The 230,686-nt window shown below is 45.4% G+C and carries 195 protein-coding genes, 1 tRNA gene and 1 pseudogene (2 of these 197 running past the window's edge); 104 read left to right on the top strand and 93 right to left on the bottom strand.

The features are described 5' to 3' along the window. Both DTQ70_RS16765 and DTQ70_RS16770 read right to left on the bottom strand, forming a co-directional pair. Nucleotides 1-310 carry the 5' end (the start) of an AraC family transcriptional regulator gene (locus DTQ70_RS16765; RefSeq protein ID WP_122931876.1) on the bottom strand. The gene continues 812 nt to the left of window position 1, outside the view, so 310 of the gene's 1,122 nt are visible here — the first part of the coding sequence; its start codon is at nucleotides 308-310; the stop codon falls past the left edge of the window. Between the two features lie 11 nt (nucleotides 311-321). Further along, nucleotides 322-1,356, bottom strand: a complete 1,035-nt coding sequence (locus DTQ70_RS16770) for a serine hydrolase (RefSeq protein WP_122931877.1) — start codon at nucleotides 1,354-1,356, stop codon at nucleotides 322-324. Between the two features lie 157 nt (nucleotides 1,357-1,513). Between DTQ70_RS16770 and DTQ70_RS30740 the strand changes: the two genes are divergently transcribed. Next, nucleotides 1,514-2,068: a hypothetical protein gene (locus tag DTQ70_RS30740; RefSeq protein ID WP_164489881.1), complete on the top strand. Its 555-nt coding sequence runs from the start codon at nucleotides 1,514-1,516 to the stop codon at nucleotides 2,066-2,068. Next, a complete protein-coding gene (locus DTQ70_RS16775; RefSeq protein WP_122929371.1) occupies nucleotides 1,998-2,726 on the top strand; it encodes a hypothetical protein in 729 nt (242 codons plus the stop codon). The genes DTQ70_RS30740 and DTQ70_RS16775 overlap by 71 nt, the downstream gene beginning before the upstream one ends. A gap of 43 nt (nucleotides 2,727-2,769) precedes the next feature. On the opposite strand, the gene DTQ70_RS16780 is transcribed toward DTQ70_RS16775, so the two are convergent. From DTQ70_RS16780 to DTQ70_RS16790, 3 genes are all read right to left on the bottom strand, one after another. Next, nucleotides 2,770-3,447 carry a GIN domain-containing protein gene (locus DTQ70_RS16780; RefSeq protein WP_122931878.1) on the bottom strand — a complete coding sequence of 226 codons (678 nt, stop codon included), beginning with the start codon at nucleotides 3,445-3,447 and terminating at the stop codon, nucleotides 2,770-2,772. A gap of 35 nt (nucleotides 3,448-3,482) precedes the next feature. Next, a complete protein-coding gene (locus DTQ70_RS16785) occupies nucleotides 3,483-3,929 on the bottom strand; it encodes a DoxX family protein (RefSeq protein WP_122934446.1) in 447 nt (148 codons plus the stop codon). A gap of 90 nt (nucleotides 3,930-4,019) precedes the next feature. Next, a complete protein-coding gene (locus DTQ70_RS16790; RefSeq protein ID WP_122931879.1) occupies nucleotides 4,020-4,373 on the bottom strand; it encodes a hypothetical protein in 354 nt (117 codons plus the stop codon). Between the two features lie 175 nt (nucleotides 4,374-4,548). Between DTQ70_RS16790 and DTQ70_RS16795 the strand changes: the two genes are divergently transcribed. Further along, nucleotides 4,549-4,881 carry a translation initiation factor gene (locus DTQ70_RS16795; RefSeq protein ID WP_122931880.1) on the top strand — a complete coding sequence of 111 codons (333 nt, stop codon included), beginning with the start codon at nucleotides 4,549-4,551 and terminating at the stop codon, nucleotides 4,879-4,881. Between the two features lie 20 nt (nucleotides 4,882-4,901). Here DTQ70_RS16795 and DTQ70_RS16800 read toward each other — a convergent pair whose 3' ends face one another. Both DTQ70_RS16800 and DTQ70_RS16805 read right to left on the bottom strand, forming a co-directional pair. Next, nucleotides 4,902-6,098: an ATP-binding protein gene (locus DTQ70_RS16800; RefSeq protein ID WP_122931881.1), complete on the bottom strand. Its 1,197-nt coding sequence runs from the start codon at nucleotides 6,096-6,098 to the stop codon at nucleotides 4,902-4,904. Nucleotides 6,099-6,212: 114 nt separating this feature from the next. Then, the gene (locus tag DTQ70_RS16805; RefSeq protein WP_122931882.1) at nucleotides 6,213-7,637 is read right to left on the bottom strand and encodes a DUF5723 family protein; all 1,425 of its coding nucleotides are present in this window, start codon (nucleotides 7,635-7,637) and stop codon (nucleotides 6,213-6,215) included. A 137-nt stretch (nucleotides 7,638-7,774) separates the two neighbouring features. Between DTQ70_RS16805 and DTQ70_RS16810 the strand changes: the two genes are divergently transcribed. The 13 genes from DTQ70_RS16810 (at nucleotide 7,775) to DTQ70_RS16875 (ending at nucleotide 26,435) form a co-directional block, all read left to right on the top strand. Then, nucleotides 7,775-8,356 (top strand): Crp/Fnr family transcriptional regulator, encoded by a 582-nt coding sequence (locus DTQ70_RS16810; RefSeq protein ID WP_122931883.1) that lies wholly within the window; start codon nucleotides 7,775-7,777, stop codon nucleotides 8,354-8,356. Beyond that, entirely contained in the window at nucleotides 8,353-9,051 is a 699-nt protein-coding gene (locus DTQ70_RS16815; RefSeq protein ID WP_122931884.1) for a hypothetical protein, read from the top strand. The genes DTQ70_RS16810 and DTQ70_RS16815 overlap by 4 nt, the downstream gene beginning before the upstream one ends. Before the next feature lie 92 nt (nucleotides 9,052-9,143). Continuing rightward, nucleotides 9,144-9,680, top strand: coding sequence for an SRPBCC family protein (locus tag DTQ70_RS16820; protein ID WP_206019532.1), 537 nt, complete (start codon nucleotides 9,144-9,146; stop codon nucleotides 9,678-9,680). 94 nt (nucleotides 9,681-9,774) lie between these two features. After that, nucleotides 9,775-10,740, top strand: a complete 966-nt coding sequence (locus DTQ70_RS16825) for a GSCFA domain-containing protein (protein ID WP_122931885.1) — start codon at nucleotides 9,775-9,777, stop codon at nucleotides 10,738-10,740. 97 nt (nucleotides 10,741-10,837) lie between these two features. Beyond that, nucleotides 10,838-11,245, top strand: a complete 408-nt coding sequence (locus DTQ70_RS16830; RefSeq protein WP_164490080.1) for a hypothetical protein — start codon at nucleotides 10,838-10,840, stop codon at nucleotides 11,243-11,245. 107 nt (nucleotides 11,246-11,352) lie between these two features. Further along, complete coding sequence (locus DTQ70_RS16835; RefSeq protein ID WP_122931887.1) at nucleotides 11,353-12,474, top strand: efflux RND transporter periplasmic adaptor subunit; 1,122 nt, start codon at nucleotides 11,353-11,355, stop codon at nucleotides 12,472-12,474. Between the two features lie 43 nt (nucleotides 12,475-12,517). Next, a complete protein-coding gene (locus DTQ70_RS16840; protein WP_122931888.1) occupies nucleotides 12,518-15,670 on the top strand; it encodes an efflux RND transporter permease subunit in 3,153 nt (1,050 codons plus the stop codon). Further along, entirely contained in the window at nucleotides 15,663-17,108 is a 1,446-nt protein-coding gene (locus tag DTQ70_RS16845; protein WP_122931889.1) for a TolC family protein, read from the top strand. The genes DTQ70_RS16840 and DTQ70_RS16845 overlap by 8 nt, the downstream gene beginning before the upstream one ends. 140 nt (nucleotides 17,109-17,248) lie before the next feature. Further along, nucleotides 17,249-18,718 (top strand): peptide MFS transporter, encoded by a 1,470-nt coding sequence (locus DTQ70_RS16850; RefSeq protein ID WP_122931890.1) that lies wholly within the window; start codon nucleotides 17,249-17,251, stop codon nucleotides 18,716-18,718. A 6-nt stretch (nucleotides 18,719-18,724) separates the two neighbouring features. Next, nucleotides 18,725-19,336, top strand: a complete 612-nt coding sequence (locus DTQ70_RS16855) for a 5-formyltetrahydrofolate cyclo-ligase (protein WP_122931891.1) — start codon at nucleotides 18,725-18,727, stop codon at nucleotides 19,334-19,336. 83 nt (nucleotides 19,337-19,419) lie between these two features. Next, entirely contained in the window at nucleotides 19,420-22,329 is a 2,910-nt protein-coding gene (locus DTQ70_RS16860) for a carboxypeptidase-like regulatory domain-containing protein (RefSeq protein ID WP_164490081.1), read from the top strand. A gap of 289 nt (nucleotides 22,330-22,618) precedes the next feature. Next, nucleotides 22,619-23,611 carry an aspartate-semialdehyde dehydrogenase gene (locus tag DTQ70_RS16870; protein ID WP_122931894.1) on the top strand — a complete coding sequence of 331 codons (993 nt, stop codon included), beginning with the start codon at nucleotides 22,619-22,621 and terminating at the stop codon, nucleotides 23,609-23,611. A 271-nt stretch (nucleotides 23,612-23,882) separates the two neighbouring features. Next, complete coding sequence (locus DTQ70_RS16875; protein ID WP_122931895.1) at nucleotides 23,883-26,435, top strand: M1 family metallopeptidase; 2,553 nt, start codon at nucleotides 23,883-23,885, stop codon at nucleotides 26,433-26,435. A gap of 71 nt (nucleotides 26,436-26,506) precedes the next feature. Here DTQ70_RS16875 and DTQ70_RS16880 read toward each other — a convergent pair whose 3' ends face one another. Further along, nucleotides 26,507-27,508: an OmpA family protein gene (locus DTQ70_RS16880; RefSeq protein ID WP_122931896.1), complete on the bottom strand. Its 1,002-nt coding sequence runs from the start codon at nucleotides 27,506-27,508 to the stop codon at nucleotides 26,507-26,509. A gap of 633 nt (nucleotides 27,509-28,141) precedes the next feature. Next, nucleotides 28,142-29,113 (bottom strand): glycosyltransferase family 2 protein, encoded by a 972-nt coding sequence (locus DTQ70_RS16885; RefSeq protein WP_122934448.1) that lies wholly within the window; start codon nucleotides 29,111-29,113, stop codon nucleotides 28,142-28,144. 222 nt (nucleotides 29,114-29,335) lie between these two features. Here DTQ70_RS16885 and DTQ70_RS16890 point away from each other — a divergent pair, with 222 nt between their 5' ends. The 4 genes from DTQ70_RS16890 to DTQ70_RS16905 all read left to right on the top strand — a co-directional run bounded on the left by DTQ70_RS16890 (nucleotide 29,336) and on the right by DTQ70_RS16905 (nucleotide 33,302). Continuing rightward, on the top strand, nucleotides 29,336-30,148 hold the full coding sequence (locus DTQ70_RS16890; protein WP_122931897.1) for an HpcH/HpaI aldolase/citrate lyase family protein: 813 nt from the start codon (nucleotides 29,336-29,338) through the stop codon (nucleotides 30,146-30,148). A 50-nt stretch (nucleotides 30,149-30,198) separates the two neighbouring features. Continuing rightward, a complete protein-coding gene (locus tag DTQ70_RS16895) occupies nucleotides 30,199-31,179 on the top strand; it encodes a Gfo/Idh/MocA family protein (RefSeq protein WP_122931898.1) in 981 nt (326 codons plus the stop codon). A 15-nt stretch (nucleotides 31,180-31,194) separates the two neighbouring features. Next, entirely contained in the window at nucleotides 31,195-32,592 is a 1,398-nt protein-coding gene (locus tag DTQ70_RS16900; RefSeq protein ID WP_122931899.1) for a metallophosphoesterase family protein, read from the top strand. A 263-nt stretch (nucleotides 32,593-32,855) separates the two neighbouring features. Beyond that, nucleotides 32,856-33,302 carry a cold-shock protein gene (locus tag DTQ70_RS16905; protein WP_028525423.1) on the top strand — a complete coding sequence of 149 codons (447 nt, stop codon included), beginning with the start codon at nucleotides 32,856-32,858 and terminating at the stop codon, nucleotides 33,300-33,302. Nucleotides 33,303-33,356: 54 nt separating this feature from the next. Here the strand turns inward: DTQ70_RS16905 and DTQ70_RS16910 are convergent, their stop codons facing one another. From DTQ70_RS16910 to DTQ70_RS16920, 3 genes are all read right to left on the bottom strand, one after another. Next, nucleotides 33,357-35,771 carry a hypothetical protein gene (locus tag DTQ70_RS16910; protein WP_122931900.1) on the bottom strand — a complete coding sequence of 805 codons (2,415 nt, stop codon included), beginning with the start codon at nucleotides 35,769-35,771 and terminating at the stop codon, nucleotides 33,357-33,359. A gap of 19 nt (nucleotides 35,772-35,790) precedes the next feature. Further along, complete coding sequence (locus tag DTQ70_RS16915) at nucleotides 35,791-36,723, bottom strand: metallophosphoesterase (protein WP_122931901.1); 933 nt, start codon at nucleotides 36,721-36,723, stop codon at nucleotides 35,791-35,793. A 264-nt stretch (nucleotides 36,724-36,987) separates the two neighbouring features. Beyond that, entirely contained in the window at nucleotides 36,988-38,079 is a 1,092-nt protein-coding gene (locus tag DTQ70_RS16920; RefSeq protein WP_122931902.1) for an acyltransferase family protein, read from the bottom strand. Between the two features lie 102 nt (nucleotides 38,080-38,181). On the opposite strand from DTQ70_RS16920, the gene DTQ70_RS16925 reads away from it, so the two are divergent. The 6 genes from DTQ70_RS16925 to DTQ70_RS30745 all read left to right on the top strand — a co-directional run bounded on the left by DTQ70_RS16925 (nucleotide 38,182) and on the right by DTQ70_RS30745 (nucleotide 46,771). Continuing rightward, entirely contained in the window at nucleotides 38,182-40,761 is a 2,580-nt protein-coding gene (locus DTQ70_RS16925; protein ID WP_122931903.1) for a family 20 glycosylhydrolase, read from the top strand. A 93-nt stretch (nucleotides 40,762-40,854) separates the two neighbouring features. After that, the gene (locus DTQ70_RS16930; RefSeq protein ID WP_122931904.1) at nucleotides 40,855-41,715 is read left to right on the top strand and encodes an ROK family protein; all 861 of its coding nucleotides are present in this window, start codon (nucleotides 40,855-40,857) and stop codon (nucleotides 41,713-41,715) included. Between the two features lie 68 nt (nucleotides 41,716-41,783). Beyond that, nucleotides 41,784-43,037, top strand: a complete 1,254-nt coding sequence (locus tag DTQ70_RS16935) for a sugar MFS transporter (protein WP_122934449.1) — start codon at nucleotides 41,784-41,786, stop codon at nucleotides 43,035-43,037. Next, nucleotides 43,038-44,201: a DNA-binding transcriptional regulator gene (locus DTQ70_RS16940; protein WP_122931905.1), complete on the top strand. Its 1,164-nt coding sequence runs from the start codon at nucleotides 43,038-43,040 to the stop codon at nucleotides 44,199-44,201. Nucleotides 44,202-44,386: 185 nt separating this feature from the next. After that, nucleotides 44,387-45,232 carry an energy transducer TonB gene (locus DTQ70_RS16945; RefSeq protein WP_122931906.1) on the top strand — a complete coding sequence of 282 codons (846 nt, stop codon included), beginning with the start codon at nucleotides 44,387-44,389 and terminating at the stop codon, nucleotides 45,230-45,232. Between the two features lie 33 nt (nucleotides 45,233-45,265). Beyond that, nucleotides 45,266-46,771, top strand: a complete 1,506-nt coding sequence (locus DTQ70_RS30745) for a family 16 glycoside hydrolase (RefSeq protein WP_164490082.1) — start codon at nucleotides 45,266-45,268, stop codon at nucleotides 46,769-46,771. 216 nt (nucleotides 46,772-46,987) lie between these two features. Here DTQ70_RS30745 and DTQ70_RS16955 read toward each other — a convergent pair whose 3' ends face one another. From DTQ70_RS16955 to DTQ70_RS16980, 6 genes are all read right to left on the bottom strand, one after another. After that, complete coding sequence (locus tag DTQ70_RS16955) at nucleotides 46,988-48,025, bottom strand: DUF418 domain-containing protein (RefSeq protein ID WP_164490083.1); 1,038 nt, start codon at nucleotides 48,023-48,025, stop codon at nucleotides 46,988-46,990. 241 nt (nucleotides 48,026-48,266) lie between these two features. Continuing rightward, the gene (locus DTQ70_RS16960; RefSeq protein WP_164490084.1) at nucleotides 48,267-53,189 is read right to left on the bottom strand and encodes a cellulose binding domain-containing protein; all 4,923 of its coding nucleotides are present in this window, start codon (nucleotides 53,187-53,189) and stop codon (nucleotides 48,267-48,269) included. A gap of 260 nt (nucleotides 53,190-53,449) precedes the next feature. Continuing rightward, complete coding sequence (locus tag DTQ70_RS16965) at nucleotides 53,450-53,896, bottom strand: helix-turn-helix transcriptional regulator (protein ID WP_122931909.1); 447 nt, start codon at nucleotides 53,894-53,896, stop codon at nucleotides 53,450-53,452. Between the two features lie 17 nt (nucleotides 53,897-53,913). Then, on the bottom strand, nucleotides 53,914-57,426 hold the full coding sequence (locus DTQ70_RS16970) for an ATP-binding protein (RefSeq protein WP_122931910.1): 3,513 nt from the start codon (nucleotides 57,424-57,426) through the stop codon (nucleotides 53,914-53,916). Between the two features lie 231 nt (nucleotides 57,427-57,657). Continuing rightward, on the bottom strand, nucleotides 57,658-59,985 hold the full coding sequence (locus DTQ70_RS16975) for a hypothetical protein (RefSeq protein WP_122931911.1): 2,328 nt from the start codon (nucleotides 59,983-59,985) through the stop codon (nucleotides 57,658-57,660). A gap of 25 nt (nucleotides 59,986-60,010) precedes the next feature. Continuing rightward, nucleotides 60,011-61,228: a DegT/DnrJ/EryC1/StrS aminotransferase family protein gene (locus tag DTQ70_RS16980; RefSeq protein ID WP_122931912.1), complete on the bottom strand. Its 1,218-nt coding sequence runs from the start codon at nucleotides 61,226-61,228 to the stop codon at nucleotides 60,011-60,013. Nucleotides 61,229-61,344: 116 nt separating this feature from the next. Between DTQ70_RS16980 and DTQ70_RS16985 the strand changes: the two genes are divergently transcribed. Next, nucleotides 61,345-62,652 (top strand): hypothetical protein, encoded by a 1,308-nt coding sequence (locus DTQ70_RS16985; RefSeq protein ID WP_122931913.1) that lies wholly within the window; start codon nucleotides 61,345-61,347, stop codon nucleotides 62,650-62,652. Between the two features lie 157 nt (nucleotides 62,653-62,809). Here DTQ70_RS16985 and DTQ70_RS16990 read toward each other — a convergent pair whose 3' ends face one another. The 4 genes from DTQ70_RS16990 to DTQ70_RS17005 form a co-directional block, all read right to left on the bottom strand. Next, the gene (locus DTQ70_RS16990) at nucleotides 62,810-63,733 is read right to left on the bottom strand and encodes a hypothetical protein (RefSeq protein WP_122931914.1); all 924 of its coding nucleotides are present in this window, start codon (nucleotides 63,731-63,733) and stop codon (nucleotides 62,810-62,812) included. 185 nt (nucleotides 63,734-63,918) lie between these two features. Continuing rightward, nucleotides 63,919-64,734, bottom strand: coding sequence for a DUF4595 domain-containing protein (locus tag DTQ70_RS16995; RefSeq protein ID WP_122931915.1), 816 nt, complete (start codon nucleotides 64,732-64,734; stop codon nucleotides 63,919-63,921). A 682-nt stretch (nucleotides 64,735-65,416) separates the two neighbouring features. Continuing rightward, nucleotides 65,417-65,929 carry a hypothetical protein gene (locus DTQ70_RS17000; RefSeq protein ID WP_122931916.1) on the bottom strand — a complete coding sequence of 171 codons (513 nt, stop codon included), beginning with the start codon at nucleotides 65,927-65,929 and terminating at the stop codon, nucleotides 65,417-65,419. Then, nucleotides 65,919-66,398, bottom strand: a complete 480-nt coding sequence (locus tag DTQ70_RS17005; protein WP_122931917.1) for an N-acetyltransferase — start codon at nucleotides 66,396-66,398, stop codon at nucleotides 65,919-65,921. Before DTQ70_RS17005 ends, DTQ70_RS17000 begins: the two co-directional genes overlap by 11 nt. Before the next feature lie 144 nt (nucleotides 66,399-66,542). On the opposite strand from DTQ70_RS17005, the gene DTQ70_RS17010 reads away from it, so the two are divergent. The 7 genes from DTQ70_RS17010 to DTQ70_RS17040 all read left to right on the top strand — a co-directional run bounded on the left by DTQ70_RS17010 (nucleotide 66,543) and on the right by DTQ70_RS17040 (nucleotide 72,863). Further along, nucleotides 66,543-67,124, top strand: coding sequence for a YdeI family protein (locus DTQ70_RS17010; protein ID WP_229599957.1), 582 nt, complete (start codon nucleotides 66,543-66,545; stop codon nucleotides 67,122-67,124). 13 nt (nucleotides 67,125-67,137) lie between these two features. Continuing rightward, the gene (locus tag DTQ70_RS17015; RefSeq protein ID WP_122931918.1) at nucleotides 67,138-68,475 is read left to right on the top strand and encodes an amidohydrolase; all 1,338 of its coding nucleotides are present in this window, start codon (nucleotides 67,138-67,140) and stop codon (nucleotides 68,473-68,475) included. A gap of 29 nt (nucleotides 68,476-68,504) precedes the next feature. After that, nucleotides 68,505-69,113, top strand: a complete 609-nt coding sequence (locus DTQ70_RS17020) for a Crp/Fnr family transcriptional regulator (RefSeq protein WP_229599958.1) — start codon at nucleotides 68,505-68,507, stop codon at nucleotides 69,111-69,113. A gap of 71 nt (nucleotides 69,114-69,184) precedes the next feature. Next, nucleotides 69,185-69,511: a multidrug efflux SMR transporter gene (locus DTQ70_RS17025; protein ID WP_122931919.1), complete on the top strand. Its 327-nt coding sequence runs from the start codon at nucleotides 69,185-69,187 to the stop codon at nucleotides 69,509-69,511. 418 nt (nucleotides 69,512-69,929) lie between these two features. Next, nucleotides 69,930-71,090, top strand: coding sequence for a DegT/DnrJ/EryC1/StrS aminotransferase family protein (locus DTQ70_RS17030; RefSeq protein WP_122931920.1), 1,161 nt, complete (start codon nucleotides 69,930-69,932; stop codon nucleotides 71,088-71,090). A gap of 78 nt (nucleotides 71,091-71,168) precedes the next feature. Beyond that, nucleotides 71,169-72,074: a glycosyltransferase family 2 protein gene (locus DTQ70_RS17035; protein WP_122931921.1), complete on the top strand. Its 906-nt coding sequence runs from the start codon at nucleotides 71,169-71,171 to the stop codon at nucleotides 72,072-72,074. A gap of 6 nt (nucleotides 72,075-72,080) precedes the next feature. Beyond that, the gene (locus DTQ70_RS17040) at nucleotides 72,081-72,863 is read left to right on the top strand and encodes a bifunctional 2-polyprenyl-6-hydroxyphenol methylase/3-demethylubiquinol 3-O-methyltransferase UbiG (RefSeq protein ID WP_122931922.1); all 783 of its coding nucleotides are present in this window, start codon (nucleotides 72,081-72,083) and stop codon (nucleotides 72,861-72,863) included. On the opposite strand, the gene ytxJ is transcribed toward DTQ70_RS17040, so the two are convergent. Beyond that, the gene (ytxJ, locus tag DTQ70_RS17045) at nucleotides 72,858-73,199 is read right to left on the bottom strand and encodes a bacillithiol system redox-active protein YtxJ (protein ID WP_122931923.1); all 342 of its coding nucleotides are present in this window, start codon (nucleotides 73,197-73,199) and stop codon (nucleotides 72,858-72,860) included. The genes DTQ70_RS17040 and ytxJ overlap by 6 nt on opposite strands. 63 nt (nucleotides 73,200-73,262) lie before the next feature. On the opposite strand from ytxJ, the gene DTQ70_RS17050 reads away from it, so the two are divergent. Continuing rightward, a complete protein-coding gene (locus tag DTQ70_RS17050; RefSeq protein WP_122931924.1) occupies nucleotides 73,263-74,582 on the top strand; it encodes a 3-deoxy-D-manno-octulosonic acid transferase in 1,320 nt (439 codons plus the stop codon). A 65-nt stretch (nucleotides 74,583-74,647) separates the two neighbouring features. Here the strand turns inward: DTQ70_RS17050 and DTQ70_RS17055 are convergent, their stop codons facing one another. The 3 genes from DTQ70_RS17055 to DTQ70_RS17065 form a co-directional block, all read right to left on the bottom strand. Next, on the bottom strand, nucleotides 74,648-77,287 hold the full coding sequence (locus DTQ70_RS17055; protein ID WP_122931925.1) for a DUF5686 and carboxypeptidase regulatory-like domain-containing protein: 2,640 nt from the start codon (nucleotides 77,285-77,287) through the stop codon (nucleotides 74,648-74,650). Nucleotides 77,288-77,315: 28 nt separating this feature from the next. Further along, on the bottom strand, nucleotides 77,316-79,124 hold the full coding sequence (gene uvrC, locus DTQ70_RS17060) for an excinuclease ABC subunit UvrC (protein WP_122931926.1): 1,809 nt from the start codon (nucleotides 79,122-79,124) through the stop codon (nucleotides 77,316-77,318). Nucleotides 79,125-79,197: 73 nt separating this feature from the next. After that, nucleotides 79,198-84,549: a GEVED domain-containing protein gene (locus tag DTQ70_RS17065; protein ID WP_122931927.1), complete on the bottom strand. Its 5,352-nt coding sequence runs from the start codon at nucleotides 84,547-84,549 to the stop codon at nucleotides 79,198-79,200. A gap of 236 nt (nucleotides 84,550-84,785) precedes the next feature. Here DTQ70_RS17065 and DTQ70_RS17070 point away from each other — a divergent pair, with 236 nt between their 5' ends. Continuing rightward, a complete protein-coding gene (locus DTQ70_RS17070; RefSeq protein ID WP_164490085.1) occupies nucleotides 84,786-85,472 on the top strand; it encodes a hypothetical protein in 687 nt (228 codons plus the stop codon). 189 nt (nucleotides 85,473-85,661) lie between these two features. On the opposite strand, the gene DTQ70_RS17075 is transcribed toward DTQ70_RS17070, so the two are convergent. From DTQ70_RS17075 to DTQ70_RS17090, 4 genes are read right to left on the bottom strand one after another with little or no spacing between them, the layout of a single operon-like run. After that, nucleotides 85,662-86,483 (bottom strand): energy transducer TonB, encoded by an 822-nt coding sequence (locus DTQ70_RS17075; protein WP_122931929.1) that lies wholly within the window; start codon nucleotides 86,481-86,483, stop codon nucleotides 85,662-85,664. An 18-nt stretch (nucleotides 86,484-86,501) separates the two neighbouring features. Beyond that, nucleotides 86,502-86,906 (bottom strand): energy transducer TonB, encoded by a 405-nt coding sequence (locus DTQ70_RS17080; RefSeq protein ID WP_122931930.1) that lies wholly within the window; start codon nucleotides 86,904-86,906, stop codon nucleotides 86,502-86,504. A gap of 40 nt (nucleotides 86,907-86,946) precedes the next feature. After that, nucleotides 86,947-87,471, bottom strand: a complete 525-nt coding sequence (locus tag DTQ70_RS17085) for a hypothetical protein (protein WP_122931931.1) — start codon at nucleotides 87,469-87,471, stop codon at nucleotides 86,947-86,949. A gap of 31 nt (nucleotides 87,472-87,502) precedes the next feature. After that, entirely contained in the window at nucleotides 87,503-87,862 is a 360-nt protein-coding gene (locus tag DTQ70_RS17090; RefSeq protein WP_122931932.1) for a PadR family transcriptional regulator, read from the bottom strand. A 109-nt stretch (nucleotides 87,863-87,971) separates the two neighbouring features. Between DTQ70_RS17090 and DTQ70_RS31325 the strand changes: the two genes are divergently transcribed. Then, on the top strand, nucleotides 87,972-88,238 hold the full coding sequence (locus DTQ70_RS31325) for a cysteine-rich CWC family protein (RefSeq protein WP_122931933.1): 267 nt from the start codon (nucleotides 87,972-87,974) through the stop codon (nucleotides 88,236-88,238). 12 nt (nucleotides 88,239-88,250) lie between these two features. Then, the gene (locus DTQ70_RS17100) at nucleotides 88,251-89,615 is read left to right on the top strand and encodes a hypothetical protein (protein WP_122931934.1); all 1,365 of its coding nucleotides are present in this window, start codon (nucleotides 88,251-88,253) and stop codon (nucleotides 89,613-89,615) included. 3 nt (nucleotides 89,616-89,618) lie between these two features. Here DTQ70_RS17100 and DTQ70_RS17105 read toward each other — a convergent pair whose 3' ends face one another. Genes DTQ70_RS17105 through DTQ70_RS17120 form a run of 4 tightly spaced genes read right to left on the bottom strand, consistent with a single transcriptional unit; the run spans nucleotide 89,619 to nucleotide 92,230 of the window. Continuing rightward, nucleotides 89,619-90,269 (bottom strand): response regulator transcription factor, encoded by a 651-nt coding sequence (locus tag DTQ70_RS17105; RefSeq protein WP_310588000.1) that lies wholly within the window; start codon nucleotides 90,267-90,269, stop codon nucleotides 89,619-89,621. A gap of 4 nt (nucleotides 90,270-90,273) precedes the next feature. Next, entirely contained in the window at nucleotides 90,274-91,083 is an 810-nt protein-coding gene (locus DTQ70_RS17110; RefSeq protein WP_122931936.1) for a sensor histidine kinase, read from the bottom strand. Continuing rightward, entirely contained in the window at nucleotides 91,083-91,706 is a 624-nt protein-coding gene (locus DTQ70_RS17115) for a hypothetical protein (protein WP_122931937.1), read from the bottom strand. The genes DTQ70_RS17110 and DTQ70_RS17115 overlap by 1 nt, the downstream gene beginning before the upstream one ends. An 11-nt stretch (nucleotides 91,707-91,717) precedes the next feature. Beyond that, complete coding sequence (locus DTQ70_RS17120) at nucleotides 91,718-92,230, bottom strand: hypothetical protein (RefSeq protein ID WP_122931938.1); 513 nt, start codon at nucleotides 92,228-92,230, stop codon at nucleotides 91,718-91,720. 262 nt (nucleotides 92,231-92,492) lie between these two features. Here DTQ70_RS17120 and DTQ70_RS17125 point away from each other — a divergent pair, with 262 nt between their 5' ends. The 13 genes from DTQ70_RS17125 (at nucleotide 92,493) to DTQ70_RS17185 (ending at nucleotide 107,640) form a co-directional block, all read left to right on the top strand. Then, entirely contained in the window at nucleotides 92,493-92,882 is a 390-nt protein-coding gene (locus tag DTQ70_RS17125; protein WP_122931939.1) for a hypothetical protein, read from the top strand. A gap of 91 nt (nucleotides 92,883-92,973) precedes the next feature. Continuing rightward, nucleotides 92,974-94,353, top strand: a complete 1,380-nt coding sequence (locus DTQ70_RS17130) for a hypothetical protein (protein ID WP_122931940.1) — start codon at nucleotides 92,974-92,976, stop codon at nucleotides 94,351-94,353. A 2-nt stretch (nucleotides 94,354-94,355) separates the two neighbouring features. Then, on the top strand, nucleotides 94,356-96,749 hold the full coding sequence (locus DTQ70_RS17135) for a hypothetical protein (RefSeq protein WP_122931941.1): 2,394 nt from the start codon (nucleotides 94,356-94,358) through the stop codon (nucleotides 96,747-96,749). A 36-nt stretch (nucleotides 96,750-96,785) separates the two neighbouring features. Beyond that, nucleotides 96,786-97,424, top strand: coding sequence for an N-acetylmuramoyl-L-alanine amidase (locus DTQ70_RS17140; RefSeq protein ID WP_122931942.1), 639 nt, complete (start codon nucleotides 96,786-96,788; stop codon nucleotides 97,422-97,424). Between the two features lie 23 nt (nucleotides 97,425-97,447). Continuing rightward, complete coding sequence (locus DTQ70_RS17145) at nucleotides 97,448-97,885, top strand: D-Ala-D-Ala carboxypeptidase family metallohydrolase (RefSeq protein ID WP_122931943.1); 438 nt, start codon at nucleotides 97,448-97,450, stop codon at nucleotides 97,883-97,885. A gap of 148 nt (nucleotides 97,886-98,033) precedes the next feature. Further along, nucleotides 98,034-99,047, top strand: coding sequence for a hypothetical protein (locus DTQ70_RS17150; RefSeq protein WP_122931944.1), 1,014 nt, complete (start codon nucleotides 98,034-98,036; stop codon nucleotides 99,045-99,047). A 41-nt stretch (nucleotides 99,048-99,088) separates the two neighbouring features. Next, complete coding sequence (locus DTQ70_RS17155; protein WP_122931945.1) at nucleotides 99,089-100,300, top strand: hypothetical protein; 1,212 nt, start codon at nucleotides 99,089-99,091, stop codon at nucleotides 100,298-100,300. Between the two features lie 2 nt (nucleotides 100,301-100,302). Then, on the top strand, nucleotides 100,303-100,818 hold the full coding sequence (locus tag DTQ70_RS17160) for a hypothetical protein (RefSeq protein WP_122931946.1): 516 nt from the start codon (nucleotides 100,303-100,305) through the stop codon (nucleotides 100,816-100,818). After that, nucleotides 100,815-102,455, top strand: a complete 1,641-nt coding sequence (abc-f, locus tag DTQ70_RS17165) for a ribosomal protection-like ABC-F family protein (RefSeq protein WP_122931947.1) — start codon at nucleotides 100,815-100,817, stop codon at nucleotides 102,453-102,455. Before DTQ70_RS17160 ends, abc-f begins: the two co-directional genes overlap by 4 nt. A 400-nt stretch (nucleotides 102,456-102,855) precedes the next feature. Then, nucleotides 102,856-103,881, top strand: a complete 1,026-nt coding sequence (locus DTQ70_RS17170; protein WP_122931948.1) for a glutamine synthetase beta-grasp domain-containing protein — start codon at nucleotides 102,856-102,858, stop codon at nucleotides 103,879-103,881. A gap of 96 nt (nucleotides 103,882-103,977) precedes the next feature. Then, nucleotides 103,978-104,712 carry a bifunctional 2-polyprenyl-6-hydroxyphenol methylase/3-demethylubiquinol 3-O-methyltransferase UbiG gene (locus DTQ70_RS17175; RefSeq protein ID WP_122931949.1) on the top strand — a complete coding sequence of 245 codons (735 nt, stop codon included), beginning with the start codon at nucleotides 103,978-103,980 and terminating at the stop codon, nucleotides 104,710-104,712. 81 nt (nucleotides 104,713-104,793) lie between these two features. Further along, nucleotides 104,794-106,557, top strand: a complete 1,764-nt coding sequence (locus DTQ70_RS17180) for an ABC transporter ATP-binding protein (protein WP_122931950.1) — start codon at nucleotides 104,794-104,796, stop codon at nucleotides 106,555-106,557. Between the two features lie 237 nt (nucleotides 106,558-106,794). After that, a complete protein-coding gene (locus DTQ70_RS17185; RefSeq protein WP_229599959.1) occupies nucleotides 106,795-107,640 on the top strand; it encodes a hypothetical protein in 846 nt (281 codons plus the stop codon). Between the two features lie 81 nt (nucleotides 107,641-107,721). Here DTQ70_RS17185 and DTQ70_RS17190 read toward each other — a convergent pair whose 3' ends face one another. Next, a complete protein-coding gene (locus tag DTQ70_RS17190) occupies nucleotides 107,722-108,933 on the bottom strand; it encodes a saccharopine dehydrogenase family protein (protein WP_122934452.1) in 1,212 nt (403 codons plus the stop codon). Nucleotides 108,934-109,071: 138 nt separating this feature from the next. On the opposite strand from DTQ70_RS17190, the gene DTQ70_RS17195 reads away from it, so the two are divergent. Beyond that, nucleotides 109,072-109,545 carry a DUF456 domain-containing protein gene (locus DTQ70_RS17195; protein WP_122931952.1) on the top strand — a complete coding sequence of 158 codons (474 nt, stop codon included), beginning with the start codon at nucleotides 109,072-109,074 and terminating at the stop codon, nucleotides 109,543-109,545. A gap of 207 nt (nucleotides 109,546-109,752) precedes the next feature. Further along, the gene (locus tag DTQ70_RS17200) at nucleotides 109,753-112,167 is read left to right on the top strand and encodes a TonB-dependent receptor (RefSeq protein WP_122931953.1); all 2,415 of its coding nucleotides are present in this window, start codon (nucleotides 109,753-109,755) and stop codon (nucleotides 112,165-112,167) included. 217 nt (nucleotides 112,168-112,384) lie between these two features. Here DTQ70_RS17200 and hutG read toward each other — a convergent pair whose 3' ends face one another. Further along, the gene (gene hutG, locus DTQ70_RS17205) at nucleotides 112,385-113,335 is read right to left on the bottom strand and encodes a formimidoylglutamase (RefSeq protein WP_122931954.1); all 951 of its coding nucleotides are present in this window, start codon (nucleotides 113,333-113,335) and stop codon (nucleotides 112,385-112,387) included. A gap of 74 nt (nucleotides 113,336-113,409) precedes the next feature. Here hutG and DTQ70_RS17210 point away from each other — a divergent pair, with 74 nt between their 5' ends. Together DTQ70_RS17210 and DTQ70_RS17215 are read left to right on the top strand one after the other, a co-directional pair. Next, the gene (locus tag DTQ70_RS17210; RefSeq protein ID WP_122934453.1) at nucleotides 113,410-113,625 is read left to right on the top strand and encodes a DUF2281 domain-containing protein; all 216 of its coding nucleotides are present in this window, start codon (nucleotides 113,410-113,412) and stop codon (nucleotides 113,623-113,625) included. A gap of 2 nt (nucleotides 113,626-113,627) precedes the next feature. After that, nucleotides 113,628-114,023 carry a type II toxin-antitoxin system VapC family toxin gene (locus DTQ70_RS17215; RefSeq protein WP_122931955.1) on the top strand — a complete coding sequence of 132 codons (396 nt, stop codon included), beginning with the start codon at nucleotides 113,628-113,630 and terminating at the stop codon, nucleotides 114,021-114,023. Here DTQ70_RS17215 and hutI read toward each other — a convergent pair whose 3' ends face one another. The 5 genes from hutI to DTQ70_RS17240 form a co-directional block, all read right to left on the bottom strand. Then, nucleotides 114,024-115,235, bottom strand: a complete 1,212-nt coding sequence (gene hutI / locus DTQ70_RS17220; RefSeq protein WP_122931956.1) for an imidazolonepropionase — start codon at nucleotides 115,233-115,235, stop codon at nucleotides 114,024-114,026. Nucleotides 115,236-115,352: 117 nt separating this feature from the next. Then, on the bottom strand, nucleotides 115,353-117,050 hold the full coding sequence (hutU, locus tag DTQ70_RS17225; protein WP_122934454.1) for a urocanate hydratase: 1,698 nt from the start codon (nucleotides 117,048-117,050) through the stop codon (nucleotides 115,353-115,355). Further along, nucleotides 117,028-118,569 carry a histidine ammonia-lyase gene (hutH, locus tag DTQ70_RS17230; protein WP_122934455.1) on the bottom strand — a complete coding sequence of 514 codons (1,542 nt, stop codon included), beginning with the start codon at nucleotides 118,567-118,569 and terminating at the stop codon, nucleotides 117,028-117,030. The genes hutU and hutH overlap by 23 nt, the downstream gene beginning before the upstream one ends. A gap of 85 nt (nucleotides 118,570-118,654) precedes the next feature. After that, nucleotides 118,655-119,152 (bottom strand): MarR family winged helix-turn-helix transcriptional regulator, encoded by a 498-nt coding sequence (locus tag DTQ70_RS17235; protein ID WP_122931957.1) that lies wholly within the window; start codon nucleotides 119,150-119,152, stop codon nucleotides 118,655-118,657. Nucleotides 119,153-119,440: 288 nt separating this feature from the next. Continuing rightward, complete coding sequence (locus DTQ70_RS17240; RefSeq protein WP_122931958.1) at nucleotides 119,441-120,550, bottom strand: D-TA family PLP-dependent enzyme; 1,110 nt, start codon at nucleotides 120,548-120,550, stop codon at nucleotides 119,441-119,443. A 255-nt stretch (nucleotides 120,551-120,805) separates the two neighbouring features. On the opposite strand from DTQ70_RS17240, the gene DTQ70_RS17245 reads away from it, so the two are divergent. Continuing rightward, a complete protein-coding gene (locus DTQ70_RS17245) occupies nucleotides 120,806-121,804 on the top strand; it encodes a ribonucleoside-diphosphate reductase small subunit (RefSeq protein WP_122931959.1) in 999 nt (332 codons plus the stop codon). A 134-nt stretch (nucleotides 121,805-121,938) separates the two neighbouring features. Here DTQ70_RS17245 and DTQ70_RS17250 read toward each other — a convergent pair whose 3' ends face one another. Beyond that, nucleotides 121,939-122,553, bottom strand: a complete 615-nt coding sequence (locus DTQ70_RS17250) for a deoxynucleoside kinase (protein ID WP_122931960.1) — start codon at nucleotides 122,551-122,553, stop codon at nucleotides 121,939-121,941. A 250-nt stretch (nucleotides 122,554-122,803) separates the two neighbouring features. On the opposite strand from DTQ70_RS17250, the gene DTQ70_RS17255 reads away from it, so the two are divergent. The 12 genes from DTQ70_RS17255 to DTQ70_RS17315 all read left to right on the top strand — a co-directional run bounded on the left by DTQ70_RS17255 (nucleotide 122,804) and on the right by DTQ70_RS17315 (nucleotide 132,488). After that, on the top strand, nucleotides 122,804-123,778 hold the full coding sequence (locus DTQ70_RS17255; protein WP_122931961.1) for a rhodanese-related sulfurtransferase: 975 nt from the start codon (nucleotides 122,804-122,806) through the stop codon (nucleotides 123,776-123,778). A gap of 422 nt (nucleotides 123,779-124,200) precedes the next feature. Then, nucleotides 124,201-124,545: a protein-tyrosine-phosphatase gene (locus DTQ70_RS17265; RefSeq protein WP_122931963.1), complete on the top strand. Its 345-nt coding sequence runs from the start codon at nucleotides 124,201-124,203 to the stop codon at nucleotides 124,543-124,545. Nucleotides 124,546-124,569: 24 nt separating this feature from the next. Continuing rightward, a complete protein-coding gene (locus DTQ70_RS17270; RefSeq protein WP_122931964.1) occupies nucleotides 124,570-125,667 on the top strand; it encodes an AraC family transcriptional regulator in 1,098 nt (365 codons plus the stop codon). A gap of 100 nt (nucleotides 125,668-125,767) precedes the next feature. Next, a complete protein-coding gene (locus DTQ70_RS17275) occupies nucleotides 125,768-126,208 on the top strand; it encodes a hypothetical protein (RefSeq protein ID WP_122931965.1) in 441 nt (146 codons plus the stop codon). An 11-nt stretch (nucleotides 126,209-126,219) separates the two neighbouring features. Next, nucleotides 126,220-126,984, top strand: a complete 765-nt coding sequence (locus tag DTQ70_RS17280) for a helix-turn-helix domain-containing protein (protein WP_122931966.1) — start codon at nucleotides 126,220-126,222, stop codon at nucleotides 126,982-126,984. A gap of 107 nt (nucleotides 126,985-127,091) precedes the next feature. Then, nucleotides 127,092-127,481 carry a DUF1398 domain-containing protein gene (locus DTQ70_RS17285; protein ID WP_122931967.1) on the top strand — a complete coding sequence of 130 codons (390 nt, stop codon included), beginning with the start codon at nucleotides 127,092-127,094 and terminating at the stop codon, nucleotides 127,479-127,481. 69 nt (nucleotides 127,482-127,550) lie between these two features. Then, nucleotides 127,551-129,014 (top strand): capsule assembly Wzi family protein, encoded by a 1,464-nt coding sequence (locus DTQ70_RS17290; RefSeq protein ID WP_122931968.1) that lies wholly within the window; start codon nucleotides 127,551-127,553, stop codon nucleotides 129,012-129,014. Nucleotides 129,015-129,104: 90 nt separating this feature from the next. Beyond that, entirely contained in the window at nucleotides 129,105-129,545 is a 441-nt protein-coding gene (locus DTQ70_RS17295) for a DinB family protein (protein ID WP_122931969.1), read from the top strand. Between the two features lie 13 nt (nucleotides 129,546-129,558). Continuing rightward, nucleotides 129,559-130,497, top strand: coding sequence for a DUF3445 domain-containing protein (locus tag DTQ70_RS17300; protein ID WP_229599960.1), 939 nt, complete (start codon nucleotides 129,559-129,561; stop codon nucleotides 130,495-130,497). 35 nt (nucleotides 130,498-130,532) lie between these two features. Next, nucleotides 130,533-130,970 (top strand): hypothetical protein, encoded by a 438-nt coding sequence (locus DTQ70_RS17305; protein WP_122931970.1) that lies wholly within the window; start codon nucleotides 130,533-130,535, stop codon nucleotides 130,968-130,970. Nucleotides 130,971-131,003: 33 nt separating this feature from the next. Then, entirely contained in the window at nucleotides 131,004-132,101 is a 1,098-nt protein-coding gene (locus DTQ70_RS17310; protein WP_122931971.1) for an agenet domain-containing protein, read from the top strand. A 12-nt stretch (nucleotides 132,102-132,113) separates the two neighbouring features. Then, nucleotides 132,114-132,488: a hypothetical protein gene (locus DTQ70_RS17315; RefSeq protein ID WP_122931972.1), complete on the top strand. Its 375-nt coding sequence runs from the start codon at nucleotides 132,114-132,116 to the stop codon at nucleotides 132,486-132,488. A gap of 8 nt (nucleotides 132,489-132,496) precedes the next feature. Here DTQ70_RS17315 and DTQ70_RS17320 read toward each other — a convergent pair whose 3' ends face one another. Beyond that, entirely contained in the window at nucleotides 132,497-133,867 is a 1,371-nt protein-coding gene (locus DTQ70_RS17320; RefSeq protein WP_122931973.1) for a S41 family peptidase, read from the bottom strand. A gap of 27 nt (nucleotides 133,868-133,894) precedes the next feature. Next, on the bottom strand, nucleotides 133,895-134,488 hold the full coding sequence (locus DTQ70_RS17325) for a tRNA-(ms[2]io[6]A)-hydroxylase (protein ID WP_122931974.1): 594 nt from the start codon (nucleotides 134,486-134,488) through the stop codon (nucleotides 133,895-133,897). Nucleotides 134,489-134,909: 421 nt separating this feature from the next. Here DTQ70_RS17325 and DTQ70_RS17330 point away from each other — a divergent pair, with 421 nt between their 5' ends. Next, nucleotides 134,910-135,551, top strand: coding sequence for a hypothetical protein (locus tag DTQ70_RS17330; RefSeq protein WP_164490086.1), 642 nt, complete (start codon nucleotides 134,910-134,912; stop codon nucleotides 135,549-135,551). A gap of 213 nt (nucleotides 135,552-135,764) precedes the next feature. Next, complete coding sequence (locus DTQ70_RS17335; protein ID WP_122931976.1) at nucleotides 135,765-136,595, top strand: hypothetical protein; 831 nt, start codon at nucleotides 135,765-135,767, stop codon at nucleotides 136,593-136,595. 243 nt (nucleotides 136,596-136,838) lie between these two features. On the opposite strand, the gene DTQ70_RS17340 is transcribed toward DTQ70_RS17335, so the two are convergent. From DTQ70_RS17340 to DTQ70_RS17395, 12 genes are all read right to left on the bottom strand, one after another. Then, on the bottom strand, nucleotides 136,839-136,964 hold the full coding sequence (locus DTQ70_RS17340) for a zinc-binding dehydrogenase (RefSeq protein ID WP_229599961.1): 126 nt from the start codon (nucleotides 136,962-136,964) through the stop codon (nucleotides 136,839-136,841). 235 nt (nucleotides 136,965-137,199) lie between these two features. Continuing rightward, nucleotides 137,200-140,751, bottom strand: coding sequence for a carboxypeptidase-like regulatory domain-containing protein (locus tag DTQ70_RS17345; protein WP_122931977.1), 3,552 nt, complete (start codon nucleotides 140,749-140,751; stop codon nucleotides 137,200-137,202). Between the two features lie 74 nt (nucleotides 140,752-140,825). Next, a complete protein-coding gene (locus tag DTQ70_RS17350) occupies nucleotides 140,826-141,767 on the bottom strand; it encodes a threonine/serine dehydratase (RefSeq protein ID WP_122931978.1) in 942 nt (313 codons plus the stop codon). Between the two features lie 28 nt (nucleotides 141,768-141,795). Then, nucleotides 141,796-143,355 (bottom strand): GH3 auxin-responsive promoter family protein, encoded by a 1,560-nt coding sequence (locus DTQ70_RS17355; protein ID WP_122931979.1) that lies wholly within the window; start codon nucleotides 143,353-143,355, stop codon nucleotides 141,796-141,798. Nucleotides 143,356-143,401: 46 nt separating this feature from the next. Continuing rightward, nucleotides 143,402-144,178 (bottom strand): 5'/3'-nucleotidase SurE, encoded by a 777-nt coding sequence (gene surE, locus DTQ70_RS17360; protein ID WP_122931980.1) that lies wholly within the window; start codon nucleotides 144,176-144,178, stop codon nucleotides 143,402-143,404. 65 nt (nucleotides 144,179-144,243) lie between these two features. Beyond that, entirely contained in the window at nucleotides 144,244-146,532 is a 2,289-nt protein-coding gene (locus DTQ70_RS17365; RefSeq protein WP_206019533.1) for a glycosyl hydrolase family 95 catalytic domain-containing protein, read from the bottom strand. Between the two features lie 274 nt (nucleotides 146,533-146,806). Then, nucleotides 146,807-147,331, bottom strand: a complete 525-nt coding sequence (locus DTQ70_RS17370; protein ID WP_122931981.1) for a hypothetical protein — start codon at nucleotides 147,329-147,331, stop codon at nucleotides 146,807-146,809. A 31-nt stretch (nucleotides 147,332-147,362) separates the two neighbouring features. Continuing rightward, nucleotides 147,363-147,833 carry a hypothetical protein gene (locus DTQ70_RS17375; RefSeq protein WP_122931982.1) on the bottom strand — a complete coding sequence of 157 codons (471 nt, stop codon included), beginning with the start codon at nucleotides 147,831-147,833 and terminating at the stop codon, nucleotides 147,363-147,365. A 16-nt stretch (nucleotides 147,834-147,849) separates the two neighbouring features. Beyond that, nucleotides 147,850-149,001, bottom strand: a complete 1,152-nt coding sequence (locus DTQ70_RS17380) for a hypothetical protein (RefSeq protein ID WP_122931983.1) — start codon at nucleotides 148,999-149,001, stop codon at nucleotides 147,850-147,852. 145 nt (nucleotides 149,002-149,146) lie between these two features. After that, a complete protein-coding gene (locus DTQ70_RS17385; RefSeq protein WP_122934458.1) occupies nucleotides 149,147-149,785 on the bottom strand; it encodes a response regulator transcription factor in 639 nt (212 codons plus the stop codon). Between the two features lie 64 nt (nucleotides 149,786-149,849). Further along, complete coding sequence (locus DTQ70_RS17390; protein ID WP_122931984.1) at nucleotides 149,850-152,054, bottom strand: tetratricopeptide repeat-containing sensor histidine kinase; 2,205 nt, start codon at nucleotides 152,052-152,054, stop codon at nucleotides 149,850-149,852. 139 nt (nucleotides 152,055-152,193) lie between these two features. Then, the gene (locus DTQ70_RS17395) at nucleotides 152,194-153,639 is read right to left on the bottom strand and encodes a sulfatase (RefSeq protein ID WP_122931985.1); all 1,446 of its coding nucleotides are present in this window, start codon (nucleotides 153,637-153,639) and stop codon (nucleotides 152,194-152,196) included. Between the two features lie 275 nt (nucleotides 153,640-153,914). Here DTQ70_RS17395 and DTQ70_RS17400 point away from each other — a divergent pair, with 275 nt between their 5' ends. Further along, a complete protein-coding gene (locus DTQ70_RS17400) occupies nucleotides 153,915-156,032 on the top strand; it encodes an alpha-amylase family protein (RefSeq protein WP_122931986.1) in 2,118 nt (705 codons plus the stop codon). 90 nt (nucleotides 156,033-156,122) lie between these two features. Beyond that, nucleotides 156,123-157,652 (top strand): sulfatase, encoded by a 1,530-nt coding sequence (locus DTQ70_RS17405; RefSeq protein WP_122931987.1) that lies wholly within the window; start codon nucleotides 156,123-156,125, stop codon nucleotides 157,650-157,652. A 132-nt stretch (nucleotides 157,653-157,784) separates the two neighbouring features. Here DTQ70_RS17405 and DTQ70_RS17410 read toward each other — a convergent pair whose 3' ends face one another. From DTQ70_RS17410 to DTQ70_RS17430, 5 genes are all read right to left on the bottom strand, one after another. After that, nucleotides 157,785-159,191, bottom strand: a complete 1,407-nt coding sequence (locus tag DTQ70_RS17410; protein ID WP_122931988.1) for an NAD(P)(+) transhydrogenase (Re/Si-specific) subunit beta — start codon at nucleotides 159,189-159,191, stop codon at nucleotides 157,785-157,787. A gap of 12 nt (nucleotides 159,192-159,203) precedes the next feature. Further along, nucleotides 159,204-159,512 (bottom strand): NAD(P) transhydrogenase subunit alpha, encoded by a 309-nt coding sequence (locus tag DTQ70_RS17415; RefSeq protein WP_122931989.1) that lies wholly within the window; start codon nucleotides 159,510-159,512, stop codon nucleotides 159,204-159,206. 15 nt (nucleotides 159,513-159,527) lie between these two features. Then, a complete protein-coding gene (locus tag DTQ70_RS17420; protein WP_028527090.1) occupies nucleotides 159,528-160,655 on the bottom strand; it encodes a Re/Si-specific NAD(P)(+) transhydrogenase subunit alpha in 1,128 nt (375 codons plus the stop codon). 183 nt (nucleotides 160,656-160,838) lie between these two features. After that, the gene (locus DTQ70_RS17425; protein WP_122931990.1) at nucleotides 160,839-163,271 is read right to left on the bottom strand and encodes an outer membrane beta-barrel family protein; all 2,433 of its coding nucleotides are present in this window, start codon (nucleotides 163,269-163,271) and stop codon (nucleotides 160,839-160,841) included. A 26-nt stretch (nucleotides 163,272-163,297) separates the two neighbouring features. Further along, entirely contained in the window at nucleotides 163,298-164,716 is a 1,419-nt protein-coding gene (locus tag DTQ70_RS17430; protein ID WP_122931991.1) for a S41 family peptidase, read from the bottom strand. 335 nt (nucleotides 164,717-165,051) lie between these two features. Here DTQ70_RS17430 and DTQ70_RS17435 point away from each other — a divergent pair, with 335 nt between their 5' ends. The 3 genes from DTQ70_RS17435 to DTQ70_RS17445 are packed head-to-tail and all read left to right on the top strand — an operon-like array spanning nucleotide 165,052 to nucleotide 167,994. Next, a complete protein-coding gene (locus DTQ70_RS17435) occupies nucleotides 165,052-166,197 on the top strand; it encodes a sensor histidine kinase (protein ID WP_122931992.1) in 1,146 nt (381 codons plus the stop codon). Then, complete coding sequence (locus tag DTQ70_RS17440) at nucleotides 166,169-167,221, top strand: sensor histidine kinase (RefSeq protein ID WP_122931993.1); 1,053 nt, start codon at nucleotides 166,169-166,171, stop codon at nucleotides 167,219-167,221. The genes DTQ70_RS17435 and DTQ70_RS17440 overlap by 29 nt, the downstream gene beginning before the upstream one ends. Continuing rightward, nucleotides 167,218-167,994, top strand: coding sequence for a LytTR family DNA-binding domain-containing protein (locus DTQ70_RS17445; RefSeq protein ID WP_122931994.1), 777 nt, complete (start codon nucleotides 167,218-167,220; stop codon nucleotides 167,992-167,994). The genes DTQ70_RS17440 and DTQ70_RS17445 overlap by 4 nt, the downstream gene beginning before the upstream one ends. A gap of 61 nt (nucleotides 167,995-168,055) precedes the next feature. Here DTQ70_RS17445 and hslU read toward each other — a convergent pair whose 3' ends face one another. Further along, nucleotides 168,056-169,492: an ATP-dependent protease ATPase subunit HslU gene (gene hslU / locus DTQ70_RS17450; protein ID WP_122931995.1), complete on the bottom strand. Its 1,437-nt coding sequence runs from the start codon at nucleotides 169,490-169,492 to the stop codon at nucleotides 168,056-168,058. A gap of 138 nt (nucleotides 169,493-169,630) precedes the next feature. Here hslU and DTQ70_RS17455 point away from each other — a divergent pair, with 138 nt between their 5' ends. From DTQ70_RS17455 to DTQ70_RS17470, 4 genes are all read left to right on the top strand, one after another. Continuing rightward, nucleotides 169,631-169,921, top strand: coding sequence for a hypothetical protein (locus tag DTQ70_RS17455; RefSeq protein WP_122931996.1), 291 nt, complete (start codon nucleotides 169,631-169,633; stop codon nucleotides 169,919-169,921). An 83-nt stretch (nucleotides 169,922-170,004) separates the two neighbouring features. After that, nucleotides 170,005-170,457 carry a hypothetical protein gene (locus DTQ70_RS17460; protein ID WP_122931997.1) on the top strand — a complete coding sequence of 151 codons (453 nt, stop codon included), beginning with the start codon at nucleotides 170,005-170,007 and terminating at the stop codon, nucleotides 170,455-170,457. A gap of 23 nt (nucleotides 170,458-170,480) precedes the next feature. Beyond that, a complete protein-coding gene (locus DTQ70_RS17465) occupies nucleotides 170,481-170,738 on the top strand; it encodes a hypothetical protein (RefSeq protein WP_122931998.1) in 258 nt (85 codons plus the stop codon). 28 nt (nucleotides 170,739-170,766) lie between these two features. After that, entirely contained in the window at nucleotides 170,767-170,952 is a 186-nt protein-coding gene (locus DTQ70_RS17470) for a hypothetical protein (RefSeq protein WP_122931999.1), read from the top strand. A gap of 12 nt (nucleotides 170,953-170,964) precedes the next feature. On the opposite strand, the gene cdaA is transcribed toward DTQ70_RS17470, so the two are convergent. After that, nucleotides 170,965-171,765 carry a diadenylate cyclase CdaA gene (gene cdaA / locus DTQ70_RS17475; RefSeq protein ID WP_028527079.1) on the bottom strand — a complete coding sequence of 267 codons (801 nt, stop codon included), beginning with the start codon at nucleotides 171,763-171,765 and terminating at the stop codon, nucleotides 170,965-170,967. A 31-nt stretch (nucleotides 171,766-171,796) separates the two neighbouring features. Continuing rightward, the gene (locus DTQ70_RS17480; RefSeq protein WP_122932000.1) at nucleotides 171,797-172,432 is read right to left on the bottom strand and encodes a DedA family protein; all 636 of its coding nucleotides are present in this window, start codon (nucleotides 172,430-172,432) and stop codon (nucleotides 171,797-171,799) included. 115 nt (nucleotides 172,433-172,547) lie between these two features. Between DTQ70_RS17480 and DTQ70_RS17485 the strand changes: the two genes are divergently transcribed. After that, nucleotides 172,548-173,777, top strand: a complete 1,230-nt coding sequence (locus DTQ70_RS17485; protein ID WP_122932001.1) for a voltage-gated chloride channel family protein — start codon at nucleotides 172,548-172,550, stop codon at nucleotides 173,775-173,777. A gap of 139 nt (nucleotides 173,778-173,916) precedes the next feature. On the opposite strand, the gene DTQ70_RS17490 is transcribed toward DTQ70_RS17485, so the two are convergent. The 4 genes from DTQ70_RS17490 to DTQ70_RS17505 all read right to left on the bottom strand — a co-directional run bounded on the left by DTQ70_RS17490 (nucleotide 173,917) and on the right by DTQ70_RS17505 (nucleotide 178,977). Further along, entirely contained in the window at nucleotides 173,917-174,798 is an 882-nt protein-coding gene (locus tag DTQ70_RS17490; RefSeq protein WP_164490087.1) for a DUF4249 family protein, read from the bottom strand. 49 nt (nucleotides 174,799-174,847) lie between these two features. Beyond that, complete coding sequence (locus DTQ70_RS17495; protein WP_122932003.1) at nucleotides 174,848-177,598, bottom strand: carboxypeptidase-like regulatory domain-containing protein; 2,751 nt, start codon at nucleotides 177,596-177,598, stop codon at nucleotides 174,848-174,850. Between the two features lie 143 nt (nucleotides 177,599-177,741). After that, nucleotides 177,742-178,233 (bottom strand): hypothetical protein, encoded by a 492-nt coding sequence (locus DTQ70_RS17500; RefSeq protein WP_164490088.1) that lies wholly within the window; start codon nucleotides 178,231-178,233, stop codon nucleotides 177,742-177,744. 93 nt (nucleotides 178,234-178,326) lie between these two features. Further along, nucleotides 178,327-178,977, bottom strand: coding sequence for a PepSY-like domain-containing protein (locus DTQ70_RS17505; RefSeq protein ID WP_122932005.1), 651 nt, complete (start codon nucleotides 178,975-178,977; stop codon nucleotides 178,327-178,329). Between the two features lie 215 nt (nucleotides 178,978-179,192). Between DTQ70_RS17505 and DTQ70_RS17510 the strand changes: the two genes are divergently transcribed. The 3 genes from DTQ70_RS17510 to DTQ70_RS17520 all read left to right on the top strand — a co-directional run bounded on the left by DTQ70_RS17510 (nucleotide 179,193) and on the right by DTQ70_RS17520 (nucleotide 182,433). Next, a complete protein-coding gene (locus tag DTQ70_RS17510; protein WP_122932006.1) occupies nucleotides 179,193-179,789 on the top strand; it encodes an RNA polymerase sigma factor in 597 nt (198 codons plus the stop codon). A gap of 80 nt (nucleotides 179,790-179,869) precedes the next feature. Beyond that, nucleotides 179,870-181,522 carry a hypothetical protein gene (locus DTQ70_RS17515; RefSeq protein ID WP_122932007.1) on the top strand — a complete coding sequence of 551 codons (1,653 nt, stop codon included), beginning with the start codon at nucleotides 179,870-179,872 and terminating at the stop codon, nucleotides 181,520-181,522. 119 nt (nucleotides 181,523-181,641) lie between these two features. Next, entirely contained in the window at nucleotides 181,642-182,433 is a 792-nt protein-coding gene (locus DTQ70_RS17520; RefSeq protein ID WP_122932008.1) for a Rossmann-like and DUF2520 domain-containing protein, read from the top strand. Nucleotides 182,434-182,466: 33 nt separating this feature from the next. Here DTQ70_RS17520 and DTQ70_RS17525 read toward each other — a convergent pair whose 3' ends face one another. Continuing rightward, nucleotides 182,467-182,991 carry a CvpA family protein gene (locus DTQ70_RS17525; protein WP_028527070.1) on the bottom strand — a complete coding sequence of 175 codons (525 nt, stop codon included), beginning with the start codon at nucleotides 182,989-182,991 and terminating at the stop codon, nucleotides 182,467-182,469. Then, nucleotides 182,988-183,440: a GatB/YqeY domain-containing protein gene (locus DTQ70_RS17530; protein ID WP_028527069.1), complete on the bottom strand. Its 453-nt coding sequence runs from the start codon at nucleotides 183,438-183,440 to the stop codon at nucleotides 182,988-182,990. The genes DTQ70_RS17525 and DTQ70_RS17530 overlap by 4 nt, the downstream gene beginning before the upstream one ends. 103 nt (nucleotides 183,441-183,543) lie before the next feature. On the opposite strand from DTQ70_RS17530, the gene DTQ70_RS17535 reads away from it, so the two are divergent. From DTQ70_RS17535 to DTQ70_RS17545, 3 genes are all read left to right on the top strand, one after another. Next, nucleotides 183,544-183,619 (top strand) — tRNA-His (locus DTQ70_RS17535). Nucleotides 183,620-183,710: 91 nt separating this feature from the next. Beyond that, a complete protein-coding gene (locus DTQ70_RS17540; protein WP_122932009.1) occupies nucleotides 183,711-184,382 on the top strand; it encodes a carotenoid biosynthesis protein in 672 nt (223 codons plus the stop codon). A 119-nt stretch (nucleotides 184,383-184,501) separates the two neighbouring features. Continuing rightward, nucleotides 184,502-185,374, top strand: coding sequence for a MerR family transcriptional regulator (locus tag DTQ70_RS17545; RefSeq protein WP_122932010.1), 873 nt, complete (start codon nucleotides 184,502-184,504; stop codon nucleotides 185,372-185,374). 109 nt (nucleotides 185,375-185,483) lie between these two features. Here DTQ70_RS17545 and rfaD read toward each other — a convergent pair whose 3' ends face one another. Beyond that, nucleotides 185,484-186,449, bottom strand: a complete 966-nt coding sequence (gene rfaD, locus DTQ70_RS17550; protein ID WP_122932011.1) for an ADP-glyceromanno-heptose 6-epimerase — start codon at nucleotides 186,447-186,449, stop codon at nucleotides 185,484-185,486. A 293-nt stretch (nucleotides 186,450-186,742) separates the two neighbouring features. On the opposite strand from rfaD, the gene DTQ70_RS17555 reads away from it, so the two are divergent. From DTQ70_RS17555 to lpxB, 3 genes are read left to right on the top strand one after another with little or no spacing between them, the layout of a single operon-like run. Further along, entirely contained in the window at nucleotides 186,743-187,162 is a 420-nt protein-coding gene (locus DTQ70_RS17555; protein ID WP_028527066.1) for a 6-carboxytetrahydropterin synthase, read from the top strand. 44 nt (nucleotides 187,163-187,206) lie between these two features. After that, nucleotides 187,207-188,937 carry a hypothetical protein gene (locus DTQ70_RS17560; protein WP_122932012.1) on the top strand — a complete coding sequence of 577 codons (1,731 nt, stop codon included), beginning with the start codon at nucleotides 187,207-187,209 and terminating at the stop codon, nucleotides 188,935-188,937. A gap of 6 nt (nucleotides 188,938-188,943) precedes the next feature. Further along, on the top strand, nucleotides 188,944-190,056 hold the full coding sequence (gene lpxB, locus DTQ70_RS17565) for a lipid-A-disaccharide synthase (protein WP_122932013.1): 1,113 nt from the start codon (nucleotides 188,944-188,946) through the stop codon (nucleotides 190,054-190,056). A gap of 5 nt (nucleotides 190,057-190,061) precedes the next feature. On the opposite strand, the gene DTQ70_RS17570 is transcribed toward lpxB, so the two are convergent. From DTQ70_RS17570 to DTQ70_RS17580, 3 genes are read right to left on the bottom strand one after another with little or no spacing between them, the layout of a single operon-like run. Further along, nucleotides 190,062-190,604, bottom strand: a complete 543-nt coding sequence (locus DTQ70_RS17570) for a Uma2 family endonuclease (protein WP_122932014.1) — start codon at nucleotides 190,602-190,604, stop codon at nucleotides 190,062-190,064. Nucleotides 190,605-190,655: 51 nt separating this feature from the next. Further along, nucleotides 190,656-191,192, bottom strand: a complete 537-nt coding sequence (locus DTQ70_RS17575; protein ID WP_122932015.1) for a DinB family protein — start codon at nucleotides 191,190-191,192, stop codon at nucleotides 190,656-190,658. A 3-nt stretch (nucleotides 191,193-191,195) separates the two neighbouring features. Further along, nucleotides 191,196-191,741, bottom strand: coding sequence for a hypothetical protein (locus tag DTQ70_RS17580; protein ID WP_122932016.1), 546 nt, complete (start codon nucleotides 191,739-191,741; stop codon nucleotides 191,196-191,198). A gap of 196 nt (nucleotides 191,742-191,937) precedes the next feature. Between DTQ70_RS17580 and DTQ70_RS17585 the strand changes: the two genes are divergently transcribed. Beyond that, entirely contained in the window at nucleotides 191,938-193,284 is a 1,347-nt protein-coding gene (locus DTQ70_RS17585; protein ID WP_122932017.1) for an APC family permease, read from the top strand. A 31-nt stretch (nucleotides 193,285-193,315) separates the two neighbouring features. On the opposite strand, the gene DTQ70_RS17590 is transcribed toward DTQ70_RS17585, so the two are convergent. Together DTQ70_RS17590 and DTQ70_RS17595 are read right to left on the bottom strand one after the other, a co-directional pair. Beyond that, nucleotides 193,316-199,507 carry a T9SS type A sorting domain-containing protein gene (locus DTQ70_RS17590; protein WP_164490089.1) on the bottom strand — a complete coding sequence of 2,064 codons (6,192 nt, stop codon included), beginning with the start codon at nucleotides 199,505-199,507 and terminating at the stop codon, nucleotides 193,316-193,318. 452 nt (nucleotides 199,508-199,959) lie between these two features. Beyond that, complete coding sequence (locus tag DTQ70_RS17595; protein WP_122932019.1) at nucleotides 199,960-202,530, bottom strand: family 20 glycosylhydrolase; 2,571 nt, start codon at nucleotides 202,528-202,530, stop codon at nucleotides 199,960-199,962. Between the two features lie 102 nt (nucleotides 202,531-202,632). Between DTQ70_RS17595 and DTQ70_RS17600 the strand changes: the two genes are divergently transcribed. Then, the gene (locus DTQ70_RS17600; protein WP_229599962.1) at nucleotides 202,633-203,094 is read left to right on the top strand and encodes a GNAT family N-acetyltransferase; all 462 of its coding nucleotides are present in this window, start codon (nucleotides 202,633-202,635) and stop codon (nucleotides 203,092-203,094) included. Nucleotides 203,095-203,193: 99 nt separating this feature from the next. Here DTQ70_RS17600 and DTQ70_RS17605 read toward each other — a convergent pair whose 3' ends face one another. Then, nucleotides 203,194-203,706 carry a DinB family protein gene (locus DTQ70_RS17605; protein WP_122934461.1) on the bottom strand — a complete coding sequence of 171 codons (513 nt, stop codon included), beginning with the start codon at nucleotides 203,704-203,706 and terminating at the stop codon, nucleotides 203,194-203,196. A gap of 160 nt (nucleotides 203,707-203,866) precedes the next feature. On the opposite strand from DTQ70_RS17605, the gene DTQ70_RS31120 reads away from it, so the two are divergent. Both DTQ70_RS31120 and DTQ70_RS17615 read left to right on the top strand, forming a co-directional pair. Beyond that, a complete protein-coding gene (locus DTQ70_RS31120; RefSeq protein WP_122932020.1) occupies nucleotides 203,867-205,042 on the top strand; it encodes an OmpA family protein in 1,176 nt (391 codons plus the stop codon). Further along, nucleotides 205,039-205,947, top strand: coding sequence for a PE-PGRS family protein (locus DTQ70_RS17615; RefSeq protein ID WP_122932021.1), 909 nt, complete (start codon nucleotides 205,039-205,041; stop codon nucleotides 205,945-205,947). Before DTQ70_RS31120 ends, DTQ70_RS17615 begins: the two co-directional genes overlap by 4 nt. Before the next feature lie 69 nt (nucleotides 205,948-206,016). On the opposite strand, the gene DTQ70_RS17620 is transcribed toward DTQ70_RS17615, so the two are convergent. Continuing rightward, nucleotides 206,017-206,457, bottom strand: a complete 441-nt coding sequence (locus DTQ70_RS17620; protein ID WP_122932022.1) for a VOC family protein — start codon at nucleotides 206,455-206,457, stop codon at nucleotides 206,017-206,019. A 163-nt stretch (nucleotides 206,458-206,620) separates the two neighbouring features. Beyond that, nucleotides 206,621-206,908 (bottom strand): hypothetical protein, encoded by a 288-nt coding sequence (locus tag DTQ70_RS17625; RefSeq protein WP_122932023.1) that lies wholly within the window; start codon nucleotides 206,906-206,908, stop codon nucleotides 206,621-206,623. Nucleotides 206,909-207,015: 107 nt separating this feature from the next. Between DTQ70_RS17625 and DTQ70_RS17630 the strand changes: the two genes are divergently transcribed. Further along, entirely contained in the window at nucleotides 207,016-207,768 is a 753-nt protein-coding gene (locus tag DTQ70_RS17630) for an acyl-CoA desaturase (protein ID WP_122932024.1), read from the top strand. A 73-nt stretch (nucleotides 207,769-207,841) separates the two neighbouring features. On the opposite strand, the gene folD is transcribed toward DTQ70_RS17630, so the two are convergent. The 10 genes from folD to DTQ70_RS17675 all read right to left on the bottom strand — a co-directional run bounded on the left by folD (nucleotide 207,842) and on the right by DTQ70_RS17675 (nucleotide 213,922). Continuing rightward, a complete protein-coding gene (gene folD / locus DTQ70_RS17635) occupies nucleotides 207,842-208,723 on the bottom strand; it encodes a bifunctional methylenetetrahydrofolate dehydrogenase/methenyltetrahydrofolate cyclohydrolase FolD (RefSeq protein ID WP_122932025.1) in 882 nt (293 codons plus the stop codon). Between the two features lie 19 nt (nucleotides 208,724-208,742). Next, nucleotides 208,743-209,078, bottom strand: a complete 336-nt coding sequence (locus DTQ70_RS17640) for a DUF86 domain-containing protein (RefSeq protein WP_122932026.1) — start codon at nucleotides 209,076-209,078, stop codon at nucleotides 208,743-208,745. After that, nucleotides 209,068-209,376 (bottom strand): nucleotidyltransferase family protein, encoded by a 309-nt coding sequence (locus tag DTQ70_RS17645; protein ID WP_122932027.1) that lies wholly within the window; start codon nucleotides 209,374-209,376, stop codon nucleotides 209,068-209,070. The genes DTQ70_RS17640 and DTQ70_RS17645 overlap by 11 nt, the downstream gene beginning before the upstream one ends. 6 nt (nucleotides 209,377-209,382) lie before the next feature. Continuing rightward, nucleotides 209,383-210,093, bottom strand: a complete 711-nt coding sequence (locus DTQ70_RS17650) for an NAD-dependent deacylase (RefSeq protein WP_122932028.1) — start codon at nucleotides 210,091-210,093, stop codon at nucleotides 209,383-209,385. Further along, nucleotides 210,023-211,045, bottom strand: a complete 1,023-nt coding sequence (locus tag DTQ70_RS17655) for an alpha/beta fold hydrolase (protein ID WP_122932029.1) — start codon at nucleotides 211,043-211,045, stop codon at nucleotides 210,023-210,025. The genes DTQ70_RS17650 and DTQ70_RS17655 overlap by 71 nt, the downstream gene beginning before the upstream one ends. Before the next feature lie 6 nt (nucleotides 211,046-211,051). After that, nucleotides 211,052-211,267: a hypothetical protein gene (locus DTQ70_RS30755; protein WP_164490090.1), complete on the bottom strand. Its 216-nt coding sequence runs from the start codon at nucleotides 211,265-211,267 to the stop codon at nucleotides 211,052-211,054. 201 nt (nucleotides 211,268-211,468) lie between these two features. Beyond that, nucleotides 211,469-211,678 carry a hypothetical protein gene (locus tag DTQ70_RS17660; protein ID WP_122932030.1) on the bottom strand — a complete coding sequence of 70 codons (210 nt, stop codon included), beginning with the start codon at nucleotides 211,676-211,678 and terminating at the stop codon, nucleotides 211,469-211,471. Then, a complete protein-coding gene (locus DTQ70_RS17665; RefSeq protein WP_122932031.1) occupies nucleotides 211,671-211,889 on the bottom strand; it encodes a DUF2281 domain-containing protein in 219 nt (72 codons plus the stop codon). Before DTQ70_RS17665 ends, DTQ70_RS17660 begins: the two co-directional genes overlap by 8 nt. Nucleotides 211,890-211,901: 12 nt before the next feature. Beyond that, entirely contained in the window at nucleotides 211,902-213,101 is a 1,200-nt protein-coding gene (gene argG, locus DTQ70_RS17670) for an argininosuccinate synthase (RefSeq protein ID WP_122932032.1), read from the bottom strand. Between the two features lie 113 nt (nucleotides 213,102-213,214). Then, the gene (locus tag DTQ70_RS17675) at nucleotides 213,215-213,922 is read right to left on the bottom strand and encodes a GNAT family N-acetyltransferase (RefSeq protein WP_122932033.1); all 708 of its coding nucleotides are present in this window, start codon (nucleotides 213,920-213,922) and stop codon (nucleotides 213,215-213,217) included. A 415-nt stretch (nucleotides 213,923-214,337) separates the two neighbouring features. On the opposite strand from DTQ70_RS17675, the gene DTQ70_RS17685 reads away from it, so the two are divergent. The 4 genes from DTQ70_RS17685 (at nucleotide 214,338) to DTQ70_RS17695 (ending at nucleotide 220,679) form a co-directional block, all read left to right on the top strand. Beyond that, complete coding sequence (locus DTQ70_RS17685; protein WP_122932035.1) at nucleotides 214,338-217,037, top strand: PQQ-dependent sugar dehydrogenase; 2,700 nt, start codon at nucleotides 214,338-214,340, stop codon at nucleotides 217,035-217,037. Between the two features lie 329 nt (nucleotides 217,038-217,366). Then, nucleotides 217,367-219,241: a BspA family leucine-rich repeat surface protein gene (locus DTQ70_RS17690; protein WP_122932036.1), complete on the top strand. Its 1,875-nt coding sequence runs from the start codon at nucleotides 217,367-217,369 to the stop codon at nucleotides 219,239-219,241. Then, nucleotides 219,229-219,375: a 3-coathanger stack domain-containing protein gene (locus DTQ70_RS30760; RefSeq protein ID WP_164490091.1), complete on the top strand. Its 147-nt coding sequence runs from the start codon at nucleotides 219,229-219,231 to the stop codon at nucleotides 219,373-219,375. Before DTQ70_RS17690 ends, DTQ70_RS30760 begins: the two co-directional genes overlap by 13 nt. A 218-nt stretch (nucleotides 219,376-219,593) precedes the next feature. Then, nucleotides 219,594-220,679 carry a BspA family leucine-rich repeat surface protein gene (locus DTQ70_RS17695; protein ID WP_122932037.1) on the top strand — a complete coding sequence of 362 codons (1,086 nt, stop codon included), beginning with the start codon at nucleotides 219,594-219,596 and terminating at the stop codon, nucleotides 220,677-220,679. Here DTQ70_RS17695 and DTQ70_RS17700 read toward each other — a convergent pair. Then, entirely contained in the window at nucleotides 220,633-221,361 is a 729-nt protein-coding gene (locus DTQ70_RS17700) for a hypothetical protein (RefSeq protein ID WP_122929371.1), read from the bottom strand. The genes DTQ70_RS17695 and DTQ70_RS17700 overlap by 47 nt on opposite strands. Then, nucleotides 221,291-221,845 (bottom strand): hypothetical protein, encoded by a 555-nt coding sequence (locus DTQ70_RS30765; RefSeq protein ID WP_164489881.1) that lies wholly within the window; start codon nucleotides 221,843-221,845, stop codon nucleotides 221,291-221,293. Before DTQ70_RS30765 ends, DTQ70_RS17700 begins: the two co-directional genes overlap by 71 nt. Nucleotides 221,846-221,869: 24 nt before the next feature. On the opposite strand from DTQ70_RS30765, the pseudogene DTQ70_RS31330 reads away from it, so the two are divergent. The 3 genes and pseudogenes from DTQ70_RS31330 to DTQ70_RS17710 all read left to right on the top strand — a co-directional run. Then, nucleotides 221,870-221,968 (top strand): annotated as a pseudogene (locus tag DTQ70_RS31330) (hypothetical protein); the annotation flags it as partial. A 21-nt stretch (nucleotides 221,969-221,989) separates the two neighbouring features. After that, the gene (locus DTQ70_RS17705) at nucleotides 221,990-223,084 is read left to right on the top strand and encodes a BspA family leucine-rich repeat surface protein (RefSeq protein ID WP_229600156.1); all 1,095 of its coding nucleotides are present in this window, start codon (nucleotides 221,990-221,992) and stop codon (nucleotides 223,082-223,084) included. Between the two features lie 218 nt (nucleotides 223,085-223,302). Then, entirely contained in the window at nucleotides 223,303-225,750 is a 2,448-nt protein-coding gene (locus DTQ70_RS17710) for a BspA family leucine-rich repeat surface protein (protein ID WP_122932039.1), read from the top strand. A gap of 23 nt (nucleotides 225,751-225,773) precedes the next feature. On the opposite strand, the gene DTQ70_RS17715 is transcribed toward DTQ70_RS17710, so the two are convergent. Together DTQ70_RS17715 and DTQ70_RS17720 are read right to left on the bottom strand one after the other, a co-directional pair. Continuing rightward, entirely contained in the window at nucleotides 225,774-226,094 is a 321-nt protein-coding gene (locus DTQ70_RS17715; RefSeq protein WP_122934462.1) for a 2Fe-2S iron-sulfur cluster-binding protein, read from the bottom strand. A 16-nt stretch (nucleotides 226,095-226,110) separates the two neighbouring features. Further along, nucleotides 226,111-227,115, bottom strand: a complete 1,005-nt coding sequence (locus DTQ70_RS17720) for an NAD(P)/FAD-dependent oxidoreductase (RefSeq protein ID WP_122932040.1) — start codon at nucleotides 227,113-227,115, stop codon at nucleotides 226,111-226,113. Between the two features lie 530 nt (nucleotides 227,116-227,645). Between DTQ70_RS17720 and DTQ70_RS17725 the strand changes: the two genes are divergently transcribed. The 3 genes from DTQ70_RS17725 to DTQ70_RS17735 all read left to right on the top strand — a co-directional run. Then, a complete protein-coding gene (locus tag DTQ70_RS17725) occupies nucleotides 227,646-228,965 on the top strand; it encodes a DUF3472 domain-containing protein (protein WP_122932041.1) in 1,320 nt (439 codons plus the stop codon). 23 nt (nucleotides 228,966-228,988) lie between these two features. After that, nucleotides 228,989-230,344 (top strand): M20/M25/M40 family metallo-hydrolase, encoded by a 1,356-nt coding sequence (locus DTQ70_RS17730; protein WP_122932042.1) that lies wholly within the window; start codon nucleotides 228,989-228,991, stop codon nucleotides 230,342-230,344. Between the two features lie 100 nt (nucleotides 230,345-230,444). After that, a protein-coding gene (locus tag DTQ70_RS17735; RefSeq protein ID WP_122932043.1) for a DUF2911 domain-containing protein crosses the window boundary here: on the top strand, nucleotides 230,445-230,686 show its 5' portion. It continues 307 nt past the right edge of the window; 242 of the gene's 549 nt are visible here — the first part of the coding sequence; the start codon lies at nucleotides 230,445-230,447; its stop codon lies off the right edge, out of view.

Here is a 230,686-nt window from a genome sequence, read left to right on the forward strand (position 1 = left end):
ACAAATAATGCCACAAATGGGCGGCTTTGAAGCGAAAATCACGGTTGATTTGGGATTTTAAGTAAAAGTAAATCGTAGGGGCAAACGCAAGATGAAAATAGCGCGGAAAGCCGTCGTATTTTTCCCAAAAAATATTGATTCCCGAAAATCCAAAGGTGTAATCCTGAATTTCCATGGCCAAAAAAAACATCACTAAGCCCAAAAGTTTATCCGAAAGCCGTTCTTCTTTCCAACCTCGAATGAGTAGCAAAACCGCAAAAAGCAAGGCCAAAAAATAGCCAAATTGGAGGGGTGTTTGATAAATAGACATCGTTCCAACGGTTATTTTGCCAGAGAAGTTTCTACTAGTTCGGCCCTCAGGTCATTGAGTTTGGTAGCATCGGTGTTACTAAAGACAATGAACGTTCGGTTTTCGTTTATGAGGTGCAACCACGACATATTGCTACCCGAAATACTCCCCTGACGGTCGGCACACTGGATTTTTTTGCCCGCAAACGTATTTTCACTTACCCAAAACCCGTACGCTACGTACCACAGTTCGGGGTACGATTTTAGCATCAACTCGACCGTTGGCTTGGTCAAAATTTGGTGTTTGAAAATAGCTTGGTCAAATGTTAGTAAATCTTCCACCGTCGAAAACATCGCTCCCGAGGCGTAGAAGTTTTCAATCCAGTAAGGGTCATCGTTGGCGTATTCGCGGCGTAAAGTGTCGTATAAATAACTGTTGGCCAGTCCTTTCACAATTTTAGCGTTGGACAACAACCCGCTATTTTGTACGCCTATTTTGTCCAAAATTTTCTCTTGCAATACTTGTTCAAAAGGCTTTTTGGTAACAGCCTCAATGATTTTTCCCAACAAAATATAATCCGCATTTTTATAGCTAAACTGCGTGCCAGGTTCGCTGACGAGCTTCCCCGAGCAGTACTTCCGCACAATGCTATCCAACGGGTACTTGAGCGCATACATGGCTTCGTTGTTTTGGTCGAGGTTTTCCATCCCCGAACTATAGGTAAGCAACTGATGAATCGTGACTTTTTCTTTGGCTTCTCCCTGGTAATCAGGCAAAAACTTCGATAGCTTATCGGTAAGTTTCAATTTCCCTTCTTCCATTAATTGCAATACGAGTACAGCCGTGAAAGTCTTGGTAATCGAACAAATCCGAAATTTCGTTTGGGGCGTCATCCGAATGCCTTCTTGTCGATTGGCTAGACCCGCTCCTTTCAAGTACTCTATTTTACCTTGATTGGCGACCAATACTACGCCATTGAACGTATCGTACTTTTTTAGGACTGCATCATAATTTTGCGCAAAGACCGAGAAAGAAAGAAAAAATAGGCTGTTAAGTAGGTATTTCATGAGGGTTAATTCCGTTAAAATGGCTCTATATACGTTTTAACTATTCACCGTCAATTAAGTTTTGAAATGGTGCTGTACGTCTTAAAGTTAAGTATTTATAGCGGCAAGAAGTTAAGTACTTTTGTTTTTTGATATACGCTCATACAAGCAACAACCGATGGGACAAGCGACCAATACAGCGATACGGCAGTCATTACTGGAGTTAAAAGCCTCAGGTAAAACACTAAAATATATTAGTGAACACTTAGGTGTTCCCTATGCTACCCTGCGAAACTTATGGCATAAACACCAAAAAACTCCCCAATCAAATTTACGAACAGCATATGAGAACTGTGGCAAAAAGCCGCCCAGTAGATCCGATGTGATTTATCGAGGAGCTCTTTGGCTAAAACGTTTACATCCAAATTGGGGAAGCCCCTTGATTCATATGCACCTGGTCAATCGCTATGGTTGCTCTCAGGTGGTTCATGTACGCACGATTCAACGTTGGTTTTTGTCAGCTCATATGAGCAAACCACGTTCCCAAAAATTAGAACCCAAAATTGGGCAATCAACACAGGTTCATAACATCTGGCAGGTAGATGCCAAAGAACGATTAAGCTTAGAAAATGGTCAATCAGCTTGTTATTTGACCATTGTGGATGAAAAAAGTGGAGCTTGTCTGGAAGCACCCGTTTTCCCCCTATGCCCGAATCAATCAAGTGCCCATTGACCAAATACGGCAAAAACTTATTGAGGTTTTCAACAAATGGGGAAAAGCAGGTTGTTTTAGAGTAGATAATGGCGAGCCATTCGGAAGTCCTGCTGGGGCACCTACTCCGCCTTTAGCGCTGTGGCTTATCGCTCACGATATTGATTTGACTTGGAATAAACCTTATTGTCCACAGATGAATAATCGCGTTGAGAAAATGCAAGATACCACTCAACGCTGGGCAGAAGTGCAAGCTTGCCGTTGTTTACAAGAATTACAAGCCAAGCTAGATGCCCAAATTCATATTCAACGACAGCTGTATCCAGTAACTCGGCTGGAGGGAAAAACCAGGGCGATGGCTTTCCCTGAGTTAATTACTAAACAACGCGTATTTTCAAGTAAAGACTTTGATTCAAAGAGAGTTCATGAATTTATTGCAAAAAAAATCTACACTCGAAAAGTATCATCAGTAGGACAAATTACGCATTTCGGACAAACGATTAGGGTAGGAAAAGAATTTGCTCACCAATTTGTCCAACTTAAATTCAAGCCAGATACCTTGAAGTGGCAAATCTCGAACTCCACTCAAATTATCAAAAATATTGCCGATAACTGTCTTACTGATGATAGAATCAAAAATATGACCGTATTTTCAAAACAAAAAAACCAATCAAACTAAATGTCTGTTTGAGCGTACCTAACTTTAAAGCGTACAACAATGGCTACATTTTCTTGACTTCGCCGTTGCCCATAATCCCCGACATAGGGTCAATTTTGCCTGGCCCAAACTGCATCACACTGTTGTTGCCCGAACCGTGCGCCGTAAGCGATATTTGGGTATTGACGCGCACATTACCGTTACCATAGCTTTTTACTTTGGCGGTTTTGGCCACGAGTCCTTGGGCTTTTACTTCCCCGTTACCGTTCTTTTTAACGTCGAGTTCATCAATCGTTCCTTGGAGCGTGGCGTTGCCATTGCCGTAATTCTCTATCCTAAAATACCGCCCTACAATGCCCGTAACCTGCAAACTACTGTTGCCACGGTGCTGAATCACCGACGCTTCGGGCATGGTCACCTTCACTTTGATACGGGTATCTTCGATGTACATTTTATTGTTGTAGTTGCCTTTGAGGCCAATGCTTAACACGCCCTCTTGGCTTTCTTTTTTAACCTCTAAAAGTGGCTCCAAATTTTCGTCAATTTCGATTTTTACCGAAAAAGATTTGCCAATTTCAACCTCTATTTTTCCGTCCAAATCATCAAAAGAGAGTTTATCAAAATCGCGAAAATCTAACGTTTTGGTGATGAGTTTTCCCGTGCCGCGTAGTGGCCCGCGTTGGGCTTGGGCATAAAAACAGACCGTCGTCAAAAAGGCAATAATCATTGTTAACTTTTTCATGGCAATTATTGGTTTAAATATTGATAATGAAGATGTTATTTTTTTAATTTTTGAGCAATAAAATGATCCAACCCTATTCTTCCAGAACCCATCACGATGGCGTACAACGAAATCCAAAGAAAACCCATCGCAGGTAACATTCCCCACACTTCGCCACCCCATTTTTGGAAGAAAATAGCCACCAACATCGTACAGGCTACCATAAAACCTGCCAACCGAGTCCCCAAGCCAAGCACCAACAACGCCCCACCAAAGGTTTCTGCCAATACCGCCGCCCACGCAAAAAATGCGGGGAATAATGCAAAAATCCCACCAAATTTGGACACGTCTTCCACAAACCAAGCAGGCGTAGGAAACTTACTGCCGCCAAAATTGACCATTAAAAAATAGCAACCCACAATGCGTGGAATGGCCAATACTAAATCTGAGTACCAAGTAGAGGTATAAACGGGCGTGATGATGTTAACAAATAATGTTTTCATGGCTGTAAATGAGTTTTGAGTAAGCGAATGATTAGAAAAATTGGTTAATGCGATGGTTGACAATTGCTTTTTCATGTGCGTAAGTGGTAATTAGTTTTTATAGCCCATTGATAATCCCGTGTCGCCTTTGACGTGAAGTTCGACGGCTGCTTGTTCGTCATTTGACTTATTTTGGATGCGTAACGCCGTATTTTTATCTACCTTTACTTTCACCGTTTCATTAGGTTTGACAATGACTTGCGAGTGTCTCCCGCCATTAATGGGGGCTTCCCAAACTTCTACATTTGAGGTAGAGGCGTTTTTAAGTTTGACCGAAAACTGTCCGTGTTCGTTATTTCCCAAAATAAAGCTGTCTTGTGCTTTGATGTAGGTCGTTGAACGGAGCGATGTACACGAAGTACCGATAACGGCGAAGATGATAAATGAGGCTAAGACCTTTTTCATGGTTGTAAGAAAGTTTGGACAACCGCTTCGTTGCGATTGATGATGCAAAGGTGCAGTCCAGCAACGTCCCCCACGCCCCAAAACATGATTTGGCACGTCTCAAATGATGATTTGAACCATAATCCTTGAAAAAACGCCCAAAAAGCTGCTATTTCGGGGCAAAAAGAAGAAAATCATGGCAAAAAATAACCGCAGCGGCATTGTCTATTCTACCGACCCCAGCTTTCAATTCGACGATTCGGACGAAGAACAGGAGACTCCCACTCCTCAGCAACAAGACCTGAAGGTATGGCTCGAACGCAAAGGAGGCGGAAAAGTAGTGACGGCCATCAAAGGATGGACGGGTAAAACGGGCGACATGGAAGCCTTGGCCAAACAACTCAAAAACCTCTGCGGCACGGGTGGCACCGCCAAAGACCGTGAAATCTTGATTCAGGGCGATTTTCGCGACAAAATCTTGACGTGGCTGTTGGCCAAAGGTTATAAAGCTAAAAAAGCGGGTGGGTAGAGCGAAAACGTTAAGGTGCTTTAATACAATAACCCAAAAATCCACAGAGGAATTTTATTCCCAAAACCTATTTCAATATCATCGGCGGCTATGTAGGCATCCGCGACGTTGGCGATTTGGCGCTGGGTTTTGTTTGCTCCCCCTACCTCAATGGTATAGCGTCTATCCAACCGAAAATTGCCTTGCTCGGTATATTCAACACGGTGTTTAGGCAGCGTTTGACTCAGTAAAAAACTTTCCCGTAGTGTCCCTTTGTCAGGGCGAGTTTCTGTGAGCGCATATTGTAAATTGGGATGGCTCAAATAGACTTTTTCTGGTTTTTGGAGGCGCGTAATCCCAAAACTATCGCGGTGTAATAAGGACAATATCCCTAACTCCTCCAAATAATGTAGGTAGTCAACGACGGAGCTACGGGTAGCTTGGAGCATATCGCCGAGCTTAGAAATATTGGGTTTGAAAGGAACACTCTCGGCCAATACAACCAACAATTGCTTGAGTTTATCTACGGTAGCATAACTAATGCCGTAAGCCGCAGGGAGGTCAAGCTCAAGACTAAGGCGGATTGTCTCAGAAAGTTTTTGGCTGTATATATCTTCATTTTCAAGGAAATAAGGATAGTACCCGTACTCTAAGTACTTAGACCAATATACAAATGGTTTAAAATTCTCAGTCAATTCTACCGCTATTGTAGTGTGGCTTTTTAGTAAGTCTTCTAAGGATATAGGAGTAAAATTAGCCACTTTTTGGATTTGGAGAAACTCTCGAAAAGATAGTCCATGCAAGGTGTACATTACTGCTCGGCGGCTGAGGTCGCCTCGGCTACGTTCGAGGTGAATGATAGAAGAACCCGTAAAAACAATCCTTAATTCGGCAAAATCGTCGTATAAATTTTTGATTTCCTGCGACCAGTTGGGGTAACGGTGTACTTCATCAAGCATAAGCAATTGCCCACCTTTTCGGACAAAATCAACGCCTAAATCATATAAGCGGTGATTACTGAAATACAAATCATCCAAACTGACGTACAACGACTTAGTTAAGTCGAGTTTCGCTTCCTTGAGGTATTGTAGTAAGAGGGTGGTTTTTCCTACTCCCCTTGCTCCTTTAATCCCAATAAGGCGATTGCGCGCCCAATCAATTTCGTGAATGGCATCTCGTACGAAATCAGTACGAGTACGCTGAAGCTTGGGGAGGTATTTCGCAAATAACTGTTCCATTTTTGTATTTTCTAAAATACAAAAATAGCAAAAAAGTGTATTTTATAAAATACACTTTTGAGGGATACATAGCTGTTGGCCAAAGGTTATAAGGCTAAAAAAGCAGGTGGGTAGTTAGTCTTTCTTGTCATTGAGTCCCCAAAGTTGGATGCCAAAATAAGCCAACGAACCACGGGGCTGTACGGCTTTGCTCGCCAACCCTCCAAAGTTGCTGAATCCGATGTAGGCAGGGCCAAAGCGCACCGAAAAACCAATGGTAGGCTTGTCGTTTCCTTCCCACCAAGTAACAGGGAGCGTAAACTCAACATCCTCCCCTTCAAAACGAGGTGTGAGTGAAAATACCTGCGGCTGGGCTAAATGAGAAGGTAAAGAACCCACGTTGGTTGGTTTTATCCAAGTAGCATTCACAAAAAACGACTTGGCCAATTGCACGTCAGCATCCACGTTGAGCGTACGCGGCAGGGCCGTCGATGAAGAATAATTTTGGGCGTTAGCCGTCCCTAGTATTGTTTCTAATCCCTTTACCGAGTTGTTTCCAATATCAATCAATTGGTTTTGATTAATGGTCAATTTGCTCAGCGTACCACTGTATTGTTTGCCCGTTGAAGGGTACGAAATCTGTCCTGCATCCGTCAATGCCACCCCGATTCTGGCAATGTAGTTGGCTTGATTTTCGGCGTGCTGACGAATCCGACCGATTTCGACCGTTGCTCCAAGGTCAATGGCGGTTCCTGAGCCATAGTCCGACGAAAACAAACTTCCCAAACCAAACGACTGAACGGGTTGGGTATAGCCATATTCATAACTTACATTTCCCAACTCCATCACGTATTCGTCGGCATTGAGGGGTTTAACTTGGTAATTGGCATTTTTGATGGTCAAAAAAACGTTCCGCGCCCCCGACAACCGCTTGATTGTTGCCCCTACTTTCACCCGAATCAGGCCATCCAACCGCAAAGGCATGGCCGCTACTGTCAGACCCGTTTCAAAAAACGAGTGTTGACTCATGGTAAAATTGGTAAAACTCCCCGTCGAAGCCGTGGTAAGGCCGTCGTCGAGACGGTATTTGTAGGCATCAAAAATGGCCGAAGGTACGCCCGAGCCTTGCACAAACCCGCGCAAGCGCGTCTGAAAGCCCACCACAAGCCAGTTGTTTTTCCCCACCCCCACGTAGCCCGATGGCGTCCTCAGTTCGGCCAATACATTTACGTTGTTCCCTTGCGTAAGTGTCCCCGTCAGCTTCGATTTGCCGTACATATCCGATTCCGCGTAGGCATTCCGAAAGGGATGAAACAAGGCGTCGCTCCGAAAATACTTGAAATATCGGTTGTTGACAGTGGTATTGAAGGATAATAAATTGATGTGATAACGGTAGCGCGTTCCCGCAATCGCCGACGGATTGAACGTGGCACGATTGATACCCGCATAATTGCTACTGTGCTGACCTATAAACTCTTGGGCAACTACGGTCGAGAGGGTTCCAATCCAGAGTAAGGCAAATAGATAAACGACCGAAAAAAAAGAGCGGAGTTGTTTCATAAATAAAGATTGCTTTAAAGCCGTATATCGTCAAAACTTCGCCAAAATTCGTCAAAATTCAGTAAATTGCCTTCCTATTTTTACAAGACTTTTCAATGACAAATTGAAACCCTTCCATTTTATAAAAACGATTTCCAATGAGTGAAAAGCACTTTTTAAAAGAAATATTCAAAGAGCAGAATTTCAAAAAAGAAGAGTTAGAAGAAATAATACAGCAATACCAGCGTGTTGAATTTTCAAAAAACGAATACCTCATCACAGAAGGAAGCACGGCTAACTTTTATTACTTTATCGAAAGTGGATATGCAAGATCGTATGTTATTGATTTAGAAGGAAATGACATCAGCACCAACTTTTTCAGCACTACCGATATCGTCATTGATTGGCATTCTTACTTTCTAAAAGCCAAGTGTCGCGAAAACATTCAGGCTGTTTCTGCCTGTGTCGCCTGGAAAATCACGTTTGAGAATTTTATGAAATTATTTCACATAGAAGCCTTCCGCGAAATTGGTCGCACTCGGCTGGTAAACAATTATTTTGAGCTCAAAAGTCATTCTATTTCCATCATTGCTGACCCTGCCAAAGAGCGGTACCTCCACCTTATCAAAACCAAGCCTGGAATTGTTCAAAATATTCCGTTGAAACAAATTGCTACTTATTTGGGGATTACCGATACTTCATTGAGCCGAATCAGAAAAGAAATTGCTGATAACAAATGAACGAACTAACACCGTATTTTGTCCCGCAATGGGTTTCTGTCTTGTTTCTCCTCCTCATTCCAACCCCTTTTGTTCTTATTAGTACTTTTGTTTTCAAAAAATCGGAGAAACGCATCCATTTTTTCATAACCCTCACTTTTTTTGTTTTTTACCTGCTGTACATCTCAATCGCCAGTTACGTTGGGTGGTTCAACGTCGTGTCGTTTCCGCCTCGGGTACTTTTATACACGACGTTTCCGTACGCTTTTTTGCTTTTTGGAGTGATATTAAAAACTCCAGTTTGTCAAAAAATTATCACAGACACCCCCGTTACTGCCTTCATTAAACTTCATATCTTTAGGCTCATTGGCGTGTTCTTCCTCTTATTGGCACATTACGAAGCCCTTCCCACGGCATTTGCCTGGATTGCTGGCGTAGGCGACATTCTGGCTGCTATTGGTAGTATTTTTGTTGTACATGCCTTCAATAGCAAAACAAGTTATTCCAAAAAATTAGCGTACATCTGGAACGTATTTGGTACGATAGATATACTTTTTACGGCAATTGGAGCCAATGTCCTCACCAAAATAGCCATAGAGACAGGCTCGATGGGCGTAGATACCCTAGCTATGTTTCCGTTTTGTATCATTCCTGCCTTTGCTCCCCCCACCATTTTATTTCTTCATTGGGTTATTTTTCTAAAACTCAAAAAATAATCCTCTCTCCTCATTTCTTGTCCTATGGCAAGAATCCCTCGTCGGCGGTGCTCTACCTTTGTTCCATCATTAAAAGTTAAACACTCCTAAAAATGAAAAAGAACATGTTTTTAGCTATCGCCGCCGCTCTAATTGTAGTCATTGGTTTTGGTTTATTTAAAGCTAGCCAACTTACAACTATTCAAATTGTCAAATCCGTAAAAATTAACCGTCCAGAAAAAGAGGTGTTTGACATGGTAAGGTACTTGGGTAATTTCCCAAAATGGTCGCCCTTTGTGGCCCAAGACCCTACCCTAAAATACGAAGTTAAAGGCACGGATGGGACGGTTGGAGCACAGTATCATTGGAATGGGAACAAAGGGAATGATTTGGGTTATCAAGAAATTATGGAGGTTGACACCTTTCGTTTAGTACGCATGAAATGCACTATTCAAAAACCATTTGTAGCCTACCCTACATTTGATTATAAATTCACGAAAACGTCCGAAGGAATCGAAGTAACTCAGGACTTCAAACTTCAATCTAGCTTAGTAGATGCGTTCTTCCTTTGGGTTTTTGGGGCAAAATCAGAAATGGAAAAAACGAATCAGCAGGGCTTAGACTTACTCAAAACAGCAACCGAAAAATAACGATTATTACTTCTTGTGATTCTGTTGGGGACAATCGTCTCCAACAGAATTTTTTACGATTTTTGTAGCTCATATCGTTTTATTATCCCTCTCTATGCACTTCCGAACCGAGCTGATTGTTCCCGAAAGCCCCTATAAAATCACCCTGCAAACCCCCGTACTAACGCTGGGTTCTTGCTTTGCGGAAGTGATTGGTACAAAGCTCGTTGAAAACAAAATCCCAACCCTTTCCAATCCGTTCGGAACGCTGTTCCACCCGTTGTCTATCGTCAAACTCTTGCATCATGCCTTAGAAGGAACTCGACCCGACGAGCGTTTATACGTTGAACACCAAGGCATTTGGTTTCATTACGATTTTCATTCGTCGATGTGGGCGGCTTCACGTGAAGAACTGCGGGAACGGCTTGTAGCAACATTGACCGCCGTTCAGCAATGGCTTTCTCGCACCGAAGTGCTCATTATCACCTTGGGTACAGCCTTTGTGTATCGTCACCTCGAAAGTGGTCAGTGGGTCGCCAATTGCCATAAAACGCCGAATTCGGCCTTTCAACGGGAATTGCTACAAACTGAGCAAATTGTGACCGCTTTTGAAAGGCTTTTTGCCAAACTTCCTGCCTCCCTTAAAGTCATTTTTACGGTCAGCCCTGTACGACATACCCGCGATACGCTGCCACTCAACGCCGTCAGTAAGTCGCTGCTGCGCGTGGCTTGTCACGAGTTATCGGAGCGAGGGTATGCGTACTTTCCTGCCTACGAACTATTGCTCGACGACCTCCGCGATTATCGTTTTTACAAATCAGACCTCATTCACCCCAGCGAACAGGCCGAAGACTACATTTTTGAGCAGTTTTCTAACGCCCATTTTACCAAAGAGTTACAAAAATTTATCCAAGAATGGCAAAAGATTCGACAAGCGATCGGGCATCGTCCGCTATACCCCAATACCGCTAGTCATCGTCAATTTTTAGAAAATTTGCTTCAAAAACTGCAAAAAATCGCTATTTTCGTTGATGTCAATTCCGAAATAGCTACGGTATCCGAACAACTTTCTGTATTTTAAAAAAAGGTATTCTGCTCGACAAATCCACCCCAAACGCCGTTTTTTAACAAACATACTATGGACAAAATGGGTTTTAGTGGTATATTTGCCTTAAAGCATGAAATCAGCAAGTGTTACATACATCCTAAAACAAATCGTTTGTTGGACTTTGCTCCTACAAATGATTCATGTGTGTATTGCCCCTGTGCCACCAATAATTTTAGAAAAAACGGCCACGCTTTACCGCGATAACACCTGCCATCAGCGCCCGAAAAACTTTCTCACCTTGCTTACTTTTTCGCTGGCTAATTCCATTACAAGTAACACAGATGCCCCTGTCAGTGAAAAAGGAAGTGAAAGCTCCTTTCTTGAAGATTTCAGCATTGGCCTTATTTGGCCGCCGTTTAATGTAGAGTTTTTATCCATCCAACTCACGGAAGAGTTGGACGCCAATTTTGACCATTATTTAGGACTTCTTGAAACGCGAGAAATAGAACCCATTTCTCCGCCTCCAAACTTCAGCTAGCTTCTCTTATCAGGGCCTTATGTTAAGTGCTCTGATGACTTGGGTTTCCAGGTTTTTTGCCCTGCGTTTTCCACCTACTGTATAATTCAACACAACCATTATTTCTTATGAGAGTAACCCTAATTTTCACTTCGGTGATTGGGCTGTGCATTTCTAGCTGCTCGACCGCTGATTCTAACCAAACCACTACCCAAGAAAAGTACCCTGTTATTCAACCCATTACGATTGACACCGTCTATCATACGGATTATGTTTCGGACATCAACTCCGTTAAAAACGTTGAAATTCGTGCTCGGGTCAAGGGCTACATTGAAAGCATTCATGTCGATGAAGGAAAGACAGTACGAAAAGGTCAAGTGCTTTTCCGTATCAGTAATCAAGAATATAAAGGCGATTTATTACGCGCTACGGCCGTGCTAAAAAGCGCCATTGCTGAGGCCAAAACTGCTGAACTTGACCTACTAAACGTCAAGAAATTGGTGGATAAGAACGTTGTATCCAAAACTGAATACGACATGGCCAAAGCCAAACTCGATGCCCTCAATGCCCGCATCGAAGAGGCTGAATCGCAAGAGCAAAGCGCCAAACTCAAGCTGTCTTTTTCGGAAATAAAAGCACCTTTCGACGGCATCATCAACCGTATTCCCAACAAAATCGGAAGTTTGATTGACGAAGGAACGCTTCTAACGACCATCTCCGACAACCAAGAAGTATATGCTTATTTTAATGTTTCAGAAAAAGAATACCTCGAATTTGCGGCAAGTAACAAACAACCTGACAACCGTAATCAAGTATCGTTGATTCTGGCCAACAGCGAAGAGCATCCGCACAAAGGCTTCGTCGAAACCATTGAGGGTGAGTTTGATAACGCCACGGGAAGCATTGCGTTTCGGGCGCGTTTTCCTAACCCTGAACGTATTCTCAAACACGGTTCGAGCGGAAAAGTACGCATATTACGCAAAGTCAAAAATGCGCTTGTAGTTCCGCAAAAGTCAACGTTTGAGGTGCAAGATAAAATGTACGTTTATGTAGTGGACAACCAAAACAAAGTCCAGATGCGAAATATCGTGCCTAAACTCCGAATGCCGCACTTGTACGTGCTCGAATCGGGGATTAGTCCCAGCGACAAAGTCATCTACGAAGGGTTGCAAGACATGCGCGTAGGGATGTCGGTACAGCCTGAAATGAAGTCGTTGGCCACCATCCTTCCGCAATTGGCGCAGCAATAGCCGCTGCGATTCAACCCATTGTCCCACACAAACTCGTACCATCATGTTTACTTTGTTTATCAATAGGCCCGTCCTATCGATTGTTATATCGCTTATCATTACCCTGCTGGGGGCGCTTGCCATGACCCAGCTCCCTGTTACGCAGTACCCCGACATTGCCCCGCCTGCTGTAACCGTAACAACCAAATACACAGGGGCTAACGCCGAAGCTTGCTCCAAAGCAGTGGTGACACCCCTCGAACGCGCCATCAACGGTGTACCAGGCATGACTTACATGACCTCCGTGTCGGGCAACGACGGTACCAGTATCATCCAGGTTTACTTTAAAGTAGGCACCGACCCCGATTTGGCTTCCGTAAACGTCCAGACACGGGTAGCCACTGTCCTCGACGAATTACCTGAGGAAGTAATCAAAGCGGGGGTATCGACCGAAAAAGAGGTAAACAGTATGTTGATGTATATCAACCTCTTGAGCGAAGATACGACCGCCAATGAAGAGTTTTTGTACAACTTTGCCGACATCAACGTCGTGGCAGAATTGAAGCGGGTCGATGGCGTTGGTTTTGCCAACATCATGGGGCAACGTGAATATTCGATGCGGGTATGGCTCAAACCCGACCGCATGACGGTTTACAACGTTTCGGCTGACGATGTCATTTCGGCCCTCCGCAACCAAAACGTGGAAGCGGCCCCAGGAAAAATCGGGGAAAGCTCTGGCCGCAAATCGCAGTCGTTGCAGTACGTACTTCGCTACACGGGAAAATTTACCGACCAAGCACAGTACGAAAATATCATCATTAAGGCCAATCCAAGTGGTGACATTTTGCGCCTGAAAGACATTGCCGACATCGAATTTGGTTCGTTGAACTACAACGTTTTATCCAAAGAAAACGGCCGTCCTTCTGCGGCGATTTTGCTCAAGCAACGCCCTGGTTCAAACGCCAGTCAGGTGATTGCCAACGTCAAAGCCAAAATGACGGAGTTACAGAAAGCATTTCCACCAGGCATGAAATACACCATCAGCTACGACGTATCGCGCTTTTTGGATGCCTCCATTCACGAGGTTATCAAGACCTTGATTGAAGCCTTTATTCTGGTAGCGCTGGTAGTGTTTATTTTCTTGCAAGATTTCCGCTCTACGCTCATTCCTGCTTTGGCCGTACCTGTGTCGCTTATTGGTACATTTTTCTTTATGCAAATGTTCGGGTTTTCGATTAACCTGCTCACGTTGTTTGCCTTGGTATTAGCCATCGGAATTGTGGTTGACAACGCCATTGTGGTCGTTGAGGCCGTTCACGCTAAGATGGAAGAAAAAGGGCTAAATGCTAAAGAAGCCACCATCGAGGCCATGGACGAAATCAGCGGCGCCATTGTGGCCATTACGCTCGTAATGACGGCTGTGTTCGTGCCTGTGGCATTTATGGACGGCCCATCGGGGGTATTTTATCGCCAGTTTTCGATTACGATGGCCATTTCAATCGTGATTTCGGGGGTCAACGCACTGACCCTTACACCCGCGCTTTGCGCCATCATGCTCAAAAGTCACCACGGCCAGAAAACTACGTTGTTGACTCGATTCTTTGACGGATTCAACAATTGGTACAACGGCGTATCAGACCGTTACCGTTCACTAATTAATGTCATCGCCAACCGTCGGGTTGTGACCTTTGCCATGTTGGCCTTCTTTATCGCTGCCACCTGGGGAACCAACCTCGTACTTCCATCAGGTTTTATTCCAACGGAAGACCAAGGTACGATTTATGCCAACATCACGACGCCGTCGGGTGCTACCCTCGAACGTACCGAAGCCGTAGTGGATGAAATCGAAAAAGTAAGCCTAAAACTCGATGCCGTAGAGTCGATTTCAACTTTATCGGGCTTTAGTTTGATGACCGACGGTGCGGGGGCTTCGTTTGGGATGGGAATGATGAACCTCAAACCTTGGGAAAGTCGCAAAGAATCGGTCGATGACGTGATTACTTTGTTGTCCGAAAAAACCAAACACATCAAAGACGCCGATATCCAGTTTTTCCCACCGCCTGCCGTGCCTGGTTACGGAAACGCCAGTGGATTTGAGTTCCGTCTTCAAGACCGTACGGGAAGTGGCAACTTGCAAGCCATGGAAAAAGTGACAAAGGCATTTATCGAAGAACTCAACAAGCGCCCCGAGGTAGTCAATGCCTTTACAAGCTACGATGCGAGTTTTCCGCAGTATTTGATTCACGTTGACAACGAAAAAGCGGCCCAAAAGGGCGTTTCGGTTGACAATGCCATGAACAACCTGCAATCACTCATCGGTAGTTTTTATGCCACCAATTTCATTCGTTTTGGACAAATGTACAAAGTGATGGTGCAAGCCTCACCCGAATACCGTACCCAACCCGACGACCTGTTGAAATTGTACGTCAAAAACACTGAAGGCGAAATGGTGCCATACTCAGCCTTTGTGCGGATGGAACGCGTGTATGGTCCCGAGCAACTTACCCGCTACAATATGTTTACGGCCGCGATGATCAACGGCGACGCCGCCCCAGGTTTTAGTAGTGGCGATGCCATTCGGGCGATTCAAGAAGTAGCCGCCCAGAAACTTCCCAAAGGCTACACCTACGAATGGTCGGGCATGACCCGCGACGAAATCTTGTCGGGCGACCAAGCCATTTACATTTTTATCATCTGTCTTATTTTTGTGTATTTGCTGCTTGCGGCGCAGTATGAGAGCTTTTTACTGCCGCTTCCCGTGCTTTTATCGCTACCAACGGGGATTTTTGGCGCGTTTTTCTTTTTGGCCGTATTGGGGTTACAAAACAACATTTACGCCCAAGTAGCACTCGTGATGTTGATTGGTTTGTTGGGTAAAAATGCCATTCTAATTGTCGAGTTTGCCATTCTCAAACGTAGCGAAGGTTATACGCCATTGCAAGCCGCCATCGAAGGGGCAGCTTCTCGCCTTCGCCCCATTTTGATGACTTCGTTTGCGTTCATTGCGGGGTTGATTCCTCTTATGATGGCTTCGGGTGCAGGCGCCATCGGAAACCGCACCATCGGAACAGCCGCTGCGGGCGGAATGCTCTTCGGGACAGTCTTTGGGGTGATTTTGATACCAGGTTTGTACGTGGTATTTGAAACCCTATCCGACCGAATGTCGCGCAAAAAGAAAAAAGAAGTTGCCCACCTAACCCACGAAGTCAATGCGTAAACTCACCCATATCCTCACGTTAGGGCTGTTTGTTGGCGGCCTGTTTTTCTCGGGTTGTAAATCACTCAAAGCCCCCGAACAACTACCTACGTTTACCCCAACGCCCGATTCTTTCAGCGGCACCGCGCACAGCAGCAACGCCGCTGATATTCAGTGGAAAAGCTACTTTTCAGACCCTAATTTGGTATCGCTCATTGATACTGCATTAGCCAATAATTTCGACATTCGCATTGCGCTTCAGCGCATCGAAACCAACAAAGCCCAAGCTGAACGCGCCAAAGGGCTTACGCTGCCCTTTGTGACGGGTGCTGGTAATATTGGACAGCGCCGTTTTGGGAAATATACCATGGATGGCATCGGGAATTACGACACCAATTTCTCTAACAATATCTCTGAAAATCAGCGCATTCCTGAGTATTTACCCGACTTTAACGTTGGACTCCAAAGCTCATGGGAAATCGATATTTGGGGGAAATTGCGGGCCAGAAAAGAAGCGGCTTTGGCTCGGTTTTTGGCCTCGGTCGAAGGCCGTAATTTTGTCATAACTAACCTGATTTCGGACATTGCTTCGTTGTATTATGAGCTGATGGCGCTCGACCGCGAACTTGATTTGTTGAAAGAAACAATTACGTTGCAAGAAAACGAATTGAACATTATCAAGATTCAGAAAGACGCAGGCCGCTCCAACGAACTGGCAGTAAAGCAGTTTGAGGCACAGCTTCTCAGCACCCAAGGCCTGGAGGCAGAGATTTTGCAGCGCGTCCGCGAAGCCGAAAATCGTATCAATTTTCTGTTAGGCAGGTATCCAAGCCCAATCATTCGCTCCCGAAATTTATTTATGACGGGACTTCCGAATCAAATCAAAGCGGGCGTACCTGCGGATTTGCTTAAAAACCGCCCCGACGTAAAACAGGCAGAATTGGAACTGGCTGCGGCCAAAGCCGAGGTGTTTATTTCAAAGGCGGCGTTTTATCCGTCACTCAACATCACAGGCGCACTTGGGCTTCAATCTTTCAATCCACAGTTTTTGATTTCACCCCAATCCATTGCTTACAACATCATTGGTGGACTGGCCGTACCGCTTTTCAACAAAACCGCCCTCAAAGCCGAACTAAAAATGGCAAGAGCGGCGCAGGTGGAGGCCGTTTACAACTATCAGCGTAGCATTCTAAACGGATATTTTGAGGTCTATAACCAGCTTGTGTTAATCAATAACCTCGAAAAAATTTACGATTTCAAACGCGCTGAGGTGGACGTACTCAATACCTCCATCCAAACCGCTTCAGATTTGTTTTCTACGGGTCGCGCTTCGTATTTGGAAGTTATTTTTAACCGTAAAAGTGCCCTACAATCACGCATCGACCTGATTGACGTTCGGAAGCGTCAGTATTTTGCCGTCATTGGTATTTATCGTTCGTTGGGGGGAGGTTGGAAATAACCCATCCAAGTCGGTTTTATTTGTTTACAAGGCTTTTTTTTTACATTTGTGGTAATCGAGTACGCATTTTTATTCGATTACCACTTTTTTAATGCACTTTTTCAGCACTCAAACAAAACCTAACTAAACTGACCTTTTTTATGTCCGAAAAAACGCTATTTGGCCATCCCAAGGGCTTATTTGTACTGTTTTTCACCGAAATGTGGGAGCGTTTTTCCTACTACGGTATGCGCGCCATCCTGTTGTTATTTTTGCTTGATAAAACCTCAGGGGGAATGGGCCTCAACGAAGGTGAAGGGGGTGCTATTTACGGATTATATACCTTCTCTGTTTATCTTTTATCGTTGCCTGGTGGCTGGCTTGCCGATAACGTTTTGGGCCAGCGCAAAGCCATTTGGTACGGCGGTATCGCCATTATGCTGGGCCACATTGTACTTGCGTTTCCCGCATCGCAGGCCGTCTTTTTTACGGGATTAGGACTTGTGGCTATCGGTACTGGACTCCTCAAACCCAACATCAGTTCTATCGTAAGCGAGCTGTACCCCGAAGGCGGTGCCATTCGTGATGCGGCCTTTTCCATTTTTTACATTGGTATCAACACGGGTTCGTTTTTGGGCATTTTGATTGTGGGTTACCTTGGTCAAAAAGTAGGCTGGCACTACGGCTTCGGAGCAGCGGCGGTAGCCATGTTTTTGGGCTTGCTTGTCTATCGTTTTTCTGCTCAAACGTACCTCCAAGACAAAGGCATGTTGCCTAAAGCATTGGCTTCCGAAAAATCGAGTGAAAAAACCAATCCCATTACGTGGGGTTTGCTTGGTGCGTTGGTAGTTTTTATGTTGGTAATGCAGTTCAACGGGATGTTCCAATGGGGCAGCAAGGCAGCCGTAGCTACCTCAATGGGCGTGATTGCGGTAGCCATCGTTATCGTTTATTTCCTCAACCTCATTTTTGCGTCAGGACTTGATACCACCGAAAGAAAGCGGATTGTTATTCTCTTTATTCTCTTCTGGGGGGCGGTATTGTTCTGGGCTGGATTTGAGCAACAAGGTTCGTCGCTGCAAATTTTTGCCGACCGCTATTCGGAGCTTCCTTTTGGAATGCCGTCGAGCTGGTTTCAAAACTTCAATCCTTTCTATATCCTCGTTTTTGCCCCTGTATTGGGTGGTTTGTGGGTATTTTTGGAGAAAAAACAACTCAACCCTCCTTTGTTGGTGAAATTCGCGATTGGTCTGTTTTTACTAGGATTAGGCTATTATATCATGGTTGTAGGTGCGCAAATAGCCCTTACTGGCGTAAAAGCTTCGGCCTTGTTCTTGACCTTTACGTATTTATTCCATACCCTTGGTGAGTTGTGCTTGAGTCCCGTTGGATTAAGTGCTTACACCAAACTTGCACCCAAAAAATACCTGAGCCAATTGATGGGCATTTGGTTTGTAGCTGCGGCTTTGGGTAACCTTTTTGCAGGTCTGTTTGCAGGAGGTTTCGACGAAGAAAACGTTCAGCAAATGCCCCAAATGTTTATGAGCATTGTGTGGTTTTGTGTGGCCGTAGGCGGAATAATCTTCATTCTTCAACGCCCACTAAAAGATTGGATGGGAGGAATTAAGTAATAAATTATGACTAAAAAAGAGCTACGCCATGTGTTTAAACAACAACGTATGGCTTTGTCTCCTACCGAAGCAGCCGCGCAAAGTCAAGCCATTGCGCGGCTGTTTTTTGCTTCTTTTCCTGTGGCTGACTTCCAAGCCATTCACTGCTATTTGCCCATCCGTCGCCAAAACGAGGTAGATACCTTCCCCATCATTGATACCTTTCAGCAACAATTTCCCCGTACCAGCATCGTCGTTCCGCGTAGCCTTCCCGAAACGGGCGAAATGGAGCATTATCGGTGGACACCCGACATCGAACTTCTCTCAAATCAGTGGGGAATTTTAGAGCCAAATCCTTCAACTTCCCTCCATTTTCCAGTGCAAAAGATAGATTTGGTAGTTATTCCGCTTTTAGCCTTTGACCACCAAGGCAATCGGGTTGGGTATGGAAAAGGGTTTTATGACCGTTTTTTGGCACAGTGCCGCTCCAATGTCCTCAAAGTAGGGGTGTCTTTTTTTGAGCCTGTAGAAACGATTACCGACGCCAACGCCTTTGATGTTCGTTTAGATTACTGCATCACTCCTAGCAATGTATGGCGATTTTCATCCACTCCATCGGTTTCAACAGACAGGCTTTGAATCACTTGCAACTCGGTAGTTGTTTGGTTTTGAGAAACCAAGGACGCAATAACTGTTTGGTTTTGAGAAACCAAACACACAATTTGAGAAACCAAGTCCGTTTTGTTTTTTTGGCGTTGGTTTTTCTTTGGCTACCTTTTTCCAATATTGCCCAAACCCTCACGGGAAATATCATTGACGACGCAACCAATCAGCCCCTGCCTTTTGTCAATGTTTTTATCAGCAACACCACCAAGGGTACCCAAACTGATGTAAAAGGAAATTTTACGCTACGGTTACAAACTTCGGGCTACGTCAAAGTGGTGGCGTCGATGGTGGGGTTTAAATCGTTTGAACAAGAAGTTGTTTTACGTCCCGAAGAAACCCGCCGTTTTTCGATTCGGCTCCAGCCCGACACCCGTTTTTTGTCAGAAGTGAAGGTGGCAGGCAAACGCGACAAGCAATGGAAACGACTCTACAAAGATTTCCAGCGTGAGTTTTTGGGACGTACCAAAAACGCCCGAAACTGCGAAATCAAAGATCCTTATTTCATTGACCTGAGTCGAAAAAAACAAGTGCTTCATGCTACTTCATCACGGCCTTTTGAGATACACAACAAATCGCTTGGCTACGATATTGAATACCAATTAGAACAGTTTAACGCTACTACGACTACCTACGAATTTAGCGGCAAGTTGTTGTATAGGGAAATGACGGCTAAAAATGATGCCCAACAAAAAGAGTGGGAGTTGGCCCGAAATGACGCGTATCGAGGCTCTATTTATCATTTTTTAAGGGCAGTAGCGCACAAAAAAAGTCAGTCGGAAGGCTTTCGAGTATATCTGGATACGGACACCACGACGCAGCGAATTTCTCGAAATCGGTATTTTAGAAACAATCGCCTCGTTGAAATTAATCCCGATACGTTGGCTTATACCGATGTGGCTTTGCAACGTGTGATTTTGCCAAACCGTAAGTACGAAATCCATTACCTCCATCGCCGCGACCCACAAAGTTGGTATTTCGACCTCAACCGCGAAGTCACTTGGCTGACCATCAAAGGAGCCGCATTTGCCTTTTCGTACGATGGGATTCTTGAAAATTCGTACCAAATTGAAACGGGCGGTAGCATGAGTAAAAAACGCATCGCGGATTTGCTTCCCAACGACTACCAACCCAACGACAGCCTGTCGTCAACGCTGCTCGAACAAGCTGGGCTGATTCCTTATTTTCAAAAACAAGAGAAGTTTCTTCTGCAACTCTCGCAATCGCACCTTGCACTGGGCGACACCCTTCACTATCAAGTAGAAGTTATTGATGCTACTTCCCACCAATCTGTTCCCCAAACCATTGTGTATCTTGCCATTCGCAACGAAAACAACGTAGTTTGGCAACAACCTTTGTGGATAGAAAACGGACGACTTTCGGGGCATTGGGTGATTCCTGATTCATTGCAGGGAGGTACTTACCAACTGATTGCATACAACAACTGGGCAAGGCATTTTGATGAGCGTTTCTGGGGACGAAAATCTTTTCAGGTCATCGACGCCTCTGCTTTACCTACCAAAAACGATTCGACCAATCTGGCATTTTTTCCCGAAAGTGGGCATTTAATCGCAGAACTACCCAATCGAGTTGGAGTTCGTAGTTTTACCAAATCTGGTGCTCCTGTGGCGGTTGATGGTTGGGTTCTCAACGCCACCAATGATACCCTGATGGCATTTAAAACCAACGGGCAGGGGTACGGCAACTTCTTTATCATGCCTCCCTCTACCCAGCCCCTTCGAGCTAAATTAAGCAATGGAAACGAAGCTAATCTCCCCGCTATTCGGCCCAAAGGCTACGTCATCAACGTTGATGTACTGCGCGATACGGCGACTGTCATCATTAAAATTTATAACAACCTTTCAGCCCAAGAATGGAAACCGATGCGCCTTCTGATTCATTTACGCGGGCAAATTGTCTATGAGGCCATTGCTACACCCAAGGGAAACCTAACCACCGCCCGCATTGCCAAAGAAGATTTGGAAGGAACGGGAGTCATGCAAGTAATCCTGCTCGACGCTCTCAATAATCCGATTGCCAGTCGTGCTTTTTATCATTCACCCGACGACGACGATGTCCCCTATCCTTCACAACTTTTTGAAAGTGAATTAAGCGCGTGTTATTTACTCACACCCACCACCCTTGCCCGAACATTAGACGCCCTCTTACTCACGCACGAAGTTCGCCCCTACAGTTCGTCGGATGCAACGGTGCTTGAATACGAATCTGGACTGACATTGCGGGGAATCATTAAACAGCCCAACGGGCGCGCCTTGGCTAACAGTCCTGTGATTGGCCTTGTACAGTCAGATTCCAGCGCTCTGCATTTTCAAACCACTACCGACCCCGAAGGAAATTTTGCATCGACTCCAATGTTGTTTTTTGGAGAAACTACCATTACCATTCAAACGCAAAATGACAAAATCAAAAACGCATCCATTGCACTTGATACCAGATGGGTGCCAATTGTCCCCCAATGGTTTTGGCATCCCGTCCAGCACCTCAGTTCGTCGAAAAGAGATAGTTTAGCCCAAGTTTCGAAGCAACGCCATGCGGTTTCTACCACAACAGAAGCGCTTAAAGTTTCAAAAGACTTCCGACGCCCCTACCCCAAAGCCGATAATACCTTGGTCATCGACAAATCAGACCATACCTTTCCACTTTTACGCTTATTGGGTGAATTTCACGGCCAAATCAAGCCCAAAACCGACGGGGTCTATTGGATAGAAGAAGGGGAGAAAGTGTCAACCCGAAAAGCTTTTTTGAGCATCGACGGGCTACCTACCTCCTGGGAATCGTTGCAAGCACTTTCTGGACAAGAAATTGAAGCCATCGACATCATTAGGCATTTCCAAGCATCCAACGAGCCCACTACCCAAGGAATGCTAAACGTCATTCTAAAACCTAACAGTCGGTTTTGGACAGAACAAAATTTAAAACGTTTCAAAGTCAATGGATTAATAAAATGACAAAAAAGTTTACCAACTTTTAACTTTTTTACAAAAAATCCATTATTTTCTTGACTTACTTCTGAGAAAGACCTTATTTTGCACCCACATTTTGAATCGTCACTGTGAACACAAAGAAATCTAAATAGACACGCGGAGCCTGATAGGATATTGACCCTATCGTGCCAGCGTGTTTGTCCAGATTCTTAACCTTCACGGTGACGATTTTTTTTTGCCCCCAACCCCCAATGGGGGCTATGTATAACTCTAAAAGCACTCCCCCATTGGGGGTCGGGGGGCTCAAATCATCATGAAAATCGCAGTAGTAGGTGCTACCGGTTTGGTAGGCAGCGAAATCCTCAAAGTACTCGAAGAGCGTAACTTCCCAATCACTGAATTGATTCCAGTAGCATCAGAAAGATCAGTAGGTAAACAGGTCACGTTCAAGGGTAAACAGTACACCATTGTTAGCTTTGAAGATGCAATTGCAGCAAAGCCAGCTATCGCTATTTTTTCGGCGGGTGGTGGAACTTCTTTGTCGCTTGCTCCTAAATTTGCCGAAGCAGGTATCACAGTCGTTGACAACTCATCGGCTTGGCGTATGGATCCAACCAAAAAATTGGTAGTACCCGAAATCAACGCTTTTACGTTGACCAAAGAAGATAAAATCATTGCCAACCCCAACTGTTCAACCATCCAAATGGTGGTCGTTTTGAATCCATTGCACAAGCGCTATGGCATCAAACGCGTGGTGGTTTCGACCTACCAATCAGTGACAGGAACGGGCAAAGCAGCCGTTGACCAACTATTTGCTGAACGCGCTGGAAATCAAGATGCTCCAAAGGTGTATCCTCACCCTATCGACCTTAACGTATTGCCTCACATCGACGTTTTCTTGGATAACGGCTATACCAAAGAGGAAATGAAAATGACCAACGAGACCAAGAAAATCATGATGGATGATAACATCGCCGTTACTGCTACGACGGTGCGCATCCCGACGATTGGTGGTCACTCGGAAGCAGTAAACATCGAGTTTGAAAATGAGTTTGACCTCAAAGATATTTACGAAATCTTGGGCCAAGCCGAAGGCGTGGTAATCCAAGATGACCCGCAAAATAAAGTTTATCCAATGCCATTGACGGCACACGGTAAAGATGAGACGTTTGTAGGACGTATTCGCCGCGACGAATCACAACCTAAGACCCTCAATCTCTGGATTGTAGCTGATAACCTCCGCAAAGGAGCGGCCACAAACGCCGTTCAGATTGCAGAATATTTGACAAAAAACGAATTGGTATAAGTTTGGACAGCGGTCAGACGATAGTCAGACCGCGACACCCCTAGTCTGACTACTGTCTGACCAGCAAAAACCTTGGTCTGACTATCGTCTGACCCAAAAAGCGCCCATCGAGTGACATCGATTGGCGCTTTTTTTGTGAATTGTTGCGTTGTTTCCAATACCTTTCCGAACTTTGCGTTATTATTGAATCTGTGATAACTCACTGCTTTTTTCTCATTTTCACAAATTACCTTTCTGACTTTCAACGTCCTAAAGACAAAGGATTGAACTAATGGTAAAACGAATCGCATTACTTTTATTTAGTTGTTTTATAGCATTTTGCTCATTTTCGAAGACAAGTACCCCTGCTGACACGCTTCGCAAAGCGCCTGCTTGGGTGGCAAAAAAAGGGCCAATTCGCCCAACCCGCACCCTTAAAAATGACATTCTACACACCCAACTCGACCTCCGTTTCGATTGGCTACGGCAGCACGCACTGGGGAGCGCTGTCATTACGTTTAAGCCCTATTTTTACCCCCAAAACACCCTTGAACTAGACGCGAAGGGCTTCGACATCAAAGGCATTTTCCAACTAGATACCCTCAAAAAGTACGATTCCCTTCAAAAAAAATACATCTACGAATACATCAACGACCCGCTCGAATACACCTACGATAAGCGCCTTTTAAACATCAAATTGCGCCGTAAGTACTCGCGTTTTGATACCCTTCACGTACTTATCGACTACGTAGCAAAACCCAACGAACTGCCTGCGGGAATTGTGGGCACAAAGGGCGACAAAGGGCTTTATTTTATTAATGCCGACGGGCTAGATGAAGGAAAACCACAGCAGATTTGGACGCAGGGCGAGACCGAGTATAATTCGTGCTGGATGCCTACGGTCGATAGCCCGAACGAAAAAATGACGCAAGACATTCGTCTGACGGTCGAGAAGCGCTTTAAAACCCTTTCCAACGGAAAACTCGTTGAATCTCGCCTCAACCCCGACAGTACCCGCACCGACCGCTGGGTACAAAAACTACCTCATGCCCCTTACTTGGCGGCTTTTGTAATAGGTGATTTTGCCGTGGCGCGCGATACCATTCGCAATGGCCTTGAGCTAAGTTACTACGTAGAACCCGAATATGCCCCGCACGCTAAAGCCATTTTTGGACGCACGCGCGAAATGATTGATTTCTTTGAAAGTAAGTTTGGGGTAGAATTTCAGTGGGATAAATACGCCCAAATCGCCGTTCGCGACTTTGTAGCGGGTGCCATGGAAAACACGTCTATGACCATTCATGCTGAAAATGTTCAAACTGATAGCCGCGCTTTACTAGATGGCAACTCCGATGATGTCATCGCGCACGAACTCATGCACCACTGGTTTGGAAATTTGGTCACGTGTGAATCGTGGGTGCATTTGCCGCTCAACGAGGCGTTTGCCAATTATTCTGAATACCTCTGGAACGAACATAAACTAGGACCCGAACAAGCTGATTTTTGGGCACAAGGCTCTTTGCAGCAGTATTTGGGCGAATCTGAACAAAAACAAGAACCCCTCATTCGGTACAATTACACCGACATGGAAGACATGTTCGACAACCACTCATACGCCAAAGGAGGGCTAGTCTTGCACATGCTTCGCAAATACATTGGCGACGAAGCTTTTTTTGCTGCCACGCGCAATTACCTCATTCGCTACGGATTCGGAACGGCCGAAGTGAACGATTTACGGGAATCCTTTGAAGAAGTAACGGGCGAAGATTTGAACTGGTTTTTCAATCAGTGGTTCTTATCACCAGGCCATCCTACGTTGAAAGTAGAAAAATCGTACGACGCCGACAAAGTGACGCTCAAAGTTACCCAGTTGCAGGACTCGCTCTATACGCCGATTCACCGTTTACCTCTCAAAGTGGATGTCTGGGTAAATGGGCAAAAAGAAACCCACGACATTGTCGTCAGTAAAGCAAAACAGACGTTTGAAATTCCAGTAAAACAACGCCCTGATTTGGTTGACTTTGACGCCGAGCGGCAACTACTGGGCGAAATTAATTACGAAAAATCAAAACCTGAATTAATCTTTCAATACCAACATTGCGACAAATATCTCGCTCGCTATGAGGCCATTACGGGCTTAGAAAACCAACTTGCCGACTCTACCGTACGCCAACTCATGATGCAAGCCATGAGCGATAAATTTTGGAAAATCAGGCAGTTAGCCGTTTCTAACTTCTCCGAATACGATGGTTTGCAGTTTAATGAAGTCGAGCGACTTGTTCAGAGCAAGGCTCGCGTGGATGCCCATGCGCGGGTGCGAACAGAGGCCATTATTACGTTGGGTTCGTTTGGGGATAACTCCAACGACCCGCTTTTCCGCGAAGCCCTCAACGACAGCTCGTATCAGGTGGTGTCGGCGGCACTCGATGCCTACCTTATCGGAAAGCCCGACGACGCGGTTGACGTAGCCAAACGCTTTGAAAACGCCCCTAATAGTGAAATCGTGACGGCCGTAGCCAATTACTACGCAGGCTTAGCAAAACCCGAACAATACGACTGGTTTATGCTGAAAATGAAGCGTTTGAAGTCGGCAGAAATGTATAATTTTTTGCAAGTGTTTGGCAAATACCTCATCAAATCGGATGGTTCGGTACAACGAAAAGCGTTGCCAATGCTAGAAACCATGGCCCGCAATGACCCTGCTTATTTTGTGCGGTTTGGGGCGTATCAAGTACTGGGTCTTTTGACTGACATTGAAGGCGTAAAAGCCATGCGAAAAGACATCCGCAACACCGAACGTGACCCCAAATTGAAAGATATGTACGGGCAGTTTGGGGAGTTTTAAAGGATTTTAACCGCAGAGACGCAAGGCATAATTGGTTGCGTCTCTGCATCACACCTTTCAATTCAAAACTATCACGGAATTACCTTCAGCTCCACTCGACGATTTTTCACTTTATTGTCTTCCACGTCGTTTGACACCGCAGGCGCAGCCGCTCCCTTCCACTCTACTACCAATTGACTTGCTGAAACGCCCTTTTGTTCCAAATAACTCGCTACCACCTTGGCGCGGTATTCCGACAAAATGAGGTTTTTATCAGACTCTCCCACGTTATCGGTATGCCCTGTGATTTGCAATTTGGTCTGTGGTTGAGCAAGCAAGGCTTTACTGATCGCATCCAAATTCGTTTTCACCTCTTCACTCAACTCATACGTACTCTGTGAAAAGTACAACACTTGGTCAGTTAATGCCACCACGGGCGGTGAAAGTGATTCTTCTGGCTGGGGCGTAACTTCCATAAAGTTATACCCTGCTTTTACCTCAAATTGCTTATAATACAGCTTTTTGCCTTCAGGCGTCGTCGATTTATATTCGTATATACCTTTAGATAACTCGGTGGCATCCCATGTGAAATGTTTGCCTTTATTATATGTTTTACGATAGTCCAAGCTGGTAAAAGCCCTAGAGTTCTTTTTCGCAACTACATGATTGACATCCATTCCATCGGGAAAAAGAAAAGACACATACAATAATTGAGAGGGACTCTCCGAAACTTGGAGCGAGTCTTTTGTTAGCACCATTTCAGGGGCAATTTTAAAAGTCGCTTTGCTCGAAATTTTCCCAATAAACGTGACAGGAACCGTATGGGTACGGTACCCTTCCGAATCAAACGTTAGAAATTGGGTCGAATCGGGCACTACAATTTCATACTCTCCATTGGCATTGGTTTCGTACGTCAGTTGTTTTCCCGACTTGAACACCGCGCGAATCGTGCTTTTTTTGAGAAAATCTTTGGTGGTATTGTCGCGAAAACTGCCGACAATTCGTACTGAGTGATTTTCTACTTGGGCAACTTCCTGAGTAGCTCCGCCACCGTAAAGGCCACAAACTAAACTTAGCAAATAAGAAATCATCATTTTGGGATTTAAGGATTTATTTATATGCAAGAAAACTACATAATTTCAAATTTTAACTACATCGACCGTTTTTATTTTTCATAAAAAAAGCGCAGGACGAAGTTCTGCGCTCTTTAGGTGACGTCAGATTCTCAAATCTGACGCTCAAGGTTTCTCAAAACCTTCTTAAATGCTGTTGGGGGAAACCTCAGGTTGGTTATAAGTAACCAACCACACAACAAGTGACGTCAGATTCTCAAATCTGACGCTCAAGGTTTCTCAAAACCTTCTTAAATGCTGTTGGGGGAAACCTCAGGTTGGTTATAAGTAACCAACCACACAACAAGTGACGTCAGATTCTCAAATCTGACGCTCAAGGTTTCTCAAAACCTTGTTAAATGCTGCTGGGAGAAACCTCAGGTTGGTTATAAGTAACCAACCACACAACAAGTGACGTCAGATTCTCAAATCTGACGCTCAAGGTTTCTCAAAACCTTGGTAAATTTTGCTGGGAGAAACCTCAGGTTGGTTGTAAATAACCAACTTCACGACAAGTGACGTCAGATTCTCAAATCTGACGCTCAAGGTTTCTCAAAACCTTGGTAAATTCGGTTGTGAGAAACCTCAGGTTGGTTGTAAGTAACCAACTTCGCGCTAAACCCCAATCTGTTCCGACACCAGATAATCGGGCTGTTTGACGGTATGTTGCTTCACCATCATTTCGCCTAAAAACCCTGCTAGAAAGAGTTGAAATCCGATGACAATGGCCACCAGCGCCAAGTAAAACAGCGGATTTTCAGTCACATTTCGGTAAGGTTCATGGGTATAAATCAAGTACAGTTTCCTGATAATCAATCCCGTCGTAATCAAAAAACCAATCAAAAACGAGAGCGTTCCCCACAGGCCAAAGAAGTGCATGGGCGCTTTACTAAAGCGGTGGACAAAAGTAATCGAAAGTAAGTCCAAAAAGCCATTGACAAAACGTTCTAAACCAAACTTCGTGCTTCCATATTTACGTGCGCGGTGTTGCACTACTTTTTCCCCGATTTTACGGAAACCATTCCACTTAGCCACCACAGGAATGTAGCGGTGCATTTCGCCATAAAGTGTGATATTTTTTACCACTCGCTGTTTATAGGCTTTCAATCCACAGTTAAAATCGTGAAGATATACCCCTGATATACTGCGCGTTACGGCATTAAACAACTTCGTAGGAAGCGTCTTACTGAGCGGGTCATAACGTTTTTGTTTCCAGCCCGATACCAAGTCGTACCCGTCTTCAGTAATCATTCGGTACAACTCTGGAATTTCGTCGGGGCTATCTTGGAGGTCAGCATCCATCGTAATAACCACTTTACCTTTTACCACCTGGAAACCCGTTTGCAAGGCAGGCGTTTTGCCATAATTGCGGTTGAAACGAATTCCTTTAATATTGGGATTATCAACTGCTAATTTTTGAATGATTGACCAAGAATCGTCGGAGCTTCCGTCGTCGATAAGCAACACTTCGTAGCTAAATTGATGCTCATCCATCACGCGTTTTATCCACGCAGTAAGTTCAGGCAGAGATTCTTCTTCGTTGAAAAGTGGTATAACCACCGATATATCGAGGGCTTCGTCAGGCATACTGTCCAAAATCATTTGTGTATCTTGAAGCAAAGCTACAAATTCTTTCGGTGCTTCCATTGTCTTTTACAGTTATTGATGTTGCTCACCTTCGGTGAATAAATTACCTTTTCCCAATAAACGTGCCAAAATAGATTGTCATATAAATAGCCTCATCCTTTGCTCCAAACGTATTACTTTTACCCTTGAGATAAAAGCATTCTTCCCTTTCAGATTCCAACCATGACCCTTAGCTTACGCCAAAAACTACAAAACGGCCAAAATGTCTATGGCACTTGCTTTACGTCCACCTCACCCATGTGGCCCGCAGCGCTCAAAAAAGTAGGGCTTGATTTTGTATTTATTGATACCGAACACATTCCGCTAGACCGTGGCGAATTGGCAAAAATGTGCCAAATTTTCCGCGCCTTAGACATTACGCCCATCGTTCGTATTCCCAGCCCCGACCCATTTTTGGCTTGTCAAGTGATTGACGGCGGTGCGTTGGGAGTGGTAGCACCTTATTTAGAATCAGTTACCCAAATTCGCGAGCTGGTAGGTGGCGTAAAGTACCGCCCACTGAAAGGCGAAGTACTGCACCAATACCTCCACGAAGGCGCAGAAATGCCTGCCGAACTTGCGCAATATATTTCCAATCACAACGCCGCCAACATTTGCATTGCCAACATCGAAAGTGTACCTGCCCTCGAACGCCTCGACGATTTGCTGTCGGTCAAAGGCTTAGATGCCGTGTTCATTGGCCCGCACGATTTGTCGGTGAGTCTGGGCTTGCCCGAGCAGTATGACCATCCCGTTTTTGAAGAAGCCGTTCGTACCATCATTCATAAAACCCGCGCTCATGGCCTCGCGATTGGCATTCATTTTTCGCTGGAACCCGAGCGCCAAATCAAATGGATCAACGAAGGCGCCAATATTGTGGTGCATAGTTTTGACATTGCCCTCTTTACCCAACGCCTCCGTCATGACCTTTCGGTGATTAAACAAGCCGTTGGAGACGCCGTACAATCCGATGCTTCACCCAATTTAGTCATCTGACGTAGTGAAAACCCAAAATCTCAATATATTCATTGAAAATTTTCGCTTTTATGGAACATATCAACTGGGGAATGATTGGTTGTGGCAACGTAACCGAAAAAAAAAGTGGGCCTGCTTTTAGCAAAGTGCCCCATTCATCGCTCGTCGCTGTCATGGGTCGCGACGCCCAAAAAGCCGCCGATTATGCCCAACGTCACGGTGTACCCAAATGGTACAACGATGTCGATGAACTTATCAACGACCCCGACGTCAATGCCATCTACATTGCTACCCCACCCAACGTTCACCTCGAATATGCCGCTAAGGCCATGAAGGTTGGGAAAGCCGTGTATGTAGAAAAACCGATGGCGCTCAGTGCCGACGAATGCGAACAAATGAACCAAATCAGTCGCGAAACGGGTGTGCCGTTGTTTGTGGCCTACTATCGTCGTCAGTTGCTTTACTTTCTCAAAATCAAAGAATTGGTGGACCAAAAAGCGATTGGCGATATACGTTTGGTAAAAATTCAAATTCATTACAACCCCTACTCCGAGGAAATTGGGGACGGAGCCCAACCGCGTTGGCGCGTTGACCCTGCGATTTCGGGTGGAGGTCATTTCCACGATTTGGCGTCACACCAGTTCGACTTGTTAGAATACATTTTTGGCCCTATTGCATCGGCCAAAGGCATTAGCAGAAACCAAGCTGGCCTGTACCAAGCCGACGACATTGTAGTTGCCTCTTTTGAATTTGAGTCGGGCGTATTGGGAACGGGCAGTTGGTGCTATACCCTCAACCCCGAGCAACGCCTCGACGAATCGGAATTGATTGGTTCAAAAGGGAAGATTACCTTTTCATTTTTTGAGCGCTTCACCATCCGCGTTGAAACCGCCGAAGGTACCGAAACCTTTGAAATACCGTACCCTGAGCACGTTCAGCAACCTCTTATTGAAACGATTGTTCAACAACTCAGGGGTGAAGGCACCTGCCCAAGCACGGGTGAAACTGGCGCTCGCGCCAACCTCCTCATGGATCAAATTGTACAATCATAAGTCAGAGCCTTTACTATGAAAGTTATCCAAAACTCAGGCGTTTTTGGCCTCCTACTGGGCAGTTTTTTAGCCCTAACGAGCGCGGCCCAAACGCACAAACCTTACACGCCAAGCCCCTATCCCGACCGCGTCATTTTGGGATGGCAAGAAAATAACGCCGCCACGTCGCAGTCGGTCAACTGGCGAACAGATTCTACCATTGTTGCGGCGATTGGTGCTATCCACGAAGCCGACGCCTCTCCCGATTTTGTCAAAAAGGCGACCATTGTACCTGCCACCACCGAAACTGTTGTCGTGGACGGCAAGCGGGTGCTTTATCATACGGTTCATTTTACCAACCTCAAACCCAACACCAAATACAGCTACCGTGTGGGCTCGGGCGAATATTGGAGCGAGTGGTTTCATTTCAAAACAGCCAACGACCAAGCTGTGCCTTTTTCGTTTTTGTATTTTGGAGATGCCCAAAACGACATTCGTTCGCTCTGGTCGCGTACCATTCGGGGGGCGTATTCAGCCATGCCTTCTGTAAGCTTAATGATTCACGCGGGCGACCTCATAACAACCTCCAACGCCGATTGGCAATGGGGCGAGTGGTTTGAAGCTGGCGGCTGGATCAACGGCATGGTTCCAACCCTAGCAAGCCCAGGCAATCACGAATATTTCCGCGACCCCGCTGGCAAATCGTCACTATCTATCCACTGGCGGCCGTCGTTTGTTTTACCAGAAAATGGCCCATCAGGACTCAAAGAAACCGCCTACTACTTTGATTATCAAGGCGTACGTTTTGTTTCTTTAAACTCTCAAGCCGCCTTGCTTGATGCGAATGTATTGGAAGAACAAGCCAAATGGTTGGTAAGCGTATTGGAAAAAAAACCCAATCGTTGGACAATTGTGACGCACCACCACCCGATTTATTCGACCGCCAACGGGCGTAACAACGATGAATGGCGTTTAAAAATGGAACCTATTTACAAAAAACACAACGTCGATTTGGTTTTACAAGGCCACGACCATACCTATGGGCGCGGGCTTAACATGCCTTTGGGCCAAAGTCGAAAATACCCTGATGGCCCCATTTATGTGGTGTCGGTCAGCGGGCCCAAAATGTACACGATTGGCTTGCAAGACTGGATGGATAGGGCAGGTTCTAACACGCAATTGTACCAAATCATTTCGGTCGATGGCAACAAGCTTTCGTATAAAGCCTATACGGTGGCGGGAGAGCTTTACGATGTTTTTGACTTAACCAAAAATGCGGGTGGCCGCAATAAATTAATCGACACCGCTCCTAAGTTAGCGCCCGAGCGCCTCGCTTTGCCAGAGACCTACCTCAACCGTTTTACCCCCGAGCAAATCAAGGAGTACGAAAACCGATTTAAGGAATACAAAGCACGTAAAGACAAGAAAAAATAACTCGACTCCCCCTTTTAGAAGGGCCAAACTATTTCTTCCCAAAACTTTTGAAACTTTTGGGAAGAAATAGTGAAATTATAATAGTATGTTTGTTGTTAGAAAGTCTATCAGCATACCAAATTTTCTGTTTTTGTTCGCTTCCCTTTAGTTGTACAATCACACAAGGCAATTAATCTACGCCGTCAAACCGCATTCTTTAATTCTTTGGTATCTCTGCTACACAATTTAATTCAAAGAAATACCATCATTAAACCAAGTACCAAATGAGCGGATCAAAAACAACATTTACCAAGAAAGAGCGCGAACAAAAAAAAATAAAGAAACGTAAAGGAAAAGAAGAACGAAAAGAAGAACGGTTGGCCTCGTCTAGCAAAGGAAAAGGACTAGAAGACATGATGGCCTACGTGGACGAAAATGGCAACTTATCGAGCGTGCCACCTTCACTTGTTAAAAAACAACCTGAAAAGCCCCGCGAGTATTCGCCCGAGATTCAAAATGCCGAGGAAGATGCTTCGGAGCGCATTGGTAGTGTTCATTTTTTCAACGAGCAAAAAGGGTACGGTTTTATTAAAGACGCGAAGACCAACGAAAGTATTTTCGTACATATCAACGAATTGAAAGAGCCTGTTAAAGAGAAAGACAAAGTATCTTTCCAAATAAAAATGCGCCCCAAAGGCCCCGTGGCAGTTGAGGTCAAGAAAATAGGGTAATTTTGTCCTGATTCACCTTCCCGAAAGTTTAAAACTTTCGGGAAGGTCGTAAAATCATTTCTTCATTAGCCAAATTTCGGTCACTTGCGGGCCTTGGCCACCTTCGCCACACGTCCAAATAAACGTTACTTTCCCGTCGGCAGTGGATTTCTGGGGAACATCAAACTCAAAAAGAGGCTCTTCACCCGTTTGAAAAAAATCATGAATCACTGCCCCATCATCCGTCGTTAGTTTCATTCGTGACCGAAAACGCCCCGTGTAAGAAATCCGCATTCGGTAGGTTGCCTTGGGGTCTAGCTCGTTGTAAGCAATCTTTAACGGCTCCTCGTACAAGGTTTTTACCTGCTTCATCCACGCTCTTGGCGTTACTTGTCCTTTAAAACCTGTTGCCCTGATTTCGTCCACCCACTCTTCCCCTACAATTCCAACGCCAAAACTTACCCTCGGCGACTGCAAACTACCTGGATCTTTCTCCCACGAAACGTCCGAAACTACCCGATGCCAGCTTTCAGGCGAGCCAAAGTGGTCGTAAAAACCTCCCGCGCCTGGGTCAGTGCGGTGGAGCAATTGGTAGATTTTCTGTTGACGTTCGGCTTCATTGTTCAGTTTTTCGATATTACCCAACTCGTCCAACAACCAGGGCGAATCGTTGAGGGGTAGGTCGATATTGTCCACAAAATTTCCACGTCCCGACACCGCCCCGTGGCGTTCAACCGTCAGCTGTGCGCCAATACTTTTGAAAAGAGAATCGGCCAAATCAATACATTTTTGACGGTATTCGGGCAAAACTGGGGCTTTCCAAGCACGCTCCAGGGTCGTTTTGGCTTGTTGAATCGCCATCAGAGAATTTCCTTTGACCGCCCCTCGTAGTGCATCTTTTGCTTGTTGTTCCAATTCGTTTTCGTACAACAACCGACGGCGCGTGTAAGCATCATAATACGCCCGAATCAGCCCCATTTGAAAACGAGGATTTTGCAAAACTGCCAACGATGCCTTCTGCTCCATGGCTTGCCATTGCATCAGGGTTCTTTCCACCGACTCGTTGGTCAATAACGGCCCACGAAACGTATTTTCGAGTGAAATAAGCCCCTGTGCTACTGTTTCTTGGTAATCCATTCCGACAAACAAACGCGCATAATCGCGAAGCGTCTCAATGACGGGCGTTTCGGGATTCCAATCTTGGTCGCTCCACACAAATTTATTCACGTCGTCGTTGGTACCTTCTGAGTAGCTGATGCTCCCAACGCCGTATTCGTCCAAGGCATTGTGAATTGTTTTTTCGTCGTGCGGGCGAGGGTTAATACTTTCACGACCAAGGGTTTGCGCAAAAACCAAATCCCAATGAGGAACGGGGTATTGAGAACTGTAATTGTGGGTAATATCGGGGTAATGTCGAATCGGAATCGACGCTTTGGTAATGCGACGAATTTCTTGCACGGGCATTTTTACCCACGGCCCAAACACCACTCCGCCAAACCACGGATACACTCGATTAACCTGAGCAAAAAACGAATCGAACCACTTTTTACTAGGTTTGAATACCTGCGGCGACACCCATATTTTGGCTTTGGGATGGTATTTTTTCAAAACCACCGACATTTTTTGAAGCCACGCAAACATAATATCGGGTTCTAAATCGCCTGGGTCGCCCCCTGGCACAAAGACGTGATCGAGCTTTGGAATGGCCGAAAACACTTTATGACGCTCGTCAAGTTCGCTTTGAATGGAATCGGGATGGGTATAGTTTGACCCCATGTTGGGGTACCACATCCAAACGTCCAGTCCATACTCTTTACAAATCCGCGATTGCTCCCGAATCATATCCATGGCAGGCAGTTTCATGTGCCCACTTTTCACGTCATCATCGGTGCGAGGCGGAACAAGTTCGATGCTATTGGCTCCAAAAAGGGCAAGCTCACGAATGTATTGGTCAAATTGTGCCACCGAAAAGGCGTCATAGGCATTGGTTTTAGGTCGGTAGCCCAGCTGATGTCCCCTCACGGGATAGCGCGGACTCGTGGCTAGTTGTACCTCCTCGTCGATGGTTATTTTTTGGGGGTACATGGCTAATTTTCGGAGCAAACGCCCGACTCCGTACAAAACACCGCGCGCATCTTTACCCACTATCAACACAGCTTGCGATGCGGGAATCACCACCAATTTAAACCCTTCGGCTGAGAGAGTGGGCAGTTTTAGTACCTCCTTTTGCCATGATACTGGCAAGTTTTTTACCTCTTTTTCCAGTGCAATCACCACCAGCGGCGTAGCAGTGGTTGGTAGTTTATCCGTTACTTCCCACGTTACTTGGGTTCGTTTTTGTACCTCTTCTTGAAGTACTTCAACGCTTCGGCGCAGTACTTGTTTGTCCGAAATAGAAGTATAGATGCGCGCATTCGTGAGGTCAATGGGTTTTGCCAAACCCATAAACGCCGTCAAAAAAGCTATCAATAATAGTGTCAATCTTGTCATAAAAAAGAGCTTTTACCCGTCAAAATTTTAACACTTTGGGGCGAATTTCAGGCACATCGTAGTCTTTATTGTCCTGCGGGAATCCTACTTCTTTGGGCGAAGGGCCGACCCACTGCGACTTCTTCCCTGACATAGTAATTTTGCCTTTTTTAGAAATTTCAATCACTGTAAACAGCGGGTCGCGGTAAGGAGCAGTGTATTTTATCCATTTGAAATTTTTATCGACTTCCTCGCTGTAACGAACGCGACCGTACTCTTCCCCAAGCCATTTGTAAGACATAGAGTTGATGCAAACGTACCAGATTCCGTTGATGTTATCGGCGCGGTCGTAGTGAATGTGGCCGTAGAAATTGGCAATCACTTTGTTCTTTTTCGCCTTTGCATTGTGGTTTTCAAGAATTTGTCGAATTTCTTCGGCATTGTCAACCCCGTCTTTTCCCAAACCTTGATGCGAGAAAATCACAATCGGGCCTTTGGCTTTGGCGAGTTCGTCGCGTAGCCACGCTATTTGCGGCGGGTTCAAGTGCTCTTGGTAGCCTTTCACGTCAGGCGATTTTTTGTCGTTGCCGTCTAGGACGATAAAATTGAATCCTTTTTGCTCAAACGAATAATACGACGAAGTCATTTTTCGGTACTCCAACGCCTGTTTCAGCGAAAATCCACCGTCCATTTCGTGGTTACCAATGACGTGGTATTTTGGTCCTGCGAAACTATTCCAAATCTCAAAACCGTAGGCATACTTGGGCGCGGGGGTTCCGAAATCGCCCAAGTCAACGACAAAATCGGGTTTGGCCGTTTTCATACTGTCCACAAAGGCCGTCAAGCGTTCTTTGGCATCGTGCATCGTCGGAACGTGTACGTCCGAAAGCGCACCGAACTTTACTTTTTGCGCCTCTGCTGGGGCTTGGAATCCCCACAATGCAAGGCAGAGACAAATGAGTTGTTTTCGCATATTTTCACAGAGGTCAGAGGGTAGTCAGACCGTTTATGTTTAAAATTTGTTATTTGGGTCTGACTATCGTCTGACCCAAATAGGCTTGATGTTATACGCAGGTCAGACGACAGTCAGACCGTTTGCTAGTTTGCTATCACCTGATTTGGGGTCTGACTATCGTCTGACCCAAATAGGCTTGATGTTATACGCAGGTCAGACGACAGTCAGACCGTTTGCTAGTTTGCTATCAAATGCTTTAGGTCTGACTACCGTCTGACCCTGTTACAATTTGATAAAAATCTTTTTTCGATACAGCCAGTACGCAGGGATGAAGTTGATGGCGACAAAAAACAACGCGTATAGCCAACTAGCAAGGTTCGGGCTCATTCCCATGCCCACCAAGGTATCGACCGCGTGTTCATTCGGCGTTTTTTCACCGAGTTTGGTCCCGTAAAAAAACAAGGCCAAGATGTCACCAAGCACATATACCGAAATGGCATTAGCTCCAAAGATGATTCCCACTTGCGTTCCTTTGGTTTTTCCCAAAAAATCGACCGCGAAATACAACGCTCCCAGCAGCAAACTCGCAAATCCAGAAGTCACCAACACAAACGAGCTGGTCCATAGGTTTTCGTTGACAGGAAATCCCAGTCCCCAAAAATACCCTAGCAACGACGAAATTACTCCCGCCGTCATCAGGTAATTGACCTTCAAATTGGGACTTAAATCAGTGATTAGCAAGCGTCCCGCCAACATCCCCGTGATACCCGAAGCGATTGAAGGCAACGTACTCAAAATGCTTTCAGGGTCCCACGTGCCTTGCCACATTTTTCCTGGCAAAAACTTTGAGTCAAACCATGCCACAATGTTGACGCCCGGTTCGAGCATCACTTTGCCTACACCTGGGGTAGGAATGAGCGTTAAGGCCAACCAATAACCTACCAAAATACTAGCAGTTATCCACGCCTGCTGTCGCCAATTGGTATTTAAAAACAACATGGCACATCCCAAAAACACAAACGCAATGCGGTGAAGGGTTCCCGTCCAACGGGCTTCGGCAAGATTAAAGTCAGGCATCAGGTTCAAAAACATCCCTACTGCGTAGATTTTTAGCGACCGAATCACGATTTTCTTGTACAACTCTTTTTTGTCGCCGTCCTTCTTTTTTGAGTAGGCCAAAACAATCGACACCCCAATGACGTACAGAAAAATAGGCGCTACCAAGTCGGTAAACGAAAGCCCATTCCAAACGGTGTGGCGAAGCGTAAAAAAGACGTGGTCGCTACTACCTGGGAAGTTGACCATAATCATGGCGGCCACCGTAAACCCACGAAGCGCGTCGAGCGAAATAAGACGGGAGCTTGAAAGAGACATCTTAGTTGGTGTCGGTTAAAGAAAGAATTAAAAATACTGTACCCAGAATGGTATTTTTAATACGCATCAGCGTACTATTAGGGCTACTTAACCTCGGTATTTATGCGTACTATTTCGTCTATCACTGTTTTATGTATTTTTATTTGGTGGCTCAGTGGCTGCAAATCTGCGTCAAAAGGAGCGTTCGATCAGGCAAGTAACATTGCTATTTCGTGGGAATTGACCGATAATTTTGCAGGGCCTAACGACGTTTTTGAAGCAAAATTTTACTTCAAAAACAATGGCTCACTTACCCTTGGCGATAGCGCTTGGGCACTGTTTTTGAACATGGCTCCGCGCCCACTCACACCCACGCCTACGCCCCAGCTCGCGACATTGGAGCACATAAACGGCGACTGGTACAAGCTTTCTCCTAACAAAGGATTCCGTCTTGCCCCTGGCGATTCAGTTGCCATTAGCTACCGTGGTACCGAGAGTGTTATCAAAGAAACTGATGCGCCACTAGGGTTATATTTTGTCTTTTATGATGCCAAAGGCGAAGAATCACAAATTGTTCCGATAGAAAAATGTGCGATTGTGCCGTTTACGCGTAAAGAACAACTTTTGCGCGGCCCCAACGACCAAGACCCCATCATTACGGCCAGCTCACGCTACAACGAAAACCTTCAAGTAAGTCCCGTAGCTGCTAACCAATTACAACGCATTATCCCCTCTCCCATCAGTGTGGTGGCGGGGCAAGGTTCTTTTTCATTGACCTCATCCACCCCTATCCACTACGCCGCAGGACTTGAAAACGAAGCCAATTTGTTGGCACAACGCCTCAAAGAACTGACGGGTAGCGAGTTTAAAACCAAAAATGCGTCGCCCGCCCCCAACACCATTTCGTTGACTACCACCGCTTTGACCATCAAAGGAATTAGCAAAGAAGCTTACAAACTAGGTGTAAGTCCGCAAGGGATTTCCATCGTTGGCAGCGACGCAGCGGGCGTGTTTTACGGCACTCAAAGCCTTGTTGCGCTCATTCCAACGTCGGCTTTAGCCCAAAAATCAGGCACCATTTCGTTGGAAGCCCTACAAATCGAAGACGCTCCTCGCTTTTCGTTCCGCAGTATGCACCTTGATGTCGGGCGTAATTTCCAAACCAAAGAAACCATTCTTCGTCAGTTGGATGTGTTAGCGTTTTACAAACTCAATCATTTTTTGTTTTACCTAACAGAAGATGAAGGCTGGCGCGTTGAAATCGACGGCTTGCCTGAACTTACGCAAGTAGGTGGTCAGCGTCAGCACGTTAAGTCGTACAAAGATGCCGCCTTACACCCAGGCTACGGCTCTGGCCCTGAGGCTTATGGCAAAGGAAGACACGGAAGCGGGTTTTATACCAAAGCCGATTTTATTGAAATTTTGAAATACGCCCACGCTCGCCACATCAAAGTTATCCCTGAAGTCAATTTACCTGGCCACGCCCGAGCGGCTATCAAAGCGATGGAGGCGCGTTATCAACGTTTGATGAAAGAAGGCAAAGAGAAAGAAGCCAACGAATACCGCTTGGTGGATCCCAAGGACGAATCTGTTTATTTATCGGCGCAAAGCTACAAAGACAACGTGACGGATGTGACGCAAGAGTCCACCTACCGATTCTACGAAAAAGTGACCGACGAAATCATTAAAATGTACAAAGAAGCGGGGCTTACGTTGGATATTTTCCACATTGGGGGCGACGAAGTAGCAGGAGGTGCGTGGACCAAGTCACCTTGGGCACAAGACCTGCTCAAAAAAGACCCGAGCATCGGCGAGTTCCACAACCTACACGCGTATTTCATTCGCCGCTTGTTGCCTCGTTTACAAAAACGCGGCCTCCAAGTGCACGGTTGGGAAGAAGTAGGATTAACAAAAACCAAAGACGGTGCGCTCAAGGTCAATCCTGAGTTTGCGGGGAAAAACGTGATTCCTTACGTGTGGAATAATCTCTACGACCCCGATTTGGGTTATCGTTTGGCCAATGCAGGCTACCCTGTAGTGTTGTGCAACGTTACCAATTTTTACTTCGATTTGGCCTACAACAATGAGTCGCAAGAACCTGGTCTTTACTGGGCTGGCTTTGTCGATACCCGCGACAACTACACGTTTGCCCCGTACGACATGTTTAAAACTACTTATACCAATAATTTTGGCAAGCCGTTGGTATTCAATAACGTAGAGCGTTTACGACCCGAAGCCCGAAAAAATATCGTTGGCGTAGAATGTCAATTGTGGAGCGAAACCATCAAAGGCCGTGACATGCTCGAATACTATACTTTACCCAAGTTGATGGGTTTTGCCGAAAGTGCGTGGAGCGCCGAGCGCCCTTGGGAAAACATAGCCGACCGCACCGCCCGCGAAAAAGCGATTCAGGCAAGCTGGAATATTTTTGTAAATACCCTCGCCCAAAAAGACCTACCTCGCCTTAGCTACCTCAACGGTGGTTACAACTACCGCATTCCGCTACCAGGGGCGGTAGTAGAAAATGGAACATTGAAGGCCAATATCGCTTATCCTGGGCTTCGGATACGCTACACCACCGACGGCAGCGAGCCCACCGATAAGTCACCCGAATACACCGCCCCTGTCCAAGTAACAGGCTCAATCAAGCTTAAAGCATTTGACGCCGCAGGCAAAGCAAGCCGCACCGTCGAAGTAAAGTAACCCATTCGTAATTCATCATTTGTAATTTATAGTTACCCACCACGCGTCCACTCAGACAAGTACGCAACGTTAACACTTAAAAAAGTAGCACCAATGAAAATAGGAGTAGATTTAGGAGGAACCAAAGTAAAAGCAGGAATCGAGTTTAACGGAGAAATTATCCACCAAAACACGGTTTTCCTCCAAGAGAAGGAGTCCATGTCGGCTACTTTAGAGCAGTTGTTTGACCTGATACGTCCCCTCACCCAACATCCCATTGGAAGCATTGGGATTGGTGTCCCCTCAGTCGTCGATGTCGAAAAAGGCATTGTTTATAACGTAGCCAATATCCCTTCGTGGGAAAAAGTAGCGTTACGTGATATTTTGGAAGAAGAATTTAACATACCCGTCTATGTCAACAACGATGCCAACTGTTTTAGCCTTGGCGAACACCGTTATGGCGTTGCCCAACAATACAATTCTGTGGTTGGAATGACCATCGGAACTGGCTTAGGGTCAGGCATTATCATCGACAATCAGCTATACAACGGCAGCAACTGCGGCGCGGGCGAAATCGGTCTTTTGCCTTACCGCGAGCACAACCTCGAATACTACGCAGGGAGTAACTTCTTTGAAGCCATTCACGGCACTACGGCACTACTCGTGAGCAACGCCGCACTCGATGGCGACAAAAAAGCCCTTCGTTTATGGCAAGAATTTGGTGTACATTTGGGTTTTGCCATCAAAGCTGCCATGTACACCTACGACCCCGAAGCCATTGTATTGGGTGGTTCTATTGCCAAAGCTTACTCGTTTTTTGAAGGAGGAATGCGCAAAGCGCTTGAGGATTTTGCCTATCCCGAAACCCTCAAAAGAATCAAAATCCTCCAATCTCAAAACGACGACATCGCCCTCTTAGGTGCCGCGGCATTGGTATCTCAGGATAGCAAGGTGACAGTGAGTAGTTTAAGGTAAGATTGAGTGACGAATACAATGTGCACAGGGTTACTCACAACCCGACCAAATCCAAAACCCAAAACCACATGAAAAGAAACACCTTTATTGTTATTCTCATTTTCGTTATCTTCTTCGTTATATCATTTTTGAGTAATATTCTTGGGCCTATTATCCCCGACATTGTCGATAGTTTCAACTTGAGTATCGGCTTGGCGGGTTTTTTACCATTTGCCTTTTTTGTAGCCTACGGCGTAGCCTCCATTCCTTCGGGGATATTGGTCGAAAAATATCGCGAGAAAAAGGTGCTTTTCTGGGCTTTTTTGTTGGCATTTGGTGGGGCGTTGTTATTTGCGCTAGTTCCTACGTTTACCGTATCGCTCCTATCACTTTTTATCATCGGCATCGGCATGGCCATGCTTCAAGTGGTAATTAACCCCCTGCTTCGCGTGGCAGGAGGTGAAGCAAATTTTGCCTTCAACTCCGTGATGGCGCAGTTGTTTTTTGGCGGCGCTTCGTTTTTGAGTCCCATGCTTTACAGTTATTTAGTACTGAATGTTCACTCTGGCCAAGAAACAAACGTCCTTATTTCTACGCTCAACAACATAGTCCCCACCGACTTGAAATGGGTTTCGTTGTATTGGGTGTTTGCGGTGGTAGCGCTTTTGATGGTCATCATCGTAAAAATGGTACATTTTCCCGAAGTAGAACTCAAAGAAGACGAAAAGATTGACACCCAAAACGCCTTCAACGACTTACTCAAAAACCGCTACGTTTACCTCTTTTTTCTAGGAATTTTTGCGTACGTCGGTACAGAGCAAGGCATTGCTAACTGGACGTCAAAATTTCTGCAAACCTACCACAACGTTGACCCAGCGACGGAAGGTGCTTCGGTGATTTCGTATTTTTGGGGCTTGCTCACCATTGGCTGTATTTTAGGGCTTGTTTTGTTAAAACTCTTCGATAGCCGTCGAGTACTGCTGCTTTTCACCGTTGGAGCCATTGTTTCGGTGTTGGTGGGCTTATTTGGACCGCTCGAAATGGCTTTGTATGCCTTTCCAATGAGTGGTTTTTTTGCTTCGGTGATGTGGTCGATTATCGTCTCGTTGGCCCTCAATTCCGTTCCTTATCACCACGGAACGTTTTCGGGGATTCTGTGTTCGGGCATTGCGGGCGGTGCGGTGGTACCACTTGTCATTGGGGGTTTGGCCGAATTGGTGGGGCTACGTTTGGCGATGTTGTTTTTGATGATTACTTTGGGATATATTTTGAGCATTGGTTTTTGGGCAAAACCCCTTGTGACCAACGCCACCATTAAAAGTTGGAAAGAACTTTTTTCCTAGATGTACAAAATTATCCTTCTCATCGACTTTGCCGAAGAATACAGCAAAGGCTTACTTCAAGGAATTTCGAAGTACTCGAAAGAGCACGGCCCGTGGATTTTCTGTCGAATGCCGCTGTTTCAGCGCGAAACGATTGGGATTGACGGAATTTTGGAATGGGCGCTCGAATGGGAAGCCGACGGCATCATTGGGCAGTTATACAACGACCCCAAGATTTCTAAAATCGTGGAAGCGGGAATTCCCGTCATTGCCCAAGACTTCAAGGAACGTTTCAAAGAGATTCCCAACATCACGGGCGACCACTACGAAGCGGGACACCTTGGTGCTGAGTATTTTCTCCGAAAAGGTTTTAAACACTTTGCTTTTTACGGTTTCAAAGACATCGTTTGGTCACGCGAGCGGGCCGAAGGCTTTGAAGCACGCGTACGAAAAGCGGGCTACCAGGTGCATTATTTTGAACACGCCATGTCGCGGTCGAGTGAGCTGTGGTATTACAAACCCAGCCCGCTAAGCCAATGGCTCAATTCGCTTCCCAAACCGCTTGCCCTCATGGCTTGCGACGACAACCAAGGACAGCACATCACGGAAGCCTGCCGCTTGGCCAACATCCGTATCCCCGAAGAAGTGGCCGTGTTGGGTGTCGATAACGACGAAATGATTTGTGAATTTTCGGATCCTCCGCTTTCGAGCATTGCCCAAGATACCGAAAAAGGTGGCTACGATGCGGCCAAATTGTTGCACCACATGATTGAGCACGGCACGTCGGATTTTTACGACATTTACGTAAAACCAACGCAAGTCATCACGCGCCAATCCACTGATATTTATGCCACCAACGACAAGTACATCGCTTCATCTTTGAAGTTTATCCACCAAAACATCGACAAAAACCTGCAAGTCGATGATGTGGTAAAACAAGTGCCATTGTCGCGGCGGGCGTTAGAGCAACGTTTTCAAGACATTACGGGATACCCGATTTATAAGTATATTTTCAATTTACGGATTGAAAAATTCACCCAAAAACTGCTTGAAACCGACATGACAGTTTTTGAAATTGCCCTCGATATGGGCCTCACCGACAGTAAAAACATTGCGCGGCAATTTCGACAAATCAAAGGCTGTACCCCCATCGAGTATCGTAACAAATATTTGGCAGGAAAATAGAGCATTTTGCCGCCATTCTTAGTTTTAGAGAATAATAAAATAGTTGAACTTAATTTTAACAAAAAAGCCCTTTTTAGCGCAAAAAAGGTCAAAATTCAAAGAAAAAAGACATAAAGCGACATTAAAAATAGTGAGAGAATTAAGAAATCAAGGTATTTTTGCCCAAAACTATCTAACCCAGAAATATGAGATTTCTTACGCTACTGACCATACTAACATTGTTGATAAGTAACGCATTACATGCGCAATCTACCCCACCCAAAGATAGCACTGGCCATAAGGTTCAAGCCGATAAACTCTTTTTGGCAGGCAAGTACCAACAAGCCAAAGAGCTGTACGAGAAGGCAAAACAAGTACCTGGTAATGAGAATGATGACTACTTAATAATGCAACTCGAAAACTGCGATAAATGCCTCGGCTATTGGCGCTCAATTCAGGAGTTATCCAAGGACGCTGAAGCCACCAAAGTAACCATGGCCGTTTATGAAAAAATATTGGACATCAACCCTAAAGATAGCACCGTGCAAGCTACACTAATGACCAACTATTGGACGCTTGCCAAGCAACGTTATCAGCAGCTTGACTTCCAAAGAGCAGGCGAACTCTTTCGTAAAGTGAGTGGCTATCCCCAATCGCCTTACACTGCCGAAGCGAGGGTATTGGCCGATAGCAGTGACATCTACGCCAAAAGCCTCACTGAAGGGTTTATTGCCCCCGATGTGGAAGTACCTGCTACTTATGCTTCTGGTTTGAAAGGCATTAGCAATGTCATTGCCAACAACATGAAATATCCCGATAAGGCCGCCAAAGAGAAAATCAGCGGAAAGGTATGGCTAGGCTTTATCATCAACGAAAAAGGGAAAGTAATTCCCGAATCGGTACGGGTCATCAAGGGCATTGGAGGGGGTTGCGACGAAGAAGCAATGCGCCTTATCAAACTAATGAACAACTGGACGCCCGCCATTAAATGGGGTAAACCCGTTCGTTTCCAAAATACGTTTGGTATCACATTCTCGCTGGGGAAAGAGTAAAATTTCCCCACTATTCCATTTCTATTTTCCATTATGAAAAAACTCCTTTTCCTAACCCTTTCTTGCTATTGTTTAAATCACTCATTCGCCCAATTCCCCTCCGAAATCGTTGATTTCAAAGCCCATACCCAAAACCCCGTTTTTGAAGGAACAGGCAAAAAAACGTGGGACGAAAAAATCCGCGAACGGGGATACATCCTGCGCGAAGGGAATACCTATCACCTTTGGTACACAGGCTATAAAAACGAGCCTAAGTCCACCAAATACCTTGGCTATGCCTCGTCCTCGGACGGGATTCACTGGAAGCGTCATCCTCAAAATCCTATTTATAGGTTGGATTGGGTCGAAGATATGTCGGTGGTGAAAGTCAATGGCGTTTATTACATGTTTGCCGAAGGCCGCGACGACGTCGCCCATTTGCTTACGTCCACCGACCGTATTCACTGGAAAGAAAAAGGCAATTTGGACATTCGCAAAACCGACGGAACCCCCATCAGCCAAGGGGCTTACGGGACGCCTGCGATTTGGTACGAAAACAAAACGTGGTATCTTTTTTATGAACGCGCCGACTTAGGAATTTGGCTCGCGACCTCCCGCGATTTGAAAATTTGGAAGAACGTTCAAGACGAACCTGTCATTGCTTTAGGCCCTGATGGCTACGACAAATTTGCGGTAGCGATGAACCAAGTCATCAAATACCAAGGGAAATATTACGGTTATTATCACGCATCGGCCTTTAAGGATTGGCGCGAATGGAGCACCAACGTGGCCGTCTCTAACGACCTCATTCACTGGACAAAATACGACCGCAACCCTATTTTCGGAAGTGACAAATCGAGCGGGATGGTGGTAAACGATGGCAAACAATTCCGCCTATATACCATGCACCCATCGGTACAGTTGCACACCCCAAGTCCATGGGAATGGCTGTTTAATGGCACATCAACCCAAAGCTGGACTTCGGCCAAAAGCGACCAGTTTCCCAAAGAAGGCTGGGCCATCGAAAACAACGAATTAGTGGTCAACAAAGGCCGAGGCGAAAGCAAAGCAGTGGTGCGGGGAGGAGATATTATTACGAAGAAAACCTACACTCAGTTTGATTTAGAATTTGAGTTTAAACTCGCCCCTGGCGCCAATACGGGGCTTAAATATTTTGTCAAAAAATACCCCAACGGCTCCCTTCTAGGGCCAGAATATCAGTTGATTGACGATTTGGGTAACAAAGACATTGCCAACGATACCAACGACAAACGACGTACGGCGAGTTTGTATGAATTGATGGAACCCAATTCGCGCCAGCAAAAACCCATCGGGGAATGGAACCGTGGACGGATTCGGGTAGAGGGCAAACGCGTAACGCACTGGCTCAACGGCGTGAAAGTGGTCGAATATACCATTGGAAGTCCTGAGTTTGAGCGGGCGAAGGCAACGAGTAAGTTTAAGGATGTGATGGATTTTGGAATGCCTGGGGGGCATATTCTCCTTCAAGACCACGGCGACGAAGCTGCTTTCCGAAATATTCGGATTCGGGAGTTGTAGTTTTTTTTAGCTAATTTTTGCAACCATATAAGATAGGCTGTACAGAATTTGTATAAAAAATCCCTCACTTTTGTGGCGGCAACCAACAAAACAGTGAGAGATTAATGTCGTTAGACAAATACAAACTCATAGACACTCAGCAAAGTAGTCAGTATTGGAAAGCTAAATATAGCCAAAAGCAGTGTAAGACTTCTTCATTGAAAGAAGCCATGGAGGCTATTGGGAGTCTTTGGTTGGAGTCGCATCTACCAAACTTGGTTTGCCGTAAGTGATGCGGTTGTACAACCATTCAATGGGGCCTTGGCCGTATTTTGCAAGCCAAAGAAAACTTAATAACACCTCCAGTGCGTAAATGACTACCCCTACTCCAAGCAATTCTGGTAGGGTCAGTCGGTCAGTCGGCCCTAATCCATGCCCATAAAAAAAGAGCGTACACAGCAGGGGTTGGAGCAAATAATTACTTAATCCTGCTTGGCCTACTCCGCCAAGTAAACGTGACCATCCTACCGGTTTTAGGTACCCATTCAAGCCTATCTCCAGTAAATAAACCAGTGTGACCAGCAGCGTTCCCAAGAAGCCAGAGAGGATTATCAATGGCCGTCGGTACGGGAGAATATCTATGGGAAGGCTCACTAACTCTAGCTCCAGCAACACCGAAAAGCTTTTGATGATAAAAGCGATGGGAAAGAGCAGTACCATGAGCAGGGAAAATCGAACCTTGATTTGGCTCAATCTGTATGCAATATCTAGTTTACTCGCCATCAAACCCGCTAGCAGCATGATTTCCTTCAGTAAAAAAGCAACCGAATAATGCCCAAGTTCCAGTTGACAATGCAGGCGTATTGCAGTGAATTGAGTTCTCATCAACACCCAGACTGATTTAACAGGCTTTAGATGGAGTATCTCCTGCGGTGCAGTCTTGAGGGGAATCAGCGATAGACCCAGAGGGATGAACAGAGCCAAAAATGTCAGCCCCACAATCCAATTGCGTAAACTTGTGAGGGATTGTTTCTGAAAATAAAGAAGCGTATAACCCAATAATGCATAGGTCAGGAGCTCATTGCCAAACCAGAACAACAGGCTATGTACCAACCCTAAACCCAACAAAAAAGTCAGCCGATGCTTCGCCGACCGATGGGCATTCAGTCCGTTCTCGGTATCGGTTTGCCATTGTAGGTTAAACCACAACCCTGCCACTACCCCTACCATCAGCTCAAACTGGCCCTTGATGAAAAGCGACAGAAAGAAAGCCACGGGTACATAGGAACCGGACTGATCTAGGTTCAGCCAGTGAGAGCTATGCCAGGGGCTCACTAACCCATAAGTCTGTATATTCATCAGCAAGACGCCCAGCAGGGCTATCCCGCCCATCACTTGCAGGTGATGAATAGTGGGGGTAAATCGGTTCATGAAGAATTTCATCAATGGAGAAAAACGCAATCTGACGAATACAAAGCGGTTGATTCCTGCAGTGTATCCGTCAGATCGGATTTGGTTACTGGACTTTCAGCAACTTGACCGTTTTCCATTGACTGGGGGTGCTCACCCGCAGTACAAATGTACCGGTTGATTGACCAGCCAATGACAACTGATACCGTTGACCAAATGGTTGCCCCTGCTCTTGTTTATCCTCCAGCAAATGTCCCTGCAAATCGGTTATCTGTAACCGCACCGGCTGCTCCCCAGCCCCTTCCACCAACACATTCACCATATCTCCCTCAATGGGATTGCCTAGTACGGTGACTTTGAGTTCACTGCTTGGCTCCGCCGATCTTGGCTCTGCAGACGCCACACGACCTTTCGGGGAAGGCGGTGAGTAGGGCGAAGGAGGCGAGTAAGGAGAAGGCGGGTAAATCGGCTCAGACCCATAGATACGAACCCCATCCAGATACACTGTTATTTTGTCATTCTCCTGCATGGTGTTGAAAGCTTTGTAAGAATGATCATCCTCCTGATTGAATAGACTCCCATCCGTTTTGGTCAATCGGTACTGAATATCCCCTGTGTTGCTCAAAGCATCTAACTGACCTAAGCCCGCATCGAAGCTCAACTCCAGGTAGCTGTCGGCTTTCAGGGGTGGAGTAGCTATTCTAACCAGTCGGCTACTGACATTGGCATTGCCCAACCAAGCGTAGTCCAAGGCAAAGTTGAGTGCCGCCGGGCTGTCGGCCGTCAGCCAGTAAACCACTGTCATTTTTTGGAAAGAGATAGGTACGTTGCCCTCGTTAAAGACTTTCACGGAGGTAGCGATGGTATTGGTTGCGGCGGAACTGCGGTTTTGTGAGGTTACTCGCAGTTTTCGCAGGGGACTGGCCGTTTGAGGCTCGGTGCCCCAGATGAGCCTACCGTTCTGATAAAGGGTAATCTTATCGGTTTTGGTATAGTCGGCGGTTTTGGCATACGAATAATCGTCGGCTTCGTTGAGGTAGGTGTTATTCTGCTTGGCAATGCCCGTTTGAATGGCTCCCGAGTTAGCCCCGGCAGCCAGAGCTCCAGCGGCAGCATCAAAGGAGTATTCAATGTAGCCTAGGGCTCCCTGACGGGGAGAAGGCAGGGGCACATACTTCATTTTTACCTTATCCGTACCCAATTGCGCCCCATAGACCGAGAGGTTGGTCACTGGTGCAAAGTCTTCGATGGTCAGCCAATATCGAACGGTGATGTCACGGTAAGCAATGGGTGAGGTGCCTTCGTTGTTGAGTTGGAGGTAGGGTTTGATAAGGTTGTTGGCCGGCTGATTAGCATCGCCATCCAAATGAGATACGCTCATTTTGGCAGGCCCTGGTGTACAGCTGCCCGTGACGGTCACGGAAGCGGTGGCCGTACAACCGCCAGAGGTAGTGACAGTGACCGAATACGTTCCCGCTTGAGTGACGGTTGCGGTATTGCCTCCGTTGATCTGGGTAGCTCCTGCACTGAAGGAGTAGATTGCACCGCTAATGGCGCTGGCCGTCAGGGTTACGGTCTGGTTCTGGCACGAAATCTCCCCACCAGCCGTCAGGTTGACATTTACTTTAGGCGATAAGCTTAATTGGTAAGGCTGTGACGTAATGGTATTACAACTACCTACCACATCAACGGTATATAAGCCCGTATCGGCCAATGTGACATTAGTTAGTAGTAAGCTGGGACTGTTGGTTGAAAGAAGTTGGCCTCCTTTTTTCCACTCGTATCGCACGATATTGCCAGTGGCTTCCACAGAGATGGTTACGGTAGCACCTTCACAAGTAGTCGTCTGATCACTTGGTTGCTTAGTGATTGACACTGGAGTTGAGGGAGTACTCTGATATTCATAAGCGCCCATATCTACGGTTCCATTATGGATACGCGGATTACCCTCCAAATCGGTGGTAATGCCATTCAAACCAGCGACCGAGTTCAAACCAGCATTTAAGGCAGGTGAACAACTGGTTAGTTGAGTGGTAGCCGTACTAAAAAAGGGTGAAGTCGTCGTGGTTAGGTTCCCTAGACCATTGGTATAGCCCGTCATTGATGGGCTAAAGAGGCTGTAATTGACATTGAAACTAACAGTAGGTGAACCGTTTCCGGCTATCTCACCAGTACCGTTGTTGAAGAATACACAGTTAGTGAGCTGCGTATTGCTACTACCCCGTGCATTCGATCGGCTGAAAATAACTCCGCTTAGTGAGGTGTTCCCCTGAAAAGAGCAATTGGTAATTTGTGGGTTACTAATGCCACCCAAAGCGAGATTCATGATCGCCCCACCATTATTACCAGAGGAGTTATTTAGAAAGGAGCAGTTGATTAGCTGAGGATTGGTAGTCCCCGGGGCTTCGCTATCATTGAGCACAGCCCCCCCTCCAATAATACCGGCCGTATTAGACTCAAATAAACAATTGATGATTAGTGGACTACTGTTACCACTACCACTATTGCCCGCGTTCCAGATCGCACCGCCTCCTTGACTAGCCGAATTGTTCAGGAAAACACAGTTATCAATCTGGGGGTTAACGATTCCGCCTTTTCCGTCATTATAGATGGCACCTCCCCTCCGAGAAGCATTTCCCCGAAAATAACAGTTGCGAATAGTCGGATTACAAAACTGGCTATTACTACCCTTATTATACATTCCACCTCCTAAATCCCAATTGCTACTACTGTTTTGTTCGGTAGCATTCCCTCCCGTAATGAAAAAGCCATCCAACACAGCAGAAGGAGTTAACCCCGGTGAGTTGCTGATCACATGGCAGCTGTTATTCGCCAGCGTCCCGTCGTTATCAATATCCCCCGAAAGTATCGTACCAGAGGGAGTCGTTGACCCGATTGTCGGGCGTTGGCTCAAAGCAGTTTCATTTCCTACAAATCCCCCATAGATTGCGATGTTGTTGCGCATAGAAAAGCTCAACATACGATCCCCAGTATTGGTGGGTTTGTAAATTCCACGGGCTACCCAGACTTGAGCACCACAGTTGGTGGCCGTATTGATGGCTATTTGCAGGGCAGTGCCCGCAAAAGCATTGCTCCAGCTGGAGCCGTCCTGTAATCCAGCCCCGTTCTGGGTAACGTATATCACCGCTCCACACGGAATGACTTGGGTAATAACCAGGGTGTACTCGGCACTTACCCCCGAACAACCGACCGCATCGGTGGCCTGAACCGTGATTGTAAACCGACCTACCTGTGTTGGTGTGCCCGACAAAACACCATTGCTCGACAGGGTGAGTCCCGAAGGTAGAATACCGCTGGCTAGACTAAATCGATAAGCACTACTGCTGCCACTTGCGGTGAATGCTTGGCTAAAAACATTACCTGTTGTAGTGGTAGCGGTGAGTGGATTAGTCACATTAATGACAGCGATGCTATTCGTAATGGTAATATTGGCCGAAGATGAACAACCTTTGGGAGCGGTGACTGCTACCGAATACGTTCCTGATTCGGTAATAACTATACTGTCACTGGTGGCACCAGTATTCCATCGGTAGGTAAATCCTTCTTCAGGACTACCTCCGCCAGCAGTAAGTGTAGAAGAAGGCGATAGACAAGTGAGTGTCGTAGTGGTTGCAGTAATCTGAGCTAGGGGTTGTCCACATTCTTCCAGTTTAACGACCCAGTAATCTAACTCAACTTTGTTGGCTTCGGATTTATCCCCTCCAATACCGGAGTTTGAATACCCTCCCAGTATGAAACCGCCCTCCTTAGCCCCAACCAATGAACTTAGTATATCCATGCCCGTTCCACCCAGGGTTCTATCCCATTGTCTATTCCCTGTTGCATCTATTTTGACCACCCAGTAGTCGGGTCCTCCTTTACTGGCTTCGGTTTTATCCCCACTGATGTTACTCGCGGATTCTCCACCCAGCAGAAAGCCCCCATCAGCGGTGGCAATCGCTGAACCTAGGTTATCATATCGGCCTCCTCCACATGTCCTGTCCCATTGTTTTGTGCCAGCGGCATCAATTTTGACCACCCAATAATCATTTACAAATGGACTAATATTGTTTTGCGTTTTATCCCCACTGATAGGTGAATCTGAAGAACCTGCTAGCAGAAAGCCTCCATCGACAGTAGCAACTACAGACCTCAATTCATCCTCTAAATTTCCTCCCAGGGTTTTATCCCATTGTTTAGCGCCGGCGGCATCAATTTTGACCACCCAATAATCAGAACGACCTTGATTAGCTTGCGTTTTATCTCCTCCCTTGTCAGAACCAGAAACACCGCCCAGTAGAAAGCCACCATCGGTGGTGGAAACGACAGATCTAAAATTTTCACTTGAGGTTCCACCGAAGGTTTTATCCCATTGTTTCGTCCCAGCGGCATTGATTTTGACTACCCAGTAATCACTTGCTCCTTTGTTAGCTTGTGTTTTATCACCCCCTATGTCGGAATAAGAAATACCTCCTAGCAGAAACCCCCCATCCGCTGTGGCAATCACGGAACTCAAATTTTCTATGCCTGCTCCGCCGAATGTCTTGTCCCATTGTTTCGTCCCGGTGGCATCTATTTTGACCACCCAGTAATCACCTTGCCCTTTGTAGGCTCCCGTTTTATTCCTATCTGGTTTAGATTCTGAAGAGCCCGCCAACAGAAAGCCGCCATCGGCAGTGGCAACCACCGAGCTCAAAAAGTCATTTGAAGTTCCGCCGAATGTCTTATCCCATTGTTTCGCCCCAGTGGCATTAAGCTTAACCACCCAGTAATCTGCTGCTTTACTGGCTTCGGTTTTATCCCCCCCGATTTCAGAACTGGAATAGCCCGCTATCAAAAAACCGCCATCCGACGTAGCAACCATAGCGGTTAATACGTCATCTGATAGTCCACCCAGCGTCTTATTCCATGCTGTATAGAGCGGCGCCTGAGCTTGACTGCGCGGTAGAAGAAGCAGAATGAGTGCCCCAAAAAGATAACTCCTGCGTAATAGACGACGAATATTCGCCGTTTGTAAAAAAGTTTCCATTATTTGATTTGATAAAAAAAGGTAGTTAATACAAATACGCCAACCAGTCTCACTCGACGTAATATCATCCATGATACTACTGCAACGAAGTGTCTGATTGGAGTGCAAAACTAGCCCATGACCAGCCCCGACAGTTTGCCTGAAACGGCCAACTTACTTGCCTGAATCCGCCAAATTGACCTTTTGGCCACTTCGGGACACGCCAAAATCAACTTATTTATAATAATAAGAATAAAAAATTAAATAAAAAGAAGATTAACTTAAGACTTGTTTTGGGTAGCGCTATACGAAGATGGGGAAACCGCGAACTGCGATTTAAAGGATCGGGAGAAGTGGGGAAGACTTTCAAAGCCAGTTCGCTCGGCGGCTTCGGATACGGAAGCGCCTTGTTGTAATAGATTGGCTGCTTTCTGGAGTCGATAGGAACGGATCAGTTCGGCCGCATTCGTACCCGTTAATGTGCTTAATTTGCGATGAAGCGTGCGCGGACTGACGGCCAGTTCGTCGGCCAGTTGTTCAACGCTGAAGCTGGAGTTGGTCAGTTCGTTGTCCAGTACCCCGTAAAGTTTAATCAGAAAAGGATCGTCGGCAGCGGTCTCGGCGACCGGTACGTTGGACTCAGCCAACTGGCCCATTCGCTGCTGCCAATGTTGACGCAACTGCTGCTGGTGGCGGAGTAAGTTACTGATTCGCAATTGTAGTTCCAACCCGTTAAAAGGCTTTGTCAAGTAATCATTGGCCCAGCTGAGAGTCCCTGAATACGCGCATCGGTCATGGTTTTAGCCGTCAGCAGGATCACGGCAATATGCGCTGTCAGAGGAGTCGTTTTGATGTGTTCCACCAGGGCAAATCCGTCCATCTGCGGCATCATGACGTCCGAGATTACCAACTCAGGCAGTTCAGCCAAACATACCTGCCAACCTTCCAAGCCATTGGAAGCGGTTAACACCCGGTAATGTTGTGCCAATTCACTTGCGATAAATTCGCGTAGCTCGTCATTGTCTTCGACCACGAGGACTACTGGAACATCTTTAGTAACGTTTTTTGGGGCAGGAACTGTCTCTATCTCCATCACCTGATGATGCAGCACGGGGCGTTGCTGGACTATAGGGTCAATGGTCGTACTCATCTCGGATTGGTCTTTCAGAGGCAATCGGACGGTCACGGTAGTACCCTGCCCAAGCTGAGAGTCAACAGTGATCGTACCCCCTAAAAGCCGGGTAAACTCAGCCACTAAAAACAGACCGATTCCTGTTCCGGTACCTGCGCTGTCTTCCGCTTGCCGCCCCTGATAAAACCGGTCAAAAATATGGGGAATTTGCGCTTCAGCCATGCCGATTCCAGAATCACTCACCTGTAGGCAAACCCAAGGCTCCTGACCAGATTGGTCGGCCTGGAGCGTAACTCGAATCTGCCCCCCTTCTGGGGTAAATTTGAGTGCATTGGCCAGCAGGTTGTAGCCGATGGTTTCCAATTTATGGGCATCAAACAACGAATCCACCGGTAATCTGGCGGTTTCATAGGTGAGGGTGACATTTTTTCGTTCAGCACGAAGTCGGAACGAATCTACCAGTTCCCCAATGAATCCAGCCAGATTCCCCCTTGAGTAGGCTTGCCCCAGCTGCCCCGCTTCAAGCTTAGCCATATCCAAGAGTTGATTGATTAAGCGCAACAGACGTTGTGCGTTGCGGTGCATGATGGAAAATTGGTGAATCAGACCTGTGGGTGAAGGCAGCGGTTTCGTCTCCAGAAGTTTCTCCAGAGGATTGATAATGAGCGTAAGGGGCGTTCTGAACTCGTGGGTGATGTTGGTAAAGAAACGTGTCTGCCAGTCCGCATTGTTTTTTGCTAACTCCGCTTCCTGCTCTTTGAGTCGGATCTCCTGTTGAAGTTGAGCCTGATGAAGTCGGTACTGAATGTATGCTCTAATCAGTCCTGCCAGTAGGAAGAGGTAAAGCCCATAAGCCCACCAGGTTCGCCACCAAGGGGGATCAATGATAATGCGAATGGTTTTAATCAATGAGCTCCAGCGACCGCCAGCATCCGCCGTGTTAACCCGAAATTCATAGTCGCCTGGCCCTAATTGGGTATAATTAGCTGCCGTTTGGCTACCCACCTCTACCCAATCCGCATCAACCCCTGTGAGCTGATAGCGGTAGCGCAGGCTGGCAGGCTTATTATATTGGATACCGGCATACTCGATAGTGAAAAAGTTTTGGTTAGGCTTTAGCCGTAATGTATGGGTCGCATTCAGCGGGTAGCTTAGTGGTGAGTCGTCCGCGCCTGGTTCAATAGGCTCGTTGGCAATCCTCAAACCAGTCAACACGCTGGGGATGGATTGAGCCGTTTCACTCATGGCCAATGGGTCAAAGACGGTTATGCCTGTACCACCTCCGAAAGCCATTCGACCATCGGGCAGTTGCAAGGCATGATTGGGACGATACTCAATGTCCAACAGGCCGTCTGCGGTAGAGAAATGGCGCATTTGGCCAGTGCGGGGATCTATCCGGCTGATTCCTTTGCTCGTACTGAACCAAATGTTTCCTTGCCGGTCAGTCAGTAACGTATTGATTGTGCTGCTGGGTAAACCCTGACCCTCCGTCCAGTTTTGCCAGCTCATCGTGCGCGTATCCAGACGGCTGAGCCCTTCCTCCGTTCCTATCCAAAGGACAGTTGGGTTAAAAGGGTCGGCAACTAGGCACTGCACATGGTCTGAGGGTAATGACGGGGCAGAAGATGACTGAGTTCGCAGGTGGTGAACAATTTGACGACGTTGGGTATCATAAACGTATAATCCGGTTACTTCTGAACCGATCCATATCATCCAGCCTATGGGTTGAATCGAGGTAGCCCAGTTGAGAAGATCGGGGACAGGAAAGGTTTCTAGGAGTCGCCCGGTTGAGTCGGCCTTTAGGATGCCCTGATGAGGTTCGAACATCCAAATCGTACCATCCTGTTGACGTCGAAGTGCATTACCCCCATCGATTCCCTTACGAGTAAAGCCTTGCTTGAGCCGAAGTACTGAACGAAACCTTCTGGATTTGGATTCTCCCCGCAGCAGCTCAAACCAACCGTTTAATCCTGCGCTCAAATACGGGGCATTTCCTTCCAGGCGAAGCTGATAAATCTGTTTATCTGTTTTAGCCCATTCAGGTACGGTCAATCCCTGTTCCATCAAAAGTACATCCTGAATAAAATTAGTCCGATAGGGATAAGTCTTAACTGGGAGTGCCTGCAAATCAACCTGTTGGATACCATCCCCATTGGTACCAATCCACAGGACGCCCGAGCGATCGACCAGCAGGGCGTGAAAATAGTTTTGTAAATCAATGCGAGGAGCCGTCCAGATAGGGGTGATTCGGTCAGTATCCGACAACCGGTAAACGGTCATACCGTGGGTGAAATAGACAGATTTATCTGGTGCTTGATAGATTAGCCCCGCTTGCACATGGAGGTTGGAAGAAATCGGAATGGAGCGAAACAGGAGTGTCTTGGGATGAAAGGAAAGCAGTTGATTGACTGCACTAATGAGAATCTCACCGTTCGCCCGTTCAAGCAGCGATGTCCCATAATAAGTTTCCGTTTTGCCCGGAAGACCGACCTGTGGATGTTGCCAAGCTTGGTAGGCTCTCTTTTGGGGATCAAATTGAAGTAAATACCCTGGTACTGGTGCGTACAATTGTTGGTTTTTCGTGAGCAGAAACGAATTGCCAGGATAATGTCCCAAATCTGGTAAGGTCGGAAAGGGGTAAGTGTTGAACTGATCTATCTGTCGATCAAAACGGATAAGCTGAGTTTGGTATCGTCCCCAGAGATTTTTTTTATCTGGGGTAAGTAAGGCGTTCGACAGTATAATATGCTTTTGCCGAAGCTGTTTTTCAGTAAGAAATTCACTAAATTGTTCGGTGATAGGGTTAAAGAGTTGAAGGTGTTTATTCTCCAACTGAATCAGTATCGCAGAATCTGAAACGGACTGAATCGAGAGGATTACGTTTCCAGCCAGTGAAGACGAGCTGTTGGGGCGGTGGCGAAATACCTTAAACTGGCGACCATCATAGCGAGCCAGACCACCTCGGGTCGCCACCCAGAGAAAGCCAGCTTTATCCTGAATAAGCCCTGATACATAATATTCGGGTAACCCTTGCTGGAGGCTCAGATTACGGGCTGTATGGGGCTGGCCCCGCAAATGACCAGTAATCAAAAGTAGCAGAACTGTAAGCCAGAGGGGAATTTTCACGAATAAATCATCTCAGTGGATAGTAGTTTCAAAAGTACGCATCTTGACCGTATCAACCAAATGAATAGTAGAGAGTTTGAGCACTAAATGATTATGACTACGCTCCAACTGAAAAAAACGAGCCACCACGACAGTATTAGAAGTAAGAGTTTTGGAACTTGCTAACTACAAAACTCTTACTTCTTTTTTTACCTAATTTGACCTTTTTTAGCAGCGTAGATTAGGTTGAAACTACTGCTTCAGCAACCAAACATCCGAGATTTTGGATTGCTTTCGCCAGTTTAGGTGTGACTCTTCGGGTTCGTCAAAGGTGATGTGCAATTTCCCATCTTGGGTCAACGTCAAGGGCACAATCCATTCTTTAACGCCATTGGGTTCACGGCTGTACGTAATCGGTTCCAAACGACGCCCATCCACGCGCAACAGTGCTTCTCCTGATCCAACCACCCGAACAATATAACGCGCGTCCATTTGGAGGTTATCGTATTCTAATTCAGGGCATTTCTGGAACAATTGCGCCGATAAACGGGTCCGACTGAAGCCATCTTCCCACCATGCTACGTCGGTAGCATCTTCGGAAATTGTCTTCACACGCGGCCCTTTCGCTACGCTCGAAACGTCGTCGTAAAAACTTCCTGCCCCTGGATTTTCCCACGTGGCAATTTCTTTCAAACGTGCTTTTTTCGCTTCCTCCGAAGGCAAGGCCACTACTTTTTTAAACTCATCGGCCAACCACCAGCGGTTATTGAGCGGATAATCGACAAAATCCAGCACACAGCCTCGTTCGTAGCCCTTGGCATTGTGTTTTTTGACGCTTGTTTGTAGGCCAATCGACGTGAATAAATCGGCACATAATTGCTCTATTTTTTGACGTAACTCAGGCGCACAATTTTGTTGGTCGGCCCGATTAATCAGTGCCAACGCCTCGTTCATGGCCTTTTCAGTGCCTAGCTCTGATGCCTGAGAAAGCACGTGATTTGCCTGTTTTTCAAGCGATTGCTCATACACCAATCGGCGACGGGTGTAAGTGTCGTAGTTGGCGCGTAGCAAAAGTATCTGCCAGCGCCAATTATTTTTTAAGGCAGGGTTGGCCGTTTCTAGCCCTTTCCAAAAAGCAAACGTAGCCTCTACCCCACCGTTTTGAACCAACGAGCCTTTCCAGTTATTTTCGAGGGCGGCAATGCCATCGGCGGCGCTTTCGGTGGCTGTTTTCCCAAAAAAGAAGCGGGTATAATCGGTCAACATCTCACGCACATCCATCGTAGGATTCCATCCTCTCATGCTCCACACTACCTTGTTAATGTCGTCGTGGCAACCGTCCGAATACGACACAAAGCCGTCGGTAAAAGGGGCATACGTTTGGTGGATTTCAGAGAATGCGTAAGGTCGCGGATTGGACGCTTCGCGACCGAGGGTCAGCGCGTAGGCTTGGTCCCAACCGCGTACAGGAAACTCACAGCGAACATTGTGCGTGATGTCGGGGTACTGGCGGTGCTGGTATTTTTTGGGCAAACGAAAACGCGTTTCAGCCATTGGCGGACTTCCTGGCCCCGACACTACGCCTTGCAGCCAATCGGGCTTATTTTCGGCCAAATAGCGGTAAAAATAATCGGTTTGCTCCACGCTAAAACCTTGCAACGAAATCCATATTTTTCCTTTTGGGTGGTATTTAACCAAAAGTTGATGCAATTCTTTCAAAAAAGGCAATACCAACCGTGGATGGTTGTCGCCCGGATCGCCGCCTGGCACAAAAATATGGTCGAGGCGGGGGCATTTTTTGTAAAACTCTTCGTGCAATCGCAACTCCGCCGCACGCTTGTCGGCATCGGTCAACTCAAACGTCACGGGTGTCCACACCCAGTAGTCAAGGTCATATTGTTGACAAAGTTCGCCCATTTTTACCCGCATTTCGGAGGCTGGAATTTTAAAATGGGGATTGGGTTTTTCATCTTCGTGAAACGGAATCCCTTCAACGGCATTGGTGCCAAAAATCGCTAATTCCCTGAAATATTGATCATATTGCTCCACCGACCACGCATCATACGAATTGGCTGTATGTCGGTAGCCCAACTGATGCCCGCGAATCGGATACGCAGGAGATGTTGCTACGTCGATAGTAGGTGCAAGCAGCGCATTGCCCGCCGACATCTCCAAGTGGCGTAGCACCCAGCCCGTTCCAAACAACACCCCACGGGCATCGGCACCAATAATCCAGAGCGTTTGTCCATCGACCACCACTCGAAAACCTTCCGCCCGAGCCTCGGCCGCATCGCCCGCTTTTCGGGCAGGAAGCGCTTTCCCGAACAATTCACGGTCGCTCGACAGCGCCATTGCCACCGTCACTCCCGTTTTGGGCCAAGCCGTGGCGGTTTTGAGCAGCAACTGCGTCCGTTTATTTATTTCTTCAATAAGAACTTTAGGCGCCGTTTCGCGCATAGGCACTGGCACCGACGGCGACACCAAAATGGCGGCATTTTTAAGGGATAACGATTGCGCATAGGTCGTCAGCATACCACCTAGCACCGCTATCAAAAGCAAAAAAGTACGTTGTTTAAACATGAATTGAGAAATGGTTGGTGGATGATTACGCCTCACGTTTGACTTTCAGAATCGCTTCGGCAAACGACTCCATGTCTTCCTTCGTTCCTAACATTCCGTGTTGCAAAATCCACACTCCTTCGTCGCTGCACGCGTGTTCGGCCACGGGGCAATGCACTTGACTGTAATCCACGTAGTCGGGGATGGCATAACACATAAAGTTTTTGTTTTGGAACAACGGTTGCTTGTACAGCGGATGGGGGTATCCTCTAAAACAAGGGACTCCCTCGGCCGCTAAACGCTCCACAAACTCCACTTTCGATAACCCATTAAAATACGTTTTGTCGTACTTGATGATGTACAAATGGTAACAGTGGCGGGTTTCGCCAAATCCCCGTTTCAGAGGAGTGATACCTTCGATATTTTCCAGTAATTGATTCAAATAAAGGCCGTTGGCATCGCGTACGAGGGTTTGTTGTTCCAAACGCTTCAATTGCGCCGACAACAGCACGGCCTGCATTTGGGTGATGCGGTAGTTGCAGCCTGGGTTATAGTGGTCGTACCACTGCCCGCCTTCGATACGCCCCACATTGCGCAAAGAGTGCATCATGGCGTACAGTTCGTCGTCGTCGGTGACAACGATGCCCCCCTCGCCCGCCGTTAGGTTTTTGGAAGACTGAAAACTGAAACTCCCTACGTCCCCAATCGCCCCCAGTTTTTTGCCTTTGTACTCCGCACCGTGGGCGTGCGCGGCGTCTTCGATAACGCGTAGGTTGTGACGTTTCGCAATGTCCATAATCGCGTCCATGTCGCAAGCCTGCCCGCCAAAATGCACAGGAATAATCACTTTGGTACGGGGCGTAATGGCGGCTTCGATGGCCGCGGGGCTGATGTTGTAGGTCTCAGGGTCAATATCGACAAAAACAGGCACACAGTTGGCCTCAATCACCGTTGATGCCGTAGCAATAAACGTATAAGGAGGAACGATAACCTCATCGCCAGGTTTTACGCCACAAGCAATCAGGGCCAATCGTAGCGACACTGAGCCATTGACGCAGCTAATGGCGTACTTACTACCGCAATAAGCGGCAAATTCTTTTTCAAACTCCTCGACCAAATCGCCGCAATCGGGATTGCCCCACTTGCCACTACGGACTACTTCGGCGACGGCTTCTACTTCGGTTTCGTCAAAAATGGGCCACGCAAAACTCTTTTTGACGGTCTTTTCTGTTATTTCCACGGGTGGGAGATTTTTAATGTTCATTGGATAATTACAATACTGACTAGCTAGTTTTTTAGACTACTCAAATAGCCTTTTTCAAGGGCAAAAAGGTATATCTAAAAACGATACTAAACCCTGATAAACACCTTTCTTATCCAATGAAAAACAAACAACTTTACTTCCCCATGCTCCTCGTGGCGATGTCGCTCGGAACCGCTTGGGCCATTCGCGGCCAATTCGGACACGAGTACGGTGCGGCTTGGGCAGGGGCAGTGGGCACCCTCAGTATTTTATTTGTCGCGCGCCGCACCGACTGGTACGCCAAGCTCTTTGCCGCTACCCTCGCGGGAGCCATTGGCTGGGGGTTGGGCGGAATCGCCAGCTACGGAATTTTGGTCGGCTACGGGCGCGGCGATGATTTTATCAACGTCTATTACGGGCTGCTCATGCTCTTTGTGATTGGAGGTTTGTATGGTTACGTGGGAGGTGCATTGTTTGGGTTGGCGCTGACCGACAGTCCCCAAAAACCCGTCAAATGGCACGAAGTGACCGTTGAAATGGTCGTTGGAGCGGCTGTTGCGTATTTTTTCCTCATTGAAGAATTTGAATGGTACATGACTCCTCCCCGCTCCGAAATGTGGGCGGCGGTGTTCGGCGCGGCGGCGGCGCTAACGTGGTACCTCGTCCGCAACAATCACACCTCTGCCCTGCGCGTAGCGGCCTTTTCGGGGCTGGGTGGCGGCTTTGGCTTTGCGTTTGGTAATTTCCTGCAAGTATTGGGCGGACTCACAGGCATCAAGTTCAATTTCTGGAACGTGATGGAATATTCGTTGGGCTTTTTTGGTGGATTGGGCATGGCCTACGGCACGTTTACGTCGGAATGGGAACGCACCGCCAACACCCAACCCAAGTCCAGAACTTGGTTTCCGTTGCTGATGTCCATGCTCTTTATTCCTTACGTGGTGTGGGAACAATCGTTTTCGGTCGAGCGCCTGCAAGGTATCTTTAGTAAACTCGATTTTGCGCCCGAAAGCGACATTTACCGTACGGTGCAGTTGGTGGCGTTGGCTTTTGTTTTGTTGATGGCCGCGCTGTGGTGGGTACGTTACTACCTCACCAAAACCAACCCGCTCTCCTACTCTGCCTCCGAAGTATATGCCTTGTTTTTGGGACATTGGGGGCTGTATGTGGTGTATAGCTTACTGGTAACGGGGGCATTTTTGAGCAGTTACCGCATTGAGCAATACCTCTATATCGTCAATTGGGTGGTGGTAGCGGTCCTTATCCGCAACGCCGAGGTCAGTTTTGCACCTCGTGCCATCGACCTACCGAAATGGGGCAAAAACGTTGTGCTTGTCATCGCAAGCATTGCCCTGTTGACGCTGATTTTGATTAACTCGCACGGCGAACTCAAAAACAGCCATAAGCGTTTTGGCGCTCCCCCGCCCGTGGAAGAGAAGAAATAAAAGCAAAAAAGCGCTGGTTGCCCAGCGCTTTTTTTGTGTAGTTTCCTGGATAGGGCGTGGGTTTCGCAATAGATAGCGCGAGTGTACCGCTCGTGTTTTCTATTAACAGGCTTCTAGCCTAGTTACGAGCAACCAGTTGCCTGCCTTCAAGAATCTTTTATTTTTGTGATGCCCTTAATTTCTGTACAGCTTCGAGGCTTAACCCTGTCAAAGAGGCTATTTTGGCATCATCAAAATCTGTCTCGGCCAGCAAAGCTTGTGCAAATGCAATGCTTTTGGCTTCAATACCTTTTTCAATGCCTTTTTCGATTCCTTTCTTTTCACCGATACGCCGCTCGCGCTCCAAGACAAATTCTTCAATTCCCATCGTTTTCTTTGTTTTATTGGCCAACAGTGCTATTTCTTCCTCAAATTTATGGTTTTTTCCCACCTCTCCAAAACGAACATAGAGTTTTAAAAAGTTCATCAAGGCCCTGATTTTATCTTTGCTGAATTGTCGTTCCAAAAGACTTTTGGCCAAAGCCAATTGATTGCTAAACAACTCGTCTTCGGTTATTTTCCCCTTCTTCAAAGCAACCAATGCCGTCAATACAACCATCGCAAAAGGGTTTTCGCTTTTTAAAAGTAAGTCCTCTCGTTGATGCAATACCTTGTAAACATTAAAATCATAACGCAAACGCGTACCCAAATAGGTTTGTTGAAAATGACTCGGTTTAAAGCCCTTATTGCGGTCGGTCAGAATGGCAAAAGCCGTGACGGGACGCTGGTATTTGTCGTAGATGCGATAGAAATACTGAAACATACGATGCTCGAAAGTAGCATCGCTACTTCCCTGCACTTCGATATGAACCAAAATCCACTGTTCACTCCCTTCCTTGGTAAACACTTTTACAAGTTTGTCCACATATTTAGGCGAGAAATCGTCAGGATTCGTCGGAAAAAGTTGTTCCAGTTCTTTATCCAAAAATTCAAAAGGTCGCTCAAAATCGAAGAGTTCATCAGCATTTTCAAAGAAAAACCTCAAAAAATCGTCAAAAATATCTTCCAAAATGGCTTTCCACAGGCTATCGTCGCGTTTCATACGTCAAACGTAGGACTAAATTTCAAAATTTACAATCCTGATAGCACAAGGGTTTTGCTTGTGTTTGTTAATAACAAGCTTACTACCAAGCCATTCGCAATCAAAGGCTAGAAGCCTGCTAATTTTTGTCACGAGCGGGACGTTCGCGACATCAGAGAACTGAAAAAGCGGATTTTTACAGAGGTCTAATAACGATATTCGTACAAAACATCAATTGATCCACCATTTCGCTTAATCAGCATTCCAGAAACACGACCAGCAGCGTCAAAGGTGTACGAAAAATCCATTGTTGTACTGGCACCGTTTTCTTTCATGATTGCTCTCTTGAGTAAATGACTACTGTATTTCCCTAAAAAGCTCCCTCGGTAAGTGAAATGAGGTGTTTGCCAAGAGGATATTTCCTGATGAATACTGTTAGGATAATCGGTATATTCATAGGAGATCTGAACCCTGACCCGTTGATGATTTACACCATTCCATTCCAATAAATTTCCATCCCCGCTATACTTTAAGGTAGTCAGATAGAAATCATCGGCCATACCTGTCAAATACCCATTTTTGTAAAAATATTGGGTTTTGTTTTTTTTCCCATTACTCGCTAATATACCCTCTGCATTCTCTGCAAGCCCTTCTCGGTTAAGTTGATAAGTCATTTGTTCTGCCCCGAATTTGCTGGTAGCTTTTTGGGAAATAAAATCTGTAGAAACTTCAAAGACAGGACCCGTATCAGTTGATATAGTTTTCAATTGATCCTCTGCGTTATAGTCAAAATTGTAAGTGTAAGTTGTGGTGGGTCCAAGAAATATTATGGCAGATTTAGGAAGTTTAGTGACTATGACAGGGGATTGAATTTCAGGATGGTCATCCGCATATTTTTTTGCTCTTTCGACTAATGTCAACTCAGGGGTCGTGGGAGTTGGCGAATCCTCGGTGGCTATTTGTTCGCAGGCAGAAAGTCCCAATGTTACTGCCAAGACTGTGAATAAAACGGTAGTTTTCATAGAAATGTGAGGTAGTAGTTTTTCAATAAAAATAACGTATTAAATGGTTAAAAATTAAACGAATGAAAGATTGAGGTTAGTATAATTGTTAATAGAAACAATACCCTACTCAACATAAAATTCATTATAAAGCTGCTTTGCCAAACCCCTTTGCGGAATCTGTGCCGATTGAAACTTTGCTTATTTCGATACACCTGCTATCTATCTTTACTTTAGCAAGGCCGCCTGTACGGTAGCTATGCAACCCAATCTTCCAATGAGGATATTAGCTAGATGAGGTGCCCTCGCAATCGCTTGCTTCTTGGTAAGAGATGATGATTAAAAGTCATCCTGGCGAGAGCGCAGAGGTCACAAGGTGACGCTTTATTTTTGTGATGCCCTCAATTTCTGCACAACTTCAAGGCTTACCCCTGCCAGAGAGGCTATTTTGGCATCATCAAAATCTGTCTCGGCCAGCAAAGCTTGTGCAAATGCGAGGCTTTGTTTTGGATGTGATTCATGCTTTCTACAAAGATGTAGCTCCTTTGGAGCAATAAATAGGGGCTCTCAATTTTACTGCTTGCCCCTTGGCTGGCGCTTGTTAGTAGCAAACATATTTCATAATTAAACGCTGTCCCACATCCTACAAAAATGAGACATTGATTTCTGTGAGACGACAAGTTGAGGTCGGTCATGCATCTAATTAAAATTCTAATGCCAAATGGCCTTTAACATGCTTCTTCTCTTTGTTTCTTAGCGAAGAATTCGTCATGATAGAATATTCCTGTTGTTTCATTGAAAGCCGAAACCAGTTACGAGCAGAAATAAACTGATTAGAATGAAACTCTAATCGAATAAAAATATCTTCAGAAGGTGCTCTACGACCAGAAAGTAATTGACTGAGCTTCGTTTTATGAATATCAAGCTCAGAAGCTACCTCAATCTTCTTTTTATTTTGAAGCTCGATATATAATTGTAAGAAATAGGCAAAGCCTTTTTTGGGATCAAACGTATCCTGCTTGATATAATCCTCAATATGAATTTTCAATTGAAGCAATTGACCATATAACTTTTCCTGTTCAGATTGCTCAACTAATCTCTTTTGACGGATAACGGCTAATTGCTGGTCGGCTTGGCGTTTCTGCTCAAGAGTCATTTTAGCTGGTAACATAAAGCCATCTACTATTTCTTCGGGAGCTATTGCGTCAAGGTTCATGGTCGATGTAGGTTTGAATGAGAGTATAAAGTGGTCTTCCTTCTAAATACAGTTGCTGGCCACCATCCAGCATACCATACTTACTTTGATAATGTTTTACCAATCGGGTTTTTGGTTTAAGCGATACACAGGCTAGATAGCCGTATTCTTTTACCGCTAGCCGACATGCCCATCCAATTAAACAACCAGCAATTCGGTCATACTGCTTACCAGGTCCAAAATTATCACTTCGGCTAGCAATCAGGTTAATTTCTATGCGATACTCAAGTGGGTAGTATATTAGTGACATTGCCCCTAACATATCTTTACTGTCTGCTATCCGTAATTTCCACAGTTCAGTTTCCGTAAAGTCTTTCCAAGTAAAATGGAAGTCCTTTCTGGTCAATTTCTTCAAATCGCTAACTGTTACAGGCTCAATAATGGCCTCAACAGGCGTAGGTGGATTAGCACCCCTATTGAGCAAGTACATCCGTATTTTATTTGAGTATAAATTTACAAAAAATGTAAACTATTTAAAAATTTGTAAATAAATCTCTTCTAAAATAGAGCATTTTAAGCGATGTGTGGAGGATATTAGCTAGGTGAGGTGCTTTGGTTAAAAATGACGGGCGAGATGCCCCTGCCACTAGCTATGACTATCGACGTGTTTTATCCCAAAAATAGTGCGGAATGGCGCGCTTGGTTGGAACAAAATCACCAATCTCAACAGGCCGTTTGGGTTGTTTTTTATAAAAAATCGTCGGCCATGCCGTCTATTACTTGGAGCGAGGCCGTGGACGTCGCGCTGTGCTTTGGCTGGATAGACAGCAAAAAAGTAGCCGTCGATTCCGAAAAATCGCACCAGTTTTTTTGTCCTCGCAAGGCAAAAAGTACGTGGTCAAAAATAAATAAAGTAAAGGTTGACCAGCTTATTGAGGCGGGACTGATGACGGAAGCGGGTTTTGCAAGTATCGAAGTGGCAAAGCGCAATGGCTCTTGGACTATGCTCGACGATGTGGAAGCCTTAGTCATTCCTCCCGATTTGGAACAAGCACTTGCGGGGCAAGAGGGATTGATGGCTCAGTTTTTAGGACTGAGTAAGTCGGCTAAAAAAGAACTATTGGCTCGATTGCTCTTTGCCAAACGCCCCGAAACCCGCCAAAAACGAATTGATGAAATGATGGTGTTACTCACTCAAAAATCTACCAAAGGATAAAACAACTTACCACATGAACCAATCCACCCTTTCCCGCAAAGCTTTTCTTCAACACTCCGTCGTAGGTTTGTCTGGGTTTTCATTGGCACCTAGTACTTCGCTGCTCTCTCCCGACAAAGAAATTGCGTGGGGGACTTCCACGGGCAATGCCAACAAATATACCCTAAAAAACGTACGGCTTGAGACGGGGTTTGACTACGAAGGCGAGGAGGTAATTGGCACAAAGACGGGCTTGTTTTCGGTAGAAATTACGAATGGAAAAATCACTACCATTAGCTCCCAAAAACCACCCGCTGACGCCATCGATGCGAAGGGTCTTTTGATGCTGCCTTCCTTTAAAGATATGCACATCCATTTGGACAAAACGTTCTACAGCGATAAGTGGCAAGCTACCAAAAGACGAACCAACGGCGTGAAAGGCATGATTGCGCTTGAGCAACAGATTTTGCCCGAAATGCTCAAAAATTCAACCCAAAAAGCCGAAAAACTCATCGAATTGCTGCAATCGCGCGGAACGGGGTTTGCCCGTAGCCACGTCAACATCGAGCCTACTTCTAAGCTCCAATCGCTGAAAAACCTGCAAACAGCCCTGCGTAACAAAAAAGACGTTTTTGGCGCTGAATTGGTGGCATTTCCTCAGCATGGCGTGTTTTATACCGACTCAGCCCCATACATGAAAGAAGCCGCTCAAACGGACATTGATTTCATCGGGGGCGTTGACCCGTTTACCCTAGACGGCGCCATCGAAAAAACCATGGATTTTACCATCCAATTGGCCTTAGACCACCACAAAGGCATAGACATTCACTTGCACGAATCAGGAGAATCTGGGCTCAAAACCATCGAGTATCTGATGGCAAAGGTCAACGAAAACCCTGTATTAAAAGGCAAAACCTTTGTAAGCCACGCTTTTGCTTTGGCCAAACTCGACAAAGGAAAACAAGAAGAAATGGCCGAAAAACTTGCGGCCGCCCGCATCGGAATTTTATCCACCATTCCGTTTGGCACCACCATCATGCCCATTCCTACGTTGCTGAAGTACGGGGTCAACGTCATGACGGGCAACGACAGCATTGTAGATCATTGGAATACGTTCGGAACAGGAAGCGTGTTACAAAAAGCCAACCTCGCCGCTCAGCTTTACGGGTATGCTACGGAATTTGGGTTATCGAGAATCTTGAAATTGGCCACCGCAGGGCCTTTGCCGCTTACCGACAAAGGCGAACAGCAGTGGCCCAAGGCAGGCGACGACGCCAATGTGGTATTGGTAGATGCGAGCTGTTCGGCCGAAGCAGTTTCCCGCATCTCTCCCATTAAGTCGTTGATATACCAAGGGAAGGTTGTTTACTAAGCAATGGAATGTACTGACCATTAATGACGATGAACATACAAGGCAAAATGGACGACACATCGGCAAGTCAGCCTGATTTACTAGACCCACTACTTGATAAAATATACTTGCTTCCAGCGCCGTCGAGACTTTCGCTCAAAAAGTATATTCGCGAAGTAAGTTATCCCAAAGGGCACATTTTGTTGCGAGCCGACAAAGTCGAAACTGATATTTATTTTATCAAAAAGGGAATTGTCCGCGCTTATGCACAGACCCCCGATAACGAAATTACGTTTTGGTTTGGACAAGAGGGCGACACGATTATTTCAATGAAAAGCTACGTCGAAAACCAGAAAGGTTATGAAGACGTCGAGTTGTTGGATAATTGTGACCTATATCAACTCAAAATACACGACCTTCAACAACTTTTCGGCCAAGACATTCACCTTGCCAATTGGGGTAGGAAATTTGCCGAACAAGAGCTTATCAAAACAGAAGAACGGCTCATTTCTCGACAGTTCCGAACAGCAAGCCAACGCTACAACGAGCTTTTGCAAACAAACCCCGCCCTCCTTCAGCGCGTTCAGTTAGGACATATCGCTTCTTATTTAGGTATAACTCAAGTGAGCCTGAGTAGAATCAGAGCCACCATCAAATAAGCCTCATTTTTTATCATTTGTAAAATTTTGTCTTAGCCTAATTTCAGACCTTTGCTCAAAATAAAAAAGGGATGAATTGGATTATTTTGACCATCGCAGGCTTGTTTGAAGTAGTATTTGCGTTCTGTTTGGGGAAAGCAAAAATAAGCACAGGAAACGAAATGTATCTGTGGTACGCTGGCTTTTTGGTCGCCCTTTGTACCAGTATGGGGCTTCTACTGAAAGCAACTCAAACACTACCTCTCGGGACTGCTTATGCCGTCTGGACGGGCATTGGTGCAGTCGGGACTGTTTTGATTGGTATTATTGTGTTTAAAGAACCCATCACTTTTTGGCGACTCTTATTTCTCATTACTTTAATTGGTTCTATCATCGGACTAAAAGCGGTATCACATTAAGTTTTTGAAGAAAAAGGGCTTTTATCTCCTACTTTAAAATTAAAAAGTCGCTATAAAGTGGTTAAAAAGTACTTAAAATAGCCCAAAACTCATTAAAAATCACCATTTTTCCAGCGTAAAACTGCGCACTGCCGTTCAATAACTCACTGTAAATCAATTCACTGCGATAGTCATCAAAAATAATTTTGATTTCTCTTGTTTTCTTCTATATTGTATATTGCGCTATCGCTATTTATTGTATATTTGTCTCGACAATACGGTTTTATATCTAAACAAATAAGGCTTTCGGATATTCAGGAATCTTTATTGAACGATTGTAATCTATGTTGTCTCTCTAACAAAAGAAGTGCTTAACCTACACTTCTTTCCACAGCCCAATTTTGAGAAAAAACGAGTACTATTATCTATCAAACTTTGTATGATTCTTGACAAGATTCTGGAGAAACCCATGAATGAGTATCCTGTTATGGATACGAGGGAGGGTATTGTACTGTTCTACCCTAACATTCCTGCCAAAGCCGCTTCTAACATCACAGAAGTCCTTCAATCACGTTGGATTGGCCAAGGCCCTAAAGTGGACGAATTTGAACACCGCTTCGAGTTAAAATTTACGTACCCCAACAAATGCTTGGCAGTTGGCTCTGGAACAGATGCGCTTCACTTGGCGTATTTGTTGGCCGATTTGCAACCAGGCGATGAAGTCATTGCCCCCGTATTTACTTGTACGGCCACCAACATCCCATTCCTTTACATGGGAGTCAACATTGTGTTTGCCGATGTGGATGACAACCTCAACATCGACGTAAAACACGTGGAGCAACTCATTACGCCCAAAACAAAGGCAATTGTCTGCGTTCATTACGGTGGTCTTCCATGCGACATGGACGAACTGTGGGCACTCGGAAAGAAGCACAATCTCTTCATTATCGAAGACGCGGCGCACGCCGTGGGTGCCAAATACAAAGGGCGCTACATCGGTAGCGAAAGCGACTTTACGATGTTTTCGTTCCAAGCCATCAAACACATTACAACGGGCGACGGCGGCATGTTGGTAGTGAAAGACCCAACCTTGGTCGAAAAAGCAAAACGACTGCGTTGGTTTGGCATTGACCGCACCAGCAAGCAAAAAGGAATTTGGGAAAATGACATTGTAGAAGTAGGTTACAAATACCAAATGACCGACATTGCGGCCAGCTTGGGCTTGGCAGGTTTGGAAGAATTTGACGAACATTTGGCGCACCGTCAGCGGCTTTACCGCTTGTACTGCGAGCTGCTCAAAGATATTCCAGGCATTCGGGTGATTGGGAGCGAATACACGGATCGTGAACATGCTGCATGGCTACTCACAGCCGAAGTAGATCACCGCGAAGACCTCATGCGTCACCTCCGCGAACACGGTATCGAGTCGGGACAAGTGCATTATCGCAACGATAAATATTCGATTTTTGGAGGCCGTACTCCAGGGCAATTCCCCAAAATGGATGCCATCGAAGAGCGCTATCTCGTACTTCCATTACACGCCCGCGTGACCGAAGACGACATTCGATACATTGCGTACGTTCTTCAAAAAGGTTGGTAAATTTAATTTGACGGAGCTTTTGAAGGAGGCAATCAATGCCCCCTAGAAAGCTCCGTTTTTCATTCTCAAAGTACTTTCATGGAGTTTACGCACACAAAAATTACCCTCTCCTATTCTCCCGTCTTTTCGATTCTCATCCCTTCGTGGAACAACCTCGACTACCTCAGGTGCCTTGTCAATAGCCTCCGAAAAAATAGCCGCTATCAGCATCAAATCATCGTTCATGTCAATGAAGGAAAAGATGGTACCGAAGAATGGGTAAAAGCACAGGGCGATATTAGCTATACCAAAAGTAGTCAAAACTCAGGGGTTTGTTACGGCTTCAACGCTGCTTCTCACTTGGCCATGGCCGATTATTTGGTGTTTATCGACGACGACATGTATGTTTGTCCCGATTGGGATTTTTATTTGTTGGAAGAAATAAAACTGCAAAAAAACGATAAGTGGTGCATCAGCGGAACTATGATTGAAGGTTTTGACAACGGCAATGCCTGTGTTATTACCAACAAAAACTACGGAAAACACCCTTCAGAGTTTGACGAAGCCACCTTTTTGTCGGAATACGCCAGCTTTCCCAAAGACGACTGGAATGGCAGTCAATGGTACCCGATGGTATTACCAACGTTTGTGTATCGGGCCGTAGGTGGGTTGAGCATTGAGTTTTTTCCTGGCATGTACAGCGACCCCGACTTTATGATAAAACTCTGGCATTATGGGGTTCGGTATTACAAGGGAATTGGCAAAAGTAGGGTATATCATTTTGCCAGCCGAAGCACCGCGCGGGTAAAACGCAACGACGGTCGAACACAATTTATCCTAAAATGGGGACTGAGTAGCAATACTTTTTTCAAAAATTACCTTAAAATTGGGGCAAAATTTTTGGGAGTCCTTCCAGAACCCGAAGAAAATACCACGTTACGGTTCAAAAAACAAATTGATCGCTGGAAGGTAAAACTCAAAAGCCGCCCCGTGGATATATCCTAACACCCTATGTCAACTTTAAAAGAACAAATCAAGCTGGTTCCGCATTCCAAAGGCAATGCACTGACGTTTATCCACCAATACCTTGCCCAAAATGACGTTCGGCAAAAAACCGTGATTGACGTCTCAGCGGGATCGGGCTACGTGGCTAATCTTTGGCACAAAGCAGGGGCTACCGTTCGTGCCTTTGACATGCACCCCGACATCCTCCGAAGTGATGCGTTGACTTGTTCTCCCATTGATTTGACCAAGCCTTTGCCGATTGCGTCAAACTCCGCCGACTATGTGCTTTTGATGGAAACGATTGAGCATATTCCTGACCAGACCTCGCTCCTGAAAGAACTGGCTAGAATCCTCAAACCGAACGGCTTACTGATTATCACCAAACCCAACAACAGCAGCATGAGCGGCCGAATGGCCAATGTGTGGGTAGAAGCCGAACGGAGCGACATGTTTTTATCGAACGAAGCAGAGGTGATAGGTTACGACGACCAACACCTCTACAACGGTCGGGTGTATCTCTGCAACGTTCAGCGCCTGCGAACGATGGCGAGTTTGGCAGGATTAAAGTACCGAGCTGTTTACCCCAACCAACTGAGTGTAAGCTCTTTGATTTGGTTTTTGTTTTTTGGTGCGTACCTCTACCTGCGTTCGTTTTTGACTTTGAACAAAATGGCAAAACACGCGCACAATGACCGAGAAAAGGACGTTTTACGCGAACAACACCGGCTCAATATTCATCCGACGGTGCTTCTTCATAAGCACTTGTGTATTACTTTTAGTAAACTATGAGGCGACTTGTTCTTTGATAGCGTCAAACGTCACATCGTAGTGCGAGGCGTCGAAAACACTTTCTCCGTTGCGAATCAGTATGGCTTGGGGTGACTCATGCCATACGTCGAATTCTTCGGCAATTTTATTGGAAATGGGTCGGTACGCTATCAAATCGAGATAATAAGGCTTGAGATTACCAACTTCTTGTTCGTTCCAATCTCTTTCCAACCGACGTAGTGTAGTGGCACTAATTGAACAACGGGTACTGTGTTTAAAAAGTAAAACAGGATGTTGGTGGGATTCTTCCTTGATTTCTTCTAATTGAGCGACGTCAGTGAGTCGATTCCAGTTCATTTAATTTGACACGTAAGAGGTTGATTGAATACTTTTACTGGTCTAACGTAACTTATTCAAAAATTGTTCGCATTTTTCTACACCATTGGCCTACATCTTTTGGTCTTTCTAGCCAACATCGTCGCGCTTTTCCATCCCAAAACGCGCAAATGGGTGGAGGGGCAGAGGGTGAAGGGCAAAGGGCAAGGGGCAAAGGCCGGGCCGTCGCAAGGAGAAGGGGCTTTGTCATTCCGAGGTGCGACGCCCGTGCGGGAATCTAAAGTTTTCTGGGTTCATGCGGCGTCATTGGGGGAGTTTGAACAAGGGCGGCCTGTCATCGAAGCCATTCGTACCGAATACCCTCATGCGCATATTGTGTTGAGTTTTTTCTCGCCGTCGGGCTACGAAATCCGCAAAGATTACAACCAAGTCGATGAAGTTTGTTATTTACCCGTCGATACTCCTCGAAACGTTAAGCGTTTTTTGGATAACGTCCAACCCGACGTGGCGTTGTTTATCAAATACGAATTTTGGTATAACTACCTTCACGAACTCAAAAAAAGACAAATTCCAACTTTTCTATTTTCCGCAATTTTTCGCCCCAACCAACTGTTTTTCAAACCCTACGGAGGTTTTTACCGACGAATGTTGTTTTGTTTCAACGAGATTTTGGTACAAAATGAAGCCTCCAAACAATTACTCAACTCGGTAGGCTATTCTTCCGCGACCGTTGCAGGTGACACCCGCCTCGACCGCGTTGTGCAAATTGCCAAACAAGCCAAAAGTTATCCTGAAATTGAAGCATTTAAAGGCACTAATCCACTTTTGATCATTGGCTCGGCGTGGCCCGACGACATGGAGGTATTAATTCCGTTTTTGAACCAATGGGAAGCTCCGCTCAAGGTCATCATTGCCCCTCACGAAATCAATACCGAACAAATCCAACAATGGCAAAAAGCACTCAAGAAACATAGTGAGCGGTTTACGGTTTACGGTTTACGGTTTGGAGTTGATGGAACTCCACTTGACATTCTGCATTCTCCCCTCGACATTCTTTTCCTAGATACGATTGGTATGTTGGCTTCGCTATTTCGGTATGCCGATTTTGCTTACGTCGGTGGGGCATTTAAAGATGGACTGCACAATACGATGGAGCCTGCGGTGTATGCAATGCCGATTTTTTTTGGGCAGCCCTATTATCAGAAATTCCAAGAAGCGCTGGATTTGTTACAGTTGGGCGGTGCTACTACGATTGCCACTACCCAAGAATTTACGACGGCTTTTACTGAAGTATATCAAAACCTCAAAATCCGCCAGCAAAAGGCGGGTATTTGCTACGATTATGTACAAAAAAATGCGGGTGCTACGGCCAAAGTGATGGCCTCTATACGCAGCGCGTTTTAACTTCCCCCACCTTCCCGAAAGTTTAAAACTTCCGGGAAGGTTTTAAACTTTCGGGAAGGTGGGTTTTAATTACCAAACTTAAACGTTGTCCCCACCCGAAATGCCGTGTGGTCGTACTTGAAATTATTAAAGACCGCAATCGCTTCTACCCTAAAAAACGGAAACCCTGGAATAAGGCCATCCAACGCATAACCCACTTCGGTGTAATGCTTGGCCATCGGAGTTAGTAAATAATGTACCATCAAGTTCTCTTTTAGGCCCGCCAAGCGCACAAAAGGTAAGCGAGTAAGCAAAAAACGACGGTAAACGTTGGTAACGTGTGCTTCCAAATAGCGTTCCGACGTGCTATATTCATAGAAAGGCAACGACCGAAATCGGGTATAGCTATCGCCGTACAAAATGAACGTGCGATTTCCCATAAAGTGCTTATAATCCATCAAATACACCGAACGACGATTAAGAAACGCCCCCGCCGAAACGGCATAATGCAGCTCGCTTTTAATCCCCGTTTCCAGGTCTTGACGAATATCAAACTCCACCCGATCATAATCAACGGCACTGTTTCCAATCGTCGGGATTCCTTTGGCATAACGCAACGTCAGCGACGGATTGTTGTTTTCGAGGTAGCGTTTTCGGCCGTTGTAAAGGCGGTATTTTTGGCCAGGCTTCCACGTCAGGGCCACGTCTAACGTGAGGGCATTGTGCGGTGCAAAGGTGTAGTAAGAATCGGCTTCAAGGGCATTAAGTCGGTGGCTATGTTCGCGGTTATAAGGCGCGTTGGGCGTAAAAGCGTATTGATTCCAACGAATCCACGGGCGCTGGTTTTCCAGGTTTTCTAAGGCATAACGACGACCAAATTCAATCCCTCCCGAAATGCTCAACACATCGGCTAGGCGCGCATAATTAAATGCCAATCGGCCAAATTCCTTTTCGTATATTTTCATGTAATTGTTTTCAAACAACAACGTCGCTGAGGTATTGATGGAAGGAGAAATAGGATTTGCTGAATTAAACTGCGCCACGTACCGCCCGCCCGTCAATGAAATGCCGCGACGGCGTCCCTGCCAACCCGTACTTAGTGTCCCCAACAACTCCCGCCGACCAATGGCATAACGCCCCAATGGTTTGATGTAAAAAGTGTTTGCTTGCTTGAGGCGTCGAATAAAATTTAAGCTACTTTCTAACACGTAGCCCTCCACAGTATTATAGCTAAAATTCTGCGTTCGCAGCGGACCTTCGTATTCCAATCGCCACTGTTTCGACAACTTAAAGGTGCGCCCCGATAACAATGCCATCAAATCGAAATTGGTTGAATCCTTTTTTGCTTTGGTACTATCAGCCTTTATTTTAGCCACTTTCACCACCCGTACACTATCCGAATGACGATAGCTTTTGGTTTCAAGTTCGGTGAGCGGAATAGTGCGAATTTCGTTCCAAAAAGCATCATTACGTTTATTGGCCATGGAATCAATGACAATGGAGTCGCTACGAACCACATTTACATCTTCTTTTTGGGCTTTGCGCTCGTTGCGGTCTTGTTTTTCATACTCTTTTAGCATTTTTCTGAGTTGCTTGCCCGACACCTCTTTTTGCTGCGCCGCCAATTCATTCAGTTTTTTAGTACGAAGGTCTTTTTTAGAAATATCGCTCGATGGCTTTTCGATTTTTTCGTCCAACACCACCACATTTTCTACAAAAGCAGGATTGATTTTCAGGTTTTTGTACGTCAACGAAATAGCGTGATTAAACTCCCCCGAAAACCCCAACAACGACCCTGCAAATCGAATGCGGCTCGTAGTAGGCAACCATACGCCTTGCAACGGATTATACACTTGTTTCATTTGAAAATCAAGACCTTCGGCCGTTGTTTCTAGGTCGAGGCTATGAATCGCCCAGGTATTTTCGATGATATAAATTTGTCCTCGAAAGACTCCTTCGCCGTACGATTTCGGGATCACTTTGATTTTATTAACTTCCAAATCACCCTCCCGAAACGAGCCTTGGTATTCAAACTTATAGTACGTCAATGCCTTAGGCGACAAGGGTGAAACTGCATCTCCGACCGTTGCGTTATAGAAACTTGCCATGATAAACGCGTTGGGACTTACGGCATCCTGATTGAGGCTGTTTCGGGTCGAAATCACGCGTTGTTGGTAATTATTAGGCTGCTTAAAAGTCAGGTCGCTCACGCTTTCATTCACAATTGGCCGTCCTTCTACAATCCCCTCTTTTTTAAGCGAACTTTCGGCATAAAACGGAATATTAGTCGCCACCCCCGACGACTTGATGTACACCCGAGCGCTGTATGATTGTACTTGAAGGGCATGGAAACGCGCTTTAGCGATTGCTCTCCGCATGATGGTGTAGGCAGGGTCTTCGCTCTTTGAGCCAACTTTTACTTCATTTATCGTCAAAGCTTGTTCCTCCATCACGACGTTGAGCGTGATGGTCTCATTGGCTACTTCGATGGATTTGGTCAGCGCTTTAAAACCCAAATACTGAAACACCACCTCGTATTTGCCAGGCGCAAGCGACAACTCATAGCGCCCTTCGGCGTTGGCGATGGTACCCGTGCTAGTTCCTTTAATGGCAAGCGTAGCGTAAGGCAAGGGTTCACCTTTGGAGGTTTTGACCGTTCCTTTGATACCCGAAGCCAAAGCCGTCAGGTTGGCTATCACTAAAAAGAGGGAAACTATTATTCGCATAGATGTGGCTGTTATAAAAACGGTTGGATTACTCTCCTTGTTGTTGAGCAAAATATTCTTTGATTTTTTGAGCTTTGTCTTTACCAACAAATGCTGCAATTTTCTCAGCATCTGCCTCGCGTATGGCTTTCACACTTTTAAACTCTTTGAGCAAATTGGCGGCCGTTTTCTTACCAATACCGTCCACATTTTCAAGCTCGCTCACAATGGCATTTCGGCTACGTTTATCGCGGTGGTAGGTGATAGCAAAGCGGTGCGCTTCGTCGCGAATCTGCTGAATTAGGCGCAGTGATTCCGATTTTTTGTCGATATACAACGGTAGCGTATCCTCGGGAAAATAGATTTCCTCCAAGCGCTTGGCAATGCCCACAATCGGCACTTTTCCGTACAGCCCCACGGCTTTCAAAGCATCGCAAGCAGCGCTCAACTGCCCTTTTCCACCGTCGATTACAATCAAATCGGGCAATGGCGAATTTTCTTCCAACAGACGCGTATAGCGGCGGGTCACGACCTCATACATACTGGCAAAATCGTTGGGGCCCACCACCGTTTTAATCGAAAAATGTCGGTAATCTTTTTTGGAAGCCCGCCCTTCTTTAAAACACACCATTGCAGAAACAGGGTTTGTGCCCTGAATGTTTGAGTTATCGAAGCACTCAATGTGGCGCGGTAATGTTTTGAGCTGGAGGTCGGCCTTGAGCTTAATCAGTACGCGGTCGCGGCGGTTGGTAGTAGCACTTGCTTCGATGAGTTGGCGTTCTGCTTTTTCTTTGCGGAAATAATGCACGTTTTTCAACGCCATTTCCAGCAAACTGCGCTTGTCTCCAATTTTTGGAATGGTAATTTCAGCTTTAAAATCGGTGGTAATCTCAATGTTCGTGATGATTTCTTTGGCCTCACTTTCGTAAGTCGTGCGCATCTCAAAGAGTACCAAGGCCAAAATTTCTTCGTCGGTCTCCTCCAGTTTTTTCTTTACCTCCAACGTCTGAGCTGCCATGATGTAGCCATTCACGATTTTGAGGTAATTGACATAAGCCGCCTCTTCGTCGGAAGCAATAACGATGACGTCCACATTGCCAATTTTAGGATTGACGACCGTCGATTTTGTCTGAAAATTTTGGAGTAATTCCAATTTTATTTTCCACTCGTGCGCTTTCTCAAACTCCAATTTTTCGGCCGCTTGCACCATATTTTGCTTAAAATACTGCTGCGGAATACTCATTTGTCCCTTGAGAATCTGTTGAATTTGCGCCACTTCCTGCTCATACTCTTCCAGCGGCTGCAAGCCCACGCACGGCCCTTTGCAGCGTTTGAGGTGGTATTCCATGCACACTTTGTACTTATCCGCCTTTATATGTTCGGGCGACAAGTTGAGGTTGCAAGTGCGCAGCGAATACAATTCTCGAAACATGTCCAACAGATTATACATGGCCCGTGGATTGGCAAAAGGGCCAAAGTAAGTCCCCGTTTTTTTATCAACGCGGCGGGTGGATTCTACGCGTGGAAAAGGCTCATTGAATATCTTAATAAACGGATACGTTTTGTCGTCGCGCAGGAGGATATTGAAACGCGGCTGATACCGTTTAATAAGTTGATTTTCGAGCAACAGCGCATCAAATTCAGTATGTACAATGGTAAATTCAATCCGACGAATCTGACTCACCAAACGACGCGTCTTGCGGTCGGCGTGGTTTTTAACAAAATAACTACTGACCCGATTTTTAAGGCTTTTGGCTTTGCCGACGTAAATAATTTCCCCCTCTTCACTAAAATAACGGTACACCCCAGGTTCGGCGGGGATTTTGGCTAACTCAGCTTTATAGTCAAAAACAGACATAGTGGTTACAGGCATTGGATGTTTACCCAACGCAAAGTTCGCCAAAGTTTAGGGCAATCAAAAATGAGGGTGTTTAATTACACCCACCTATTTGCGCTTTAAAGACCGTCCCCGCTTCGGCCTGAAAACCGGGCTGGAGGGTTACCGAAGTGCCAGACTGGTACGTAACCGTCGTCGTTGTACCTGTCACTCGATTGGCCGCGCTGATGCTATTATTGGATTGTTTCAGCACACTACCTGTCGCAATATCATCGGCTGGGCTAACTAGCGTAACAACCTGATTACAAGGTGAATTACTGATGTTTGTCACAACCAAAGTTGGGGTAGTATTTTTACAGCCTGTTGTAGTGTCGGTAAAGGTGAATGTGGCCGTTCCTGCTTCCAAACCCGTCACTAATCCTGCGTTTGTAACACTGGCTTTTACTGAACTATTGCTTATCCAAGTCCCACCCGTTACGGGGAATACCGTGGTAGTATTACCCACTAAGATAGATGCGGAGCCGCTAAAACCGACCGTTGGAAGTGGATTGACGGTGATGGTGGCGGTAGGCGAGCTGACTGCCTCACAAACCCCGTTTTTTACAATGACACGATAGTACATCGTTTGCGTGAGGTTCTGTGTGGTCACGCTGGTGGAGGCAATAAAAACATCAGTAGCCGAACTAAAATCGGGCGTGAGCGACCATTGCCACTTTTGCAACGTCCCTGTATAGCCCGATAACGTCAGTACCGAGCTATTGATACCCGTACAAACTGCCCCACTTCCTGCCAAATTACCACCAGCACTCGCAACATCGACCGTCACGGTGGCGGTAGTGCTGGCCGAGCATCCGTTGGCCGTCACCGTATAAGTAATCAGGCTGCTTCCTGCACTGCTCCCCGTTACGACACCCGAAGTCGGATGAATGGCCGCGACCGAAGGTGTTGCGCTGCTCCACGTTCCGCCCGCTACACCATTGGAAATCAGTGCACTAGGAACCCCTGCACAAAGTACCAATGCGCCCGAAATGCTGCCTGCATTTGGAGGTGTTGGCTCGACCAGTTTTTGGGTTGTTGTGTCAAGCGCAACACAGGAGTTAAACGAGATAGAAAAGTTTTTGTACGTTCCAGCGGAAAGGTTGGCTAACGTAAGAGCATTGTTGGCAATCGAAACGGTTTTGGGGCTTCCTGTACCGACAAACGATAGTTGGTAATTCCCACTCGGGATATTCGTAGTGGTAAAAGCAATGCTACCGTTAGTCCCTCCGCAGGTCGTAGGATTGGTCACTGTATTTATCATCAACCCAATTGACGCGGGGGTATTGACTGTTTTTGAGGTTGGGTCAAGTGCCGTACAGCCATTCACCACAATAGCAAAATTGCTATACACTCCTGCTGGAACATTTGTTAGGGTAAACGAATTGTTGGCAATAGCTACCGTTTTAGGGCTACCTGTTCCTGTGTAAGAAAGTTGATAATTTCCGCTTGGAATATTGGTTGTCGTAAAGGCAATCGCACCATCTGTACCACCACAAGTAGCCGACGGAGTAACCGTTCCCGCCGCTAAGGTCGGCACTAATGAATGAGCGACCGTTTTGGACGTCGCATCACTGCCCGTACAGTTGTTGGAAGTAATCGAAAAATTACTGTACGTTCCCGCCGACAGGCCCGTCAATAAAAACGCGTTATTGCTCACTGTCACGGTTTTAGGGCTACCCGCTCCTGTGTAACTCAACTGATACGTACCGCTTGTTACAAAAGAAGTTGAAAAAGCGATACTCCCATCGGAAGCTCCACAAACTGTCGCATTGGTGATTGCCCCCGAAGTCAATACTGGACTTGGTGGATTATTCACCGTCTTAGATGTCGCATCGCTCGCGGTACAGCCATTCACCGCCATCGAAAAATTACTGTAAGTTCCTACAGACAAACCCGTTAAAGAAAACGCATTGTTACTCACTGTCACGGCTTTGGGACTGCCTGCTCCCGTGTAACTCAATTGATAATTTCCATTCGGTACATTTGTCGTCGTAAAAGGGATGCTGCCATTGGCTCCTCCACAGGTTGTAGCGTTTACCGTAACTCCCGCCGCTAAGGTCGGCACGATTGAATGAGCGACCGTTTTGGACGTCGCATCACTGCCCGTACAGTTGTTGGAAGTAATCGAAAAATTACTGTACGTTCCCGCCGACAGGCCCGTCAATAAAAACGCGTTATTGCTCACTGTCACGGTTTTAGGGCTACCCGCTCCTGTGTAACTCAACTGATACGTACCGCTTGTTACAAAAGAAGTTGAAAAAGCGATACTCCCGTCAGAAGCTCCACAAACTGTCGCGTTGGTTATTGCCCCCGAAGTCAATACTGGACTTGGTGGATTATTCACCGTCTTGGATGTCGCATCGCTCGCGGTACAGCCATTCACCGCCATCGAAAAATTACTATAAGTTCCTATGGATAAACCCGTTAAAGAAAACGAATTGTTGTTTACTGTCACGGTTTTGGGACTACCTGCTCCCGTGTAACTCAATTGATAATTTCCATTCGGTACATTTGTCGTCGTAAAAGGGATGCTGCCATTGGTTCCTCCACAGGTTGTAGCGTTTACCGTAACTCCCGCCGCTAAGGTCGGCACGATTGAATGAGCGACCGTTTTGGACGTCGCATCACTGCCCGTACAGTTGTTGGAAGTAATCGAAAAATTACTGTACGTTCCCGCCGACAAGCCCGTCAATAAAAACGCGTTATTGCTCACTGTCACGGTTTTGGGGCTACCCGCTCCTGTGTAACTCAACTGATACGTACCGCTTGTTACAAAAGAAGTTGAAAAAGCGATATTCCCATCGGAAGCTCCACAAACTGTCGCATTGGTGATTGCCCCCGAAGTCAATACTGGACTTGGTGGATTATTCACCGTCTTGGATGTCGCATCACTCGCGGTACAGCCATTCACCGCCATCGAAAAATTACTGTAAGTTCCTACAGACAAACCCGTTAAAGAAAACGCATTGTTACTCACTGTCACCGTTTTGGGACTGCCTGCTCCCGTGTAACTCAATTGATAATTTCCATTCGGTACATTTGTCGTCGTAAAAGGGATGCTGCCATTGGCTCCTCCACAGGTTGTAGCGTTTACCGCAACTCCCGCCACCAAGGTCGGATTAGCAGTAACACTTACCGAAACGGAGCCCGTCATAGCTGTAGCTGTACAACCCGACGGGGTCGCCCACACAGTGTATGAGCCCGCAACAGTTTGATTTCCAAAGGCCAACGCATTGCCAGTCCCCGTAATGGCTGCTCCTACGTTGGTATTGTCACGTTTCAATTGATATGATACACCTGTCTGTGAGCCACTTAACCCCACAGCAACCCCCGTTCCTCCACTACAAAAACTACCTCCACCTGTTACGGTATGAGCGGTAGGTGCTGGACAAACAAGGTTGACGTAATAGTCTTCAGTTTCACCATACGTATAAGTACCACACGGATTGGTGGGAGCACTACTAAAATTGACAGTAATTCTCATTCGAGTTTGGCCAATACTGCTTCCTGCTGGCACAGTGATAGTTCCTGTAATTGCCTGTGTTCTAGCTGAAGTTGTGGTAAAAAGCCTTTCGTTTGCCTGAAACTGAGCATCTTTATTCAAATCGATCCAAATGGCAATTTGGGCAGGGTTGTAATATCCTTCCAACGACACCGTAAAACTATTTGACTGGCCCAATGTCAAGCTTTTAACAGGAGAGGTAATAAAACTATACCCACCCGAAGCGCAGTCTGAGTTACTGCTAAGGGTGGTTCCTCCCAATAATACACTTGTTATTAAAATACCATACGTACATCCATTGGTGTGGGTAGGAATGCAGTAGGTGCCTGGCGAAGGTGTATTGTTGGTAGTGAAAGTCCCCGTGACAAAATCGGAGCAATTGGCATTGACGCGCCATTCGTAGGCCGTGTTAGGGGTTAAAGACGAAATTGTCCGATTTTTGTTTCCCGACGTGCCTGCTGAACTCCACGCCCCCGCTCCTACTTGTCGGTATTCGACAGAATAGAGCCCTGTCGTGTGCGTCCATGAAACCAACACTTGGGTATTGTACACCTCAAGAACGGCAAGATTAGACGGCTCAACGGCACTTCCCAAACATGCCTGCGTTCGGCTCCGAATCAAATTACCCGGATACATTCCAAAGCCATTGGCAAAGTTAATTCCCGTTGATGTCAAGTGGCAATAACTCATAATGGTACCGCCATTTGTTGGCGCAGGGCCAAGAGGACAACCTTCTTCCGTGGCATAACAGTTGTCGAGCGCCCCGCCAGGCCACGAGCAGCTTTGGGTATGGGGAGAGCCAAAATTATGTCCCAACTCGTGCGTTATCACTTCTACATTCCACGAATAAGTAGGCAAATTAGGGTTATAAGTGTTCAAATTAGCACTTACCCCATGTCCGTACGATTTGGCACACAATACGTCTATGTACGCCACTCCACCTCCTAGGTTTCTCCCGCTTAAAAAATGTGCCAAACGACCATTAAACGATGTACCAATCGTACTACGAAATGCACTCAACACATTGCCAGTACTCGTATAACCCACGTAAGGATCGGTAGTATTCCACACTTTTATTTCGGAAATAACAACCGACAGCCCTTCGTTGCTGTATAAAGTCGCCACTTTGCTAAAAACCGAATTGATGTAATTGACCGTATTGGCGATTGAACCTCCTTGCTGGCCAAACAAGGCCGAATCGGCTTCCAAATAAATTTCGACCGATCCACAGGCAACGTTGCTCGCGAGGCTACTTGTGGCAGGCGTTTCTTTCACCAAGTTTTGTCCCATCATACGCACGGGCATCTCATCGGTGGCACAAGTAAAATTCGATTTTTGTTTTAAATCTTGCTCGTTAAACAGGATGTAGTTTCCCGAGTCCCCCTCCAAGCCAAGATTAAAATTGCCTGCTTTTTGGGAAATTATCCCGCTGATTTTTCCATCAATGATACTAACCGAAGCAGTTGATTGGTTATCACCTTTGACAATCCCTTGGTAAAACTTACCCAAATTTTGCGGCTCGACTACTTCGTTTTTGGCATTTAAAACCTTGAAATTCTTACCAAAAATAGTGTAAGGCACCAGTTCTAAATCAATGTTTTTGGTAGCCGAAACTGGCAATGAAATTTCGATAAAATTGCTGTTGTCCAGCTGTAATTGTCCTACTTCTGGCTTATTCATCAAAAACCGATGAACTGTTGCGCCTTCGACAAATGCGGTATCAGCCGCGATTCTGGCCGAAGAGAAGGGTGTTGAAAAAGGGCGATACCGCTTAGGCGTTGTTTTCCCTTTTATTTGGTTGATTTGATTGGCAATAGTTCGCTGAGAAAAGCCGTTATGACTTACCCACAAACATATTAAAAGCCACACTAACTGAATCGGACGCCTTGATAAAATGTTTTTCATTTGGAATATACCAATAATAGTTGAAAAAGAATACCATTGAAACGTTGTTTATCAGTAGGGCTTTATACAAAAGTGCATAATGATGCTGTATTCTTCAAATGCTTTTTTTAATATTCTTGAGATAAAGACTGCCTTCCATCTCGGTCAAAAACGCTTAATTATTGATTTTCACTACATTTGCAGAATTTTTATCGTTTTATATACCAAAAAATAAATTTAATTTAATTGTCAAAGCCATGAAAAAAAGTTTTCTCGTCGCAAGTTTAGTCGCCTGTTCGCTAGGTGCATCGGCACAAAACGAAGATTACAAGCATGTTTTAAGCGTCCAGTCGGGCGTAAGTTTATTTTCTTTTTTTCGGGGAAACATCACAGGTTCTACCCAGTCGTCTGACACCACCGTGGCTTTTTCTTCGGGGCGAGCATCTACCACTCCACAAATCAACCTCGCCTATGATTATGGCATCAATCACTGGTTTTCGGTAGGTGGCGCCGTAAGTTTTAACAAATCTTCGCTCCAGCTCAACGACGTTGTCTATAAGAAAAACGAGAACCTTGGCGACGTTACCTTGGGGGTGTCGCGCCTTACAATCGGCGCTCGGGCGCTATTCCACTATGGCAACGCCGACCGCATAGATATGTACTCGGGCGTACGGCTTGGAATCGGAATTTGGGGCGTCAGTGGGAGTTCTAGCGCGGTAGATGGCAAGATGGACGAAATTTTCAAAGAAGCAGGTGGCGGCGGACTTTGGCGCAGCATCATCGGCAACAAAGTAGGAGCAGGTTTTGCAATGCCTCAAGTACAAGTTATTGTATTTGGGCTACGCGGCTACGTCACCGAACGCATTGGACTAAACGGCGAACTCGGATTTGGAAGCCCCTATTTTGCCTCCGTAGGTATCAATTACCGAATTGGTGGATTGTAAAAAGCAAGGGGCGAAGGGTAAGAGGCAAGGAGAAAGAGGCAAAGGGCGAGGGACAAGCGTTATTTTTTCTTGGTTTTGCCGAGAAGAATCCCTCAAAACACAGCAATTCCCGAGAACAGCAACGTTCTCGGGAGGCTTTGTCAAGTGTGTGAGATGTAATTATAACTGATAGCTGTATGTCTTTCTTTTTTATTCCAACGTAAACACAATGGGCATGTTGAATTTTACCCGCACTGCCCGTCCCGACTGTTTGCCAGGTTTCCATTTGGGCATGAGTTTCATCACCCGCACGGCTTCTTCGTCGCAGCCAAATCCAACCCCTCGGGTAACATTAATGTTGGACAGCGAACCATCTGGCTCAACCGTAAAACTCAGATAGACTCTTCCTTGCACGTTGCTGCGTTGCGCTTGCGATGGGTATCTTAAATTGTTCATCAAAAACGTACGTAAGCCATTGATTCCTCCCGCAAACTCAGGATCAATCTCCACGCGTTCAAATACTTCGGGCTCTTTGGCGACAACTTCAGCGGGTTTCGTCACCTCAGGGGCAGGAGCATATTCGGGAGGGGCAACAATAGCCACTTCATCGTCAGTTCCTTCAATCGTTTCCTGCCCAGGATTGACGTTTTCGAATTCTTCTATTATGGGCGGCAGGTCTTCAATAGGTGGATTGTCAACCACTTCAGGAACCCGAAATCGAACCGACGCCGCCTTAGGTTCTTCCTTGGGCTTTTCGAGTTCGGGAAGGGGCTTTTCTTCTTTTTTCTCCATTTGCACTTTCTCAATCGTGTATTCTTTCATGTTTATTTGCGCCTGCTCATTCGTTTTTAGTTTTCCATAAATGGTCGGAACGAGCAACATGAGCAAAAACACCGTAACTCCAATAATAAGCGCTTTTTGGAGCACTTTAGGGTACGACTTCCGTAGTTCATACGCCCCATAGGCTTGATTCCTTTGGGCAAAAACGATGTCATCCAGCGTATCATACGCTGCTAAAACTGTTGTCTTCATGGTTGTATTTAGGCTATTTTATTGAAACGGATAGTTAAGAGTCAAATGAACTCGAACCCGCACGGCCTTTCCGCTTTGCCGCCCAGGCTCCCAAGGAGGAAATAGTTTTACAACCCGCAGAGATTCTTCGTCGCAGTCATGACCAGCACTCCAAGCTAGTTCAATATCCGACAATTGCCCTGTGAGTTCTACAATAAACTTGACCATCACTTTACAATTCACATTGGCACTTTTGGCTGCCTCGGGATTGATAAAGTGTTTTCTCAAAAAAAGATACAGAGAATCCTTGCCCCCCTTAAACGATGGGGGCTGCTCCACAACTGAAAAGACGGGTCCGAGCGGAGTGTTGTTTTGTGCCACTACCGACAATGAAACAAAAAAACACAAAGCAATACCGCACCACTTCCATTGAAGCAGCTTCATGGCTGTAAATCAACCAGTTATTAATTAACCAATTTTCAAATTAAGTGGTTGTCAAATGCTTGAGTTGTTGATTTTTCAGGAACCAAGAGCCTATTGAATAGGCTACCCCTGATACGCCAAGCACCCACATTAGGCCTGAAGGAGAAAAGAAGTCCCAAGAACCCTTGACGATTCCCGATAAAAACGCCATCATCATCAAAAACAACCCAATTCCCAAAATTAATGCACTACGCAAGGCAAATGGGTAAGCTTGGCGAAGGTCGTAAGCACCGTAGTCTTTGTTGCGAAACTCAAAAATAATATCGTCCAAACTCGCATTTTGAAGTTGTTCTTCGGTCATGGCGACCTCGTGCTGGTAGGTATCTCGTAGGTACTTTACGGCCATAGAGTTGGCTTCTTGCGTAATTTTTGCCAACGCCAAATCAAAGTTATAACCTTTCCAGAGGTACTCTTCAGCTTCGCAAGCCAAATGATCGAGCAATTCGGAAACTAAGCGATCATTGGTATTGTGCCGAATAAGATGATCGTGCAATGTGCTAAGTTGTTGCGGAGTTAACTTTTTCATGTCGGTAGTGGTTATGAATTCAATTCCAAAATCAGAGTTTAGCGAGAGACATTTCCCCATTTTGGGGTCTTAATAAGCTTTGCATAGCTTCAACAAAACGCTCAAAGTCAGACACTTTCTGAACGGCTGTCGCATTTCCACTCGGAGTAAGCGAGTAGTACTTGCGAAGCCGTCCATCCACTTCTTCTGACTCTGTCATCAGGAATCCCTCTTGTTCAAGCTTGTGTAGTACAGGATATAACGCGCCGAAGGTTAGCGTTATTTCACCGCTCGTACGCTCTTTTACCGACTGCGTAATTTCATATCCGTACATACGTCCTTGTTCGGCCAAAAGCTTTAATACTATTGTTTTGAGCGTGCCTCGTAAAAATTCATTACTTGATGCTTCCATAAAATCGGTGGTTAGCTCGTTTTTTTACTATTTTCTTAAATTGTATGAGCAAATATATATATAAGTTTTTTATATATCAAACAACCAGCAAAAAATATTTTTCCATTTTATGGCAACCTCCTCAAATTCAAGCCCAATTCCAGTTTGCCCTCGCTGCGGGCAGGAATTTCGTTGTCAGCTTACAACTCAGGGTTCGTGTGTTTGTTCAGAAATCACGCTGTCCGAACAAACACTTTCTGATTTGCGCACGCAGTATGAGGGTTGTTTGTGCATAAAATGTTTGCAAGAAATGGCACGTGCTTCTGGATACTCATATCCAATGCCACGAAGTAACATCAACAATTTACTTTTATTCGTTATATTCACACAATTTTAAGATTTCCCTAACATGAAAACCCGTTTCCTTACTTTACTGCTTCTTTTTTCGGCCCTGTTTATTGTGCTGATTTCGTGCCATACCGAACCCGAAACAGTACTTGAGGAAGGCTCTTTCAAATTGATTCAAACTCAAATTTTTGATAAATCGTGCGCTACTTCAGGCTGCCATTCGTCCGAACAGGATGCTTCTTATAAGCAACACGGGCTTGTACTAACCAGCAAAGTCTCTTACGATAATCTTCTCAATAAATTTCCCAAAAACACCGTCGCCAAAGACGATGGAATGCGCCTAATTACGCCAGGAGATGTTGCGAAAAGCTTTTTGTTTACCAAAATCAATTGTAGTGGGGCGTCATTATTAGCGGGGCGTCAGTACGGCAACCCCATGCCTTTAGGGGCCAATAGCCTTTCGGTGGGCGAAATTGAGTTTGTCCGCAAATGGATTGAAGCAGGTGCACCACGGTCGGGCGGCTCGGTCGATGCGGCACTTATCACTAATTCCGTCCCGCTTTGCGGCTCAGGATTTGGCACTAATTTTACTGCCCTAGAAGCACCCAATCCAAATGACGGATTTCAACTTCACCTTGAGCCCTTTGAAGTCTCAAACACGTTTGAGCGGGAGATTTTTGTCAGAAAACCCGTCGGCAATACCACCGAATTGTACATCAATCGGATTCAATCTCGGATGCGCCCTGGAAGCCACCACTTCATTTTGTACGATTTCAAAAACCAAGCAAATCTTCCGTCTCTAGGTCAAGTACGTGACTTACGTAATGCCGATGGCACCAGCAATTTGCTTACTTTTTTGAGTATGCAAAATCACGTATTCTGGGCAGGAACGCAAACCCAAGAACACGATTATAGCTTCCCCGATGGCATTGCACTTCGGGTTCCTGCCAATTATTCGTTTGATTTCAACTCGCATTACGTCAATAAAACTTCGGGTAAAATCCCTGGGGAGGTGTATGTCAACTTGTATAAAATCGACAAGTCGAAGGTAAAAATTGTGGCCAATTCGCTGGATCTCAACAACCAAGACCTCAACCTGCCCGCAGGCAAACGGACAGTGGTGACGAAGAGCTTTTTGTTTTCAAAACCTACGAAAGTACTCATGCTGACGTCGCACAACCATAAACTCGGTGAAAAATTTGTCATTAAAATTGTGGGAGGCGCTCGCGACGGGGAAGTGGTTTATGAAAGTACCGATTGGGAACATCCTGTGATTAAAAATTTCCCAGTGGCGTTGGAATTTAAAAAAGGTGAAGGGCTGATGTCGGAGATTACGTACAACAATACAACCACCAAAGCAGTACGATTTGGCCTCACGAGTGAAGATGAAATGGGAATTATTTTTGGGTACTATTACGAACCTTAATCGCTACATTTCCACAATTCCGAGTCGAATGGCCTCCATCACCATCGTAACGCGGGTTTTGACGCTCATTTTTTGGAAAACACTCTCTCGGTACCCATCGACGGTACGCGGACTAACGCACATTTTATCGGCAATTTCGACGTAGGTAAGGTCACTACACGCCAAGCGGACAAAATCTGCTTCTCGGTCGTTGAGGTGCAAAGCCGCCACGGGGTCTTGGAGGGTTTCGGGGTTGAGGCTTTTGATGAGCTGACTCGTGACAAAATCGGTGTAATAACGCCCTCGCTCCCTGATCGAATCTAGTGCTTGCTTCAACTCAAACGGTTTACAGCCTTTCAGGAGGTAGCCGTGCGCACCGTTGCGAAGCATTCCGATGATGGACGCTTCGTTGTCGTTCATCGATAAAGCCAAAATCTTGATTTCGGGGTGGTTATTTTTGAGCCACATGGCCGTTTCGTAGCCATCCATCACGGGCATGTTGATGTCGAGCAGCACGATTTGAGGAATCATACCGAGTTTGATGTGCTTAATGAGTTCTTCACCGTTGGTCACTTCGTAAAGCACCTCGTAAGCTTCGTATTTTTGTATCAAACCCGAAAGCGCTTTGGCCATTAGTTCGTGGTCATCCACAACCGCAATTGTCGTTTTCATCATGTTGCTAATCACCCGTTTGGGTACGTTGAATGGAGATAGTCACCGTAGTTCCAAGACCTTTTTGACTATCAATGGTACATTTTCCGCCGATAAGCTCGGCGCGGCGTTGGATATTTCGTAAACCCGCCCCCGACTTACTCATTCCATTTTTCATAACACCCTCGAAATCAAACCCTTTTCCATTGTCTTGGATAGTAATTTCAAAATTTGTGGGCTCGTACATTACGGATACGGTCAAGGTGGTGGCGGCGGCGTGTTTGAGGGCGTTGTTGATCACTTCTTGTGCTATCCGAAACAAGACGATTTCGTGCTGATACCCCAGCGAGTAAGGGGTGCCCGAAGTAGTAATCTCGGTTTGGTAGCGGCGGGTTTTCCGAATTCGCTGTAATTCGTGCGAAAGGCTGTCGATAAACCCAAAATCTTTGACAAAATCGCCATCGAGGCTTTTGGTAAGCGCCCGCACATCGGCGATGGTCTGCTCGACAATCTGATTACTCTCCGCAATCTGCCCTCTCGTCCCTTCGTCTTCCACTGTTTCTTCTAATACGTTGAGATTGAGCCTCAGCACCGACAGCAACTGCCCAATGTTATCGTGCAACTCCCGCCCCAGCTGCTGCATGGTAAGGTTTTGCACCTCTAGCTGTGTTTGCAGGATTTCTTGTTGGAAGGCGGCTTGCATGGCGGCTTTGTCTTGACGGTTTTGAGTTTGACGGCGTTGGAAGAGAAATGCAAATAATATGATAAAAACTCCTAAAACGAGTAAAGTTATAGTGATGGAAAGGAAAATGGCAGCAGTTTCAACATTAAAGTCCATCACTTTTTGATAGAGTTCTGTTTCACCATAAAAGAGACTAGAAATAGTATATAAAGTAGATAATTTGAATATATCCTTAACTTTTGAAAAATGCTCACTAAAATTTCACTTCTGTTAATATAATTGTAAGCACCTAAAGCAATTAAATTAGCAGAGCTAAAGATTAAAAAACCAGAACAAATCCAAAATAGTGGAAAATCAATCAAAGGCTCCAAAGTATCACTCTTCAATAAATCAAATAACGCAACCAATGACACAATAATCTGAATAATTAATGACATTTGTAATGCTAAGGTATTAAACTTATAAATACTTCCCGTATACAAATATGTCAACCCCCATAATATTAAAAAAAACAAGCCCATCCATAGAATTTTTTCCCGTTTTATATCAGCCACAATTCCATATAAAAATACATTTAAATAAATAGGCATATATATATTATATATGATTAGATTATTTTTTAATATTTTACCCATAAAATATGAAGCAAGTTCAATAACAAAAGTAGTAACTAAGAGTAGTAAAAACAATTTACTACTCTTAGTCAACGAATTAATTCGATAAATACCTACTATACTACCAATAGATAATATAATAAAATAAGGAATTCTAAAATCCATATAAGTATATTTTATTTGAGTTTCATAAAATCAAGTGGTGGGCAATCAAAAGGACAAGGGCCAATATAATCCCAAATTTGAGCGGTTCCTCTAGGGTCAACCACAATTGCACCAGATGAATCTTTAATGTACTTTTTATAAATCAAGTTCCCTCTTTTATCTTCTCCAATAAATACAAAAGTTAGCGATGTACCTGCATTATCATAAGCAGGATAAAATCTTACTTTTGCTATAGAATCCCCTTGTGAATCAATTTGATTAATTATATTTTTAAGTGATTCAGCTTTTATAGACCAAGAAGTTGAATCATCCATAGAAATGTGCAAATTATTATTATCATTTCTTATTTTTTGACGAATTTTACTTATATTTATTTTTGCATCTTCAAGTGAAATTATAGTATCTTTTTTTAATATTTTTTCAGGATTTGATAAAGGTATCCCTTCGATATCCTTTTTTAAAAGAAAGACTAATGTAGCTCCTAAAATCAGTCCGAGAGTCAAAAAAAGTATTGAATTTTTCATATTAATAATAGTTTAAATTTAGAAAACATTTTTGGTTACTTTTGTAAGTTATATAATAACTTACTCATCACAAAGGTATTAGTATAGTATTTTTTTTTGTACGGGAAACTCACGGTAGTGTATGGGGAAATCTCCCGTATTTTTTCCGTACCCTTCCCTGCTTCAATACGAGCCTTCTCCCCTGTGGAAAGAGCCAACGCTTCCATTACCTTTGTATTAAATCCAAATTTTACTACATTCACCTCCCTAAACTCAACTGATTATGAATGTATTAACCTCACTCAACGTGTTCATTGGACTCATAGTTATCTATCTGGCATTGGGCTTGGCCTGTACTGTTATCAATGAATGGATAGATGCTACGCGTCACGTACGGGCAGCCCAACTTCGCAAGGGAATTACCAAGATGTTATCAACGATTGATGGTAAACCGCTTGGAGATGCGTTTTTCAATCACTCACTGGTTAAAAGTTTAGAACGCGATACCAATTATGGCCCTTTTACACGCCAAGATAAACCTATCTATATATCTAGCCGTACTTTCAGGAAAACACTGCTCAATATACTAAAAAATTTGACTCAAGGCACTTCTATCAACAGGACTTATCATCAGTATTGGTGCCGTATGTGTACGCGTACCATTCTGGTTTGACATGTTCAAAAATGCAATGAATATCAGAAGTGCGCTGAAGGCAATTGGAAAAGAAAATTGATAAAGCCCTCACAATAAAATAAATACAGATATGGAAGAACTAATTAAAGCAATATTGATACAGTTATTTATTCTTAGTCTAATTTCTGAGCGGATAACCAATTTCATTAAACTCAATCTACAAACAATTATAGAAAGATACGGTAGTAAAAGTTTAAGTGACCGATTAGGGAATTTAAGAAATAGAGAATCAACTGAGGACAAAGAAAAGCAGCGAGAACGAGGTATTTTAAACTGGGCGATTGTTGTAAGTATTTTGGTGTCTAATGCTGTTGCTGCTGACCTATTTTACCTTATGACTGATGGCAAATTACAGTCTCAATGGGAGTTTAGTTCAATGTTAGGCTATTGTCTTACAGGCCTTTTCATCAGTCTTGGCTCTAAGTTTTGGCATGACTTGCTGGATATTGTGCTTTATACGTCTAATCTTAAACGGAAGTTGGCCGATACTACTCAATTTCAACAGATTGACCGTATCGAACAGGTAGATGAGTTTGTCAATCTTTTTCCTTCTCAGGTGGCTCAAATGGCTTTGGTGCAATGGAAAGAGCAGATTTCAAGCGATGAACTGTCAAATGTGATGAGGGTTAATTCGGCAGTACGAAGAATTGATGGACAATTGAAGCCATGTTTATATGTGTACCTAAAGGATGAGCATATCCCTCAAAATTTCAATTTTAATGTACTTACAAAAACAGGGTTGAATCAACCTGTTCATATCATTTGGATTCCACGTTCAGCATTTCCTAAACCTCATCTAAAAAGTGGAGATTCGGTAAAGCTACGTAGCTCATTAGCAAACGGAACTCTTTGTTGTTTTTTGAAAAAGCCCAATGGCAAATCTGTTTTTGCACTGACTTGTCGCCACGTTTTTAATCCAATTCCCAGTAATATCCAACGATTTCTTGAAAACCCTAAGCCAGTCACAAGCAATGGCAGTAAGATTGGAGAATGGACTTACGAACAAATGGATGAACAATTTGATATGGCTTTGGTAAAAATGAATGAGACAAGCTCTATTGACCCAGCTCCTCCTTTTTCAAAATCTGTGCATCAGACATTCTCGGACAGCGATATAAGAAGTATGAACGTAAGCGTCATAACGAAAAACGGCTTCAAGATGGGCAAATTAATTGCTATTCATAGAAACACTTCTATCCCATTTGATTACGATGGTGATATCCATGACTTTGTTGGCCTTTTAGAATTCTCTCAAACTGATGCCACGGAGTCGGGTAGAACAATTACTGAAAAAGGAGATTCTGGGGCTATGGTTTTTGATAGCAATACCAAAAACCCAGTGGGTATGATCATCGGAGGTAATGACACATCTTCGTTTGCTATTCCATTGGTAGATATTCTTGAACAATTGAAAACAGAAATATTTTTCTCACCTCAAATAGATGCCTAATCATGAAAAAAACGCTCACCCTCGCCCTCTGTTGCATTGCACTATGGAACACAGCTAACGCACAAATAAAAATTCCATTGGATAAATCTGGCGAAATTAAAGATGTCAAATTAGTGAACAACCAATCTTTTGAACTTTTATCTTGTGATAAGTTCATAGACGGTAGTATTACTTTTGAGGAAGACGCTGACCGTACGCTAACACTTGGCAAATCGGATATATTAGAGATTTGTAGAAATGGAGGTAAATTTTCATTGGGTAACTTCAAGTTAAATGTCGGTAATAGGACGATTGAGATTCTCCCACCCACTAAAAAAATTATAATCGAAATTAAAAATACCCCAGCACCTGCGGGCGAGGTGACAGAAAAGAAAGAAGCACCTAAGCCTTATGAGCCAACTGATTTTATAGCCACAGAAGCTCCGAAACTTTATGAGTTTATGAAAAAAGGTGACATAAATGGGGTTAAAGCTCTTTTAAAACAATTCAATATTGAAACAGAAAAAGATATTGACAATGAATTACTAAAAAGTATTAAAGTTAAAGATGACAAAGAAAATGATAAAAAATTATCAGATTACTTAAATGCAGCAAGTGTTAAAAGAAATATAGATGATGTATTAAGCACTAATAAAAGTGTAGCACAAAGTGGTTTACCAAGTCCAATACTCGTAGCAGATGCACTCGGTACATTCATCGCCAAACGCTTCAAGGAGGAAATAAATATTGCCTATCTCGAAAAATTTAAAACATTTCTGCAAGAACAAGAGGAATATCGAAGCATTTTACCCCAAACCTATGACGTTCTTAAAAACCAAGAACCCTACAATTATACCGTTTTCCTGCAAGCATTGCACGAAGCCTTCGATGAAGATATGCGAGGACTTCCTAACAACACTTTAACATTCTTAGAGGGGTTTGATTCGCAAAAATTGACGAATATTCAGGGTAATTTGAAAGCTAAAATTAAAACCATACAAGCCAGCGATATATCAGACAAATGTAAAAAGTCAGAAGAAGATAAGTTGAAAAAGAAAATAGACTTATTAGAAAAATTTAAAGTGTTTATCAATGCATATAAAAATGAAATTTATTCCACATTAGCCGTACTACGAACCGTGGAGAGAGCTAACGCCGAAAATATCGTTGTGGCGCTATCAAATTTAGATGAGCTATCGTCGATTAATAATTTAGAAGAAACAGCACCGATAAGAAATATTTTAAAACTCTCTGGACTTTTTGCTCGGAATATGCGTGTAGGTGAGGATGGTTTTATTGATAAAAAGGCTTTGGAGTACTACAAGAAGCCAGAAGTAGTGCAAATATTTTTAGGGCTTTTGCTTAAAAAAGAGGAAACGGCATTAAAACAAATATTCATTGATGCTTCAAAAAATACACTTTACGAAGCACTTAACACGGCATCAGCGGTTAATATTCTCTCTCATCTCAACAGCTTGACGAATGACTATCAAAAGTTTTTGAAGGCCGATAAACCAAGTGCTGACGACGCTACCTTACGCAAAAGTCAGCAGGTAACTTTCATCGCTACCCGCTCACAGGCAGCAATAGATATGCTCGGCCATCTTGCCAATCTTTCAAACACATTGGGCATCACTAATACAAACCAAGTGACGGAATTTGAAAAATATAGGTCTGCGGCCAAAACCTTTGTAACTATTTCGAAGAATGTGATAGAAAAAGATTACGGCATAGCTGTCAATGGCGTTTTCAACTTAATTGAGATACTCGAACTCAATAATGATAGTGAGAGAAGCCCATTGTTCAGAGAATTTCTCAAATATGGTATGTTCGCAGCTACAGTGGCCTCTGCTGAAACAAGTGCTGAAATGGTAGCAGCTCTCGAAACTGCGGCTTTGCCAGTTGGCAGCTATCGTATTAAACGTAATAATCGTCTTAACATTTCTGTCAATTCTTACGGAGGTATTAGCGGAGGATATGAAGAATTTAGAGCACAAGGTGGTGGTTTTTTTGCGCCTTCGGCACTTGTAGGTTTTTACATCGGAAGGGGTACACAACAAAAGAATGTCAAAAACAATGATGGGTGTTCTAATGGCGTATTTTTATCCTTAATAGATGTAGGAGGAATTTTTGCATTGAGATTGATAGGAAGCGATACTACAAAAAATAAAACAACAACCGCTGTTTTACCAGAAATTTCTTGGAGAAATATTCTGACCCCAGGAATTTATTATGTTCATGGTTTTAAAAATAGCCCTATTTCATTGGGAGTTGGTTTTCAGAGAGCACCACAACTAAGGCTTTCTGATAAAAATAATTCGCTAACTATATTAGATGTAGATGCGTGGCGTATCGGTGCAAAATTGACTATTGATATTCCTTTGTTTAATATTAAAACCCGAGCAGATAAGAAGTAGCCTAAAAACTTTCACTCATCAAAAACTATAATTTTCATGGCAAAAACAGGAACCATTGTTATTGACCCTGGGCACGGGGGGCAAGTCGAAGTCGGAGATTCGTCTGCAAACAACGCTATCAGTGCAAGTGGTGTTCTTGAAAAAAACATCACTTTAAGAATGGCTTTCTTAGTAAGAGAGCAATTGCTGAGTATTGCTGCTGCCGAAGGGCATCAGCTGATCATTCTCTTGACCCGAGAAAGTGATGTTAATCTGGGATTAGCAGCAAGGGCTAAAGTCGCAAAAACCAATAAGGCAAACTTATTTTTATCTATACATTGTAATGCCTCCATAGGGCATAATGCACGTGGTACTGAAACACTTATCAGTCCTGTAACTGATGGCAATACCAATCATCTAGCCGATAAAGCATTTGCGCAATTAATACAAAATGCCGTTTTCAATACCATCAAATCGCATGATGTTAATGCAAGAGATAGAGGTGTAAAAGACCAGTCACTCGGTGTGCTTAAAGACAAGCATTTAGGCACGACCACGAGGGCCTGTTTGGTCGAATTAGAATTTATTGATGTGAAGGCAGTCGATATATTACTCAACATTGGCCCTAATTCACCACAAGTACGTACCAATATTGCCAATGCTATTGCACGAACACTTGTAGAATCGTTAGAGTAGTAGAAAAGATAATCCTCCTCCCCATGAACCTCACGCCCCACTTCACCCTCAAAGAAATGACCATAAGTCAGACGGCTATTAGGATGGGCATTAATAATACCCCTAATGCTCGCCAAATAACCAATCTCACGCGTATTTGCGAGCACATTTTAGAGCCACTCCGCACAATCGTTGGCAAGCCAATTAATATTTCTTCGGGATTCCGTAATCCCACCGTCAATTCGTTGGTTGGAGGTTCTTCAAGTAGTCAGCACATGAAAGGAGAGGCCGCAGACTTCACCGTCGAAGGATTTACGGTACAACAGCTTTTTGACTTAGTGCGAACTTCTACGCTCCCTTATGACCAGCTTATTCAAGAATTCAATTCTTGGGTACACGTTTCGTTTGGGCCGCGCAATCGGCGACAAGCGTTGATTTTTACCAAAAATGCTCAAAACAAAACTGTTTCACGAGCAGCATAATTTCACAATTTTGTCAAGTGGACTATTTATGCACAATTAGTAAAATGCACTACTAATTGTGCATAAATAGTCAATGGAAAAAGAGCTGCTGTTCTCTTGTAAAACGCCCCAACTTTTACTACCTTCACTCTCCTAAACTCAACTGATTATGAATGTATTAACTTCACTCGACGTGCTTATTGGGCTTATTGTGATTTTTTTGGTAGTAAGCCTTGCCTGTACCGTTATCAACGAATGGATTGACGCTCTTTTACACACGCGCGCCCAGCAACTTCGCAACAGTATCAGCCAAATGTTGTCGTCCTCCAATGACAATTCGCTGGGTCAGAAATTTCATACGCATCCGCTCATTCAAGCCCTCGAAAGAGACACCAACGTGTGGGGTATTTACAAACGGCGAGACAAGCCTACGTATATCTCCAATCGAACTTTTCGGCAAGTTCTTTTTGATGTGCTCAATAAATTGGTGGCTGACCATCCCATCAATTTTGACGGTACGTTGGAAGAAATCGAGCAAAGTCTCAATGCACTACCCGATTCTGACCTTAAAACGCGCCTTCTTTCCATTCTCAACGAAGTGAAAGCCACTGTCCAAGACGCTGAAAAACGAGTAGAAGCCTTTCAAAAGGCCATTGACCAGTGGTTCGACGAGTCGATGGAACGCACTTCCGATTGGTACAAGCGCCGCGTGCAGTTATGGACGTTTTTGTCGGGAATTGCCTTCTGCACTTTATTGAATATTGACACGCTAACCATTACTCAATACCTCTGGCAAAACCCTGAAGCTCGACAGGCGTATTTACAAGCGGCCAACAACATCATTGCCAGCGCCTCAACCGACTCGCTCAAAAAAGAATTAGCGGGAAAAGATTCTCTTCAACTCAACAACGTTGGGCAAAAAGTAGATACGTTGTTGGTAAGCCTCCGCGAGGAAGTTACCCAAAATACTACGATACCGTTGGGTTGGCAACTAGAAAAGCTTCCGACTTGTACCAAAGGCGGTGTAGGCACTTGGCTGGCCTATTGGATACGAAAATTGGCGGGTTTATTGATTAGCATTGGGGCAATCAGCGCGGGGGCTCCGTTTTGGTTCGATATGCTCAAAAATGTCGTCAATATCAGAAATTCATTGAAAAGTAAGACGCTTGGAATAGATTCATAAATACGACCGTTGTTTTCCTAAACCTAACGCCCCTAAACACAATGAACATACTCTCAGATTGTCCCGCAGGGGATAAGGAATGTCTGATAAAAAAACTAACCAGCAACCGAATCACCCACTACGACCTCAACCACCTCATGCAAATCGCCACGAGCGACGACCTAAAATCCATCACTCAATCGGTTTTTGACATGGATGAAGCTACATTACTTGAGCGATCGGCGGTTGAAGGAGCTACACGATGGCTCAATAGCCTCAAAAATGAGCGTCGTAAAGACTTGTATGTCAAGAAGATTCAACATACACCCCGCCATGAGCTCAAAAAAGTAGTAGCCGAAGGTGATTCTTGGTTCAACTATCCACTCATCCTGACGGACATCCTCGACTGGATTAGTATGGACAAAAACACGGCTGTTTTCAGCCTTGCTTCGGCCTCCGATTGGCTAGTCAATATTCTCGCATCTAGGGAATATGTCAATGGGCTGTCAGTTCATCAACCCGACTTTTTCCTGATGAGTGGAGGAGGCAATGACGTAGGAGGAATGAGTCGAATGGCGCTTATGGTATCTCATCGGTTCAATGAAACTTCGGAGTTGACACACAGCGCTTGGGCACAGCATCTAATCGCAAACGCCCACGAAAAACCATACCTACTATCCAAAGAAGTGAGTTTGGATACCCGAAAACCAGACGAAAAGAGGTGGAACGATGCCATTGGCCATTTATCCAAAGACTTTTTTGCGTTGATGATGCTCTTTCGTTTACAGTATTATTCGCTCTTTCATAGTTTGTTGGTAGGCGGTAACGAAAAATTCCCCGACCTAAAAATCATCACCCAAGGCTACGATTTTCTGGTACCTTCCGACAATAAAGGTTGGGGAATCAACCCACTCAAATGGTACATTCCTGTCTTACGCTGGATTGGGCATGGCTGGTGGTTGAAAAAACCGTTGATTTTTAAAGAAATATCTGGCGAAAAGCTCCAATTGGATATTCTCTATGCTTGCATGTATTTCTTCAACGAAATGATGATTGAACTTGAAGAAAAATTCATGGAGCTTCACCCAACGGCTAAAGGACGTCTATTTCACGTTGACTCGCGGGGGTTAGTGCAAAAAAATGAATGGACAGACGAGATTCACCCTCAACCTCACAAATTCAGAACCATTGCCCAAACCTACCTCGACTGCATTCACGGTCAGCCCTCCGACTACAAGCACGTTTATCGTTCCATCAATCGCCAAAAACCATAGCCATGAAAATTTCACTTCTCTTCATCGTTGTAGGTGGTCTAACGGCTTACCTATTTCTTACAACAGCGTCTATTTTTCAAGGAAATATAGACTCTACTTGTAATTTTTGGCCAAACGCCGAGTGTTTAGAGGAGCGGTTTGACCTACTTACTTCTATCCAAAAACGCCAACTTCTTGAGGTCGTTCATCTTGACTATTGGTACCTCATTTGCTATCCATTTTTACTTGGACTTTGGGTATATCGTGAAATGCAGGCGCAAACATGGCTTTTGACAAACACTCTGCTCAGATGCTGCATATTGGTGATTTTTGTTTTGTTTTTGGCTGATGTGGTCGAAAACATACTTTTAGGACAAATACTTCAAGACATTTCTTACCCTTTTCAAGTCCTTGCCCTTGTCACTCGTTTGAAATGGATAAGTTTCGCTTTTATACTTTTAAGTCTTTTGATTGGTGCAATTGGGCGTAAAACAGGGCTTTTCCCCTTATCTTTGCGGCTCAAAAAACGAATTGAATGATTTCAGTAGATAACGTAACCGTAGAGTTTGGGGGAAGGGCCTTGTTTAGCGACATTACCTTCAACATCAACGAAAAAGACAGAATCGCCCTCATGGGCAAAAATGGAGCAGGAAAATCGACGCTCCTTAAAATCATTGCGGGGGCCGATAAGCCTACACGCGGTAAAATCTCGGCACCCAACGACGCCGTCATCGCCTACTTGCCACAGCACCTGCTCACCGTCGATGATGCTACGGTGTTTGAGGAAGCCCTCAAGGCGTTTGCCGAAGCGCAAGAAATGAAAAACGAGCTTGATGGCCTCAATCACCAACTCGAAACACGTACCGACTACGACTCCGACGACTACATGGCCATCATTGAGCGCGTGTCGGAATTGAGTGAAAAATACTACTCGACCGAAGAGGTCAACTACGACGCCGAGGTCGAAAAGACATTGCTTGGTTTGGGCTTTTTGCGCTCTGATTTCAATCGTAAAACTAGTGAGTTTAGCGGTGGCTGGCGGATGCGCATTGAGTTAGCCAAAATTTTGCTCAAAACCCCCGATTTGATTCTGCTGGATGAGCCCACCAACCACCTTGACATCGAGTCGATTCAGTGGTTGGAAGAGTTTTTGGTCAATACCGCCAAATCAGTGATTGTGATTTCTCACGACCGTGCCTTTGTTGACAACATCACCAACCGCACCATCGAAATCACCATGGGGCGGATTTATGATTATAAGGTAAACTACTCGCACTATTTGCAGCTTCGCAAAGAGCGCTTGGAGCAACAACAGAAGCAATACAACGACCAGCAAAAAATGATTGCCGAAACCACCGAGTTTATTGAGCGTTTCAAAGGCACCTATTCCAAAACGTTGCAGGTGCAGTCGCGGGTCAAGATGCTGGAAAAATTGGAGATTGTGGAAGTGGATGAAGTAGATACCTCTGCCCTCAATTTGAAATTCCCGCCTGCGCCCCGTTCGGGCAACTACCCCGTTATCGTGGAAGATTTGAGCAAAAGCTACGGCGACCATTTGGTGTTCAAAAACGTGAGCATCACCATTGAACGTGGGCAGAAAGTAGCGTTTGTGGGTAAAAACGGAGAAGGAAAATCGACACTTGTCAAGGCCATTATGGGTGAACTGGAGTATCAAGGCGACCTCAAAGTTGGACACAATTCCATGATTGGGTATTTTGCCCAAAACCAAGCGTCGCTGCTCGATCCTGAATTGAGCGTTTTCCAAACGATTGATAACATTGCAGTGGGTGAGATTCGTACCAAAATCAAGGATATTTTGGGCGCGTTCATGTTTAGTGGTGAAAGCATCAATAAAAAAGTGGGTGTACTTTCGGGAGGTGAACGTACGCGTTTGGCCATGATTAAACTGTTGTTGGAGCCCGTCAACCTCCTCATCCTCGATGAACCTACCAACCACCTCGACCTCAAAACGAAGGACATTTTGAAAGATGCCCTCAAGGCATTTGACGGTACCATTATTTTGATTTCGCACGACCGTGACTTCTTAGATGGCTTGGCCGAAAAAGTCTATGAATTTGGCAACCAACGCGTCAGAGAACACCTCGAAGACATTAACGGATTTTTACGCCTCAAGAAAATGGAGAATCTTCGGGAGATTGAGCGAAAAGCCAAATAATCTTCTTTATCTAATTTTTTCACCAACCCCGTATTTCAGTACTGAAGTACGGGGTTTTGTTTTCTCTTGCATTCCAATAGGCTTAAAAGCCCTAGTGTGTTTTTATCCTAGATTTTGTACTTTCACCAAAATTATCAGTGTATCCCCTTTTTTTCATTCTTACTTTTTACACATTTCTATTTTCACTAAACGATATAGGCACTTTTTGAACAAACTTAGATTTGTGCAATTTTTTAATGTATTTATATAAAATTTAGCAATTTTCTTTTATAATAGATGGCTAATATTAAAAAATGTAAAATTTTATTTGGTGTTTATTAAAAAACACCTTACTTTTGAATCCGTAAAAAGTACAACAACACCAAACTGATTTATTCAACCACCTTAAATTTTATTGTCAATGGCAAAGGCTAAATTAGAATACATCTGGCTAGACGGCTACAAGCCCACTCAAAGTTTGCGTAGTAAAACTAAGATTGAGAATGATTTCTCGGGTAAGTTGGAAGACTGCGACATGTGGTCATTCGATGGTTCTTCGACAGAACAAGCTCCAGGCGGTTCGTCTGACTGTTTGTTGAAGCCTGTTTTCATTTGCCCAGACCCAGAGCGTTCTAAATTAGGTACGCCTGCTTACTTGGTAATGTGCGAAGTTTTGAACGCTGATGGAACACCACACGAATCAAACGGTCGCGCTACTATCGAGGACGACGATAACGATTTTTGGTTTGGTTTTGAACAAGAATACTTCTTGTGGAACATCGAAATTAACAAACCACTTGGTTTCCCTGCCAATGGTTATCCTGCCCCACAAGGCCCATACTATTGCTCAGTAGGTGCGAAAAACGCTTACGGACGCGACATCATCGAAGAGCACCTTGAGTATTGCCTCCAAGCTGGTTTGAACGTTGAAGGTATCAACGCCGAAGTAGCGGCAGGTCAGTGGGAGTTCCAAATTTTCTCTAAAGGTGCGAAAGACGCTGGTGATCAAATTTGGGTAGCTCGCTATTTGTTGGAGCGCATGGGTGAAAAATACGGTGTAGGTATCAACTGGCACTGTAAGCCACTCGGCGATACCGACTGGAACGGTTCGGGTATGCACGCTAACTTCTCAAACACGGTGTTGAGAACAGCGGGTAACAAAGAAACATTCGATAAAATCTGTCAAGCGTTTGCTCCAGTTGTGGCTGAGCACATCGCAGTATATGGTGCTGATAATCACCTCCGTTTGACTGGTAAGCACGAAACACAATCAATTGACCAATTCTCATACGGTGTATCTGACCGCGGTGCATCTATCCGTATCCCTATCGTTGCAGTGAAGAAAGGTTGGAAAGGATACTTGGAAGATCGTCGTCCAAATTCGGCTGCTGATCCATACAAAGTAGCAGCTCGTATTATCAAAACCGTTAAAGGCGTAGAAATCTGATTTTTGGAATACATAGCACTAAAAAACCCCGTCTTTGGCGGGGTTTTTTGTTTTTTAGCCTAACTTCGTCGCTCTGTTAAGCCTCTTTACCATTACATGAACTATTCTGAACTGACTTTCAAAGACCGAAATCCCGTCAAACGGTATCTTCAACGCCAACGGCTCAAAGAAGTTGCCAAAAAGTTAACCCAAACTTTTGATGCTCAGTCCCATTTACGCATTCTGGATTTTGGGTGTGGAAACGCTGAATTATACAAATATTTAAAAGAAAGCTTTCCTAGTTTTACTTACGTTGGTTTCGACCCCAGTGAAAAATACATAGCAGAAGCCAAAACGAATGTCAACCTAACGCCTAAAGATAAGCTTACATTTGAAAAAGAAGAGATTCTAGCACAGCATTACGACCTCATTTTCTGTCTCGAAGTGTTTGAACATCTCCCCGACGAAATCATGGCCGTTGAACTTAGCACTGTACAGCAACTTTTGTCGCCCAACGGAATTCTGGTCGTGGCTGTACCCAATGAATTATACCTTGTAGCCCTCATTCGCGGACTGTTCCGTATGACAAGGCGATTTGGCGCCTACGATGCTACGCCTAAAAATGTTTTGCTTTCGACCTTAGGTACGCCTCCCACCGACCGCCATAAGACCCTCAACAAAGCCGGAAATTATATTTGGGCACACATGGGATTTGACTATCGGGTACTGGCCAAAACCCTCCAACAATATTTTTACGTATCAGCTCCTTTTGGCTCTCCTTTCCCTCATTTTCCTTTGCTTGTAAATACCGAAGTCAACCTGTTTTGTCGGCAAAAACAGCCCGAAAGTTAAATCCATAAAAAATTAACCCCACTGCCCGAAACTCTTACCCACGTAAATTGGGTTAGTAATGTACATTTCCCATACGAAGCTATGAACGAAGAAAAAAAGAGTGGACAGATTTTTGACTTGCCTACCCTGCGTCGCCTGTTTACGTTTGTTAAGCCTTACCAAAAACAATTTTATACCCTCGTAACGCTCATTTTGGTGAGTGCGGCGCTTTCACCGCTTAGTCCACTACTTTTTCGCTATACCATCGACAATCAAATTGCCTCGGGCGACTACAACGGTCTGGCCATGATGCTGGCTGTCATGGTAGGTTTATTGTTTTTTCAAGCCATTATTCAGTTCATTCATACCTACTTAGCAGGCTGGTTGGGTCAAAATATCATTCGCGACATTCGGGTGCAGTTGTACGAAAAAATTCTTCGCCTTCGGCTCAAGTTTTTTGACCAAACACCGATTGGACGCTTGGTGACACGTACGGTGTCGGACGTTGAAACACTTTCGGATGTTTTCAGCGACGGCATGGCGGCCGTAGCGGGCGATATTTTGCAATTGGTACTGATCATCGGCGTCATGTTTTATACCGATTGGCGTTTATCCTTGATAAGTTTGGCCACCGTACCGTTTATGTTGATAAGTACGTACATTTTTAAGGAAAAAATCAAAGACTCATTCAACGAGGTACGAACGGCGGTTTCTAACCTCAATGCCTTTGTTCAAGAACACATTACGGGCATGAACATCGTGCAGATTTTCAGCGCGGAAAAAATCGAATTAGATAAATTCCAAAAAATCAATACCATCCACCGCGACGCTCATATTCGTTCTATTTGGTACTATTCGGTCTATTATCCTGTTGCTGACGTGATTGCCGCCGCCGCTACGGGCTTGATTGTGTGGTACGGTGCGCGCGAAATTCTCCATGATGACATTACTTTCGGCACGGTTACGGCATTTATCATGTTTACCAACCTGTTTTTCAGGCCCATACGAATGCTCGCCGACCGTTTTAATACCCTCCAAATGGGAATTGTAAGTACCGACCGTATTCTCAAATTGCTTGATAGCGACGATTATACAGTCAACAATGGTACATACGCCCCTACCCAACTTCGCGGTGAAGTATCGTTTAAAAACGTGTGGTTTGCCTACAACGAAGAAGAATACGTTCTTAAAGACATTTCGTTCGACGTACAGGCAGGCCAAACCGTCGCCTTTGTAGGGGCAACGGGAGCAGGCAAATCGTCGGTAATTAATTTGTTGAGCCGTTTTTATGATATAAACAAAGGCGAAATATTGGTAGATGGCGTAGAGATTCACCAGTACGAATTGGGGGCATTGCGTCACAATATCGGTGTAGTGCTACAAGATGTATTTTTGTTTTCGGATACCATTCACAACAACATTACCCTCGGTAACCCCGACATCAGTCGCGCCCAAATCATTGAAGCCGCCCAACTCGTTGGCGCGCACGACTTCATTGAGCGACTTCCTGGTGGCTACGACTATAACGTCATGGAACGCGGTGCAACGCTTTCGGTGGGGCAGCGGCAGTTGATTTCGTTTGTACGGGCGTTGGTACACGACCCCAAAATCATTGTGTTGGATGAAGCTACCTCGTCGGTCGATACCGAGACTGAGGAATTGATTCAAAATGCCATTGAGAAGCTCATGAAAGGCCGCACGGCCATCGTGATTGCCCACCGCCTTAGCACAATTCAGAAAGCCAACCAAATCATTGTGCTTGACAAAGGCCAAATCAAAGAAAAAGGCACGCATGACGAACTCCTTGAACACGACGGTTTTTATGCAAATCTCTATCGGATGCAGTACAAAGAAGTAGTAGGATAATTTGAACCTCATATCCCACTAATTTCATTATTTACCCGCAGACTTTCGCAGATTTAACTCGCAGATTTCGCAGAAAAAGGGCTCAATGAAGGAATTCATCTGCGCTTTCTGCGGCTCTAAATCAGCGCCAATCTGCGGGTAAAACTATAATCCTCAAATTAAATTTAAAACGGTAACGCAACCCGCTTGATTCTTTGTCCGTATTGTAAGTAAACCATTAAACGATTACTTACATCTATGAACAAGTCATCCGTATTCCGTACGATTAAAAACTCCTGTATGCCTGTCGAGTTAGCAGTTTTATTATTGGTAGCTGGTTGTACCACGACCGACAGTACACCTACTTTCGATGTATCGTTGGGGCAAACCTCACTGGGACAAGTGCTCACGGGAGAGAACGGCAAAACACTTTACTATTTTGCCTCCGATATTACAGGTCAATCGCAGTGCTCAGGTTCGTGCTTGACCAACTGGCCCGTATTTTACAAAGAAACACCTACCCTCGGAACCAGCTTAACTGCTACCGATTTTACGACTATTACGCGTGCTGACGGTACCAAACAAACCGCTTACAAGGGCTGGCCGCTTTATTATTATGCGGGTGATACCAAATCGGGGGATGTGGCAGGAGAAAAGCTAAACAACGTTTGGTTTGTCGCCAAGCCATCGTACTCCTTGTTTTTTGCCAATGCGCAATTGGTAGGAAACGACGGTAAGAATTACCTTTCTGACTATACCGTTGGCGATGGAAAAACCATTTATTTGGTGGATGCGGCTGGAAAAACGCTCTACGGCTACGTTCCTGACAAAAAGAACACCAACGTTTATACCAAATCGGACTTTAGCAACAATGCTACGTGGCCGATTGCGGAAATTGCAATGCCTACCAATTTGCCCAGTAATTTATCGACCAGTGACTTCTCAGTCATCGACGTTTTTGGGCGTAAACAATTGGTATTTAGAGGACATCCGCTCTATTATTTTGGCCCAGATAATGGTGTCAAAGGAGCAACCAAGGGAGTAAGCGTACCACGACCAGGGGTATGGCCTGTATATAACGCAAGTACCACCGCTTTGCAGTAAAAAATAAGCCCTTCCAAGGTTGTAAACCTTGGAAGGGCTACAAATACCGTGGTTATGAGTAAGCACGGGCACGTTTATCGACTAATACTCGTGCGGCAACGGCTGGTTGATTTGCTCGTGCCACGGCAAACCGTGCTGATTGAGCAAGTCCATAAATGGATCTGGATTTAGCTCTTCACAGTTCCAAACACCCGCTTTCATCCAATCGGCGTTGGTCAACATCAACATCGCACCAATCATCGCTGGTACGCCTGTGGTGTAGCTAACTGCCTGCGCACGTACTTCTTTCCAGCACTCGGCATGGTCGCAGTTGTTCCACACGTAGTACGTTTTATCTTGACCGTCTTTGATACCTTTGATTTGGCAACCAATCGACGTTTGTCCTGTGTAGTTTTCACCCAATGAATCTGGCGGAGGCAATACCGCTTTCAAAAACTCCAACGGCACAATGTCCATGCCCTGAAACTTAATCGGCGCAATGCTCGTCATACCCACGTTTTGGAGTACTTCTAAGTGCGTCAAATACGCCTGTCCGAACGTCATCCAAAAACGAGCGCGCTTCAACGTTGGGAAGTTTTTCACCAACGACTCCAACTCTTCGTGGTACAACACGTAGCTTTCTTTGGGGCCAATGCCAGGGTAATCAATCGGCTTGTGAATGCTCATCGCAGGAATTTCCACCCACTCCCCATTTTCCCAGTAGCGACCTGGCTGCGTAATCTCACGAATGTTGATTTCGGGGTTAAAATTGGTTGCAAATGCCTTTCCGTGGTTTCCAGCGTTGCAGTCGATAATGTCGAGGTAGTGCATTTCATCAAACTGGTGCTTGTTGGCAAACGACGTAAACACCTGCGTCACACCTGGGTCAAATCCACAGCCCAACAATGCCATCAAGCCCGCCTCTTTGAAACGCTCTTGGTATGCCCATTGCCAGCTATATTCAAACTTTGCCACGTCTTTTGGTTCGTAGTTGGCCGTATCGAGGTAGTGAACTCCCGTTTCCAAGCACGCATCCATGATGGTAAGATCTTGGTAAGGCAAAGCCACGTTAATCACCATTTTAGGCTGAAACGACTTGATAAGCACCACAAGTTCCGCCACGATGTCGGCGTCCACTGCGGCCGTTTGAATCGTTACCCCGTGCATTTCTTTGATGTCAGCCGCAATTTTATCGCATTTCGACTTGGTACGGCTGGCAAGCATGATTTCGGTAAAAACGTGCGAATTCATTGCGCATTTGTGCGCAACCACGCCCCCTACTCCTCCTGCTCCTATGATTAAGACTTTTGACATTTTAGTTGTGAGAGATTTGGTGACTGAGCCGCTTTCGTTAGCATTTAACTTCCGCCAGCTCAAAATTTAGTCGGCAAAGATACGATGCCTAAGCGTTTTTTCTGTTATTTGAATGTTAGTTTTTAAATAGTTAACCTCATGGACATTCTCTTACTCATTTTAGCCATTGCTGGGTTGTTGGTTGGGCTTGCAGGCGCCGTTCTTCCCCTCCCTGGGCCGCCATTAAGTTTTGTTGGTCTGTTGTGCCTTTACTTTTGCAGCTACGCCACCATGAGCTCATGGGTATTGTACTCGTTTGGATTTGTGACGGCCATTATCACTGTATTGGATTACTACGTACCCATTTGGGGTATCAAAAAATTTGGTGGGAGCCAATACGGCACTTGGGGCTCGACCTTAGGGCTACTGCTTGGCTTTTTTGTCATTCCTGCCTTGGGAATATTTTTAGGGGCATTTTTAGGAGCACTGGTAGGCGAACTTATTGGCGGGATGGCCTTCGACAAAGCCTTAAAAGCTGCTTTTGGCTCATTTTTGGGCTTTTTATCGGGAATTGTAATGAAAGTAATTTTGTGTTTGGCCATGATTATTTACGCCGTTATGGCCTTGGTCTAAACATTTTTTAAAAACTTTCGACCTGCTGGCGTGGGGGGATTACCGTGGCGAGTTGTCATCTTAGCAAATAGCCAAGAAAACAAACCTCTGTAAACTTTCTCCCGTCGCCCAGTAGGGTAGCCTTGTACATTGTACTTGCCTCTTACAACACCGCTTTTGCTCGGTGACGGGATTCTTTTTGTCTAAAAATCACAATCCTCAAAAGCCATGCAAAGCTACTTTCGTTTAAAAAACAATCGTTTCCATCACCTTTTTTCGCGTTACTCGTATTTTTTCATCGCAGTCATCACCCTCTTGCTTTCCACCTCACAAACCTCTCATTCACAAACTCTTACCCAAACTATTCGCGGGATTGTGGTTGATAAAAACGTCCAAATGCCCATTGCAGGAGTGAGTATTGTACTGGTGGGTAGCCAACCACTCCGAGGTACAACAACTAGCAGCGAGGGCGACTTTGTTTTGCCCAATGTGCCGATAGGCCGTCAAACGTTGAAAGTGACGTATATGGGCTACAAAGAGATGGTTATGAGCAACATCACGGTCAATGCGGGTAAAGAGTTGGTTCTTACCATCGGCCTCGAAGAAGACATCACGCAGTTGGCCGAAATCACGGTCAAACCCACCGTTGAAAAAGACAAACCCCTCAACGACATGGCCACGGTAAGCGCCCGTACGTTTTCGGTCGAAGAAACTCAACGCTATGCCGCCGCTGTCAACGACCCTGCGCGCATGGCAACGGCCTACGCGGGGGTAATGTCAGCCGACGACGGGGGCAATAATATTGTCATTCGGGGTAACTCGCCCAACGGCCTGCTGTGGCGAATGGAGGGCATTGATATTCCCAACCCCAACCACTTTTCGAGTTTGGGTGCTTCGGGTGGTGGTATTTCGATTTTGAGCGCGCAGGTATTGACCAACTCTGATTTTATGACGGGCGCTTTCCCCGCCGAATACGGAAATGCACTCTCGGGCGTATTTGACCTTAAACTCCGCAAAGGCAACAACCAAAAGCGCGAATACACTGTTCAGGCGGGACTTTTGGGCCTAGACGTGGCTGCCGAAGGGCCTTTTTCTTCCAACTATAAAGGTTCTTATTTGGTCAACTATCGCTATTCAACCCTCGAACTTTTGAGCAAAATTGGACTTCCCGTCGGCGATTTTGCCCAGCGTTTTCAGGATATTTCGTACAACATTTCGCTTCCTACCCAAAAATGGGGCAAATTCACGCTCTTTGGTTTTGGTGGATTGAGCAACAGCACGGGGGAAGCTAAAGCCGATTCTACCCTGTGGAAAACCGACGGAGACAAACGGTTTGACTTCCAATTCAAATCAAATACGGGCGCTTGGGGCGCAACGCACTCACTTAACTTCAGCCCAAATGCCTTATTAAAAACGGTGGTGTTGTATTCGACCTACGAGAACGGTTTTCAACAAAAACGGTTGTCCGATACCTATGCCCTTGAGCCACGGTACGACGAAAACTATCAACTCAACAAACTCTCAGTAGCAAGTACCCTCAATTACAAATTTAGCGCCCGACTTGCCCTCCGCACAGGCGCGATTTGGAGCCATCAGAAGTACGATTTTTTCCGCGAAGGCTGGAATGCCGAAGCTAAAAAAATTGAGCGGTATGTGTCGTCCAACGGCCAAACCGCCACTTTACAGCTCTTTGCCCAAGCCAACTACAAGCTATCTGAGCGAATGACGGCTAACCTTGGGGTACATACCTTGCGCTTATTCCTCAACAACCGCCAGAGCATCGAGCCTCGGGCCTCGGTTAAATGGGACTTCGCAGCGGGGCAGTCATTGGCGCTGGGCTATGGACTTCATAGTCAGTCACATCCGTTGGCTTTGTACTTTTTTTCCAAAACAGCAGGCGATACGCCTAACTCTCTCCCCAACCAATCGCTTGATTTTTCAAAAGCTCACCACTTAGTTCTCTCTTACGACCGTCTCCTCAACGAGCATACCCGCCTCAAAACCGAAACCTATTACCAGTCACTTTATGGTGTGCCCGTGAGTGCTAACCAACGCGATGCCTTTTCGCTGCTCAATGCACTGGATGGTTTTATTAATCAACCTTTGGCCAACGATGGGAAGGGCGAAAACTACGGAATTGAGCTGACCCTAGAGCGTTTTTTACACAATAACTTCTATTACCTCGTCAGTGGCTCGGTTTTTAAATCAAGCTACCAAGGTTCCGACGAAATTTGGCGTAGCACGCGTTTTGACGCAGGAGGAGCAGTGAATGTATTGGTGGGCAAAGAATGGCAACTAGGTCAAGGAAAAAACAACGTACTGGGTATCAGCCTCAAAACCACGTACATGGGCGGCTACCGCACCACGCCCATTGACCTCGCGGCTTCCCGCAGCCAAGGACAAACAGTATGGATTGATGCCCAAACCAACCAAGATAAGTTGGATGCGTATTTTCGGTCGGACGTGCGGGTAAGTTGGAAGCGCAACAAAAACGGTTTTACCAGTACGCTTTCTCTCGACCTTCAGAATGCCACCAACCGCCAAAATGTGTACAATTATTATTTTGATTCCAACCTCAACGAAATCCGAACGGTCTATCAACTGCCGCTCATTCCTGTCTTGAACTACCGAGTGGAGTTTTAGGGAGTAAATGAATGTAAAGTTTATTGCATTTATTTCAAAACACATAGAACACATTAGAATAAACACAGAGTGATCTATGTTTTCTAGACAATTAGCAGAAAACCATCTGTATATCAACACTTTGAGTTTTTCTTTTTCATACAACTTGGCTGATTATAAATTTATAATCAGCCAAGTTGACCCATTTTTACCCTAATTTGGCTGATTATAACAAAAATTACTTCACCCCAGCATTCACGATTTCAAACACCAAACTAGCCGCCAAGCGAGCAGTGCGGTTGTCGATGTCGAGGCTAGGATTAAGCTCGGCGATGTCGGCACTCACAAGTTTGGGCGACGAAAGAATGGCTTGCAGTGCTTGCCGAAAGGTACGGTCGGGCACCAGGCCATTGTACGCCAAGGCACTCACCCCTGGCGCGTATGGTGCCGCAAACACGTCCATACAAATCGTCAAATAGACTTTGTCAACCCGTTCCATGAAGACCGCAATCGTGTGCAAAATAAGCATGATATTTTCTGGGTAAAAATCGTCGGCCAAGAGGTGCTTTACGCCGTAGTGTTTGGCGGTAGCAAACAAACGTTGGGTATTGCTATTGGTCTGAATCCCCAAAGCCAAGTAATGAAAATCGCTTTCTTCCTGCGCCAATTGCCAAAAACCCGTCCCTGAACTTGCCCCCACCGCAGGGTCAGGCTCACGAATATCGAAATGCGCATCAAAATTGATGATTCCGATTCTTTGGCGGGGAAACGCCTTCCGAAGGCCTCGAAAATGCCCGTACATGACTTCGTGGCCACCTCCAAATACCATCGATCGGTAGCCCAGTTGGACGAGTTGCTCCACGGTGTCGGCCAGTTCGCTTTGGGCTTCTTCGAGCTTCGTGCCTTCGCACACGCAATCGCCCACGTCCACCAGCGCTCCTTTGGTCAGCGAATGTGCTGGGAAATTGGCACAAACCGAACGAAGCACACTCGGTGCAGCACTGGCGCCTAAGCGGCCTTTATTGCGGCGCACGCCTTCGTCGCAGGCAAAGCCCAGTAGGGCAATGGCTTTACGGGCGGTGAGTTCGGCCAGCGGTGTACATTCCACCACTTGGTACCAGCGCCACAAATCGGGGGCATCGCCGTCGTTGCGGCCTTGCCAGAGGTTGGGTTGAGGGGGGTGAGGCATATTTTGGATGATTGCGTACTTTTTTGGCAAAATGCGTTATTTTTACTTTACAATTCAAAAAACAGCTGTCCCAAATGGTAACGGAGAAAAAAATCTTAGCTGAAATCTATCAACTTCCCGAAAGTCTCAAATTGGAGGTTTTGCACTTTGTGACCTTTTTAAAGCAAAATCAAAATTCTCAAAAAGTAGAAACGAAAAAAAAAGAGCGAGTTTTTGGCCTATCGAAAGGGAAATACAAAATGAGCGATGATTTTTCAGCGCCTCTTGATGATTTTAATGACTACATGTAACGATGAAATACCTAATTGATAGTTGCACTTTTTTATGGTTCAATGAAGGCTCCAATAAAATCAGCCCATTAGCGCATCAACTCATACGAGACCCAAACAATGAGATATACATCAGCATAGCCAGTTTGTGGGAAATTTCTATAAAAACATCACTTCATAAGCTCGAAATAGCGGGAGGGTACAACACTGTAATAGAAGATATTATCACAAATAATATGGATATTTTGTCAATCAATTTCTCGCATACTTTAATTCAAAATAAACTACCTTTCTATCATCGGGATCCTTTTGACAGAATGATTGTTTCTCAAGCTATTGCTGAAAATATGAACCTTATCAGTAGTGACGTGATATTTGACTCATACTTAGCTACTTCACCAGTGAAGAGAATCTGGTAATCACCACACCCCGTACGGTTTCAACCTCCCTTGTTGGTAAAGAACTTCTCGGCAATCGGCGCAAGCATATCCTTGTAAATCAACCGAGTACCCTGTTTCAATTCGCCCCACTTCCGTTAATTTCAACGCCTTAGCGGCTCTGAACGTCAGCCCTGCCAGTACCTCGGCCGTGCTTAGTTTTTGATAGGTAGCCAAAATAGCCGCTTGGGTCAGCAAGTCGCCCATCGGGGCAGAACCTGGGTTAAAATCGGAGGCAATGGCCACGCAAGCCCCCGCATCCAAAAGCTTGCGGGCGGGAGCAAAAGGCTCACCCAAGCCCAACGACGCCCCTGGCAAAACCACCGCCACCGTATCCGACTGCGCCAAGGCATGAATCTCCTTTTCGGTGCTCGCTTCCAAGTGGTCGGCCGACAAAGCCCCCATCTCCACGGCCAACGTCGAACTTCCTGCCGTAAACTGGTCGGCATGAACCGTCAGGTCAAAGCCCAATGCCTTGGCTTTCTGTAAAAACTGCCTACTTTCGGCAAGCCCAAACGCCGATTGCTCCACGAAAATATCCACCCGTTGGCTCAGTTGCTCGGTGCGGATTTGGGGCAATAATTCTGCCGTTATCCATTCCAAATACGCCTCCTGCGAACCCTCAAAGTCTTTGGGCTTGATATGCGCCGCCAAACAAGTCGGTACGATACGTGCTTTCGAATGAAAAAACTGCTGCACTCGCCCAATGACTCGCAGCATTTTCAGCTCATTTTCAAGGTCTAAGCCATAGCCGCTTTTAATTTCGAGCGTCTTGATACCCTGCTGCAACAAACGTTCTACCCGCCCGAGGGTTAGCTCAAAAAGGGTTTGTTCGTCGCAGGCTCGAGTTTGGCTTACACTGCTCCAAATCCCGCCGCCCGCCGCCGCAATTTCGAGGTAGGTTTTTCCCGCATTGCGGGCCGCAAAATCGTTAGCACGGCTTCCCGCAAAACAGGTATGCGTGTGGCAATCCACAAAACTTGGCAGCAGCACCGTCGGTTGGGTGATTTCCTCCACCGTCGCCTCTGGGTACATTTTTACCAACGACTCAAACCCACCCACGGCCTGAATCCGTCCGTTATGGAGTAGCACCCCGCCGTCTTTGATAACCTCCAGTGCTTCGTCTTTAAGGACGCCCTTCTCGGGCAAACCCCGCAAGGTCACTATCTGCGTAAATGGCCCAAGTAATTTCATATCAAACAGTCTCCTCTAAATCTCACGGTACTGCACAGGCGGCTCTGTACCGTCTCGACCCAACGGAAGAAGCTTTATGTTTTTGATTATTAAAGTGTTACAAAAAAAGGTGAATTTTTATATTATTCCCCCATTGGGGGTTAGGGGGCCGCTCAACCCAAATTTATCGGCCCAGTGGCTCGCTTTTTCGTAGCCCGCATCGTGGTGCCTAAACACACCCATGGCAGGGTCGTTGTACAACACCCGTCGGAGACAGGCTTCGGCACGGTCGGTTCCGTCGGCCAACACCACCATACCAGCGTGTTGGGAGTAGCCCATGCCCACGCCCCCACCGTGGTGAAACGACACCCACGTTGCCCCGCCTGAGGTATTGGACATGAGATTGAGTAGCGTCCAGTCCGAAACGGCATCGGAGCCATCAAGCATCGACTCCGTCTCACGGTTGGGCGATGCCACCGAGCCGCAGTCGAGGTGGTCACGTCCAATCACAATTGGGGCTTTTACCTTGCCCGTTTTTACCAACTCATTGAAAATCAAACCCGCTTTTTCCCGTTCGCCCATGCCCAGCCAACAAATACGGGCGGGCAAGCCCTGAAACGCAATCTTGGTTTGGGCCTCGGTGAGCCATCGAATCAAGGCGTTGTTTTCGGGGAAAGCCTCCATCAGTGCCTCGTCCGTTACCCGAATATCGTCGGGGTTACCCGAAAGCGCCACCCATCGAAAAGGCCCTTTGCCTTCGCAAAACAACTGCCGTATGTACGCAGGCGTAAACCCAGGAAAGCTAAACGCATTGGGTTCACCTCCCTGACGGGCAAACTCCCGCAGGTTGTTGCCGTAGTCAAACACAATCGAACCTCTTTTTTGCATTTCGAGCATCAAGCCCACGTGACGAGCCATGCTTTTTTTGGAGCACATTTGGTAATCCGCAGGGTTTTCTTGGCGAAGTTGTTTAGCTTCTTCCAAACTCATTCCGTGGGGAACGTACCCATTCAGCGGATCGTGTGCGGAGGTTTGGTCGGTCAAAATTTCGGGGATAATGTTGTCTTCTAACAGTTTTTGCAACACATCGCCAATGTCGCCCACCAGCCCCACCGACACGTTTTCGCCTTTGGCTTTGGCTTCCAGCACCCAGCCGACGGCCTCGTCGTAGCTGTGCGTCATGCGGTCGATGTAACGCGTTTCGAGGCGTTTCTGAATGCGGGTGGGGTCAATGTCCACGCCCAAAAACGTAGCCCCCGCCAGCGTTGCGGCCAACGGCTGTGCGCCACCCATGCCGCCCAAACCGCCCGTTACCAGCAATTTACCCCGCAGGTCTCCTCCAAAATGTTGACGACCACATTCTACAAAGGTTTCGTACGTTCCTTGCAAAATGCCTTGGGTACCAATGTAAATCCAGCTCCCTGCCGTCATTTGCCCGTACATCATCAACCCTTTGGCTCTCAACTCATTAAAATGCTCCCACGTGGACCACGCAGGCACCAAATTACTGTTGGCGATGAGCACTCGGGGTGCTTGCGGATGCGTACGCACGATGCCCACGGGCTTTCCCGACTGCACCAACAACGAATGTTCTTCGTCCAATTCCAGCAAAATTTCGATGATTTTTTGCAGCGACTCACGGCTGCGAGCTGCTTGTCCGATGCCGCCGTACACCACCAATTCATCGGGATTTTCGGCCACTTCGGCGTCGAGGTTGTTCAATAACATCCGCAACGGCGCTTCCGTTTGCCACGACTTGGCGTGCAGTTGCGTTCCTCTCGGCGCTTTGTAGTGCGGGTGATTGGCGTAGGTTTTAATAAATTCGGAAGTCGTCATAGTGCTCATTGAGGTTACAGGTTTCACTCACGAGATTCGGAAGAATGTCGGTTTGTAGCAGTTGATGAAGGGTAGCAATATCGTCAGAGAAGATTTTGTCTTCGGTCGCAAACGGCACGTGTTTTCGGATTTCGCCCAGGAGTTTTTCCATCACCGCACTCGATTGCAGCGGTCGGCGAAACTCCAGCGCTTGGGAAGCATAGAGCAGCTCAATGGCCAAAATATACTCCAGATTATCAATCACTTGGTTTAATTTTCGACCACTGATAGAACCCATCGAAACGTGATCTTCCTGTCCCAGCGAGGTAGGAATGCTATCGGCAGAAGCAGGGAAACAGAGGGATTTATTCTCAGAAACCAACGCCGCCGTTGTGTACTGCGGAATCATAAAACCAGAGTTCAGACCCGTTTCTTTCAACAGTAGTTTAGGCAAGCCAAAACGCCCTTCGAGCATCAAATAACAACGGCGGTCGGAGATGTTGCCCACTTCGGCAGCGGCCAAAGTGGCGTAGTCGAGTGGTAAGGCCAAAGGTTGCCCGTGAAAATTTCCCCCGCTGATGGTATCGTGGTCGCCCAGCACCACGGGGTTGTCAGTTACGGCATTAAGTTCAATTTCAGTCAATTCTTTCAGATGCAGCCACGCATTGCGAGACGCCCCGTGTACCTGCGGCATACAACGCAACGAATAGGGGTCTTGTACTCGACCGCAGTCGGTATGCGAGGCCAATACCTCCGAGCCGTCTATCAGTCGCCGTAAGCGCTGCGCCACCAGCATACTCCCCCGAAACGGTCGAATTTGGTGCAAACGGGCATCAAACGGCTTTACCGAACCCATCAGCGCTTCCAACGAAAACGCCCCGATGAGGTCGGCCATTTCGAGGCAGTGGTGCAGGCGAGCCACCCCACGCACCGCATGGGCCAAAATAAACTGCGTGCCATTAATGAGCGCCAATCCTTCCTTGGGCCCTAGCTCAATCGGAGCCAACTCAAAATGCGCCAAGGCGTGCGCCGTGGGCACTTTTTGCGCGTTCCAATACACGTATCCCAAGCCAATCAGCGGCAAAAAAAGGTGCGCCAAAGGTGCCAAATCGCCCGAGGCTCCCACCGAACCCTTTTCAGGAACGACGGGGATAATATCATTCTCGATGTGCCAAAGGATACGCCGAAGGGTATGGAGGCTGATCCCCGAATACCCCTGCGCTAAGGCATGAACCTTGCAAATGAGCATGGTTTTGGCGATTTCGGGCAAAATCGGGTTGCCCACTCCCACGCTGTGGCTGATAAGCAAATTGTACTGAAGCGTCTTGGTTTGTTCTTCCGAAATAGGCGTATCGCACAGCGGCCCAAAGCCCGTATTGATGCCGTAAACGGTTTCGTGCTGCGCCACGATGTTTTTCACAAACTGATGGCTTTCTTCTATTTTTTGGACGACCTCTTCGCAAAGCACTCCTTGGAGTTTGCCTTCGACGAGTTGCAGGGTTTTCCCTACCGTCAGGGTATCTTTACCGTAGAAAAACATAGAATAACGTTTAAGTACTGGTTTAATCGTCGAGCAAAAGTTTTCAAGCATTAACACTTTAATTATCAGCAAAATAAAGTTTCCCCTATCGGGGGAGATTTAGAGGGGGCTGCTTCAACAGTCGTTGGCTTAGCGATTTTTGGGCAAAACTTTGTTCGACACTCAACAGCGACGACAGCAGGGCAGCATTCGCTTCGTTTTCTTGCATCAGCTCCTGCATCGCTTCGTCAAGCTCCGCCCACACGGGTTCTACAGCTTGTTGCAGTTGACGCCCCTGCTCAGTAAAACGAATCAAGCGCTTACGGCCGTCGTGTTCGGAGGGATAGCTTTCAAGCAACCCTTTCTGTTCCAAGCTTTTCGCCAATTGGCTTATGGCTGAGTGCGACACTTCGAGGGTTTCGGCAATGTCGATGAGCGAAATGTGTTCGTTTTTTGAAATCAAATAGAACATCGAGAACCACGAGGCATCAAAAGGAATGCCCTTTTCGGCATAGACCTTGTTTACTTCCGACAAAAAATATTCACTGAGTCGGCGCAGGCGACTTCCCAAAATCAACCCGCCCAGTTTTTGATAAAAATTCATGGCACAAATTTATATAAGTACTTATATAAATTACAATTATTTTTAGAAAATAAATTATTTTTCTAAAAAAAGAACTTCTCCGCCAATGCAGAAGAAGTCCTTTAAGTGTTAGTAGATTCTCAAATCTGATAATAGCGGTTTTGAGAAACCGCTTGCACACTAATTGTGCTGTCAGATTCTCAAATCTGACATCGAAGGTTTCTCAAAACCTTGCGTTCAATTCATTCGGTTTTGGGAAACCACCTGAACCACCTTCCCGAAAGTTTTGGAACTTTCGGGAAGGTGAAACTACACTGTAATCCTACGTTTGCGCCCCAATACCTGCCATGTATCCACTACCGACTGATTTTCTACAACGTAAGCTTCGTCATAGAGGTTGACGGTAGGACAAACGTGAAATGGCACGCCGTACAATACATCGCCAACATTTATATTTTCCCAATTTTCTACGCGGATAACGCCGTGTTCTTCGCTTTGCCCCACGAGTTCGTAATTGTCAAGATTCAAAAAGCGAATCCGTTTGTCAATCGGGTTTTCGGCCGCGACGGCTTTGTGCCCCATGTCCACGGTAATAAAACCTACTTTCGGTTTCGAAATCACGCGGGTAAGTACCAGTGCTGCGTATTCAAACGGTTGTTCGGGAAGTTTATCGCCGTAGCCCCAGTCCCACAGCACACAAGTACCTGGGCTGCAATACGTTTCGACATGAAGTGCGTGAACGGTAAACGTAGGCGTTCCGCCCGCTACAATGATGGGGCGCGGCAATCCTGCTTCTGCGATGGCTTCTAGGAAATGTTGAACATCCACAAATCCGTCTTCTACTTCGTGGCGGCGCGACTCAAAATCGGGCGTCCGCAAGTGCCCATCATATACGTGCAAGCCGTGGCAGTTGATGTTGGGGAGTTGATGCAACAATTGATAAAGGCCAAGAATATCACCATCAAGGGCGTGTCCCGAGCGATCCATCCCGCTGTTGACGTCCAAAAACACATCACTCACCAAGCCACTTGCGCCAAAAACGTCATTATGTTCTTTTGCCACCGACGCACTATCAATCAAAGAACCTACAAAAACGTCGGGATATTGTTGACGAAACGCTAGTAAACGCTTGACTTTCGGCCCCATCAATTGGTGCGCAATCACCACGTATTTTGCTCCTGCCACTGCGGCCATTTCGGCTTCGGCAATGGTCGCGCACTTAAATTTTGAGATACCAGCGGCGAGCATCATTTTAACCACCTCAGGCATTTTATTGGTTTTAACGTGCGGATACAAACGTTCGGCATTGCCCGCAATGTCAATCATCTTTTGAATGTTGCTTGCCACTCGCTCTTTATAAATCAGCAACGATGGCGAATCTGCTTGCTCCTCGTTTTGGAGCTTATACCATGGAGACATAAAGGTTAATTTGGGTGAATTGGTCAAAAATACGATGGTTCGTACAGACTTTCCAAACGCTTATACGTAGGCCACATAAAAATATCAAGAATTTACTTTTCGGAACTAGCTCAAATGAAACAAGTTAGCACCAACGGTGGTTGTATTTTTTTACTTACTTGAAAAGGAGGTGCGCTACGTCAATGACACAGTCCGTCAAAGTTGGTAAATTTGTTTCGCTAACATACCCGATAAACTTTAACATCTAGCAATATTATGTCACAATTAGAAGTCGCCAACGCTGTAGAACCTCTGTTGGTTGAAGACCCCAACCGCTTTGTGCTTTTCCCCATCAAACACCACGATATTTGGCAGTTTTACAAAAACCACGTGGCAACGTTTTGGGTGGCCGAAGAGATTGACCTTGCGTCTGACCTTCAACACTGGGAAAACCTCAACGACGGCGAGAGACACTTCATTTCGCACGTTTTGGCTTTCTTTGCGGCATCCGATGGTATCGTTAATGAAAACTTGGCCGTCAACTTCCTAAGTGAAGTACAATACGCTGAGGCTAAGTGCTTTTATGGATTCCAGATTGCCATGGAAAACATCCACTCCGAAACGTATTCGTTATTGATTGATAGTTATATTAAAGACCCTATCGAAAAAGACCGTATGCTCCGCGCCATCGAAACGATTCCGTGCGTGCAGAAAAAAGCGGATTGGGCGTTACGTTGGATTTCTAATGGTTCGTTTGCCGAGCGCCTCATCGCTTTTGCAGCCGTGGAAGGTATCTTTTTCTCAGGTTCGTTTTGCTCAATTTTCTGGCTCAAAAAACGTGGTTTGATGCCTGGATTGACGTTCTCAAACGAACTTATCTCGCGCGACGAAGGCTTGCACCGCGACTTTGCTTGTTTGCTTTATACCGACCACATTATCAATAAATTGCCAGAAGAAGACATTTACAGCATCATCCGCGACGCCGTAGAAATTGAGCAAGAGTTTGTTACGGATGCTTTGCCTGTTTCGCTCATCGGGATGAACGCCACTTTGATGAATCAATACATCGAATTTGTGGCCGACCACCTTTTGGTATCGTTGGGGTTGAAGAAAATTTACAACTCAACCAATCCGTTTGACTTCATGGACATGATTTCGCTCCAAGGAAAAACCAACTTCTTCGAGAAGAAAGTGGGTGAGTACCAAAAACCTGGGGTGAAAAACTCTAGCAAAGAGCGTGATGTTCAAACCCTTAGCTTCGACGCTGATTTCTAGGTTTGACATCGCTTGGTACTGCAACAAAAAAGGAAGCCGAGGCTTCCTTTTTTGTTTACTGAGTTTGTCGTTGGTCGGGTTGTGAGCAACCCTCTGCACGTGAGTCGGGTTGCTCACAACCCGACCGACACACCCTACCGATACCCTAAGGTACGGTTCATTTCGGTGACGATGTAGTTAAAATCATCGGGGTTATTTTCAAAATCAAGGTCGTTGACGTCGATGGTCAACAGCGTACCATCGATGTACGTATCGGCGAAATTTTCGTACAATCCATTGAGATTGAGTAAATATTCATCGCTAATGGTTTGTTCAAATTCACGTCCACGTTTCTGAATCTGACGACGAAGTTTGGGCAAATCTGCCTTCAAGTACACGATAATATCGGGGGCTTTGATGGCATTGGTAATGGTTTCGTACATCATCAAATAGTTCTGATAATCACGGGTTTCCATCAAGCCAGAATCGGCCAAGTTTTTCGCAAAAATAAACGCGTCTTCGTAAATCGTACGGTCTTGAATCACCGTCTGATAGTGCATCGAGCGAATCTTTTGGGCTTGCGAGAAACGACTGTTGAGGAAAAACACCTGAAGATTGAACGACCAACGCGCCATGTCTTCATAAAAATCGGCCAAGTAAGGATTTCCTTCTACGGCTTCGTACAAAACTCCCCACTTGTAGTGTTCTGAGAGTTTGCGAGCGAGCGTAGTTTTACCAGCTCCGATGTTTCCAGTAATTGCAATGTGCATGATAGGGTAGAGTTAAACCGTTATGATAAAGTTTTAAGTGGTGGTATCGATTTTTAGACGAAAACTTTCATAAAAAGTATGCGAATATAGTCAGACTTTTATACTTTTTCTGACTCATGCCCTTACTTCTCGGCCAGCTCCTAAGTTTTTTGTAATTTTGCAGGAACGTTATTTGCTGATTTTCAATTTCTAACTATACCACAGAAAAAATAGAACTCAGCTTTATGTTGTACTTCTTATTATGAGTCAAATGAAACCTTACAGTGTTCTTTTATACTATCAATACGTGCCCATCGAAGACCCACAGGCTTACCGTGATGCGCAGCACGAGTTTTGTGTCAATAACAACCTCCTCGGGCGCATCATCATTGCTCCCGAAGGGCTCAACGGTACTGTATCGGGGCTAGTCGAAGACTGCGAAGCTTACATGCAGTGGGTGAAAGCCGACCCACGTTTTGCGAGTATCGACTTCAAAGTGGAATACCACGAAAGTCATACGTTCCAAAAACTGCACGTACGCCTCAAGGAAGAGATTGTCAACTCAGATTTGCCCGTGGACCCGCTCAAACAAACAGGGGTACACCTAGAACCAGACGAGTTTAAACAATTGCTCAAAGAAGACCCTGATTTGGTGGTGATTGACATGCGCTCCAACTACGAGCACAGCGTTGGGAAATTCAAAGGAGCGATTACGTTTGACATGGAGAACCTGCGCGAGTTGCCGCAGCATATTCAAGAGATTGAGCACCTCAAAGGCCAAGGTAAGAAGATTGTTACTTATTGTACGGGTGGTATCAAGTGCGAAAAAGCCAGCGCTTACCTCCTCGACCAAGGTTTTGACAACGTTTATCAGCTTCACGGAGGTATCATCAAATACGGCCTAGAAGCGGGAGGGGAAGATTTTGAGGGAAAATGTTACGTGTTCGATAACCGCCTCACGGTGGACGTCAACCAAGTCAATCCAAAAGTGATTTCGACTTGCTACGTTTGTGGGACGCCTTCCGACCGCATGGTCAACTGCGCCAACAACGAGTGCAATATCCACGTACCGATGTGCGAAGATTGCGGCTGGAAAATGGAAGGCGCCTGCTCTGATGCCTGCAAGTGTGCGCCCAACAAACGCCCTTACAACGGCACGGGCTATTACCCGCGCAAAAGCGACCACTATACACCACTTCAAGGGCTCAAAAGCTTTAAAAAGTCCACCAAAAAGGCCGAAGCCTAATTTTGTTTGCCCCGTCCCGACGTTCTGTCGGGACGGGGTGGCTTAACGTCTCCGACTTAAAAGTTGCCCGAAAGTTCGTTACCCTACCGAGTCGATTTAGTCAATTTCCCTGCACTTTCCTATCCAGATTTCATTGAGCATATCAAAAGAGTTGGCAGGTTGATTTATAGGAAGATAGAACCCTTTTAAACACCCTAAGTTTTATGTCAACTACTCATGGCTCATTTACCTTTAATGAAATCAGCGATAACCACTCGACTTGGGTAATAGAATAAAGATAAACACATAGGCCACATAGTATTTTCACATAGTACACAAATCTAAAGGTCTATGTTTACTATGTGTTTATTCTAATATTCTCTATGTGTTTTAAAAGGATTACTAACAAATCCTGCATTTATTCGTACACCCAAACTAACAATATGACTGACAATCCTAACGTGCTGGTTATCTGTGGCAAAAACAAGAAACGGAGTAAAACCGCAGAGCATTTGTTTTTGAACGACAATCGTATTCGCATCCGTTCGGCAGGATTAAGTCCCAAAAGCAACCGAAAAATCTCCGAAAATGATTTGCATTGGGCTGATTTAGTGTTGGTGATGGAATACGAACATAAATCAAAAATTAGGGAGCTTTACAGGCATTTGGAACTTCCTACCATCGAGGTATTGGCCATTCCCGACGATTACGAGTACATGGACGAAGAACTTGTAGAAATCCTAACTGACAGAATCAATGACACCCTAGAACGTGTATATGCGATTTAGGCAAACAGCCATTTACGTCAACCAATGAAATTCACCATAAGCGATTTTAGTATTTTGATGGGGGGAGGTATTGCGCTTTTGGTGGCCATAGGCGTTTGGTTGAGAAACAAACAACAATCGTCCATCGCTAACTATTTCCTCATCGCTTTTTTGATTAACTGTTTCATTAGCATTTTCCTCAAAAACCTGTATTTCAATCGGTTACTTGAACACTTCCCCCATTTACTCAAACTCAACCACCCGCTCGGATTACTGCGCCCTGTCACATTTTACCTGTATTTTTACTTTTTGTTTCGCCCACAACTGAAATGGCAAAAAGTTCAATGGTTACACTTTGCTCCTACGCTTCTGTTGCTGGTTTATACCTTGCCTTTTTATTCACTAAGCGCCCGCGACAAAGTGCTTGTTTTCCAGCAAGCCCTCCCCGACCCTGCCCCCAACTTTTTGGCATTTGCGGGCATTACTGTGTCATTCGCCGTTGGCTATTTTTTTCTATCGGTTTATAAATGGTGGCGTTTTCGACCCATCTCCTCACCGACTTCTTTGCCCAAAATCGTTTCTACCCGACGCTGGCTACTACTGTTGCTCGCGGGCTATGCCCTTTATCTGCTTTCGTCGGCGCTGATTTGGCTCCTGCCCTATCCCCAGTACGAGTATTTTTCCTACCAAATTATCTCTCTTTTTTTGATGGCAGGTTGCATCAAACTCCTAAGCCAGTCCGACTTACCTACGTACCAAGTAATGCTTCCGAAATATGCGAAGTCTAACCTCGCTGATGCTCAAAAAGCCCAATTGCAACAGGAACTTCACCGCTTGATGCGAGGCGAGAAACTGTTTTTGAACGAAAAACTGCGTCTAAAAGAAGTGGCAGAAAAAATGGGCATTAACGAAAACCAACTTTCTCAACTTGTGAACGAGGGCGAAGGAATGAGTTTCAACGATTTTGTCAATAAGTTCCGCGTTGAAGCTGCCCAAGAGTTACTGTGCTCGGAGCAATTTTACAAAACAACGATTGAAGCCGTGGGGTACGATGTTGGGTTTGGGACGAGGGCTTCTTTTTACAACGCTTTTAAAAAATTTACGGGACAAAGTCCCAGCGAATTTCGTCGAAAAAGCAGCTAAATCTTGTCCAATCTTACCATTTTTGACGATTACAGGGATTTTTAACCCTACTCTTGCCAAAAAATCACCAAGTTTTAAAAACCAACAAGAGTAGTCTCCCATGAAATCACCCCTTTATTTTTCGCTTAAAACAATCGTCGCTGCCTTTATCTTTGCAGTAGTAAGTCCTTCGGTCAACGCCCAATCGGTCTGGATCATGGATTTTGTGGAAGTCAAAAACGGCAAAGAAGCCGAAGTAGCGTATTTTATTCGGGAAAACTGGCAGGTTTTCCGCGTAGAAGCTCAGAAACAAGGCATTATTACGTCGTATAAAGTGCTAAAAACGACTCCTGATTCGACGGCGGCATTTCGCTATATTTTGATGACCGAATACGCCGACAGCACCGCCGTAAGGCTCAGTGAAGAACGTTTTCGACCTATTTTAAAAGCATTACGCCCCAACGGCCCGCAGTTTTTGAACGAAAGCCGCCCCAAAGATTTTTGGCAAATTCCGATTTCCAAAGAGGCAACCACGTTTATTCATTCAAACGAAAAAAAGTAGCCGAGTAACCCATGAAATTCGACACACATGCCCCAACCGCCCGACTCCAGCCGTACATTAAGTGTTTTGTGGTGTCGGAAAACGACCAAGAAAGCGACTACAAAGTCTTTCCGTCGTCGGGGCTTGTGGTTGGATTTCAGTACCGAGGTCAGCTTACTTCTTACCAAAACGACACCGTCCACTCGCTTGCTTCGGCGGGGATTACGGGGATGTCCGACACCTACAAAATCTTTAAAAACTCCGCTCATATCGGTACTATTTTGGTCTATTTTACCGAGACGGGTTTTGCCCATTTTGCCTCCCAGCCCACGCACGAACTTTTCAATTTGAGCCTGTCGTTGGAGCATATTTTTGACAAAAATACCATCCACGAAGTTGAGGACAAATTGGCTGCGGCCACTACCGACAAACAACGCCTCCGAGTTGTAGAGCAGTTTTTTCTTTCGCAACTCAAAGACATCGAAACCGATAAACTTATCGTGGAAGCCGTTAGACTGATTTACGAAACTAGAGGCAAGATTCGGATAAAAGAACTCAACGAACGGCTGTTTATCAGCGCCAGTCCATTTGAGAAACGCTTCCGAAAAATTGTGGGTACGACGCCAAAAAAATTTGCGTCGATTGTGCGTTTTAATACCGTTTTGACTCAGTTCGACCAACAAAAATCGCTGGCCGATATTTGCTACGAAAATCATTTTTTCGACCAAGCCCACTTCATCAAAGACTTCAAACAATTTACGGGCGATACCCCCGAAAATTTTAAACGCTTCTTGTAGAAAAACGATTTTTTACAATCACAGGCGTGTCCATTGTCGCACCTTTGCAGGGTAATCATAGGACAATAACTACCTATGAATCTGTAACTTTTAAACACCAAGAAGCAATGTTTACTACAGAACAAATTCAATCTGCCCACCGCAAAGTAAAATCAGGCGCCGACTTCCCCGCTTATGTTCAAGAGATTAAGGGACTGGGCGTTACCCATTACGAAGCCTATGTTTCTGACGGCCGTATCGACTACCACGGAGATAATCAACACACGGCTACTGTTCCCGCCAAGTACGCTCCTTTGACAATTGCAGCGTCTCCCAACTATCCCCTTTTTAAAGCCGAATTAGTCGCACACCAACAAGGCAAAACCGATTTTATGACTTTCATCACCATGTGCGCAGGCACGGGCATCGAAAAATGGGCCATTTGTATGGATAAAATGACCTGTACCTATTATGATCTGGCAGGCAATGAGGTATTGGTTGAGGTGATACCTTCGTAACAGCCGCTAGAAATTTTGTACATTTATGCCTTTGATTGCACCAGCATTCTGTATCAATTCAGTTGGTTTATGTATCATCGCATTATCTGTACGCTTTTTTTAGTTCTTTATTTTGGGTTAACGTCAAACGCCCAAGAAGACTCCACTCGTTTTTTTGTGGAAACGGGTGGAGTAGCCGCTACCTCACAGCATACACCGTTTTGGCTTCGTTCTAACCAATTTGGGAGCGTTCCCCTTTCCAATCCATTTGTGTTTGTGAAAACAGGGGCACAAGCTTTTATCGGAACAAAACCCCGCAAAGCCCAACTTCACTTACAAGGCGAAATTATAGCCAATGTAGGGCGTACTTCTTCGGTTATTTTACCCGTGGCATCTGCCACCTTTCGTCATCGCCAATTTGAAGCCTATGTAGGGCGTCGCAAAGAATTTTTTGGGTTGGGCGATACCCTACTTTCCTCTGGCTCTTACGCTTGGTCGGGCAATGCCCTGCCCATTCCCAAAGTTCATATTGGTACACGAGGGTTTGTCTCGGTCCCTTTTACCAAAGACATATTGGCTTTTCATGCCACATTTTCTCACGGTTGGTTTGGTCGCCAAGATTCAGTTCGTAATTACTACTTACATCAAAAAAGTTTTTACGGTCGAATCGGAAAACCCACTTGGAAGGTCAACTTTTTCTTAGGGTTGCTCCACTATGTACAGTGGGGTGGTACGCCAGTTCATCCCATACAAGGAGTCCTTACCGACGGCAAATATCCTTCGTCTTTCAAAGACTACCTTTATTTGACCATTGCCAAATCTCCCGAAGGTACCAGCTATTCCGAATTTGAAACATTCAATCAAATCGGAAATCATTTGGGTTCTATAGACCTTGCTTTTTCGTACAAACAAACCCATTGGGACGTATTATTGTACCACCAACACCCCTATGAAGATAAATCGGGTCTAGCTTTTACAAATTTCCCCGACGGGTTGTATGGGCTACGTCTCAAAAACACCAAAGCAAAAACAGGACGAGGACTTCATATTTCACAGCTTACCCTCGAATACCTCACTACGCTTGACAAAGGCAATAGTATGAACCCTGATTTGCGTAATAGGTACGAACCCGACCCTTATTTTAGACACGCCCAATATACCACCGACTGGACTTATAACCATTTTATCATCGGGACACCCTTTTTTACCCGCTACTTTGACATGAACCCCGCACTCATTGCCCCAGCGTACGTCAATAAACTGACAAGAGGCTACTATGTGGCCAACAATAGCGTAGAACTCTTTCATGCAGGATTGGATGGTACCATTGGACAGGCCACACGCTTCTCTACTCGAATTTCATACAGCAACAACTTCCCAGAATACTTTAAGGACGTGTTTGCCAAAGCGAACCAATTTTCATACCTAGCTACTTTTATTTTCCCTTGGAAAAGATACGGACTCGAAACCAAAGCCACAATTGCGTTTGATTATGGTCAACTCTTTGACAAAAACCTTGGAATGATGTTTTCGGTGAAGAAAAAACTGTTTTAAGATTTTTTATCTGACTGAGAAGTACTTCTACAAGTCTCATTAAGCCCTTATTTAAGAATGATTATATTTGTGAGGTAAACCCTTACAAATATGCCTAAACAACTCCTGACCGATTTACTTTTACAAAATCAACTAACGTGCAGTTTTGCCTTTCAGCAAATTACGCCCGAAAACGCCCATTTACGTCTTAATCCTCAGGCTGCTTCCGTTGGATTTATTTATCGCCATGTAGCCGAAACCATGAACCTGTTTGGGTATTTTCTAGGAATGCCCAGCGAAGTAACCAACACTACGATGGGGCACACCGACGAAGGCCAAGGAAATGATGTTGAAGAAAGCAGTTTATTACTCCAAAAAGGGTTTGATATGTTGCAAAATTGCATTAATTCCACTCCAGATGAGGCGTGGAACGACCCCATCGATACGCCCTTTTTTGGTACGGTTTCGCGCGTGAGAATCTTTTCCCATGTGCTCTTTCACAATGCCCACCATGCGGGGCAAATTGCTTTGACGTTGTCCAAAGGGGCTTAGATATTACACACTCATGCTGCTGCCTTATTTTCCGTTTGAGGAACGCTACTCTTTTACCATGGGCACTTTCCCTCTCAAAGAAACCGACCCTCTGGTAGAAGTTGATGCGCACTATGTGGCCGAAATAACCGAAAAACGTCGCCTACTTGCCGAAGACCATGGTTATTATTTCAACGCACTGCCCGAAACCCATTTGGCACAGTGGGAGGTGCTCGAAAAAGTGCTTCACTCGCTGGCGGCCTTCTATCCTCAGCATTTTCAGTTGACGGTAGAAGGCGACCGTTGGCACTGGCATAATCGCCTTTTGGAAGAACAGCAGTCTTTTGTGTTTGAAGAAAATAGTAGTCTTCCTTGCGCTCCCCTCGATTGGGTGGGTCGCCAAGTACAGGAAGATTTGCTCTTGATGGCCAACGATGAAGCCGTCTCGCTCAAAGCAGGGCAATTGTGCTTCCCTAACGACTGGGATTTAGGGGAAAAATTTGGCAAATCGTTTTTGGACATTCACACGCACATCCCCAAAGTACTTGGCCCCATGATGCTGACCGCCCAAAAGCTCATGGAGCGCCTCATCGCCCATCGGCTCGTGTGGCGTCTTAATTGGAATTTCAAGATTCATAACGCGTTAGATATGTCGTCGAAGTATTTTGTGGCTTCGCGAAAAGAGCTGGCAGAAGTGGGACCTACTCTCACCCCCGACACAATCGGAGAACGATTGTACTTACGCGTAGAACGCCAAACTTTGACGCGACTACCTCGTTCGGGCTACATTTTGTTTGGGATTCATACCTACCAAAATACGCTCGCCAGCGAAGCCAAAGACCTCGACCGCGCGCGTCGGATGTACCAAGTTCTGGCAAGTGCTCCGCGTGAAGTAATTCAGTATAAGGCTATTCCGTATTTTGAAGAGGCACTAATCAATTACTTAAAACAAAACCTTATCGAAACTTTATAGGTTTTAAAAACCTATAAGGTTTGGGCTTACATACTATGAACAACGCACACTACATCTTAGAAAATGGCGTCTTGGAAATTCAAGAGCAACAGTTTTTTATTGATGATACAGAAAAAAAAACATGGAAAACGGAGGTACTTTTTCTCCTTTTTTTCGTGATTTTGGGTAGTGTCAAAGTGGGAGAAGGCATCAAAAAAGACGATTACTTCAAACTGTTTTTGGGAGTGGGTATGTTGGGAGTGGCCGCTTTTTCAATATTCGTCAATAGGCGAAGAACCACTACCCAAGCGGAGGTGTCTTTAGCAGATATTGAAAAAATAGAAATCCATAAGAAAAGGCCCGATAAGTGGTTGGCAGGGCTTATTTTATTGAAAAATAAGAAAGTCCGAACTATCCATCTTAATGAAGACTTTGACAAAGCACGCTTTATTGAAGATATGCGACTACGAGAGATTCCGATTGTGCTAAAGTAATTCATTCCCAACCTCACAGGTTTCACAAAGACAATGAAAACAGCCTTTTTTCTTTTCATTTTTACCCTAACAAGTCTAGCCCAGCCTAAATCAAGTTTTGAGCCACAACGTACGTGGGTATGTATGATTGGCGTGTTGGAATGGGCCGATGCCAACAGCTTCGCCTCTTTTGAGAAAAAAGGGCGCGTCGATGCCAAAATCATTCAATTTTTCCAAAAACAAGGCGTTCCTTCCGAGCAAATCCTCTACCTCAAAGACCAACAAGCCACCACCAAAGCCATTCGGGCGGCGATGGTACCATTTTTACGCCAAGCCAAACCCAACGACGTGTTGTTTTTTTACTATTGCGGACATGGTTATAAAAACGACGCCAAAAAAGTATGCTTTGCCAGCTACCAAGGCGCCGACTGGTCGGCTGAGGAAATGGTGCGAACTGTCAATGAAAATTTTGCGGGAAATACTGCCTTCTTTACCGCCGACTGCTGTAATTCGGGCGGATTGTCACAGGAGGTTCGTAAATTTCCCCAACGTAATTATGTCGCGCTCAACTCCGTCGTACCTACCAACGTCTCGACGGGCAACTGGACTTTTTCCAATGCGTTGTTGTACGGTCTAAAAGGAGAATCGTTTGTCGATACCGACCAAAACGGTAAAATTACACTGGGTGAACTCGCCAACTACATCGACGAAGAAATGGCGATTGTAGAAGGACAAAAAGCCGCTTATTTTATTCCCGAAACCCTACGCACTTGGGCTATTAGCAGTAACGTTCCTCCCAAAAAAGACAAACGCATTGGTCAGCGCGTCCAAGTGGATTATGACGGCACCGATTGGCTGGGGTTTGTCGTTGATAGCGACGCGGGAAAGAAATTCAACGTTCGCTTTTACAGTTATACCAACAACGAAACCGACTGGGTAGCGTCTTCGCGTTTAAAACCATTTGTTTGTCCCAAAAGTTACCCCGTAGGTGCGTCCGTTGAAGTGTATTATGCCGACGACAAAAAATGGTATCCCGCCAAAGTTCTAAAAACGTATTCGTGTTTACACTATATTCATTACAACGATTACGGCAATGAGTGGGACGAATGGGTTGCCCCTTCCAATATTCGAACTAAAAAACAAACCAATTAACTATCATCTCTCATGTTCAAATCTCTCTTATTTGCCCTTATGTGCGTAGGTCTGTTGGCCTCCTGCGGAAACTCCGAAGAGTTGGAACGCCTGCGCAAAGAAAACACCGATTTGAAGGCACAGCTCGACTTGCTCAATGCCGCCAAAAAGCCTAAGTACATCCTCAAGCTAAAATTGAAACAGGCTAGCTTTTCATTGAGCGTAAAAAAACATATTCGAAACGCGATGAACGCCATCGAATTTGAGCTTCCTGTCGATAAGGATTTTTACGACAGCGTATCAGAAGGCACCGAAATCGTGGACAAATTTCGCTTTGGCTCGTTGGTATTGTACGGTACCCTCGGCGACTGGGAAATGACCGTTCGGGGCAAAGAAATTCGCGAATAAAGTAGCTCTTATTTCTGATTTTCAAGGTACTTAACCGCCTCCCCTAACCAGTCCGACTCAGGCGACTTGAGTTGAATTTTGGGAGCAATACCCGTTTGGTCGATGGGAGCAGTATCTGTCCACGAAGATTTTACAATGGGAATCACAAACGTAAAATCGGGACACGGAATGGGGGTAGGTTGACGCAAATCACCGTAGTCCATCATCCCCATAGTGTTTTCGCCCATTGTAGTTACTTTTTCAAAATCTTTGACCACCTGAATCGAGTACTCGGTGGCACTCCCGCACAACGCATTTTGTAAAATGACCACCTTCTTGGGGTTGGGTAAGGCCGCTTCGTAGCTCACAGGAAAATCAGGCTGGGGAACGTACGCGCCGATATTTTGGCGTAATTTTCGTAACAATGTACTGTCGCTACTGTAATCGCTGCTAAAAACACGGTTATTGTTGATAGAGGCTTGCATCAGCCCTCCTTTGACCACAAACGGCTTGGTGTATAGATAAGGCAAGAGCAGTTCCATGCCGAAATTGCCACCACCGTTGTTCCGTACATCAATAATCAAGTACGGAGTAGCTCGAATGAGCGAATCATTCTTTTTGATAAATGCCTCAAATTGACTCCATTGCATTCCAAAAGTGGGGATTCGTACACACACCACGTTGGGTGAAGGCTTCCAACACGCCAAGCCTTTGTTTCCGTTTTGCCAAGTGGCTACCTCCTGTTCTTCAGCAGGGGTTGTAGCGTGTGGAAAAAGCCTTTTCCAAGGAAAATAGTTATAAAAAATATTTCCTTGAAACTTCGCGCGCGGGTCGAGGCTGAGCAAATAGCTGCCAAATTCGTGAACGTTGTAAAATGTCCCGTTTTTCTTGATTTTGGAAAACAACTGGCCTGTTTTGTAGGTCGTATCGGCACTTTCAAGTACAACACCTTTATAGGCATCGGCGGTTTTTCCGTCTTTTACAATCGCAATTTTGAGCTTTTTCTCGTCGTGCCACCAAATCCCTTCGGGCGACGAACTGAGGGCTTTTTGGGTCAGCTGGCGCGCCTGACTTTCAGTAAGTGGGTCAAAAATTTTGGCAACGTGTTCTTTGTTATAAACACCTATTTGGAGGTGTTTGTCTTGAAAATAGTTGATATAGGTGGCCAAAATATCAAAGCACTCCGCCCTCGACGGGCTCCGCATCGACTGAATACGCAACTGCGTGACCATACGCGCGTACGCAAGACGGTTTTTGGAAGTGCTAACTTTATCGCGATAGCCCGCGTAGTCAGTACTTATTTTTTGAATTAAGGAGTCAAGGTTGGTCCGACAATCGCAGTTCTGGGCACTTACTGCCCAACTTTGCACCACAAAAAACAAACACAATAAACGTTTCATAGCTGATTTTTGGATTAGTTCTAGCACTTAGTGCATACGGTCACCGCGCACTTCGAGGGTTTGCATGATTTTGGCTTCTTCGGCCAAGAGTTGTTTCCAGCGTTCGCGTACTTTTTCGGCGGGGAGGTATTCTTCGGCCAATTCGATAAAGTTTCGGTAATGCCCTGCCTCCGAAACCATCAACTCATGGTAAAAACTCCGTAGTCCCTCGTCGGAAATATGTTGTGACAGTAATTTAAACCGCTCACAACTTCGGGCTTCGATGAGCGCACAAAACAACAAGCGGTCGAGAAATACTTCATCACGGTCACCTTTTTTCTTCACCACTTCTTGCAAACGGTTGACGTACTCGTCTTTACGAGCGCGCCCGAGTTTATAGCCACGCTTATTGAGTTCTTTCAATACCATCCGAAAGTGCGCCCATTCTTCGGCAACAACTGGCGTCATTACTTCGACCAATTTTTCTTTTTCGGGAAAATGCACAATCATCGAAATACAAGCCGAAGCGGCTTTTTGCTCACAATAAGCGTGGTCAATCAGGATTTCTTCCAATTGCATTTCGGCAATGTTTACCCAGCGGGGGTCGGTGGGTAGTTCGAGTCCAAGAGTAGTGAGAGACATAGGGAGTGTCGAGTGGTTGATGGGACCGCCCGTGCGGGGCAGAATGTCGAATAAGGGGTTCGCAATTATAAGTTAGAATGGTTTAATTTGGTGCTCTATCGCACGCACAAAATTAAAAAAATCTCTTTTTTCAAATGACACATTTTTTTCCAAAAAGAGGTAAGGCCAATACCAACGCACCCCACATAGGTCGCGGCGTGATGCCCAGTTATCACAACACGCAATACGGATATTGGATTGTTTAAGCATATATCAAGAACTAAAACAATCACACAAAACACTAAAAATCAATACATTACAAGAACAATTTCAAAATTTGTATTTTACTTCTAAAGTGTTTATATTGCAGAGAAGGCGTATAAAATTGCGCCACTTTAGGAGTTGGCTGCAACTTTAAAGACCGACAATGTCTAGTAAAAAAATGACGACAAAAAAATACGCAGACTTTATATACAAGCAAACGAAAGGCGTGTACAATATAATGATTGAACAGATGTTCAGCGACTATGTTTTGTATAAAGATGGAAAAAGAATAGGTGTACTTTATGACAATAAACTGCTATTAGTATCGACGGAAAATTTGAATAAACTCTTTCCAAATGCAGTTCAAGAAAAATCTTTTGATTGGGGATATTACAAGCTAATTTATATCGAAGATACAGAGGATAAGGAATTGTTAGAAAAAGCAATCAGAACGACATATGACGATTTATATTTCCAAAAAGATTTCGTTATCGACATTTCTTATCTTTTCAAAGTAAATAAAAATTATTCAGACACTATCGAAAAAATATATGACTTACATATCACCTTTCTACGTTTTTGTTATGACAAAGGTCTTTTAAAAATTAACCCAATAGATAAACAAGGTAGAATACTTCATATGCGCTTTTTGAACAATGATTTGACAGAAAATGGCACAAAAATATTCAATGAATTACATCATAAATGGCTTATTTATACTGATAAAAATGATGGAAATACATCTGAAAGAATTGGAAACGTAAAAATGTTAGAAAAGTACTATTCAGCAATTATTGACAAAATTGACATTCAAAAATGAGACAAAAAGCTGTAGCCAATAACTAAGGTCTCTTGGTGGTTGAAAGCCAAGCCATGAAAAAGATGAAGGACGGTCTTGAATGAAAGCTTCGGTAGCATATCTAATTAATGGCCTATAAAATCCACTATAACGGCCTACCCAGCGTGCGTTCTGCTTTTCAGGCCAACAATAATTTCTCTTTCAAAAATGCTTCATTACCATTAATTTTATTTCATGGAAGCAAAAAAGAAAAAACGCCAATCAAGTGAGCGGCAACCCGCACAATACGACAAAATTTTTAAAGAGAATATCGAAGCCGTAATTTCAAGTATCATGCAAAATGTACTCGAAATTACGGCTGTTTCTATGGAAGAACTGCCTGATGACATTCAACACACCAAAGAACGAAAACCCGACGTACTCAAAAAAGTAACTGACACCAGAGGTGATACTTTCGTATTGCAAATTGAATTTCAAGTGAAAGATGAACCAAAAATGGTTTATCGAATGGCAGAATACTTTATCATGCTTGAAAGGAAATATGAGTTACCTGTAAAGCAATTTGTCATTTTTCTTGGGGCGGACAATCCAAAAATGCCAACCGAACTTGACAGAGAACGGTTGAAATTCAGCTATCCACTTGTTTCGCTTGCGACACTTGATTACCAGATTTTCCTATGTTCGGACAAACCTGAAGAAATCATATTAGGCATTTTGGCAAATTTCAAGGGCGAAAACCCAGAAAATGCACTAAAACAGATACTTGTGCGTATCAAAGAAACTACCAGAGGAGATTTTTCGTTAAATAGATACTTTAATCAGTTGCGTGTGTTGGCTCAACTTCGTAACTTAGAACTAAATTTAAAAACCGCTATGGACAGCATCGCAGAATATATCAAAGAAGAAAGAGACGTTCTCTATCTTCGTGGACAAGAACGTGAACAAATGAAGTTTGTTAAGAACCTCTTGACAGAGACGGATTTTCCCCTTGACAAAATCGCAAAAGTGGCTGGTGTTACAGTGGACTTTGTTAAGTCTATTCAGCGACAACTTACTGGTAAGTAAACACTTGGGGACTTTTTACACATGGACACTTAACTGGGGAAAGAATGGGGTCGCCAGTGCGACAGCAGCACCAACATTGTATCGGTTCACCGATGCGATTATAAAAAAGTGGCTGACGTAAGTAATTCAGCCTTGTGCTACTTTCAACATTAGCCCTACATTGGGCTTTTGTCCTTCTAACCCCACTTCTTCAATACCCGAAACGTAAAGCTGCCATTTTACAAAGCACCCTGCAGAGATAAACTATTTCACCTTGACAACAACCTTCCCTTTTGCGCGGCCCGATTCCACATAAGCCATTGCCTCATTCGTTTGCTCAAAAGGAAAGATTTTATCTACAATAGGACGAATTTTCCCCGCTTCAATCAAAGTCGTAATTTGACTTAATTGCTTTCTGCCCTTAATGATTGGAATATGGGCTGAAAAATATTATGACATTAACAAGGACAAAAAAGCGGAACTCAAAGAAGTGAAGAAGAACAAAGAGGAATACATTAAAGCAAAAATCAAAGAATTAAAGAGTTGATAACATTTATACCAACTCGGAAAAAAAATGAACCATAGAGGTGAGCCTAGGCCCGTTAGGGGTAAATAAATCCCTCTATTATTGAACCCGAATTAACTGAACGCCCACCACTGGACGACCGTCGGTGGTAACCCCCTGTATGACCACACGCACCGTCCGCACTACGTCTGACAGCGGAAAACGCAACTGACTGCGTCCCTGTCCGTCGGTTTGCATCAGGGGTTTCCAATATAAAACATCCCGATAATCCACCTTTGAAGTACTTCCTATTGCTGCCTCTGCATCGTAGCGGGGCACATAAAATTCGCGTTGTACCGACGGATAACCAATGAACTGAATTGGCGTCATTCCTTCATTCGTTTTGGAGTTTTTCTGCATAGTCCGAGCGTTTTTGGTGTAAAAAGCAATGACCCCATTGCCCGCCCGCACCCCGTATGTTCCAGTGGTACCTGCGTTTTTTAGCACTTCGATGCGTTCGATGTCTCCTGCGTTATAATACAGCAAAGCCGTTCCATCGCGGTCCTCAATGGGCACGCCATCTATCAAATACAAGGGTTGCATACCACTTTTGAAACTATTTACCCCCCGCATAAATACCTTGTAGCTACGCGCTTGGGACACCCCCTCTCGTTGAACGGTCACGCCCGTCAACCGTCCCTGAATCATTTCGTACAGATTTTGAAAAACGGGCGATTTGTCGTCGAACACAACAACGGCATCGGCCGCATTGTGCAAACTCCGCAGTTGAATATCCTCAGGTCTTTCTTCGATTTTACGCGCTCGAACCGTCACTTCCTGTAAGACTTGAACCGTTTTGTCACGGTAAAAATCAGCGTTGGACTCCTGCCGAATTTGAGCCGCTTTCGATTCTGCCCGCAACGTTAACCAATCGGGTGCCGCAGTTATGCGCCCAGATTCCCATTGACTACTCGACGTTTCTAAGGCCAAAAAGGCTTCTTTGGCGGAAAGTTTTCTTGACTTTCCATCCATAATTTGCACCATTAACTGTAGCGTATCGGTCACCGCCATTCCTACGAGACGGAAGCGCCCCTGTTCGTCAGCCCCTGCCGTTCCTACAAAGGATTTGCCAGTGCCTGTCGATACTACCGTGAGTTTCGCCCCAGGAATAGGTTGATTTTTAGCGTTTAGAATACGGCCTTTGAGCGATACGCCACCGAACTGTTCTGTTTCGGGCGTACCACTAACGCGTCGCCAGCCCTGCGTCAACAGTAGGTCGTCCAGTGCTTGAAGGGTTTCGGTAGAGCGATTCTTGAGATACTGATTGGGGGTTTCGATACGCCCTCGAAGCTCGCCCGTCAGCAATAAGTGGGTGTGAATGTTAGCTTCGGCGGTATCATCAAACACTTGGTCGGCATCGGTAATCGAGGCTGATAAAGCAGCCAGCACTGGTGCTCCATTATCACTCAAATTGATACTCAAAATGGCCTGCTCGCGTGGCTGATAACGGTTTTTGTTAAAACTCACCGCTACTCGTACTGACGCGGTGGATTCGGGGACAAATACCAATCGTTCGGCGTGGGCCTTACCGACGGCGTCATACAAGGTGATTTGTGTAAACCCTGCTGGCCAAGCCGTTACGGGCAGATTTAGCTTCGCTACTCCGTTTTGCAACAAAACTTTTCGCTGGTCAATCACCCGACCGTGCTGCTGAATCACCACATAGGCCGAATCGGGTGAAGTACGTTTCGAACTCCTTATGGTCAACACCAAACGGGTAGTATCGCTCATTACATCCGCCGAAAGTACAAGCCCCTCCATTTCTGGCTTGGGCAACGGAACACGCTGCGGCTGGTTGTTGTAGGTTAAATTGGCATAGTAAGTCCGCTGCGCTTTGGGCTCTAGCAACACGCTGGTCATCCCCTGTTGATTGGTTTTAAACCCAACGACTTCCACTCCCAGATCATCAACAATACGTCCCGCAATAGCCAAGCCGTGGCCATTGGGCTGTAGAATTTTCACGCCCAAACGCGCTGGTAATCCCGAAATCCAACGACCACCTTCTGGTAAAATTTGCACGTCTAATAGCTTAGATACAGTATCATTAGGCGTGGATGCGTTGCTATTTCGAAGCAGATTATAGACCATCACCGACCGCTCAAACGCTGGGCGGTGCTGGGCATCGTCTTCGTCGGTATAGGCGCGCAGGTGATAGGTTCCCGTCATAAGCGTATCCGACAAGCGAAAATTACCTTCGCCACGCCCTTCCACGATACGCACCCACTGGTGCTGCACCTGTTTCCCCGCTGGTGTAAGCAGGTCCACATGGATGGCCGTTTCCCCGCTGGCTCGCTGATGATTAACCGCATCGAGCAAGTATGCACTCATCCAAAGCCGATCTCCTGTGGCGTAAAAGGGTTTATCAATGTGTACAAACAAGGTGGGAGCCAGCAATTTAAACCGTTCACTGAAAGCCGCAGTAATGCGTTTTAGGCTGGAATCAGGTAGTGCAATTTTCCCCTGCATCGCCAACGGATCGTTTGTCAATGACTCCTTCGCATTCGCTTCGGGTTGCCATTCGGCGGGCAACATCGTCGAGAGTCGGTCATCGCCCATCGAACCTTGCGCCACCATTCCTTCAGGCTTAGTAATCACCCCATTGGTAGCCAGTTGTAGGCTTCCGCTGGGAAGCGATATTTCGGTGTATTCGTAACGGGCATCGGGATAAGGCGAAAAGTTTGAAGAAGCATTCCTATAAAATACAATGAGCTTCATGGACGAAACCAATCGGCGTTCAGTCGGTAACTTTCCTGGTTGAATCAACGTAGCAGCCTTGACTGGAATCAAACGCTTGTAGTCGCTGATTGCGGCGGCGAGCGTCATAGACTTACGGTCTGCGGGAATTGGTTTAGTGACATCTTCTTGAAACACCATAAAGCCCGCCTGCTCAAACGTATTATCGACCAAACTGGCCATTAAATGCCGAATAGAGCCTTGGTAAGCCGCTAACCGATTGCGCCGAAACCGATTGGCTTGCCGTTCGCTTTCGGGTTTTAGTTCTTCAAAACGCGCAGTACCCGCCGAGTAGGTCTTTCCTGAAGCCGCAGCATCAAAATGCTGCAAATCGTACACCAATCGGTAGCCCAGTGCTTGATTCTCAATCATTAACGGCTCGTTGGCCGTCGCATACAGGTGGTTATTCTCTTCGTTAAAATACAGCACATCACTGTTGACAAGCTGACACTGCCCACCAAATGGCTCGCCTAGAAGCTCTTTTTTAAACTGACGAAGGTGTTGTTCTCGTTGTTTTTGATTGCCCCGTACTACTACCGTTTCTAAGGTTTGCGCGCTTGCTTTTAGTCGAAAATCAGCTTTTTGGGGAGAGGCATTGTCAAATCTAAACGTGCGTTTTTCGGGTTCGTACCCAATAAAAGAAGCTACAATTTCAACCGTACCAAGCGGAATTCCAACGAGGGTAAATGCTCCTTTTTCGTCGGTCACCGCTCCTCGCGTGCTACCATTCACATATACGTTGGCAAACGGCATGGGCTTTCCCGTGGTGGCATCTCCCACGTAGCCAGTAAGTGTAGCGGTGGTTTGGCCATGAGCAAAAAGGGATAATTTTAGAAGTAGGACAACAGTGCCCCAAACAATAAAAAGCGAGCAACGCATGGTAGTAGAATGGCTGGTTATTTATGAAAACCAATGGTGTAGTGTAACTACTCGCTCTTTTTAAGATCCTCTTCTCAAAACGGCAATTTCCCCAAATCGACATTGCCGCCTGTGAGGATGATGCCTACTTTTTTGCCAGCAAAACGCTCTTTATTTCGGAGCAAGGCCGCAAAAGGGACGGCGCAAGAAGGTTCAATCACAATTTTCATCCGTTCCCAAATCAAACGCATGGCAGCGATGATTTCGGGGTCGGACGTAAGAAGGATGTCTTTGACGTGCAAACGAATGATTTCGAGGGTTTTGTCACCCAAATTAGTCATCAATCCGTCGGCGATGGTATTGATGTAAGGGGCTTTTTCAATCCGTCCTGATTTGAACGACAACACCGCATCGCCTGCCCCTTCGGGTTCACCCGCAATGACTTCGGCCGTGGGGCACAGGTAATGTGCTGCCAAGGCCGTGCCGCTGAGCAATCCCCCACCACCCACGGGTGCCATGACGATGTCAAACTTGCCGTAATCTTCAATAAGTTCTTTGGTAGCGGTGGCCTGTCCTGCAATAACGCGATAGTCGTTGAAGGGGTGAATCATGGTGGCGCCGTATTTGGCAATCACCTCATCCACGGTACTTTCGCGGGCTTCGAGCGTGGGTTCGCATTCTATTACTTCTGCGCCGTAGCCACGTACGGCGTCTTTTTTGACTTGGGGAGCCGTGCGAGGCATCACAATGTACGCCTTAGCCCCTACCAGCCCTGCGGCATACGCAATCGCCTGGGCGTGGTTGCCCGACGAATGCGTTGTCACGCCATTTTTTAACTCCGTTGGACTTAATGATAATACCGCATTTACCCCTCCACGGGCTTTAAATGCACCAATTTTTTGAAAATTTTCGCATTTAAAATAAATCTCTGCCCCACTCATTCGGTTAATCGTTTGGCACGTAAGCACAGGCGTGCGGTGTACGTGCGGACGAATGCGCTCGTGGGCGGCTTGGATAATGTTAAGAGTAGGTATCATGTCCAAACGGGGTGTTTTGGGTTATTTTTTACACAGTTAGACCTTGCTGTTGGAGGTAGTTCTCCCAGTCGGTCAATAAGTTTTTCTTCAATACGCGTGGGACTTTATTTTGTCCTCCCATTTTCCCTTTGGCTTCGAGCCAACCGTAAAACGTGCTGGAAGGAACGACCGTCACCAACACATCTTTCAACGCATGGCGGCGCTCCACCACGTAGTCATCGTTCAACACTTTGAGGTGCCCGTCTATTTTTTCTCGCAACACTTCAGGAGCTACGTGGTCGTCGGTACCAATATACCAATGGTGGGCAAAAAGCGAATCGGAGCGAATGCCCGCTACGGTAAATTCTTTGATGGTGATATCGAGTTCTTCGGCCGTCAGTTCGATGGCCTTGTTCATGTTTTCGACCGAAAGGTGTTCACCACAAAGGCTCAAATAGTGCTTAGTACGGCCCGTAACGGCGATTTCGGCGCGTTCTTTATTGACAAACTTGACCGTATCGCCAATCAAATAACGCCACGCCCCCGAGCAAGTGGAAAGCAAAAGTGCGTAGTCCACGCCCTCTTCTACTTCGTCAATCATCAGTGTTTCGGGGTTGCAAATTAGCTCGCCATCCTCGTTGAAGTTTTTGTCGTTGAAAGGCACAAATTCGTAGAAAATGCCATTATCAAGCACCAAACGCATCCCATCGGCATGGGGGCGGTTTTGGAAAGCAATAAATCCTTCTGAAGCCAAGTAGGTGTCGATGTAAATCAAGGGGCGCGCCAATAATTTCTCAAAACCTGCACGATAAGGTTCAAACGAAACCCCTCCGTGACCAAAAACGGTGAGGTTGGGCCAAATGTCGTGGATGGTATCGAGGTTGTAACGCTCAATGATTTTTTCCATGATGATTTGAAGCCACGCAGGTACGCCAGCCATAAAACCAATGTCCCAGCTTGGGGCTTCTTCTACAATCTTTTCGAGCTTACGCGACCAATCGCGTTCGCGGGCAATTTCGCGCCCTGGCTTGTAGTAGCGTTCAAACCAAAAAGGAATATTTTTGGCATTGATACCGCTTACATCTCCCTCAAAACGCCCTTCGTCGATGGCCGTCAGGTCGATACTTCCTCCGACGAGGAAGAAACTTTTTTCGTACAAATCGCTCGGAATTTCTTCGTAACGCCCCAACGAAAAGATTTGGCGCAAGCTCGTATTACGAAACGACTTGGCCATGGCTTTCGTCACAGGGATGTATTTTGAAGCGGCTTCGGACGTTCCCGAGCTCAACGCAAAATACTTGACCCGCCCAGGCCAACAAACGTTTTTTTCACCTTCACGTGCCTTGTTCCACCACTCACGGTAAATTTTTTCGTAGTTGTGAACAGGAACAAATTCTTTATATTTTTCGTAAAAAGTTTTGCTTTCGTCAAAAACGGCTGCATTGAGAATGTCCTCAAACTGGTATTTTTCACCAAATTGCGTATAACGAGCCTTGGCAAGAAGCTTGCTTAGGGTTTTACGCTGTATGTTAGCAAAATCTACATTTTCTTTCTGAATACGAGTTGAGAGCTTGATTCCTCCTTTTAACAAGTTTCCCAAAAGTGCCATGCTATCAGGGGTTTTTAGTGTTGTGTATCTTTCTTTATAGGTTAGACTAGAATTGCCATTGCTGCATGAGCTTCATGGTTTCGTAGGCTGTTAAATCATATTGGCACGGAACTACCGATACGTAATTGTTTTCTAGTGCCCACTCGCACGTATCTTCCTGACCTGCGTCGAAATTTACGAAATTGCCTGATAGCCAAAAATAGCTACGGCCGTGTGGGTCTTTTCTTTTGTCAAATTCTTCTTGCCATTTGCCGTTCGTTTGGCGACAAATACGTACTCCCTTCAATGCTTCCTCCGATTTTTTCGGAAAATTAACGTTGAGCGCTACCCCTTTAGGTAGTCCGTTGGCAAGAACATTGCTGGCAATCTGTTTTACGAACGACCTAACGTGCGAAAAATCCGCGTCAGAGGCAAAGTCGCAAAGCGAAAAACCAATCGAAGGAATTCCTTCGATGGCTCCTTCAATCGCCGCCGACATTGTCCCTGAGTACAAGACACTTATCGACGTGTTAGAGCCGTGATTGATACCACTTACTACTAGGTCGGGAGTACGGTCTTTAAGGACGTAGTGCTTGCCTAGTTTCACACAATCGGCAGGAGTGCCGCTACATTCGTAGGCTTTTACGCCTTCAAAAATAGGAGTGGCGTGTAGCCGAAGAGGTTCGCCAATGGTGATGGCGTGTCCCATGCCCGACTGAGGGCTATCGGGGGCTACGACCACTACTTCTCCTAGCTCTTGCATTACTTCTACTAACGTCCTGATTCCTAATGAGGTAATACCGTCGTCATTGCTGACCAATATAAGTGGTTTTGGGGAATACATATTCAATAATCGCTCGTTTAAAGGCTGGCAAAGTTACGGACAAATCGTCATATTTTTATGCTGGCCTATTCGTAGCCATTTTTCAATACTATCTTTCCCCCTTTTTGTGCTACTATTTCAATTTCGGTTTCATCAATGGGTTTCACAATCATTCCTTGTTGTACTTTTACAAGATGTGTTTTAAAAGGAAGTTTCAAGCGAGCCACGCCGCCTTTTTCTGAGTACAGCTGAATTTCATCTACGTTTCCGCCCGTCCGAGTGGCACTTACCAAAAACGCCCCCTCCGCACGAAGGTCACGAAATGACGCCTCCGTCCAATCAGCAGGGACGGCGGGAAAAACGTTGATGGTACCCGAATAACTTTGTAAAAGCATTTCTTGAACTCCCGCCGCAAAGGCAAAATTCCCTTCTAAGGTAAACGGACGGTATGTGAATTTGGACAAACCCGATTTGGTTTGGTCGCCGTTGGCATGAAACGAATTAGGCAAGCAGAAAGCCGAGGCAAACGTTCGGAGGGTTTTTGCCGCCCCTGCGCCATCTTTAGCACGCGCTTTTAGGCTGCCTAGCCAAGCGTAGGAGTAGCCGCACCACCAATCGGGGCCGATGGAATCGAGCAAGGCTATGCTTTTTTTGATGATTTTTTGGTCGCGTTCGCCCTTTTCCCACTGAATATCACCCAACGGATGAATCGCCATCATGTGCGAAAAATGGCGGTGCGATTGCGCATACGCCAGCGACGGAGAAACCTTCAATTCCAAACTGTCCGACAACGCATAATCGGCCATTTGTTTGTTCAGTTTTTTCCAACGGGCTACGTCCTGCGTCAAATTTAGTTCGGTGGCCAATTCTTCGGCTTTGCCAAACGCAAAACGCATCAGCGACAAATCGTAATTGGTATTTTCCGAAAACCACGCCGTTACTCGGTTGTCGTTGATTTCGGGGCTGGAGCCTATCGGCAGTTGGCGTTTCCAATCGTCGTTTAGAATGGTATTTTTTTCAAGAAAAGTGGCTACTTGTTTAAACCACGGATACGCTCGCTCCTGCAAAAAACGGCGATCCATGCTGTAGCGCCACTGAAGGTAAAAATGCTGCGACAACCAAGCCGACACCGTTGGCGAAAAAGAATACTGAATCCAACCTCCCATAGGCACCCCTGTAAGTGTGGTCACGCCTGGGACATTAATTCCGTCGGTTTGATAAAACCACTTGGTGTATTCGCGGTACGCCGCGCGATTGCCGTCGAGGTGGTCGAGGTAGCCCATTGCTTCGTCGAGGTGGTTGGAGGCATAGCTCGGCCAGTAACTTAGCTGGGTGTTGAGGTCATGGTGAAAATCCCCTTTCCACGGCGGAAGGCGGCCATTGTCGGCCGTCCACACGGCTTGCAGCGAAATGGGCGGCGCTCCTTTGCGGGCCGTACTGCCAAATTTGTATTGTTCGAGGTAGTATTGTTTTTCGAGCAGTGGGTCGGGCAATTTGAGGCTTGATTTTCCCCAAAAATTTTTCCACCAACTCAAGTGCGGAAGCATCGCTTTTTCGTACGACATCGCCGTGGCCGTCAGTTCATTGGCAGGTGTTTTAGGCTTGTTGGGGTAGTGCGCCGAAATACTCCACACACCTTCCCACGTTTTGTCGGCCACTTCTTTCCAACGGACACTTACTTCGTATTCAAAATCGCCCCAACCTTTTTGGCGGTACGTAGCCGACTTTGAGTTTTGTTTTACTTTCCCTTGTTTATACCCCAACCGTGCCAAATCGTCGCCAGCTACCGAACCGCCAGCTGTTTTGTCCACTTCGCCTTCGTATTTGGGGGCTAGCAGCTGAATATCAAACTCTTTAACGCCTTCCAACCGAAAATACCCAAACGGCAAATTGGCATGAACAAAAGAGGTAAGGCGCGCTCCATTCGCCCATTTTACTTCTGCCACCGCCTGTTGAATGTCCAGACGCGCACTGGTTACGGCGCCCCATTCTTTAGCAGCTATTTCGAAGGCTGCTCCAGGGATTTTGCTGGGGGCAGGTTCTTTTTCGTAGGGTACGTCACCGTATTCCTGAACTGTTTTGTAGTTATTTTTCTTGATTTGTTCTTGAACCCACTTGTAGGTAAACTCAGGCTTTTTCATGCCTTCCATTGGGCGTAAGTCCCAAAGTTCGGCATGGTCGAGCGAAAAACGTAGCTTATCGTCTTTTTGCCAAATCAACTCTCCCACAAAACCATTCCCCAACGGCAATGCCTCGTCCCAACGCGTCGGAAGTTTATCAAAAACAAGGTCGTGGCTGGCCGACACTTGTGCCGAAATAGTGGTGTGTAGGCTACCCATCAGGAAAAGTAGCAACCCTAAAAAGCGTTTGGACATGGGTCAGAGTTTATGCTAAAAGTGACTTCAACGCCCCAATTTACCAAGCAATGCCCAATTTTTTACATTAGAAAAATATTAAAGCGTTTCAAGTGACTTAACGAGGTTTTGAGAAACCTCTGTTTTCGGTTAGGAGTAACCGAAAACACTCGCTGTAATTAACCGAAAGCACTTGCTATGAGTAACCGAAAACACTCGCCACCACCTATGCTCGGTTATCAACAAAAAAGCGCCGAGGTGGTTTCCTCGACGCTTTTTACAAGGCTGAATCGCCTTAGTCTTGCGGATGTTTCGTCATCGAATTGTTAGACGCCTTCGAATCGTCATTTTTTGTGTTATTATCACTCAAAATATCTGGCTCATATACAATAATTGCCTTGTACTGAGGAGGAAACTCATCGCTTGGCTTGAAGGTGGGGCGCTCGTACGAAAAACTAAAAGAGGCATTTGCATTTAGGTTTTGAAAGGGAAATAGCTTTACCATTTTTCGATTTGTGCTGCTATATTCCTCCCAAAGCTGAACATTTTGCTGGTTGCTTCCGCTTTCATAATTCATTAAACCCAAGTTTTTGACGGTGACTGTAACACGCATTTTGTCGCCTGTATTAAGTTTTAGAAATGAAAAACGGATGTCATCAATGGCAGGGTCAATAGTACCTAAGCGACCTGAGTTGGCTCCCCGAATCGCCGCAGCAGAGGGGTCGGCGAGTTTAGGCTGAATCTGGCTCGTTTGAGAAAACACTGCAGAAGAAACTGCCAAAAGTGCTATGAGAATGTAAGAAAAAAATGAAGGTTTCATGGAAGTAGTTGTTATTAAAAGTAAAGAAAATTCAGGAACGAGGAGTTAACACGCGCGGCTTAACAGTGAAGCGAATCGAACGGCTGCAATTTCCATCACGCCCTGTGACTGACCTTCCCGTTGCCATCAACATGACATCGTAGGTTTCGTTTACATTTCGAAAAGTATATCGAAATTCGTTGCTCGTAGAAGTCTGATTGTAAAGCACTTCATTCCGACTATTGGTAATATACAGTGAGAAATGCCCCTGACAACCCGAACGCACTGGCAGTGTAGGTATAATAAACTGTACGGGTTGTGTGGGGCTGGGCGGCAATTCTAAATCTCGTGAAATCATGACGCCAACAGTGCCATAAATTGCCTTAGAACCCAGCATAAAGTTGGAGGTAACAGCCTCAGAAAAGCAGCGACAAATACGGCTATCGGGCGACTGAGCTACGGCCTGGTTGTTTTCTAAAAACAACCCTACTACGGCACAAACGAGGGTGATAAGATATTTCATGTCTGATTAGGGAGCTTTAGCGAAAAGTAGCTTCAAAAGGGCGATTATTTCCATCAAATCGTACCAACGGGCGGCCTGTCTGAGCAAATACAACACGCTCTTGGTCACTGCTTTTGGCTACCACCCGAAGCAAATCGACGTTCCAATTATCCCCTCCTATTCCTCCTCCAAAAGTGGTTTGGAGCATCACACATTTGATTTGGCTCAATGGAGCTGCACGGCGAAGGGTCAGCGGTACATTTTCGGTATAATTGTCCATCCAACGGACATTTTTATTGATATTGGCATACACATCCGTTGACCCATCGGCATATTTTACAATCACATTGACATTGTCATTACCGCCACGCAAGTCGTCGCCACCTGTGCCTATTTCAATCAGTAATTGGCGCACCAATCCATCGTTGGCCAGAGGGGTTGGAGAAATGACAGGTGGACGCACAGTTGTATATTTTTTATCTACGAAGTACGTGAGCCACTTATTCGCTGGACGTTCTTGATAGTAGTAATTTTGGGCGGCAACATTGACGCGCAGCGTCTGTGTTTCGTTCGGATAATTGGGATCATAGATAAAGATTTTAAAATCTTCTTTATTATCGCCCAAATCCCCTCTGTAACGTCCCAAATCATACCCTATAGCCAAGACCTGATGATGAGGGCCTACCCCGCCATTTCCGCTTTTAAATAACCCTAGTGGAACTGGGCTTCCTGAGCGCATCATTTCGACCAATTCTTGTATCCTGCCACCATTGGTTCCTTGCAGCCCCCAGTTAAAAAATTCATTGGTACGCCAGCCAAATGGATTAAAAATCAGTTCGGCCCACTTATCGGAATTTGAGCTACCGTTGACGTTGAGTAAAGTAGAGTTATTTTGTCTCGCCAAAATATACTGGTGCAAAGTTGTACCCGAAGCAGGGCGGTGGGTTTGGGCTGGAATAGGCTGGTTGTTTTTGTAATAATCGAGTGCCGAATAAACCATCCCTCCGCACAGACCTCCAAAGCGAGGGCCATTAAGACCCGCAATTTGAATCTGGGTTTGAAATTCGTTGGAAAACTTAAAACCATGCTTGCTGGGGTCAAACGTAGTACGTCTCTCTTGAGCGTGAACTCCTGCTGTCATGATTACAAGTCCTAATGCGAGCGATAATAATGTTGTTAGCTTTTTCATGATAATCAATAAGTTATGTTGAATTGATGGGTCAAAGGTAGTGGGTCAACGCACGCTCGTCAATTACCCTTTTGGGTGATTTTTAAAACCAAAAAGCCGCCGAGGATAAGTTCCCCGACGGCTTTTTAGCATAAGTTTATGTATGTTAAACGGCTACAATTTTTTCTTTGAGGGCTTTGGCCACAGCCTCCGTTCCGCACGACACGTGGAGTTTGGTATAAATGTTTTTGAGGTGTTTTTTAACGGTATCTAATGAAATAAAGCACTCCGCAGCAATCATTTTATAGCCGTTGCCTTTGATGAGTAATTGTAAAATTTCTTTTTCACGCTCCGACAAATTGTAATCTGGCGCTGGTTTTGATGCCTGTCGGAAGTAGTGAAAAATCTTGTTGGCTACTTGAGGACTCATGGGGGAACCGCCCTCCATTGCTTCTTGCAAAGCCGCCATGAGGCGCGCGGGAGGCGTATGTTTGAGTAAATATCCATCAGCACCTGCACAAATACACTCAAAAATTTGCTCATCGTCATCAAACACCGTAAACATGATGATTTTGGTGGCTGGGCGTACTGCTTTGATAGCTTTAAGACCTTCAACACCACTACGTCCAGGCATATCGATATCCATAATGACCAGATCGGGCTCATACAAGAGAACTTCTTCTGCCGCACGCAAGCAGTTTTCAAACGCAGCTTTGACGCTAAAAAACATTCCATCGTTCAATAGTAATTGAAGCGACTGGCGAAGTTGGTTGTTGTCTTCGAAGATGAGGAGTGAAGTTGCCATTTCACAAAAATAGTGGACTTCGATGGGATTGTAAAGTACCCTTTTGGGTGATTTTTGTTTGCGGTTATACTTCCATGGTAAGCTCAATTGAGGTACCTCTGTGCGGTTGAGAAGAAATCATAAACTTACTTTTGAGCAAGTCGGCACGGTGCTGCATGTTGTTAAGGCCATTTCCTTTACGAATGGTATTCATCTCAAATCCAATTCCATTGTCTTCTATTCGCAAATGCAACACATTTCCTGTCACGGCAAGCTTTATCTGCGCCTTGGTGGCCTTTGAATATTTCACTAAATTGTTGATGGCCTCTTTATATACCAAATAAAAGTCTCGCCGCTTGTCCATCGGAAGTTTAAAGTGGCTCACGTCTTCTGGGAATTCCAATTGGTAAAGAATCGAAGCTCCATCGAGCATATCAGCGGCGTAGCGGCGCATCCGAACCAACAAGTTTTGAATATCGTCATATTGTGGATTAATGTTCCACACAATATCTCCCAAACTTTCGCTGATTTGTTGAATACTTTCCCCTGCTTGCTGAAGGTATTCTTGGGCCTGAGTTGGAACAGAAAGTGTCCGTTTGGTTAGTTCATTTAAAATATTAACGTTGGTCAGTGATGAGCCTATTTCATCATGTAAGTCTTTTGAAATGGTGTTTCTGACGGCCAGAAGCACTTCTTTTTCTTGGAGTTTTTTGCGAAGCTGATAACGGTTAAATAAAATCCAGGCAAGCAACATCGACAGCAGCACCAGCCCTGCTCCCACCATCTGAATCATCTGTTGGCGTTGAAGCTGCCGTTCTTTCAGTTCTTTATCTTTTTGGCTAAGTTCCAATCGCTGACGAGCCAACTGAAGTTCTTGTTCCTTGTTTTTAGTAATCAAAAGTTGTTTTTCGAATAACTCCTTTTGTCGAGAAAAAATGGCATCTCGGAGCTTTTGTTGCTGGGTAAGGAGTTGAATTTTATCTTCTTTCCGTTGAGCTTCCAGTTTATCCCCCACAATAATCGCCTTTTGTTTTTCTATTTCTAGCTGACGAATGAGTTTTTCGGTATTCAGCTTGGCTATTTCAAAATCCTTCCGTTCCGATTCATATTTTACCTGCAAATCTGAAATATTCTTTTTTAACTGTATGCCCTCTAAGCTATCTTTTAGTGCGTGGTATTGGGCCGAATGTAGGTACGCATTTTTAAAATCGTTGACCTTGGCAAAGTAGGAAGACTGGCTCAAATATACATCGCGCAAAATATCTTTTCGTTGAAGCGAATCAGCCAATCGCTCTGCCTCTCTATAATACCGAACCATCTGATCATTATGCTGCATTTTTGCGCAAATTTCGGCAGCAATACGGCTTTTAGCCGCCGCACTAGCCAAGTCGTTTGTAGCTCGGCTTAAAGCAATCGATTGCTCAATCGCCTCTAGCGCTTCTGGGTATTTTTGCTGACGTTCAAGCAACAAGGCCAAATTTTGGTATGCTTGCACTAGGTGCTTTTTTTGCCCATTGATAGTTGCATATTTGACAGATTTTTGACGATAAATCGTTGCCGAATCTAGTTGGTTGTAAGCTGAATACATGGTACTCAAGTTACCTGTTACCGTAGCCAAGCCCAAAACATTGTTGTTTTTTGCGTGAACTCGCAAGGCTTCTTTGGCGTACTTGATAGCCTCCTCTTTGTTCTCAAGTCGATAGAAAGCATTGGCAAGATTGCCTGCCGAATTAGCCCAGCCATGCAAATCCCCGAGCTGTTCGTGCAGTTTCATGGCTTTAAAGTACCAATTTGCTTCTTGTTCGCGCTGGTTTTGTTTTCCTGCCAATACCCCCAAATCATTGTACAATACCGCCGTATAGTTAGACGGTTGTTTGTCAAAATAAGTAGTAAGCGCCTTTTGAAAAAACTGTTCTGCTACGGGTAAATCATTGTTATACATCCAATATTTACCCTGTTGTAACTCTGCCAATGCAAGCATGAAGGGGTCATTGAGTTGTGTGGCTATGCGGGTTCCTATCTGCCAATATTGCCGCACATCGGTATTGGGCGTGTGTTCTACTAATAAAAAAGCGATTTTTAAATTAGCCCAACCTTCACCGCGCAACATCGCTGTTTGTTGGCTCAAAGACAACGCCTGCTTTGCCAAAAGTAATGCTTGTGACACCTCCTCAGCCGCGTCTGCGGCATTGAGTAATCCATAAATCTTGAGCGAATCTGCTTTGGTATAGCGCTGTGCATTAAGTACCAATGAAAATGTAAGCCACCAAAACAACCAAAGGTATTTCATAGGAGAAGGGGCTTTACCATGAGCTCTAAACAAAGTTAACAAAAATCCATGCACGTTCAACACTTAACGAGGTTTTGAGAAACCTCGGTTTTCGGTTAGGAGTAACCGAAAGCACCTGCTGTGAAAAACCGAAAACACCCTACAACCGATTTTCACCTTTCCAAGCAGTAATGGAATTTCGGAAGGGTTTCTCGGCGTCGTAATTGGGGTTGGGCGATGGAAATCTTGCACCCGTCTCCGACTGCCAGCGCTGGAGTTTTTTTCGTAATTGTGCTGCTAATTGGGGTTTTTCAGTCACAAGATTGTGTTGCTCCGATACATCGTCACGGACGTTGTACAACTCCCAACGGTTTTCGCCCAAAAATTCAATCAGTTTGTAATCTCCTGCCATCACGGCTCCCGTAGGCGGGCGTTGGGGCGTATGATAATGCGGATAATGCCAATACAACATGCGTGTTTCTTTGGAAGGCTTCCCTTTCAACGTCGGGACAAAACTTTGCCCGTCCACGTCCTTTTTCTTAGCCAATTGCGCCAATTCGAGGAGCGTAGGCACATAATCAATGCTAGCCACCACGTCTTGCGGCGTAGAACGCGGCGTAGTCACCCCAGGATAGCGCACCAACAACGGCACTCGAATTCCCCCCTCATAATAAAAACCTTTACCTTCGCGCAGGGGGGCGTTACCATCTACTTCTACCAAACCACCGTTGTCCGACGTAAATACCACAATTGTATTTTCGCGCATTCCCAACTCGTCCAGTTTTTTTAAGATTCGACCTACACTTTCGTCCAAACTCTGAACCATAGCAGCATAGATAGGATTAGGCTTACTGAGGCCCAACGTCTTTTTCTTTTCCTCGTATTTTTTAACGTAATCGGGTTTTCCTTGCAATGGAGTGTGCACTTGATAATAACTCATATTGAGAAAAAACGGCTGTGGACTATTGGCATGTTTTTCAATCAACTTCAGCGCATGGTCAGTCAAAAAATCGGTAAGATAATCGCCTTCTTTCCCACCTTCGGGCAAGAATTTGACGGAATAATCGGCCGTAGGTGTTACGTTTTTGTAAGGATAAAAATACGAACCAGGCTGCCCTTTTGAATGCCCTCCGATATTGACATCAAACCCCCGATTGTGCGGCCAAAACTCGTCGGTTTCTCCCAAATGCCACTTACCGACGTGGTAGGTGGCGTACCCGTTTTTATGTAATATTTCGGGCAAAATTTCTTCCTCCTTCGGCAATTCGTAGCACATTTTGGCCGTCTGAAACTTGGCATAGGGATACACCACCCCTGGAATCCAATCGGTGATTTGGAGGCGGGCGGGGTATTTACCTATCATGATAGACGCCCTCGTGGGCGAGCAAACCGCACAAGCAGCGTAAGCCCTTTTAAACTGCGCTCCATCGGCAGCCAATTGATCGAGATTGGGGGTTTCGTGAAACGTATTCCCGTAACATCCCAAATCAGCCCAACCGAGGTCGTCGGCCAACATAAAAACGATATTGGGTGCCTTGCGCGGTGCTTGAAACGCGCACAAAGCGAGTAGCGAAAGAGCGATGCTTACAAAAAATAGCTTTTTCATAAATAGTTTGTAAAAACGACTAGGTCAGACGACAGTCAGACCGACAAACAACGAAGTGGCCTATTAAACGGTCTGACTACCGTCTGACCGAATGCACGACAGTCAGACCGACAAACAGGTCAGACGACAGTCAGACCGAACGCCGTCAGACCGACAAACAACGAAATGACCTATCAAACGGTCTGACTACCGTCTGACCGAATGCAATACATAAGCAAGAGTTAGGTAAACGTTACCCATAAAATGCTTTGAGAAATGATTAACCCCTCCTTTCAATGTTAAAATCAGTTACTTTTTGCCTGTTTTTTATTTTGTGTAGTTGTCTAAGCTTTGCCCAAAAAGCGGGCGCATGGCCTACCGATTTGCCTTGGTGGAAGCGCAATAACCTACGCGTCATCCAAACCAACTTACCTGCTTACGAAGCCGCTACCCTCAATGCCGACTCGCTGCTGAAAGATTTGGAAGCTTGTTCCGCCAATACATTACTTATCAATGCAGGGGGAATTATGGCGTTTTATCCCACCAAACTACCCTTCCATTACACCAACCCTTACATGAAGGGCAACATGCTGGGCGACGTCGTTGCCCGTTGTCATCAAAAAGGCATCAAGGTCATTGTTCGGTTTGATTTTAGCCGCGTTCATGAAAGCATTTTTAAAGCGCATCCCGACTGGTGTTACATTTCCCCCAAAGGCGAACGAATCATCAATACCGATATGTATGTGGTGTCCATCAACGCGCCTTACGTTCAGGAGTGTGCTTTTAAAATCATCGAAGAGGTCATCGACAACTACCCCATCGACGGTATTTTTCTAAACATGCCTGGGTACCAAGTCAACAATCCGTACGAAGGCAAATACCACGGCATTGATCAAAACGAAGCCGATAAAAAGCGATTTGCCCAATACAGCAATGGCCTGTCGCTGCCTGTCGAAGAAAACAAAGCCGACCCCGTTTTTCAAAAATACCTCGCTTTTAAAAAATTTACGGTGGAAGATTGGTCAGAGCGACTGCATAGATTGGTAAAATCCAAGAACGAGCAAATCGCCATTTGCACCTACATGGATCGTTTCGTGGATATCATTCGACACGAGTCGCAAACCAACAGCTTGCCATATTGGCCTTACTCCGCCTCCGACAACGTGGGCAACGCCATTAACTCTTTCCCAAACCACATCATCAGTAATAGTAGCATTCAGCAAATCTCGTTTCAGTCGCGCTACAACGCCGTCGAGCCTGAGGAAGTAGCCATTCGTTTGTACGAAAACATTGCCAATGGCTCGGGCCTCGACATCAGCATGATGGGCGACATGCGCGGCTACGAGGACGAACGAAATTACGGAGTCATCAAGAAAATATATGCCCACCACAAAAAGTACGAGCCTTATTTTGGAAACTATAAATCGGTGGCCAAAATAGCCGTGGTCGCGCCTGGCGCATGGCCTAGCGGCAATCCCATGCAAGAATATCGCGGCATTCAGCTCATGCTACGCGAAGCACATTTGCCTTTTGACATCGTCGAAGACGCTCAAATTGAGCATTTAGCCGCCAAAATAAAGGGTTACAAAGTGGTGATTTTGCCCGACATCACGTATTTGAGCAAAAACGCCATTGAGGTATTGAAAGAAGCTGTAAAACAAGGAGTTCACCTCATTGCCACCAATCAAACGATGTTTGATAACCCAGCGGCTTTGCAAGAATTGTTTGGGGCAAAAATCATCAACAAAGACCACGAAGGCAGCGGCTTTTACCTTGCTCCCGACAACAAACAGGTTTTCAAACGTTTTGCCCAACAAAAAATGGTGTTTTGGAAATTTAACTTGGGACTATACGACTTCTCGGACACCGACCAACGATTACTACCCATTCTTTCCAAAGGTCGCCCTGGTCCACCCGAAATCATTGGAGGTCACGACCCTACGGGGTATTTTGCGATGGGGGTGAAACAACATGCACGGAGTAAAGCTGTGCTTTTGCCCATCAACCTCGGTAAGCTTTATTATTTGCACGGGTACGAAGAACACAAAAATATTCTCCTCGACGCCCTCGATCTCGTTTATCCCGAGTCAGCTCAATTCTTGCAAACCAATGCCCACGAACGCGTAGAGGTGATTTTGAAAGAATACACTAAAAACATTCCTGCAAACAGAAACAAATCGGTTTCCGATGGCCTGATTTTGCACTTGGTCAACATTACTGGTTTTAGTGGAAATACGTATTTCGCTCCTCTCCCCATTTCTAACCTGAGCTTTCGGATTCAAACGTCGTTCAAGCCTTCCAAGGTTTTTTCGATGGTAAACAAAGAACCCGTGGTATATTCGTGGAAAAACGGATTGCTCGAATTGAAGCTTTCTAAGTTAGCAGATTTTGAAGGAATTGTGATTGATAAATAGCCCGCTCGGGTAAAGGGTTGCTCACAACCCGCTCGAAAGAAACATAGAGCAACTCGAAACTATAAAACCGTAAACACCAAACCGAAAAACATGAAAAAAACCTTCCTCACCGCTCTGGCTTTTGGACTGACCCTCGGAATGGGACTTCTGTCATTTAAGCCCAAAGACAAGCGACCCAACATCCTGATTTTGTTTTCGGATGACCACGCTTTGCAGGCCATCAGCGCCTACGGCAGTCCCTACATCAAAACCCCTAACATCGACCGCTTGGCTAAAGAGGGGGCGTTGTACCAAAATATGTTTTGTACCAATTCCCTCTGCGCCCCTAGCCGAGCTACGTTGTTGACGGGAAAATACAGCCACAAAAACGGCCACCGCGACAACCTCACGAAGTTTGACGCAGGTCAACCGATGTACCCCAAACACCTCCAAGCCGCTGGTTATCAAACGGGTTGGATTGGCAAATGGCACTTAGAAGCTACACCCCAATACTTCGATTATTGGTCGGTGTTGCCTGGGCAAGGTGCTTATTATAACCCTGATTTTATCGAAATGGGTGGCAAAACCGTTCGTCAAGAAGGATACGCCACCGATGTCATTACCGAAAAAGCGCTTCATTGGCTCGACCAAGACCGTGACCCATCGAAGCCATTTTGTTTGGTGATTGGCCACAAATGTCCGCACCGAAATTGGCAACCTGACACCACCGATTTGCGGGCTTTTGATCACGTGAAGTTCCCTCTTCCTAAAAGTTTTTACGATGCCTACGAAGGTCGGATTGCCGCCAAACGCCAAGACATGACCGTGACCAAAACCATGCGTTTGAAAGAAGACCTCAAAGTGGACGCGGGCAACGACCCTTTTGTAAAACGCATGAACCCCGCCCAACGCAAGGCGTGGCTCGCTTACTACGACCAAGTCACCGCCGATTTTAAGAAGCAAAACCTGTCGGGACGGGCGCTTGATGAGTGGAAATACCAACGGTATATGCAAGATTATCTGGGAACTCTCCTTTCGCTCGACCGTAACGTGGGTAAAGTACTTGATTATTTGGACAAAAAAGGCTTAACCGAAAATACATTGGTGGTGTATTCGTCCGACCAAGGTTTTTATTTAGGCGAACACGGCTGGTTCGACAAGCGATTTATGTACGAAGAGTCGCATCATATGCCGATGCTGATTCGCTACCCAAAACGGATCAAAGCTGGTACCATCGACCAAGCCATTCATAACAATACCGATTTTGCCCCTACCATTTTGCAAGAAGCTGGGCTAAGTGTCCCTGCTGATATGCAAGGTCAATCCTTTTTTAGCAAAAAAACGCGTAAATCGACCTATTACCACTATTACGAATACCCCGCCGAACACAGCGTTCAGACGCACTTTGGCATCCGCACCGACCGTTATAAATTGATTCGCTTTTACAAAGACGGCGAGTTTTGGGAGTTGTACGACCTCCAAAAAGACCCCGAAGAAATGAATAATTTGTACGGCAAACCTGCCTATCAGAAGGTTCAAAAACAACTTACGGCCGACTTAAAGCAACTCATTCGACAATACGACGATACTGAAGCAGCCGCGATTTTAGCCAAAGAAGAGGCAAGTCAACTGTCCAAATAGCTTATTTTTTGACCCGCTGATGGCGCAGATTAGTAAGGGCGCAGATTTCCGCTGAAGGCAATGAGCATAAAAAAGCAGGCAATTCGGTCGAATTGCCTGCTTTTTATCATTACTTAAAACTCGCCCAAACCGTTAATCCATGCCCTTCAATTCTGCTACCACTTTGGTGATAGAGTCTTTGGCATCCCCAAACAACATCATACAGTTGGGGTAATAAAACAGTTCGTTGTCAATACCAGCGTAACCCGCCGCCATCGAACGCTTACTGACAATCACCGTTTTGGCTTTGTCGGCGTTCAAAATGGGCATTCCGTAAATTGGGCTGGCGGGATTGCTGCGGGCAGCGGGGTTTACAACGTCGTTGGCTCCTACGACAAACACGACATCGGTGGTTGCAAACTGGTCGTTGATTTCTTCCATTTCCACCAACTTATCGTAGGCCACGTTAGATTCCGCCAAGAGCACGTTCATGTGCCCAGGCATCCGTCCTGCTACGGGGTGAATCGCGTATTTTACCTCCACACCGCGCTGTTCGAGCAAGGCTTCGAGTTCGTGAATCACGTGTTGCGCCTGCGCCACTGCCAAACCATAGCCTGGCACTACAATCACTTTTTGGGCGTAGTTCATCATAATCGCCACGTCAGAAGGCGTACTGCTTTTCACGGCCCCGCCCGTTGTGGCACTTCCACCGCCAGCGGCAGCAGCGCTACCACCGCCAAACGAGCCAAAAATCACGTTTGTAAGGGAACGGTTCATGGCATTACACATCAAAATCGTAAGCAATGTACCTGCCGAACCTACCAAAATACCACCCGTGAGCATCACTTGGTTATCGTACAAAAACCCGCCAAAAGCCGCCGCTACCCCCGTAAAAGAGTTGAGAAGCGAAATCACGACGGGCATATCGGCGCCTCCAATTGGTAATACAAAAAGGACTCCATAGGCCAATGACAACGCAAAAACGGTGTAAAGTAACGTCGCACTTGGATGCCCCAACGCAATGTAAACCGTCAGTCCTAACGTAGCTATCAACAGCAGCAGCGTAAGGACGTTTTGCGCAGGCAAGCGGAAAGTTTTTTTCATAATTTCCTGCAACTTGGCATAGGCGATAATACTTCCCGAAAACGACACGCTACCAATCACCAGCCCTGCCACAATCGTCAGGACGGTGGCGGGAGAAGCATCCTCGTGCAGGTGTCCAAATTCGACCAACGAAATAAGCGCCGCACAAGCGCCCCCCATCCCGTTGAAAAGGCTCACCATCTGCGGCATGGCCGTCATTTTTACTTTTTTAGCCGAAATCCAGCCGATGATCGTTCCAATGGCAATCCCGCCGAAAATCCAGCCGTAGTTGCCAATGGGCTCGCCTTCTTCGTTGGTATGCATAAAAATAGTACCTAAAATAGCAATCGCCATCCCTGCCGCTGCTAGAAAGTTGCCGTTACGGGCAGTTTTAGGCCCCGAAAGCATTTTTAATCCTACGATAAAAAATACCGAGCCCAAAAGGTAAATAAGGTATAACCAATATTGTTGTATCATTTCAGTTGACGGTTACTTTTTCTTTTTAAACATTTCTAACATACGGTCGGTGACGACGAATCCCCCAACGACGTTGAGCGTTCCGAGAATAACCGCCAAAAAGCCGAGTAACAACGCGGGCCAGTTACCTGCCTCGGCATGACCCATGACGATTATCGCCCCGATGATAACCACCCCGTGAATGGCATTGGCACCCGACATCAGTGGGGTATGCAGGGCCGAGGGGACTTTGGAAATCACCTCAATCCCCACAAAAATGGAGAGAATGAGGATGTAGATAAGCTGTATGTTTTCGCCAATAAATGTGATGATTGCGTCCATAGTTTGAAGATGACGTTATTTTAAAATTGATTTGGTAAAGGCGTGAACCAACTGACCTTGGTGCGTGATGAGGCTTCCTTTGGTGATTTCCTCCTCCAGTTCCCACTTAAAACCATCTTTGTTGGCCAAATGCAACAGCAACGTACTGATGTTTTTGGCGTACAAATCGCTGGCATTGGTTGCTAATAGCGCAGGTAAATTTGACTCTCCAATGATCGTAACACCGTTTTTTACTACCGTCTGATTCGCTTCACTCAAGGCACAGTTTCCGCCCGATTCCACGGCCATATCGACAATCACGCTACCCGTTTTCATCGATTTTACCATTTCTTCCGTCACTAGAATAGGCGCTTTTTTTCCCATCACCAAGGCCGTTGTAATGACGATATCCGCGTCCTTGATACGCTGTTTGATAAGGTCTTGTTGTTTTTGGAGAAACTCCGCCGACACTTCTTTGGCATACCCTCCTTCCGACTTGTTGGCTTCCATCCCTTCCACGCTCAAAAACTTCCCACCCAGCGACTCCACTTGTTCTTTGGTTTCGGGGCGAACGTCGGTTACTTCCACCACCGCGCCAAGGCGTTTGGCCGTCGCGATGGCCTGCAATCCTGCCACCCCAGCGCCAAAAATCAGTACCCGCGAGGGTTTGATGGTACCTGCGGCCGTCATCATCAGCGGAAAAATTTTGCCCAGCGCATTGGCTCCCAGCAATACCGCCTTGTAGCCCGCTAGGTTGGCCTGCGAGCTGAGCGCATCCATGCTTTGGGCTTTGGTCGTACGGGGAACGGCATCCATGCTAAAAGCCGAAATTTTCTTGGCATTGAGGGCTTGAACCAGTTCAGGCTGCGTGTAGGCGTACAGAAACGAAATGCTCACTGCGCCTTCGCGCATTTGAGCCACTTCTTCCAGCGTAGGGGCGTTGACTTTTAGAACGACATCGGCGTCGGCAAGGAGCGTTTTGACATCTGCTACCACTTGAGCGCCTGCTTTTTCGTAATCAGTGTTAAGTAGGGAAGATTTCTCGCCAGCATCACTTTGGACGGCGCAGGTAAAACCCGCTTTGAGAAGAGACTTAACAACGTCAGGTGTGACCGCAACCCGCTTTTCGTAGGTTTTGGTTTCTTTCAAAATAGCTATTTTCAAGGTTGAAGTAGTTTATTGGAATAAAACCCCAAAATATAGGACATTATCCACATAAACAATAAGAATCGCCAGTTTTCGGAAAATCTTTTTGTATCGACCAGCACTGGGCTAAAAATAGCAACGGCTGCTTTTGCAAAACCCAAAAGCAACCGTTGAAGAAGAGACAATTAAAGTAACACAGCGTTATTTACGAATCCGAGCCGCATCCTCACTTACCCCCGATTTTCGGCCACGGGCTTGGTACTTCGACTTCCCAAAATTGTACGTCACCCGAAACGACGCATAGCGCTGCGGCTGCACGTTGGTAAACGTCATATCCGAATCATCCACTTTGATATTTGCCCTAAAAATGCTCGTCCAAAAAATATCATTGACGTTCAATTGCGTATTCCAGCGATTATTCGCAAAACTTTTTTGGATGCCTAAATTAATCGCTCCCAACGAGCGCGCACGGTAGAAACTAGCACGGTCGGGAACATTGTACCAACCCGACACTTCGAGTGTGTATCCTTTGGGCAACGTAAACATGTTAGAAACCCAGAGCGAGGCCGATAGCCCAGCCACCGAATTACTTTGGCCATTCAGGGTGACATTTTCTCCCCCATAGGCAGTGCTCAGGTACATTTGGTAATTCCATTTGGGCAGTAAAGTAGCCGAATGGCTCACATCAAAAAATAGGCGGTGGTTATCGGCATTGACCTGTTGCCAAGTCGTAAGACGCGTCGTGGCATTGTACAGTGGCAACTGAGTCACCCCGTTTTGATTGTAGTTATAACCTGTGACCAACATGAGTTTTTTGTACGAATACGTTACCTCCGATACATTCCGAATCCGAGGAAACAGAAATGGATTCCCCATCGCTACTGTATAAGGGTCGATGAAAAAAGGAAAAGGGTTCAGTTGCCAAACGGTAGGCCGCGAAAGTTTGCGCGACGAGCTCCACACCAAATTGCTGTTGTCGTTGAGTTTATACTGCAATGTCAGGTTAGGCAAAAAATTCCAATAGTTTCGATTCACAAGCGCTCCTAACGTTACGGATTCGCCTTGCGTAACGGTATTTTCTGCGCGGATTCCTGCCGTAAAACCTAGCTTTTTAAACTGCCTGCTCATTTGCATAAAAAACATTGTAATGTTTTCGTCAAACGTAAACTCATTACTTCGCCCAAAATCTTTACGAAAATCAGCTACTGTCAAAGGAGTCGAACGAGAAGCATCCGTCCGAATGAGCGTATCGTAGTCAATTTTAGCAAGGTTTTTTACGTAATTCATTTTAAAACCTGCCTCCAATTTCCACTCTTTCCCCACCACGTCCGTGTAAATCGCGTTCAATGTCCTGAAAGTGGAGTTAGCGAGTTGGTCATTGCGCTGCACCGATATACCCCGCACTTGTTCGTTGTTTCGCACATATTCCGACACCATGTTTTGTGTTCCAGGCTTTTGACTGCCTGCCACGGCTACTTCCACCATCAGTTCACGGCCTTTGTTATTTTTATACGTATAGCCAGCCAATCCCGTCAAAGAACGGCTATTTTCCATCATTTGGTTGTGACTCACCGTCAACGGTTGCTCATTTCCACGCAACACCGACTTATTTTCCGCATAGGTTGAGCTGGGAGCCCTGCCCACATCACCCGTAACTTTAAAATCAAAGCTATGATGCGGACTGACCACGTACTCTACCCCTGCCACTGCGTTGAAACTCTGGGTGGGGTTTTTGAGGTACGAATACGACTCAAACACATCTTTATTTCCTTCTTTTCCCATTACACGTCGGTCGGTCAGTTCTTGGTACCAATTGGATGAATTCCAGCCTGTATTCAGCGAAAACGCCATTTTCTGCGTTTTATACGTTAGGTTTCCACCCGCATCGCCCGTCGCAAAACGGTGTTGCAAATACGTCCCATAAATCGAACCCCGCCCGCCCAAGTTTTGATCGCGTTTGAGCTTGATATTAATCACCGTCTGAAACGACGACTCGTACTTGGCAGGTGGCGTAGGCATGAGTTCAATCGTTTCAATTTGGTCAGGAGTTAGTGATCTCAGGTAGTTTTTTTCCTGCTCTTCAGTCATTCGTAGGTCTTTACCGTCAATCAAAATTTTGGGCGATGTTCCTCTAAACGTAATTTTTCCGCTCATGTCCACCAACAACCCTGGCGAACGCCGCATAACTTCAAGGGCATTGGTGGCGGTTTTGAACATTTTGCTATCCACGTTTACGATGATATTACCCATTTTTTGCTCAAAAACAGGCTTGGTACCTTTCACCACGACTTCGTTGAGTTGCTTTTGGTCGGCTTGTAAGAATAACGTCCCAACATCCCAGTCTCGTTGGTTTTCATTAATGTGGATAGGGTTCGACACAAAACGCTGGTATTCAACGCTAGAAATGGCCAACAAATAGTGCCCATCTTCGATATTTTGCAGCGTAAAACGCCCCAGTGTATCAGTCACGCCCCCTTTTACGAGCGATGAATCTGACGATGATAGCAACGCTACACTCGCAAACTCCACTCCTTTTTGGGTGCTCATTTCCACCGTGCGTCCTTTGATGCTTCCTTTGTTTTGGGCAAAGCATAGCCCGCTGACCAATGTCAGTACAACGAAAAGATGTTTCATGACTGTTAAGAAAAAAGGTTAAAACGCTATTTTGATTGCCAGTAATTTTGAACAAATTTTATCCAATCTTTTTCCGAACTTGGAATCTGCACATCGGGCTGAAAACCAATGTTGTCGATGGGGGCATAATCGACCCACCCTGTGCGGGTGGTGGGCAAGCGTAATTCAAAGTTTTTGCACGGTAACTCGTGTTCTCGCACATTACCATAGTCCATCATTCCGCCCGTATGGTTGCCGAAAAGCGTCACTTTTTTACTTTGTTTGGCATAAAACACAAAGTATTCCGCGCTGCTGTAACAGTTTTCATTCATTAACACTGCTACTTTTTGAGGATACGGCAACACTTCCCCGTACGACATCGTATCGGCAGGATATTCCACCATTTGCCCCACTTTTAATCGGCTTTTAGCCAAACTCTCCTGCCAAGGCTTTGCCTCTTTGGCCGAAATCCACCCTTGAGTCAGCGCTTTGTCAATGATATTTTGTTCTGCCTTCAGGTTGTCAGGCGTGCTCCTAAAATGCGAGTAAACATCACGAAAATTATGGGTATTCAGGTACTTTAAAATGGCAGGAAACGAAGCGTTCATTCCACCCGAGTTGTCACGAATATCTACAATCAAATGGGGGGAATTGCGTATCGTTGCATCGTGCGCTTTCAAGACGCTATCCACCATTTCAAAGGAAATACCAAAGGAAGGAATTCGTACGTAAAAAGTTTGTTTGTCAATTGCTTTTACATGAAACTCCTCCTCAGCCTGCTGTGCTTTAGCAAGTTCATCGGGGGTTGCCTTTTGAGGATACTGCCGCGCCCAATAGCCCGAATTAGGGATGTTGAGCAAGTTTCCTTCCAGCGAAAAAGTCCGTGGGGAAGAAGTGAGGTCGCCCGCCCAGTAAACTCCTTTATAAGGGCTTAGGCCACTGGCGGCGGCTTCAAATTTCACCATGCCTACTTGCCATTTTTTATTTTGAGCCGCCAACACCACCGCTGCCATTTTGTCGGGTTGTTGTGGGTCACGCATGAGTGCAACGCGGTAACTACCATCCGCAATTTCCCAGATTCCTTCCAAGGGGTGTAGTTTGTCCTTGTTTGCGTCAAAATAAGCTTTTGCCTTGGTCTCATCCATGCTAATGCTTCGAATAGGCACTACCACTTCAGGTTCATTGAAATACACTTGAAAATGTCCATCCTTGAAAAAACGCTTGTACGCCCGTACCAATTGAAAACACTGTTTATCGCCTGGTAAGTCACGGGCTGCCGTTTGCAAACTATCCAGTAGTCGTTCGTACCGTGGCCGTGTTTGAGCAGTTACCTTGTCTTGAAAACCTGCATAGTTGGCTTCTGTTTTCTGGATGTACGTAGCCAACACCGCCGAGCATTCACAGTTTTGGGCAATACTTTCAGTTACAAAAAGTAAGAAAATACAGAAAAAAAATCGGTTTGCCATACGCTTTGGTTCGTTTAGAAATCGTGGTTCAAAACTGCACGGATACGTTGTCGTTACCAAAGTTTTTTGACGAACCTCGCTTTCCTCTCGACGAAAACTCGACAACTGGGACGTTTACGTTACTTACGACCAAACCCAACTACGACGATTTCCTGCGGTTGTGAGCAACCGCAGGCACATGACCGCCGACACGTGCGGGAGGTTACTCCTAACCGACCCAAATACGACTGGTGCAGGCGGTTGCTCACAACCTCAGACACAAATAGCAACACAGGCACATGTTGGTAGAAACTAATACACTTTGACGAAATTTGCCCAAATTTTTAGACGAACGTATGAATCGCCTCGACCAACCGAACCTACAAATATTTGATGTCGTTGAAAAAACCCTAAATTTCTATAATTCTAGGCTTTGGCTGCGTATTTTGGCGCATCTGTGTTACATTTACTTGAGCTATACATTTCTTGCCAACGAGTTTTTCGTTGAAGACTTAAAATACGGCGTCCACTTTTATGTGTACTGGCTCACCAATTTAGCCGCTGCCTACGCCATTTTTTATTATTTATTTCCTACCTACTTCGTCACAGAACGCTATTGGCATTTTTTTTCGCCCATTGCTTTCTGGTACTTTACGGTCTTTAGCTATTTCACTCACGCGTTTCTTCAAGAAGTTTACAGCAACAATACCGTTGTGAGTTATTCAGCATCTAGGGAAGACAACCCTTTCCTTGCCTTTCTCGACATCTACAACCAATACGGTTTGTGGGGACACTTTCGAAGCATATCGTTTGCGTTTGTCATATTTTTTGAATTCAAGTCTCATTTTGGACTCATTATTTTCGTAAAATCCGTCAAATACTTTATTGAAAATATCATCAAGCAAAAACACCTCAATGACCTTAACCACGACCTCGAATCTCGGTTTTTACAAAGTCAGCTTAATCCTCACTTTTTATTCAATTCGCTCAACAATATCTACGGGCTCATTCTCAATCAAAAGCCCACCACAACCACCGCCATCAGCCAACTACAAAGCCTTTTAAAAGAATCTTTTGATGATTCCAAAGGCAATAACGTACCGCTACTTTCAGAAATCAATTACCTCAAAAACTACATCAGCCTCGAAAAAATTAGGCACGACCAAAACGTTCATATTGATTTTAAGGTGGACGAAAACACCATTAACAACCATTTCATTGCTCCTCGGGTTTTGTTGCCTTTTGTCGAAAACGCCTTCAAACATGGCCTAAGCGACAACCTCAAACACGCCCAAATCGACATCCACATTTTCCTGAAAAACAATCAGTTGCATTTCGATATCCACAATTCAAAACCCGATTTAAAAGTATCGAAAACGAAAGTAGGTGGAATCGGCTTGGTCAATATCAAACGCCGTCTATCGCTTCTTTACCCCGACCATTCGCTCCAAATCCTCGATAACCCCAACAGCTATGAAGTCCACCTTAGATTACCTTTATGATAAACGAGTAGGCATTTTTGAGCTTCTGTTTTGGCTTTTTTGGTTTTTTAATAATACCATTTACGTCGGCTCTACCACCAATATGTTCACGTCGGGTGCCTTATTTTGGTCGTTCGGAAACATCATTGTTTTTTACATCACGTACCGATTGGCGTTGTACTGTGTGCGTCGGCTGTTTGTGCACTATAAGTATGTCATTTATTTGTTTTTAGTATATGTGGTGGGACATTTAGTCAAAACGGTCGTCAACGAAATCATCTGGCAAATTGCGCTAAGCCACCTCGATTTTGGAACGTTCAACCAAGACTATCAAAAAATGATCAATATCGACGGAGGAGGGCTAATGCAGCGCTTGTCCAATTTTTTACTCAACCCTATTATATTTTTGATACAAGCATCCCGTTGGTTGCCCATTTCCTTAAAAATAATGATAGACTTGGCCTTAGAACAACGCAAAAACAATACGCTGAATAAGAATAAGATGGACTTGGAGATAAAGCTCCTTAAATCGCAGATTAATCCTCAATTTATCAATGAATCGCTCGAAAACATCAAAAATGTGGTTAATACCGACCCAAAAAAGGCCGAACAAATGACACTCAAGCTTTCAAATATGATTCGCTATACCCTTTATGAAACGGATGTCGAGAAAGTAGCGCTTCAGAAGGAATTGGATTTTATGATTAATTACATTGACTTGCAAGAAACGCGGCTAGCTGATCACGCAAACGTCAATTTTCGGCTCAAAACCCATATCCTCGACCACCTAGCGATTAGTCCATTACTGATTTTTCCCCTTTTAGAAAAAGCCTTTAAATGTATAAAATCCAACTGCGAGGTAGATATAAAAACGCAAGATGCGGTGTTAGAGCTAAAAATTGAGTCGGACTACGTTCCCGACTGCCAGCATTCGGGTATCGAAAATGTGCAAAAAAGATTGGCATTCTTGTACCCCAACAAGCATCGATTGAAGGTAATCGAAAATGAAGGAATGTATAAAGTTGATTTAAAACTTGAGCTATGAAAAACCTCCGTTGCATTATTGTTGAAGACGAGCCGATCGCTCAGGAAATCATTGAGACGTTTGTCAAACGGCTTCCTTTTTTAGAGCTTGCAGGCAAGGCAAGCAACGCCTTTGAAGCCTATGAGCTTCTATCGCAACATTCCATCGACTTGATTTTTTGCGATATTGAAATGCCCCAAATCTCAGGCTTGGAGTTTCTCAAATCTCTGTCATATCGGCCACAAGTGATTATGACAACGGCCTTTCACCAGTATGCTCACGATGGTTTTGAACTGGATGTTACTGATTATCTGCTCAAACCCATCGCCTTTGAGCGTTTTCTAAGGGCCATCCAAAAAGTAAAAGAGCGGCGAGAGGCCAAAGAAATCCTCGAAAAACGTCGCCACGAACTACAAGAACCGCCACTGGAAACCGAAGCCAAAACTCCCCCAACGCTTCGCGGGGAAGACAACGGGATTTTTGTCAAAGAAGATGGGACTTTGGTCAAAGTCCTATTTGATGAAATTCAGTACGTGGAAGCGATGAAGGACTATGTTAAAATTTACCTCCGCGACCGTTTTATCGTGACGTACCTAACCATGAAAAAAATGGAGGAAAGCCTACCAGAAAGCATCTTTGTGCGGGTACACAAATCGTATATTGCCAGTTTGCCAAAAATCAAAAGCATCAGCGGCAATATGTTGTCGTTTCATTCACACACTCAGATTCCGATTGGAATGCAATACCGAGATGGCTTATTGGCGAAATTAGAAGGGCAAATTGTTATTCGTTAACTAACCTCCCGAATGTTTGTACTCTACGCAGGCGAACATTCGGGAGGTTTGCTGTTGAGCATTACAATATATACTGACTCAAATCGCGGTTTTTGACCAGCCCTGCCAAACGCTCCTGCACCAGTTCTTTGGTCACAATCACGTGGGCATTGGGCCCGATAACATCAGGAATGTCAAACATGAAGTCATTGAGCAAAGTACTCATCACCGTCTGAAGACGACGCGCACCAATGTTTTCTACTTCAGAATTGATGGTAAACGCCAATTTGGCCAACTCTAACAATGCGTCATCTTGGAACGTCAATTCAACACCTTCGGCTTCCATCAACGCAAAATATTGGCGCGTGAGGGAATTGCGCGGCTCTTTTAAAATACGGTAGAAATCGTTTTCCGTCAAGCTTTGCAATTCGACCCGAATCGGGAAACGTCCCTGTAGTTCGGGAATCAAATCCGAAGGTTTAGACACGTGAAAAGCTCCCGCTGCTACGAACAAGATATGATCGGTTTTGATTGGGCCATGCTTGGTATTGACCGTTGAGCCTTCGACAATCGGGAGCAAATCGCGCTGAACCCCCTCGCGGCTTACGTCAGGCCCTCCGCCTTTGCCGTTGGAATTGGCGATTTTGTCAATCTCGTCAATAAAAATAATTCCTAAATTTTCAGCCTTCAACAGCGCTTCTTCTTTGACTTCATCCATGTCAATGAGCTTGGCTGCTTCTTCTTCCAACAGTATCTTGCGGGCATCGGCAATGCTCATTTTACGTTTTTTATTACGCTTGGGCATCATGTTACCGAGCATTTCTTGCAAATTCATCATCGACATATCGTCGATAGGCCCACCCATAACGCCAATATTAGGAGCCGACGAAGACTGCATATCAATCTCGATTTTCCGATTTTCGAGTTCACCCGCCCGTAGCTTATCGCGAAAACGTACGCGTGTGCGCTCGTTGAGTTCGTGGTCAGGCATGGACGAAACAGGCGGAGGAGGATTAACGGCGTCGGTATCATCCGTAATCTCAAAACCTACGCTTGGGCGGCTATTGTTCTTAGGAGGGTTATTGGGATACATTGGCGGAATCAGTACATCCAAAATAATCTCTTCTACGATGTCCTGCGCCTTTTGTTTTACTTCTTCTTTTTTGGCCGTCTTTACCATATTTACGGCTTGTTCTACCAAGTCGCGCACCATACTTTCGACGTCGCGACCGACGTATCCTACTTCCGTAAACTTCGATGCTTCGACTTTTACAAACGGTGCATCGGCGATTTTGGCCAAGCGACGAGCTATTTCAGTTTTCCCGACCCCCGTCGCCCCAATCATCAAAATATTATTAGGAATAATTTCTTTTTGCATCTCGGGTGTGCTGTTCATCCGACGCCAGCGGTTTCGGAGAGCAATGGCGACATTACGCTTTGCATCGTGCTGCCCAATAATGTATTTGTCTAGTTCGGCGACTATTTCGCGGGGAGTTAGTTTATCTAATTGTGAGGACATCCGTTAATTTGACAATGTGAAAATAGATAAATTTAAGAAGGCAATAAGGGCATTTTTTTTGCAAAACAAATGTAGAAACGTTGGCATTTTCAAATTTGACCTCTATTTTTGTACAAATTTGATAAACGAATCTTGAAGATGAAACGTAACTTTTTGAAAATAAGTGCTTTGTTGTTGACGGTTTCTTTAGCCTCTTGTAAGTATCAAAAGAACAATACCATCGAACAGACGGATTTGCGTGCTGGAGATGAATACGTTTACGGCGTTCATCCCGATTCGGCGGCTCGTCAAACCAAGATTAAATATACGGCAAAACCAGAATTGGAGCAACGTACCAACGCCATCCGTGAAAAATTGTTTGGTGGTGCTACTCCAGAAACTACTGCTCCTGCGGCCACTCCTGCTGATACAGTTGTAGCAGCGAAATAATTTCTGCGGGATTTGTTATAAATTTGAAGCGACGCTTGAACAAGCGTCGCTTCTTTTATTTCCATCAACCTACTACTAAACCAATGAAACCATTTTTTCTCCTCTGCTTTTTTCTCACTGCATCATTTATTGGCTTTTCGCAAACCGAAGAAGCAGCTGTGAAAGTGCCTATCCAACAACTTTTTGAAGGAATGAAAAAAAGTGACTCGGCCATGGTACACCAAACGCTGCTTGCCAACGCCCGCCTCGAATCAATTGTCAAAGCCCAATCAGGCGACATCAGTGTTAAGTCTGATTCATTTGACGGGTTTCTAAAAAGCATTGGCAAAGCTACGCCTGGTGACCTCGACGAACGCCTCTCGGGAATGCAAATCCGTATTGATGGTGACTTGGCTACTGCTTGGACTCCCTACAAATTTTATTACAAAGGCAATTTTAGCCACTGTGGTGTCAATGCGTTTCAATTAATAAAAACACCCGCTGGCTGGAAAATCCTCAGCATCATTGATACGCGTCGCAAAGAGGCGTGTGAGTAAATTCCCAAAATTAAGACACAATTATGCGCTACGTTGGAGACATCGCCACGACTGATTCGTACAAAATTTCGCTCTATACTTGGAATGAAAAATACATCGTCAAGATTGAAGCTGGGCCTTACGAACAAATGTATAAAATAAATCAAATGGACTTTTTGGGGGATGAAGCCGCCCTGAGAGAAGTTTTTGCGGACGAAGTTTTCCTAAAAAGTGTATTTGCCCGTTTTCAGCAAATGCACAGCGACTTCAACGACGTCCTTACCCGATTTGATTTAGTCTAGTAGTGGTTCATTCTCAAACTTTTTTGCCATGACTTTTGAAGAATACCTTGTCACCAAAAAAATTGACATAAAAACCTTTAGCCAACAAGAAGCGGAGCGTTTTCAGGAATGGGAGCAACTGTTCTCTCAAATTCACCCTGAGAGTTTTACTGCCCAAAAGAAGTTTCTGCTCAATGATGTCCGTCGGAAGTACTTATTAAAAAACGAAGACTAAAAACGACTTCGTTTATTTTCTGCCTACTTCAAACAAGTACTTTTTGAGGCGTTCTTCGACTTCTGAAGCCGATATATTGCTGAGAAATTGGCCTTCTATGGCCAACGAAATACGTCCTGTTTCTTCCGAAACGACAATCACCGCCGCGTCGGTTACTTCGCTCATGCCAAGTGCCGCGCGGTGACGGAAGCCCAAATTTCCGAAATCATCGCTATCCGAAACGGGTAAAATACAACGAGCGGCTTTGATGCGCCCATCGGCTACGATGACGCCCCCGTCGTTCATGGGGCTGTATTGATTAAAGAGCGATAGAAAAAGGCGTTTTGACAATACACTGTCCACCTCTTCGCCCGTTTGGATGTATTTATCGAGTTCATCGTTTTTCTTGAGTACTAACAATCCCCCCGTAAACTCAGCCGCCAGTGCCCGAACCGCCTCTATGATGGGCTTGATTTCGTTGATTTTATCGGCCGAAGTTGGTTGACGAAAAAAACGTCCGATGAGACGGTTATTGGCAAAAGCTGTTGATTTTCCGACAAACAACAAAAAACGACGAATTTCTTGTTGGAAAATAACAATAAGAGCTACTGCACCCACCCCCATGAAATACTCCAAGATTTTGGTGAGCAATTCTAATCCAATGGCCCTGACGACCAAATAAAAAAGGTAAATCAACAAATACCCTAAAAATACCCTACTCGCCAAACTTCCCCGCACCAAGTAATATATCTGATACAAAAGGAAAGCTACCAAGGCAATATCCAAGACGTCAACCCACTCAACGTTCAAAAAACCGATGTGAAAAACGAACATAATAACGACTAGCTATTTTGATATTGGCAATTTATTCGTCAGCAATTTCTTTTTTAGCGTTAAAATACCCCTTTACGACTGTAAACGTCGTAATTCCTAAAAAGAAAAAGATGATATAATGTACGTAATCTATGATCCACGGAAATTTTTCCCCGAAATAATAACCTCCACCCGTCAATCCAAAAATCCATAATCCTGCTCCCAACACATTAAACACCATAAAGCCGCCAATGTTCATCCGAACCAATCCTGCCAAAATAGGCGCAAAAGTGCGCACCACGGGCAAAAATCGGCTAATCACCAAGGTACGACTTCCGTACTTATCGAAATACTTACGGGTAGTATCGATGTGTTGCTTCTTAAAGAACAGCGAATCAGGTCGATTTTGTATGCGATCCCCAAAAAAACGTCCAGTTAGGTAGCCCGTCAAAGAACCCACAATAGCTGCTAAAAACAGGCACATCAGTAACAAAAAGATGGGAACGTCGAGGATTTTGAGCGCACAAAATACGCCTGCCAAAAAAACGAGGTAATCGCCTGGCAGAAAAAACGCAAAAAACAGCCCATTTTCGGCAAAAATAATAAGCGTTATGAGCACTAGCCCTCCCGTACGGATAAGTTCCTCGGAGTTAAGGAGGTATTGGAAAAAATCAAGGATAGAATTCATGTTCAAAATTACACAACTTATCTTTCACAACAAGCCCTCTACCTGTTGCATACTAATTTTCTAGGGTAATAGTTCACTTTTTAGTACTTTTCAGGGCAAAATACGCTATTAAAACATGAAAAATAACAAATCCGTCATCTTCCCCAGCGCTACTTTTCTTTTTGTGCTCAAATGGTTGGCAATGGCACTTATCGTGGGAGTTTTGGCGGGTTCGGCTTCAGCCTTTTTTTTAGTATCGCTCAATTGGGTCACCGAGTGGCGAGAAGCCCATCCTTGGATTATCTGGTTTTTGCCCGTGGGTGGTTTTATCGTGGGCGGGGCTTATTATTATTTTGGGCAAGATGTACTAAAAGGCAACAACCAACTCATCGAAGAGTTTCACAGTCCGTCCCAGATTGTTCCGCTCAAAATGGCTCCGCTTGTGCTTTTTGGTACACTAGTTACGCACTTGTTTGGCGGCTCGGCGGGTCGCGAGGGTACAGCCGTTCAAATGGGGGGAGCTATTGCCGACCAGTTTACCAAACTCTTCCGATTTTCAGACGATGACCGCCGTATTTTACTGATCATTGGAATCAGTGCGGGTTTTGCCTCGGTATTTGGAACACCGCTGGCGGGCAGTGTTTTTGCCCTCGAAGTCCTGATTGTGGGGCGTATGCGCTACGAAGCGCTTTTGCCTAGCCTTCTCACGGCACTGGTCGCCGACTACACCTGCCACGCATGGCAAGTAGCTCATACGCATTATAGCATCCCCAGCGTGCCCCCTATTCATGCAGATACGCTACTTTGGGCCATTTTTGCGGGTATTTTATTTGGGCTAACATCGCTTTCTTTTTCTAAAATCGTACACTTTTGGGGAGATTTTTTCAAACGAACCATTGCCTATCCCCCACTTCGGCCCGTGGTTGGGGGGGCGGTATTGGCGGTTTGTATTTGGCTTTTGGGCACAACTCGGCACATTGGTTTGGGGGTTCCAACCATTGTCGCATCTTTTACTGAACCGCTTGCTTCTTACGATTTTGTACTCAAACTTTTGTTGACCACCTTCACCCTCGGTGCAGGTTTTAAGGGCGGTGAAGTTACTCCTCTTTTTTTTATTGGAGCCACCTTGGGCAATGCGCTTTCGGCTTTTGTTCCGTTGCCGATGGCATTGCTGGCAGGGATGGGTTTCGTTTCTGTCTTCGCAGGTGCGACCAATACACCCATTGCATGTACACTAATGGGGATGGAGCTTTTTGGCACCGAATGTGGCGTTTTTGTTGCCCTATCGAGTGTCATCGCTTACCTTTTTTCGGGGCACTCAAGCATTTACAGCGCTCAAGTATTTCAAAAGGAAAAACACGATTAGTGTGAAGTGAGGGAGGTTGCTCACAACCTCCCTTCTTGTGTCTCAGGTTGCTCACAACCTGAGTTTTCGCTCAAAAATTAAACTGTGAAGGTTGTAAGACACGCGAAGCAAGGAGGTTGTGAGCAACCTCCTACACGGACTACAACTGATATACATTGACAATCAACGTATCGGCATTTACGCCCGTAAAGACACCCAGACCATTGGTAATGGACGTTGGAGGTGTACTGATATTTTGAGTCGTTGTTCCTGTTGATTTGTAGAGCGCTGCATAATCAGCATTCAACCGATACAAAACCGCGTAATGCTTGCCAAAATACTGAAATGTCTGCGGCATAATGCTACTCGAACTTGCCATCGTTGGTTCGTTGTTGAAGCGACGAGCAAACGGGCTTTGGGTAGTTTCGGCGGGCAAAATTGTAATAGGCGTTGGGTTTGTTTCGGTGTTGATAAACGCCACAAAATGATAATCGCTGGTAGGATTGTCCCACGTTGCCTCAATTGGGCTACGGTCTTCCCCCGAAGGTGGTCGAAAACCACCCGTCGTACCGCTACTAAGGTCGATTTGGGTTCGATAAATTACGTTTCGGCTCAAGGCGAAACCCGTAGGGCGTGTCGGAATGCTGGTAATTGCTGAAACAGGCAATCCTTTATATTCAAAATCTAAGGTGTAAGTCAAGCCAAAAGTCACCAATTCCGTCGCGGCCGACTCATAAACGCCTTCGCTGACTTCTTTTAAGGTAAAAATTTTTCCATCGCTTGCGTGGATTTTAATCGTTTGCCCCGTGATAGGTCTTGAAACCGAATCAGCATCATCACTCGAAGCAGCGTAGGAAGTCACCGTTGTCAATTTTAAACTTACGGGTTTCCCTGGCGCAAGGAAAGCTTCTACTACGGGTTTTTGATTAGAAAAAACCACTTGGTTCGTGTCGGTACAAGACGCTAGAATAAAAACTCCTAAGAGCAAGCCTATGAGGGCCGTTTGTTGAAATTTTTGGCAAAAAGTTGCTATGTGGTTCATCGAAAAATTCATATTGAGGTTTACAAAAAACACAGTCTCATCTCGCCTTCTAGCGGAGTTTCCACGAGAAAGTGACGTTTGGCGTGAATCCCAAATAATTGACATTAGTGGTTTGAAGCACACTTTCACCGTTTTCGGTAATGACTTCAAAACGTTTGTACCACACATTTTTGCGGTTGTAAAGGTTAAATACCGAAAGCCCGATGCTTCCCCAACGCGCATTGTAGGTCGCCGAAATATCGAGACGATTGTAAGGCGAGAAACGAGTCGCATTTTTATCCGACGGCATTGTAAAACTACGTATTGAGCCATCCAACAACTTAACTTGGTAAGCCCCCACAATGGATGTATAAGGGCGGCCTGTCGAGAATATTTGAGTCAGGGAGAAATCAATATTTTTCCAACGATATGCCCCAATAAACTTAAATTGATGACGCACATCTTGGTCAGAATGATAAGGCAAATCAGAAAACGCCGACACGTTTCGAAGCGCTTCCGACAGCGTATAACCTATCCAACCGTTGAAATCTCCAAACTTACGTTGCACTAACACATCCACGCCGCGTACCACTTCATTTCCGTTAAAAAACGTTTCCTGAACGCTCAACCCTTGGCGAATTTGGGGCACAAACCGCAGGGTGTATTCGGTGATCCCTGTGTTATTTTTTTGGTAAAACTCCACATCCACCAAGTACTGTTTGTATTCATAACTTCCTCCCACAATGAGGTGATCCGACTGCGTGACGGGAAGCGTTCCGCCGTTGGCCAGTAACCAGTAACTACGGTTACCTTGCGTCAAATCTTCACGGTTGATTTGTTTGGCAAACTGAAAATAACGCCCCGTCGCCATTTTGAGCTTTACTTTGTCCGACACAGCATACGTAGCACTAAGGCGAGGCTCAAAGTACAGTTTATTCGTAACGTCAAAATGATTGATGCGAAGACCCGGTTTCAACAACAACTTGGTATTAAACAACCGAATTTGGTCTTGCAAATAAAACGCTGTGATGAGGCCGCGGTCGCTTTTACTCAATACATTGACTGTATCGTTTTGGATGTATTGATAATCAATGGTATTGGCCGTCGAGTGGATTCCAAACTCCAATTGATTATGCGGCGTCAGTTTGTATTCAAAGTCTATTTTTGCCGTAAAATCCTTCAAATCATTGGTTTCAACTTGGCCAATATTTTGTCTGCGCGTAATCGCCACCGAAGTATCCGTCGCAGGAATCGTACTTACGACGGTGCGGGTGTTGTCGCGGTTACTGTAAAAGTTAGAATAACTTACGAGCATGTTGCTGTACAATTTATCGTTCCAGCGCCGCGAACATTTAAAGCTACTTCCCAAATTCCCCCAAGCCGAAATGTCATTGGAAGAAGTGGAAGCCCCCAAGTCACCACCGCGACCAAAATTAAACGACGACGCCGACGAGTTATCCATCTTATCCGTTCCGTTGTACAAACTCCACGTCAAGATGTCCTTTCTAGAAAGGTTCCACGTCAGTTTTGCGTTTAAATCATAGAAATACGATTGCGCCGTTTGGTTTTGAAGGGCATTATTCCCAAAACGACCACCTGGGCCGCCAGGAGGGCGTCCGAATCCCGTTTGGGCTACCGTCGTTTGGCGTTCGGAGGTAAACGTATTAAAGATTTTTTCGTACAGCGGCCCTTTGTACGAGCGCCGCCCTGCCACCAAAAGCGTCAATTTTTTCCCCAACGGCGTTTCAAGGTAGGCATTGGCACTCAGCAGGCTCAAGTCAGCGCCTGCGTTGATTTTATTTTTATTTCCTTCCTTCCCCGTAATTTCCGCTACGGCTGAAATCCGCCCCCCAAACTTGGCATCAAAACCACCTTTGTAAAGCTGAATATCTTTGAGGGCGTTGTAGTTGAAAGCCGAGAAAAAGCCAAAAAGGTGATCGACGTGATAGACCGTGAAGCCGTCGTACAGCACCAATGTTTGGTCGGGCGTGCCGCCGCGCACGTACAAACCCGACGACGACTCGTTGGAAGCACTAACCCCAGGCATCAATTGAAACGCCCGAAAGGGGTCACGTTCGCCAATGTTGGGGAGTTTGGCCAAGTTTTTGGGCGTCATTTTAATCATTCCCACAATCTCATTGGCTTTCAACACCTCCGTTTTTTCCCCCATCACCATTACTTCTTCGAGCTCTTGTTCACCAGGTTCAATCTCAATAATGAAATTGTCGAGGATTGTTTTGGGAGATAGAAACACCGTCGCGTTTTTGTAACCTACGTAGCTCACCAGCAGCGTTACGGTATCAGAAGGAACTTTCAGCAACGTAAAATACCCATCCACGTTGGTTTGAGCTCCGATTTTTGTCCCCAGCACCGCCACCGACGCAAAGGGCATGTTTTCGGATGTTCCTTTTTCTACAATGCGCCCCACGAGCGTAAAATCCGCGCGGGTAGGCACGCCACGGTAGCGCGTGTCAAATTCTTTGCGGGCTTCTTTAGGAAGTTCGGGGGAGTTTTTGGGAACAATTTTAACCGTATTGGCCTCCGTAATGTAGAATGTAAGCTCTTTGGTGTCTCGCAGCACGCCTTTCAAGCCTTCAAGAAATTTGGTATTATCAAACCAATACGACACCCGGTACTTTTTTACTAATTCTTCGTCGTAATCGACCCTCACGTTGTACTTTTTCTTCAAATCAGTCAACACAAACAGCAGCGGCTTGTTGTTATAAAATTCGTCTTTGATAACAAGCTCTGCCTCCGCAGGCCCCTGCGCCCATCCAGCAAACGTCCCCAGCAAAAGAAGAACGAGTAGTAATTGTTTCATAAAGTATGGATTATAGTTAGACAAGCCAAAAACGACGGCGGTAACGTCGTTCGGTAGTTTATTACCTTCGAGTACGTTTCCTGCCGTCGTTGTGTGGCATTAATTTTCTATGTGTAGATGTATCGTCAAAATCTGACGACGGTTTAAAGCGCCTTCGCAGCTGCGATGGTCACTGTCACTTGGGCAGAAACCCCCGTTGTGGCATCGGTATCAGTATAAGTTTCTTGGAGTTTTATGGCTCCATTGCCAATCTGTCCAATAGTTTCACCCACCGATAACATATCAAATGACCCGTTGCCCAGGGCTTTGAGCTCAATGGTATCGTAGGTTTCGGTATAAGATTGCATGGTTCCTGTGCTATCGCGTTGCGAAATTTTCAAGACAATATTGATGATGTTGGCCGATTTTTTGGCCACTGACATCTCAATCGTTATATTTTCTTTGATGCTTGCATTGGTGAGGTCAATGCTCTGGGCTACACCATTGATTGACTCAGTGTAGGTAGTGCCGTTGTACGAACCAATCACTTGATCGGCGGGCTCAGGTTCGACGGTTGTTTTAGAACAACTGAACAACATAACAGCACTCAATAGCGCAAAAACGCTTCCTAAGAAGAGGTTTGAAATTGTTTTCATAAACTTTAGGTGTGTAATAGTGTATGTACTTCTAACTAGACATTATTAAGAAAAACAACCCAAGCCTGTGGCTTGGGTTGCGAAAGAGCTAAACTAGCGGCCTTTTTTTCCTTTTTTACCGCGTTGTGGGTGCGCTGGAGGTGTAGTTTCTTGCGTAAACACTCCCGCTGCCGTAAACTGTACTACTTTACGAGATGCTTTTTTCTCTTCGTCGGTGCCCGATGTAAGTTCAACCACAACAAAGAAATCCCCTGCGTCATTTGTTCCTGCTTTCACGGCAGTATAGGTGGCGTAGTTCGACGTAATGTACGTTGTAATAGCCGCTGGCAGACTGGCAATTTCAACACTTGTCAACTTGGCTTTTTTACCATACTTTTCAAGCACTTTGTTGAAAGTACCATCTGCGTTAAAAAGTACGCCAGTGTGCGTTCCGTCAGCGAGTTTCAACCCTACCACAATTTGTCCTGCTGCGTCTTTTCCCGCAAACTGAATTTCCGCTCCCGCGTAGTTTGTGGTAATGTAAGAACTTACAGCTGCTGGCAAATCTGCTTCTTCGATTTCGGTTAGTTTACCTTTACACTTTTGTTTGGTTACAGTGTCGGTTGTGGCCGCAGCACGAGCTGCCGAAAGCTGCACTACTTCTGTCAAATCTTCCGTTGTCGAATTGGCGTTGATGTCTTCACGGTTGCAGCTCACCAAAAATAGCCCTACTAACGCGAACACAAAAAACAATGTCTTTTTCATGGTTTGTTTTTGTTAAGTTGAAAAATTGATAGTTGGAAATTGATTTCAGTAGCCATTACGTAGGGTTTTTGCAGGGCGTGGCAAAAAAGTTTTAAATTTTTTTAAGAAAAAAAAAGTGTAATTTGTTGCAACACTAGGCCGCAAAGTAGCGTACAGGCGTGTATATATCAGGCAGATATTGAAGCCGCTAACAACCATCCAAATCCGTTACTACCTTGTTTTTTCGAAAAAAAACCAACTTTACCGAAGATGACCTTGAAGGAGTCATCCAAGCGTGCAGGAGCAACGATAGCCGCGCGCAGAGGGTGCTTTTTCAGCAATTTTTCGGTTATGCCAAGGGAATCAGCTTGCGGTATTCGTCGTCGATGGAAGAAGCTGAAGAAATTTTGAACGAAAGTTTCTTAAAAGTTTTCCAGCACATCGACCGCTACGACCTCACCCAGCCTTTCAAGGCTTGGTTGCGAACGATTGTGGTCAACACCGCGATTAGCTATTACCGAAAGCATCAAAAATTTCATGGCGAGATTGGGCTAGATAATATTCACGAGCCATCAAACGATGAATCAGTCATTGACCAAATATCTGCCGAGGAGATTTTGGCTTTGGTGCAACAGTTGAAACCGATTTATCGTACTGTCTTTACGATGCACGTGGTGGACGGCTACCAGCTTCGCGAGATTGCAGATGTACTCAATTTTAATGAAGCCACCGTACGCTCGCATTTTTCACGAGCCCGTACCCGTTTGCAAGAGTTAATCAAGCAATCGTACCCGCTTTTTAACGAGGGGAAAGTAGAACAGAAGTTTAAGTGAGTACCCCAAATTACTGAATTGAACGGCGATTTTCAGCCCAAAAACAATAAACTAAGTGTGAAAACACGCTACCAACAACAATGAAACCCGATAAATTTGACGAAGCTATACGCCAAAAGTTGGAAGGGATTCAGCCCAGTTTTCAAGAAGACGACTGGTCGAAGTTTGCCGCTTACCAAGCAGCCCATACTTCACAGCCCTTTTTCCAACGCTTTAGTGCGCGCACTGCATGGTACACGGCTGCTAGTGTAGCGGCTGCCATGATGGTATTTGCCAATGTCTATCAGTATCGAACCAACAAAAAACTGGACCACGAAGTAGTCGAGCTTAAAGCAACTATTGCCAAGCAAAAAGACGCTCCCGTTCGAGTGACTACCCGCGTAGATACTGTTTATATTACCAAATACATCGAAGTAAAATCTTCTAAACTTAATACCTATGATTCATCTGTACCTTCTTTAAACGACGAAAGTCCTGACGAAACAATAGGCCAAGAGCCCACCGTGGCCGAACGCCTCAAAAATGTTGGCAAGATTATTCGTCAAAGTCCTAACGAACGAATCAGCAACGCATTTGAACGTACGCCCAAACAAGTGGATGCTGTTAGCGACGTGTCGGACGAAGTTGAAAGCGATGTTATCAACAAAAAAGGAATTGAGAAAGAGGATGTGCTCCAACGAGAGAATGGAGTAGAACCCAAACCAGATCTCAATTCTCCTCGCCCTAGCCGTAAAAGCGAAGCAAACGCCAATCGTGGCAACCGCAGCCAAATTACCTCTCGCGAGTCGGTTTCTTCAAAAAACAGCGCGTTGGTTTCGCAACAATCAACCCGTAAAAACAGCTCAAATACAGACACATACCAAACGTCTAAAGTTCTTTCTGGAGAGTCCAATGAAATACGCCCTGAAAGTGCGCTTTCAGAAAGCGAGTCGGGAGCCATCGCCTTGCTAGAACCCCATACCGAAATCGAAGAATTAGCGGGTATCCCTCCCGCAGAAGCCAAAGTAAAGCGGTATGCCTATACGAAGTTATCAAACCCTTCCAATCCAGCAACCTCTACTTCGGCGGCTACCACTGCGGCTTCAGCAGCCGCTCCTCCTCCCCCTTCAATTTCGTTTAAAAACATGAAATTCAGAATGGGTGCTGGCTTAAATATTAGTAACGGCTCAACCACCTATACGGCCAACACAAGCTTGCTTTTGGGCAAGTTTTGGAGTATAAACGTGGGTGTAGCGCGTGCTTTTATCGTAGGCCCACAATACTTTACTGAAGATATTTTTAAGGAAAAAACGAAAAGCGATTTCAAAGATTGGAACAAAAAAGGATCCATTCAACCGCCAATGGCGCCACCTCAAGCGTTCAATATCTCAACCAGTGCTACTTTGTGGCAGCTACCCGTGAGTTTGACGTATCGTTGGCCAATGAATGACGGGTTTGCCTTTTTATTATCGGGAGGAACCAACTTTAATTTATCCGCTTGTCAATCATTTAGTTTTTACACCCGCGAACGTAACGGAGAATTGACACAAAAACGGGGAGATTTTGTGCTTAAACCTACGCTCTCAAACGACCTTATTGCGGCGGCGGGTGTTGAAAAGCAATGGAGACACCTTGTCGTCCAAGCAGAAACTTATATTGCCCCTTATTTACAAAAACCGTCGTACCTCACCGAAAACCGCAACTTAGGTATTCGATTTAAGGTCATGTATCAGTTTGGGAAAAAAGCCCTCTAGGCCACCAACGCAATTTTTTATTACCAAACGTTCAACTAGCCCGCTTTCATCGCCCGTCGTGCTCATCAGCCGACGGGTTATTTTTTTATATTTGACCCTCAATCTGACTTGTCCAAACTATGCGCATTTCTTTTGTAGGAGCAGGAAACGTGGCTTGGCACCTAGCACAAGCCCTCGAAAACGCAGGCCACCATATTGTCGAAATATACAGTCGCGATGCCCGAAACGCTCGTCGGCTTGTCAATAAACTATACGACACCCACATTGCCCCCGACCTTGACTTTGCAGAAAGTTCTGCCGAGTTGCTCATTTTGACCGTTACTGACGATGCACTCACCGACGTAGTTTCGCGCTTGGTACTTCCCGAAAATTGTACGGTGGTTCATACTTCAGGCACCAAATCACTGACAGAATTTCAACAACTTATTGACATTTACAGCGACATTCCTGCCAAAACGGGCGTTTTGTACCCCCTCCAAACTTTCAGCAAAGACATCGAACTATCGCTAGTCGATGTACCATTCTGCATTGAGTCGTCGGACGCAGTTACGGAAAAAATGCTGATTCAATTGGCCCAAAGTATCAGTAATGTTGTTTATCTTATGACCTCCGAAGAACGGCGTTTGATGCACATTGGGGCGGTTTTTGCCTGCAATTTCAGCAATCATTTATTAGCCATCTCCAAACGAATTTTGGATGCCGAGCACCTTGAATTTGACTTACTCAAACCGCTCATCCGCGAAACACTCCGCAAGGCCCTTCAAAGCCCTGACCCTGCGCTCGTCCAAACGGGACCAGCACGCCGTGGCGACCACCAAACCATCGAAACGCACCTCGACTACCTCGAACGCTATCCTGCGTGGCAAGGCATTTATGAAGTTTTATCCGAAAGTATTCAGCGGGTTCGATAAAGGAGTGATGAGAGATGAAACTCGGCCTTCTCTCTACTCTCCTCTTCCCCACTCACGAATGAGATTTCCACCTACGGGTATCCAATCAGAGATGACACTGATAATTTTGGGCGCAATGGGAACGGTATATTCGTATAAAAAACTTTCGTTGCGGTATTTGGGCGGCATGGCTACCCCAATCGTACTAAGCAACCAAAAGAAAACACTGATACCAAACACCCACGTAAATATACCAACAGCAGCCCCTGCTAGGTTGTCGAGCGTGCCTAAGATGGTATAACGAAGCATAGAGCGTAAAGAATACCCAATACGGTTGACCATGAAAATGGTCGGGAAGAAAATGACTGAAAAGCCAATAAACGGCAAAAACTTACGCGTAAGCTCTACCGTCAGATATGGTGCCAGCAAATCGGTACCAAAACGAAGAAATTTAAAACCCACAATCATGGCTATCACAAAGGCTGCTACCCCGACAACTTCGACGAGTAGCCCTTTGCGATAGCCATTAAATGCTCCCCAAGCGAGTGGGATAATAATGAGCAAATCTAGGGTGTTCATCCCACAAGCAAGCTTTTCGCCAGTGTTTGCACCACTTTACCGTCGGTTTGGCCTGCCAATTCTTTCATGGCAACACCCATTATTTTACCTATTTCAGCAGGCGATTTTGCCCCTACCCGCTCGATAATCTCCACGAGTTTGGCCTTTACTTCTTCCTCTGAAAGTTGTTTTGGTAAATATTTTTCAATGACCGCGATTTCGGCTACTTCCTTTTCCAACAAATCGGGACGATTTTGTTGTTCATAAATTGAAGCCGAATCACGACGTTGTTTGGCGGCTTTGGTCAACAGCTTCAGTTCATCGTCGGCGCTCAAGTCTCCACTTGCTCCTTCTTTCGTTTCTTCCAAGAGAATCAACGACTTAATGGCACGTAATGCGCGGAGTGTATCTTGGTTTTTGTCGCGCATGGCCTGCTTGATGTCCTCGTCTATGCGTTTCTTCAGCGTCATGATTTAAAATAGTTTACAAAATTATGTTGCAAATCTACGAAAAAAATGCGCTAAGGCTTGGAAAATTTAAAAAGGTGTGCTTATCTTTGCACTCCCAAAACACGGAGGTTGTAGCTCAGTTGGTTAGAGCGTCGGATTGTGGTTCCGAAGGCCGTGGGTTCGAACCCCATCTTCCTCCCTAAAAAAATCCCAATGCAAAGCGTTGGGATTTTTTGTGTTTATCGATTCAAAAAACCTTTTCCCCGAGTTTTTGTTAGATAAGTACTACTTATGAAAGCATTTTTCTCATCTTTACGCGCCTCGTCCACTTTTGAATACACCTGCTGGATCATACTACCTGCTATGCACCTTACTGGATTGGCAGGTTTGTTCCTTACTGAATCCGAGGAGTTCTTCAAATCACTCGTTCCTTTTCACTTGGTAACTTCATTGTTCATCATGATGATTTTTCACCAAGACTGGAACCGTTCTTTTGTGATTTATTGCATCGTTACCTATCTCATTGGATTTGGCGTAGAAGCACTGGGCGTCCACACAGGACTTATTTTTGGACATTATCAGTACGGTGAAACACTAGGCTGGAAAGTCATTGGTGTTCCATTGACCATTGGTCTTAACTGGCTCGCACTTATTTATTCGGCGGGTATTCTTATGGTGGACTGGAAAGTTAGCTCCCCCATCAGAATAATTGTCATTGCTTTCTGCGTCGTTTTTCTTGACTTCTTGATTGAACCCGTCGCTATTACGTATGACTTTTGGAGTTGGGAAAACAACACAATTCCTCTCCAAAACTACGTCGCTTGGTTCATTATTTCAGCAGGCTTACTTTGGTATTTTGAACGTGCTAATTTTCGCAAAGAAAATCCAGTGGCATTCATGTACGTCCTTGCTCAATGCTCGTTTTTTTGGGGACTCAACATCCTACTTTATTTATTTAGATAAAGAGAAGCCAAAACATTTTCGGAAACAAAAAGTTACCACCATAAGAGCGATTCCGTTGGCTTTGCAAAAAGCTAATACAGTAAAACCCAAAAGCTTGATACATTTAAAGTGAAAGCCAAATGAGTAACTATTCCATACGAGATTTAGAACAACTTTCTGGCATTAAGGCACATACAATTCGCATTTGGGAGCAACGCTATAACATTATTCAGCCAAAGCGTACTGACACCAATATTCGGATGTATGACGACCAAGATTTAAAATTGGTCCTCAATATTTCTTTGCTAAAAGACCACGGGTACAAAATTTCGGACATTGCAAAATTTTCTTTGGACGAAATTAGCCATGAAGTTATGGCTATTTCCGATCAAAAACTGAACTATCCAGACCAAATTCACGCCCTGACAATTGCGATGATTGACTTGGACGAAGATCGTTTTGAAAAAATTATTAGCACCAATTTTCTTCAGAATGGTTTTGAAAATACCATGCTCAATATCATTTATCCTTTCTTGACCCGCATCGGTACGCTATGGCTCGCAGGCTCTATTGGTCCCGCCCAAGAGCATTTTATGAGCAACCTGATTCGACAAAAAGTCATTGTTGCCATTGATGGTCAAGTCATAAAATACCATCCCAATTCTAAGAAGTTTTTACTGTTTTTACCAGAAGGCGAGTTGCACGAAATTAGTTTGTTGTTTACCAGCTACGTCATTCGGGCGCATCACCATCGGGTTGTTTATTTGGGACAAACACTGCCGTTTAATGAACTCGTTTTTGCCTATGATGTCCATCAACCCGACTATGTCTTTGCAAGCATCACCTCCGTACCTGCCTACGACGAAGTTCAGACATACGTCAACAAACTTTGTCAGCAGTTCCCCAAAGCTCAAATATTACTTACTGGCTACCAAGTAGTCGGGCAAGACATTGAAGTGGGCGCCAATTGCACTATCATCAACAAATTAGAAGACCTTGTTGAATTGCTCTAACAGCCGTTCTATCGCTTTTTTTTCCTCTTACAAAGCCATAAAAGACAAAACCCCGACCAGTGTGGTCGGGGTTTTTGCTTAGGCGGGAGATAAACAGCCTGCCTCAAGGTTAATAGTATGCTTCTTTCGACAAATAGTTTTGAACGTAATCCTTCACACCTTCCTCCAACGTATGAAAAGGTTTGGTATAGCCAATCGAACGCAATTTGTTCATATTAGCTTGGGTAAAGTACTGGTACTTGTCGCGAATGTCGGCTGGTGTATCCACAAAGTCGATGTTTGGCTCTAACCCCATCGACGTAAATGTATTGATGGCCAAATCTTTAAACGTACGTGCCTTGCCACTTCCAAGATTATAGATACCTGAGTTGCGACGGTGGTGCATCAAAAACGAACATACTTCCAGTAAGTCTTTTACATAAACAAAATCACGCATTTGCTCGCCATCTTTAAAATCGGGATGGTGTGAGCGGAAGAGGCGCATTTTTCCCGAGGCTTTTACTTGGTTGTAGGCGTGGAAAATCACCGATGCCATCCGCCCTTTGTGATATTCGTTGGGGCCATACACGTTGAAAAATTTCAAACCTGCCCAGAAAAACGGTTTCTTTTCTTGTTGCAACGCCCAAATGTCAAAGTCGTTTTTGGATTCCCCGTAAGGATTGAGCGGCTTCAACTGCGGGATTTGCGATTCGTTGTCGTCATAGCCTAACTCACCTAAACCATAGGTAGCGGCCGAAGACGCATACACCAACGGAATTTGATAATCAATACATTTTTGCCAAATCTGCTGTGAGTAGCGAACGTTAAGCTCCTCCAAAACGTCACGATTAAACTCCGTTGTATCTGTGCGGGCACCGATGTGGAAAATGAACTCTACTTCGTAGTAATTTTGGTCTAACCATTCAAAAAAAGCAGAGCGCTCTACTCGTTCTTGAATTTTTTTCCCTTCTAAATTTGGTGCTTTTTCAATTTTCGAGAAATCATCAACTGCGATGATAAAATTGAAATTTTCCTCGTTTAGCTTGCTGATAAGACAGCTTCCGATAAAGCCTGCAGCCCCAGTGACAATGATCATAGAAATAGCTTATGATAAGGCGTTTAAATAGTGGGTAGTCAATTAGTTGGAACAGTAAAAATACTCAAAAAAAACGCTACAAAGGTAGGTATTATTTCACACAAAAAATCATTGAAAATTCCATGAATAAATTTAACTTTTTAAAGAATTTTCAAGGAAATCTACGATGTTTTTGGATACCGTTTTTTGGTCGTAATTTTGTCGAAACTTATTAGACAGCAAAGTGACTCCGTTTCTCTTATTTTTAATACGGCACTCTCGGCGCTGTGGACTATTGACTGTCGATTAGAATGATAGTTTACGTAACAAGAAAAGAACATTTTAATGCCGCCCACCGGGTATATAACCCTAGCTGGTCGGATGAAAAAAACACCGAAGTATTTGGCATCTGTGCGAATCCCAATTTCCACGGCCACAACTTTGAACTGATTGTCACCGTAAAAGGCCCTATCAATCCAGAAACTGGCTTTGTGGTGGACATGAAACTCCTCGGCAGACTGATGAAAGACAGTGTGGTTGACAAAGTCGATCACCGAAATCTGAATCTCGATGTGGATTTTATGCAAGGTATCATTCCTAGCTGTGAAAATTTTGTCCTTGAAATCTGGGCTATCCTAGCAAAAGGACTAAACGAAGTGGCTCCTCACGCCAAATTGCACTACATCAAGCTCATTGAAACCCCCAAAAACTACGTAGAGTATTACGGCGAATAAGCTCGCTTTAAACGATATTCGCGTTCCAATCCCCAAAAATCATTGTGAATCAACCACGTATCGGGCTTTTTTTCTGGCTACTTGTATTCCTAATCATCGGAAGTTACCTGTGGTATATCAACTTGTATGCTGTCAACATTCCTATTACTGACGACTATGATTTGGTTCGGGTAAAATATACGCTTCTGACGCAAGAATTCAGTTGGTGGCAAAAAATCAAACTGCTGTTAGAACCTGAAAATGACCACCGTATTCTTATTCCACGCTCCATTGCGCTCACAGACTATGCAGTAGAAGGGTTTATCAACTACCGAACGCTGATTGGGGTCGTCAATCTAAGTTTGTTGGGGATTTTGGGATTTTGGTTTTTGAGTTTTCTCAAACGTGGGCTCAATGCTTGGTTTTTCTTACCAGTACTGCTGTGGTATCTTACACCCTTTGTGTTTGATGTGACGCTTTGGGGAATCAACGGGATGCAACATACTACCCTCAACCTACTGGTATTCGGCACCTTAGCACTACTTTCCTATTCCACTAACCCTTGGGCTTTTGGGGCGGCTTTGGTCGTTGGGTTTGCCGCTACTTTTACCAATGGGAATGGATTTCTGGTTTTTCCTGCGGGGTTAGCGGTTTTACTTTTGACCCAAGACTGGAAAAAAAGTGCCCTCTGGACCATCGGAATGATTGCATCCTTATTGGCTTATTTTCTCAACTATCAAGTAGGACAAGCGACTAAAGTGGCCTTCTCGGGCGAATTTGTCGGGAATCTACTGGTAAGTTTTGCAGCGTTGTCGGGTGGCTGGATGGCGACTTTCAAAGGCAATAGCCCTCAGTGGTTGTTGTGGAGTTCGTTTTTGGTAGGAATGTTGAGCTTGCTAGGCATCACGTTGTGGCTTGGCTATCAACTATTTATGGCACCTCAGCGCCCCCGTTCGGGTCGCCCCTATCTTTGGGTTGGGGTTTTTGTGTTCTCGATTCTGACGATTGGCATCATTGCGGTATCAAGAGGCGGGCGCGACGTTTATTCGGTTTTCACGAGTCGGTATAGTTTATATCCCCTTCATTTATTGACACTTACGTACCTGGCGTTGCTGAGTTGGAAATCCATTTCTCCTTCTTGGGTTTTTCGGGTAGCAGTTTTGTTTGGAGGTGTTTTTGTAACCATGAGTTTGTATCAATACCAAAGAGATATGGACGAACGCCGTCGAAGCCTTATTGCAGACCACTACAACTGGCGACAACACCGCAAACTCATCACCCATTTTCGGAGCGAATTGGCCGATTTTTTCACGCTTCCCGCCTACCAAAAAGGCATATACCGTTTTGAAAATTTTCCACTCGGTGTCGCTACCGAACAATTACTCAGTTTGCCAGCCGATACTACTCAGCGCGACGCATTGAAACTTACGCTTACAACCACTCAAAAAAACATTGATTTTTTTGGGCATCCTCAAACAGTTGCACAGTTTTCATTGATTAATGCAGACGTGCTTCAGCCTGAATTTGGTGAAGGTGTTGGCGTGTTTTTAGTGCTAAAATCAGCAAAAAATAAAACTTACTTGCTGCCTACTTTACCCATTCAAGGTGGGAAACGCGCGTTTTTCACTTCAGCACGGGTCTATAAACCTGGTTTTGAGCTAACGGTTTACAACGAAAACTTTGTCCCCGACACCTATCGCATCGGCCTCCTAAGTCCGAAAGGAACAGGCTACGATTTGCGTTATTTACAACAATCCATTCAGATAGATTCGCTTTCCACCAAATTGGTTAACTAGCAGCCTATGAAATATTATCTGATAGCAGGAGAGCGCTCGGGCGATTTACACGGCAGCAACCTCATCAAAGCCATTCGCCGCCACGATTCGGAAGCCGAATGTCGGGCTTGGGGTGGGGAAATGATGCAAGAAGCAGGAGCTGAGTTGGTGACGCACTATGCCGACATGGCATTTATGGGTTTTTGGGAAGTGGCTAAAAACTTAGGCACGATTTCGGGATTTATGAAAAAATGCAAAGCCGATATTCTTGCTTACAGACCCGATGCCGTGATTTTGATTGACTACGCTGGCTTCAATATGCGAATCGCTCGTTTTGCTAAACAAAACGGCATTAAAACATTTTACTACATTTCGCCCAAAGTGTGGGCTTGGAATCAAAAACGTGCTCTCAAACTCAAACGTGACGTAGATCGCCTATTCGTGATTTTTCCGTTTGAAAAAGAGTTTTTTCGCCAATACAACTACGATGTGGACTACGTAGGCAATCCCCTTTTTGACGCCATTGCCGATTTTACACCCAATCCATCGTTTTTAAAAGACCAACAGCTCGACCCCGCCAAGCCCATCGTAGCGCTGCTTCCTGGAAGTCGCAAGCAAGAAGTGGAGCAAATGTTGACACTGATGGTCCAAACCAAACCGCACTTTCCCGAGGCTCAGTTTGTCATTGCGGCAGTTAGTAACCTTCCGCAAACGCTCTATGCTCCTTTTATAAAACAGGGAGTACGGCTTGTCACCGATGCCGCCTACGACTTACTTTCGGTCGCTACGGCCGCGCTTGTCACTTCAGGTACTGCCACGCTCGAAACGGCACTTTTTGAAGTACCTCAGGTAGTTTGTTACAAAACAGGGGGCGTCAGCTACGCCATTGCAAAGCGATTGATACGGGTTCCGTACATTTCATTGGTCAATCTTATTGCGCAAAAAGAAGCCGTTAAAGAGCTGATTCAAAATGAGTTGACCCCCAAAAACCTTACGAGCGAACTAGAAGCAATTTTACCCAACGGCCTCAAACGAACGCAACAAATCAACGACTATCGACAAGTGAAAGCTATTTTGGGAGAAAAAGGGGCATCCGAACGCGCAGGCGAATTGATGGTAAAGTATCTTATGGAAAAATAAAGAGACTATTTGAGTAATTCGTTTACTGAGATTTTAAAATCATCCAACACGGGTTCGGCTGAACAAATATCATCTTCTAAGCAAATTTTGACGTTTTTTACTGACGTATAAACTTCTACCATGTCTTCTTCGGGAAGTATTACCCATACTACTCTCACACCATGCTTGAAATATTCCTTGAGTTTTTTCTTTACGTCGTTGATTTGGTCGTTAGAAGAGATGATTTCGATACAAAAAGCTGGAATAGGTTCATCTCCTTCACTTTTAATTTGTTCATCAGTAAAAAGTGCCATATCGGGGCGTCTCATTTGAATTCCCGTTAGCATTACATCTTGTTCGCAAATAAGTAGTGCTTTTTGTTTTTTTGCCTTTGTTGTATCAAACAAAAGGTTCAAAGCCTGAATAATTTTTAGATGTTTTCTTTTCATTCCCGTAAATCTAATCAGTTCACCATCATTCCATTCATATTTGTAGCCATCGTTAGACTCCCAACGCTCAAATTCTTCAAGCGTGGTAGGAAATGATGTCGTTTGTGCAGTGGGTATCATAGCCGTCTATTATCTAAAATTTATCTTTAACAAAAATAACGAATTATTGTCTCAAAATACTAAACTCTCCAGCTCTTTCTGTTGACGCAAATGATGGCGACTGTGCATGTCTAGGTTATGAAACCACTCGTGGGCATTGAGCCACGCAAAAACAGGATGATAGCACTTGTATTGCCCCGCATCGTGAGTGACAGGCTCAATCAGCGCTTTGGCATCACTCAACACTTTCTTCAATTGAACGCGGTACTCGTCTTGCGTTTTTGGGATAAGTTCTATTTTTACAGGCCCTTCGGGCACTTTCACTTTGATGGGCGGAAACCCATTGTGTTTGAAAGCATTATCACCGTAAGCGTTATGCTCTCCGCCGATTTGCCCTTTACGTTGCTCCAAGCACCGAACGGTATTGGCCAAAAAGAAAAAGTTAGCCGTCATCAGCACGTGTTCGTACATCTGTCCAAGCGACCAAACGTCTTCGGCGGGTTTGTGTAAAAATTGTTCGTTGGTATATTTATCAAGCGAAACGATATAACTGTTGAGCGTTGTTTCTAATGACGAATAAATTTCCGAGGGCGTTTGTTGACTTGTCATGTGTTAAGAATTAGGAATACGTATTTTTTTAAAAAGGCCATACAGAGCGGCAAATACTACTGGAACGAGCGATAGCCACTTCAACAATTTCGCTATTTCGCATACTACCGCTAATGTCATCGACTGCTCAGGGTAACGGTATAACAACATGACAATAAACACATTTTCTATAAAATCGAACAGCATTGTCAAAAACGGAAGCAAATTGACATACCGAAAAGGTGTATATGGCTTATTTCGGAACAACAGCGTGAGAATAACTGCGAATAAAAAAGTATAAACAATCGGGTAAATAATATCCATCGTCAGTTCCCCTTGTGCGTAATACGCCCGCCCTTCCTCGCCGTAATCCGCCACCATTTGAAGGGTTTTGGCGGGGTTAAATCCAAAAGTAAGATCAATAGGTCCGATGGGTTTCCCTGCAAACTGATTGATGTTGGCTTCTGCGTTTTTTAAAATATACCCAGGGAATACAAGATACACCGCCAAAAGCACAAAAAAGGTTTTAAGATTGGCAATTCTGTTTAAAAACTGGTGAAGAGTTTCCATAGTGACAAAAGGGTTTAGGAATAGACATCGTATCAAAGATAATGATTATTTGTTCCGAAATAGTGTCCCGCAAGTGCCAAAAGACGCCAAAAATTAGGCTTATTGGCCTTTTTTTGCCAATTTAGCAACGGCTGCCCACTCTCCTTTTCGTTGTTGTATCTACAATAATGAAAGGAATTTCCTAAACCTAATTGAAATGCAATCAACAGACACCCAACCTAAAGACAATCAGCTACTTAAAATCCTTGGCGTAGGCTTCGGTATCGCCGTGACGATTGGTGGAACCATCGGCACAGGAATTTTACGAAAACCTGGCCCCATTGCCCAAGCCCTTGGCGACCCGTGGCTCATCATGGGAGTTTGGATACTGGTGAGCATCTATGCACTTTTGGGTGTTTTATGTACCATTGAGTTAGGAGTCACTTTCCCAAAAGCAGGGGCTTGGTACGTATATGCGCGGCGGGCTTTTGGTGGATACGCAGGATTTGTGGTGGGATTCAACAGTTGGTTGGGCACCTCGGCGGCTACGGCCTTTGGGGCTTTTACCATGAGTGAATACATCGCGCTACTGCTCCCTTCCACGGCAGGTTATGAAAGCTACATGGCCACAGCCATTCTTATTGGGCTGGGTTTGTTGCATTGGGTAGGGCTACGCACCGCCAGCCGCGCCCAAGAAATCATGAGTGTTGCCAAAGCCGTTGGTTTATTTGCCTTTGTGGTGATTTGCTTTGTTTATGGTAACGATGTTTCTACCACCCAAGTAGTCGAAACGACCACCAACGCCGTCGCTAAGGGCTCGTTGATTGGGTCGTTGATTTTTGCTTTACAGGCTATTTTTTACACGTTCGACGGCTGGCACACAGCGGCCTATTTTGCCGAAGAGGACGCCGACCCTGCACGTAACTTACCAAAGTCGATGATTGGGGGGCTGTTGCTCATTGTCGTGATTTACTTGTTAGTCAACGCGGCCATTTTATACATTTTGCCCATGCCCGCTCTCCAACAATCCAAACTCGCCGCTGCCGACGCCATTACGATGATTTTTGGGGAACAATCAGGCAAAATAGTGACGTTTTTCTTGATGATTTCGATTTTGGGGATTGTCAATGCACAAGTAATGTTTAACCCTCGCGTGTTGTATTCGATGAGTCGCGATGGGTTATTTATCCGCCAAGGGACACGGGTCAATGCAGGAGGTACGCCCAGTATTGCCATGCCGCTGTCGGTAGCAATGGCCATTGTGTTTATTTTGAGCGGAAAAGAAGCAAGCGGAAAACTCTCCGACATTGCTACATTTTTCTTCGTCATTGGCTATACTTCGGGCTTTGCGTCGCTGTTGTATCTTCGCAAATCCGAACCCGACGTCCCTCGCCCTTGGAAAGTACCAGGCTTCCCAGTCGTGCCGTGGATTGTGCTCGTTGCTTCGGTGGCGTTTCTGGTTGGGGCGGGTTTCCAAGACCCTGGCAGCAGTGTGTATGCAGTGGTTTTCTTAGTATTGAGCTACCCGTTGTATTTGGGAGTGACGCGGTTGAATGAGGGGTAAAAAGCCCCCCCTCTCCAACCTCGATACATTTTTACTCTACTTTAATCACCTTCAAGGTAACCTGCTTCTCGCCCGCGTTCACCCGCAAGAAATACATCCCGTTGGCAATGTCGCTGACTTCAAACTCCTCTTGGTGTTGGTTGGTTTCGGCTACAAAACGTTGACCCAATACCCGCCGACCCGCAGCATCCAAAAGTTCAGCTGTTACTTCTTTCCCTTGGCTATTTTGCACTTTCAGGCGTAGCGTATGCATAACAGGGTTGGGCATTACATTGGCGAATGCTCCGTTATCAGTTATCTGTTTTCCGTTATCCGCCCCTTGCCACTTGCCCTTTGCCACTTGCCCACTGCCATTTGCCACTTGCCTCGCTGCTCCCACGCCTACTCCGTCTTTTGACTGGATTCTGAACCAATACTCTTGATAGGCCAACACGTTGCCTTGCGGTTTCCGCGTCGAGGGATAAATACTGCCCCAACCCTTTTGGTCCCAATAACGAATGCCTAGTTTGTACAAACCTTTGGGTAAACCTGCATCGTAGGAATTTCCACCCGCACCGTTGTCTTGGTAAAAGCCGTAGGCGGGATGGTTTTGAGCATATAATTCCGTCCAGCCTTCACGGTTGGCGTACATAAAATACGGCGCGTTGTTCTCGTGTGTATTGAAGGAGCGGATAACCCCCATTTCGGGCGTCGCCAACATGTCGAAGGTCAATGAGCCATCAGTGCTTAATCCACACGCTTCTACGTTGATTGTCCAATAACGAGGAGCCATTTTGTTGGCGTTTTCTACAAAATACAAGGTTGGATTCACTTGCGTGCTTTGTTCTAATTCAGGGCCACCATCGCGCGTGATGAATTGACTACTCCACGCTGCACGGTCGTTTACCTTCACCGACGATTTGCTTTCACCAATATTAATCAAGGTCACCACAAAAGCATTCCAGTACACATCCTTGCGAACACTTTCCGCGCTCTGACAGCCACCTTCAAAAAGACATTTTGCCCAGTAACTCTGCTTCGTCACGTTGCTGAAAGCTACCTCAAAACTTGGCGCTGTCACTCCTGTGTTCCAAAACGTTTGACTCCCTGTAGGGCAGTTGGCTGAAATTCTCACCGTCGTGCCCGTACAAACGATGTCTTGAGAAACCGTAATCACGGGAGCTGCTTGTCCCGACGTTAGCGTAAACGTAACCACGTTACTTTTCTCGCTCACACAACCATTTTCAGTTTGACAACGAGCGTAGTACGACGTCGTTTGGCTGGGTACTGTGGCGGGAAGACTTGGCAAAGCAACGTTGGTGCTGGCATTGTACCAAACTGTCCGCAAACTTCCGCAAGTCGATTGTCCACTGAAACTGGCTGTCGCGTCACAACTGCTCGTCGATGATAACGACACCATCGGCGCTGATGGAATTACAACCAATTTTAACCGCATCACACCTGATTCGCTTTCCACACAAGAAACCGTTCCTCCCGATTGACGACAACGTACGCGGTAATTATGATACTGATTATCCACCAAACCCACTGGCACACCTGCACTGTATTCTCCACCATCTACTGAATAAACAACCACTTCATTTGCCCCACAATTGGTTGTAAATGTAAGCGGCATGTTCACCAAACTGCACACTTCCTTCGTCTCGCCTACGGCAACCGTTACTCCATCTACCAACAACGACACATTTTGCGGAACGGAAGCGCGGTAATTTATCGTCAATTCAATCGGATTCGTGTACGTCACGGGGCAACTCGCATCACAGGCCGCTTGGTAGCGGTGGGGTTGGTTATTGGACGATTGGGATACTGGGGCATTAGGTGACCAGTTGCTCCACGAGCCACTGCCTACTTGTACCCGCCAAACGGGCGACCCTGTAACACACGAACCCGAAACCGTAAACTGTAAACCGTTCACTGGATTCGCATCCGTGTCGCAGAAAGTTTGGCTGTTGCCTTCGTTTAACGTTTGTTGCAACGTCGTTAGCGTAATCGTAGGTTTACTTTGGACTTGTACCGTCGCCAAAGCTGAATTTGCTTGCGAACACGTTCCATTTTTTACAATAGCGCGGTAATATGTCGTTTGCGTTAAATTGCTAGCGGTCAACCCTGTCGTCGTGTTTGAAATATCCACCGCCCCGCTAAAATCTGAACTCAAAGATGATTGCCATTTTTGGATATTGCCTACCTGACCCGACAAAGTCAACACTGTACTATTTATCCCCGAACACACCGTGGTCGAGCCTGAAATGCTGCCTCCCACGCTCACGGGGTCAACCGCCACTGTCGCTGTAGCAGAAGTGGTTTGCGAACAAACACCGCTTTTTACCAAAGCACGGTAGTAGGTCGTTTGGGTTAAATTACTCGCCGTTAGTTCCGTCGTCGTGTTGGAAATGTCAGTTACTCCGCTGAAATCAGAACTCAAAGACGATTGCCACTTTTGAATGCTGCCCGTTTGACCCGATAGGGTTAAAACCGTGCTGTTTGTCCCCGAACAAACCGTGGTCGAACCTGAAAGGCTGCCTCCCACGCTCACGGGGTCAACCGTCACTGTCGCTGTGGCAGAAGTGGTTTGCGAACAAACACCGTTCTGCACTATGGCACGGTAATAGATCGTTTGGGTTAAATTACTCGCCGTTAGTTCCGTCGTCGTGTTAGAAATGTCAGTCGCTCCGCTAAAATCGGAGCTCAACGACGATTGCCACCTTTGAACGTTGCCCGTTTGACCCGATAGGGTTAAAACCGTGCTGTTCGTCCCCGAACAAACTGTGGTCGAGCCTGAAATGCTGCCTCCCACGCTCACGGGGTCAACCGTCACCGTCGCTGTAGCAGAAGTGGTTTGCGAACAAACACCGTTCTGCACTATGGCACGGTAGTAGGTCGTTTGGGTTAAATTACTAGCAGTCAGTTCCGTCGTCGTGTTGGAAATGTCGGTCGCTCCGCTAAAATCAGAACTCAACGACGATTGCCACTTTTGAACGTTGCCCGTTTGACCCGACAAGGTTAAAACCGTGCTGTTTGTCCCCGAACAAACCGTGGTCGAACCTGAAATGCTGCCTCCCACGCTCACGGGGTCAACCGTCACCGTCGCTGTAGCAGAAGTGGTTTGCGAACAAACACCGCTTTTTACCAAAGCACGGTAGTAGGTCGTTTGGGTTAAGTTACTCGCAGTCAGTTCCGTCGTCGTGTTGGAAATGTCAGTTACTCCGCTGAAATCAGAACTCAAAGACAATTGCCACTTTTGAATGCTTCCCGTTTGACCCGATAGGGTTAAAACCGTGCTGTTCGTCCCCGAACAAACTGTGGTCGAGCCTGAAATGCTGCCTCCCACGCTCACGGGGTCAACCGTCACTGTCGCTGTAGCAGAAGTGGTTTGCGAACAAACACCGTTCTTCACTAAGGCACGGTAGTAGGTCGTTTGGGTTAAGTTACTCGCAGTCAGTTCCGTCGTCGTGTTGGAAATGTCGGTCGCTCCGCTAAAATTGGAACTCAACGACGATTGCCACTTTTGAATGCTGCCCGTTTGGCCCGACAAGGTTAAAACCGTGCTGTTTGTCCCCGAACAAACCGTGGTCGAACCTGAAATGCTGCCTCCCACGCTCACGGGGTCAACCGTCACACTACCCATAATATCGTCTGATACACAACCAGTTGTGCCATTTTTAACCGTGAGAGTAAAGGAAAGCGAACTTCCCGCAGCGGCAGGGCTTAAATTGACCGTGATGGGGTTGGACAAACTTCCGTTAGTGGTGGAGGAAATACCTGCCCCCGAAATCGAATATTGGTTGGGCGATTGAGTGGGATTAGTGTATGGAATCGTAAACGACGTAGCCCCTGCGCAAATGGGAGTAATCGTGCCTAGGGTAAGGCTAGGTTTAATCGGATCAGTAAGCATTGTCGTTGCTACATTGGAGGCACACCCAGGATTAGGTGGCCCTATCAGACTGACCACATTAACGCTATAGGTAGCAGCACTGAGTCCGTTGATTACAATTTGGCCACTGGCATCGGTCGTCACATTATCCCCAGACGCAGGCGAACCAACTGCCCCTCCACTGTAGATGAGTTGATACTTTGTCATCGGGACCAAGTCAGATACTGTGATGGTTCCGTTTTGGCCATTACAAGTCGTTGGATCTACCTTGGACAAAGAGATGATGGGTGGAATATCTGCGACACGAACCTGGTTACTGGTCAGCGAACACGTGTTTTCCGTCACTTTGACTTGAAAACGACACCAAGAATCGGCGGGGGTAACCAAGCTAATATTGAATGTTTGGTCGCTGTCTAAGCTACCATTTAGGGTAAAAACAGTCGAACCAACCCCCGCAGGAGTGGCCAAAAAGACACTGGTGACCGTGTTAGTGATAGCTTCTGCCACGATACCATAAATGTTGGGCGTTTGCAAACCCACCGAAATGGTCGTAAAAGCATCTCCCCCCAGGTTGGTCACGGCTAACCCTTGTGGAGTGGCCACATAGATAAAGTTATTGGCAACTGAGATGGCCTGAATAAGATTATCTGGCAGTTCACTATTGGAAGTGTTGAAAGATACCCAATTCAGGCCACCATTGGTAGAAATACTGATGCCACTGTCTGTTCCCGCATACATGATGCCGTCTTTGAAAAAAATGGCAGTAATGTTGTTGCTGAGGAGACCATTGGCTATCTGAAAGGGAGAACTGAAAGTTGTACCGTTGTCGTTGGAAACATAAACCCCATTGTTGGTAGCAACATATACATTGGTACTTTCTACAAAGATATCAGCCACAGATACACCAGAAAGAACGGTAGTAAAACTATTTGAATTGATGCGGCGAGACAAGCCACTGGTGGTGGCTGCATAAATGTAATCATTGCCACCGTTGGACGTAGCCACCGAAGCGCGCACCTTTGCTATTGGAATTCCATTACCTGTACCAAACAAAGTGGGGAAGCTACTACCATTATTATTAGAGACATACAAGCCCTGGTCGGTAGAAACATATACGTTGGAGCCGCTGACAAAAACATCGTTGGTAATTTCTGTGGTTAGTACGGCTTCAGGATACGTAGCCCCACCGTTGCGGGAGATTACCAAGCCTTGGGCAGTTGCTACGTACACATTTACCCCATTTTTGGCAATTGAAACAGAAGCGGGTGTGGTGGTATTGGTAAAGGCTGGTGAACAAACCCGTTGCCATTGATAGGTATCGAACCCTGAGTTAGTACTAAAAGTCACAGGAGAGCCCAAACAAACGAAAGAATTGCTCGGATCAATTAATGTCGGACGAACAGAAGGAATGTTGTAGAGTCCGTATTCGCACCCCTCAAGTGGGCCAGTGCTGGCTACAATACGAATTTTATAATTATTTCCACTGATGTCATAAGGTATCACCGCCTGGATTGCACCTGATTTTGCCGTGGATGCTAAACGGCCAATTGTACGGAAAGTAGCAAAATTATCGTTACTGAGCTGAATGGTATAAATATTCCCTGCATTGATTGGATCAGTAGCATTGAATTCGTAAAGCAAGTTGAGGGATTCTCCTTGGCAAAAAATCGAGCCATTGGCCTTCATAGATGACATGTCCGCATTCTTCAGGGTACCATTGCCAATTGGGAAGGGAGAGGATAGATTACTAACTACGCCAGCAGGGTTGCTGGATACAATCCGCATCCGGTAGCCATTGCCCGCAGGAACATTGGGAAAGTTTCCAGTAATCGTACCGTTGGCAACGGAGTTGACCGCAGCAATGTTAATAGGAGCGGCAAAGCTTCCAGATGCATTACTCAATTGAAGGGCGAAGGTATTTGCTGAAATGAAGTTACAGTCCAGCGTATAAGAAACCGAAATTGGATCACCCACACAATATGGACCTAATGGGTTTGGATAAATAGCCGTAACCTGGTCGCCTGATATGGTGAATGAGTTAGTAATTGCACTCCCCGCAGGGGAAACAGAACTCACCCTTAATCTATAAGACCTACTTGGGATTACTGCTCCAAGGTTTCCAGAGATGGAACCAGGACTAACTCCTCCCCCAGGAGTAACGCTGCTAAGTATGGTTCCAGGGAAGTTCCCATTTGCATCACTCAGCTCAAGGCTTAAGCTTGTACTGGTGGTCCAAGCTGCAAAGTTAAACGTAACCGTTACGCTTGTGCTTGGGCACACAGTAGTAGTTGTGGGGGCTGCTGCACTTGGTTGGGCAAACAGCGGACCACTCAACAAGAGAGCTGGTAACATGACCAGGAAGCATCTAAGAAAAAGCTTCCTTCGTTGTTCACTGAAGTGAAAAAGAAGAGCAGAAATTCCTAAAGGAAATTTACTAAAGAGTAAAGGTCTTTTCATGAGGTACCGATGATTAAAATTTAGCTTTAGACATTACTTAAAGCTACTTTGACGCCCTCAAAACACCAAATTTTAAGCGTTGCAAAAACGTTGCAATTTATAATATCCTGTATTTTAGATAGTTGCATCTATAGGTTTGTTAAAACTTCAACAAATAAGGAGTTTTGCTAGACAATAGAAAAGTAAGTAGTTAAGCAATAAAAAAGCAGGGTTATCGGATTGTTGGTTAGAATAAAGACCGACAGATTTTAATGGGCTTTCCCAAATTGAACCGTCAAAATATAATCGTAGCACTCGAATTTCGTGCTAATCGTCAGCACCGAACTTTGATTGCAGCATGAAAATACCTACGGATTCACCTCTACCGTGCGGCTTGAGCGACCATTGGACGTAAACACCTTCATTTTAACCGTTTTGCTTACGGGCAAAGGCTGGTTATACACCTCACTAGTCGCCGTCGGCTCGGTGCCATCGGTGGTGTATCGAATCGTCAAACCTGGAAGTTGGACATTGGCCTTTACTTGATTGTTTTCAATTACGGCTCCTGCCGTTGGCACCCGATACGCGTATCCACCCGCGCGAAAATCCAAACGAGGAAGTTCGCGCTTGCCGAGTTGATTGGCAAACACCGACCACGCTTTTTGATAGGCTTTGTCATCGTTTTTCTCCGCCCACGTTGGTGACAATGCCCATGCGCGTTCTGCCAACCCAAGCAATTTTGGCAACATCATGTATTCCATCCGTTCGGGTGAATTGACCGTCTCGCTCCACAATAACCCTTGAATCCCTACAATATTTTGTTTCCCGTACTCCGTCAAACGCTCTTTTCCATTGAAAATCGAACGATCGAGCGGATTGCCCAAACGGTCTTCTTTTGAATTTTTGAAATAATCGTATGGAATAAACGAAAAGGGCTTGTCAACGTCAGTGTATGCCCCCCAATAATACCCAGGCTCATCAAACGACTTGTAGTAGGCCATGTCAAAATACTGATGTGTGACGCACGAAAGCACCACTTTGTAACCCGCATTGGCAAGGCGATAGGCCAAGTCTTCGGCTCCCCAGCCCAACACATTGTTCCACACGTCCACTTGTACCCCTTTTCCCACAAAATCAGGGTTTGGAATAACGTGGTTTTTACCGTCGAGCATGGTTTTGCGCATCGCTACTTCTTCCCAACCATACACATAAAGACCGCGTTTTTGGGCAATATCTATTACTTTTCCGTAAAAATAATACCAAAGGTCGTCGGTTGACTGGATACTCGGATTGTCACGACGCAACTGCTGCACCGCAGGCGATTGCGTCCACACGCCTCCTGGCACTTCGTCGCCGCCGTAGTGAATAGTTTCGAGAGGCGCGTTGGCATCGCGGTACATGGCCACGATTTCATCCGTTACTTTTTCCAAAAAACGATACGTTGACGGCATGGCTACGTTCATCACGTTATCGTTCCACGACTGTACCGAACGATACACTGAGCGGTCGGCGGGGTCGTGCAGAAGGTATTTTTCAGCTTCTTCTTTTTGCCCTTGGGCCATTTTTTGCGAGTAGCGAGCTTTCATGGCCACCACAGCCGCCCGGGCGTGCCCAGGTGCTTCGATTTCGGGAATAACTTTGATGTGACGCGCAGTGGCATAACGCAACAATTCCAAGAAATCTTGGCGGCTATAATAGCCCGTACCTGCATTCTGTGAAGCATCAGGGCCTGAACCGAAAGAAGGTTGAAGCAATTTGAGGGGGTCGGTTCCGTGGCCGCGCACGGCGCCAATCTGCGTCAATTCGGGTAAGGATGGAATTTCCAAACGCCAGCCTTCGTCGTCCGAAAAATGCAAGTGTAATACGTTGAGTTTGTAGGAAGCCATCAAGTCGAGCAACTTCATCACTTGCGCTTTTGAGTGAAAATTCCGAGCGACGTCGAGCATAATTGCACGGTGTCCAAAACGCGGCTGGTCACTTATTTCTACACCCGTTACCGACAAACTTGACTGCGTTTTTCCCCAAGCCGACGGTGTCAATAACGCCAACAACGACTGTACGCCGTAAAAAGCACCCGCTCGGTCGCCTGCCGTAATTTCAATTCCATTTGGGTTGACCATCAAGCGGTACGCCTCGCTAGGCATGGTTTCTTGTTTAAATACAATTCCAGTGGTTTGTTTTTCGGTAGAAAACGCCAAAGGCGAACCTAGCATCGACGAAAGTTGGCTACCCAAGTAGCTCGCCTCATCGCGAAACGCCTCAGATACAGACAAAACGGTTTGAGGAGTAATGGAATACGCCCCGCCTCGTTCGCGGTATTGCTGTGGACTCGGGAGAATTTTCGGCAATTCTTTTTCGGCAATTTCCTCCGTCGCTTTGTTTTGATTAAAAATCATTTCGGGCGTAATCAACCCCAACTTATCTCCCGCAAAACGCTGGTATTGACGCGGTTGGGTAGAAGGCTTTATGGTATAATCGGTCAATGGATAACCACGCTCAGGCTGTTGATCCCACACCCAATACAAACCCGCGGGGGCGTCGGTAAAATTGACCACCCAAGCGGAAGAAATAAACGAAATTGTGGTGGAAGCACCCGCTTTTAGCCCCTGAAACGCCGCCGTAGGCATCAATTGAAACAAATCACCGTTGACGTGTCGAATGGTAAAATCGGGAGAAACGGTGGTATCTATCGTACGAACATTGTTAAAAAACAAGCTCCATCCTGACTTGGGAAGGGCTTTTTTAGACGTATTTGTAAAAGTAAACGAAGTCAATGAAGCCGTTTTACCTTTGTGGTTGTTTTCCACAATTTCCCAGCTGATTTTCAAGGAAGGAGCAGCCAACTGCGCTTTCAGCGACACTGAACCAAACAGCAAAAGAATAAAGAACAAACGCGCAGCGCTACGAAGAAATACAAATGAGTTGGTTGTCAGGCCCATTGTAAAATAGGTTGAAGAAGTGGTTAGGAACAGAAAAATGAGTTACAAAAATACAAGAACATTCCAATCCGTGTACTTTTATAAAAATTACGTTTGAAACCTATGCCACAATTTTCTACGCCATTCATCATTGAAATGGCTTCCGTCACCGATTACATCGAAATCACCGATGTATGGGAAGCTTCGGTGCGCGCCACCCATCATTTTTTACCCGAATCTGACATTTTCTACTTCAAACCTCTCATTCTCAACGAATACCTCAAAGCCGTTCATTTAGAATGTATTCGGAGTACCGACGGTGCTATTATGGGTTTTATGGGTGTCCACGGCGATAGTCTTGAAATGCTTTTTATTCACCCTGATGCTCACGGACAAGGATTGGGGGCGTTTTTTGTTCAACACGCCATTCATGAATTAGGCGTAACACGAGTCGATGTCAACGAGCAGAACCCGCAAGCCGTAGGTTTTTATCAACACATGGGTTTTCAAATCATTAGCCGCTCCGAAACCGATGGCTTGGGCAAACCCTATCCAATTCTTCACCTAGAAAAAAGGAGTAATTAGGAATTGTGAATTACGAGTCTGAGTGCCAAGGGTTGCTCACAACCCGCCCTATGTAACCAATAGAAATTAAAAACAGGAAACACTAAACGCGAAACTCAATCAACCCTTAACCACCGCCACGGTCACGAGCAGTTGGCCGACGTGCCGTTGGGTGTGCTCGGCGGCATGGAAAAGAAGCCCCAATACCGTAGAAGGAATTTGAGCGCGTCCTACGCCGCGAACCTCCAACAGCGTAGAAGCATCGGTAGCGATTAGTTGGGCTAGGGCTTGGTCGATTTGCTGGCTAAAATGCTGAAAAAGTTCTTCAAACGACGCTTGTCCAGCCTGCGGTTTGCCTTCATTGGTCAGCCATTCGAGCTGCGAGGGACTGAGCATATCGCCTTTGGCGTACGTAAAAAGGCGGTCTAATACTCCCGTAAGGTGCTGTAAATGAAACCCTACCGAGGCTACCCCAACGGGTCGTTCCCATAGTTTTTCGTTGGGAAACCCTTCGGCTATTTTTTCCACCTCTTCGCGGGCCTGTAAAAGCGCATGAGCCACGGGTTGTAGTAAAGCGGGAATTTCGGGGAGTGGGCCACGTAGCCACACTTCGAGGGTGGATGCAGGTTTCATCGCAGATTGATTGAATTGAAACATCAAATTAAGCGCAAAGAACTTTCTGATACAACCTATTCCAAAAACATGACCAGCGATGGTTTTTGAGTTGCGGCTTCAAAAGAACAAATCAATTTCACTACTTTTGGCATAGTATTCACCCTTTCCACTCTAGCCCATGCGTTTCACTATCCTGTGTTTATGGTGTATTGTTGCGTTGTTGTCGAGCGTGCAAGCTCAGAGGACTGCCGTTTATCGTTTTAACAACTCGTTTGAAGAAGAGTCAGGCAAGCTCCCGAAACTAAAGGTGTTGGGTCAAGAAGGCACATTTCAAAACGAAAAACTTCCCGAACTCAAAAACCTCCAACGCACTGTTTATGTATTCGACCGAAACTGTGGTTTACAGTTTGACAACCGTGCCGCCAATGGTTTCCTGAGCGGTTCATATACCATTGAGATTTACTTCCGATTTACCTCCTTAGACAGCTGGAAACGAGTCATTGATTTTAAAAATCGTAAATCTGATAATGGGTGCTATATCTTCTACGGTAAACTCAATTTTTACAATTTCGCAGTCGGAACCAAAGCCCCCGTCAACCCCAACGAATATACCCACTACGTGGTGGCGCGGGATGCCAGAACAAACCAACTTAAAATGTACGTGGACGGGGAGTCTAAAGTTGAATTTACTGACCGTTTTTCCCAAGGCATCATCGACGAAGATGGCGTGCTCAACTTTTTCTTTGATGACCTTATCGTCAAAGACGAAGCCAGCGATGGCGCAGTAGCGATGATTAAATTGTACGACTACGTGGTTGACCCTGCGAGTATCAAGCGTGATTTTCAACTACTTGAAGAAAAAATCAGCCAGCCGTTGGTGGTGAACACCCCTACTCCCGTTGCTCCTCAGCCCGTGGTTTCTCCGCCTCTACCCAAGGAAGCCCCCAAAGAAAATACGCCCGAACCTCCCAAAAACTATACTTCATTAGACAACAAAAACGTTTCTGTTGGGAAAGCGATTGTATTGCAGAACCTGCGTTTTGCCCAAAGCAAGCCAGAATTGCTGCCTGAGTCGAGTGCGGAATTGGAGAATTTGCTCAAATTTATGCAAGAACACCCAACAGCGCACATCGAGCTACAAGGCCATACCGACAACCGAGGGGATTTTGATTTGAACCTAGCCCTCTCTCGTCAGCGGGTGGAAGTAGTGAAGGCTTTTTTGGTTAAAAAAGGTATTTCTCCCAATCGAATTACGGGCAAAGGCTTTGGTTCTAGTAGGCCAATTGCCAATAACAACCGCGAAGAAACTCGTCAGCTCAACCGCCGCGTAGAGCTGATTATTACAAAACTTTGAAAATAACTGCCGTGAATAAACTTTGTTATTTGGTAAGTATCTGCGCCTTTTTAGTCATTTCGTGCGAAAAACCTACCCCAACTCCTGGTGAACCCACGGAGTTGTCTGAGAATTTTTCGGCAACCCCGACCGCTCACGCTGTTTCTCCTGCCGATGAACTTGACGAGGCTTCTGGCTTAGCCGATAGTAAAAAACAACCTGGTTTTCTCTGGACCCACGAAGATGCTGGCTCGCCTGACCGCATTTATCTACTTGACCGCCAAGGTAAAATTGTGGCAAATTATTCCACTCCTTTTATCAATTATGACTGGGAAGACATGGCCGTTGGCCCAGGCCCCGACGCCAATGAGTCATACATTTATCTGGCTGATATTGGGGATAATGGCAATGTTCGTGACATCAAACAAATCTACCGTTTTCCAGAGCCCAGCGCGTTAACCTCTACGATTACCAATTTTGATTGGATTCGTTTTCGCTTTCCCGACGGAGCTTATGACTCCGAAACGTTGCTGCTTGACCCTTTGACAAAAGATATTTACGTTGTCACCAAATGGCTCACCAACGCGCGCGTGTATCGCTTGGCTTACCCTCAATCTACTACGGAAGTTATCACTGCCGAAAAAGTAGGAGAAATGACCGTCGGGGCTGATTTGACGGGTGGCGCAATTTCCACGATTGGAACCGAAGTTATCGTGCGAGGCTATACGGCCATTTATTATTGGAAACGCAAAGCCACCGAAACTGTAGGCGAAGTGCTGCTCCGAGCTCCTACCAAAAGCTTACCGTATATCTTTGAGCCTCAAGGCGAAGCGGTTTGTTTTGATTTAAACAACAAAGGTTATTTTACCCTCAGCGAGCGCCGTAATGTTCCGTCGGTCAACTTGTATTTTTATGCGAGGAAGTAGAAAGACAGCTGCACTTAAACTCAGGTTGTAAGCAACCCTCTGCACTCGATATTCTACCTTCGGCACTCGTTAAGGTTTCCACTCGTTAAGTTCAACCAAATATCCGTCGGGATCAGGAACATAGATTTGAATGACTCCGTCAAAACGCGTTTGTTTGTGAAAAGGAAGTTTGAGGCGAGTTAGGTACGCTTCTGCTTTCTCCATCGAAGCCACAAAAATCGCAAAATGGCTACCATTTCGGTCGTTGACCACGGGCTGTGTACGTCCTGCCAACAGGTGAATTTGTTGGTCGGTGCCAATTTTAAACCACGCCCGAATCGCCTTTAAATTGTCAGGCACTTCAATGCGTTCCAATTGCAACACTTCCCCATAAAACTTCGCACTCGCCTGCAAATCGGCCACTTGCAGCGCGATGTGGTTGTGTTTGATAATGCCAATTTTATCTTGAGAAAACCCCGAGAAAGATACCGACAATAACAGAATAGCGAAACAAAAAAAGAATGACTTCATGGGGAAATGAATAGTAAAAAGTGGGTCAATAGATTCTGTTCTCCAAAAGTATTTTTTTACTTGCATTTACCTACAACATCGCGTCATCTGGTTGTGAGCAACCAGATGCACAGACTACTCAGGTTTTGAGAAACCTGAGGCACCCTACATTCGACATTCAAAATCACAGCCACATCTTCACCAGTTCTTCCCATTCTTGTTCCAAAGAATACGAAGGCATTTCGGCACGGGCGCGACGATACCAGTAGCCTGCGTTCCATTGGTCGCCTTCTTTGCGGTGCAAATACGCGTGCAAGCGGTCATAGTCGCGCGTACCTTCGCGCGCCTGAGCTATATCGTGTGCTTCGTCCCACTGCCCTTTGGCATCGTGCCACAAAGCTTTCACTAAAATAGGACAATCGATAGGTGGTTTCGCCGACGAAAGGCTTTGTTTAAAATCGTTTAATGTCATTTTCTATGAAATTTTAAAAAACAAAGAAACCTGATTTTTCTCATCTTTTCTTCCAAACCCGACCGATACTTTTGTGGTAGTATAGTCACAATTCATTTTCTCCGTTTATGTATATTCTTGTCTTTTTTGTAGCCCACTGGTATTTGTCTCTTTTGATGCAAACCTTCTTCTTGCACCGTTATGCCGCTCATAAAATGTTTATAATGAGCCCGTTTTGGGAAAAATTCTTTTACACACTTACCTTTATTTTTCAAGGCTCTTCGTTTTTGAGCCCGTATGCGTATGGGGTAATGCACCGCCTTCACCACGCCTATGCCGACACCGAAGAAGACCCTCATTCGCCGAGTTTTTCGTCGAGTCTTTTTGACATGATGTGGAAAACCAAGAATTATTACAACAACATTTTACACCGCGAAGACCAAATTCCTGCCAAATTTAAGAAGGATGTGCCCCATTGGCAATTTATGGAGCGCCTAGGCGATTATTGGATTATTCGTATTGGTTGGGGAGTTTTGTACACGTTGTTTTATATCAAATTTGCGACGGCTTGGTGGATGTTTTTGTTGTTACCCATTCACTTTTTGATGGGGCCTGTCCACGGAGTTATTATCAACTGGTACGCGCACAAGTACGGTTATACCAATTTCAAGGTAAACGATACAGCCAAAAATCTGCTTCCGTTCGACTTTTTGATGATGGGAGAATCGTATCACAACAACCACCACAAATTAGGTGGCAGGGCCAACTTTGGCGTAAAATGGCATGAGTTTGACCCTACCTATCCGTTCATTTTATTCCTGAACGCAACGGGTATCATCAAACTCAAGCGTAACAATGATTTGAATTATATGCCTAGCTAGATAAAGTTATTGGTTATCTGTTAACCGTTATTCGTACTAGTGACAAATAACAGTTGACAGATAACCAAATCCCCTACTTAAAAATAGCTTTCTTCGAGGCCAAAAGTGTGTTGGTCATCAAGCCGCAGATAGTCATTAGCCCTACTCCGCCTGGTACAGGGGTAATGTAGCTTGATTTGGGCGCTACTTCATCAAACTTGACGTCGCCTTTAATGGCAAAACCACTTTTTTTGGATTCATCCACCACGCGCGTGATACCAACGTCAATCACAACTGCGCCTTCTTTTACATAGTCAGCGGTGATAAACTCGGGGCGCCCTAAGGCCGCAATCAAGATGTCGGCGCTTTGGCAGACCTCTTTTAAGTTGTGCGTACGGCTGTGGCAAATTGTCACGGTAGCGTTGCCTGGGGCGGTATTTCGTTGCATCAAAATACTCATCGGAAGCCCCACAATTTGACTACGGCCTACTACTACGCAGTGCTTGCCAGCGGTGTCGATGTTGTAGCGTTTTAGCATTTCCAAAATCCCAAACGGGGTAGCCGAAATGTACGCGGGCAAGCCTTTGCACATACGCCCTACGTTGATGGGGTGAAAGCCGTCCACGTCTTTTTCAGGGGCTACTGCTTCCATCACGGTGTTTTCTGAAATGTGAGAAGGAAGCGGCAACTGTACGATAAAACCGTCGATGTCTGCGTCGTTGTTGAGGGCTTCGATGTGCGCTAGCACCTCCGCTTCCGAAGTAGTTTCGGGCAAACGCACGAGCGTTGATTTAAAACCAACTTCTTCGCAGCTTTTGATTTTTGACGCTACGTAGGTTTCACTTGCGCCGTTGTTTCCTACCAAAATCGCCGCCAAATGGGGCGTTTTTCCGCCTTCCGCTTTGATTTTATCTACTTCTACTTTGATTTCGGCTTTTACCTGCGCCGACAGGGCCTTACCGTCTAAAAGTTGCATTTTGTATGTATAAATATTCTTAACTGTTCAACAACTGTTGTACTTCTACCTTTAGAATAGGGAGATAATTAATGATTATAGCCCAAATATTAACTGGTTCGATTGTATCATATCCATGAATTATTTTGTTTCGAGTATCAACAATCCGACGAGCGTTCGAAATTGGAATAGTCGGACTTAACTTTAGCAAATTATTCATTGCCTCACCAATTATTTCTAAATTTCGCTCCACGGCATCTTGAAGCATATCATTTGAAACGTAATTTTCATAGATTTTAGGCTCTCCAATATATTTTTCAATATTGTCGATAGCCATTGCAATATCAAAAAGATATTTTTTGACTTTATTGTCCATACACTAACTCCCTAGTATTCAATACTTCTTTAATAAAGTAAGGGTTTTTAAGTGAATTTTCCGTCAATAAATCAACTTCTCTCTTAAAAACTGTTTTTAGAGCATCATACAAAGACCACCATAATTCCCCTTTCTCTAGCGGTTCAATTTCTTTGTCAAACGATATTAAAAAATCAATATCGCTCTCATCATTGAGGTTTTCAGTTGCTCCTGAACCAAACACATAGGCTCTTTCAACCTTGTGTGTTTGAAAAATTGTTTTTAACTGGGATAAATTATCTTTTATTAAACGATTCATGATTTTCTACAAATACTTTTCCAACAACGTCTCTTTCAACAGCTCCATACCCACCGTTGCTTTTTCGGGAATAAACGTGACATACTTGGTACTCCCAGCCAGCTCTGGCGTTTTGGGGTCAACCACGAAAATCGGCACACGGGGACGAACGTAGTACACCAAGCCCGCCGCAGGATATACCACCAACGACGTGCCAACCACTACAAAAATATCGGCTTGCTCAGTCAGTTCAACGGCGGGTTCCATCATGGGTACTTCTTCGTGAAACCACACAATGTTGGGGCGTAGTTGGCTGCCAAGTTCGCATTTGTCGCCTAAATTCAGCTCCCACCCTTTGATGTCATACACTAAACGGGGGTCTTTCGTACTGCGCGATTGGAAAAGCTCACCGTGAAGGTGTAATACGTTGGTAGAACCAGCTTTCTCGTGTAAATTATCGACGTTTTGGGTAATAATCTGAACGTCAAAGTGTTGCTCCAACTCCGCCAAAATCAAATGAGCTGCATTTGGCTCGACGGAAAGCGCCTGTTTGCGGCGTTCGTTGTAAAAATCAAGTACTAACTGCGGGTTTTTGCGCCAGCCCTCGGGCGTGGCCACGTCCTCAATGCTATATCCTTCCCACAATCCATCCGAATCGCGAAAGGTTTTAATACCGCTTTCGGCGCTGATACCCGCGCCTGACAGGACGACTAACTTTTTTTTGGGCGACGATGACATTCGTTTCGGGGATAAATGATTGTAAGAACGTATTTACTTTTGCGTAAAACACCGCAGGATTGTCCAACCAAGGAAAATGATGCGCTCGGTCAATCACCGCAATGGAGGCAGCAGGCAATGCCTTTTTCCAATAGTTCACCAACCCGCTGAGGTTGAACCGTTGCCGCGACAATACCACCATGACGGGGATGCCGCGCTGACGAATGCTGGTAACACAATCAAACGGATTAGGAACAAATTTACTACTTACCCTGCTCTTTACGTCGATATTCTGAATTTTTTCGTACAAAAACCCTGCCGCTATGGGCTCGTGAAGGGTATCGTGTACGTAAGTGGCGGCCTGAAAACCCATGATGGCTTTGGCGCGTGCCACCGAATCGGGCGCAATTGTCTGAAGGTGCTGTTGTAGTTTTTCAAACCGCCGATTGATGACTTCTTGCGACAACATTCCCGAAAAACCGTAATCCTCGTGCGTGTCAAAATACACATCCGAACTATTTGGTAAAGTTGTCATCGACACGGGATTCACAAGAATGAGCTGGCCCAAATGCGAACCCGCTTGCGACGCGTACGCACAGGCGATTTTGGCTCCAAACCCGTGCGCCATCACCGACCATTTCGGGATGCGCAATACCATTCGGAGGGCTTCAATGTCGGCCACGGCTTTGTTAAAGTTGACCGTTGAGTCACTGATGTACGGAAAACGGCTTTTGCCTGTTGCACGCGGGTCGTAGAAGACAACGCGATTGGTTTCCGATAGCTTTTGGACGAGTTCTTTTAAGTAGCTCGAAGAATTTCCCACGTCACTAACGACGAGGACAGGATTGCCACTTCCTACTATTTTGAAGTACAAATTAGCACCGCTGTTACAGATAGCCCACCCTTCGTTTTGGGATCTACTCTCCAACACCACCAATAAAAACGCGATTATAAAGGGTAAAGCTTTTCTCATCGGTTACTATTCCCACAAAGTCCTAACAAAAGCAGAATTAATTATTTTCGGGTCGTTAGTGAGCACCTCAAGCTGTAAAAACCTGCCAACTCCTGCAATAAGTCTATCGTGTAGTTCAGGAATATCGGTTATCTCAAATGCGGATTTAATATCCTCCATCCCGTGCGTAAATACTACAAACCTATCTTTTGAATCCAATATCAGTTTTTCAACTGCTTGCAAACTAGTACGTTGTTTATTAAGTTTCTTTATAATTTACCCACGGATTTACGCTGATTCTAAAACCGCAGATAACCGCAGATTTTGGGTGATTAATTCGGCTAATGAGCTTATCTGCGCCAATCCGCGTTGAATTTTAATCTGCGTTTATCTGCGGGATAAAAAATATCATACTACTTTTCAAACAAGGTACTAGTGTCTATTCTATTTTTTTTCCGATAGGTAGGCAATCTCTGCCAAAACCGTCCCAGGAATAAAAATTTGAGAATTGGAGGCAAGTAAAGAGGTAGTTGCTTCAAAAATGCCTTTTACCTTGGCTGGAAGTTTACGATTTTCCAGCCAAAGCACTAAAGCCATCGTATCAGTTACGTACTTTTTGGGAGTTATCTCAGCATCGTTTTGGTCGTTACTCATTCGGATACAGCTCTTTATAATTCAAAAACTCTTCCTCTACATGAGTCATCTCCGACTGGCCAGCTACCAATAGATTGTTGTGAACATCTATCATGTATTGCTCCTGTTTTTGGTTCAAGAATTCAACAAAATCAAACACCTCCCGAAGTAAGTGTTCGGGTAATAATGCTGTTTTTTCTTGAATAGCCTTCCGAAGTTCAATCGCTCCCATACTAAAGACGAATTACTGATTCAACTCACTAATTTTCTGATAAATCATCACTTGGTTTGACGCTACTTTGGCAAAACCACGAACGTCGTCGCCTGTCCAAGCGTTGTTCATTTCGCCATAGCTACCAAACACCGACGACATCAAATCGTATTTTGATTCAATGCCTTCAACGTGGAAACGGTACGGTGCCAAATGAACGTGCACCAATCCCGAAACGTGTGCTTGGGTATCGGCCAAGAATGTCTCGATGTTGCGCATCACAGGCTCCATAAATTGGCCTTTGTGCAACAGACTTCCGTACCAGTTGGCCAATTGTTCTTTCCAGTACAATTGTTGCTCGCTCAATACGTGTTTTTCCAAGGTATGGTGCGCTTTGATAATCACCAACGGTGCGGCGGCTTCAAAGCCAACGCGTCCTTTGATACCGATGATGGTGTCACCCACGTGGATATCGCGTCCGATACCGAAAGGTGCGGCAATTTCGGTCAATTTTTGAATTACTTCTACCGCGCTCATTGCTTCGTCATTGAGTGAGCAAAGTTCTCCTTTTTCAAAGCCCAACGTAACACGTTCGGCCTCGGTTTTACTTACTTGCGTTGGGAACGCGCTTTCTGGCAAGTAGTTGTTGGAAGTCAAGGTTTCTTTTCCACCTACCGATGTTCCCCACAAACCTTTATTGATAGAATACGCTGCTTTATGCCATTCTTGGTCAACTCCTTTTGACTTTAAGTATTCGATTTCGGCTTCGCGTGAAAGGCGCATGTCGCGAATCGGCGTGATGATTTCGGCTTCGGGCATGATGATACGGAACGCCATGTCAAAACGCACTTGGTCATTTCCTGCGCCTGTACTTCCGTGGGCAATGGCTGCTGCACCAATTTCTTTGGCAAACTCAGCCGCTGCAATCGCCTGAAAAATACGCTCAGCACTTACCGAAAGTGGGTACGTGTTATTTTTCAGAATGTTTCCAAAAATCAAGTATTTGATACACTCGTCGTAGTAAGCCGCTGTTTTTGAGATAGTCGCGTGCGACTTCACCCCCAACGAATACGCACGAGCTTCGATAGCTTTCAGTTCTTCGTCCGAAAAACCTCCTGTATCGACCAATACTGAGTGAACTTCGTAGCCTTTGTCTTCTGACAAATATTTGACACAAAACGAGGTATCAAGACCTCCACTAAATGCTAAAACAACTTTCTTTTTTTCTGACATCGGTGGTAAATACAATTAGTTGCCGCAAAGTTAAGATAATCTAAGGAAGGTTACTAAAAAAATAAACCCGCTGACCTTAACGCCAGCGGGTTAGTATGCAAGGTAGGCTTTTACTACGCCACTTCTAATTCTTGTTGACGATGACGTGCTTTTGCCTCTCTGATTTCGCGTTGTAGCAACACGCGTTGTTTGAGACGCATCCAACGTTCGTACAATTTCGATTCTTTCAAGAAATCCCAAGGAGCTCTTTTTTCGCTTTTGTGCGTGACCTGGGGGTCGTACATCATGCCCGTACACAAACAGTTTTTGCGGTTGGTACGCGTCAGAACGTCGTAGTTTACACAGCTAGAACAGCCTTTCCAGAAGGCATCATCCGCAGGTAACTCACTAAAAGTGACTGGCTCATAGCCCAAATCCGAGTTGATTTTCATCACGGCTAGGCTCGTAGTGATACCAATGATTTTTGCTTCAGGATACTTCACGCGCGACAACTCAAATGCTTTGCGCTTGATGGCCTTTGCAATGCCACTCTTACGGTGGTCAGGGTGAACGATAAGGCCCGAGTTAGCCACAAATTTGCCATGTTCCCAGGTTTCGATGTAGCAAAAACCAACCCACTCGCCCAAAAGCGTAGTGGCGATGATTGCCTTGCCTTCGGCCATTTTTTCGCGGATGTAAACAGGAGAGCGCTTGGCAATCCCTGTTCCGCGTTGTTTGGCGCTTTCTTCCATCTCTTTGCAGATGGTTTCGGCGAGGTCAAAATGTTTTTCTTCGGCTGTTTCTACAATGTATTGGTCAGATACGATTTCGATGTTTGACATTGTCGTTTAGTCAGGATTAAATCCTCTGCGGAGACAAATAATCCGCTTTGGTGTTGAAAATTGATGATTTTTGAGAAAAGATGCGAAGTATGTTTACCACATAGGCAAACGGATATCATTGTGTCCTTTCGGACCTACAAATAAATGGCGTAGTGTGTGCGCAGCGAGTATGTGAAAGCGTTTTGGCCACCTTTGTAATTTTGTTTTTGAAAAAAACGTGACAAATATCGGTTAAATTGTACGAACCGTGCAAGAAAAGAACGAATTATTTTTTTTGATAGTTCATTTGACTTGCAACGTCGTACTATAGAAGATTTCTCTTCCATTCATAAAACTTGTCAGTCAGCAAATTAGTTTATTGAATAGGCATACTTTATAAGGTAACACAATACACATTTTCATTTTAAACTACATTATGAAGCCATTTTTTGGGTCTAAGTCATCAGTGATGCTATCAACTTGTTTGCTTGTAGCAGCGATGTCACCCTCAGTGATGGGGCAAACCTCCACTCCCCCTGAGGAAAACCGCTTTACTAAAAACATTCTACTTGAAAAACTCGACGAACCCACCGAGCTAGTAGTATTGGAAGATCAGCGCGTACTTTTTACCGAGCGCAAAGGGAAAGTAAAATTGTTTAACCCCAAAAAACCGAATTCGTACAAAGTAGTAGCCAACCTACCTGTGTACATTCTACAAGAATACGGCTTGATGGGTATCAACGTTGACCCCAATTTTAAAGAAAACAAATGGGTGTATTTGTACTATTCTCCCGTCTCGACCGAAGCTGATACTTCGCAGCGGTTGGTACGTATGAAGTACGATACCGAAAAAGATACGCTCCTGCCTAGCACCGAACAGGTCTTGTTGCGCGTACCCGTCAAACGTACCGACTGCTGCCACACAGGTGGCTCGATTGCGTGGGACAAACAAGGAAATTTATACCTTTCAACGGGAGATGACATCAATCCGTTTGGAAACGAAGGCTACGGCGCTCTCGACGGTCGCCCTGGTCGCGCCAATTGGGACGGTCGTTCGACGTCTTCTAACACCAACGACCTACGCGGTAAAGTACTTCGTATCAAACCTCGTCCTGAAGGAGGATATGACATTCCAGCGGGTAACTTATTCCCCGTAGGTACAGCCAAAACTCGTCCAGAGATTTACACCATGGGAACACGTAACCCGTACCGTATTTCGGTGGACCAACGCACTAACTATTTATATTGGGGTGACGTAGGCCCTGACGCGGGCAACGACAGCCCAACGCGTGGGTCGCGAGGCTATGATGAAGTAAACCAAGCCCGTAAAGCGGGGTATTTTGGGTATCCATTGTTTATTGGCGACAACCGTCCTTATAATCGTTACGACATGGGTACCAAAGTATCGGGCGAGCGCTTTGACCCGCTCAAGCCCATCAACGATTCTCCGCACAACACAGGTATTACCGAACTGCCTCCTGCGCAAAAAGCGTTCATTTTTTACCCCTATGCCGACTCACCCGAGTTTGGTCCAATTGTTGGAAAAGGCGGCCGTAATGCTATGGCAGGCCCTGTTTACTACTACGACGATTATCCAGAAAGCGACGTAAAATTCCCTCGTCATTACGACGGTAAGTTGTTTGCTTACGAATGGATTCGCGACTGGATTCACCCTGTGACCATGACCAAAGACGGCGACTTTGTGCAAATGGAAGAGTTTATGCCTAACACCAAATTTAGCCACCCTATCGACATGCAGTTTGCGGTGGACGGTTCGTTGTACGTACTCGAATACGGAAACACTTGGTTTGCCCAAAACGACGACTCGCGCTTGTCGCGCATCACCTACAACGCGGGCAATCGCAAACCATTGGCCGTGGCGAGTGTGCAGAAAAAAGCGGGTGCTGCGCCCATGAAAGCCGAGTTTTCGTCGAAAGGAACGGTGGATTACGACGGCGATGCCCTCAAGTACGAATGGACATTTGGAAAAGGTTTGCCCAAAAGCGCCGTGGCTAATCCGACCTTTGCCTACACAAAACCAGGCATTTATACAGCGACTCTCAAAGTGACCGATAGCAAAGGTAATACAAGTAGCAGCAGCGTGGAGGTAAAAGTAGGAAACGAACCTCCTAAAGTAGAGGTGGCGTTGGCAGGCAACAAATCTTTTTACTGGGAAAACAAACCCGTTGCTTACGAAGTAAAAGTTTCGGACAAAGAAGACGGAAGTTTGGCCAATCAAAAAATCAATGCTGAAGATGTTACCGTGACGGTAGATTATTTGGAAGGGTTTGACAAAACGATTTTGGCGCAAGGCCACCAAGCCAATTTGGGCGTAGCGACGGGCAAACGCTTGATGGATTTGTCGGATTGTAAAGCGTGCCACGACGTAGTGAAGAAGTCGATTGGCCCTGCTTACCGCGACGTAGCCAAAAAGTACAAAGGACAACGTGACATTGAGAGCCGTTTGGCCGATAAAATCATCAACGGCGGTGGTGGCGTATGGGGTGAACAAGCCATGAGCGCTCACCCTCAAATCAAGAAAGAAGAAGCCAAAGAAATCGTGAAATACATCATGTCGTTGGGCAACGAAAAAGGCCCCGACAAAAAACCAGTGAAAGGTGAGTACGTAACGGCGGCCAAACAAAAAGAAGGTTCGTATATTTTCAGAGCCAGCTACACCGACAAAGGAAATCCAGTAGTTGGACCTCAGACTTCTACAAGCACGGTGGCCTTGCGTCCTGCTAAATTGAAAGCAACTTGGAACGACGAAGCCAAAGACGCGACGACGGTTGAGCTTCCAACAAAATCGGAAGTATTGGCGCCTGTGAAAAATGGCAGCTACGCGCTGTACAAAGACGTGGATTTGACCGACGTGAGTAGCTTGTCGTGCATGGTGTACGCCAGTCCTGACCGCACCGTAGGCGGCACCATCGAAGTACGTTTGGATAGTCCAACGGGGGCGTTGATTGGTCAGACCGAAGTATCAAACAGTCAAATGGGAGCCGTAACGTTATCGCTCCGCAAGCCTGACAACAAAATACACAATTTATATTTGGTTTTCACGACCACTAAATCAGTGCCTGAAGGTAATGGTTTGTTTGGCGTAGAATGGCTCCAATTTAACTCAGGGCAGTAGTTTTTATCCATTGTTAACCGTTTTTGCCGTGGGGCTGGTTGCTTACAACCAGTCCCATTTTTTTTCCTTCTCCTGCACCCGAAGATTGTTACATCCCTAAAAACTGTGTCCAATCCGAGTCATCCGTAGGCTAAAATCGTCGTTGATGGCACGCGGATGAGACGGATTGAACGGATTCACACGGATAAAATAAAAGCCGTCGGGTTCGGGACAGATAACTTATTAACTAGCTTTACGTAAGCCCATTTTACACCTTTACTTTAAAGTATTCGTATTTAAAACCTACGTTTTTCTACTTTTGTAAGTATTCTCTCGAAAAAAGTCATTTTATGCCTAAAGCTTTCCTCCAACTTATTGTTATTTCCCTACTTGCTTGGGGAACCATACTGCACCCTGCCCAAGCCCAAAGCAGCCCCTTCATCACCCGTTGGGATTTATCAAAAACAGGCGGCACTGCCACTACCTTGACCTTTGGCGTAGCCACCGCTGGTACCGTAAGTTATACTTGGCAGCAGGTAGGTGGAGCAGCCTCTGGCAGTGGAACATTTAGCGGAAGTACGCTCACCATCAAAAACCTACCTGCCAATGCTACCATCGACCTAAGCATTGCTCCCGTTAATTTCCAAAGGATTATCATCAGTAACAGAACAGACTGCCAACGCCTCATGGAAATAAAGCAATGGGGTACAGTGGCTTGGACCAGTATGGGATACGCTTTTTGGGGCTGCTCAAACATGACACTCACGGCAACTGATGTACCTAACTTTACGTTCGTCAACGATATGGGTTCTATGTTTGCTGGTTGTAGTTCTTTTAACCAATCGGTCAGCAGTTTTAATACTGAAAAGGTTACCAATATGAGTGCTATGTTTCAGGGTTGTAGTTCTTTTAACCAATCAGTGGGTAGTTTTAATACCGAAAAGGTAACAGATATGAGTTTTATGTTTTCTGGTTGTAGTGCCTTTGGCCATTCTGTAAGCAATTTCAATACCTCATCGGTTACCAATATGAATTTTATGTTTGCTGGTTGTAGTGTCTTTAACCAATCGGTAAGCAATTTTATTACTGAAAAGGTTACCAATATGAGTTATATGTTTTTGAGTTGTAGTGCTTTTAATCAATCGGTCAGCAATTTTAATACGGTTGCCGTTACCGATATGAGATATATGTTTTCTCATTGTAGCAACTTTAACCAGTCTGTTAGCAATTTTAATACCGAGAAGGTTACCAATATGAGAAATATGTTTTCTGGTTGTAGTGCCTTTAACCAATCGGTAAGCAACTTTAATACTGAAAAGGTTACTAATATGAGTGATATGTTTTCGTATTGTTATGCCTTTAACCAATCAGTAAGCAATTTTAATACTGTTGCGGTTACCGATATGAGTGGTATGTTTTCTGGTTGTAGCGTCTTTAACCAATCGGTCAGCAATTTTAATACCGCTGCTGTTACCAATATGAGTGGTATGTTTTCTGGTTGTAGCGTCTTTAACCAATCGGTCAGCAATTTTAATACTTCCGCTGTTACCGATATGAGTGTTATGTTTTCTAATTGTATTGCCTTTAACCAATCGGTCAGCAATTTTAATACTGAAAAGGTTACCAGAATGCTGTATATGTTTTCTGGTTGTAGTGGCTTTAACCAATCAGTGGGCAATTTTAGTACGAAAGCCGTTACCGATATGAGTTGGATGTTTAACAATTGTCGTGCCTTTAACCAATCAGTAAGCAATTTTAATACCGAAAAGGTTACTAATATGGGTGGAATGTTTACTGATTGTATTGTTTTTAACCAATCGGTGAGCAATTTTAATACGGAAAAAGTTACCAGTATGGGTTCTATGTTTCATGGTAGTAGGGCCTTCAATCAATCGGTAAATAATTTTAATATGACAGCCGTAACCGATATTCAGTCGATGTTTTCTAGTTGTAGTGCTTTTAACCAAAGTTTGGCTTCTTGGGGCGGTCAACTCAATGCCAATGCAGATTTAAATGGCTTTTTAGATAACTGCGGCATGAGTGTCGCTAACTATGATGCCACCCTCACGGCTTTTGCGGTAGGCTCAGTAACAGGCAGAAGCATGGGAGCCGCAGGTCTTAAATATTGTAATGCAGAAACTGCCCGCACGCTCCTTACCAAACCTGTTTCTTCGGGTGGCAAGGGTTGGACTATTTCGGGAGATGCCCAAAAGTGTTCTCGTTAAAATTTCATTGTACCTTCACTTTTACGCCCAACGCCAACGTAGTCTATGAAGCAGGCAACTCCATCACCTTACTCCCTGGCTTTTCTGCCGAAAAAACAAGTACGTTTCTGGCCGAAATAAAAGGCTGTCAATAGAGTAGTTATTTCTCCTCCCATCTATCATATAGCTTCTCTGCGCCCTATTACTGCATCCGAGTCATCCGTAGGCTAAAATCGTCGTTGATGGCACGCGGATGAGACGGATTGAACGGATAACAAATAACGGTTAACTTGTGCTTTAGCACTTAAAGTATTCGTATTTAAAACCTACGTTTTTCTACATTTGTAAGTATTCTCTCGAAAAAAGCCGTTTTATGCCTAAAACTTTCCTCCAACTTATCGTAATTTCCCTACTTGCTTGGGGAACTATGTGGCACTCTGCCCAAGCCCAAAACAGCCCCTTCATCACCCGTTGGGATTTATCAAAAACAGGCGGCGCTGCCACTACCTTGACCTTTGGCGTAGCCACCGCTGGTACCGTAAGTTATACTTGGCAGCAGGTGGGTGGAACAGCCTCTGGCAGCGGGACGTTTAGCGGAAGTACGCTCACCATCAAAAACTTACCTGCCAATGCTACCATCGACCTAAGCATTGACCCCGTTAATTTCCAAAGGATTATTATCGATTACGGAACAGACCGCCAACGCCTCATGGAAATAAAGCAATGGGGCACGGTGGCTTGGACTAGTATGCAAAATGCTTTTTGGGGCTGCTCGAACATGACACTCACGGCTACTGATACCCCCAACTTTGCTGCTGTGACTGATATGAGTTCTATGTTTGCTTATTGTAGTTCATTTAACCAATCAGTAAGCAATTTTAATACCGCCACTGTGACTAATATGAGTGGAATGTTTGGGGAGTGCAGTGCCTTTAACCAATCAGTGAGCAGTTTTAATACTGAAAAAGTTACCAATATGAGCTATATGTTTTCTGGTTGTCGTGCCTTTAACCAATCAGTGAGCAGTTTTAATACTGAGAAAGTTACTAATATGAGCTATATGTTTGAAGGTTGTCGTTCTTTTAACCAATCAGTTAGCAATTTTAATACCGCCGCTGTAACTAGTATGAGTTCGATGTTTTCTGGTTGTCGTGCCTTTAACCAATCAGTTAGCAATTTTAATACCGCCGCTGTGACTACTATGGGCGGAATGTTCAGTAATTGTAGCTCATTTAACCAATCGGTCAGCAATTTTAATACTCAAAAGGTTACTGATTTTTGGTCGATGTTTTCTGGTTGTACTTCATTTAACCAATCGGTCAGCAATTTTAATACTCAAAAGGCTACGCGCATGAGCAGTATGTTTTGGGAGTTGTTGTACGCTTTAAAGTTAGGTACGCTCAAACAGACATTTAGTTTGATTGGTTTTTTTGTTTTGAAAATACGGTCATATTTTTGATTCTATCATCAGTAAGACAGTTATCGGCAATATTTTTGATAATTTGAGTGGAGTTCGAGATTTGCCACTTCAAGGTATCTGGCTTGAATTTAAGTTGGACAAATTGGTGAGCAAATTCTTTTCCTACCCTAATCGTTTGTCCGAAATGCGTAATTTGTCCTACTGATGATACTTTTCGAGTGTAGATTTTTTTTGCAATAAATTCATGAACTCTCTTTGAATCAAAGTCTTTACTTGAAAATACGCGTTGTTTAGTAATTAACTCAGGGAAAGCCATCGCCCTGGTTTTTCCCTCCAGCCGAGTTACTGGATACAGCTGTCGTTGAATATGAATTTGGGCATCTAGCTTGGCTTGTAATTCTTGTAAACAACGGCAAGCTTGCACTTCTGCCCAGCGTTGAGTGGTATCTTGCATTTTCTCAACGCGATTATTCATCTGTGGACAATAAGGTTTATTCCAAGTCAAATCAATATCGTGAGCGATAAGCCACAGCGCTAAAGGCGGAGTAGGTGCCCCAGCAGGACTTCCGAATGGCTCGCCATTATCTACTCTAAAACAACCTGCTTTTCCCCATTTGTTGAAAACCTCAATAAGTTTTTGCCGTATTTGGTCAATGGGCACTTGATTGATTCGGGCATAGGGGGAAAACGGGTGCTTCCAGACAAGCTCCACTTTTTTCATCCACAATGGTCAAATAACAAGCTGATTGACCATTTTCTAAGCTTAATCGTTCTTTGGCATCTACCTGCCAGATGTTATGAACCTGTGTTGATTGCCCAATTTTGGGTTCTAATTTTTGGGAACGTGGTTTGCTCATATGAGCTGACAAAAACCAACGTTGAATCGTGCGTACATGAACCACCTGAGAGCAACCATAGCGATTGACCAGGTGCATATGAATCAAGGGGCTTCCCCAATTTGGATGTAAACGTTTTAGCCAAAGAGCTCCTCGATAAATCACATCGGATCTACTGGGCGGCTTTTTGCCACAGTTCTCATATGCTGTTCGTAAATTTGATTGGGGAGTTTTTTGGTGTTTATGCCATAAGTTTCGCAGGGTAGCATAGGGAACACCTAAGTGTTCACTAATATATTTTAGTGTTTTACCTGAGGCTTTTAACTCCAGTAATGACTGCCGTATCGCTGTATTGGTCGCTTGTCCCATCGGTTGTTGCTTGTATGAGCGTATATCAAAAAACAAAAGTACTTAACTTCTTGCCGCTATAAATACTTAACTTTAAGACGTACAGCAGAGTGTAGTAACTTCAATCAACCAGTAAGTAATTTTAATACCGCCGCTGTGACTACTATGAGCGGGATGTTTCGTCGTTGTAGCACTTTTAACCAATCGGTCAGTAATTTTGATACTGAAAAAGTTACTGATATGGGGGGGATGTTTTCTAATTGTTATGCCTTTAACCAATCGGTCAGCAATTTTAATACCGCTGCTGTGACTAATATGAGTTTGATGTTCTCTAATTGTAGCTCATTTAACCAATCAGTGAGCAATTTTAACACTAAAAAGGCTACTGATATGAGTTATATGTTTTTTGATTGTCCTGTTTTTAACCAATCAGTAAGCAATTTTAATACTGAAAAAGTTACTGATATGAACTATATGTTTTTTGGTTGTAGCACTTTTAATCAACCAATTAGCAATTTTAATACCGCTTCCATCAAGAGTATGAATTATATATTTGCTTATTGCCGTTCTTTCAACCAAAGTTTAGCTTCTTGGGGTAGTCAACTCAATGCTAATGTGAACCTCAGTGGCTTTTTGGATAACTGCGGCATGAGTGTCGCCAACTACGATGCTACGCTCACCGCTTTTGCGGCTGGCTCGGTTACTGGTAGAAGTATGGGCGCTTCAAATCTTAACTACTGTGATGCAGAAACGGCCCGCACGCTCCTTACTACGCCCGTCGCCTCGGGAGGCAAGGGCTGGAGCATCTCGGGAGATTCTAAAAACTGCACTGTCCCAGCGGTCATTGCCATTTCGCCCGAGCGGCCTGCTATTTGTCCAGGAACGTCCATTACCCTGGCAGCGAGTGGATGCGCGGGCACGGTAACTTGGTTGGGTGGCGCAAGTCCACAAACGGGGGCTTCAATCACCGTAAGTCCTGCGCTTACAACTTCTTATTCCGCCAATTGCAGCACGGGAGGCACGGAAACCGTTACGGTGAAAGTAGCCACCAATACCCTAGCAGTAGGTTACAACGTGGTCACCGAAAAGGAGCGATTCAAGGCATCCACGACCCTTACTTCCGATAAAAAAGTGGGCAATGTCAATTTTACGCCCAATGCCAACGTGGTCTATGAAGCAGGTAACTCCATCACCTTACTCCCTGGCTTTTCTGCCGAAAAAACAAGTACGTTTCTAGCGGAAATAAAAGGCTGTCAATAGAGTAGTTATTCCTCCTCTCATCTATCACTTAGCTTCTCTGCGCCCTATTACTGCATCCAAGTCATCCGTAGGCTAAAATCGTCGATGATGGCACGCGGATGAAACGGATTGAACGGATAACAATTAACGGTTAACTTGTGCTTTAGCACTTAAAGTATTTGTATTTAAAACCTACGTTTTTCTACATTTGTAAGTATTCTCTCGAAAAAAGTCATTTTATGCCTAAAACTTTCCTCCAACTTATTGTTATTTCCCTACTTGCTTGGGGAACCATGTTACACCCTGCCCAAGCCCAAAACAGCCCCTTCATTACCCGTTGGGATTTATCAAAACCAGGCGGCACTGCCACGACCTTGACATTTGGCGTAGCCACCGCTGGTACCGTAAGTTATACTTGGCAGCAGGTGGGTGGAGCAGCCTCTGGCAGCGGGACGTTTAGCGGAAGTACGCTCACCATCACAAACTTACCTGCCAGTGCCATTATAGATTTGAGTATTGACCCAACCAATTTTCAAAGAATCAATATCAATTACGGTACAAACTGCCAACGCCTCATGGAAGTAAAACAATGGGGTACAGTGGCTTGGACCAGTATGCAGAACGCTTTTTACGGCTGCTCAAATATGACACTCACGGCCACTGACACCCCCAACTTTGCTGCCGTTACTAATATGAGTTATATGTTTACTGGTTGTAGTGCCTTTAACCAATCAGTAAGTAATTTTAATACCGCCGCTGTTACTAATATGTCGGTGATGTTTTATGGTTGTAGTTCCTTTAACCAATCAGTAAGCAATTTTAATACTGAAAAGGTTACCAATATGAGATCTATGTTTGAAGGTTGTAACGCTTTTAACCAATCAGTCAGCAATTTTAATACTGAAAAGGTTACTGATATGAGGTCTATGTTCTCTGGTTGCAGTGCCTTTAACCAATCCGTCAGTAACTTTAATACTGAAAAGGTTACTAATATGAGTTATATGTTTGCTTATTGCAGCACCTTTAACCAATCAGTCAGCAATTTTAATACCGCCGCTGTAACTAATATGAGTTCGATGTTTTCTGGTTGTAGCGCCTTTAACCATTCGGTAAGCAATTTTAATACTGAAAAGGTTACCAATATGTGGGGACTGTTCGTTGGTTGTAGTTCCTTTAACCAATCAGTAAGCAATTTTAATACCGCCGCTGTTACTAATATGTCGGTGATGTTTTATGGTTGTAGTTCCTTTAACCAATCAGTGAGCAATTTTAATACTGAAAAGGTTACTGATATGAGTGAGATGTTTTCTAGGTGTCGTGCCTTTAACCAATCAGTCAGCAATTTTAATACCGCCGCTGTAACTAATATGAGTTCGATGTTTTCTGGTTGTAGCGCCTTTAACCATTCGGTAAGCAATTTTAATACCGCCGCTGTTACTAATATGTCGGGGATGTTTTATGGTTGTAGTTCCTTTAACCAATCAGTGAGCAATTTTAATACTGAAAAGGTGACTAATATGAGCTATATGTTTTCTGGTTGTAGCGCCTTTAACCAATCAGTAAGTAATTTTAATACCGATAAGGTTACCGATATGAGTTGGATGTTTTATACTTGTATTTCCTTTAACCAATCAGTAAGCAATTTTAATACTGAAAAGGTGACTAATTTGAGTTATATGTTTGCTAATTGTAGTGCCTTTAACCAATCGGTGGGTAGTTTCAACACTGAAAAGGTGACTGATATGGCTTCTATGTTCTCTAGTTGCAGTGCCTTTAACCAATCAGTAAGTAATTTTAATACCGCTGCCGTCACCAATATGAGTGGGATGTTTTGGGGGTGTAACCTCTTTAACCAATCAGTCAGCAATTTTAATACTGCCACAGTTACTGATATGAGTTGGATGTTTACTGGTTGTAGAGCCTTTAACCAATCAGTGAGCAATTTTAATACTGAAAAGGTTACTTATATGTTCAATATGTTTGCAGGTTGTAGTGCCTTTAACCAAAGTTTAGCCTCTTGGGGTAACCAACTTAATGCTAATGTCAACCTCAATTACTTTTTGGATAACTGCGGCATGAGTGTGGCCAACTACGATGCTACGCTCACCGCTTTTGCGGCTGGCTCGGTAACGGGTAGAAGTATGGGCGCTTCAAATCTTAAGTACTGCGATGCAGAAACGGCTCGCACGCTCCTTACTACGCCCGTCGCCTCGGGAGGCAAGGGCTGGAGCATCTCGGGAGATTCTAAAAACTGCACTGTCCCAGCGGTCATTACTATTTCACCCGAGCGGCCCGCTATTTGTCCAGGAACGTCCATTACCCTGTCAGCGAGTGGATGCGCGGGCACGGTAACTTGGTTGGGTGGCGCAAGCCCACAAACGGGGGCTTCAATCACCGTAAGCCCTACGCTTACTACTTCTTATTCAGCCAATTGCAGCACAGGCGGCACGGAAACCGTTACGGTGAAAGTAGCCACCAATACCGTAGCAGTAGATTACAACGTAGTCACCGAAAAGGAGCGATTCAAGGCATCCACGACCCTTACTTCCAATAAAAAAGTGGGCAATGTCAACTTTACGCCTGTTGCCAACGTGGTCTATGAAGCAGGCAACTCCATCACCTTACTCCCTGGCTTTTCTGCCGAAAAAACAAGTACGTTTCTGGCGGAGATAAAAGGCTGTCAATAGAGTAGTTATAAATTGGGGAGGCGTTATTCTTCCTCCCCCAGTATCTTAAACGTCGTTCCTTGCAGGGTCTCGTCCACCCGTAGCTGGCAGGCGAGTCGGCTGCACGAGGTAGCCGAGGGCAAAGTGTCCAAAATATCCAATTCGGCGTCGCTTACCGATGGCAAGTTTTCTCCCCCGTCCAACACACCCACGTGGCAAGTGGCGCAGAGCGCCATTCCTCCGCAAGTGGCCAAAATCGAATACTCGGAAGCTTTCAAAACTTCCATTAAATTGAGTCCAATTCCTTCGGGAATTTCTAGCGCTTGGCGCTCACCCGTGCGGTCTTCTATTGTGAATTGTATCATGTCGTTTGCAGCGTTATTAAAAAGCATTGACCCCGTTTACCGTTGTATATTTAAAACTGAGGTGCTGATTGGGATACACGTATTTGAAGGCGCTTTGGCACATCATAGCGGCCTCGTGGAAACCCGTTAAAATCAGTTTGAGTTTGCCAGGATAGGTGTTAATATCACCGATGGCATAAATGCGCTCGACGTTGGTCGAATAATCAAGCGTGTTTACTTCAATGGCTGATTTACTGATGTTTAGCCCCCAATCTGCTATGGGGCCGAGCTTGGGACTCAAACCAAACAACGGAATAAAAAAGTCGGACGACAGTTGGGTGGTGCTTTTGTCTTTGGCCGCCACAATGACTTCCTTCAAATGACCATTGCCGTTTAAGCCAACTACATTTGACTGCAACAACAGGTTAATACGACCGTGTTGCGCCAACTCAAACACTTTCTCGGCCGAATCGGGTGCGCCACGAAACGAATCGCTGCGGTGAATCAAGGTGACGTTTTTGGCCACGTCGGCCAAGTAGGCCGTCCAGTCGAGGGCAGAGTCGCCACCGCCTGCAATCACCACGTTTTTGTCCCTGAATTTCTCTGGATTTTTGACCATATATGCCACTCCTTTTCCTTCAAACCGTTCTAAATCAGGAATTTCTGGTTTACGTGGCTCGAAGCACCCCAAACCACCCGCAATGACCATCACTTGACAATGCACCTCGGTTTCGTCAGACGTACGCACTACCAACGAACCGTCGGGTTGGCGTTCTACTTTTTCCACGCGCTCGCCCAGCGTAAACGTTGGTTTGAAAGGGGCAATTTGCGCCATGAGGTTGTCCACCAACTCCTGCGCCTTGATGGTGGGGTAGCCTGGAATATCGTAAATGGGTTTTTGAGGGTAAATTTCTGACAACTGCCCCCCTACCTGCGGCAAGGCATCAATCAAATGGCAACGCATTTTTAGAAGTCCCGCTTCAAAAACGCTAAACAGCCCCACAGGCCCCGCTCCTACAATACAAATATCTGTTGTTATCATAACTATTAGTAATTTTATCGGTGCACGGTATTGGGACACGGATTGAACGGATGTTCCAACACGGGTTATCGCATATTTTAGTGATAAGTAGTTGAGCATAAATTCTAGTTATTAATAGTTATATCGCTTCGGAGAAGCGCAACCTTTGTAGTAGTAGAGAGCCATCCATAGAACTCTTTTGCTTCGGAGAAGCTTAACAAAGCAACAAGTTATGCTTCTCCGAAGCAAAAATCAAAAAACTACCTGCTGCTGTTGCTCTACAAATGTTGCGCCTCTACCGAGGCTACTTTGAATTACTCTAGAACTTTTGCTTTACTACTTAAAAGTTTATTTTTTAAAAAATTCCTCTTTTGGAATTTTATCAACTGCTAAATCAGTCAGATTTACGACAGCAAAAGTAGAACGTTTTGCAATAGCACGCCAATCATAAAAACGCATCAATTATTACTAAAAGTTATAGATAGCTATTTCCACGTTTTTTCCTGTAGTTTTGTTCCAACAACCAAAACCACTATCATTTCCTCATTTCTATGCGTCAATTTTGCCGTTTTAATTTACTCCTTTGGGCTATTTTTAGCTGTCTATCGGCTTGTACTGCCACCTCTCAAGTTCCTGCTCCGTTTCACGAAACACCCTCTCAAGTTGTGCCCGTGGGGGGCAACGCGTGGCTCCTGAATTCGACCGATAAAAATGAAAAAATCACCAATGATGGACTGGTTCAATGGAATCAACCTTCGACCATATGCCGCACCTACGTTCGGGTAAGTCAGGCGGGAAAGCTCAAACTCTCGGCCACCCTCAAAGGCGGGACGGGTGAAAGTGAGGTTCAATTTACGGTTTTGGGAAAACCTTTTCAGGTGAAAATTACCCCTACTACGACGCAAGAATACACCATTGGCGAATGGGAAATCTCGCAAGCGGGCTACGTTGCCATCGACGCCCAAGGCATCCGCCGAAGTGGCAGCACTTTTGGTGATTTACAGCAATTTACCCTCAGCGGAAGCGCGCTTGGGGGTGATAATGTTTTTGTCAAAAACAATACTGACAACTACTTTTATTGGGGACGTCGAGGCCCTTCGGTCCACCTTCGTTATACGCTTCCTGCCAACCAAAACATCGAGTGGTTTTACAGCGAACTGACCATTCCTGAGAAAGAAGACGTGATAGGGTCGTATTACATGGCCAACGGCTTTGGCGAAGGGTACTTTGGAATGCAGGTAAACTCTCCGACCGAACGTAGGGTGCTGTTTTCGGTTTGGAGTCCGTTTTCTACCGACAACCCTAACGCCATTCCCGACGACCAGAAAATTGTGATGCTCAAAAAAGGCGCAGATGTTTACACGGGGGAGTTTGGTAACGAAGGCTCGGGTGGTCAAAGCTACCTCAAGTACCCGTGGAAGGCGGGCAACACCTACCGTTTTTTGTTGCAAGGCAAACCCACCACCGACAATTACACTAGTTACACGGCCTATTTTTTTGCTCCCGAAGAAAATCAATGGCGACTCATTGCCAGTTTTAAACGTCCCAAAACTAACACTTACCTCAAGTCGCTTTATTCGTTTTTGGAAAATTTCACCCCTGACACGGGCAATCAATCCCGCATGGCTTTGTACGGAAACCAATGGGTGTGGACGTCTCAGAATCAATGGATAGAGCTAACCGAAGCCAAGTTTACGGGTGATGCCACGGCCCGCAAAAACTACCGAAAAGACTACGCAGGAGGACTTTCAAAGGGGGCATTTTTTCTGAAAAATTGTGGTTTTTTCAACGATTTTGTCCCACTCGACGGCACATTTCAAAGAAATGCCGCAAAGTCGCCGCCTGCCATCAACTTTTCGTCGTTGCCATAAGTTATTTGTCAAAACCTACACGCATGAGAAAAACCACTACTTTACTTGTTGGATCCCTCTTAGTTTCGTCTTTTGCCTATGCGCAACAGGTCGTTTTGCGCGACCCGCAAATTTCGTCGCTCGTTGCCGAAGTTTCGCCCGACAGCCTCCGAAGTCACGTTGACAAATTGGTCAGTTTTGGCACGCGGCACACCCTCAGCACCGTTACCGACCCCAAAAGGGGCATTGGCGCAGCCCGCCGATGGGTTTTGAGCAAGTTTAATGACTACGCTAAGCAGTCGGGCGGGCGCATGACGGCTATTATTGATACCTGGACGCTGGAACCCGACGGGCGGCGCGTGGACAAAGCCCACGAAATCGGGAATGTGATGGCGACACTCAAAGGCACCGACCCCAACGACGACCGCATTTTTATGGTCAGTGGGCACATCGACAGCCGCGTGACCGACGTCAACAACCGCGAAGCCGACGCTCCAGGCGCCAATGACGACGGCAGCGGAACGGCAGCAGTGATTGAATTGGCACGGGTGATGAGTAAAGCCTCGTTTCCTGCCACCATTATTTTTGTGGTAGTCAGCGGTGAAGAGCAGGGCTTGTACGGTGCGAACCATTTGGCCGAAAAAGCCGCCAACGAAAAATGGAACTTGGAAGCGCTCCTCAACAACGACATTATGGGTTCTAACCACAGCCCCGACACCCGCCTGATTGACAATACCAAACTGCGGGTATTCAGCGAGGGGCTACCTGCCTTCGACACCGACAAACGCGCCAACGGCATTCGTCAGTACGGCACCGAAAACGACGGGAAAGCGCGTACGTTGGCCCGCTATGTCAAAGAAATAGGCGAACGTTACGTGGACAACCTCGAAATCAAGCTCATTTACCGTAACGACCGCTACCTCCGTGGCGGCGACCACACTCCGTTTGTCAACCGCGATTTTGCCGCCGTGCGTTTGACGGAAATGAACGAAAATTTCAACAATCAACACCAAGACCTACGCACCGAAAAAGGCGTGGAATACGGCGATTATGCCAAAAACATGGATTTTGAGTATTTGCGCAAAAACACGGCGGTCAACCTTGCTACGCTGTCCAACTTGGCCAAAGCCCCGTCGATGCCGCAAAACGTCACGCTCGAAGCCCGTAACCTCACCAACAGCACTTCGCTGTTCTGGCAAGCGCCCAAAGCAGGCAAGGTCAAAGGTTACTACGTACTGATGCGCGAAACGAACTGGCCTTTTTGGCAAAAGAAGTTTTTTACGGATAAAAACGGCCTCACGTTGCCTTATTCCAAAGACAATTATTTCTTTGCCGTCCAAGCCGTTGGCGAAGATGGACACGAAAGCCTTCCCGTTTTACCCCGTCCTAGTATGAGGTAAAACAGGGTCAGACGATAGTCAGACCCTCCAAATCTCAAGACACAACTAACCCCACAAACCGCTGATAATAAACCCATTAACCAATAACCAATTCACAATTATGAAAAATAGCTTATTAATCATCGCTTTCGTACTTTTTGCTTGGGTGGGAGCGTCGGCCCAAGGGTTTCGCAACGTGGACAAAAGTCCGATGGATGCAGCTTACTTCCCTGACAACTTTGCCCACGACCGCAAAGGGGATGAAAAGGCATTGGTGCGCATTCTTTACAGTCGCCCTGCGAAAAATGGACGTGAGGTGTTTGGAAAGCTCATTCCTTACGGAAAAGTTTGGCGGACGGGTGC

The sequence above is a fragment of the Runella sp. SP2 genome (assembly GCF_003711225.1).
In the GTDB taxonomy this organism is placed as follows: domain Bacteria; phylum Bacteroidota; class Bacteroidia; order Cytophagales; family Spirosomataceae; genus Runella.

Bases quoted from the DNA above. Each gene is read 5' to 3' on its own strand.
- DTQ70_RS16770 (WP_122931877.1), bottom strand. From the start codon at position 1,356: ATGAAATACCTACTTAACAGCCTATTTTTTCTTTCTTTCTCGGTCTTT.
- DTQ70_RS30740 (WP_164489881.1), top strand. From the start codon at position 1,514: ATGGGACAAGCGACCAATACAGCGATACGGCAGTCATTACTGGAGTTA.
- DTQ70_RS16775 (WP_122929371.1), top strand. From the start codon at position 1,998: ATGAAAAAAGTGGAGCTTGTCTGGAAGCACCCGTTTTCCCCCTATGCC.
- DTQ70_RS16780 (WP_122931878.1), bottom strand. From the start codon at position 3,447: ATGAAAAAGTTAACAATGATTATTGCCTTTTTGACGACGGTCTGTTTT.
- DTQ70_RS16785 (WP_122934446.1), bottom strand. From the start codon at position 3,929: ATGAAAACATTATTTGTTAACATCATCACGCCCGTTTATACCTCTACT.
- DTQ70_RS16790 (WP_122931879.1), bottom strand. From the start codon at position 4,373: ATGAAAAAGGTCTTAGCCTCATTTATCATCTTCGCCGTTATCGGTACT.
- DTQ70_RS16795 (WP_122931880.1), top strand. From the start codon at position 4,549: ATGGCAAAAAATAACCGCAGCGGCATTGTCTATTCTACCGACCCCAGC.
- DTQ70_RS16800 (WP_122931881.1), bottom strand. From the start codon at position 6,098: ATGGAACAGTTATTTGCGAAATACCTCCCCAAGCTTCAGCGTACTCGT.
- DTQ70_RS16805 (WP_122931882.1), bottom strand. From the start codon at position 7,637: ATGAAACAACTCCGCTCTTTTTTTTCGGTCGTTTATCTATTTGCCTTA.
- DTQ70_RS16810 (WP_122931883.1), top strand. From the start codon at position 7,775: ATGAGTGAAAAGCACTTTTTAAAAGAAATATTCAAAGAGCAGAATTTC.
- DTQ70_RS16815 (WP_122931884.1), top strand. From the start codon at position 8,353: ATGAACGAACTAACACCGTATTTTGTCCCGCAATGGGTTTCTGTCTTG.
- DTQ70_RS16820 (WP_206019532.1), top strand. From the start codon at position 9,144: ATGAAAAAGAACATGTTTTTAGCTATCGCCGCCGCTCTAATTGTAGTC.
- DTQ70_RS16825 (WP_122931885.1), top strand. From the start codon at position 9,775: ATGCACTTCCGAACCGAGCTGATTGTTCCCGAAAGCCCCTATAAAATC.
- DTQ70_RS16830 (WP_164490080.1), top strand. From the start codon at position 10,838: ATGAAATCAGCAAGTGTTACATACATCCTAAAACAAATCGTTTGTTGG.
- DTQ70_RS16835 (WP_122931887.1), top strand. From the start codon at position 11,353: ATGAGAGTAACCCTAATTTTCACTTCGGTGATTGGGCTGTGCATTTCT.
- DTQ70_RS16840 (WP_122931888.1), top strand. From the start codon at position 12,518: ATGTTTACTTTGTTTATCAATAGGCCCGTCCTATCGATTGTTATATCG.
- DTQ70_RS16845 (WP_122931889.1), top strand. From the start codon at position 15,663: ATGCGTAAACTCACCCATATCCTCACGTTAGGGCTGTTTGTTGGCGGC.
- DTQ70_RS16850 (WP_122931890.1), top strand. From the start codon at position 17,249: ATGTCCGAAAAAACGCTATTTGGCCATCCCAAGGGCTTATTTGTACTG.
- DTQ70_RS16855 (WP_122931891.1), top strand. From the start codon at position 18,725: ATGACTAAAAAAGAGCTACGCCATGTGTTTAAACAACAACGTATGGCT.
- DTQ70_RS16870 (WP_122931894.1), top strand. From the start codon at position 22,619: ATGAAAATCGCAGTAGTAGGTGCTACCGGTTTGGTAGGCAGCGAAATC.
- DTQ70_RS16875 (WP_122931895.1), top strand. From the start codon at position 23,883: ATGGTAAAACGAATCGCATTACTTTTATTTAGTTGTTTTATAGCATTT.
- DTQ70_RS16880 (WP_122931896.1), bottom strand. From the start codon at position 27,508: ATGATGATTTCTTATTTGCTAAGTTTAGTTTGTGGCCTTTACGGTGGC.
- DTQ70_RS16885 (WP_122934448.1), bottom strand. From the start codon at position 29,113: ATGCCTGACGAAGCCCTCGATATATCGGTGGTTATACCACTTTTCAAC.
- DTQ70_RS16890 (WP_122931897.1), top strand. From the start codon at position 29,336: ATGACCCTTAGCTTACGCCAAAAACTACAAAACGGCCAAAATGTCTAT.
- DTQ70_RS16895 (WP_122931898.1), top strand. From the start codon at position 30,199: ATGGAACATATCAACTGGGGAATGATTGGTTGTGGCAACGTAACCGAA.
- DTQ70_RS16900 (WP_122931899.1), top strand. From the start codon at position 31,195: ATGAAAGTTATCCAAAACTCAGGCGTTTTTGGCCTCCTACTGGGCAGT.
- DTQ70_RS16905 (WP_028525423.1), top strand. From the start codon at position 32,856: ATGAGCGGATCAAAAACAACATTTACCAAGAAAGAGCGCGAACAAAAA.
- DTQ70_RS16910 (WP_122931900.1), bottom strand. From the start codon at position 35,771: ATGACAAGATTGACACTATTATTGATAGCTTTTTTGACGGCGTTTATG.
- DTQ70_RS16915 (WP_122931901.1), bottom strand. From the start codon at position 36,723: ATGCGAAAACAACTCATTTGTCTCTGCCTTGCATTGTGGGGATTCCAA.
- DTQ70_RS16920 (WP_122931902.1), bottom strand. From the start codon at position 38,079: ATGTCTCTTTCAAGCTCCCGTCTTATTTCGCTCGACGCGCTTCGTGGG.
- DTQ70_RS16925 (WP_122931903.1), top strand. From the start codon at position 38,182: ATGCGTACTATTTCGTCTATCACTGTTTTATGTATTTTTATTTGGTGG.
- DTQ70_RS16930 (WP_122931904.1), top strand. From the start codon at position 40,855: ATGAAAATAGGAGTAGATTTAGGAGGAACCAAAGTAAAAGCAGGAATC.
- DTQ70_RS16935 (WP_122934449.1), top strand. From the start codon at position 41,784: ATGAAAAGAAACACCTTTATTGTTATTCTCATTTTCGTTATCTTCTTC.
- DTQ70_RS16940 (WP_122931905.1), top strand. From the start codon at position 43,038: ATGTACAAAATTATCCTTCTCATCGACTTTGCCGAAGAATACAGCAAA.
- DTQ70_RS16945 (WP_122931906.1), top strand. From the start codon at position 44,387: ATGAGATTTCTTACGCTACTGACCATACTAACATTGTTGATAAGTAAC.
- DTQ70_RS30745 (WP_164490082.1), top strand. From the start codon at position 45,266: ATGAAAAAACTCCTTTTCCTAACCCTTTCTTGCTATTGTTTAAATCAC.
- DTQ70_RS16960 (WP_164490084.1), bottom strand. From the start codon at position 53,189: ATGGAAACTTTTTTACAAACGGCGAATATTCGTCGTCTATTACGCAGG.
- DTQ70_RS16975 (WP_122931911.1), bottom strand. From the start codon at position 59,985: ATGTTTAAACAACGTACTTTTTTGCTTTTGATAGCGGTGCTAGGTGGT.
- DTQ70_RS16980 (WP_122931912.1), bottom strand. From the start codon at position 61,228: ATGAACATTAAAAATCTCCCACCCGTGGAAATAACAGAAAAGACCGTC.
- DTQ70_RS16985 (WP_122931913.1), top strand. From the start codon at position 61,345: ATGAAAAACAAACAACTTTACTTCCCCATGCTCCTCGTGGCGATGTCG.
- DTQ70_RS16990 (WP_122931914.1), bottom strand. From the start codon at position 63,733: ATGAAACGCGACGATAGCCTGTGGAAAGCCATTTTGGAAGATATTTTT.
- DTQ70_RS16995 (WP_122931915.1), bottom strand. From the start codon at position 64,734: ATGAAAACTACCGTTTTATTCACAGTCTTGGCAGTAACATTGGGACTT.
- DTQ70_RS17000 (WP_122931916.1), bottom strand. From the start codon at position 65,929: ATGAACCTTGACGCAATAGCTCCCGAAGAAATAGTAGATGGCTTTATG.
- DTQ70_RS17005 (WP_122931917.1), bottom strand. From the start codon at position 66,398: ATGTACTTGCTCAATAGGGGTGCTAATCCACCTACGCCTGTTGAGGCC.
- DTQ70_RS17010 (WP_229599957.1), top strand. From the start codon at position 66,543: ATGCCCCTGCCACTAGCTATGACTATCGACGTGTTTTATCCCAAAAAT.
- DTQ70_RS17015 (WP_122931918.1), top strand. From the start codon at position 67,138: ATGAACCAATCCACCCTTTCCCGCAAAGCTTTTCTTCAACACTCCGTC.
- DTQ70_RS17020 (WP_229599958.1), top strand. From the start codon at position 68,505: ATGAACATACAAGGCAAAATGGACGACACATCGGCAAGTCAGCCTGAT.
- DTQ70_RS17025 (WP_122931919.1), top strand. From the start codon at position 69,185: ATGAATTGGATTATTTTGACCATCGCAGGCTTGTTTGAAGTAGTATTT.
- DTQ70_RS17030 (WP_122931920.1), top strand. From the start codon at position 69,930: ATGATTCTTGACAAGATTCTGGAGAAACCCATGAATGAGTATCCTGTT.
- DTQ70_RS17035 (WP_122931921.1), top strand. From the start codon at position 71,169: ATGGAGTTTACGCACACAAAAATTACCCTCTCCTATTCTCCCGTCTTT.
- DTQ70_RS17040 (WP_122931922.1), top strand. From the start codon at position 72,081: ATGTCAACTTTAAAAGAACAAATCAAGCTGGTTCCGCATTCCAAAGGC.
- ytxJ (WP_122931923.1), bottom strand. From the start codon at position 73,199: ATGAACTGGAATCGACTCACTGACGTCGCTCAATTAGAAGAAATCAAG.
- DTQ70_RS17055 (WP_122931925.1), bottom strand. From the start codon at position 77,287: ATGCGAATAATAGTTTCCCTCTTTTTAGTGATAGCCAACCTGACGGCT.
- uvrC (WP_122931926.1), bottom strand. From the start codon at position 79,124: ATGTCTGTTTTTGACTATAAAGCTGAGTTAGCCAAAATCCCCGCCGAA.
- DTQ70_RS17065 (WP_122931927.1), bottom strand. From the start codon at position 84,549: ATGAAAAACATTTTATCAAGGCGTCCGATTCAGTTAGTGTGGCTTTTA.
- DTQ70_RS17070 (WP_164490085.1), top strand. From the start codon at position 84,786: ATGAAAAAAAGTTTTCTCGTCGCAAGTTTAGTCGCCTGTTCGCTAGGT.
- DTQ70_RS17075 (WP_122931929.1), bottom strand. From the start codon at position 86,483: ATGAAGACAACAGTTTTAGCAGCGTATGATACGCTGGATGACATCGTT.
- DTQ70_RS17080 (WP_122931930.1), bottom strand. From the start codon at position 86,906: ATGAAGCTGCTTCAATGGAAGTGGTGCGGTATTGCTTTGTGTTTTTTT.
- DTQ70_RS17085 (WP_122931931.1), bottom strand. From the start codon at position 87,471: ATGAAAAAGTTAACTCCGCAACAACTTAGCACATTGCACGATCATCTT.
- DTQ70_RS17090 (WP_122931932.1), bottom strand. From the start codon at position 87,862: ATGGAAGCATCAAGTAATGAATTTTTACGAGGCACGCTCAAAACAATA.
- DTQ70_RS31325 (WP_122931933.1), top strand. From the start codon at position 87,972: ATGGCAACCTCCTCAAATTCAAGCCCAATTCCAGTTTGCCCTCGCTGC.
- DTQ70_RS17100 (WP_122931934.1), top strand. From the start codon at position 88,251: ATGAAAACCCGTTTCCTTACTTTACTGCTTCTTTTTTCGGCCCTGTTT.
- DTQ70_RS17105 (WP_310588000.1), bottom strand. From the start codon at position 90,269: ATGATGAAAACGACAATTGCGGTTGTGGATGACCACGAACTAATGGCC.
- DTQ70_RS17110 (WP_122931936.1), bottom strand. From the start codon at position 91,083: ATGGACTTTAATGTTGAAACTGCTGCCATTTTCCTTTCCATCACTATA.
- DTQ70_RS17115 (WP_122931937.1), bottom strand. From the start codon at position 91,706: ATGGATTTTAGAATTCCTTATTTTATTATATTATCTATTGGTAGTATA.
- DTQ70_RS17120 (WP_122931938.1), bottom strand. From the start codon at position 92,230: ATGAAAAATTCAATACTTTTTTTGACTCTCGGACTGATTTTAGGAGCT.
- DTQ70_RS17125 (WP_122931939.1), top strand. From the start codon at position 92,493: ATGAATGTATTAACCTCACTCAACGTGTTCATTGGACTCATAGTTATC.
- DTQ70_RS17130 (WP_122931940.1), top strand. From the start codon at position 92,974: ATGGAAGAACTAATTAAAGCAATATTGATACAGTTATTTATTCTTAGT.
- DTQ70_RS17135 (WP_122931941.1), top strand. From the start codon at position 94,356: ATGAAAAAAACGCTCACCCTCGCCCTCTGTTGCATTGCACTATGGAAC.
- DTQ70_RS17140 (WP_122931942.1), top strand. From the start codon at position 96,786: ATGGCAAAAACAGGAACCATTGTTATTGACCCTGGGCACGGGGGGCAA.
- DTQ70_RS17145 (WP_122931943.1), top strand. From the start codon at position 97,448: ATGAACCTCACGCCCCACTTCACCCTCAAAGAAATGACCATAAGTCAG.
- DTQ70_RS17150 (WP_122931944.1), top strand. From the start codon at position 98,034: ATGAATGTATTAACTTCACTCGACGTGCTTATTGGGCTTATTGTGATT.
- DTQ70_RS17155 (WP_122931945.1), top strand. From the start codon at position 99,089: ATGAACATACTCTCAGATTGTCCCGCAGGGGATAAGGAATGTCTGATA.
- DTQ70_RS17160 (WP_122931946.1), top strand. From the start codon at position 100,303: ATGAAAATTTCACTTCTCTTCATCGTTGTAGGTGGTCTAACGGCTTAC.
- abc-f (WP_122931947.1), top strand. From the start codon at position 100,815: ATGATTTCAGTAGATAACGTAACCGTAGAGTTTGGGGGAAGGGCCTTG.
- DTQ70_RS17170 (WP_122931948.1), top strand. From the start codon at position 102,856: ATGGCAAAGGCTAAATTAGAATACATCTGGCTAGACGGCTACAAGCCC.
- DTQ70_RS17175 (WP_122931949.1), top strand. From the start codon at position 103,978: ATGAACTATTCTGAACTGACTTTCAAAGACCGAAATCCCGTCAAACGG.
- DTQ70_RS17180 (WP_122931950.1), top strand. From the start codon at position 104,794: ATGAACGAAGAAAAAAAGAGTGGACAGATTTTTGACTTGCCTACCCTG.
- DTQ70_RS17185 (WP_229599959.1), top strand. From the start codon at position 106,795: ATGAACAAGTCATCCGTATTCCGTACGATTAAAAACTCCTGTATGCCT.
- DTQ70_RS17190 (WP_122934452.1), bottom strand. From the start codon at position 108,933: ATGTCAAAAGTCTTAATCATAGGAGCAGGAGGAGTAGGGGGCGTGGTT.
- DTQ70_RS17195 (WP_122931952.1), top strand. From the start codon at position 109,072: ATGGACATTCTCTTACTCATTTTAGCCATTGCTGGGTTGTTGGTTGGG.
- DTQ70_RS17200 (WP_122931953.1), top strand. From the start codon at position 109,753: ATGCAAAGCTACTTTCGTTTAAAAAACAATCGTTTCCATCACCTTTTT.
- hutG (WP_122931954.1), bottom strand. From the start codon at position 113,335: ATGCCTCACCCCCCTCAACCCAACCTCTGGCAAGGCCGCAACGACGGC.
- DTQ70_RS17210 (WP_122934453.1), top strand. From the start codon at position 113,410: ATGGTAACGGAGAAAAAAATCTTAGCTGAAATCTATCAACTTCCCGAA.
- DTQ70_RS17215 (WP_122931955.1), top strand. From the start codon at position 113,628: ATGAAATACCTAATTGATAGTTGCACTTTTTTATGGTTCAATGAAGGC.
- hutI (WP_122931956.1), bottom strand. From the start codon at position 115,235: ATGAAATTACTTGGGCCATTTACGCAGATAGTGACCTTGCGGGGTTTG.
- hutU (WP_122934454.1), bottom strand. From the start codon at position 117,050: ATGACGACTTCCGAATTTATTAAAACCTACGCCAATCACCCGCACTAC.
- hutH (WP_122934455.1), bottom strand. From the start codon at position 118,569: ATGTTTTTCTACGGTAAAGATACCCTGACGGTAGGGAAAACCCTGCAA.
- DTQ70_RS17235 (WP_122931957.1), bottom strand. From the start codon at position 119,152: ATGAATTTTTATCAAAAACTGGGCGGGTTGATTTTGGGAAGTCGCCTG.
- DTQ70_RS17240 (WP_122931958.1), bottom strand. From the start codon at position 120,550: ATGTCTCCATGGTATAAGCTCCAAAACGAGGAGCAAGCAGATTCGCCA.
- DTQ70_RS17245 (WP_122931959.1), top strand. From the start codon at position 120,806: ATGTCACAATTAGAAGTCGCCAACGCTGTAGAACCTCTGTTGGTTGAA.
- DTQ70_RS17250 (WP_122931960.1), bottom strand. From the start codon at position 122,553: ATGCACATTGCAATTACTGGAAACATCGGAGCTGGTAAAACTACGCTC.
- DTQ70_RS17255 (WP_122931961.1), top strand. From the start codon at position 122,804: ATGAAACCTTACAGTGTTCTTTTATACTATCAATACGTGCCCATCGAA.
- DTQ70_RS17265 (WP_122931963.1), top strand. From the start codon at position 124,201: ATGACTGACAATCCTAACGTGCTGGTTATCTGTGGCAAAAACAAGAAA.
- DTQ70_RS17270 (WP_122931964.1), top strand. From the start codon at position 124,570: ATGAAATTCACCATAAGCGATTTTAGTATTTTGATGGGGGGAGGTATT.
- DTQ70_RS17275 (WP_122931965.1), top strand. From the start codon at position 125,768: ATGAAATCACCCCTTTATTTTTCGCTTAAAACAATCGTCGCTGCCTTT.
- DTQ70_RS17280 (WP_122931966.1), top strand. From the start codon at position 126,220: ATGAAATTCGACACACATGCCCCAACCGCCCGACTCCAGCCGTACATT.
- DTQ70_RS17285 (WP_122931967.1), top strand. From the start codon at position 127,092: ATGTTTACTACAGAACAAATTCAATCTGCCCACCGCAAAGTAAAATCA.
- DTQ70_RS17290 (WP_122931968.1), top strand. From the start codon at position 127,551: ATGTATCATCGCATTATCTGTACGCTTTTTTTAGTTCTTTATTTTGGG.
- DTQ70_RS17295 (WP_122931969.1), top strand. From the start codon at position 129,105: ATGCCTAAACAACTCCTGACCGATTTACTTTTACAAAATCAACTAACG.
- DTQ70_RS17300 (WP_229599960.1), top strand. From the start codon at position 129,559: ATGCTGCTGCCTTATTTTCCGTTTGAGGAACGCTACTCTTTTACCATG.
- DTQ70_RS17305 (WP_122931970.1), top strand. From the start codon at position 130,533: ATGAACAACGCACACTACATCTTAGAAAATGGCGTCTTGGAAATTCAA.
- DTQ70_RS17310 (WP_122931971.1), top strand. From the start codon at position 131,004: ATGAAAACAGCCTTTTTTCTTTTCATTTTTACCCTAACAAGTCTAGCC.
- DTQ70_RS17315 (WP_122931972.1), top strand. From the start codon at position 132,114: ATGTTCAAATCTCTCTTATTTGCCCTTATGTGCGTAGGTCTGTTGGCC.
- DTQ70_RS17320 (WP_122931973.1), bottom strand. From the start codon at position 133,867: ATGAAACGTTTATTGTGTTTGTTTTTTGTGGTGCAAAGTTGGGCAGTA.
- DTQ70_RS17325 (WP_122931974.1), bottom strand. From the start codon at position 134,488: ATGTCTCTCACTACTCTTGGACTCGAACTACCCACCGACCCCCGCTGG.
- DTQ70_RS17330 (WP_164490086.1), top strand. From the start codon at position 134,910: ATGACGACAAAAAAATACGCAGACTTTATATACAAGCAAACGAAAGGC.
- DTQ70_RS17335 (WP_122931976.1), top strand. From the start codon at position 135,765: ATGGAAGCAAAAAAGAAAAAACGCCAATCAAGTGAGCGGCAACCCGCA.
- DTQ70_RS17345 (WP_122931977.1), bottom strand. From the start codon at position 140,751: ATGCGTTGCTCGCTTTTTATTGTTTGGGGCACTGTTGTCCTACTTCTA.
- DTQ70_RS17350 (WP_122931978.1), bottom strand. From the start codon at position 141,767: ATGATACCTACTCTTAACATTATCCAAGCCGCCCACGAGCGCATTCGT.
- DTQ70_RS17355 (WP_122931979.1), bottom strand. From the start codon at position 143,355: ATGGCACTTTTGGGAAACTTGTTAAAAGGAGGAATCAAGCTCTCAACT.
- surE (WP_122931980.1), bottom strand. From the start codon at position 144,178: ATGTATTCCCCAAAACCACTTATATTGGTCAGCAATGACGACGGTATT.
- DTQ70_RS17365 (WP_206019533.1), bottom strand. From the start codon at position 146,532: ATGTCCAAACGCTTTTTAGGGTTGCTACTTTTCCTGATGGGTAGCCTA.
- DTQ70_RS17370 (WP_122931981.1), bottom strand. From the start codon at position 147,331: ATGAAACCTTCATTTTTTTCTTACATTCTCATAGCACTTTTGGCAGTT.
- DTQ70_RS17375 (WP_122931982.1), bottom strand. From the start codon at position 147,833: ATGAAATATCTTATCACCCTCGTTTGTGCCGTAGTAGGGTTGTTTTTA.
- DTQ70_RS17380 (WP_122931983.1), bottom strand. From the start codon at position 149,001: ATGAAAAAGCTAACAACATTATTATCGCTCGCATTAGGACTTGTAATC.
- DTQ70_RS17385 (WP_122934458.1), bottom strand. From the start codon at position 149,785: ATGGCAACTTCACTCCTCATCTTCGAAGACAACAACCAACTTCGCCAG.
- DTQ70_RS17390 (WP_122931984.1), bottom strand. From the start codon at position 152,054: ATGAAATACCTTTGGTTGTTTTGGTGGCTTACATTTTCATTGGTACTT.
- DTQ70_RS17395 (WP_122931985.1), bottom strand. From the start codon at position 153,639: ATGAAAAAGCTATTTTTTGTAAGCATCGCTCTTTCGCTACTCGCTTTG.
- DTQ70_RS17400 (WP_122931986.1), top strand. From the start codon at position 153,915: ATGTTAAAATCAGTTACTTTTTGCCTGTTTTTTATTTTGTGTAGTTGT.
- DTQ70_RS17405 (WP_122931987.1), top strand. From the start codon at position 156,123: ATGAAAAAAACCTTCCTCACCGCTCTGGCTTTTGGACTGACCCTCGGA.
- DTQ70_RS17410 (WP_122931988.1), bottom strand. From the start codon at position 159,191: ATGATACAACAATATTGGTTATACCTTATTTACCTTTTGGGCTCGGTA.
- DTQ70_RS17415 (WP_122931989.1), bottom strand. From the start codon at position 159,512: ATGGACGCAATCATCACATTTATTGGCGAAAACATACAGCTTATCTAC.
- DTQ70_RS17425 (WP_122931990.1), bottom strand. From the start codon at position 163,271: ATGAAACATCTTTTCGTTGTACTGACATTGGTCAGCGGGCTATGCTTT.
- DTQ70_RS17430 (WP_122931991.1), bottom strand. From the start codon at position 164,716: ATGGCAAACCGATTTTTTTTCTGTATTTTCTTACTTTTTGTAACTGAA.
- DTQ70_RS17435 (WP_122931992.1), top strand. From the start codon at position 165,052: ATGAATCGCCTCGACCAACCGAACCTACAAATATTTGATGTCGTTGAA.
- DTQ70_RS17440 (WP_122931993.1), top strand. From the start codon at position 166,169: ATGAAGTCCACCTTAGATTACCTTTATGATAAACGAGTAGGCATTTTT.
- DTQ70_RS17445 (WP_122931994.1), top strand. From the start codon at position 167,218: ATGAAAAACCTCCGTTGCATTATTGTTGAAGACGAGCCGATCGCTCAG.
- hslU (WP_122931995.1), bottom strand. From the start codon at position 169,492: ATGTCCTCACAATTAGATAAACTAACTCCCCGCGAAATAGTCGCCGAA.
- DTQ70_RS17455 (WP_122931996.1), top strand. From the start codon at position 169,631: ATGAAACGTAACTTTTTGAAAATAAGTGCTTTGTTGTTGACGGTTTCT.
- DTQ70_RS17460 (WP_122931997.1), top strand. From the start codon at position 170,005: ATGAAACCATTTTTTCTCCTCTGCTTTTTTCTCACTGCATCATTTATT.
- DTQ70_RS17465 (WP_122931998.1), top strand. From the start codon at position 170,481: ATGCGCTACGTTGGAGACATCGCCACGACTGATTCGTACAAAATTTCG.
- DTQ70_RS17470 (WP_122931999.1), top strand. From the start codon at position 170,767: ATGACTTTTGAAGAATACCTTGTCACCAAAAAAATTGACATAAAAACC.
- cdaA (WP_028527079.1), bottom strand. From the start codon at position 171,765: ATGTTCGTTTTTCACATCGGTTTTTTGAACGTTGAGTGGGTTGACGTC.
- DTQ70_RS17480 (WP_122932000.1), bottom strand. From the start codon at position 172,432: ATGAATTCTATCCTTGATTTTTTCCAATACCTCCTTAACTCCGAGGAA.
- DTQ70_RS17485 (WP_122932001.1), top strand. From the start codon at position 172,548: ATGAAAAATAACAAATCCGTCATCTTCCCCAGCGCTACTTTTCTTTTT.
- DTQ70_RS17490 (WP_164490087.1), bottom strand. From the start codon at position 174,798: ATGAACCACATAGCAACTTTTTGCCAAAAATTTCAACAAACGGCCCTC.
- DTQ70_RS17495 (WP_122932003.1), bottom strand. From the start codon at position 177,598: ATGAAACAATTACTACTCGTTCTTCTTTTGCTGGGGACGTTTGCTGGA.
- DTQ70_RS17500 (WP_164490088.1), bottom strand. From the start codon at position 178,233: ATGAAAACAATTTCAAACCTCTTCTTAGGAAGCGTTTTTGCGCTATTG.
- DTQ70_RS17505 (WP_122932005.1), bottom strand. From the start codon at position 178,977: ATGAAAAAGACATTGTTTTTTGTGTTCGCGTTAGTAGGGCTATTTTTG.
- DTQ70_RS17515 (WP_122932007.1), top strand. From the start codon at position 179,870: ATGAAACCCGATAAATTTGACGAAGCTATACGCCAAAAGTTGGAAGGG.
- DTQ70_RS17520 (WP_122932008.1), top strand. From the start codon at position 181,642: ATGCGCATTTCTTTTGTAGGAGCAGGAAACGTGGCTTGGCACCTAGCA.
- DTQ70_RS17525 (WP_028527070.1), bottom strand. From the start codon at position 182,991: ATGAACACCCTAGATTTGCTCATTATTATCCCACTCGCTTGGGGAGCA.
- DTQ70_RS17530 (WP_028527069.1), bottom strand. From the start codon at position 183,440: ATGACGCTGAAGAAACGCATAGACGAGGACATCAAGCAGGCCATGCGC.
- DTQ70_RS17540 (WP_122932009.1), top strand. From the start codon at position 183,711: ATGAAAGCATTTTTCTCATCTTTACGCGCCTCGTCCACTTTTGAATAC.
- DTQ70_RS17545 (WP_122932010.1), top strand. From the start codon at position 184,502: ATGAGTAACTATTCCATACGAGATTTAGAACAACTTTCTGGCATTAAG.
- rfaD (WP_122932011.1), bottom strand. From the start codon at position 186,449: ATGATCATTGTCACTGGGGCTGCAGGCTTTATCGGAAGCTGTCTTATC.
- lpxB (WP_122932013.1), top strand. From the start codon at position 188,944: ATGAAATATTATCTGATAGCAGGAGAGCGCTCGGGCGATTTACACGGC.
- DTQ70_RS17570 (WP_122932014.1), bottom strand. From the start codon at position 190,604: ATGATACCCACTGCACAAACGACATCATTTCCTACCACGCTTGAAGAA.
- DTQ70_RS17575 (WP_122932015.1), bottom strand. From the start codon at position 191,192: ATGACAAGTCAACAAACGCCCTCGGAAATTTATTCGTCATTAGAAACA.
- DTQ70_RS17580 (WP_122932016.1), bottom strand. From the start codon at position 191,741: ATGGAAACTCTTCACCAGTTTTTAAACAGAATTGCCAATCTTAAAACC.
- DTQ70_RS17585 (WP_122932017.1), top strand. From the start codon at position 191,938: ATGCAATCAACAGACACCCAACCTAAAGACAATCAGCTACTTAAAATC.
- DTQ70_RS17590 (WP_164490089.1), bottom strand. From the start codon at position 199,507: ATGTTACCAGCTCTCTTGTTGAGTGGTCCGCTGTTTGCCCAACCAAGT.
- DTQ70_RS17595 (WP_122932019.1), bottom strand. From the start codon at position 202,530: ATGGGCCTGACAACCAACTCATTTGTATTTCTTCGTAGCGCTGCGCGT.
- DTQ70_RS17600 (WP_229599962.1), top strand. From the start codon at position 202,633: ATGCCACAATTTTCTACGCCATTCATCATTGAAATGGCTTCCGTCACC.
- DTQ70_RS17605 (WP_122934461.1), bottom strand. From the start codon at position 203,706: ATGAAACCTGCATCCACCCTCGAAGTGTGGCTACGTGGCCCACTCCCC.
- DTQ70_RS31120 (WP_122932020.1), top strand. From the start codon at position 203,867: ATGCGTTTCACTATCCTGTGTTTATGGTGTATTGTTGCGTTGTTGTCG.
- DTQ70_RS17620 (WP_122932022.1), bottom strand. From the start codon at position 206,457: ATGAAGTCATTCTTTTTTTGTTTCGCTATTCTGTTATTGTCGGTATCT.
- DTQ70_RS17625 (WP_122932023.1), bottom strand. From the start codon at position 206,908: ATGACATTAAACGATTTTAAACAAAGCCTTTCGTCGGCGAAACCACCT.
- DTQ70_RS17630 (WP_122932024.1), top strand. From the start codon at position 207,016: ATGTATATTCTTGTCTTTTTTGTAGCCCACTGGTATTTGTCTCTTTTG.
- folD (WP_122932025.1), bottom strand. From the start codon at position 208,723: ATGCAACTTTTAGACGGTAAGGCCCTGTCGGCGCAGGTAAAAGCCGAA.
- DTQ70_RS17640 (WP_122932026.1), bottom strand. From the start codon at position 209,078: ATGGACAATAAAGTCAAAAAATATCTTTTTGATATTGCAATGGCTATC.
- DTQ70_RS17645 (WP_122932027.1), bottom strand. From the start codon at position 209,376: ATGAATCGTTTAATAAAAGATAATTTATCCCAGTTAAAAACAATTTTT.
- DTQ70_RS17650 (WP_122932028.1), bottom strand. From the start codon at position 210,093: ATGTCATCGTCGCCCAAAAAAAAGTTAGTCGTCCTGTCAGGCGCGGGT.
- DTQ70_RS17655 (WP_122932029.1), bottom strand. From the start codon at position 211,045: ATGAGAAAAGCTTTACCCTTTATAATCGCGTTTTTATTGGTGGTGTTG.
- DTQ70_RS17660 (WP_122932030.1), bottom strand. From the start codon at position 211,678: ATGAGTAACGACCAAAACGATGCTGAGATAACTCCCAAAAAGTACGTA.
- DTQ70_RS17665 (WP_122932031.1), bottom strand. From the start codon at position 211,889: ATGGGAGCGATTGAACTTCGGAAGGCTATTCAAGAAAAAACAGCATTA.
- argG (WP_122932032.1), bottom strand. From the start codon at position 213,101: ATGTCAGAAAAAAAGAAAGTTGTTTTAGCATTTAGTGGAGGTCTTGAT.
- DTQ70_RS17675 (WP_122932033.1), bottom strand. From the start codon at position 213,922: ATGTCAAACATCGAAATCGTATCTGACCAATACATTGTAGAAACAGCC.
- DTQ70_RS17685 (WP_122932035.1), top strand. From the start codon at position 214,338: ATGAAGCCATTTTTTGGGTCTAAGTCATCAGTGATGCTATCAACTTGT.
- DTQ70_RS17690 (WP_122932036.1), top strand. From the start codon at position 217,367: ATGCCTAAAGCTTTCCTCCAACTTATTGTTATTTCCCTACTTGCTTGG.
- DTQ70_RS17695 (WP_122932037.1), top strand. From the start codon at position 219,594: ATGCCTAAAACTTTCCTCCAACTTATCGTAATTTCCCTACTTGCTTGG.
- DTQ70_RS17700 (WP_122929371.1), bottom strand. From the start codon at position 221,361: ATGAAAAAAGTGGAGCTTGTCTGGAAGCACCCGTTTTCCCCCTATGCC.
- DTQ70_RS30765 (WP_164489881.1), bottom strand. From the start codon at position 221,845: ATGGGACAAGCGACCAATACAGCGATACGGCAGTCATTACTGGAGTTA.
- DTQ70_RS17705 (WP_229600156.1), top strand. From the start codon at position 221,990: ATGAGCGGGATGTTTCGTCGTTGTAGCACTTTTAACCAATCGGTCAGT.
- DTQ70_RS17710 (WP_122932039.1), top strand. From the start codon at position 223,303: ATGCCTAAAACTTTCCTCCAACTTATTGTTATTTCCCTACTTGCTTGG.
- DTQ70_RS17715 (WP_122934462.1), bottom strand. From the start codon at position 226,094: ATGATACAATTCACAATAGAAGACCGCACGGGTGAGCGCCAAGCGCTA.
- DTQ70_RS17720 (WP_122932040.1), bottom strand. From the start codon at position 227,115: ATGATAACAACAGATATTTGTATTGTAGGAGCGGGGCCTGTGGGGCTG.
- DTQ70_RS17725 (WP_122932041.1), top strand. From the start codon at position 227,646: ATGCGTCAATTTTGCCGTTTTAATTTACTCCTTTGGGCTATTTTTAGC.
- DTQ70_RS17730 (WP_122932042.1), top strand. From the start codon at position 228,989: ATGAGAAAAACCACTACTTTACTTGTTGGATCCCTCTTAGTTTCGTCT.